At 50.3% G+C, this 230686-nt stretch carries 227 protein-coding genes and 4 tRNA genes (2 of these 231 cut by a window edge); 154 read left to right on the plus strand and 77 right to left on the minus strand.

The features are described 5' to 3' along the window. The 4 genes in view from nqrF to sthA are tightly spaced (at most 35 nt apart) and all read left to right on the plus strand, a layout consistent with a single transcriptional unit that may run on beyond the window. A protein-coding gene (nqrF, locus tag QWY82_RS12320) for an NADH:ubiquinone reductase (Na(+)-transporting) subunit F (protein ID WP_290262760.1) crosses the window boundary here: on the plus strand, window positions 1-562 show its end. The gene continues 662 nt to the left of window position 1, outside the view; 562 of the gene's 1224 nt are visible here — the last part of the coding sequence; the start codon falls outside the window, past its left edge; its stop codon occupies window positions 560-562. After that, window positions 528-1604, plus strand: coding sequence for an FAD:protein FMN transferase (locus QWY82_RS12325; RefSeq protein WP_290262762.1), 1077 nt, complete (start codon window positions 528-530; stop codon window positions 1602-1604). Before nqrF ends, QWY82_RS12325 begins: the two co-directional genes overlap by 35 nt. Before the next feature lie 34 nt (window positions 1605-1638). Next, on the plus strand, window positions 1639-1869 hold the full coding sequence (gene nqrM, locus QWY82_RS12330; RefSeq protein ID WP_290262764.1) for a (Na+)-NQR maturation NqrM: 231 nt from the start codon (window positions 1639-1641) through the stop codon (window positions 1867-1869). Between the two features lie 35 nt (window positions 1870-1904). Next, on the plus strand, window positions 1905-3305 hold the full coding sequence (gene sthA / locus QWY82_RS12335) for a Si-specific NAD(P)(+) transhydrogenase (RefSeq protein ID WP_290262767.1): 1401 nt from the start codon (window positions 1905-1907) through the stop codon (window positions 3303-3305). Between the two features lie 52 nt (window positions 3306-3357). Here the strand turns inward: sthA and QWY82_RS12340 are convergent, their stop codons facing one another. Next, on the minus strand, window positions 3358-3657 hold the full coding sequence (locus QWY82_RS12340; protein ID WP_290262769.1) for a hypothetical protein: 300 nt from the start codon (window positions 3655-3657) through the stop codon (window positions 3358-3360). Window positions 3658-3668: 11 nt separating this feature from the next. Continuing rightward, window positions 3669-4211, minus strand: a complete 543-nt coding sequence (locus tag QWY82_RS12345) for a PilZ domain-containing protein (RefSeq protein WP_290262771.1) — start codon at window positions 4209-4211, stop codon at window positions 3669-3671. A 171-nt stretch (window positions 4212-4382) separates the two neighbouring features. Between QWY82_RS12345 and QWY82_RS12350 the strand changes: the two genes are divergently transcribed. From QWY82_RS12350 to QWY82_RS12360, 3 genes are read left to right on the plus strand one after another with little or no spacing between them, the layout of a single operon-like run. Continuing rightward, entirely contained in the window at window positions 4383-5621 is a 1239-nt protein-coding gene (locus QWY82_RS12350) for a lipoprotein-releasing ABC transporter permease subunit (RefSeq protein ID WP_290262773.1), read from the plus strand. After that, window positions 5614-6315 (plus strand): lipoprotein-releasing ABC transporter ATP-binding protein LolD, encoded by a 702-nt coding sequence (gene lolD / locus QWY82_RS12355; RefSeq protein ID WP_290262775.1) that lies wholly within the window; start codon window positions 5614-5616, stop codon window positions 6313-6315. The genes QWY82_RS12350 and lolD overlap by 8 nt, the downstream gene beginning before the upstream one ends. Beyond that, the gene (locus tag QWY82_RS12360; RefSeq protein WP_290262778.1) at window positions 6308-7546 is read left to right on the plus strand and encodes a lipoprotein-releasing ABC transporter permease subunit; all 1239 of its coding nucleotides are present in this window, start codon (window positions 6308-6310) and stop codon (window positions 7544-7546) included. The genes lolD and QWY82_RS12360 overlap by 8 nt, the downstream gene beginning before the upstream one ends. A gap of 126 nt (window positions 7547-7672) precedes the next feature. Here QWY82_RS12360 and QWY82_RS12365 read toward each other — a convergent pair whose 3' ends face one another. Together QWY82_RS12365 and QWY82_RS12370 are read right to left on the minus strand one after the other, a co-directional pair. After that, window positions 7673-8206 carry a DUF2062 domain-containing protein gene (locus tag QWY82_RS12365; protein WP_290262779.1) on the minus strand — a complete coding sequence of 178 codons (534 nt, stop codon included), beginning with the start codon at window positions 8204-8206 and terminating at the stop codon, window positions 7673-7675. Window positions 8207-8369: 163 nt separating this feature from the next. After that, window positions 8370-8924 carry a coiled-coil domain-containing protein gene (locus tag QWY82_RS12370; RefSeq protein WP_290262781.1) on the minus strand — a complete coding sequence of 185 codons (555 nt, stop codon included), beginning with the start codon at window positions 8922-8924 and terminating at the stop codon, window positions 8370-8372. A 386-nt stretch (window positions 8925-9310) separates the two neighbouring features. Here QWY82_RS12370 and adk point away from each other — a divergent pair, with 386 nt between their 5' ends. The 11 genes from adk (at window position 9311) to trpS (ending at window position 19591) form a co-directional block, all read left to right on the plus strand. Beyond that, window positions 9311-9955 (plus strand): adenylate kinase, encoded by a 645-nt coding sequence (gene adk, locus QWY82_RS12375; RefSeq protein ID WP_290262783.1) that lies wholly within the window; start codon window positions 9311-9313, stop codon window positions 9953-9955. A gap of 70 nt (window positions 9956-10025) precedes the next feature. Beyond that, complete coding sequence (gene hemH, locus QWY82_RS12380) at window positions 10026-11006, plus strand: ferrochelatase (protein WP_290262785.1); 981 nt, start codon at window positions 10026-10028, stop codon at window positions 11004-11006. Window positions 11007-11245: 239 nt separating this feature from the next. Then, complete coding sequence (locus QWY82_RS12385; protein ID WP_290262788.1) at window positions 11246-12094, plus strand: hypothetical protein; 849 nt, start codon at window positions 11246-11248, stop codon at window positions 12092-12094. A 108-nt stretch (window positions 12095-12202) separates the two neighbouring features. Beyond that, entirely contained in the window at window positions 12203-12895 is a 693-nt protein-coding gene (gene tsaB, locus QWY82_RS12390; protein ID WP_290262790.1) for a tRNA (adenosine(37)-N6)-threonylcarbamoyltransferase complex dimerization subunit type 1 TsaB, read from the plus strand. A 69-nt stretch (window positions 12896-12964) separates the two neighbouring features. After that, on the plus strand, window positions 12965-13762 hold the full coding sequence (locus QWY82_RS12395) for an undecaprenyl-diphosphate phosphatase (protein ID WP_290262792.1): 798 nt from the start codon (window positions 12965-12967) through the stop codon (window positions 13760-13762). 11 nt (window positions 13763-13773) lie between these two features. Next, window positions 13774-14649, plus strand: a complete 876-nt coding sequence (locus QWY82_RS12400; RefSeq protein ID WP_290262794.1) for an NAD(P)-dependent oxidoreductase — start codon at window positions 13774-13776, stop codon at window positions 14647-14649. A gap of 35 nt (window positions 14650-14684) precedes the next feature. Then, complete coding sequence (locus tag QWY82_RS12405) at window positions 14685-15056, plus strand: VOC family protein (protein WP_290262796.1); 372 nt, start codon at window positions 14685-14687, stop codon at window positions 15054-15056. 35 nt (window positions 15057-15091) lie between these two features. Then, window positions 15092-16378, plus strand: a complete 1287-nt coding sequence (locus QWY82_RS12410) for a M18 family aminopeptidase (RefSeq protein WP_290262798.1) — start codon at window positions 15092-15094, stop codon at window positions 16376-16378. Between the two features lie 23 nt (window positions 16379-16401). Then, on the plus strand, window positions 16402-17415 hold the full coding sequence (locus QWY82_RS12415) for a cyclic nucleotide-binding domain-containing protein (RefSeq protein WP_290262800.1): 1014 nt from the start codon (window positions 16402-16404) through the stop codon (window positions 17413-17415). Between the two features lie 6 nt (window positions 17416-17421). Beyond that, on the plus strand, window positions 17422-18510 hold the full coding sequence (locus QWY82_RS12420; RefSeq protein ID WP_290262802.1) for a tRNA-queuosine alpha-mannosyltransferase domain-containing protein: 1089 nt from the start codon (window positions 17422-17424) through the stop codon (window positions 18508-18510). 73 nt (window positions 18511-18583) lie between these two features. Continuing rightward, window positions 18584-19591 (plus strand): tryptophan--tRNA ligase, encoded by a 1008-nt coding sequence (gene trpS / locus QWY82_RS12425; protein ID WP_290262803.1) that lies wholly within the window; start codon window positions 18584-18586, stop codon window positions 19589-19591. Window positions 19592-19664: 73 nt separating this feature from the next. Here trpS and bioA read toward each other — a convergent pair whose 3' ends face one another. Further along, window positions 19665-20981: an adenosylmethionine--8-amino-7-oxononanoate transaminase gene (gene bioA / locus QWY82_RS12430; RefSeq protein ID WP_380736572.1), complete on the minus strand. Its 1317-nt coding sequence runs from the start codon at window positions 20979-20981 to the stop codon at window positions 19665-19667. Window positions 20982-21025: 44 nt separating this feature from the next. Between bioA and QWY82_RS12435 the strand changes: the two genes are divergently transcribed. Further along, window positions 21026-21856, plus strand: a complete 831-nt coding sequence (locus QWY82_RS12435) for a DUF547 domain-containing protein (protein WP_290262807.1) — start codon at window positions 21026-21028, stop codon at window positions 21854-21856. A 6-nt stretch (window positions 21857-21862) separates the two neighbouring features. On the opposite strand, the gene QWY82_RS12440 is transcribed toward QWY82_RS12435, so the two are convergent. After that, on the minus strand, window positions 21863-22624 hold the full coding sequence (locus QWY82_RS12440) for a flagellar brake protein (RefSeq protein ID WP_290262809.1): 762 nt from the start codon (window positions 22622-22624) through the stop codon (window positions 21863-21865). Between the two features lie 273 nt (window positions 22625-22897). Between QWY82_RS12440 and ttcA the strand changes: the two genes are divergently transcribed. Then, on the plus strand, window positions 22898-23818 hold the full coding sequence (gene ttcA / locus QWY82_RS12445; RefSeq protein ID WP_290263536.1) for a tRNA 2-thiocytidine(32) synthetase TtcA: 921 nt from the start codon (window positions 22898-22900) through the stop codon (window positions 23816-23818). Window positions 23819-23834: 16 nt separating this feature from the next. On the opposite strand, the gene QWY82_RS12450 is transcribed toward ttcA, so the two are convergent. Further along, the gene (locus tag QWY82_RS12450; protein WP_290262811.1) at window positions 23835-24272 is read right to left on the minus strand and encodes a hypothetical protein; all 438 of its coding nucleotides are present in this window, start codon (window positions 24270-24272) and stop codon (window positions 23835-23837) included. A 284-nt stretch (window positions 24273-24556) separates the two neighbouring features. After that, window positions 24557-25045, minus strand: a complete 489-nt coding sequence (locus tag QWY82_RS12455; protein ID WP_435431471.1) for an Lrp/AsnC ligand binding domain-containing protein — start codon at window positions 25043-25045, stop codon at window positions 24557-24559. Window positions 25046-25242: 197 nt separating this feature from the next. Here QWY82_RS12455 and ald point away from each other — a divergent pair, with 197 nt between their 5' ends. Next, complete coding sequence (ald, locus tag QWY82_RS12460; RefSeq protein WP_290262817.1) at window positions 25243-26361, plus strand: alanine dehydrogenase; 1119 nt, start codon at window positions 25243-25245, stop codon at window positions 26359-26361. Between the two features lie 193 nt (window positions 26362-26554). Continuing rightward, window positions 26555-28993 (plus strand): putative bifunctional diguanylate cyclase/phosphodiesterase, encoded by a 2439-nt coding sequence (locus QWY82_RS12465; RefSeq protein ID WP_290262820.1) that lies wholly within the window; start codon window positions 26555-26557, stop codon window positions 28991-28993. Here the strand turns inward: QWY82_RS12465 and QWY82_RS12470 are convergent. Beyond that, complete coding sequence (locus QWY82_RS12470; protein WP_290262823.1) at window positions 28983-29705, minus strand: 16S rRNA (uracil(1498)-N(3))-methyltransferase; 723 nt, start codon at window positions 29703-29705, stop codon at window positions 28983-28985. The genes QWY82_RS12465 and QWY82_RS12470 overlap by 11 nt on opposite strands. A 21-nt stretch (window positions 29706-29726) precedes the next feature. Continuing rightward, window positions 29727-29803: transfer RNA gene (locus tag QWY82_RS12475), tRNA-Arg, on the minus strand. Window positions 29804-29872: 69 nt separating this feature from the next. Between QWY82_RS12475 and arsS the strand changes: the two genes are divergently transcribed. Genes arsS through QWY82_RS12490 form a run of 3 tightly spaced genes read left to right on the plus strand, consistent with a single transcriptional unit; the run spans window position 29873 to window position 32204 of the window. Continuing rightward, window positions 29873-30853 carry an arsenosugar biosynthesis radical SAM (seleno)protein ArsS gene (gene arsS / locus QWY82_RS12480; RefSeq protein WP_290262825.1) on the plus strand — a complete coding sequence of 327 codons (981 nt, stop codon included), beginning with the start codon at window positions 29873-29875 and terminating at the stop codon, window positions 30851-30853. Beyond that, window positions 30834-31550, plus strand: a complete 717-nt coding sequence (locus tag QWY82_RS12485; protein ID WP_290262828.1) for a TIGR04283 family arsenosugar biosynthesis glycosyltransferase — start codon at window positions 30834-30836, stop codon at window positions 31548-31550. Before arsS ends, QWY82_RS12485 begins: the two co-directional genes overlap by 20 nt. Further along, window positions 31551-32204, plus strand: coding sequence for a TIGR04282 family arsenosugar biosynthesis glycosyltransferase (locus QWY82_RS12490; RefSeq protein ID WP_290262831.1), 654 nt, complete (start codon window positions 31551-31553; stop codon window positions 32202-32204). A 406-nt stretch (window positions 32205-32610) separates the two neighbouring features. On the opposite strand, the gene QWY82_RS12495 is transcribed toward QWY82_RS12490, so the two are convergent. Continuing rightward, the gene (locus QWY82_RS12495) at window positions 32611-33078 is read right to left on the minus strand and encodes a flavodoxin family protein (protein WP_290262834.1); all 468 of its coding nucleotides are present in this window, start codon (window positions 33076-33078) and stop codon (window positions 32611-32613) included. A 77-nt stretch (window positions 33079-33155) separates the two neighbouring features. On the opposite strand from QWY82_RS12495, the gene QWY82_RS12500 reads away from it, so the two are divergent. From QWY82_RS12500 to QWY82_RS12560, 13 genes are all read left to right on the plus strand, one after another. Then, entirely contained in the window at window positions 33156-35546 is a 2391-nt protein-coding gene (locus QWY82_RS12500; RefSeq protein ID WP_290262835.1) for a DNA internalization-related competence protein ComEC/Rec2, read from the plus strand. A 141-nt stretch (window positions 35547-35687) separates the two neighbouring features. Further along, a complete protein-coding gene (locus tag QWY82_RS12505) occupies window positions 35688-36314 on the plus strand; it encodes a MotA/TolQ/ExbB proton channel family protein (RefSeq protein ID WP_290262838.1) in 627 nt (208 codons plus the stop codon). After that, window positions 36315-36752, plus strand: a complete 438-nt coding sequence (locus QWY82_RS12510) for an ExbD/TolR family protein (protein WP_290262841.1) — start codon at window positions 36315-36317, stop codon at window positions 36750-36752. Between the two features lie 3 nt (window positions 36753-36755). Further along, window positions 36756-37790, plus strand: coding sequence for a tetraacyldisaccharide 4'-kinase (lpxK, locus tag QWY82_RS12515; RefSeq protein ID WP_290262842.1), 1035 nt, complete (start codon window positions 36756-36758; stop codon window positions 37788-37790). Between the two features lie 38 nt (window positions 37791-37828). Further along, window positions 37829-38587, plus strand: a complete 759-nt coding sequence (gene kdsB / locus QWY82_RS12520; protein WP_290262845.1) for a 3-deoxy-manno-octulosonate cytidylyltransferase — start codon at window positions 37829-37831, stop codon at window positions 38585-38587. A gap of 1 nt (window position 38588) precedes the next feature. Beyond that, window positions 38589-39077 carry a low molecular weight protein-tyrosine-phosphatase gene (locus tag QWY82_RS12525; protein WP_290262846.1) on the plus strand — a complete coding sequence of 163 codons (489 nt, stop codon included), beginning with the start codon at window positions 38589-38591 and terminating at the stop codon, window positions 39075-39077. Further along, window positions 39074-40120 carry a UDP-N-acetylmuramate dehydrogenase gene (gene murB / locus QWY82_RS12530; protein WP_290262849.1) on the plus strand — a complete coding sequence of 349 codons (1047 nt, stop codon included), beginning with the start codon at window positions 39074-39076 and terminating at the stop codon, window positions 40118-40120. Before QWY82_RS12525 ends, murB begins: the two co-directional genes overlap by 4 nt. Further along, complete coding sequence (locus tag QWY82_RS12535) at window positions 40098-40706, plus strand: alpha-ketoglutarate-dependent dioxygenase AlkB family protein (protein ID WP_290262850.1); 609 nt, start codon at window positions 40098-40100, stop codon at window positions 40704-40706. Before murB ends, QWY82_RS12535 begins: the two co-directional genes overlap by 23 nt. A gap of 182 nt (window positions 40707-40888) precedes the next feature. After that, on the plus strand, window positions 40889-41542 hold the full coding sequence (locus QWY82_RS12540; protein ID WP_290262853.1) for a response regulator: 654 nt from the start codon (window positions 40889-40891) through the stop codon (window positions 41540-41542). A gap of 153 nt (window positions 41543-41695) precedes the next feature. Beyond that, window positions 41696-43519: an excinuclease ABC subunit UvrC gene (gene uvrC / locus QWY82_RS12545; protein WP_290262855.1), complete on the plus strand. Its 1824-nt coding sequence runs from the start codon at window positions 41696-41698 to the stop codon at window positions 43517-43519. A 43-nt stretch (window positions 43520-43562) separates the two neighbouring features. Then, entirely contained in the window at window positions 43563-44123 is a 561-nt protein-coding gene (pgsA, locus tag QWY82_RS12550) for a CDP-diacylglycerol--glycerol-3-phosphate 3-phosphatidyltransferase (RefSeq protein WP_290262857.1), read from the plus strand. A gap of 142 nt (window positions 44124-44265) precedes the next feature. Continuing rightward, window positions 44266-44339, plus strand: a tRNA-Cys gene (locus QWY82_RS12555). 86 nt (window positions 44340-44425) lie between these two features. Beyond that, window positions 44426-44512, plus strand: a tRNA-Leu gene (locus QWY82_RS12560). Between the two features lie 1440 nt (window positions 44513-45952). Here QWY82_RS12560 and QWY82_RS12565 read toward each other — a convergent pair. Then, complete coding sequence (locus tag QWY82_RS12565) at window positions 45953-46972, minus strand: DUF429 domain-containing protein (RefSeq protein WP_290262859.1); 1020 nt, start codon at window positions 46970-46972, stop codon at window positions 45953-45955. Between the two features lie 354 nt (window positions 46973-47326). On the opposite strand from QWY82_RS12565, the gene QWY82_RS12570 reads away from it, so the two are divergent. The 9 genes from QWY82_RS12570 to QWY82_RS12610 all read left to right on the plus strand — a co-directional run bounded on the left by QWY82_RS12570 (window position 47327) and on the right by QWY82_RS12610 (window position 53087). Beyond that, window positions 47327-47629, plus strand: a complete 303-nt coding sequence (locus QWY82_RS12570; protein ID WP_290262861.1) for a type I restriction-modification system subunit M N-terminal domain-containing protein — start codon at window positions 47327-47329, stop codon at window positions 47627-47629. A 44-nt stretch (window positions 47630-47673) separates the two neighbouring features. After that, the gene (locus tag QWY82_RS12575; protein ID WP_290262863.1) at window positions 47674-48402 is read left to right on the plus strand and encodes a hypothetical protein; all 729 of its coding nucleotides are present in this window, start codon (window positions 47674-47676) and stop codon (window positions 48400-48402) included. Between the two features lie 42 nt (window positions 48403-48444). Continuing rightward, window positions 48445-48777: a hypothetical protein gene (locus QWY82_RS12580; RefSeq protein WP_290262865.1), complete on the plus strand. Its 333-nt coding sequence runs from the start codon at window positions 48445-48447 to the stop codon at window positions 48775-48777. Window positions 48778-49016: 239 nt separating this feature from the next. Further along, the gene (locus QWY82_RS12585; RefSeq protein ID WP_290262867.1) at window positions 49017-49976 is read left to right on the plus strand and encodes a hypothetical protein; all 960 of its coding nucleotides are present in this window, start codon (window positions 49017-49019) and stop codon (window positions 49974-49976) included. Window positions 49977-49984: 8 nt separating this feature from the next. After that, complete coding sequence (locus QWY82_RS12590; RefSeq protein WP_290262869.1) at window positions 49985-50359, plus strand: STAS-like domain-containing protein; 375 nt, start codon at window positions 49985-49987, stop codon at window positions 50357-50359. Between the two features lie 2 nt (window positions 50360-50361). Continuing rightward, window positions 50362-51009 (plus strand): hypothetical protein, encoded by a 648-nt coding sequence (locus QWY82_RS12595; RefSeq protein ID WP_290262871.1) that lies wholly within the window; start codon window positions 50362-50364, stop codon window positions 51007-51009. 245 nt (window positions 51010-51254) lie between these two features. After that, window positions 51255-51851 (plus strand): AHH domain-containing protein, encoded by a 597-nt coding sequence (locus QWY82_RS12600; protein WP_290262872.1) that lies wholly within the window; start codon window positions 51255-51257, stop codon window positions 51849-51851. A gap of 1 nt (window position 51852) precedes the next feature. Continuing rightward, window positions 51853-52419: an imm11 family protein gene (locus QWY82_RS12605; RefSeq protein WP_290262874.1), complete on the plus strand. Its 567-nt coding sequence runs from the start codon at window positions 51853-51855 to the stop codon at window positions 52417-52419. Between the two features lie 320 nt (window positions 52420-52739). Further along, window positions 52740-53087 (plus strand): hypothetical protein, encoded by a 348-nt coding sequence (locus tag QWY82_RS12610; protein WP_290262877.1) that lies wholly within the window; start codon window positions 52740-52742, stop codon window positions 53085-53087. 46 nt (window positions 53088-53133) lie between these two features. Here QWY82_RS12610 and QWY82_RS12615 read toward each other — a convergent pair whose 3' ends face one another. From QWY82_RS12615 to QWY82_RS12630, 4 genes are all read right to left on the minus strand, one after another. Beyond that, complete coding sequence (locus QWY82_RS12615; protein WP_290262879.1) at window positions 53134-54516, minus strand: hypothetical protein; 1383 nt, start codon at window positions 54514-54516, stop codon at window positions 53134-53136. Window positions 54517-54585: 69 nt separating this feature from the next. After that, window positions 54586-55056, minus strand: coding sequence for a hypothetical protein (locus QWY82_RS12620; RefSeq protein WP_290262881.1), 471 nt, complete (start codon window positions 55054-55056; stop codon window positions 54586-54588). An 862-nt stretch (window positions 55057-55918) separates the two neighbouring features. Then, complete coding sequence (locus QWY82_RS12625; protein WP_290262883.1) at window positions 55919-56272, minus strand: YkgJ family cysteine cluster protein; 354 nt, start codon at window positions 56270-56272, stop codon at window positions 55919-55921. Between the two features lie 134 nt (window positions 56273-56406). Continuing rightward, window positions 56407-56742 (minus strand): zinc ribbon domain-containing protein YjdM, encoded by a 336-nt coding sequence (locus tag QWY82_RS12630; RefSeq protein WP_290262886.1) that lies wholly within the window; start codon window positions 56740-56742, stop codon window positions 56407-56409. Between the two features lie 230 nt (window positions 56743-56972). Here QWY82_RS12630 and QWY82_RS12635 point away from each other — a divergent pair, with 230 nt between their 5' ends. Further along, window positions 56973-57641, plus strand: coding sequence for a DUF4253 domain-containing protein (locus QWY82_RS12635; protein WP_290262888.1), 669 nt, complete (start codon window positions 56973-56975; stop codon window positions 57639-57641). A gap of 46 nt (window positions 57642-57687) precedes the next feature. On the opposite strand, the gene QWY82_RS12640 is transcribed toward QWY82_RS12635, so the two are convergent. Next, entirely contained in the window at window positions 57688-58509 is an 822-nt protein-coding gene (locus QWY82_RS12640) for a hypothetical protein (RefSeq protein WP_290262890.1), read from the minus strand. A gap of 258 nt (window positions 58510-58767) precedes the next feature. On the opposite strand from QWY82_RS12640, the gene QWY82_RS12645 reads away from it, so the two are divergent. After that, window positions 58768-59490: an SDR family NAD(P)-dependent oxidoreductase gene (locus tag QWY82_RS12645; protein ID WP_290262892.1), complete on the plus strand. Its 723-nt coding sequence runs from the start codon at window positions 58768-58770 to the stop codon at window positions 59488-59490. Window positions 59491-59537: 47 nt separating this feature from the next. Here QWY82_RS12645 and QWY82_RS12650 read toward each other — a convergent pair whose 3' ends face one another. Both QWY82_RS12650 and QWY82_RS12655 read right to left on the minus strand, forming a co-directional pair. Continuing rightward, on the minus strand, window positions 59538-60311 hold the full coding sequence (locus QWY82_RS12650) for a queuosine precursor transporter (RefSeq protein ID WP_290262894.1): 774 nt from the start codon (window positions 60309-60311) through the stop codon (window positions 59538-59540). Beyond that, entirely contained in the window at window positions 60312-60809 is a 498-nt protein-coding gene (locus QWY82_RS12655; RefSeq protein WP_290262896.1) for a 6-pyruvoyl trahydropterin synthase family protein, read from the minus strand. A 148-nt stretch (window positions 60810-60957) separates the two neighbouring features. On the opposite strand from QWY82_RS12655, the gene ggt reads away from it, so the two are divergent. Continuing rightward, window positions 60958-62655 carry a gamma-glutamyltransferase gene (ggt, locus tag QWY82_RS12660; protein ID WP_290262898.1) on the plus strand — a complete coding sequence of 566 codons (1698 nt, stop codon included), beginning with the start codon at window positions 60958-60960 and terminating at the stop codon, window positions 62653-62655. A 6-nt stretch (window positions 62656-62661) separates the two neighbouring features. On the opposite strand, the gene QWY82_RS12665 is transcribed toward ggt, so the two are convergent. The 8 genes from QWY82_RS12665 to QWY82_RS12700 all read right to left on the minus strand — a co-directional run bounded on the left by QWY82_RS12665 (window position 62662) and on the right by QWY82_RS12700 (window position 72309). Beyond that, window positions 62662-63510: a substrate-binding periplasmic protein gene (locus tag QWY82_RS12665; RefSeq protein ID WP_290262899.1), complete on the minus strand. Its 849-nt coding sequence runs from the start codon at window positions 63508-63510 to the stop codon at window positions 62662-62664. A 183-nt stretch (window positions 63511-63693) separates the two neighbouring features. Beyond that, a complete protein-coding gene (locus QWY82_RS12670) occupies window positions 63694-64863 on the minus strand; it encodes an acyl-CoA dehydrogenase family protein (RefSeq protein WP_290262901.1) in 1170 nt (389 codons plus the stop codon). After that, window positions 64864-66867, minus strand: coding sequence for an acetyl/propionyl/methylcrotonyl-CoA carboxylase subunit alpha (locus tag QWY82_RS12675; RefSeq protein ID WP_290262903.1), 2004 nt, complete (start codon window positions 66865-66867; stop codon window positions 64864-64866). An 8-nt stretch (window positions 66868-66875) separates the two neighbouring features. Beyond that, a complete protein-coding gene (locus QWY82_RS12680; protein ID WP_290262905.1) occupies window positions 66876-67730 on the minus strand; it encodes an enoyl-CoA hydratase/isomerase family protein in 855 nt (284 codons plus the stop codon). 3 nt (window positions 67731-67733) lie between these two features. Next, the gene (locus QWY82_RS12685) at window positions 67734-68894 is read right to left on the minus strand and encodes an acyl-CoA dehydrogenase family protein (protein WP_290262907.1); all 1161 of its coding nucleotides are present in this window, start codon (window positions 68892-68894) and stop codon (window positions 67734-67736) included. Window positions 68895-68920: 26 nt separating this feature from the next. Then, window positions 68921-70519, minus strand: a complete 1599-nt coding sequence (locus QWY82_RS12690) for an acyl-CoA carboxylase subunit beta (protein ID WP_290262909.1) — start codon at window positions 70517-70519, stop codon at window positions 68921-68923. 2 nt (window positions 70520-70521) lie between these two features. Then, a complete protein-coding gene (locus QWY82_RS12695) occupies window positions 70522-71439 on the minus strand; it encodes an SDR family oxidoreductase (protein ID WP_290262910.1) in 918 nt (305 codons plus the stop codon). A gap of 9 nt (window positions 71440-71448) precedes the next feature. After that, complete coding sequence (locus QWY82_RS12700) at window positions 71449-72309, minus strand: beta-keto acid cleavage family enzyme (RefSeq protein ID WP_290262911.1); 861 nt, start codon at window positions 72307-72309, stop codon at window positions 71449-71451. A 212-nt stretch (window positions 72310-72521) separates the two neighbouring features. Here QWY82_RS12700 and QWY82_RS12705 point away from each other — a divergent pair, with 212 nt between their 5' ends. The 4 genes from QWY82_RS12705 (at window position 72522) to QWY82_RS12720 (ending at window position 75634) form a co-directional block, all read left to right on the plus strand. Continuing rightward, complete coding sequence (locus tag QWY82_RS12705) at window positions 72522-73100, plus strand: TetR/AcrR family transcriptional regulator (RefSeq protein ID WP_290262912.1); 579 nt, start codon at window positions 72522-72524, stop codon at window positions 73098-73100. Window positions 73101-73216: 116 nt separating this feature from the next. Next, window positions 73217-74473 carry a hypothetical protein gene (locus QWY82_RS12710; RefSeq protein WP_290262914.1) on the plus strand — a complete coding sequence of 419 codons (1257 nt, stop codon included), beginning with the start codon at window positions 73217-73219 and terminating at the stop codon, window positions 74471-74473. After that, entirely contained in the window at window positions 74433-75158 is a 726-nt protein-coding gene (locus QWY82_RS12715) for an OmpA family protein (RefSeq protein ID WP_290262915.1), read from the plus strand. Before QWY82_RS12710 ends, QWY82_RS12715 begins: the two co-directional genes overlap by 41 nt. Further along, complete coding sequence (locus QWY82_RS12720) at window positions 75158-75634, plus strand: hypothetical protein (RefSeq protein ID WP_290262916.1); 477 nt, start codon at window positions 75158-75160, stop codon at window positions 75632-75634. Before QWY82_RS12715 ends, QWY82_RS12720 begins: the two co-directional genes overlap by 1 nt. Window positions 75635-75638: 4 nt before the next feature. Here the strand turns inward: QWY82_RS12720 and QWY82_RS12725 are convergent, their stop codons facing one another. Next, window positions 75639-75860, minus strand: coding sequence for a hypothetical protein (locus QWY82_RS12725; RefSeq protein ID WP_290262918.1), 222 nt, complete (start codon window positions 75858-75860; stop codon window positions 75639-75641). Between the two features lie 200 nt (window positions 75861-76060). Here QWY82_RS12725 and QWY82_RS12730 point away from each other — a divergent pair, with 200 nt between their 5' ends. The 3 genes from QWY82_RS12730 (at window position 76061) to QWY82_RS12740 (ending at window position 78006) form a co-directional block, all read left to right on the plus strand. Beyond that, window positions 76061-76369, plus strand: coding sequence for a BolA family protein (locus QWY82_RS12730; RefSeq protein ID WP_290262920.1), 309 nt, complete (start codon window positions 76061-76063; stop codon window positions 76367-76369). Between the two features lie 86 nt (window positions 76370-76455). Next, window positions 76456-77403 carry an oxygen-dependent tRNA uridine(34) hydroxylase TrhO gene (gene trhO, locus QWY82_RS12735; protein ID WP_290262923.1) on the plus strand — a complete coding sequence of 316 codons (948 nt, stop codon included), beginning with the start codon at window positions 76456-76458 and terminating at the stop codon, window positions 77401-77403. Window positions 77404-77703: 300 nt separating this feature from the next. Further along, window positions 77704-78006, plus strand: a complete 303-nt coding sequence (locus QWY82_RS12740; RefSeq protein ID WP_290262925.1) for a hypothetical protein — start codon at window positions 77704-77706, stop codon at window positions 78004-78006. 28 nt (window positions 78007-78034) lie between these two features. Here QWY82_RS12740 and QWY82_RS12745 read toward each other — a convergent pair whose 3' ends face one another. The 7 genes from QWY82_RS12745 to aptA (QWY82_RS12775) all read right to left on the minus strand — a co-directional run bounded on the left by QWY82_RS12745 (window position 78035) and on the right by aptA (QWY82_RS12775) (window position 84400). Continuing rightward, window positions 78035-78589: a hypothetical protein gene (locus QWY82_RS12745; protein WP_290262927.1), complete on the minus strand. Its 555-nt coding sequence runs from the start codon at window positions 78587-78589 to the stop codon at window positions 78035-78037. 212 nt (window positions 78590-78801) lie between these two features. After that, window positions 78802-79713, minus strand: coding sequence for a recombination-associated protein RdgC (rdgC, locus tag QWY82_RS12750; RefSeq protein ID WP_290262929.1), 912 nt, complete (start codon window positions 79711-79713; stop codon window positions 78802-78804). Window positions 79714-79727: 14 nt separating this feature from the next. Further along, window positions 79728-80105 carry a SirB2 family protein gene (locus tag QWY82_RS12755; protein WP_290262931.1) on the minus strand — a complete coding sequence of 126 codons (378 nt, stop codon included), beginning with the start codon at window positions 80103-80105 and terminating at the stop codon, window positions 79728-79730. A 3-nt stretch (window positions 80106-80108) separates the two neighbouring features. After that, window positions 80109-80696 (minus strand): DUF4202 domain-containing protein, encoded by a 588-nt coding sequence (locus tag QWY82_RS12760; protein WP_290262933.1) that lies wholly within the window; start codon window positions 80694-80696, stop codon window positions 80109-80111. Between the two features lie 9 nt (window positions 80697-80705). Beyond that, entirely contained in the window at window positions 80706-81440 is a 735-nt protein-coding gene (gene fnr, locus QWY82_RS12765; RefSeq protein ID WP_290262935.1) for a fumarate/nitrate reduction transcriptional regulator Fnr, read from the minus strand. A 116-nt stretch (window positions 81441-81556) separates the two neighbouring features. Further along, the gene (locus tag QWY82_RS12770; protein WP_290262936.1) at window positions 81557-83047 is read right to left on the minus strand and encodes a CoA-acylating methylmalonate-semialdehyde dehydrogenase; all 1491 of its coding nucleotides are present in this window, start codon (window positions 83045-83047) and stop codon (window positions 81557-81559) included. 48 nt (window positions 83048-83095) lie between these two features. After that, the gene (aptA, locus tag QWY82_RS12775; protein ID WP_290262939.1) at window positions 83096-84400 is read right to left on the minus strand and encodes an omega-aminotransferase AptA; all 1305 of its coding nucleotides are present in this window, start codon (window positions 84398-84400) and stop codon (window positions 83096-83098) included. 94 nt (window positions 84401-84494) lie between these two features. Between aptA (QWY82_RS12775) and QWY82_RS12780 the strand changes: the two genes are divergently transcribed. Further along, entirely contained in the window at window positions 84495-85412 is a 918-nt protein-coding gene (locus QWY82_RS12780) for a LysR family transcriptional regulator (RefSeq protein WP_290262941.1), read from the plus strand. 375 nt (window positions 85413-85787) lie between these two features. Here the strand turns inward: QWY82_RS12780 and QWY82_RS12785 are convergent, their stop codons facing one another. Together QWY82_RS12785 and QWY82_RS12790 are read right to left on the minus strand one after the other, a co-directional pair. Continuing rightward, window positions 85788-86114 (minus strand): hypothetical protein, encoded by a 327-nt coding sequence (locus QWY82_RS12785; RefSeq protein WP_290262943.1) that lies wholly within the window; start codon window positions 86112-86114, stop codon window positions 85788-85790. A gap of 66 nt (window positions 86115-86180) precedes the next feature. Next, on the minus strand, window positions 86181-87029 hold the full coding sequence (locus QWY82_RS12790) for an acyl-CoA thioesterase (protein WP_290262945.1): 849 nt from the start codon (window positions 87027-87029) through the stop codon (window positions 86181-86183). 116 nt (window positions 87030-87145) lie between these two features. Here QWY82_RS12790 and QWY82_RS12795 point away from each other — a divergent pair, with 116 nt between their 5' ends. From QWY82_RS12795 to QWY82_RS12805, 3 genes are read left to right on the plus strand one after another with little or no spacing between them, the layout of a single operon-like run. Further along, window positions 87146-87784, plus strand: coding sequence for a TetR/AcrR family transcriptional regulator (locus QWY82_RS12795; RefSeq protein ID WP_290262946.1), 639 nt, complete (start codon window positions 87146-87148; stop codon window positions 87782-87784). A gap of 54 nt (window positions 87785-87838) precedes the next feature. Continuing rightward, window positions 87839-88453, plus strand: a complete 615-nt coding sequence (locus QWY82_RS12800; protein WP_290262947.1) for a DUF4823 domain-containing protein — start codon at window positions 87839-87841, stop codon at window positions 88451-88453. A gap of 38 nt (window positions 88454-88491) precedes the next feature. Next, complete coding sequence (locus tag QWY82_RS12805) at window positions 88492-89019, plus strand: DUF1285 domain-containing protein (protein WP_290262948.1); 528 nt, start codon at window positions 88492-88494, stop codon at window positions 89017-89019. 57 nt (window positions 89020-89076) lie between these two features. On the opposite strand, the gene QWY82_RS12810 is transcribed toward QWY82_RS12805, so the two are convergent. Then, window positions 89077-90702 (minus strand): electron transfer flavoprotein-ubiquinone oxidoreductase, encoded by a 1626-nt coding sequence (locus QWY82_RS12810; protein WP_290262949.1) that lies wholly within the window; start codon window positions 90700-90702, stop codon window positions 89077-89079. 393 nt (window positions 90703-91095) lie between these two features. Between QWY82_RS12810 and QWY82_RS12815 the strand changes: the two genes are divergently transcribed. The 5 genes from QWY82_RS12815 (at window position 91096) to QWY82_RS12835 (ending at window position 97065) form a co-directional block, all read left to right on the plus strand. Beyond that, entirely contained in the window at window positions 91096-91845 is a 750-nt protein-coding gene (locus QWY82_RS12815; RefSeq protein ID WP_290262950.1) for an electron transfer flavoprotein subunit beta/FixA family protein, read from the plus strand. Beyond that, window positions 91846-92775: an electron transfer flavoprotein subunit alpha/FixB family protein gene (locus tag QWY82_RS12820; RefSeq protein WP_290262952.1), complete on the plus strand. Its 930-nt coding sequence runs from the start codon at window positions 91846-91848 to the stop codon at window positions 92773-92775. A gap of 155 nt (window positions 92776-92930) precedes the next feature. Continuing rightward, window positions 92931-95822, plus strand: coding sequence for an RNA polymerase-associated protein RapA (rapA, locus tag QWY82_RS12825; RefSeq protein ID WP_290262954.1), 2892 nt, complete (start codon window positions 92931-92933; stop codon window positions 95820-95822). 8 nt (window positions 95823-95830) lie between these two features. Further along, window positions 95831-96115: a hypothetical protein gene (locus tag QWY82_RS12830; protein ID WP_290262956.1), complete on the plus strand. Its 285-nt coding sequence runs from the start codon at window positions 95831-95833 to the stop codon at window positions 96113-96115. A 2-nt stretch (window positions 96116-96117) separates the two neighbouring features. Then, window positions 96118-97065, plus strand: coding sequence for an LpxL/LpxP family acyltransferase (locus QWY82_RS12835; protein WP_290262958.1), 948 nt, complete (start codon window positions 96118-96120; stop codon window positions 97063-97065). Window positions 97066-97201: 136 nt separating this feature from the next. Here QWY82_RS12835 and QWY82_RS12840 read toward each other — a convergent pair whose 3' ends face one another. Next, entirely contained in the window at window positions 97202-99082 is a 1881-nt protein-coding gene (locus tag QWY82_RS12840) for a DEAD/DEAH box helicase (RefSeq protein WP_290262960.1), read from the minus strand. A 165-nt stretch (window positions 99083-99247) separates the two neighbouring features. Between QWY82_RS12840 and QWY82_RS12845 the strand changes: the two genes are divergently transcribed. Together QWY82_RS12845 and QWY82_RS12850 are read left to right on the plus strand one after the other, a co-directional pair. Next, window positions 99248-100060 carry a 4-alpha-glucanotransferase gene (locus QWY82_RS12845; RefSeq protein ID WP_290262962.1) on the plus strand — a complete coding sequence of 271 codons (813 nt, stop codon included), beginning with the start codon at window positions 99248-99250 and terminating at the stop codon, window positions 100058-100060. A 219-nt stretch (window positions 100061-100279) separates the two neighbouring features. After that, complete coding sequence (locus tag QWY82_RS12850) at window positions 100280-100885, plus strand: hypothetical protein (protein ID WP_290262963.1); 606 nt, start codon at window positions 100280-100282, stop codon at window positions 100883-100885. 14 nt (window positions 100886-100899) lie between these two features. On the opposite strand, the gene QWY82_RS12855 is transcribed toward QWY82_RS12850, so the two are convergent. After that, complete coding sequence (locus tag QWY82_RS12855; RefSeq protein WP_290262965.1) at window positions 100900-101406, minus strand: DUF3806 domain-containing protein; 507 nt, start codon at window positions 101404-101406, stop codon at window positions 100900-100902. Window positions 101407-101500: 94 nt separating this feature from the next. Here QWY82_RS12855 and QWY82_RS12860 point away from each other — a divergent pair, with 94 nt between their 5' ends. Both QWY82_RS12860 and QWY82_RS12865 read left to right on the plus strand, forming a co-directional pair. Beyond that, window positions 101501-102505 (plus strand): nucleoid-associated protein, encoded by a 1005-nt coding sequence (locus QWY82_RS12860; protein ID WP_290262968.1) that lies wholly within the window; start codon window positions 101501-101503, stop codon window positions 102503-102505. A 7-nt stretch (window positions 102506-102512) separates the two neighbouring features. Then, complete coding sequence (locus QWY82_RS12865; RefSeq protein ID WP_290262969.1) at window positions 102513-102857, plus strand: hypothetical protein; 345 nt, start codon at window positions 102513-102515, stop codon at window positions 102855-102857. A 267-nt stretch (window positions 102858-103124) separates the two neighbouring features. On the opposite strand, the gene QWY82_RS12870 is transcribed toward QWY82_RS12865, so the two are convergent. The 3 genes from QWY82_RS12870 to nhaB form a co-directional block, all read right to left on the minus strand. Next, on the minus strand, window positions 103125-103790 hold the full coding sequence (locus QWY82_RS12870; protein ID WP_290262971.1) for an acyltransferase: 666 nt from the start codon (window positions 103788-103790) through the stop codon (window positions 103125-103127). Window positions 103791-103793: 3 nt separating this feature from the next. Beyond that, on the minus strand, window positions 103794-104057 hold the full coding sequence (locus tag QWY82_RS12875) for a hypothetical protein (protein WP_290262973.1): 264 nt from the start codon (window positions 104055-104057) through the stop codon (window positions 103794-103796). A 136-nt stretch (window positions 104058-104193) separates the two neighbouring features. After that, a complete protein-coding gene (gene nhaB, locus QWY82_RS12880; protein ID WP_290262975.1) occupies window positions 104194-105693 on the minus strand; it encodes a sodium/proton antiporter NhaB in 1500 nt (499 codons plus the stop codon). Between the two features lie 349 nt (window positions 105694-106042). Between nhaB and QWY82_RS12885 the strand changes: the two genes are divergently transcribed. The 4 genes from QWY82_RS12885 to sohB all read left to right on the plus strand — a co-directional run bounded on the left by QWY82_RS12885 (window position 106043) and on the right by sohB (window position 110479). Beyond that, window positions 106043-107749, plus strand: a complete 1707-nt coding sequence (locus QWY82_RS12885; RefSeq protein ID WP_290262977.1) for a FimL-related protein — start codon at window positions 106043-106045, stop codon at window positions 107747-107749. After that, window positions 107746-108591: an NAD(+) diphosphatase gene (nudC, locus tag QWY82_RS12890; RefSeq protein ID WP_290262979.1), complete on the plus strand. Its 846-nt coding sequence runs from the start codon at window positions 107746-107748 to the stop codon at window positions 108589-108591. Before QWY82_RS12885 ends, nudC begins: the two co-directional genes overlap by 4 nt. 90 nt (window positions 108592-108681) lie before the next feature. Then, a complete protein-coding gene (locus tag QWY82_RS12895) occupies window positions 108682-109338 on the plus strand; it encodes a cation/multidrug efflux pump (protein WP_290262982.1) in 657 nt (218 codons plus the stop codon). Between the two features lie 22 nt (window positions 109339-109360). Further along, on the plus strand, window positions 109361-110479 hold the full coding sequence (gene sohB / locus QWY82_RS12900) for a protease SohB (RefSeq protein WP_290262983.1): 1119 nt from the start codon (window positions 109361-109363) through the stop codon (window positions 110477-110479). 38 nt (window positions 110480-110517) lie between these two features. On the opposite strand, the gene QWY82_RS12905 is transcribed toward sohB, so the two are convergent. From QWY82_RS12905 to QWY82_RS12915, 3 genes are all read right to left on the minus strand, one after another. After that, entirely contained in the window at window positions 110518-111684 is a 1167-nt protein-coding gene (locus QWY82_RS12905) for a cation:proton antiporter (protein WP_290263538.1), read from the minus strand. A 117-nt stretch (window positions 111685-111801) separates the two neighbouring features. Continuing rightward, the gene (locus QWY82_RS12910) at window positions 111802-112290 is read right to left on the minus strand and encodes a DUF934 domain-containing protein (RefSeq protein ID WP_290262985.1); all 489 of its coding nucleotides are present in this window, start codon (window positions 112288-112290) and stop codon (window positions 111802-111804) included. Then, entirely contained in the window at window positions 112274-113938 is a 1665-nt protein-coding gene (locus QWY82_RS12915) for a nitrite/sulfite reductase (RefSeq protein WP_290262987.1), read from the minus strand. The genes QWY82_RS12910 and QWY82_RS12915 overlap by 17 nt, the downstream gene beginning before the upstream one ends. Window positions 113939-114740: 802 nt before the next feature. Between QWY82_RS12915 and QWY82_RS12920 the strand changes: the two genes are divergently transcribed. After that, window positions 114741-115208: a MarR family winged helix-turn-helix transcriptional regulator gene (locus QWY82_RS12920; RefSeq protein WP_290262989.1), complete on the plus strand. Its 468-nt coding sequence runs from the start codon at window positions 114741-114743 to the stop codon at window positions 115206-115208. A 70-nt stretch (window positions 115209-115278) separates the two neighbouring features. Here the strand turns inward: QWY82_RS12920 and QWY82_RS12925 are convergent, their stop codons facing one another. Together QWY82_RS12925 and metH are read right to left on the minus strand one after the other, a co-directional pair. Next, a complete protein-coding gene (locus QWY82_RS12925) occupies window positions 115279-115494 on the minus strand; it encodes a DUF2970 domain-containing protein (protein WP_290262990.1) in 216 nt (71 codons plus the stop codon). A gap of 118 nt (window positions 115495-115612) precedes the next feature. Next, entirely contained in the window at window positions 115613-119311 is a 3699-nt protein-coding gene (gene metH / locus QWY82_RS12930) for a methionine synthase (RefSeq protein ID WP_290262992.1), read from the minus strand. Window positions 119312-119523: 212 nt separating this feature from the next. Here metH and nfuA point away from each other — a divergent pair, with 212 nt between their 5' ends. Then, the gene (nfuA, locus tag QWY82_RS12935) at window positions 119524-120111 is read left to right on the plus strand and encodes a Fe-S biogenesis protein NfuA (protein WP_290262994.1); all 588 of its coding nucleotides are present in this window, start codon (window positions 119524-119526) and stop codon (window positions 120109-120111) included. Window positions 120112-120177: 66 nt separating this feature from the next. Here the strand turns inward: nfuA and QWY82_RS12940 are convergent, their stop codons facing one another. The 3 genes from QWY82_RS12940 to QWY82_RS12950 all read right to left on the minus strand — a co-directional run bounded on the left by QWY82_RS12940 (window position 120178) and on the right by QWY82_RS12950 (window position 127636). Beyond that, window positions 120178-121245 (minus strand): 3-deoxy-7-phosphoheptulonate synthase, encoded by a 1068-nt coding sequence (locus QWY82_RS12940; protein ID WP_290262995.1) that lies wholly within the window; start codon window positions 121243-121245, stop codon window positions 120178-120180. A gap of 113 nt (window positions 121246-121358) precedes the next feature. Further along, a complete protein-coding gene (locus tag QWY82_RS12945; RefSeq protein WP_290262997.1) occupies window positions 121359-124964 on the minus strand; it encodes a UvrD-helicase domain-containing protein in 3606 nt (1201 codons plus the stop codon). After that, entirely contained in the window at window positions 124961-127636 is a 2676-nt protein-coding gene (locus QWY82_RS12950; protein ID WP_290262999.1) for a PD-(D/E)XK nuclease family protein, read from the minus strand. Before QWY82_RS12950 ends, QWY82_RS12945 begins: the two co-directional genes overlap by 4 nt. 179 nt (window positions 127637-127815) lie before the next feature. Here QWY82_RS12950 and QWY82_RS12955 point away from each other — a divergent pair, with 179 nt between their 5' ends. Continuing rightward, window positions 127816-128442 carry an NUDIX hydrolase gene (locus QWY82_RS12955; RefSeq protein ID WP_290263001.1) on the plus strand — a complete coding sequence of 209 codons (627 nt, stop codon included), beginning with the start codon at window positions 127816-127818 and terminating at the stop codon, window positions 128440-128442. 67 nt (window positions 128443-128509) lie between these two features. Here QWY82_RS12955 and QWY82_RS12960 read toward each other — a convergent pair whose 3' ends face one another. Together QWY82_RS12960 and QWY82_RS12965 are read right to left on the minus strand one after the other, a co-directional pair. After that, window positions 128510-128800 (minus strand): hypothetical protein, encoded by a 291-nt coding sequence (locus QWY82_RS12960; protein WP_290263002.1) that lies wholly within the window; start codon window positions 128798-128800, stop codon window positions 128510-128512. A gap of 126 nt (window positions 128801-128926) precedes the next feature. Beyond that, complete coding sequence (locus tag QWY82_RS12965; RefSeq protein WP_290263004.1) at window positions 128927-129361, minus strand: hypothetical protein; 435 nt, start codon at window positions 129359-129361, stop codon at window positions 128927-128929. 121 nt (window positions 129362-129482) lie between these two features. On the opposite strand from QWY82_RS12965, the gene QWY82_RS12970 reads away from it, so the two are divergent. Further along, window positions 129483-131039: a DNA recombination protein RmuC gene (locus QWY82_RS12970; RefSeq protein ID WP_290263005.1), complete on the plus strand. Its 1557-nt coding sequence runs from the start codon at window positions 129483-129485 to the stop codon at window positions 131037-131039. A gap of 28 nt (window positions 131040-131067) precedes the next feature. Next, window positions 131068-131535, plus strand: a complete 468-nt coding sequence (locus tag QWY82_RS12975; RefSeq protein ID WP_290263007.1) for a DUF2489 domain-containing protein — start codon at window positions 131068-131070, stop codon at window positions 131533-131535. Here QWY82_RS12975 and trmA read toward each other — a convergent pair. Beyond that, window positions 131516-132604: a tRNA (uridine(54)-C5)-methyltransferase TrmA gene (gene trmA / locus QWY82_RS12980; protein WP_290263009.1), complete on the minus strand. Its 1089-nt coding sequence runs from the start codon at window positions 132602-132604 to the stop codon at window positions 131516-131518. The genes QWY82_RS12975 and trmA overlap by 20 nt on opposite strands. A gap of 449 nt (window positions 132605-133053) precedes the next feature. Here trmA and QWY82_RS12985 point away from each other — a divergent pair, with 449 nt between their 5' ends. The 8 genes from QWY82_RS12985 to kduD all read left to right on the plus strand — a co-directional run bounded on the left by QWY82_RS12985 (window position 133054) and on the right by kduD (window position 141765). After that, complete coding sequence (locus QWY82_RS12985) at window positions 133054-134058, plus strand: cyanophycinase (RefSeq protein WP_290263011.1); 1005 nt, start codon at window positions 133054-133056, stop codon at window positions 134056-134058. Between the two features lie 146 nt (window positions 134059-134204). Continuing rightward, a complete protein-coding gene (locus QWY82_RS12990; RefSeq protein WP_290263013.1) occupies window positions 134205-134612 on the plus strand; it encodes a secondary thiamine-phosphate synthase enzyme YjbQ in 408 nt (135 codons plus the stop codon). A gap of 216 nt (window positions 134613-134828) precedes the next feature. After that, complete coding sequence (locus QWY82_RS12995) at window positions 134829-135062, plus strand: DUF2789 domain-containing protein (protein ID WP_290263014.1); 234 nt, start codon at window positions 134829-134831, stop codon at window positions 135060-135062. Window positions 135063-135607: 545 nt separating this feature from the next. Beyond that, on the plus strand, window positions 135608-136681 hold the full coding sequence (locus tag QWY82_RS13000; protein WP_290263016.1) for a glycoside hydrolase family 88 protein: 1074 nt from the start codon (window positions 135608-135610) through the stop codon (window positions 136679-136681). Window positions 136682-136694: 13 nt separating this feature from the next. After that, window positions 136695-138143 (plus strand): MFS transporter, encoded by a 1449-nt coding sequence (locus QWY82_RS13005; RefSeq protein WP_290263018.1) that lies wholly within the window; start codon window positions 136695-136697, stop codon window positions 138141-138143. A gap of 28 nt (window positions 138144-138171) precedes the next feature. Then, window positions 138172-140103: a hypothetical protein gene (locus QWY82_RS13010; protein ID WP_290263020.1), complete on the plus strand. Its 1932-nt coding sequence runs from the start codon at window positions 138172-138174 to the stop codon at window positions 140101-140103. Between the two features lie 53 nt (window positions 140104-140156). Further along, window positions 140157-140993, plus strand: a complete 837-nt coding sequence (gene kduI, locus QWY82_RS13015; protein WP_290263022.1) for a 5-dehydro-4-deoxy-D-glucuronate isomerase — start codon at window positions 140157-140159, stop codon at window positions 140991-140993. Between the two features lie 10 nt (window positions 140994-141003). After that, the gene (kduD, locus tag QWY82_RS13020) at window positions 141004-141765 is read left to right on the plus strand and encodes a 2-dehydro-3-deoxy-D-gluconate 5-dehydrogenase KduD (RefSeq protein WP_290263025.1); all 762 of its coding nucleotides are present in this window, start codon (window positions 141004-141006) and stop codon (window positions 141763-141765) included. A gap of 26 nt (window positions 141766-141791) precedes the next feature. Here the strand turns inward: kduD and QWY82_RS13025 are convergent, their stop codons facing one another. From QWY82_RS13025 to QWY82_RS13065, 9 genes are all read right to left on the minus strand, one after another. After that, entirely contained in the window at window positions 141792-143057 is a 1266-nt protein-coding gene (locus QWY82_RS13025) for a helix-turn-helix transcriptional regulator (RefSeq protein WP_290263027.1), read from the minus strand. Window positions 143058-143205: 148 nt separating this feature from the next. Next, window positions 143206-143991, minus strand: coding sequence for a sugar phosphate isomerase/epimerase family protein (locus tag QWY82_RS13030; protein ID WP_290263029.1), 786 nt, complete (start codon window positions 143989-143991; stop codon window positions 143206-143208). Between the two features lie 405 nt (window positions 143992-144396). Next, window positions 144397-144705, minus strand: a complete 309-nt coding sequence (locus QWY82_RS13035; RefSeq protein WP_290263031.1) for a TusE/DsrC/DsvC family sulfur relay protein — start codon at window positions 144703-144705, stop codon at window positions 144397-144399. A 2-nt stretch (window positions 144706-144707) separates the two neighbouring features. After that, entirely contained in the window at window positions 144708-144992 is a 285-nt protein-coding gene (tusB, locus tag QWY82_RS13040) for a sulfurtransferase complex subunit TusB (RefSeq protein WP_290263033.1), read from the minus strand. Beyond that, window positions 144992-145342 carry a sulfurtransferase complex subunit TusC gene (gene tusC / locus QWY82_RS13045; protein ID WP_290263035.1) on the minus strand — a complete coding sequence of 117 codons (351 nt, stop codon included), beginning with the start codon at window positions 145340-145342 and terminating at the stop codon, window positions 144992-144994. Before tusC ends, tusB begins: the two co-directional genes overlap by 1 nt. 3 nt (window positions 145343-145345) lie before the next feature. Further along, complete coding sequence (tusD, locus tag QWY82_RS13050; protein WP_290263036.1) at window positions 145346-145732, minus strand: sulfurtransferase complex subunit TusD; 387 nt, start codon at window positions 145730-145732, stop codon at window positions 145346-145348. A 59-nt stretch (window positions 145733-145791) separates the two neighbouring features. After that, entirely contained in the window at window positions 145792-146457 is a 666-nt protein-coding gene (locus QWY82_RS13055) for a Bax inhibitor-1/YccA family protein (protein WP_290263038.1), read from the minus strand. A gap of 198 nt (window positions 146458-146655) precedes the next feature. Next, window positions 146656-146743 (minus strand) — tRNA-Ser (locus tag QWY82_RS13060). A 143-nt stretch (window positions 146744-146886) separates the two neighbouring features. Continuing rightward, the gene (locus tag QWY82_RS13065; RefSeq protein WP_290263040.1) at window positions 146887-149688 is read right to left on the minus strand and encodes a ribonuclease E/G; all 2802 of its coding nucleotides are present in this window, start codon (window positions 149686-149688) and stop codon (window positions 146887-146889) included. 711 nt (window positions 149689-150399) lie between these two features. Here QWY82_RS13065 and rluC point away from each other — a divergent pair. Beyond that, the gene (gene rluC / locus QWY82_RS13070) at window positions 150400-151365 is read left to right on the plus strand and encodes a 23S rRNA pseudouridine(955/2504/2580) synthase RluC (protein WP_290263041.1); all 966 of its coding nucleotides are present in this window, start codon (window positions 150400-150402) and stop codon (window positions 151363-151365) included. Beyond that, the gene (locus QWY82_RS13075) at window positions 151356-152021 is read left to right on the plus strand and encodes an HAD family hydrolase (RefSeq protein WP_290263043.1); all 666 of its coding nucleotides are present in this window, start codon (window positions 151356-151358) and stop codon (window positions 152019-152021) included. Before rluC ends, QWY82_RS13075 begins: the two co-directional genes overlap by 10 nt. Here the strand turns inward: QWY82_RS13075 and QWY82_RS13080 are convergent. Continuing rightward, a complete protein-coding gene (locus QWY82_RS13080; protein ID WP_290263045.1) occupies window positions 151989-152510 on the minus strand; it encodes a Maf family protein in 522 nt (173 codons plus the stop codon). The two genes, QWY82_RS13075 and QWY82_RS13080, sit on opposite strands and share 33 nt — an antisense overlap. 239 nt (window positions 152511-152749) lie before the next feature. Between QWY82_RS13080 and QWY82_RS13085 the strand changes: the two genes are divergently transcribed. From QWY82_RS13085 to tmk, 10 genes are all read left to right on the plus strand, one after another. Beyond that, window positions 152750-153283, plus strand: a complete 534-nt coding sequence (locus QWY82_RS13085) for a YceD family protein (RefSeq protein ID WP_290263047.1) — start codon at window positions 152750-152752, stop codon at window positions 153281-153283. A gap of 43 nt (window positions 153284-153326) precedes the next feature. After that, window positions 153327-153509: a 50S ribosomal protein L32 gene (rpmF, locus tag QWY82_RS13090; RefSeq protein WP_183909705.1), complete on the plus strand. Its 183-nt coding sequence runs from the start codon at window positions 153327-153329 to the stop codon at window positions 153507-153509. Window positions 153510-153518: 9 nt separating this feature from the next. Then, entirely contained in the window at window positions 153519-154514 is a 996-nt protein-coding gene (gene plsX / locus QWY82_RS13095) for a phosphate acyltransferase PlsX (RefSeq protein ID WP_290263052.1), read from the plus strand. Between the two features lie 55 nt (window positions 154515-154569). Further along, on the plus strand, window positions 154570-155511 hold the full coding sequence (fabD, locus tag QWY82_RS13100; protein ID WP_290263054.1) for an ACP S-malonyltransferase: 942 nt from the start codon (window positions 154570-154572) through the stop codon (window positions 155509-155511). A gap of 31 nt (window positions 155512-155542) precedes the next feature. Beyond that, window positions 155543-156280 (plus strand): 3-oxoacyl-ACP reductase FabG, encoded by a 738-nt coding sequence (fabG, locus tag QWY82_RS13105; RefSeq protein WP_290263056.1) that lies wholly within the window; start codon window positions 155543-155545, stop codon window positions 156278-156280. Window positions 156281-156471: 191 nt separating this feature from the next. Continuing rightward, window positions 156472-156708 carry an acyl carrier protein gene (gene acpP, locus QWY82_RS13110; protein ID WP_290263058.1) on the plus strand — a complete coding sequence of 79 codons (237 nt, stop codon included), beginning with the start codon at window positions 156472-156474 and terminating at the stop codon, window positions 156706-156708. Between the two features lie 126 nt (window positions 156709-156834). Beyond that, complete coding sequence (gene fabF, locus QWY82_RS13115) at window positions 156835-158073, plus strand: beta-ketoacyl-ACP synthase II (protein WP_290263061.1); 1239 nt, start codon at window positions 156835-156837, stop codon at window positions 158071-158073. 109 nt (window positions 158074-158182) lie between these two features. Next, window positions 158183-159061 carry an aminodeoxychorismate lyase gene (pabC, locus tag QWY82_RS13120; RefSeq protein WP_290263063.1) on the plus strand — a complete coding sequence of 293 codons (879 nt, stop codon included), beginning with the start codon at window positions 158183-158185 and terminating at the stop codon, window positions 159059-159061. Then, complete coding sequence (mltG, locus tag QWY82_RS13125; protein ID WP_290263065.1) at window positions 159058-160083, plus strand: endolytic transglycosylase MltG; 1026 nt, start codon at window positions 159058-159060, stop codon at window positions 160081-160083. The genes pabC and mltG overlap by 4 nt, the downstream gene beginning before the upstream one ends. A gap of 28 nt (window positions 160084-160111) precedes the next feature. Then, the gene (gene tmk / locus QWY82_RS13130) at window positions 160112-160738 is read left to right on the plus strand and encodes a dTMP kinase (RefSeq protein ID WP_290263067.1); all 627 of its coding nucleotides are present in this window, start codon (window positions 160112-160114) and stop codon (window positions 160736-160738) included. On the opposite strand, the gene QWY82_RS13135 is transcribed toward tmk, so the two are convergent. Further along, on the minus strand, window positions 160735-161370 hold the full coding sequence (locus tag QWY82_RS13135; protein WP_290263068.1) for a pseudouridine synthase: 636 nt from the start codon (window positions 161368-161370) through the stop codon (window positions 160735-160737). The genes tmk and QWY82_RS13135 overlap by 4 nt on opposite strands. A gap of 95 nt (window positions 161371-161465) precedes the next feature. Here QWY82_RS13135 and QWY82_RS13140 point away from each other — a divergent pair, with 95 nt between their 5' ends. The 10 genes from QWY82_RS13140 to QWY82_RS13185 all read left to right on the plus strand — a co-directional run bounded on the left by QWY82_RS13140 (window position 161466) and on the right by QWY82_RS13185 (window position 170628). Next, entirely contained in the window at window positions 161466-162491 is a 1026-nt protein-coding gene (locus QWY82_RS13140; RefSeq protein WP_290263070.1) for a DNA polymerase III subunit delta', read from the plus strand. Between the two features lie 83 nt (window positions 162492-162574). Next, window positions 162575-162925 (plus strand): PilZ domain-containing protein, encoded by a 351-nt coding sequence (locus tag QWY82_RS13145; RefSeq protein WP_290263092.1) that lies wholly within the window; start codon window positions 162575-162577, stop codon window positions 162923-162925. A gap of 109 nt (window positions 162926-163034) precedes the next feature. Continuing rightward, window positions 163035-163808, plus strand: coding sequence for a TatD family hydrolase (locus QWY82_RS13150; RefSeq protein ID WP_290263094.1), 774 nt, complete (start codon window positions 163035-163037; stop codon window positions 163806-163808). A 20-nt stretch (window positions 163809-163828) separates the two neighbouring features. Continuing rightward, window positions 163829-164461 carry a dUTP diphosphatase gene (locus QWY82_RS13155; RefSeq protein WP_290263097.1) on the plus strand — a complete coding sequence of 211 codons (633 nt, stop codon included), beginning with the start codon at window positions 163829-163831 and terminating at the stop codon, window positions 164459-164461. 133 nt (window positions 164462-164594) lie between these two features. Then, window positions 164595-165578, plus strand: a complete 984-nt coding sequence (locus QWY82_RS13160; RefSeq protein ID WP_290263100.1) for a malate dehydrogenase — start codon at window positions 164595-164597, stop codon at window positions 165576-165578. Window positions 165579-165658: 80 nt separating this feature from the next. Continuing rightward, window positions 165659-166126, plus strand: coding sequence for a thioredoxin-dependent thiol peroxidase (bcp, locus tag QWY82_RS13165; protein ID WP_290263103.1), 468 nt, complete (start codon window positions 165659-165661; stop codon window positions 166124-166126). A gap of 324 nt (window positions 166127-166450) precedes the next feature. Continuing rightward, entirely contained in the window at window positions 166451-167350 is a 900-nt protein-coding gene (locus QWY82_RS13170; protein WP_290263105.1) for a helix-turn-helix domain-containing protein, read from the plus strand. A 97-nt stretch (window positions 167351-167447) separates the two neighbouring features. Further along, complete coding sequence (yajC, locus tag QWY82_RS13175; RefSeq protein ID WP_290263107.1) at window positions 167448-167780, plus strand: preprotein translocase subunit YajC; 333 nt, start codon at window positions 167448-167450, stop codon at window positions 167778-167780. A gap of 49 nt (window positions 167781-167829) precedes the next feature. Further along, window positions 167830-168867, plus strand: coding sequence for a D-cysteine desulfhydrase family protein (locus tag QWY82_RS13180; RefSeq protein WP_290263109.1), 1038 nt, complete (start codon window positions 167830-167832; stop codon window positions 168865-168867). A gap of 252 nt (window positions 168868-169119) precedes the next feature. Further along, window positions 169120-170628, plus strand: a complete 1509-nt coding sequence (locus QWY82_RS13185; RefSeq protein WP_290263111.1) for an alanine/glycine:cation symporter family protein — start codon at window positions 169120-169122, stop codon at window positions 170626-170628. A gap of 80 nt (window positions 170629-170708) precedes the next feature. Here the strand turns inward: QWY82_RS13185 and aptA (QWY82_RS13190) are convergent, their stop codons facing one another. Both aptA (QWY82_RS13190) and mltF read right to left on the minus strand, forming a co-directional pair. After that, entirely contained in the window at window positions 170709-172016 is a 1308-nt protein-coding gene (gene aptA, locus QWY82_RS13190) for an omega-aminotransferase AptA (RefSeq protein ID WP_290263112.1), read from the minus strand. Between the two features lie 130 nt (window positions 172017-172146). Continuing rightward, window positions 172147-173625, minus strand: a complete 1479-nt coding sequence (gene mltF / locus QWY82_RS13195; protein WP_290263115.1) for a membrane-bound lytic murein transglycosylase MltF — start codon at window positions 173623-173625, stop codon at window positions 172147-172149. 505 nt (window positions 173626-174130) lie between these two features. Between mltF and purL the strand changes: the two genes are divergently transcribed. The 8 genes from purL to QWY82_RS13235 all read left to right on the plus strand — a co-directional run bounded on the left by purL (window position 174131) and on the right by QWY82_RS13235 (window position 184417). Then, window positions 174131-178000, plus strand: a complete 3870-nt coding sequence (gene purL, locus QWY82_RS13200) for a phosphoribosylformylglycinamidine synthase (RefSeq protein WP_290263118.1) — start codon at window positions 174131-174133, stop codon at window positions 177998-178000. Window positions 178001-178081: 81 nt separating this feature from the next. Then, the gene (locus QWY82_RS13205) at window positions 178082-178867 is read left to right on the plus strand and encodes a DUF3014 domain-containing protein (RefSeq protein WP_290263120.1); all 786 of its coding nucleotides are present in this window, start codon (window positions 178082-178084) and stop codon (window positions 178865-178867) included. Window positions 178868-178956: 89 nt separating this feature from the next. Then, on the plus strand, window positions 178957-179820 hold the full coding sequence (locus tag QWY82_RS13210) for a Dyp-type peroxidase (RefSeq protein ID WP_290263122.1): 864 nt from the start codon (window positions 178957-178959) through the stop codon (window positions 179818-179820). Continuing rightward, a complete protein-coding gene (locus tag QWY82_RS13215) occupies window positions 179817-180698 on the plus strand; it encodes a tetratricopeptide repeat protein (protein ID WP_290263123.1) in 882 nt (293 codons plus the stop codon). The genes QWY82_RS13210 and QWY82_RS13215 overlap by 4 nt, the downstream gene beginning before the upstream one ends. A 22-nt stretch (window positions 180699-180720) precedes the next feature. Continuing rightward, window positions 180721-181596, plus strand: coding sequence for a D-hexose-6-phosphate mutarotase (locus QWY82_RS13220; protein ID WP_290263126.1), 876 nt, complete (start codon window positions 180721-180723; stop codon window positions 181594-181596). Between the two features lie 77 nt (window positions 181597-181673). Continuing rightward, window positions 181674-182792 carry a phosphoserine transaminase gene (locus QWY82_RS13225; RefSeq protein ID WP_290263128.1) on the plus strand — a complete coding sequence of 373 codons (1119 nt, stop codon included), beginning with the start codon at window positions 181674-181676 and terminating at the stop codon, window positions 182790-182792. 112 nt (window positions 182793-182904) lie between these two features. After that, a complete protein-coding gene (locus QWY82_RS13230) occupies window positions 182905-184080 on the plus strand; it encodes a phosphoglycerate dehydrogenase (protein WP_290263130.1) in 1176 nt (391 codons plus the stop codon). A 25-nt stretch (window positions 184081-184105) separates the two neighbouring features. After that, a complete protein-coding gene (locus QWY82_RS13235; RefSeq protein ID WP_290263131.1) occupies window positions 184106-184417 on the plus strand; it encodes a YqfO family protein in 312 nt (103 codons plus the stop codon). On the opposite strand, the gene QWY82_RS13240 is transcribed toward QWY82_RS13235, so the two are convergent. Beyond that, entirely contained in the window at window positions 184395-184949 is a 555-nt protein-coding gene (locus tag QWY82_RS13240; protein ID WP_290263133.1) for an NUDIX hydrolase, read from the minus strand. The two genes, QWY82_RS13235 and QWY82_RS13240, sit on opposite strands and share 23 nt — an antisense overlap. Then, window positions 184946-185266 carry a DUF3135 domain-containing protein gene (locus QWY82_RS13245; RefSeq protein WP_290263135.1) on the minus strand — a complete coding sequence of 107 codons (321 nt, stop codon included), beginning with the start codon at window positions 185264-185266 and terminating at the stop codon, window positions 184946-184948. The genes QWY82_RS13240 and QWY82_RS13245 overlap by 4 nt, the downstream gene beginning before the upstream one ends. Before the next feature lie 110 nt (window positions 185267-185376). On the opposite strand from QWY82_RS13245, the gene QWY82_RS13250 reads away from it, so the two are divergent. Genes QWY82_RS13250 through QWY82_RS13260 form a run of 3 tightly spaced genes read left to right on the plus strand, consistent with a single transcriptional unit; the run spans window position 185377 to window position 186719 of the window. After that, window positions 185377-185976, plus strand: a complete 600-nt coding sequence (locus tag QWY82_RS13250; RefSeq protein WP_290263137.1) for a CoA pyrophosphatase — start codon at window positions 185377-185379, stop codon at window positions 185974-185976. A gap of 12 nt (window positions 185977-185988) precedes the next feature. Then, complete coding sequence (locus QWY82_RS13255) at window positions 185989-186519, plus strand: gamma carbonic anhydrase family protein (protein ID WP_290263139.1); 531 nt, start codon at window positions 185989-185991, stop codon at window positions 186517-186519. Next, on the plus strand, window positions 186516-186719 hold the full coding sequence (locus QWY82_RS13260) for a DUF1289 domain-containing protein (RefSeq protein ID WP_353958692.1): 204 nt from the start codon (window positions 186516-186518) through the stop codon (window positions 186717-186719). The genes QWY82_RS13255 and QWY82_RS13260 overlap by 4 nt, the downstream gene beginning before the upstream one ends. 79 nt (window positions 186720-186798) lie before the next feature. Here QWY82_RS13260 and QWY82_RS13265 read toward each other — a convergent pair whose 3' ends face one another. Both QWY82_RS13265 and QWY82_RS13270 read right to left on the minus strand, forming a co-directional pair. Then, a complete protein-coding gene (locus tag QWY82_RS13265) occupies window positions 186799-188085 on the minus strand; it encodes an HlyC/CorC family transporter (protein WP_290263141.1) in 1287 nt (428 codons plus the stop codon). Between the two features lie 102 nt (window positions 188086-188187). After that, complete coding sequence (locus tag QWY82_RS13270) at window positions 188188-188988, minus strand: cytochrome C assembly family protein (RefSeq protein ID WP_290263143.1); 801 nt, start codon at window positions 188986-188988, stop codon at window positions 188188-188190. A gap of 193 nt (window positions 188989-189181) precedes the next feature. Between QWY82_RS13270 and ffh the strand changes: the two genes are divergently transcribed. The 10 genes from ffh to QWY82_RS13320 all read left to right on the plus strand — a co-directional run bounded on the left by ffh (window position 189182) and on the right by QWY82_RS13320 (window position 198155). Continuing rightward, a complete protein-coding gene (ffh, locus tag QWY82_RS13275; protein ID WP_290263144.1) occupies window positions 189182-190561 on the plus strand; it encodes a signal recognition particle protein in 1380 nt (459 codons plus the stop codon). A 207-nt stretch (window positions 190562-190768) separates the two neighbouring features. Further along, window positions 190769-191017 carry a 30S ribosomal protein S16 gene (gene rpsP / locus QWY82_RS13280; RefSeq protein WP_290263145.1) on the plus strand — a complete coding sequence of 83 codons (249 nt, stop codon included), beginning with the start codon at window positions 190769-190771 and terminating at the stop codon, window positions 191015-191017. A gap of 26 nt (window positions 191018-191043) precedes the next feature. After that, window positions 191044-191583: a ribosome maturation factor RimM gene (gene rimM / locus QWY82_RS13285; protein WP_290263146.1), complete on the plus strand. Its 540-nt coding sequence runs from the start codon at window positions 191044-191046 to the stop codon at window positions 191581-191583. 90 nt (window positions 191584-191673) lie between these two features. Continuing rightward, a complete protein-coding gene (trmD, locus tag QWY82_RS13290) occupies window positions 191674-192459 on the plus strand; it encodes a tRNA (guanosine(37)-N1)-methyltransferase TrmD (RefSeq protein WP_290263541.1) in 786 nt (261 codons plus the stop codon). A 59-nt stretch (window positions 192460-192518) separates the two neighbouring features. Further along, a complete protein-coding gene (gene rplS / locus QWY82_RS13295) occupies window positions 192519-192869 on the plus strand; it encodes a 50S ribosomal protein L19 (protein WP_290263147.1) in 351 nt (116 codons plus the stop codon). A 145-nt stretch (window positions 192870-193014) separates the two neighbouring features. Beyond that, window positions 193015-193851 carry a site-specific tyrosine recombinase XerD gene (gene xerD, locus QWY82_RS13300; RefSeq protein WP_380736569.1) on the plus strand — a complete coding sequence of 279 codons (837 nt, stop codon included), beginning with the start codon at window positions 193015-193017 and terminating at the stop codon, window positions 193849-193851. 113 nt (window positions 193852-193964) lie between these two features. Further along, entirely contained in the window at window positions 193965-194729 is a 765-nt protein-coding gene (locus QWY82_RS13305) for a DsbC family protein (RefSeq protein ID WP_290263149.1), read from the plus strand. Between the two features lie 149 nt (window positions 194730-194878). Further along, window positions 194879-196186, plus strand: a complete 1308-nt coding sequence (locus QWY82_RS13310) for a homoserine dehydrogenase (RefSeq protein WP_290263151.1) — start codon at window positions 194879-194881, stop codon at window positions 196184-196186. 39 nt (window positions 196187-196225) lie between these two features. Then, window positions 196226-197623 carry a threonine synthase gene (thrC, locus tag QWY82_RS13315; protein WP_290263152.1) on the plus strand — a complete coding sequence of 466 codons (1398 nt, stop codon included), beginning with the start codon at window positions 196226-196228 and terminating at the stop codon, window positions 197621-197623. Between the two features lie 88 nt (window positions 197624-197711). Then, entirely contained in the window at window positions 197712-198155 is a 444-nt protein-coding gene (locus tag QWY82_RS13320) for an acyl-CoA thioesterase (protein WP_290263154.1), read from the plus strand. Window positions 198156-198180: 25 nt separating this feature from the next. On the opposite strand, the gene QWY82_RS13325 is transcribed toward QWY82_RS13320, so the two are convergent. Next, entirely contained in the window at window positions 198181-198537 is a 357-nt protein-coding gene (locus QWY82_RS13325) for a cupin domain-containing protein (RefSeq protein WP_290263156.1), read from the minus strand. A gap of 132 nt (window positions 198538-198669) precedes the next feature. Here QWY82_RS13325 and recJ point away from each other — a divergent pair, with 132 nt between their 5' ends. Continuing rightward, window positions 198670-200394, plus strand: a complete 1725-nt coding sequence (gene recJ, locus QWY82_RS13330; RefSeq protein WP_290263158.1) for a single-stranded-DNA-specific exonuclease RecJ — start codon at window positions 198670-198672, stop codon at window positions 200392-200394. Here recJ and QWY82_RS13335 read toward each other — a convergent pair. After that, on the minus strand, window positions 200369-201034 hold the full coding sequence (locus QWY82_RS13335; RefSeq protein ID WP_290263160.1) for an arylesterase: 666 nt from the start codon (window positions 201032-201034) through the stop codon (window positions 200369-200371). The two genes, recJ and QWY82_RS13335, sit on opposite strands and share 26 nt — an antisense overlap. A 210-nt stretch (window positions 201035-201244) precedes the next feature. Here QWY82_RS13335 and QWY82_RS13340 point away from each other — a divergent pair, with 210 nt between their 5' ends. The 7 genes from QWY82_RS13340 to ung all read left to right on the plus strand — a co-directional run bounded on the left by QWY82_RS13340 (window position 201245) and on the right by ung (window position 209705). Beyond that, window positions 201245-201961, plus strand: coding sequence for an ABC transporter ATP-binding protein (locus QWY82_RS13340; RefSeq protein ID WP_290263161.1), 717 nt, complete (start codon window positions 201245-201247; stop codon window positions 201959-201961). Continuing rightward, entirely contained in the window at window positions 201955-204477 is a 2523-nt protein-coding gene (locus QWY82_RS13345; protein ID WP_290263163.1) for an ABC transporter permease, read from the plus strand. Before QWY82_RS13340 ends, QWY82_RS13345 begins: the two co-directional genes overlap by 7 nt. A gap of 90 nt (window positions 204478-204567) precedes the next feature. Continuing rightward, window positions 204568-205005 (plus strand): MerR family transcriptional regulator, encoded by a 438-nt coding sequence (locus QWY82_RS13350; protein ID WP_290263164.1) that lies wholly within the window; start codon window positions 204568-204570, stop codon window positions 205003-205005. Next, complete coding sequence (locus tag QWY82_RS13355; RefSeq protein WP_290263166.1) at window positions 205002-206225, plus strand: permease; 1224 nt, start codon at window positions 205002-205004, stop codon at window positions 206223-206225. The genes QWY82_RS13350 and QWY82_RS13355 overlap by 4 nt, the downstream gene beginning before the upstream one ends. Before the next feature lie 110 nt (window positions 206226-206335). Continuing rightward, a protein-coding gene (gene prfB / locus QWY82_RS13360) for a peptide chain release factor 2 (RefSeq protein ID WP_290263168.1) occupies window positions 206336-207431 on the plus strand; the annotation gives its coding sequence in 2 pieces (ribosomal slippage) (window positions 206336-206407 and window positions 206409-207431; 1095 coding nt in all). A 20-nt stretch (window positions 207432-207451) separates the two neighbouring features. Continuing rightward, on the plus strand, window positions 207452-208942 hold the full coding sequence (gene lysS, locus QWY82_RS13365) for a lysine--tRNA ligase (protein WP_290263169.1): 1491 nt from the start codon (window positions 207452-207454) through the stop codon (window positions 208940-208942). Between the two features lie 64 nt (window positions 208943-209006). Continuing rightward, the gene (gene ung, locus QWY82_RS13370; RefSeq protein WP_290263172.1) at window positions 209007-209705 is read left to right on the plus strand and encodes a uracil-DNA glycosylase; all 699 of its coding nucleotides are present in this window, start codon (window positions 209007-209009) and stop codon (window positions 209703-209705) included. Window positions 209706-209769: 64 nt separating this feature from the next. Here ung and QWY82_RS13375 read toward each other — a convergent pair whose 3' ends face one another. Next, window positions 209770-210606 (minus strand): HDOD domain-containing protein, encoded by an 837-nt coding sequence (locus tag QWY82_RS13375; protein ID WP_290263174.1) that lies wholly within the window; start codon window positions 210604-210606, stop codon window positions 209770-209772. A 34-nt stretch (window positions 210607-210640) separates the two neighbouring features. Beyond that, window positions 210641-211618 (minus strand): CAF17-like 4Fe-4S cluster assembly/insertion protein YgfZ, encoded by a 978-nt coding sequence (gene ygfZ / locus QWY82_RS13380; RefSeq protein ID WP_290263176.1) that lies wholly within the window; start codon window positions 211616-211618, stop codon window positions 210641-210643. Between the two features lie 178 nt (window positions 211619-211796). Here ygfZ and QWY82_RS13385 point away from each other — a divergent pair, with 178 nt between their 5' ends. Further along, the gene (locus QWY82_RS13385) at window positions 211797-212045 is read left to right on the plus strand and encodes an FAD assembly factor SdhE (RefSeq protein WP_290263180.1); all 249 of its coding nucleotides are present in this window, start codon (window positions 211797-211799) and stop codon (window positions 212043-212045) included. Next, the gene (locus tag QWY82_RS13390; RefSeq protein WP_290263182.1) at window positions 212002-212517 is read left to right on the plus strand and encodes a protein YgfX; all 516 of its coding nucleotides are present in this window, start codon (window positions 212002-212004) and stop codon (window positions 212515-212517) included. The genes QWY82_RS13385 and QWY82_RS13390 overlap by 44 nt, the downstream gene beginning before the upstream one ends. 1 nt (window position 212518) lies before the next feature. On the opposite strand, the gene nadB is transcribed toward QWY82_RS13390, so the two are convergent. Next, entirely contained in the window at window positions 212519-214144 is a 1626-nt protein-coding gene (gene nadB, locus QWY82_RS13395; protein WP_290263183.1) for an L-aspartate oxidase, read from the minus strand. Between the two features lie 233 nt (window positions 214145-214377). Between nadB and rpoE the strand changes: the two genes are divergently transcribed. The 11 genes from rpoE to recO all read left to right on the plus strand — a co-directional run bounded on the left by rpoE (window position 214378) and on the right by recO (window position 224326). After that, window positions 214378-214965 (plus strand): RNA polymerase sigma factor RpoE, encoded by a 588-nt coding sequence (gene rpoE, locus QWY82_RS13400; RefSeq protein ID WP_290263185.1) that lies wholly within the window; start codon window positions 214378-214380, stop codon window positions 214963-214965. A gap of 161 nt (window positions 214966-215126) precedes the next feature. Continuing rightward, window positions 215127-215831, plus strand: a complete 705-nt coding sequence (locus QWY82_RS13405; RefSeq protein WP_290263188.1) for a sigma-E factor negative regulatory protein — start codon at window positions 215127-215129, stop codon at window positions 215829-215831. A 31-nt stretch (window positions 215832-215862) separates the two neighbouring features. Continuing rightward, entirely contained in the window at window positions 215863-216810 is a 948-nt protein-coding gene (locus QWY82_RS13410; protein ID WP_290263191.1) for a MucB/RseB C-terminal domain-containing protein, read from the plus strand. Next, complete coding sequence (locus QWY82_RS13415; RefSeq protein ID WP_290263193.1) at window positions 216811-217278, plus strand: SoxR reducing system RseC family protein; 468 nt, start codon at window positions 216811-216813, stop codon at window positions 217276-217278. 48 nt (window positions 217279-217326) lie between these two features. Further along, the gene (locus tag QWY82_RS13420) at window positions 217327-218703 is read left to right on the plus strand and encodes a DegQ family serine endoprotease (RefSeq protein ID WP_290263194.1); all 1377 of its coding nucleotides are present in this window, start codon (window positions 217327-217329) and stop codon (window positions 218701-218703) included. Between the two features lie 167 nt (window positions 218704-218870). Further along, window positions 218871-220670, plus strand: a complete 1800-nt coding sequence (gene lepA / locus QWY82_RS13425; protein WP_290263198.1) for a translation elongation factor 4 — start codon at window positions 218871-218873, stop codon at window positions 220668-220670. A 33-nt stretch (window positions 220671-220703) separates the two neighbouring features. Beyond that, the gene (gene lepB / locus QWY82_RS13430) at window positions 220704-221543 is read left to right on the plus strand and encodes a signal peptidase I (RefSeq protein WP_290263200.1); all 840 of its coding nucleotides are present in this window, start codon (window positions 220704-220706) and stop codon (window positions 221541-221543) included. Between the two features lie 33 nt (window positions 221544-221576). Continuing rightward, complete coding sequence (locus tag QWY82_RS13435) at window positions 221577-221999, plus strand: DUF4845 domain-containing protein (protein WP_290263201.1); 423 nt, start codon at window positions 221577-221579, stop codon at window positions 221997-221999. A gap of 35 nt (window positions 222000-222034) precedes the next feature. Further along, on the plus strand, window positions 222035-222679 hold the full coding sequence (gene rnc, locus QWY82_RS13440; protein WP_353958708.1) for a ribonuclease III: 645 nt from the start codon (window positions 222035-222037) through the stop codon (window positions 222677-222679). 19 nt (window positions 222680-222698) lie between these two features. Further along, window positions 222699-223613 carry a GTPase Era gene (gene era / locus QWY82_RS13445; RefSeq protein WP_290263205.1) on the plus strand — a complete coding sequence of 305 codons (915 nt, stop codon included), beginning with the start codon at window positions 222699-222701 and terminating at the stop codon, window positions 223611-223613. A 2-nt stretch (window positions 223614-223615) separates the two neighbouring features. Next, window positions 223616-224326, plus strand: coding sequence for a DNA repair protein RecO (gene recO / locus QWY82_RS13450; protein WP_290263207.1), 711 nt, complete (start codon window positions 223616-223618; stop codon window positions 224324-224326). Here the strand turns inward: recO and QWY82_RS13455 are convergent. Beyond that, window positions 224315-227146: a response regulator gene (locus tag QWY82_RS13455; RefSeq protein ID WP_290263208.1), complete on the minus strand. Its 2832-nt coding sequence runs from the start codon at window positions 227144-227146 to the stop codon at window positions 224315-224317. The genes recO and QWY82_RS13455 overlap by 12 nt on opposite strands. A gap of 112 nt (window positions 227147-227258) precedes the next feature. Between QWY82_RS13455 and cysM the strand changes: the two genes are divergently transcribed. The 3 genes in view from cysM to relA are tightly spaced (at most 26 nt apart) and all read left to right on the plus strand, a layout consistent with a single transcriptional unit that may run on beyond the window. Beyond that, a complete protein-coding gene (gene cysM, locus QWY82_RS13460) occupies window positions 227259-228167 on the plus strand; it encodes a cysteine synthase CysM (RefSeq protein WP_290263210.1) in 909 nt (302 codons plus the stop codon). Further along, on the plus strand, window positions 228168-229544 hold the full coding sequence (gene rlmD, locus QWY82_RS13465; RefSeq protein WP_290263212.1) for a 23S rRNA (uracil(1939)-C(5))-methyltransferase RlmD: 1377 nt from the start codon (window positions 228168-228170) through the stop codon (window positions 229542-229544). Window positions 229545-229570: 26 nt separating this feature from the next. Beyond that, window positions 229571-230686: the start of a GTP diphosphokinase gene (gene relA / locus QWY82_RS13470; protein ID WP_290263214.1), read on the plus strand. It continues 1137 nt past the right edge of the window; 1116 of the gene's 2253 nt are visible here — the first part of the coding sequence; the start codon lies at window positions 229571-229573; the stop codon falls past the right edge of the window.

Below are 230686 nucleotides of genomic sequence, written 5' to 3' on the forward strand. Positions count from 1 at the left end.
TGTGGTCAAATTCAATATTCGTATTGCGACACCACCACCGCGCACACAGGGTTTGCCACCAGGGCAAATGTCTTCTTACGTTTTCAGTTTGAAGCCCGGTGATAAGATTACCGTCTATGGTCCCTTTGGCGAGTTCTTTGCCAAGAAAACCGAGGCGGAAATGGTGTTTATCGGCGGCGGTGCTGGCATGGCGCCAATGCGTTCGCACATTTTCGATCAACTGCGTCGATTGAAGAGCAAGCGTAAGATGTCGTTCTGGTATGGCGCTCGTTCATTGCGAGAGCTCTTCTACAAAGAAGATTACGATATGTTGGCGGCAGAGAATGACAACTTTAAATGGCATATTGCCTTGTCGGACCCGCAGCCCGAAGATGATTGGAATGGCTTAACCGGCTTTATTCACAATGTATTGTTTGAGCAGTATTTACGCGATCACGAAGCGCCGGAAGACTGCGAATTCTACATGTGCGGCCCGCCAATGATGAACCAAGCTGTTATCAAAATGCTGAAAGATTTAGGTGTTGAAGATGACAATATTATGCTTGATGACTTCGGTGGTTAAGTTGTTGTTTTTGCGTATTATTAAAGCGAGGGCGCTTCGGCGCACCTCGTTTTTGTTTTTCTGTGCCGTGCTTTTTTCAGTCTTGTCTTGCGCGCCAGCCCCTTCACCTCAAGTCAAAATTACTGGCCCAACAATGGGCACCAGTTACCATGTCACTGTTGTTGCAGATGGTGTTGACGGTGATGCGCTAAAAGCGCAAATCGATGCAGTGCTGTTAAAAATCAATCAGCAAATGTCGACCTATGATCCTGAATCCGAATTAATGCACTTTAATAACTCGGCGCCAGGCAAGTCTTTTAGGCTTTCGCCAGAGTTGGCTTTTGTGTTATCTGAAAGTCAGCGGATCAACGCGTTAACCCATGGTGCTTTTGATGTTACCGTGGGCCCTTTGGTCAACCGCTGGGGCTTCGGTCCTGAGGAAGAGGGCGTTATTCCTGACGCTGAAGAGCTGGCGACGATTATGCAGAATGTCGGCGCTCAGTGGCTGAGGATTTCTGACGATGGAAGGCAGGCGGTTCGCCAGCGGCCAATTTATATCGACCTGTCAGCTATTGCCAAAGGCTTTGGTGTCGACCAAGTAGCCGAGTTGTTGCGCGACAATGGTTACGCTAATTACTTGGTTGAAATTGGTGGGGAGCTTCGAGTAGAAGGGCACAATGCCTTAGGTTTGCCTTGGCGTATTGCCATCGAGCGGCCGAGTTTGGCACCCGGTTCGGTTCAGGCGGCGATCGGCCTGCTTAACCGCTCTGTAGCCACATCGGGCAGCTACCGTAACTTTCGCGATGTGGATGGCAAGCGTTATTCTCATACGATTGATCCTACTACTGGTGCACCGGTGACGCACAACTTGGTTTCGGTGACTGTGATTGCAGACACATGCGCGGAAGCTGATGCCTTTGCAACGGGGTTTAGCGTCATGGGGCCAGAGGCATCCTTGGACTATGCCGAATCCAATGATATGGCCATATTTCTGCTCGCTGAAATTGATGGTCGTGTGGTCGAGCGCTGGTCTTCTGCGTTTAATCAATATATAGATAAGTAGCTACTTTGAAACTGAATTATCAGAGGTGTTTAAGATGGGCACATTAATTATTACATTCGTCGTGCTTGGCTTGGTTGTCATTGCCATGTCGGTGGGTGTTTTGCTTGGGCGTAAACCTATCAGTGGCTCATGTGGTGGTATGGCTGCTTTAGGCATGGACGTTGCCTGCGATATATGTAAGGGCGATAAATCAAAATGTGATTCGGAAGAGGTGGATAGTGCCGATCAGAATTACGAATTAGCAGTTGATGCCACTAAAAAATAGCGTCAATGTTTTTATTAGGTTTGTTGGAGTAGAAAATGCCGAAGAAAAATCACTATGACGTATTGGTGATTGGTGCCGGACCTGGTGGTGAAGGTACGGCGATGGCCGCTGCTAAAGCAGGCAAAAAGGTAGGGGTTATTGAGAATCGAGCAGGCGTAGGTGGTGCCTGTGTGCATAAAGGCACTATTCCTTCAAAATCTTTGCGTCATGTTGTTAAGCAAGTCATACGACATAAAATTAACCCCTTATTTCGGGCAACTGGGGATGCCCATAGTTTTAGTTATCCGAAAATTTTGGCGGAAGCTAGCCGCGTTATTCCTCGCTATGTGGATTTGCATACGGATTTTTATACCCGTAATCGCGCCACCATTCACATAGGAGAAGCCAGCTTTGTCGATGCAAATACGCTGTCGGTGAAATTTTCTGATGGTGCAAAAGAGCGTTTGACGGCTGATACCATTGTCATCGCGACAGGGTCCAGACCTTATCGTCCAGCGGATATTGATTTTAATCACGCCCGTATTTACGACAGTGACACCATTTTAGATATGAAGCATACGCCGCGCTCGTTAATTATTTATGGTGCTGGCGTCATCGGTTGTGAGTACGCGTCGATCTTTTCCGGTCTAGGTATTAAAGTTGATTTGATTAATAGCCGCGAACATCTGCTGACCTTTTTAGACGATGAGATATGTGATGCCCTGAGTTATCACTTGCGCGACATGGGTGTTACGGTGCGACACGGCGAAGAATATGATTCTGTTGAAACCAGCGATCGTGGCGTTACGCTGAAGCTGAAATCCGGCAAGCGAATTCACGGGGATGCGCTGCTTTGGTCTAACGGCCGCACCGGTAATACGGATTCATTGGCGTTGGAAAAAATTGGCCTGAAAGCGGATGGGCGAGGGCAGTTGAAAGTAAACGATTTATACCAAACAGATATCGAACACATCTATGCTGTTGGCGATGTTATTGGTTGGCCGAGTTTGGCCAGTGCTTCATACGACCAGGGTCGGTCGGCTGCGTCCAATATTCTCGGCCAAGAAAGCCGTTACGTTTCCGACGCCCCAACCGGCATTTACACGCTGCCTGAGATTAGCTCCATCGGCAAAACCGAAAATGAATTAACCGCCGCGCGTATTCCCTACGAGGTGGGCCGTGCATTCTTTAAAAATACTGCGCGCGCGCAAATCAGCGGCGAGAAAGTAGGCGTGTTAAAAATATTGTTTAATGTGGATACCTTGGAGATATTAGGGATACATTGCTTCGGCGCAGAAGCCTCAGAGATTATCCACATCGGTCAGGCGATTATGAGCCAAAAGGGCGAGGCCAATACCTTAGCCTATTTTGTCAACACAACCTTTAACTACCCAACCATGGCAGAGGCCTACAGAACGGCCGCGTTAGATGGTTTGAATCGCGTCCAAAAAGTGTAATTTTTGATCTGCATGGCGATTGTCCCCGCCATGCAGATTGAATGCTAATGGGTCAATTGCTGGGTGTTTGGTATTGTGCTTTGGGCTTGTGCCGGAGCACGCTATGGATAACACGATCACCTTCGAAATAAACAATGTAGTTATCGTATTCCCAACGGGTTATCGGTGGCTGGCCGGTTGCATCATGCTTAACCGCCGCTGCACCGTGCTCCGACTCCACTTGAGTCATGGTTAAGCCTTTCTTGGGTAAGTTCAGCCCGTTAATGCCTTGGTTACCTATGGGGATTGCGATTTCTTCCGCGAGCGTTAGGGGCGCTAAAATGAGCAGTAGCAATAAAGATAGCAGCTTCATGGATTCGTCCTTTAGGGTGACGCTGGTTTGCGTTGGCTGGCAAGTATATGCCGAGCGATAATGGATTTGTCGCCATCTGAGATATCTCTGAACCGTGCGGCTACTAGATATTGCTTGCCTCTTTGCTCAGTTCTCAGCACTTCTGCGAAAGTAAATATACTATACCCCCCTGATAGGAATGTCATTGCTAGTGCTAGTTGTGCGCCTTTGTAGGGAGCTTTTTCTAAGCTGAAAGCTATGCCATCTTCACTTAGACTCACGGGTGCGACGGGGCTATTGGCGTTTTGCTGTGTGAACAGATAGTTAGCCAGCAGGTTCAGGCGCTTATCTTGAATTTTCAGTGCTGCCTGCACGGCCGAGTGCGCCTCTAAATTAATTTTAGATAGCTCTCGACCGAGCTTGCTGAACTCGTTGAGTAACTGGAGATTGGCGCTTTCGGGAAACAGTGCTGCCGGATTGGACTGCTGTATTTGATGTTTGTCGACGGGTTTAACCTTGAGTAATATGTCGTCATCAATTCTGTAATAACTTCGCTGTTCTTTACCTTGTGCCATGGTGGTGGCCTCTTTGTGTTTTTTTCTTCGCGGGTGCCCTTGAGTCGAGGTCGGCCTTGTTCAGTGCGCTTTATATCGTTGAGAATCTATCTGTCAACTAACTACGCCGTTGCTGGCTTCTCTTAACTTCCCACCCTTGTTTGTACAGAGTACCTCAGGTTTAATGCTTGCATGAATTATATGCCTTTATTTATCGGTCTGCGTTACATTCGAGCGCGCCGTCGCAACCAGTTTATCTCGTTTCTCAGTGGTTTTTCGATGCTGGGCATGTTGCTGGGTGTTGCCGCGCTGATTATTGTGCTATCGGTGATGAATGGTTTCGATAGGGAGTTGAAAGGGCGAATTCTGTCTGCTGTACCACACGGTTCGCTATCAGACCCTGCCGGCCTGTCAGATTGGCAGGGATTAGGGCAGGCGGCTTTATCTTCGCCGCATGTAATCGCCTTTGCGCCCTACGTAGAAGGCTTTGCCATGGTAGGTTTTGGGCGCGCACTTCAGGCAGTGTCGTTTGTGGGCGTCGATCCAGGGTTGGAAACTGGCGTATCTGAAGTTGCCGATCACATGATGATGGGGCAGCTTACCGATTTGCAAGAAGGGGATTTTGGTATCGTCTTAGGCCGATTGCTAGCGCGGCAGCTGGCGGTTGTGCCGGGTGATAAAGTGATGTTGACTTTACCTCAGCTTAATATCACGCCCGCAGGCGTGTTCCCCCGAGTTAAGCGCTTTACCGTGACCGCCATTTTTGAGGTGGGTGCGCAAGTTGATCAATCTTTGGTGCTGATGCACATATCGGATGCCCAGCGCTTGTTGCGCAAAGGCAATCTTGTCGACGGTGTTCACGTCAAGGTCGATGATATTTTTACTGCGGGCGCCATTTTGCAGGCTTTGAAGCCGCAGCTGCCTTTAACGATTAAGGTTAAGGATTGGAGCCAAACCCAGGGCAGTTTGTTTCAGGCGATAAAAATGGAAAAAATAGTCATCACGGTTTTATTGATGATTATTGTCTTGGTGGCGGCCTTTAATATTGTTACAAGCTTGGTATTGATGGTGGCGGATAAACGCGCTGATATAGCCGTCCTCCGCACCTTAGGTTTAACCGCGCGCGATGTGTTGGCCATTTTTATGGTGCAGGGCAGTACCGTTGGTATTATTGGAATATTCTTTGGCGTTATTATCGGCTCTGTTGCTGGAATTTATATTGGGCCTTTAGTGCAGTGGTTCGAGTCAGTTAGCGGGCTACATATGTTTGACCCCTCAGTATATTTTATTAGCCATCTTCCTTCTTACTGGATGCTATCAGATGTGCTTCTCGTGGCCTCAGTCGGGGTTGTATTAAGTTTGGTGGCGAGTCTGTACCCTGCCTACCGAGCATCCAAAATTGAGCCTGCGGAGACGCTGCGTTATGAATAGCATGAATCCTGTTTTGTCGTGTATCAACTTAAAGAAGGACTATGCACAGGGCTCCATAGCCGTCGAAGTATTAAAAGGGGTTAACCTATCGGTTGTTCCGGGTGAGCGAATTGCGATTGTCGGTTCTTCCGGTTCGGGTAAATCCACCTTATTGAATTTGTTAGGTGGGTTGGATTCACCCAGTGCGGGTGACGTGTCCTTGGCCGGCCACAGTTTCAGCGGTTTGGCGGATAATCAGCGTGGCAAGTTGCGCAATCAGCATTTAGGTTTCGTCTATCAGTTTCATCATCTCCTACCTGAATTTTCCGCGCAGGAGAATGTAGAAATGCCCTTGCGTATTGCGCGTCGTTCTGCGGGTGAATACGTCGCCCGAGCGCAGCATCTTTTGAATCAAGTTGGTTTGTCTCATCGCTTTGAGCATAAGCCTTCAGAGCTGTCTGGGGGCGAGCGCCAGCGTGTGGCCATTGCTCGAGCTCTGGCGATGAATCCGGGTTGTGTTTTGATGGATGAGCCAACAGGTAATTTGGACAGCGACAATGCGGAGGCGGTGCAAAAACTCATGCTGGACCTCAGTGAGCAGCACCAAATTGCGTTCGTTGTTGTTACCCATGATTTGCAGCTCGCCGAGCGCATGGACCGGGTTTATTCATTGGATAAGGGCGTGTTAACTGAGCGGTCTAGCAAACATGATTAGTCGTTTTCCCTTAGCGCTATTTATTGGCTTGCGCTATACCGGGAGCAGGCGACGTAATCAACTGGTGAGTTTTATATCGCTTATCTCTATGGCGGGCCTTGCCATGGGTGTTGCGTTGCTCCTTATTGTACTTTCGGTGATGAATGGATTCGATAAAGAGTTGCGCGAGCGAATTCTTGGGGTTATGCCCCAAGCTACTGTTTTTCATAGGGATGGCATTGAAGATTGGAGCCGCTATCAAAAGCATTTCGAAGCCCACAAAAATGTATTGGCTGGCGCGCCCTTTGTGCAACTTCAGGGCTTGATGAGTTTAGGTGCGGGTGTTGCTCCGGTAAATGTTTACGGTGTAGATGCGGATGCTGAACAGCGCGTGTCTCGCCTGAATGAATTTATTAAGCACACCACTCTTGATCAGCTTGCGGACGATCAAATTTTGCTGGGCAGTGGTGTAGCAAACCAAATTCAAGCGCAAATTGGCGATCAGGTTTCTCTCATTATCCCAGATAAAAACGAAGCCACGACCCTACCTAGAATTGGTGTCTTTGTGTTTGCGGGCATCGTCGATACCGGTACTGAGGTGGATAATGCCTTAGCTATTACCACGCTACAAGGTGCTGCACCTTTATCAGAGTTTTCCAGCAAAGTGAGCGGCATACGCTTGAAGCTCAACGATCTATTTAGTGCCCGACAAGTGATCCGGGACTTGATGCAGGAATTAAGCTTTGGTTTTTATGGGTCTGAATGGTCGCGCAGTCACGGCAATATTTTCCAAGCGGTTCAAATGTCTCGACAGTTGGTTGGCTTGTTACTTTTTCTTATTATTGCGATCGCCGCTTTTAATGTCGTCTCTACCTTAATTATGGTTGTGGTCGATAAACAGGGACAGATTGCTATTCTTCGCAGTCAGGGGGCAAGTCGGTTTGACATTCTCTGCATATTCACCGTGCAAGGCGGGATGATTGGCGTTGTCGGTACGGCTATTGGCCTAGTTCTGGGTGTGGCGGGCTCCTTCGTGGTAACAGATTTAGTTGCTTGGGTTGAACGTTTTTTTGATGTCCATTTTCTCGCCTCGGATGTGTACCCGGTGAGCTATCTACCCAGTGACTTTCGAGTGTCTGATTGCGTTAACGTTGGTTTGACGGCGGTATTGATGAGTTTTGTTGCCACGCTTTATCCCGCCTGGCGCGCCAGCCGAGTGGAGCCGGCCGAGGCGCTGAGATTTGATCATTAAAATCCGTTAGCACAGACGCTTGTACTAACGGAATTCATTGGTTCAGAGGGGGAGCTAATTTCAAAGGGTAGCCAATGAACTGGGCTGTGTTTGAAGGTTGTTTTTTGCTTAGCTAACCGTTAAACGCTAGGGTTGCTGCTTTCTTTTCAGTCTATCTTCTATGCGCTTTTGCCACGTTTTACTAACGTTCCAGCGCCACAACTGGTTAATAATCAAAAACGACAGGCAGGCAAAAAACAAAGCGCAAATAAGCGAACCTAACAGTAGGGGCGGTAGTAGAAAGCTTAGTTCTGAGGTGATCCACTCGATCGATAGTTCGAAATGAAAGGGTCTGTGCGGCGCATTCAATATCCATAGGCCGAGCTTGTAGCAGGCGTAAAACATGGCCGGCATCGTAACCGGGTTGCTGATCCATACCAGTGCCGCACTAATGGGCAGGTTGGCGCGAAACCACAGGGCGCACAGTGCGGCTAAGCCCATTTGCCCAGGGATGGGTAAAAAGCAAATGAATATACCCACGAAAAAAGCGCGAGATACCGATGTTCGGTTTAGATGGAATAAGTTTGGGTCGTGCAAAACAGTGCCCAGAAACTGCAGCGAGGCATGATTTCTGACTTTAGCTGGGTCGGGCATCCAGCGTTTTAGCAACTTCTTTGCCATCCACCATTCCAGTGCGGTTTATCTTGGCGCGCATTATGCCCAAATACCTAGCCTCAAGCCAGAGCTCTAAAAGATATCGGTTCCAATGGGGCATTTAGGATGACAGAGCGCAGCGGTGTGCCTTCCCCACTGGCCGGTGTCGTAAGGCCGGCCAGTCGGGGGCTTAGTGGGGTAGATGCGGAGCGTTTGTACCAGAGGCCTCTGGTTCGGGGGCTGGTTTCGCTTCTGCGAGCGGCTTTCGTGGTTTAGGTTGAGACTTTTCTGTTAAATCGTTGGCAAGTTGTAGGCGCTCTCTGACACTCACCGTTTCCTTGTGATCTTCTAGTAACTCGGTGATTTGCTTGTTGCGCGTGGCAATCTGCTGTTGCAGGTCCTGAATCTCTTTTTCCAGCTGTGTATTCTTGTTGAGCAGCCGCTCTTCTTTGTCGTTGGCATCGGCAATAATGTCGTCAACGCTAATTTGAGTCGACTCAAGGGTCTGCTTAACCACCGAAACTACCACTTCCATATTATCTGACGGCAGCTTACGCATGAGGCTAATGGCGTCTTCAATGCCGTAAGACACGGCCTTGCGGGCTGATTTTACGGTCGCTTGAGTTTTGTTGGGTAGCTCTGGTTCAAAGTAGTCTTCGTTTAGGTCAAGACTGCTGGGTAAACCAGGGCTTTCAAGCAGTTCACTTGAGGTGTCATCGTCATTATTTCTGGAAAAAAGGCCCATAGCGAACTACTCCTGTATGTTAGGTTTTCAAGGCATATAAAAGAGTAGTTGAAAGAAGTCTTTTATATACTAATCATTGATAATACTAGCCCGCCCTTATATGCAATTTAGTTATAAGTATGGCTTGCTCTTGGGTCTAAGCAAGCTTGGCGGTGATCCGGTTTAGACATAAGTCGAATAGCGATACTTAAGTGCCTGCAGTATTGTGTAAAAAACAAGCAAAACAAGGGCTTAGTGCTGTGTTCCCCGGTTAAAATAGCAGCCTTGCTTGAGTAGGTTGATAGCAGCGTGTATCGTATGCGCCCACGATAAGGGTGCAGCATTAATAGTTGGTGTGATTAAGTGCCCAACACAAGCGAGATGAGAACTGTAGGAGCGAGCAAGATATGCGCGTTATTCTTTTGGGTGCCCCAGGTGCCGGTAAAGGCACACAAGCAAAGTATATAATGGAGCAATTTGGGATACCTCAAATCTCAACGGGCGATATGCTGCGGGCGGCGGTAAAAGCGGGCTCTCCGCTTGGACTAAAAGTAAAGGATATTATGTCCTCCGGTGGTTTAGTGTCAGACGACATTATTATTGCCCTGGTTAAAGAGCGAATTGAACAGCCAGATTGTGCCAAGGGTTTTTTGTTTGATGGGTTTCCGCGTACAATTCCTCAAGCTGAAGCGATGGTTTCGGCTAATGTAGATATTGATTATGTACTGGAAATTGATGTGGCTGACGAGGAAATTGTTGCTCGTTTAAGTGGTCGACGCGTGCATGAAGCATCCGGTCGCGTTTATCACACTATCTATAATCCCCCGAAAGTTGAGGGTAAAGATGATGAAACGGGTGATGCACTCGTACAGCGCCCGGACGATCAAGAGGAAACGGTGCGCAAACGCTTAGGTCTTTATCACGATCAAACTAAACCATTAGTTGGTTTTTATGCTGCACGACAGGCTAGCACGGGTGTTAAATGCCATAAAATTCCAGGTGTTGGTAGTGTGGAAGAGATCCGCCAGCGAGTGCTTGACGTATTAAAGTAGTCGTTTCTGGTATGAAAACACCCGCTTAGGCGGGTGTTTTTTTATGTGTCTTTAAAAGTGAGAATTGAGCATGAAATCCTCCGATGCGGTTATATTAATTAACTTGGGTACACCAGAGCGTGCCGACGCAAAAAGTGTTCGTAAATTTTTGCGAGAGTTTTTATGGGACCCGCGTGTGGTAGAAATTCCACGACTACTTTGGTGGCCCATCTTGAATGGTATTATCCTACCCTTCAGACCCAAGCGCGTTGCTCATGCATATCAATCGATTTGGACTGACCAAGGTTCGCCGTTAAAAGTCATTACCGAGCGTTTGGCTGACAAGTTACAGGCTACATTGTCCCGCGATCAGGGCGCAGCGGCGCCAAAAATTGTTTGTGCCTATTCTTACGGCAAACAATCAATTGCCAAGCAGGTTCAATCGCTCTCGAGCCAAGGTTACGATCGTTTCTTGCTGCTTCCTCTCTATCCACAGTACTCAGCAACAACTACCGGCTCGGTTTATGATCAGTGGGCCGAAATTATTCGAAGCCATAGAGACATTCCGGATATCCGCATCCACAAATCCTATTCTGCACGCCCTGATTTCATCGCCGGTCTTGTGCAAAGTATCCAAGCCCATTGGCAAGCGCAGGGTCGCTCGGAGAAATTGCTGTTTTCTTTTCACGGTATTCCCCAGCGCAATGTTGATTTGGGCGATCCCTATGAGGCTCAGTGTTTACAAACGGCTAGAGATGTTGCCGATAGTCTTGGTTTAGAGTCCGCTCAATGGCAAGTGAGTTTTCAGTCAAGGTTAGGAAAGGCGGAGTGGTTAAAACCCTATACTGATAAATTACTTGCGCAATGGGGCGCTGAGTCAGTGGAGAGCGTGGATGTGATATGCCCAGCTTTTTCGATTGATTGCTTAGAAACCTTGGAGGAAATTCAGGTAGAAAATCGGGATCTATTTTTAGCGAGTGGTGGCAAAGCGTACCATTACATTCCCTGTTTGAATGATTCTGATGCTCAAGTTTTTCTATTGAGCAATATCGTGTTGGAGAGCTTTGCTTAGCCAAATTCGTTTCAATATTGTGATTTTTTTCCAAAAACAATCGTATTTTTCATTTTTTTCCTGCTTTTGCCCGTTTTTTGATTAAAAAACGGGCAAAAAACTCGCATATTCTGATTTTCTTTCTTAATATCAATGCGATACCAATGTAATTTCAATTTGCACTGGTGTTATGCGCGATCTTGCGCTGAAAACGTGTAATAACAATCCGATTGTTCAAATCATGTTCCAGGAGATGACACATGGCACGAGTAGCAAAGAAATCAGCCGCCAAACGCGGCGCAAAAAAAACCGCCGTTAAAAAGGCAAAGGTCGCGAAAGTGGTTCGTGCACCTAAAGTGGTATCGCCGGCAATGGCAAAAGCTCAGGCAGCAGTGGATCAAATGGCAAAGGCGATAGCCGCGCAAGCCAAAAAGGTAGCTGCAGCGAAAAAGAAGTCTGCGGCAGCTAAGAAGAAGTCTGCAAAATCCGGTAAAGCGGGTGATAAGCGCTCAGCTGTATCAGCTGCTAATGCCGCAGCGAAGCTTGCAACCAGTATGCAGACAGCACGTGCAAAACTCTCTGATGCTAAGTCTAAATTGGCTGTATTGAAGTCAGAAGCTAAGGCTCAGGCAAGAGTTGCCGCAGCCATGGCGAAGGTTGAGCAGTTAAAAGCGAGCTTGGCGGCTAAAGCTGAAAAAGATCGCGCTAAGGCGGTAGCAACCTATGCCGCGAAGTGGGAAAAGAAACGTGCCGCAGCCGATGCTAAAAAGGTGAAGGCAACCGCTAAGAAGGTTAAGGCTAAGTTAGCTGCGATCGAGAAGAAGGCAAAGGCTAAGGCGAAAGCAGCGGCGAAGAAAGCGGCGGCTAAAGCCAGTGCGGCAGCGAAAAAGGCGGCCGCAAAAGCTAAGGTAGCGGCTAAGAAGGCGGCAGCGAGAGAAAAGGCTGCGGCTCGTAAGGCGGCTGCGAAAGCAAAAGCTGCAGCAAAAAGAGAAATGAAAAAGGCTAAGCCAAAGCCAAAAAAGGCTAAAAAGGCAAAGGCCAAAAAAGCAGTCGCGGCTAAGCCGCGCAAGGCGGCAGCCAAGAAGAAGCGCACCAAAGCTAAGCGCTAATCAACGTCTGCCGTTCAATCAAATCCCCCTGATATAGGGGGATTTTTTTTGGGTGTTATTCCACTAGTTTTCTGGGAAAATACGGGTTTTTTGCTCCGAAGATTATCCATGGCCAACTATTTAGCATTAGACACATCTTCCAATGCCTGCTCCGTGGCGCTGTGCCTAGGAGAAACGCGTTTTCAACAGTTCGAATTGGCGCCAAGAGGCCATATGCAGCGCCTGCTGCCCATGGTCGACAGTGTGTTAGCGCAAGCGGGTATTAGCTTAACGCAACTCGATGGCATTGCCTTTGGCTGTGGGCCTGGGTCTTTTACCGGGCTTAGGGTCGCGACGGGAGTCGTACAGGGTATGGCCTACGCGATTGACCTGCCCGTGATTCCCATTTCGAGCTTGGCTGTGTTGGCTCAAGGCTTCGCTCGGCGCCATCCGAATTTTACTGGCGTTTTAGGTGTTGCCGTCGATGCGCGCATGGATGAAGTTTACGCGGCCCGCTACAGGATTGAAAAACAAGTGGCGCAAGTCGTAGGCGACGAGGCGGTAATAGCGGTCACACAGGTAATGCAGGAAGTTTTAGCGACCATCGACGCTGGCTGCGGCAGCGGTTGGGGTTTGGAGCCTTTGCGCCAGCAATGTCCCACAGCCTTAATAGTCGATGTCGAGCCGGACGCCCAGGATCTGCTCGATTTAGTGTTAACCGGCGCTTACCCAGCCGTCGGTGCAGCCGCGGCGCGGCCGGTGTATTTACGCAATAGTATTACGTGGCAAAAGCGACAGCGCATCCGGTCGGCATCGCTTTAGACTCGGTCATCCAATTAATGACTAGGCGTTGCCTTACTCATTTTAATTACTAACTGAAATGGAGTTTATGTGGAACTATTACAGGTTCTGTTGTTGTCGTTAATACAGGGATTTACTGAATTTTTGCCGATATCGAGCTCAGCACATTTAATTCTGCCTAGCCAGCTATTGGGTTGGCAGGATCAGGGCTTGGCTTTTGACGTGGCGGTACATTTCGGTACCTTGCTGGCCGTGGTGGCCTATTTTCGCAAGGATTTAACACTGCTACTCGCCGGTTGGTTTGGTTCATTGCGGGGCAATCGCAGTCACGAAAGCGATTTGGTTTGGCTGATCGGCTTCGCCACTGTTCCCGCCGGATTAGCCGGGCTCTTAGGCAGTGATTTTATCGAGGCAAATCTTCGCTCTGCATGGGTTATCGCCTGGGCGACTATTGGCTTCGGTATTCTCTTAGGCGTTGCCGATAAATGCGGCCAAGGAGAAAAAACACTGCTCAATATGACCTTTAAGTTTGCGATGGTGATCGGCTTGGCACAGGCTTTGGCGCTTATTCCGGGTACTTCGCGCTCGGGTATAACCATGACGGCGGCGCTGCTATTAGGCTTTTCTCGGGTTGAGTCCGCGCGTTTTTCATTTTTGTTGTCCATACCCATTATCGCTTTAAGCGCCGCTTACTTGAGTTTTAAATTGATGGGCGAGGCGGGTGTTGATTGGGCGCATATGGGCTTAGGGTTTATTTTATCTTGCCTAAGTGCCTATGCTTGTATCTTCTTTTTTATGCAGTTGATTAGCCGTATGGGCATGATGCCTTTTGTGATTTATCGCATGTTGCTTGGTGGTGTTTTGTTGTTTTTATTTTGGCAGATTTAGAGGGCAGGGCTGTGAACCTAGCATTTGTTGGTTTAGGCGTTATGGGTTATCCCATGGCTGGACATTTAGTAAAGGCTGGACATCAAGTTTGCGTATATAACCGCACGGCGTCAAAGGCGCAAAGTTGGGCCGATGCCTTTGGCGGCCGATTTGAGCTCACGCCAAAATTAGCGGCAGAAAATGCCGACATTGTTTTCGTTTGTGTGGGCAATGACGATGATTTGCGCTCGGTGGTATTAGGGGACGAGGGTCTGCTCGCCGGCATGAGGCCGGGCACTTATTTAGTGGACCACACCACGGCATCGGCACAAGTAGCCCGAGAGCTTTCTGCCTTAGCCGCGCTACAACAGGTTGCTTTTTTAGACGCGCCTGTTTCTGGCGGTCAAGCGGGCGCGGAAAATGGCCAGTTAACGGTGATGGTTGGCGGCGATGATCTCGCCTTTGGCCATGTAGAACCGGTTATTCAAGTCTTTGCTAAGTCAGTGAAATTGCTGGGGCCTTCGGGTAGTGGTCAGTTGTGTAAAATGGTAAATCAAATTTGCATTGCCGGCTTGGTTCAAGGCCTAGCGGAAGGTTTGCACTTTGCTCAGTCTGCGGGTTTGGATGCCGCAGCTGTGGTCGAGGTAATATCGAAAGGCGCGGCTCAATCTTGGCAAATGGATAATCGCTATAAAACCATGTTGAAGGGCGAATATAACCATGGCTTTGCCGTCGATTGGATGCGCAAAGATTTGGCTATCGTATTAGATGAAGCAAAAAATAACGGTGCCCGCCTGCCGGTAACCGCGCTGGTTGATCAGTTTTATGGTGAGGTTCAAGATATGGGCGGGCAGCGCTGGGATACGTCGAGTCTCTTAGCGCGGCTCGAGCAGCATAAGCGGCGTTAACCGACCCCAACTGGAATGACATAAGGAAGGGTGACATGGCAAAGGTACTTGGTTTAGGCGGCGTATTTTTCAAGGCGCCAGACCCGCAGGCATTGATTGCTTGGTATAACCAACATTTGGGCACCGAGATGAATGAGTGGGGCGCCCAATTTCCCATCCAGCAACTACCGGCTGGTGCCTATGGCGTGTTTTCACCGTTTAAGGAGAGCACCGATTATTTTGCACCTAGCACGCAAAATTACATGATCAACCTCGTCGTTGATGATGTAGATGGCTGTCTCGCTAGGGTGCGAGCTGCCGGCGCGGTGGTTATGCCGGACATTGAAACCTCAGAATACGGCACCTTTGGCTGGTTTATTGATCCAGCTGGAAACAAAATTGAATTGTGGCAGCCACCTGCTGTTTAACCATTAAGCAAATATGCACCAACACATGAGTCGTTATGAGTAATCTAGCTGTAATAACTAAGTTGATTGATTTTCTGAAGTCGTCGCCGACACCTTTTCATGCGGTAGACAGCATGAAGAAACGCTTGTTGTCGGCAGGTTTTTGCGAGTTAAAAGAGGGCGATGCGTGGCAGTTTGAGGTCGGTGGAAAATATTTTATAACCCGGAACAACTCGAGCATTATTGCGTATATTCACGGCAAGCAAATTGCGGAGCAGGGCATTCATATGGTGGGTGCCCATACCGATAGCCCTTGTTTAAAGGTTAAGCCCAACCCGGTGGTCAATTCGCAGAGCTATTTACAGTTGGGGGTTGAGGTGTATGGCGGCGTTTTACTGGCGCCTTGGTTTGATCGCGACCTCTCCTTAGCCGGTCGAGTCAATTATTTGGATAGTCAGGGTAGCCGCAGATCGGCCTTGGTGGACTTTAAAAAGCCCATCGCGATTGTACCCAGTTTGGCTATTCACTTAGATCGAGAGGTAAATAAAAGCCGAAGTATTAACCCTCAAACGGATATTCCTCCGGTATTGGCGCAACTTGCCAGCGCTGAAGCTGGGTTTGATTTTAAAGCGCTACTCGCCGGGCAGTTAGCTGCGGAGGGTGTGGCGGACTGCGCCAGTGTGCTGGATTACGAATTATCTTTTTACGATACCCAGCCGGCTGCCTTGGTAGGCTTGCAGGAGCAGTTTTTTGTTGGCGCGAGGCTCGATAATCTGCTCAGCTGCTTTGTCGGCTTAGAGGCTATGTTGGCGTCTGGGTCGGATTATGCTCAAATATTGATCTGCAACGACCACGAGGAAGTGGGTAGCCTGTCGGCGTGTGGTGCTCAGGGGCCCATGCTGCGCCAGTTTTTGGAGCGTTTGATCCCGGATGTAGAACTGAGAAACCGGGTTGTGGATCGATCAATAATGATTTCGGCGGATAACGCCCACGGCATACACCCAAATTATGCTGATAAGCACGAGCAGAATCATGGCCCCCTGTTGAACAAAGGTCCGGTTATTAAAGTAAATGCGAACCAGCGCTACGCAACTAACAGTGAAACCAGTGCATACTTCCGCCACCTTTGTCAGCAGGTCAATGCCCCAGTTCAAGCCTTCGTGGTGCGAACGGATATGGCCTGTGGAAGTACCATAGGCCCCATTACGGCGGCCGAAATCGGTGTCAAAACCTTGGATGTCGGCATGCCCACTTGGGGTATGCACTCTATAAGGGAAACAGCCGGTACAACCGACATGCTCGACCTTATTAAGGTTTTGCAGAGACATTATTCAACGCGCTAACTCGATGTATATCTGGAGTAACAATGTCATTCGATCTAACGGCACTTGCCAAATTTGAACCCTTTTGCGGCTTGAGCGAAGAATATCTCCAGCGTCTCATGGATCATTTGGAACTGTTTGAGTTAGAGCGCGGCACGCTAGTGTTTAAGCGCGGTAAGCCGTTGCCTGAAAGTTACTATCTGGTGTCCGGTATGGTGGATTTGATTGCCGCAGATTTTGAGTCTGAAGTGATCGAAGCCAATACGGCGCGCGCCTGCCAGCCGTTAAATCTACAGTCGCCGTCGCCTGTTTCTGCGGTGGCAAAAGAATCTGTGGTGGTGTTTCGCATTGATAAAGAGTTTATCGATTTGGTACTCGCCTATACGGAATCCACTGGCGAAGAGGCCGAAGCTGTTGTCGCTGGTGAGGAGCCGCACGATTGGATGAGCGGCCTACTCGAGTCGCCGCTGTTTAATAAAGTACCACCGGCAAATTTGCAGCAATTGTTTGCCAAGTTTGAGTGGCAGGAATTCGAAGTAGGCGACGTGTTAATACAAGAGGGCGATCAGGGTGATTATTTTTACGTTCTGGAAAAGGGCCGTTTAGCGGTTGAGTCGCGCGGTCAAAAGCTCGATGTGGTATTGAAGCCGGGTAATTATTTTGGCGAGGAAGCGCTTGTGGGCGATGCGGTGCGCAATGCATCGGTGATTGCCCAAACCAACGGTGGGGTTATGCGTCTCACCAAGGAGGACTTTCGGGTGTTGTTACAAGAGCCCATCCTCACTACGGTAGATTTGAAAGCCTGGGGTCAGCTGGAAAAGAAAGGCGGCTTTAAGTTGGTCGATGTTCGCCTGCCCATGGAGTACAAGTGCGGCCATGTGGCCGGCGCTATCAATTTACCCTTAGGTGGTTTGCGCAGCCGCTTGTCTCGGTTAGAAAAAGAGTTTAATTACTTGGTTACCGCCGACGGTGGTCGTCGAGCCGAGGTGGCCGCTTATCTTTTTAATCAGGCCGGTCTCGAGTGCTCTATTTTAACCTGCGCCGCTGAACTCTATTAAATTTTGGTGCGCGTTTTATTGCTGTCTGCTTATCACGCGCCTAGTCATGCCTACTGGGCTCAGGGCTTACAGGAAACTTTTCCACACTGGCACTGGCAGTTAATTTCACTGCCAGCGCGCTATTTTAATTGGCGTATACGGGGCAACGCACTGCACATCGCCTACGAATATCAAGACCTTCTGGTACAGCAATACGACCTTATAATTGCCACTTCCATGACAGACTTGGCTGGTCTACGAAGCTTGTGCCCGCAGCTCGCAGCCATTCCCAGCATTTTATATTTCCACGAGAATCAATTTTCCTACCCGGGTAACGAGGTGCAATCGAACCGCGTTGAACCGCAAATGATGACCCTGTTCAGCGCCTTAACGGCGACTCGCCTAGTGTTTAATTCTCACTACAACCGCGAGACTTTTTTTGCTGGCTTGGGGCAACTATTAAAGAAATTACCTGATTGTGTACCCGCGAATTTACTGGCTTCGTTAACGGCTAAAGCCGATGTCTTGCCCGTGCCGCTCGCCGATCAGGCCTTTGAGTTAGATTGCCATAAGTCGGGCAAACCCAGTTTTATTTGGAATCACCGCTGGGAGCACGATAAGGCACCCGAACGGCTATTAGCGGCGCTAAAACTTTTGACTCAAACACAGCGGGACTTTAGTTTGCATGTGGTGGGACAGCAGTTTAGATCCCAGCCATCCTGTTTTACCGAACTCCAGCAGCTATTGCAGGCGACCGATACCGTGGGTGCTTGGGGCTTTCAGGAAAGTCGCGAAACCTATAATCATTTACTGGCCTCTAGCCATGCGGTAATTTCTACCGCGCTGCATGACTTTCAGGGCTTGGCGGTGTTGGAAGCGGTGGCGGCTGGCTGTATTCCCTTGGTACCGAAGCGGCTGGCTTACCCTGAATGGTTTCCCGACGCGGGTTATGGGAGTTATGAAACAGATGCCGGTTTAGAGGCGCAAGCGCTGGCGGAGGCCATGCTGGCGGTCATTGACGGTGCTGGCCAGCCTTGCCCTGATGTTAGCAGTATGAGTCGAACCGCACAGGCACCAGCCTACGAGCGCTTAATCTTATCGGTCGCAGGTCATTAGTGTCCACGTGTTTAACTGCTCGGTCATTTGCAGGTATCATACGCGCCTTTATAGATGCAGCTAGGTTGGCCAGATGAGTAAGCAAAGAATATTGACCGGTATCACCACCACGGGTACACCCCATCTGGGGAATTACGTGGGCGCCATACGTCCAGCCATCGAAGCCAGTCACGATAGCAATAACCTGTCGTTCTATTTTTTAGCGGATTTTCACGCGCTGATTAAATGCCATGATCCGGCGCTCGTGCATCAATCCACCCGTGAAATTGCGGCGACTTGGCTGGCGCTTGGCTTGAATACCGATAACGTGGTTTTTTATCGTCAGTCCGATGTACCCGAAATCCCTGAACTTTGCTGGATGCTTAACTGCATGGCCGCCAAAGGCCTGATGAACAGGGCACACGCCTACAAAGCGTCTGTGGCGGCCAATGAAGAAGCCGGCGAAGACCCTGACTTCGGCGTGACCATGGGTTTGTACAGCTACCCGGTATTAATGGCAGCGGATATTTTGATGTTTAACGCCAATAAAGTCCCGGTGGGCAAGGATCAAATTCAGCACGTTGAAATGGCGCGAGATATTGCCGCCCGTTTTAACCACCATTACGGTACTCACTTTGTCTTGCCCGAGGCCAGTGTTGACGATGACGTAGCGGTTTTACAAGGCCTAGATGGTCGTAAGATGAGCAAGAGTTACGGCAATACCATCCCGTTATTTTTGGATGAAAAGCCGCTGAAAAAACATATCAACAAAGTAAAAACCAATTTACTCGAACCCGGTGACCCGAAGGATACCGCCGACTCGACGGTGTTCCAGCTGTGGCAAGCATTTGCAACGCCGGAGCAAACCCAATACATGCGCGAGCAGTTTGCTGCGGGTATCGCCTGGGGTGAAGCGAAGAAGCAGTTGCATGAGTTGATTAATGGCCAGTTGTGCGAGGCGCGAGAAAAATATACTGAGCTTTTAGCAAATCCTGCGCACATTGAAAATGAGCTGCAAAAAGGCGCGGAAAAAGCCCGTAGCTACAGCGTGCCATTTTTGAAAGAGTTGCGCAGTGCGGTAGGCATCAAACCCATCGTATAAAGTAGCTAAAAAAAGCGCGTTGATGTCTTCAGCGCGCTTTTTTTATGGGTAAGATTTGATATGGGCGATGCCGCTAGCCATTGGAAAATAGCGCCGAGCCTAAATACTTTTCGCCGTCAGCGAGCACCCGGCAGATGGCACTGGTGAGTTTACGGAGTTCGAGTTCAGTAATGATCAGCGGCGGCATGATGTAAACAATGTTGCCAAAAGGCCTGATCCATACGCCAAGTGCCATAAAGGCCTTTTGTATTTCTGCCATAACCACCGTGTCGGTCATTTCCACCACGCCAATATTGCCCAGCACGCGCACATCGGCAACGCTGGCGTAGCTCTGACAAGGCGCTAATTCTTTTTTCAGTTGTTGTTCTATCTCGCTAACCCGGGCCTGCCAATCCTGCTCGAGTAAGAGTTTTAGGCTGGCATTGGCGGCGGCGCAGGCGAGGGGATTGCCCATGAATGTTGGCCCGTGCATGAATACGCCGGCCTCGCCATTGCAGATACCGGTGGCCACCTTATCGTTACACAGGGTTGCCGCCAAGGTCATGTAACCCCCGGTCAGGCTTTTACCTAAACATAAAATATCTGGGCTGATATTGGCGTGCTCGCAGGCAAATAATTTTCCCGTGCGGCCAAAACCGGTGGCGATCTCATCGGCGATTAATAAAACATCGTTGGCTTGGCACAGCGCTTTTACTCTGCGTAAATAATCCGGCGAGTAAAACTTCATGCCACCGGCGCCTTGCACAATGGGTTCGAGTATGACGGCGGCGAGTGTGTTGCTATGGTCTTCAATGAGTTGCTTGAAGGCTGCAATATTTTCATCGGTGCAGGGCTCGGTAAAACCGCAGGCGGGCGATGGCGCAAATAAATGACTGGGCATGACCTCGCTGAATAAATGATGCATGCCGTTGACTGGGTCGCACACAGACATGGCGCCGAAGGTGTCGCCGTGATAACCATTGCGTAGGGTTAGCATGCGAGTTTTATTCGGTTGCCCCAGCGAGCGCCAGTATTGCAGCGCCATTTTTAATGCGACTTCCACGGCCACTGAGCCAGAGTCGGCTAAAAAAACTTTATTCAAGCCGGCTGGGGTTATGCGCACCAGGGTTTTTGCCAGTTCGATGGCGGGCTCGTGAGTCAGGCCGCCAAACATCACGTGCGACATCTTATCAACTTGATCTTTAACGGCCTGATTTAATACTGGATGATTGTAGCCGTGTAACACACACCACCAACTCGACATCCCATCAATGAGCACGCGCCCATCGGCCAGCTGTAGGGACGAACCCTCGGCTCGCTCTACCAAGTAAACCGGCGGCGGGTTGTTAAAAGATGAGTAGGGGTGCCAGAGGAATTGGCGATCGGCAGTTAATAGCGCATCATGATCGATCACGGGATTTTCTACTGTTTAATGAATTTAGAGGCTTATTTTACGTGTCTAGCAACGGATTTGGCAGTGCTTTAGCGGTTTTAGGGTGTAGCTTGTTTTGTTATTGCCTATTTGGCGCAGCCTGCGCCCAGGCTGCGCCAAAATCGGTGCTTTGGGATTTTTGGCAAGCGCAAGCTGCACCGGTGCAGCTGCCGCCGGATAGGGGCTTTGCTGAATTTTTAGTGCAGTATCGCGGGCTTAATAGCGAATCTATTGCGGTAATTGACTACGCTCGCGTGACGCCGGCGGCAGCGGTTAAATTAAAATCCTTTGTGGCCAGTTATATCGCCATTGACCCTCGCGGTTTAACTAAACCAGAGCAGTTTGTTTACTGGGTCAATCTTTACAATGCGCAAATCATCATTCAGATACTTGAGGCGGATATTCCAGAATCGATCAAGGATATTCGCCCCGGGTTTGCAGGATTGTTGGCCGGCGGCCCCTGGCGTAAAACGCAATTTCATATCGCCGGGCAGGCGCTTAGTTTTAATGATATTGAACACCGTATTTTGCGGCCCATTTGGCGCGACGCGCGGGTGCACTTTGTTCTCAATTGCGCCAGTATCGGCTGCCCCGACATCCCTGCTAAGCCGCTGATGGCGGCGAATTTGGACGCTCAATTGGACGATGCTGCCAAGGCGTTTATCAATCACCAGCGGGCTGTGTTTTTGTCGGGTGACAGGCTTAAGTTGAGCAGTTTGTTTGATTGGTTCGCGAGCGATTTTGGCGCCAGTGACGTTGAGCGTATCGCCTTTTTAAATCGCTATCGCGAGCAGCCAATCGGGCCTTACCTTGATGTGCGTTATGCCTACGATTGGCGCCTTAACGCGCCTTAACGCCCCTTAGGCGGCGCGATAGCTCTGTGCCAGCATGGTGTCTACATAGTGGCTGATGAGTGCGTACTGCTCGCTGTTCATGGCAGCGAACTCGATGCTAATTTCCGTTTGCCGTTGTGGTCTGCGTAAGAAGCGAAAGCTTTTGACCTTGCCTTCGCATTTGATGCGTAGATTGCGGCTCAGCTCGAACTCAATGTTTGGAATGCGGCTGCCGCGGCTAATTTCCTTTAACTTGTCGCCATTGACGCACAGGCGCATGCCGCTAGCGGAAAGGTTTTGTAGCGAGCCAAACCAGTGTGAGCGCCACGGCGACTGTAGTTTTACCGGAAGGCAGATATCTTCATAGCCGAGCCTCGGGTGCCTGCGTCTTTGCCGATAACCTAAGGTGTCGGGCAGTGGCACAAGATAGCAGGGGCTACCGGCGATGGTTTGTTGTTCGATGATCGGCGCTGAAAACTGCAGTATTTTACCCATGTGCTGATGGGAAAAGTGCAAGATCTGGCCCGCCAGCGGCTGCGGCTGGGTGGGAAAAAGCTCGTCCAGCACCAGCACTTTTTGGCTGAAGTTAATATCCAATATTAGCGATTGAAAGCTTTCGCGCTGCTCGTCCATATGCACGGTGATCAACTGACGGCGGCTCTGTAGGTCAATCAAGGCAGCGTATTTTTGCATCAATCCCGTCAGGCTCATGTCCTGTTCGGGTTCTGTGGCGCTATCCATCTCGTCGGGGAGTCGGAATTTTTGCAGTACGGCTTGCAAAAGGCTCATGCGGCGTGCTCATTCAGGTGTCTTAAGGCTCAGGCTGCTAAGGCGCTAAGCTGTGTTGTAGGCGCTGGGCCTCGCTAGGTATAGAGCAAGCACTGTGCCAGATCCGAAGCGGCCTGTTTATGGGGGGCTGGTCAGCGCGTGGTGGTTATTTAGGCGGATGTCGGCAGGCTTTTGCCGGCTTTATTGCCTCTCAAATACTGCCCTTTGCCGTTTCCTCCTGTGAGCAAAATCCGTACAATGGCGCCCCCAAAGCGCAAGGCAAGCATCATGCATATGCAAGAGTCCGTTGAACGTAAAGATAAGTTGGAATTCAATAAGCTACAGAAGCGGCTGAGGCGCTTGGTCGGCAGCGCGATTGTAGATTTCAATATGATCGAGGCGGGCGATAAGGTGATGGTGTGCCTGTCGGGCGGCAAAGACTCCTATGCCATGCTCGATATCTTGCTTAGCTTGCAAAAAACAGCGCCTATCCATTTTGATTTGGTGGCGGTGAATTTGGATCAGAAGCAGCCGGGCTTTCCAGAGGATGTGTTGCCGCGTTACCTACGCGAACAGGGCGTCGCTTTCCACATTCTGGAAAAAGATACCTATTCGGTGGTGAAAGAAAAGATTCCCGAGGGTAAAACCACCTGCGGCCTTTGCTCGCGCCTGCGCCGTGGCACGCTGTACAGTTTTGCCGAGAAAATTGGTGCGACCAAAATTGCCCTAGGTCACCACCGCGACGATATGGTCGAGACTTTATTTCTCAACATGTTCTACGGTTCGAAATTGTCGGCTATGCCGCCTAAGTTGCGCGCTAGCGATGGCCGCAATATCGTTATTCGGCCTTTGGCCTACTGTAAAGAGTCCGATCTAGAGGCCTTCGCCGAGGCAAAATCTTTCCCGATTATTCCCTGTAACTTGTGTGGCTCACAGGAAAACTTGCAGCGTCAGAATATCAAGCAGATGTTGGCGCAGTGGGAGCGAGCGCACCCCGGGCGCATCGAACAGATATTTGGCGCCATGCAAAATATTGCACCGTCTCAGATGGCGGATCGAAACCTGTTTAATTTTGTCGATTTAACCCTTGATCGGTCGGGCGAGCGCGAAGCCTATGAATTTGATGAAGCTTCAATATCCGATTGGAGCGATGGCGAACAGGCGAAGCCGGCTGCGAGCAGCGTGGTGCAGTTTATCGACGCGGTTAATGTCTAACCCAAGATGGCCTAGCTCAAGCGGCAATATGACAGCTTCGCTGGCCAAATACTGCCTTAACCACGTCGCTAATAGTAGCGGTTGTCAGGCTTAGGTTATTTGACTCTATATACTGCCTGATCAGTAGCCAAGCTATTGCCGTAGCGTAACGGAGGTTGGTGATCAGCTCTTCGTCTGGATGGATCAGAAACGCCCGTTGCGAGGCGAGGCCCCTAACTTGCGACGCAAGATCGTGGTGGTGAATTAAATAGGTATCCCACAGGGCGCGGTGTTGGCCGGGTGTTATGCCATAGACGCCCAGCCCCGGGCCATGCTTGGGCGTTAAGTTGTCACCTAAATGGCAAGCACTTGCCGCGCTGGTTAAACATTGTTGGGCGTATTCATTGCAGTCATCGATGAGTTTTAAGGTTGGCTGGATAACCAGCTGCAGCAACTCAGACTCCGATATTCCCACTTTATGCTCCTTCGGCTAATAAGGCTTGCCGAATACTTATTCGATTTAGGTGTAGTTTGGATTGACGCTAAAATCCAGAAAATGAATGGCTAAGCCGGCGCACTTGTCTTGCTTGTAGCGCTATTGCACCGCCGTTCGGCGCCACTTAACTCGTCAAATTCCTGCCAGATTCTATAAATTTTCGCGCCTCCTAGGATTTGTAACAAAAAACATGCCGAAAAATGTCGCGTTTTTTAGCGGGGAAAGGTAGTGATTTTCACTGGTGTTGTTTCAGCTAGGCAGGGCTAGGGCTTCTGGTAGCGCACCGGTACTTCCAGGGTTTCTTTAACTTGTTCCATAACCACATAACTTGTGCACTCCTGAACCCCTGGCAGCGTCAGTAAGGTTTCGCCATAAAATTGCCGATAGGCCGCCATATCCGCAACCCGAGCTTTAATGAGATAGTCAAAATTCCCCGAGACGAGGTAGCATTCCTGTATTTCAGGCAGGCTGGCTGCGGCTTTGCGGAAATCGTCAAAAATATCTTGGGACGAGCGGTTGAGGCTTATTTGCACAAATACCACCAGTGCCGCGTCCAAAAACTCCGGGTTTACCAGCGCGGCATAGCCTTGGATGACGCCATCACGCTCGAGCCGCTTTACCCTTTCCATGCAGGGTGTAGCGCTCAGACCGACCTGCCGAGAGAGATCGGCATAGGAGGTTCTGCCGCTTTTCTGTAGCACTCTAATAATATTTTTATCGATAGTGCTGAGTTCTTTAGCGCGTTTTTTCATGTTGTCTGCCACTAACCTCTGTAATTGTTAAGTTTCAGTAGTTGAATCAACTGCTATTAATGATTTTGTAGGTGATTTCACTGTTACATTGCAATAATAGCCAAGGAATCACCTGTTGGGCCTGACTATACTTCGCAACATCAACAACCACAAGGATCGCGCCTTAGAGTGCGGCCTAGCGAGAGAAAAGGTGATTTATGCGTATTGGTGTCCCTAAAGAAATTAAGAACCATGAGTACCGAATTGGTTTGACCCCAGCCGGTGTTAAAGAGTTGGTGATGAACGGCCACGACGTGATGGTTGAAAATAATGGCGGTGCAGCCATTGGATTTGAGAATGATCAATACCTCGCTGCTGGCGCGACCATCATCGACAGCGCCGAAGAAATTTTCGCGAAAGCTGAGATGATCATTAAAGTTAAAGAGCCCCAGCCGAATGAGTGTCGCATGCTCAGAGAAGGTCAGGTTCTGTTTACTTACCTCCACCTAGCGCCGGACCCACAGCAAACCGAGCTGTTAGTGGCGTCGGGTGCTACCTGCATTGCCTACGAGACAGTTACCGATCCACGTGGCGGTTTGCCTTTGTTGGCGCCTATGTCGGAAGTGGCAGGGCGTATGTCGATTCAGGCCGGCGCACATCATTTAGAAAAAGCTCAGGGCGGGCTGGGTGCGTTGTTAGGTGGTGTGCCGGGCGTAGCACCCGCCAAAGTACTTATTATTGGCGGCGGTGTTGTCGGCACGCAAGCAGCGCGCATGGCTGTTGGTATGGGTGCGGATGTGACGATCTTAGATCGCTCTCTACCGCGTTTACGTCAATTAGACACCGAGTTTGATGGCCGTTTGCGCACCGTGTATTCCACCGTAGATGCCTTGGAGCAATATGCACTGGAGGCCGAGTTAGTGATCGGCGCCGTATTGATCCCCGGTGCCGCCGCCCCGAAATTATTAACACGGGATATGATCTCGCGTATGAAGAAGGGCGCTGTTGTCGTTGATGTGGCGATCGACCAAGGTGGCTGTTTCGAAACCTCAAAGGCCACCACCCATCAAGACCCAACCTATGTTGTCGATGACGTGGTTCACTACTGTGTGGCGAATATGCCTGGTGGTGTTGCGCGTACGTCAACTATCGCACTGACCAATGCAACTTTGCCATTTGCTGTAGCACTTGCTAATAAAGGCGCTAAGAAAGCCCTGTTGGACGATGCTCATTTAATGAACGGTTTGAATGTGCATGCTGGTAAGGTGACTTATCAAGCTGTTGCTGAGGTGCTGGGTTACGCTTATGTTGCGCCAACCGAGGCCTTGAACGCTTAGGTTTACTCAAATCTGTGAGACTTTGCGTAGATCTTTCGCAAACCGCCCTAAGGGGCGGTTTTTTTTGCTTATAACTTTCTGTTAGCACTTTGTCAGATGACATTAGGGCGGCTACGCTTAGCACAGGGCTTTATATAGCTCCGTTGCAGTGCGCTTATTGATTAGCTGAGAAAGGGTTCAAAAAATCGCCAGAGTGAATCAAGTTTTAACGGATCATGCCTTTAAGGGGATTTCCTTTCGCCTAGCAAAGGTGGGCGTCATCTTGGCCTTTATTTTAGGCCTGGCGATGAGTTCGGTGCAGCTTTATCTCGATTTAAAGGGCCATGAAGAATCCTTGGAGAGTTTGATTCAACGGGTCATTGAGGTGACCACTCCGCCCGCAGCCCGCGCTGTTCACACACTCGATGACGACCTGTCACTCGAAGTGGTCAATGGCTTACTAGCTTATGATTTTGTCTATGAGGTGACTATTGCCGATGAATTAGGTAGCGTTCTTGCCACTGGCAGCAAGCCGCGGCAGGTCAGTTCCACTCGCTGGATTACGGCATTTATCGCCGAAGATAGTCGCGTTTATACCGCCCGCCTAAGTATCCCCGGCTATGGCGACAGTGTCGCCGGCACCATTCGTTTTACCGTAGACATAGATGTGGTTTTAGCGCCGTTTTTCAATCGATCAGGGTTGATTCTCGGTGCCGGTATGTTGCGCAACACCTTGCTGGTGTTGTTTCTGTTTTTTGCTTTTCACTTGATGTTGACGCGCCCGCTAATACAGCTGGTTAGGGAAATGTCCAGTATCGATTTAGATAAGCCGGGCCAATCGCGCATTAAATACCCAACCGATCATCGCGACGATGAGCTAGGTGAGCTGGTTACCACAACGAATAAGCTGTTGGATTTAATGGAGTTGTCGCTCGCTAAGCGCCGAGCGGTCGAGTTGGCACTGCGCCGAAGTGAAGAGCATATTCGTCAAATTATCGATAGTTTACCGGTGATGGTGGGGGCGCGGAATAAAGAAGGCAATTATATCTTTGCCAATAAAGCGCTCGCCGATTTTGTCGGTAAAACCACGGCCGAGATGCAAAATTGCCATGTCAGTGATTTATTAACCTTCTATTTAAATGATGTTAGCCGGCTTGTCGAAATAGATTGCAGTGTGATCGATGGCGAGGTGGCCAGCGAGGTTTTGGAGGAAAATTTTCGCTCTATCGATGGTAAGCCTGTTTATCTGCAAACCTATATTATGCCAATTGATTTTTACGATGAACGAGTGGCGCTAATTGTTTCCACGGATATATCCGAGCGCAAGCAAGCGCAATTCAAAATGGAATTCATGGCCTATCATGATGCCCTGACAAATTTACCGAACAGGGTGCATCTTGTTGAGCGCTTAGAGCATGAACTACGACGCGCTAAGCGGCATGGTTATCATGGCGCTGTGTTATTTATTGACCTCGATCACTTCAAAACAATTAATGATTCACTCGGTCACCCGGTTGGCGATGAGGTGTTAAAGCAAGTGGCCGATCGTCTGCAGCGCTCGGTGCGGGAAGAGGATTTAGTCGCTCGCTTAAGTGGCGATGAGTTCGTGGTTGTGCTCACGGTGCTCGATCAAGACCTTTCTGTGGCGGCGCTTAAGGCTGCTGAAATAGGTGAAAAAATTCGCGCTAAAATTTCAGAGCCGTATATGTACGATGAAATGGAACTGCGCGTCAGTGGCAGTGTGGGCGTGGTGGTTTATCCCGACGCCGACAGTAGCGTGCATGAGCTTATTAAATATGCAGATACCGCCATGTACCAAGTGAAAGAGCGCGGGCGGGATGCCATTGAATTTTTTAATACCGATATGGCTGATAAGGTTAGCCAGCAGTTATTAATGGAAGGCGATCTGCACCGTGCACTTGAGGAGCAGCAATTTGAGCTCTATTACCAGCCGAAAATTGATTGTTTAACCAAGGCTGTGGTGGGTGCTGAGGCGCTCCTGCGCTGGCAACATCCGGTTAAGGGTTTTATTTCTCCGGTGGACTTTATTCCGGTGCTGGAAACCTCTGGTCTGATAGTTGATGTGGGCGCTTGGGTGTTAATTGAAGCGTGCAAAGCACTTGAATTATGGCAGTCAAAGGGGCTTTGGCGAAATGACATGCGGTTAAGTATCAATATTAGCCCGCGCCAGTTTAGACGCAAAACCTTCGTGCAAGATGTTAGTGAGGCTCTGTCTGCTCGACATATTCCGGATAATTCACTCGATATGGAAATTACGGAGGGAGTAGTCATTCAGAATGTGGATGAAACCATTAGCACCATGGCTCAATTGTCTGATATGGGTGTAAGTTTCTCGTTAGATGATTTTGGTACCGGTTACTCTTCAATAAGCTATTTGAAATCACTACCAGTCAGCACCTTAAAAATTGACAGAAGCTTTGTGCGCGATATTGTCGAAGATCAAAATGACCGCGTGTTGGTGGAAACGATTGTCACCATGGGGTGTCTGCTTGGCATGAATGTGGTGGCAGAAGGCGTGGAAGATGAAGAGCAGCTGCGGCTCTTGAAAAAATATGGTTGTCACTCTTACCAGGGTTATCTGACCAGCCCCGCGGTCCCTATAGCACAATTTGAGGGCTTTCTTACCCGTTAAAAAGTTTTGCCAGCAAAACGGGTAGAGCAGTTTCTACTCTTAAAATACGATCACCTAGGCTGATCGATTGAAAGCCTATGTCGCTTAATTTTTCCACTTCGTAATCGATAAAACCGCCCTCTGGGCCAATGGCTAAACTGGATGGCGCCTCAAGGCTTTGATCGTGAGGGCAAGCGCCACTATTATAGGGGTGAGCCACCCAATTTTTTTTACCCCGACACGCGATGCTAAGCTCATCTTCGACAAAGGGTTTAAATCGTTTTGCTAATGTCACCTTTGGTAGTAGCGTATCTTTTGCTTGTTCGAGCCCGAGGATAAGTTGCTCGTGAATTTTTTCGGCTTGCAAAAAAGGTGTTTGCCAGTAGCTTTTTTCGACCTTATAGGCGTTGATGAGGGTGATATGTTTTACCCCCATGGTTGCGGCTGTTTGAAAAATTCGCCGCAACATTTTTGGCCTAGGTAAGGCTAGTATCAGGTGCACAGGTAGTGGCTTGGGTGGTTGTTGCGACAAACTGAGCTGGGCCAGCGTTACTTGATTTTCATCGATGCCTGTAACAATGGCTTGCCCCATGCGTCCATTGATTTGGCCGATGCGCACGGAGTCGCCAATGGCTACTTTTTGTACGCTTTTTAGATGCTTCGCTCTTCGCTCCCGCAGTACCACTTGATCGTCGTGGATAAAATCATCACTATCAAGTAATAGCAGGTTCATAGATGGCAAACAGCGGTAGAGTGGCGTCCCCGAGACGATTTGAACGTCCGACCTGCCGCTTAGGAGGCGGCTGCTCTATCCAGCTGAGCTACGGGGACAGAGGCGCTAATTGTAATGAATTTCACTGAGGGCGCAATCTTTATGCACAGTTTCGCGGATAATTACTTATGTTAGACACCAAACCACTCTTGTTCCCGTCGTCTTTTCCGGCGATTTCTCGGGGTTTACTGCAAACCTTGCAAGTGAATTTGGGCTATTTGTGTAATTTAAGTTGCACCCATTGCCATGTGAACGCCGGGCCGAAACGCACGGAGTTAATGGATTTGTCGACAGTGGATTTGGTCTTGTCCTACGTGGATAGGCACGGCATTAAATGCGTTGATCTCACCGGCGGTGCGCCGGAAATGAATCCGCATTTTCGCTACTTGGTGCGCGAGCTTAAAAAGCGCGGGCTCGAGGTTATCGACCGCTGTAATTTGACGGTGTTGCTGGAGCCTGGGTTTGAGGACTTGGCGAATTTCTTGGCACAAAACGACGTGCGTATTGTGGCCAGCCTGCCTTGCTATGAGGCGAAGAATGTCGCCGAGCAGCGCGGCAAAGGTGTCTATGAATCCTCCGTTGAGGCGTTAAAAATACTCAATACATTAGGCTATGGCGAACAGGGGCATTTGAGTTTAGATTTGGTTTATAACCCTAATGGCGCCTTTCTGCCCCCGCCGCAGGCGTCCTTGGAGCAGGACTATAAGCGTGAATTAAAAGCCGCGCACGGGATTACTTTTGATCAGCTTTTAACCATTACCAATATGCCTATTAGTCGGTTTGGCAGCGTGTTGGAATCTAAGGGTAAGTTTCAATATTATTTGGCGCTGTTGAAAGATAATTTTAGTGAGCAGAATCTCGCCAGTGTTATGTGTAAAAGCCTAATTAGCGTTGATTGGCAGGGTTATGTATATGATTGTGATTTTAATCAAATGCTCGAAATGCCGTTAAAAATGGCTCTGCAAGACGCCATTGTTACTGACAAGTCGAAATTACATTTGCGCGATATTATCGAGTCAAATTTAACCGGCCAATCTATTCAAATTGCTGAGCATTGTTATGGCTGTACGGCAGGGCAGGGAAGTAGTTGTGGCGGCGCGCTCGATTAATCCGATAAGCATTATCATTCCCACTTACGGGGATATCGAACAGGTCGCTGTGCTTTTGCGCAGCTTGCAGCCATTGCGGGCGCAGGGTGCCGAATTGTTGGTTGCCAATGGTTGCGCCGAAGACGCTAATAAAGCTGCAGAATTGGCTTGGCTCGCCGATCATATTGTCAACAGCCAACCGGGCCGGGCGCGGCAAATGAATACTGCCGCTGCCATCGCGCGTGGCGAGTTTTTGTTGTTCTTGCATGCAGATTCACGGGTAACAGCGTCGCTTTTCGAGCCTTTCTTTTCACCGCAATCCATAGACTCATCTTGGGGTTTTTACCGGCTGCGCATAGAGCCCGCCGATGGCCTACTGCCCTTGGTGGCGAAACTGATAAATATTCGTTCAGGTTTAACCCACATCGCTACCGGCGACCAAGCCTTGTGGGTGCGGCGCGACTTATTTGACGCGCTGGGCGGTTACCCTGATCAAGCCTTGATGGAAGATATCGAACTTTGTGCGCGGCTAGGTAAAAACTACAAGCCAACCCACTTTTCTGGTTTTGTGATCACCTCGTCCCGGCGCTGGCAATCTAAAGGGCAGATCAGAACGATTGTTACCATGTGGTGGCTGCGCCTGCGCTATTGGTTGGGTGCTAACCCCAATCATTTGGCGGCCATTTATTATCCGCATTTAAAGCAGACTGATTGCTAAATGATTCAGAGAGATAGAGCCCGGGGCCTAATTGTTCAGTTTGCTAAAGCGCCAATTGTCGGACAAGTGAAAACCCGTTTGCACTCGGCGTTAACACCGGAAGACGCCACGGAATTGCACTGCGCCTTGGTTAAGCATAGCCACAAGGTTGTCAGCTCGCTGGTCGAGGTAAAGTGCGCCCTAGCGGTTGCGCCGCCCGAGCACGCCTTTTGGCGCGAAGCGGACTTTGCGCGAACGGCCTTGTGGTCGCAAGGGGACGGCAATTTAGGGCAGCGGATGCAGGCGTGTTTCGAACGCCAGTTGTGCGATAGCTCGATCGCTTGGGTCATTTTAATTGGCAGTGATTGTCCCGCACTGAATTCGGCTTATTTGGTCGACGCAATTAAGGCACTTGAGCAGGGGCATGAGCTTGTCTTGGGGCCAGCCACCGATGGCGGTTATGTGCTCATTGCTATGTCTTCGCCTTTCCCCGTGTTTGAGGGCGTCGATTGGGGCTCGGCTAAGGTTCTGACGCAAACCTGTGCCAAGGCGGCAGGTTTGGGCATTGCGCCTTATCTGCTGGCTCCCTTGGCAGATGTAGATCGCCCCGAGGATTTAGCTCAGCTTGGTCAATACGCTCATCTCGCTCGCTGGGCTGTGGGCGCGAGGCCTTAGCCCGTTAGCCGGAAGTCGCGGCGAATAGGGAGCTAATGCTCTGCAGTTATTCAGCTATTTCTGAGCAATTGAGGCGTTCTTTTTCGTTGACCCCTCGTTACTTTTATGCACATCACCTGAAGTTGTTCAATTAGCGTGCAAAGGCTTAAAGTCTATTCCTGCTAAAGACTTCAAAAACTCGCTAAGTTATTGATTTGCATGATTTCTCCGCCTTGGTTAACTAATCGTCAATGTGTGCCGGCGTTAGAATTAATGCGGTCTAAAGCAATCTGCTCAAGGTTTACCCCCAAACTTATCCACAGAAACTGGGGAAAACTAAGTCTCGAAATTACCGGCTTTGCTTGTTACGAGTATTCGCACTTGCAACTAACGGTAATAGCAATTGCTGCATTACTGGCTCAGTTGGTTAGAAAATACCCATGCTCAACCCCGCGGCGAGGGTCTGGCCGAGGGTTTTCGCGTTTTCAAGGTGCGCTGCCTGGATCTCGCCCTGACAGATTAGCGTTGGTATCACCTGCCTCAAGGGGTAGCCTTTGGCTATTCGCTGTATTTCTCGCTCGGCGCCTGTGCCATCGTTGCCAGCGGAAATAAACAGGGCAAAGGGTAAATTTAGTGCGTAGGCTTCTGCTGGGTAGTAGGTCCGATCGAAAAAGTCTTTGAGTGCACCGCTCATGTAGCCAAAATTTTCTGGGGTGCCAAACAGTAATCCATCGGCCCACAGGAGATCCGTCAACGAGGCCTGAAATGCCATCAATGTGCGAACTTCACACTCGCCGTCTTCGCAGGCGCCTTCGGAGACGGCGCGGGCGAGCTTTTCGGTGTTGCCACTTTGGCTGTGATAAACCAGCAGAATTCTTTTTCGTGTATTGACCATGTCAATTAAAGTTAGCTCTCGGCTGGGCATGAACTAAAATAGGGTAAACCTTAGATTGCGTTGAAACAAGGATCGTTATGCGCATCGCTCTCCTTCTATTTGCTCTGAGCCTTGGTAGTTTAGTGCTCTGGCCAAGCCTTCCATCCTTGGCTGCTCTCGCTTTATCTGCGCTATTGTTCATGGTGTTGGCGGTGCTCGGAATTACAACGCAGCGCTATCGAAGTCTTTGGCGATTGTCCGGCGCGCTGATCTTGGGTTTCTTCATTGCCGGTATTCATGGCCATTGGTTAATGGAGCGTTTACTGCCCTCAAAGTGTTCTCATCAGTTTGTTCAATTTACGGGGCGCGTTGTCGGGTTGCCCAGCTATTCGCAGCTGCGCGGCGAAAACGTTGCGCGCTTTTTAGTGGAGGTTCAAACCCTTGAGCCACAATCCTCACTCAATTGTCCGTCGCTATCGACGCTGATCGGTGCTCGCGTTCAGATGCGTTGGTATTCGGCACCTACTCAGCTTGAACCTGGCGGAGTGTGGCGCTTTGATGCCAAGCTAATGCGCCCTCGTGGTCAATCGAACCCCTATGGCTCCGACTATCAATTATCGCTGATGCAAAAAGGAATAGTTGCGTTGGGTTCTGTGACGGGTGGAGCATTTATCGGTGCTGGTAGCGAAGGGCTCTCGGGTCTTAGATTTCGTTGGCGCAGTTACTTATTGGCTGAGCAAAAGCTTAGCGATGTATCAGATGTTTTAATCGCTTTGACCATTGGCGATTCGAGCCTGTTAACCCCCTCCGTTAGAAACACTTTTCAGCGCACCGGTACCAGTCATCTAATGGCGATATCCGGTTTACATGTGGGCATTATGGCGCTTTGTGGCTATTGGTTCGGGCGAGGTATTGGTGCCTTGATTTTGTTATTAAGTTTGCGATCTACGGTCTGTATGTTTAATGGGCGCGTGATTGCCAGTTTAATGTCGTTACTTTTTGCCGGGGTCTATGCCGGGCTAAGTGGTTTTGCGCTACCCACACAGCGAGCGCTGATCATGGTGGCGTTATTTTTAGTTAGCAAGTTGGTAGCCAAACATTGGAGTTTGTTCGATGTGTGGTTGTATGCATTGGTAGTGGTATTGTTACTTAATCCACTTCAAGCGGCGGAAGCTGGCTTCTATTTGTCTTTTCTCGCTGTTTTTGTACTCGTTGTTGCCACGGCTTCGCGACGGGCTATGCAAGGCGGTATTATCGCCTTGACGCAACGCTGGATTCGCCCGCAGCTTGCGATATTTATTGGTTTATTACCCTTAAGTCTTTTTTTATTTGGTGGTTTAAGTTTAGCCAGTGTGCTAGCCAACACTGTCGCCATTCCTTGGGTTACTGTTTCGAGTGTACCTCTGGCTTTACTGAGTTTTTTGATGTGGTGTTTTGAACACCATTGGGCTGACGGGGTGTTAGCGGCGGCAGCGCTAAGTTTGCGCTGGCTACTTAATCTATTGGTTTGGATTGACTCGCATTTTTTTAATCTAGGCTGGATAGCGCTTGCGTTGACACAACCACTATTGCTGGTGATTTCAGCCTTGGCTCTCGTTTTACTATTGCCTGCACCAGCCAAGTTAAAAATATCGCTATGTGGGTTCGTGGTTGCAATAACGGTGATCGACTTGCAACTGCGCCAACATCTTGTTGCCACCGAGCGGCGGGTGACAATTTTTGATGTCGGGCAGGGCTTGGCGGTGTTGATTGAGGCGGACGGCCAGCGCTTGCTTTACGACACTGGGCCGCCCTTTGGCGAGTATACCGATGCGTTCAGTCAACTGATTTGGCCTTATTTACGTTTCCAAGGGCATGCAACGCTGGATACCTTAGTCATTAGTCATGATGACGCGGATCATGCCGGTGGCGTTGCGCGCTTGAGTGAACGTATGTCTGTGACGAGGGTGTTTGCCGGTGAGCCTCTCGGTGCTCGACAGCGTTTGGGTGCCGCTGCTGGGTCGATACAAAATTGTCATGCAGATTTGCGAATTTATTCGCTTGGCACTGGCGGTAGCTTCTTATTCCTGCCCGAGGGCGCGGCAAGCGAGGGTAATGATGCTTCCTGTGTGTTACAGATTGAGTTTCCGGAACTGCTTATTCTTTTGCCTGGTGATGTTAGTCGTGCGCGAGAGATGGCATTGCGGTGGCCCTCACCACAGGAGGGGCAGGCCTTCCGCTTGTTGGTGGTTCCCCATCACGGTAGTCAATCCTCATCGTCTTACGCGCTTTTACAGCAGTTTTCGCCAGACCTTGCAGTGGTCAGCGCCGGCTATCGAAGCCGCTATGGCCATCCCCATAGAGAAGTGCTAGGTCGCTTGGAAAGTCTGGGTGTGGAAACCGTAAACACCGCTATTGACGGTGCAATTCAGTTGCGCTGGCAGCCGAATCAGGCGGTGCAAATCTATCGCTGGCGAGAAACTGAGAAACACTTCTGGTTCGATGGCTAAACAGGCAATCTCGCTTGTGATAGAGTGTCGCCAGTCGGAGGCTGCGCCTCTATCTAGCGGGCCTCGGTTGGTAGGGGTTGGTCGTCAAGCTAATCGAGTTGCTCTGTGCGACACTCGGTTTTTAGGTTTTAGGAGCGAATAGTGTTCGAAATAGTCAAAGCCGGTGGATGGCTGATGGTCCCGATTATTTTGTGTTCAATGGCTGTGCTAGGTATCACCCTAGAGAGGCTTTGGAGCCTTAACGCCAGTAAAATAGCGCCGCGACATTTACTGTCCCAAGTCTGGGGCTGGATAAAAAACAATCAGCTGGACGCCAATAAATTAAAAGAGCTAAAGCAAAGCTCCGAGCTAGGTAAGATTTTAGCTGCTGGGCTTAGTAACTCGCGCCACGGCCGCGATATTATGCGCGACTCAATCCAAGAGGCCGCCAGTGAAGTGGTGCACAAGTTAGAGCAGTATTTGGGAGCCCTTGGCACCATCGCCGCGGTAGCTCCCTTGCTCGGTTTGCTCGGAACGGTATTTGGTATGATTGATGTTTTCACAACGATCACCTTGCAAGGTACTGGTAATGCGGGAGCCTTAGCCGGCGGTATTTCTCAGGCTTTGGTAACAACGGCAGCCGGATTGTGCGTTGCCATTCCAGCCATGGTTGCGCACCGTTATTTCACCCGAAAAGTCGACTCGCTGGTGGTGGTAATGGAACAGGAAGCCATCAAACTCGTGGACGCGCTGCACAGTGATCGTCGTGTCGAAGGCAAGGGTAATTAAGTGAGCAACGCCGTTCAGTTTAAGCGCGCTAAGCGGGAAGAAGAGTCCGTTAATTTGACGCCCCTCATCGATGTGGTGTTTTTATTATTGATCTTTTTCATGGTGTCCACCACCTTCACTAAAGAAACTCATTTGTCTATTGATTTGCCCGAAGCCAAAGGTGAGGCGGCGGAAACTCAGCCGCAACATATAGAAATTTTGATTCACGCCGATGGCAGTTACGCCATTAATGGTCAAACCTTGGTTGATAAAAAATTACCGACTTTATTGCGAGCCTTGCAAGCGGTTGGGAACGACAATACCAAAACCCCGCTTATAATTACCGCTGACGCCAATACACCACATCAATCTGTGATAACGGCTATGGACGCAGCCGGTCAGTTGGGCTTCGTGCATTTAAGTTTGACGACTCGCCGCCCAGAGGCGCAGTCAGAGTAAGCTATGTCATCGTTTATCGAGCGCGGCTGGTACGGCGACGACAAGCGCTGGTGGCCGCTGTTGATACTCCTTCTGCCCATTAGTGCTGTGCTATTTTTTATCTCCACGCTGCGCCGTGCCTGGTTAAATCGCCAAGTCGACCAGTTGGTTGAGCCGCCGGTGATTGTGGTGGGTAATATTTCATTGGGCGGCACGGGAAAAACTCCCTTGCTTGCGGCGATGATTCAATTGTTGCGCTTAAAAGGTTGGAGCCCAGGTGTGGTTAGCCGCGGTTACGGCGGCCAAAGTGTGCAGTATCCCTTGTTGGTTAGTTCTGAGGTTCCAGCCGAGCAGTGTGGCGACGAGCCAAAATTATTAGTGGATAAAACTCAGGTTCCTCTTGTGGTAGACCCAAACCGCCGTCGCGCCGTGGCACATCTACTAGCGCATTGCCATTGCGATGTTGTGTTAAGTGATGATGGCTTGCAGCATTACGCGCTTCAGCGGGATATTGAAATTGCCGTGTTAGATGGGCAGCGCGGTGTTGGTAATGGCTTTTTGTTTCCAGCAGGGCCCTTGCGCGAACCGTTCACACGACTTGCTCAGGTGGATTTCTCGGTTGTGAATATTGCCGGTCCGCTGCACCCCAGTTTGGCGCCCTTGGAGGATAAACTAGTCGATATGCGCATGGAGCCCATGGCCTTTGTGCATGTGGCAACAGGTGAACGCATCCCGTTGCAAAGTATGCCGAGCGAACAGTTGTGGCAAGTGTACTGCGGTATCGGTAACCCGCAGCGCTTCTTTATGACCCTCACCGCGCAGGGGATAAATTTCGAACCTCATATTTTCCCCGATCATCACAGTTATTCTTCGGCGGATTTTACTGGGCACGCCGATGGCTTTGTTTTAATGACCGAAAAAGATGCGGTGAAATGCCGTGATTTTGCCGGTGAACATTGGTATTACCTGGCGGTTGAAGCGCGCTTGGCGGCTGATTTTATTGATCAGCTGGATGCGCTATTGTTAAAAGTTAAAGCACGCAAAGTGATTGCTCATTAAGTTTATCGTCCTGCAAATTTTTTTTTTGAGAAGTGTTTATGTCCTTTACCGTCATTATTCCCGCTAGGTTTGCATCCACCCGTTTGCCCGGTAAGCCGCTGGCCGATATCGCCGGTAAGCCCATGATCCAACGTGTGGTCGAGCAAGCTCGCATGTGCGACGCTAAGCGTGTGGTTGTGGCCACGGACGATGCGCGCATTGCCGATGTGGTGCAGGGCTTTGGCGGCGAGTTTTGTATGACCCGTGCAGACCATGCATCCGGTACTGACAGGCTACAAGAAGTTGGGCAGCTACTGGGTTTAACCGATGCCGATATCGTGGTGAATGTGCAAGGCGATGAACCGTTAATTCCTCCCAGTGTGATTAATCAGGTTGCGAAAAATATTCACGACCACAAAGACGCCTCTGTCGCGACCCTGTGTGAACCCATTGAGCGCGCTGAAGATTTTTTTAATGCCAATATTGTCAAGTTGGTAACCGACCAAACGGGGATGGCACTGTATTTTAGCCGTGCACCTATGCCTTGGGCGAGAGACGCGTTTGCCGTTAGCAAAACTAACTTACCACCAGCGGATTTGTTTGTGCGCCATATCGGTATCTATGCCTACCGGGTAAGTTTACTGAACGCCTTCGTGAATTGGCCTCAATCGCCGTTAGAAAAGTTGGAGTCGTTAGAGCAGTTGCGCGTTCTACATTTTGGTCATCGCATTCACGTAGCGCAGGCAGTTGACGCGGTGCCAGGCGGTGTCGATACACCGGAAGATTTAGCTCGTTTGTGTCAATTGTTGAGTCAGTAACGTGACAGCAAAAGTATTGATGGTATGCCTCGGTAATATCTGTCGTTCGCCTACGGCCGAAGGTGTGTTGCGGGCGGAGCTTGCGAAGCGCGGGTTAGCTGATCGGGTCGAGGTCGATTCCGCTGGCACCGCAGCTTGGCACGTAGGTAAGAACCCAGACTCTCGAAGTATTGCTCATGCAAAAAAGCGTGCCGTGGATATTTCCAGCTGTAAAGCACGCCAGGTATTAAGTGATGATTTTCATGTGTTCGATTATGTTCTGGCTATGGATAACGCTAACTTACAGGCGTTAGCGCAGTTGCAGCCTGCGCATAGTAAAGCGACCCTCGCTTCGCTGTTATCCTTTGGTTCACTGCCTGGTTACACAGAAGTGCCAGACCCTTATTACGGTGACGGCGCTGGCTTCGAAACTGTGTTGAATTTAATTGAAGTGGCTGTCAATGGTTTAATTGACCATCTTGTTGCGCACAATTTACGGTTGCCACAATGACCTTCTGCATTTCTGAAAATATAGATTTACAGCCTTTTTGCACCTTAGCCATTCCGGCCAAAGCGCGCTTTTTTTGCGTTGCCACCTGTGTTGACGACATTCGCCAAGCTCTGGATTTTGCCCGCACCCAAGAATTGCCATTTATGGTGTTGGGCGGCGGCAGCAATGTGGTGATGAAGTCTGATTTCAGTGGCCTCGTGATACATATGGCGCTGCGTGGCATTGATTTGCAAGCGAATTTGCCGCCGGACGCCGATGCGGGTATTAATGATAAGGTTTATATTGCGGCCGCGGCGGGGGAGCCTTGGCAGGCCTTAGTTGATTTTAGTCTTGCACACGGGCTTTGGGGGTTAGAAAACCTCAATCTCATTCCCGGCACCGTGGGTGCCGCACCAATCCAGAATATTGGTGCTTACGGTGTTGAGCTCGACCAAGTTTTTTATGATCTGCAGGCGCTGCGGGTAAGTGACGGCGAGCTTGTGGTTTTCTCTAAGTCGGCCTGCGAGTTTTCTTATCGCGACAGTTTTTTTAAGCGTACTAAAGGTGAGTATATTATCGTCAGTGTACGCCTGTGCTTATCCCACAAGGGCGTCGCTAAGTTGGCCTACCCGGGTTTGGCTGATCATTTCGACCCAGTATCCCTAGGCGCACTGGTGCCCAGTGCGGTAGCCGAGCGAGTGGCTGAGCTCAGGCGCGCTAAGCTACCCGATCCTACTGTGATTCCCAATGCCGGTAGTTTTTTTCATAATCCTATTGTCGATTCTGAACAGGCGGAGCACTTGCGTTCTCTGCACCCCGATATCGTGTCTTATGCACAGGCCGATGGCCGTTATAAATTGGCCGCAGCTTGGCTGATTGATAGGGCGGGGCTCAAAGGTGAGCTCAGCGACGGCGTTGGTGTACATGCCCACCAGGCTTTGGTGTTGATCAACCCGGGGCGGCGCGAGGGTATTAACGTGCTTAACTTCGCCCGCCGAATTGCGGATCGGGTCGAGGCGCTATTTGGTGTGAGGTTAATCATTGAGCCGCAAATCTACCCTTAGAATAGAGTGTCTGCCGGACGGAGCTCTGATTTATATTCCAGACTTTTTAGTGCCAGCGCAGGCGTCTAGCTATTTTGACCAATTGCGGCAATCCCTAGCGTGGGAGCAATCTGAGATACGCCTGTATGGTAAATCCCATAAAATACCGCGCCTAAACGCTTGGTATGGCGAGCCAGGTATTCACTACCGCTATTCTGGTACTGATTTTACGGCCATCCCTTGGACGGCTGAGTTGGCCAGTATTCGAGATAGGCTGGTCGACGAGTACGACTTAACACTCAATAGCGTACTGGCGAATTATTATCGCGACGGTCAGGACGCAATGGGTTGGCATGCAGATAACGAACCTGAATTAGGCGCTGCGCCCGTGATTGCAACGGTGAGCCTTGGTGCTAAGCGAACCTTGCGCCTGCGCCATAATCGCCGCGAGCAGGCCTCGTTCGGTGTGGATCTGGCACCTGGTTCTTTGTTGATCATGGGGCCAAGCCTACAAGGGGCGTGGCAACACAGCCTGCCAAGGCGCGTAAATACTGGGCCGCGGGTGAGTTTAACGTTCAGACAAGTGGTGCACAGTCGTACCAGTTAGTCGTGAGCGAAAATGTGACAGATGTCACATTTGCTAGTCAATGAAACCCTCGGGTGATACATTACGGTGTCGGACAAGGGGCTGAACCGCTAATCTAAGGGTTGAATATGTAACCGGCTCTAGGTAAGGATAAGAAAAATAGTGCACATATCATCAATGTGCTGTCTTTGGGGACAAATATCTTGATCAAAATACTGGTAGTCGACGACCACGATTTGGTGCGTACGGGGATAGTACGTATGTTGTCGGATGTAGAGGGAATTGAGGTAGTTGGCGAAGCCGAAAGTGGTGAGGTCGCCATTAAACTCACCAAGGAATTGAATCCTACTGTCATTTTAATGGACGTAAAAATGCCTGGCATGGGTGGCCTTGAAGCGACTAAAAAGCTTCTGCATTGGCACCCTGAAGTGCGCATAGTCGCGGTTACCGCCTATGACGATGATCTTTACCCGCAGCGTTTATTGCAGGCGGGGGCGGCGGGCTATATCACCAAGGGCGCAGATCTTAAGGAAATGATCGAGGCGGTACACACAGTCGTGCGCGGCGAGATCTACATGAGCAATAATGTTGCGCGCCAGCTCGCGATGAAGAATTTTGGTGGCCGCAAGGGCGAGCAGTCGCCGTTTGAATTGTTGTCTGAGCGCGAGTTGCAAACCGCTCTGATGATTGCCAATGGTCAAAAGCCCATGGATATCGCCGCGACCTTTAATGTCAGTCCAAAAACGGTGAATACCTACAGGTATCGTATTTTTGAAAAGCTTAGTATTTCAAGTGATGTGGAATTGACTCTGTTGGCAATTAAGCACCATGTGTTAGATCCGGAGTCGGTGGTTTAAGTTGTATTCGTAAGCGTTAATTTGCGCGGCTACTTCAAATTAAAACACGCCTAATAAGATACTTTTGATAAACTAAAGCCCAAGCCCAAAAGCTTGGGCTTTGTTTTATCTGTGCGGTAAATATTGGCTAACTTTTAAACATACGTCGAGTCTATGTCAGATACAGACCTCAGTTTTGATCATAAAACCTTTCTTAAAACGCTACCGTTAACGGCGGGTGTTTATCAGATGTATGGTGAGGACGGGCATATTCTTTATGTGGGAAAAGCGAAAAATTTACGCAGCCGAGTCGCCAGTTATTTTAGGACTAGTGGCTTAACCCCTAAAACTCAGGCGCTAGTGGCACGCATTTGCACTATGCAAGTGACCCTTACAGAAACTGAAGTTGAGGCTTTGCTATTAGAGCAAAGTTTAATCAAAGCCCAGCGACCACCTTATAATATTCTCCTGCGCGACGATAAATCCTACCCCTATATTTTTATCAGTAGCCGCGATGACTACCCTAAAATAGGCGTACACCGTGGCTTGAAGCGAAAAAAGGGCGAGTACTTCGGGCCCTTTCCTGGCGCGGCTGCGGTGCATGAGAGCATTCAATTTCTGCAAAAAACCTTTCGTTTGCGCACCTGTGAAGACTCAGTATTTGCAAATCGTTCACGGCCTTGTTTACAGTATCAAATTCAACGTTGTTCTGGGCCCTGTGTGGATTTAATTAGCCCGGAAGACTACGCAGCCGATTTGCTGCATGCACAGCAATTTTTGCGCGGTAAAAGCTCGGATCTGATTGGTGTGCTGGCCGATCAAATGGAACAGGCGTCAGCTCAATTACACTTTGAGCGTGCGGCCCTGTTGCGCGATCAAATAACCTCGCTGCGCAAGGTGCAGTCAGAATCCCCGGTGGATAACCAAACCGGGGACGTGGATGTGATTGGTATTGCCTCAGATGGCGCTAAGTTGTGTGTGCACTTTTTGTTCGTGCGGCAGGGCCGTATTCAGGGCAGCAAAAGTTATTTTGTGAAATACCATTTGCAGGAAACTGAGCAGGAGTTGTTGTTGTCTTTTGTGTCTCAGTGGTATCTAGCGGGTGGCGATAGGGATTATCCGCGAGAGATAATTTTGCCGGCCGCTATTGAAGATGTGGATTTGTTGGCAACCGCTATTTCAGCGTCGGCACAAAAAAACGTGCGGCTTGTCTGGCAGGTGCGTTCTTACCGGGAGCAGTGGCAGGGCTTGGCGCAAACGGCAGCGCGCCAAAATTTGGCTTCGCACCTTGCCACTAAATCGTCTCTGTTGCAGCGCTTTGAAACCTTGCAGGAAATCTTGCAGCTGGAGTCTTTGCCAGAGCGTTTAGAGTGCTTTGATATTAGCCATAGTAGCGGCGAAAAAACGGTTGCCTCTTGTGTGGTCTTTAACCGCGAGGGCGCACTCAAGTCGGATTACCGGCGCTTTAATATTGATGGCATTACTCCGGGCGATGATTACGCGGCGATGGAGCAAGCTTTGACTCGGCGTTACACCCGGGTGCAAACGGAAGCAGGGCGCCTACCGGATCTATTGATCGTCGATGGCGGCAAGGGTCAGCTTGGCATCGCCAAAAAGGTCATGGCTGAACTCGGCTTACACGAGGTGAGGCTGTTGGGGGTTGCTAAAGGCACTACCCGTAAAGCGGGATTTGAGACCTTAATCGACGGTACGCGCGAATTTGTCTTGGATGGCCAAAATAGTGCCTTGCATTTAATTCAGTCGATTCGCGATGAGGCCCATCGCTTTGCGATTACGGGTCACAAGCAGCGTCGGGATAAAGCCCGGCGAGTCTCTAAGCTAGAAGAGATAGATGGGGTAGGGCCTAGCCGGCGCCGTGAGCTGTTGCGTTATTTTGGTGGTTTTCAAGAAATTGCGGCTGCGTCGGCCGCGGATTTGGAGAAAGTGCCGGGTATTAGTAAAAAATTAGCGGATCATATTTACACCGCACTGCATTGACGGTAACTTGCCCCATTGCAAAATTGAAGTAATAGTAGCCCATATGAATTTGGCCAACCAATTAACACTGGCGCGCATTGCATTAATCCCGCTATTTGTGGTGATATTTTATTTGCCCTATCACTGGAGCTATCCTGCAGCCGCCATTATTTTTGCCGTGGCCGCCGCCACTGATTGGCTTGATGGCTACATTGCTAGACGCTATCAGCAGGCCACAGAATTTGGCGCCTTCCTTGACCCTGTCGCAGATAAGCTCATGGTTGCGGTGGCGCTAGTGCTTCTTGTGGGCGCGCACGATAGCGCCTTACTGTCTATTGCCTCAGCGGTCATCATTGGTAGAGAAATTGTTATCTCTGCGCTTAGGGAGTGGATGGCAGAGCTGGGCAAGCGCTCTAGTGTTGCGGTTTCCTATATTGGCAAGATCAAAACCGCCGCGCAGATGTTAGCCATCGTGTTATTGCTCGCGATAGAGCCTTCGTCACACCCGGTCATGCTGGTGGTGGGTTACTTTCTGCTCTATGTGGCTGCAGGGCTGACACTTTGGTCGATGTTTATCTATTTGAAGGCGGCCTGGCCCATGATGAAGTCAAAAAGAGCTGCCTAAGTACTTGACACTGCGAGCCTGCCCCCTAGAATAGCGCGCTCTTCTGAGCCCTTGGGTAGTTTTCGAGTAGCCAGTTTTATTCGAGCTAAGTGTCAGAAAATATTGCATTTTTTACTAGTGCTCGGCTACAATGCCGGCCCTTGGCGCGATAGCAAAGCGGTTATGCCACGGATTGCAAATCCGTTGAGCCCGGTTCGACTCCGGGTCGCGCCTCCACTTTCGTTAACGGTGTTAAACCGCTAACAAAACTGTCGACAACGACAGCACCTCACAGGTAGATGATGCTCATCACCTGACTCGATGCCCGAGTGGTGAAATTGGTATACACAAGGGATTTAAAATCCCTCGACCTCACGGTCATGCCGGTTCAAGTCCGGCCTCGGGCACCATATTACGTCGATTTATGTTCCGCAAAATTTTCTCGAACAAAGCTCAAAATCCTCCGGGGACTTGAACCGGACCGGTTCACTAAATGCGACCAGCATTTAGCACAAGGAGCGATAGCGACGCAGCCCGCAGGGCGCTAATAGCCCCTAGGCTAGTAGCGTTAACCCGGCCTCGGGCACCATATTACGTCGATTTATGTTCCGCAAAATTTTCTCGAACAACGCTCAAAATCCTCCGGGGACTTGAACCGGACCGGTTCACTGCAAATCGTCTGGAACGATTTTGACAGCTTCGCTGGCCGTAGGCCGAAGTGCCTGGATGTGCGTCGTCAAATGCGACCAGTATTTAGCACAAGGAGCGATAGCGACGACAAATCGTAAGGATAACGATTTGAGCAACGATGTTGGCCGAAGGCCGAGCGACAAGGATGTTGCGAGCTCACCCCGCAGGGCGCTAATAGCCCCTAGGCTAGTAGCGTTAACCCGGCCTCGGGCACCATATTACGTCGATTTATGTTCCGCAAAATTTTCTCGAGCAAAGCTCAAAATCCTCCGGGGACTTGAACCGGACCGGTTCACTGCAAATCGTCTGGAACGATTTTGACAGCTTCGCTGGCCGTAGGCCGAAGTGCCTGTATGTGCGTCGTCAAATGCGACCAGTATTTAGCACAAGGAGCGATAGCGACGACAAATCGTAAGGATAACGATTTGAGCAACGATGTTGGCCGAAGGCCGAGCGACAAGGATGTTGCGAGCTCACCCCGCAGGGCGCTAATAGCCCCTAGGCTAGTAGCGTTAACCCGGCCTCGGGCACCATATTACGTCGATTTATGTTCCGCAAAATTTTCTCGAGCAAAGCTCAAATGCCTGCGGGGACTTGAACCGGACCGGTTCACTGCAAATCGTCTGGAACGATTTTGACAGCTTCGCTGGCTGTAGGCCGAAGTGCCTGGATGTGCGTCGTCAAATGCGACCAGTATTTAGCACAAGGAGCGATAGCGACGACAAATCGTAAGGATAACGATTTGAGCAACGATGTTGGCCGAAGGCCGAGCGACAAGGATGTTGCGAGCTCACCCCGCAGGGCGCTAATAGCCCCTAGGCTAGTAGCGTTAACCCGGCCTCGGGCACCGCTTCGCAATTCAACGTAATCTTAGTTAGCCCAATACTCCAACTAGAATGTTGCCGATACGTAGTTTGACGTCCAAACACGTCCTCTGAAATCCAGTAACAGCTAATACAAAATTTTTACCAGTTACGAAAATGGAGTGCGTGTTGGGAAAAAGAAAGGCATGCACAGGGTTACGTTTGAGCGACTTTATCGACACTATCTATTCCTTGAAAATCAATATTGGCATTTGCTCGATAGGTTGTTAAGTAAGGTCGATAATTAGCATACCAACAGGCTTATAAGGTTTGATTCACTTCCACTACTAAACAGACCTAACCCAAATACCTTTCCCGATACTCCCGCTTTCTCTCTTCCGGCGTTGTGCCGAAAATTCCCGTACATTTATGCGCGGCATGTGCATCCCATCCCCAAGGCCAGCGTTTGAAGGTGTAGGCTTTGCAGGCCGGGCAATCTCTTGTGTATGTATTGTTTGCATTGCTATCGGTGGCTTTGACCACGGCTTTTCGTTTGTTTGGCGGCTGTGGAGTTGGTGTGCTTGGTGCCTGGTAGCCATCAGGCATTTTAGGTACCCAAATCACATCGTCGGGCGGCGTGCCAAAACTATCGCGCTCGTGCACTTCAAGGGATGCAACCCAAGCGCATAGATAGGCGTCTACTTTATCGTGCATCGGTCCAATGGCTATGTCGTCAATGCAAGTATCGAGGCTCGGGTTGGGCCATCCGGTAATAGCGGCGGCTGCGTTTAATTGGTGTTCAGCAACACCCGCCTGTGATTTATGCAATGTGGCCGCTCCAAGCACGCGCGCGGTTGCCTGAGGGTAGACTTCAATACATTCAGCCAACTCACTCAAGGTTTCGAAGAGCGCAAAACCAGCGAGCATCCATAGCTGATTACTGTGCGGCAGCTTGTTGAGCTCACCGCCATTCAATAAATGTGCTTCTACCTTCCTTCGTATCGCTGTAAAGCCCGCTTTTGTAGGTGTGGTAAAACAAGATATGCCCGCCGCATCTAATGCCCGCTCAGCTAGCCGTCGCTTTTGATTCGGCTGCGTCGGTGCGCTAGGTGCATCAATGGCAATGCGTAGGGGCTTTACATCAAACGCGCGGCAGGCCCTGCAAACATAATCTCTACATTCATTGGCGAACTCGTTAAGTAACTCGTCCTGTAGTGTCATCATGTTGCCCGTGCCAATGGGCGGGCGAAAGGTCAGCTGTGTAAGTGGCAGGGGAATGAGTTGCTTGCCTTCACGGCGCACAGCCACAATGGGCAGGTGCTTGCCCTTGCGAATAGCTAAGTCAATGCCAATGAAAACGCCGTTTGAATCAGCCATTGTTGTAGGTTGCCTCTCGCCCTAGTATCGATAAAGAATGCCTCACTTTTACCTATGCCAGATCCTTACCGGCTGTAGGGTTAAGTTGGGGTAATCGCAAGCGCATGTTACGGCTTCATCCTGTCCCAAATGTCCTATACACTCAACCCCATAAAAATGTAGCGCCAGCAAGGAGTTAGCGGCCAAAATGGATAACAGGGTAGGTCATAAAACGATCAATTTTACCTGTACCTGCTGCGCAACTCGCCAGCACGCCTTATTCCGCACCCGCAACGCCAGCGCGACCATCCAAATACCTATTACACCGTCACGGCCCAGCGCCTTGGCGATCAATCTGTATAACGAGATAAAAGCATGACCCAAACCCCCAACAAACTCGCGCCCGATTCCTGGGTACTGGCCGATTTACTGCGCGGTGATTTTAAGCAGAGCCAATACGGCCGCATCATCCTGCCCTTTAACTTGTTGCGCCGGTTGGAGTGCGTATTAGCACCCACCAAAGCGGCCATGCTTGGCGACTTCTTAAAAGCCGTAGACGACGCCATCTTCGAAAGCAGCGAAGCCCACCAGAATCAGAAGTTTCAACTGCTATCAGATCCAGAAAGAGCCAAAGGTTTTGCGAAGATGGTGTTTGAGTTGTTGAGTAGGGGTAGCTGATTGTTGTGAAGGCTATGGATTTCAGATGCTTAGGGAGTGCTGCCGTGACTAAACCAGACCGAGAAGGTCTAAAGTCTTTAACTGAGCTTTGTCAGCAGGACATTAGAAACACGTTTTTACACCGATATGATCCGAGTATAGGCGACTATCGACAGACGACATTGGTGGAGCATCACGAAAATATTTCAGGCTTGTCATTGTCGGCTTTTGTGCCTGAAAGTATCGCCACGCAATACGACGTGGCTCGTAACCTCTATCAATATGCGTGGTTTGAATATCGCTTCTATGTCGAAGCCGAGGCCAAGGTGCTCACCGTTCTAGAGCTCGCACTGCGAACCAGAATAGATAGTGACGATCTAAAGGAATACATTAAAGAACGCAAAGCCCAAGCCAAGGAAACGAAAATCAGTTTCAACGCCACAAAGGGTTTAAAACTCTACATAGAATACTGCCGCGACCGGCAGCTAATAAGTGAGGATGGCTTCTCAGCAAACGAACACCTTCCGTATCGGCGCGCTAAGTGGCGATATGAGGGTGAGCTAATTAAGCGTATTACAGAGCAGGGCCTTAGTGAAGTTAATTATAACGAAGACGATATTTGCATCACAGATGAAGATCGAACCCGTAATCATCTAGAGCACCTAGTAAAAAGCATCAACAAAATCCGTAACAACTACGCGCATGGGGCAACCACACTGCATAACAGTGTCCTAGGCACGTTTGTGGATGTTAGGGATTTTATAAACCAAATGTATTCAGTATCGTACAAGTAACTTTTTCGCCAACCAAGAAATAACGTATAGATAGGAGTTGTCATGGATAGTATGAGAACCCAGCTGGCTGAACTGTTAGGTAAAACTCCTGACAAGGTCGAAGATAAAAAGGCTGTACGGATTGTATGTCCTCGTTGTAAAACTGTATTTACGTCGAGGAAGGAATTTTTGGGGCACAAGAAAAAAACTAGGCGAGCGCTGGAAAAGGAATCCGATAAGCTGCTCCGAAAGGCAAAAAGAAGGTTCCGAAAAAAACAGTTTAATAAACCAAAATTAAGCGAAATTGAGAAAAGTGAACGGGAAAGGTTGCAGCGAAGGGGGTTTAGTGAAGGCGCATTTGTACCGTCTTCAAATGTCAGGAAGGTTACAAAGTAGTTAGGCACTTGCTTGTCGGATCGTATTAATGAATTTTTTTCAAATTTTCGGGAAGAGTTGTGAAGAAACCCTCTAAAAATAATTTGGCATGGCAAATCCGTCAGAATGTGCTTCGTAGAAAGAGGCGTGTAAGGGAAAATCGGTCTGGGCGATACAGAGTAAGTATTAAAGTTTTAAAGGACAAACTTGCTGACTTGGACAGAATTGGAGTAAAGGCGACGATAACTAAGGGGAGGAAAGTGCAAGTTTATCTGCCTGAAGTTATGAATTTTTCAAGTGAGTGCGATATAACTATTGCCTATATGAATCTAATTAGGCAGCTCGCAAGCAAGCGAGGTAAAAATTTTCCTGGTAGATTAGAAAGTGTAAATTTTAATGGCTTAAGAAAAATATCAAGCTCTGCAGCTCTTGTTTTGACCGCGGAAATGTCTAAGTGGGATGACTCTTGCGCCTATTGCCTTAAGCCAAGGTTTGAGGAGTGGAGTCCCGAAATTGTCAGGAAATTTTATGAGTTAGGTTATTTCAATCTATTTAAGGGTGGTCCAAAAGAAAGTTATTTTGAAAATAAAGATTTTGATGTTTCATTGATAAAATATATTAAGCAGTCGACTTCAGCGGAAAGTAAAATAAGAGTCTTGAAAACAAGGCTTAAGTCAGACCTGCAGTCCATTATTGGTGACAGTATTGAAAAATGGACTTTTTTGCATAGTGGATTATCGGAGGCGGTTACCAACGTAACTCATCATGCGTATCCACAACCTGCCTCGTTTTTAAGCAGGGATAGAAACTGGTATCTCACTGGCGCTTTTTCTTCGCGTACAAATGAGCTGAAAGTCGTGTTCTATGATCAAGGAGTAGGAATTCCGAAGTCACTACCCAAGTCTAAAATGTGGGAGCGAGCGATTGGATACATTGCTGAACTAGGGGTGGATTTCGCTGATAGGCACGCAGATAGCGTGTTGCTTAAGGCCGCGGTAGAGATGAGTCGTACGCGAACAGACGATGAAGATCGGGGAAAAGGGTTGCAAGATCTGTTACAATTCATTCGTATGTATAGGGATGGCTATCTATCAATACTTAGTCGAAGAGGGCTATACAAATTTAGCTGCGAAAACGGTACGGAAAAAATTAAGTCAGATCGCTTCGAGTATCCAATTGAGGGTACCCTTATTATTTGGCGGGTTCAACTAAAGGGTTAGTCAAAATTATGACTTTTTACAGTATAGGTAAGCAGTTCAGCGAAGAGCCCGCTGGAAGGTATTACTCCGACGGGAAGGGCAGTGGCGAAGAGTTTAGGGAGGAGGTTCTGGTTCCTTTAATTCGAAAGCTAAAGTCAGGCGATATTTTGGAAATACGATTGGATGAAGGCGTAGAATCATACGGGTCATCATTCCTCTCTGAATCGTTTGGTGGTCTAGTGGCTCACGGTTACTTTCATTCTGAAGAGCTTCTAAGTAAATTGAAATTTTCCTACGAAGATGAGGATTTTGAATTTTATGAAAATAGAATTTTTCAATATATAAAAGAGTCGAGTTTTGATTCGAAAACATACGTTTCGTCCAAACAGAACACAAGGAAATAATAGTGGATTGTATCGACGATCTTATAGCTAAAGCCGATAGCTCTATTAATAACGCGAAAATGCAAATCGATAGGCTTCAAGACCTATTGCATGAAATTCGGTCGACCAAGATGTCATTGGGTGGCGGCGATGTAGAGCGACACCTTGAAAGCATCGCTAAATCTGTTAATGAGATTGCCGCATCTTCGCTAGTAAGTTGGTGGCAAAGCCCTCTTTTTCTTTTACTATTGGGTGCATTCGCTGCAGCCCTTGCAGCCTATCTATTTAACTGGATGCATTGGCGATACGCACGAAGGGAAGAAAAAATCGATGCTACAGCAAGAGTTTTAGCCGCATTGCTTTCTGAGATTGAAGAGTTGTCGATCAAGTATTGGTCGGCCTCAGATGTTTCCAGTGATGAAGTGATCAGGCAGGAAATAATTATAAAGTCGCGCTTTAAACTATCGATAAGTTGTTGTCAAAAACTAGAAAGTCTATCCAAGAAGGACAGAATAAATCAGGCTAGAAGAATAACGAGTCTGACAACCGAGGCATTTGATGTGGTCACTGGCGGAAGATTTGAGTCAAAGGATCGTCAAGTAGATAAAAGAGTTGCGGCAAAATCTTCTACACTTCTTTCAGCCGCAATATCTTTTTCGTCAACGATTTGAATCGGTAATGGTCTAGTTTTTTGTCCGATTAGTGTGTTGGAACAGAGTTTCGGCGTGTTAGTTGAGGATAATTGCACCTCGCCATTCAATAATGCAATCAAAATGCTACCATCGTTGATAACTTAAGGTTTGTGAAGTACTAAGGTGCCAGAACGGTTCACCTATTCGTCATTTACTTTCTAATTCAATCGGCTCTCTTTAGAATCCACTTTCACAACGTTGTAGTTTACCTATTGGAGCGAGTAGTGAGAAAGGATGCTATTTACTTAGAGCTTGAAAAAGCGGATCTGAAAACCGGTTTGGACGAAATGGTCCGTCAGGGCAAGGTGAGCCAAACAGAGGCGCTAAGAGCCCAGACTGAGGCAATCATAGAAGCCCAGAAATATGCCATCGCAAAGCGATATGGCTATACCATTCAGCCCAGTCCAAAAATCATGCGACAGTTGGTTCGTAAGAAGGCCGCTGAGGATATAAAGATACTTCGTTCCAATATGGCGGATGCTAAGCGGTATATTCCGGAAGGCGCCGATGCGCATCATATTGTCGCTTCTAACGACTTCCGGCGTCACGCCGCTATATGGGTGTTTCGAGCGCAGAAAGTGTTGCAACGCTGGGGCATAGACATCAATCATGAAGCAAACGGTGTAGCTTTGCCGGGTAGCGAATCTAAGAAGTGTACATTCTTCTCTGATTGCGAATCACCCTCGCACAAAAAGGTACACACCACGCGCTATTATGCCAACGTAGCAATGGATGTGCAGGCTAGCGGTGATAAGGATGAGTGTATTGATACGCTCTATGAAATTGGCGAAGACCTAGAAGCTGGCGTATATGGTTTCTGATATGGCTAATGCAGTTATGAAAAGTGCAATCTACAAAGTGGATTTTGATCTCGATCATTATTTACCCGTAGGTCCTACAAATATTGATGATCTGGATGGTGAGAATCTATGGGTAACGGGTGAGCCTAAAGCCACTACTTGGGTAAGTGTGCCTTTGCATTATGGCGAACCCGAACACGCCGGTATCACTGTTTCAGATATAAGCTGGCTTGGGCCTGCGTTTTTTACCTTTAACGAAAAAGCTGCGGCTGTGCTTCGTGAGTTACTGGTTAATGCTGGCGAGTTACTTGAAGCCAATATTGCTGGTGAGCGTCACTATGCCTTTAACCCTTTGTTAAAAAAGCCATGTTTAGATGTTTCCTCCTCTCAATACAATATTCGTAAGAATGGGCAAGTAGGGCGGTTATTAACTCCTGCAATTGATCCTAATAAAACAGATAAAGCTGCAGTATTTCAAACGCCGGAAACCTATCGCACCATGCTTTTCGTTTCGGGTGAATTCAAGCAAGCCTATGATAAGGCAGCGCTTACAGGGTTAGTGTTTACCGCGTGCTCTATTACTAATTAGCTTTATGCCTATAAAGCGCGATCACGATGTGTATTGTCTACGTTGCAAGTGGATTTGGCGCCGGATGAGTCTTTCCTATGCTTTAGTACTTTTCTTTATGCCCGGAAGGCGCCTGACTTTGATTTGATCTGCACGATTGTTCGATTGTTCGATTGTTCGATTGTTCGAATGTTCACTTTCACGTCTTTGTACCGAGCCTAAAAAGGTGAATAGCAGATATGCGGTCTGAGAGTGATTGCCGTGCTAATCTCCATATCTATAGCTTTAGCCTTGGTCTCAAGGTCAGGCGCAATTCTGAATAGGCACAGCAGGTGTACTCCATGAGCAACTGGAAACTGGTGATACCGTTCAATATCAAGATGCTACTAAAGACAGGCAGCGATTCGAGGCTTACGCTACTAAAAATAATGCTCAGAACGGAGTTGGAGCATCTTCAGATTGTCGGGGGGTTGTTGCACGATTTATCCTATCGAAAGGTGAATTACCTGCAAGTGCGAGGGCTCCATTCGCAGGGGAGAAATTCACACAAACTAAAAACGGTGGACGATTATCGTAGAACGCTGCGCGGAGCCTACTTCCTGATGCTCTCTCTGATAGGCTTGCGCTGCCTGATTCTCGAGCGAAACAATTTTATTCAGCAAGAGCGCAAGAAGCAAAAACATACTTAAGAGTTCTCATGCGCAATAACTAATACAACTTGGATTGTTTTTGTAACTATTCTTCTGCTTTTTCTAATTTTTCTTTAGTCTCAGCTATCTGTAGTTTAACTTTCAAAACCTCTAGTTCAGATTTCAGCTTATCTTCTTCGCTTTGCGTTTTATCTGCTTTTTCTTGTTCCGTAAAAAGCTCATTTTCAGCCTTTTTAAAATTGTAAGAATTTTTAATTTGTTGAAGCTTAAAGGCATAGCTATCAACATCTTTAATCTCTTCCAACTTAGCTAATTCTTCTTGTGCATCAGCAACTTCCTTTTGCTTTTTAAGGATTCCAAGTTCAATCGATATAGGCTCTAGCTCCAAAGCACCTACAGCATCAATCATGTCTTTTTCTGCCGTTATTGCATCCTTATTTGCTGCTAATATCGCTTTTTCGCGCACTTTCTCGTAAGTTTGCATAGTCTCTAATATTGTAACTAACTCCGAAGTCCCCTTGTTTATTGCTTCTAACCCCTGAGTTGCTTGAGCGTCTGATTTTCTTTCCAGTTTTTTTAATGCTCCAGTGTTGGCATCGAATGTCAGTTGCTGTGAATTGGACTCAAACATTTTAGATCTGATTGGTATGTAAGCAATGTCTCCAAGCTGTAAAATAGGAATGCTGATGTTGCCAGCCATTTGATTGTCAATTAGCACTTGAGCGGTAACATTCCTTGCTAATCGATAAGGTATTCCATCTAGCGTTGTTACATTGTCTTTTAAAATTAAATTTTTCTTGATTAAATGTTTTTTCACTACGGACGCATCTTCGTCAAGAATAAAGTCTGCGCTCACTTTGGGAAACATCTTGTTTTCCACTCTGCATTCATCTGCATTAGCTATGCTAACACAGGAACGTAATTCAACTGTTAGAGAGGTAACGTCGACAGTAAAATTACAAGTGCTGTTATTGCTACAAGACGTCAATAATGAATCTAAGTTAACTCTTCGGGAAACAGGAACCTCTCGTACTTTTTGGCTTTCTAAAACTACCCCTCCTGAAATAGCGGCAATTTTCGCTAAGTTTCCTAAGGCTTGCACGGTAGATGTAATGATTTCAGAGGTCTTGTCAGTCGATTTTGTGTTTATTCCCGTTAGGTAGCCGGAATTGCTTAATTCAATCGTAAGTTCGGTTTCTTTTAATCCTGATTCGGTTGAGTTGATGTCGATGACAAAGCTGTTGTTATAGTCGGCAACAACTTTCGAGCTTAGTGTGATAGGAGCATCTATTTGCGCTTTATAGGTTGTGGATTTTTTTGTTTTCTTTTTTCCTTCGCTATCGACATTCCAAACTACATCTTCATAAATAGAATATTTAAAGTCAATCCATACTTCAGTTTTTGGCAAATAGAATAGTACCCCTGAACTAAGTGCATTATCATCGGATATGTATTTTTTCACTTTCATTGTAGTGCTGCATCCAACGAGCACTATTGAGCTAGTTATGATAGCTATCCATGTTTTCATTGTTATTCCCTATATATAAATGTGTTGTAGATTTGTTTGTCTCATTAAAGAAAGACAAGCTTCCTTATCTTCAAGCCCTTTCAAACTAGGTGACGCTGTCATAGTATCAATTAAATATACTTGGTCATCAGTTCCTACAATTATGTTAAGGGCATGACTTTCTGTAAACATCATACCTACAGCTGGAGGATTAATGACTTGTTGTCGAGCGTGCATCCTTTGTCGATACAGGGCGGTTAATGCACCTTTAAATTGTAAGGCATAATCATCACAATCATTTATCTCTTGCCCTAAACTTTCTACATATTGCAATAGAGGGTTGGTTTGAACTACAGCCTGAATATCTAATAGGTCTACTTGAGAATACAAGCCATCAACAATGAACATCTTTGCGTAAAAGCCATATCTTTCCTTGTCTGTAGTTAGATTTAGAGCTTTAAAAAAGTCAAAAAATCTTGAGGCTATATCCTCGTATTCCAAAATATACCTCCAATTTAAATATGGGCCACAGTGCTTTTAGGTAGGCTGATTAAGGAAATAGTCTAGATTGTTTATTAAGGATAGCAAATAGATAAAACGGTCAATTAGCTCTTCGCCCTTTAAACTAAATTCTGATATATAAATTTTTATGTTTATGATTTTTTAAGTTGTGCTCGTGGTAAGAGCAGTTGTAGGTAAGCATGCGCAACAAGCAGTTTTGTAATGCTGTTTGCTAAAGTGAGGTGCTAATCTTAGCGGCTTTTTGTTTATATGAAGGGGTGGGCGTGAGATTATGACCTCCGTCGGTTCTTGAATATCGGCCCGTTTATCCAAACGCCGAGAGGCAGCCAACCGATACCGTATGTCAGTATAAGCCAGCCAGCAATTAGGCGTGATTTTTGGGCTGCCTATCTTACCCATATTTACTCGGCATTCCCCCGCACAAAAGAGGGTTTTGTGTGATTGCGGCCTTATTAAACCTTCGCTATTTAAACTAGTAATTTCGTCGCGAACTACATTTTGCTATATTCGGTTCAAATTGATGCTCTAATGCCAGTTGGGCTTTGGGTCAGATAACAATAAGTTGTACTGAATATTGATTTACTTGTGGCTAGCGTCTATGAAGTAGTTGTGGTGCTACATATGGTGCTACATTTCAGTTTTAACTCTACAAATCTCTATATAATTCAATGGTTTACATGTTTAAGTAAGTTCCGGCCTCGGGCACCCTATTACGTCGATTTATGTTCCGCAAAATTTTCTCGAGCAAAGCTGAACTTCCTCCGGGCATTTGAAGTGTTAGCTGTGCTTTTCACATTAGCATTATCTTGAGGTCGAACGGCGGGGGCATCCGCTAAATTGCTTAAACCAAAACCTGTCTGGTTTGCGCCAAAAACCTTAGCGCTCGCTCTTCAACTTTTTGCTCTGTCAGTCGGTCTGGGCCTCTGCCATGGGGGCAGGGCAAGCTTTTTGTGGTGCCGAATAAGCGGCAAATGATGGGTCTCTCGGCATAGACCTCGCAGCCATTGCAGCCTAAATGAGGGCAGCTGAGGGCCGTCAGTGCGGCTTCGTGGGTTGCTTCGCTTTTTATAGGTAGTCTGGCCATTTCTTCGCTCGACGTGGTGACTGGCCCGCAGCAGTCATGGCAGCCTGGAATGCATTCGAAGCTTGGAATGCGCTGTCTTAAATAGTGAAGTGTTCTGTCGTTGCGAGTCATTGTTAAGTCTCAGAATGCTTCTGTTGCATCGTTTTCTTCACTATGCGGACGCTGCTCGAAGTTGTTTGGGCGAAAATGAGTTAGGTTGTAACCCAAACGGAATCTTAGTTGCACGCTGAGCACTGATTTTGTCATCAGCTTTTCTTTACGAATTCCGACTTCAACATCATCGGACCTATTTTATCGACGCGGCAATCGATGTTGTGATCACCGTCGACAATTCTATTGATTTTCACCTTGGTGCCAATCTTAATAACCATTGAGCTGGATTTGACTTTCAGATCTTTGATCAAGGTGGCATTGTCGCCCTCAAATAAATCATTGCCGTTGGCGTCTTTAACGCTAATCTGTTGCTCGTCGGCAGCGTTAGCGTTATTTGACCATTCGTGCGCGCACTCAGGGCACACAAGCAGGGCGCCGTCTTCGTAGGCGTATTCTGATTGGCATTTTGGGCAAGGAGGTAATGACATACATATTTCTCGTGGAATGCAACTGGCAGTGTTTGTTGTTTAATCGGCTGCTTTCGAACGCTAAGGAAGCAGATTACACTGAATTTGGTTCGTAGGTCTGGCAGAGCCCAGTATTATAAGCGCTCGACCTGCCCCGTCAATCGTGGGGCTAGTTGAAAGGCTTTTGTCTGATATAGATCATGTGATTGTTGCGCTTGGATTATATTTGGTGATTGCAAAGAGGAATCTGAATGAAATTTGTAGAATTAGTACCGGCATCCGCCTATAGCGATGCGATAGAGGCGCTTTCTAGTTCGGAGAAACTAGTGGTGTGCGGTTCTTTTGAAGATCGGCAATATATTGAGGATAGTCTAGCACTAGCGGTGGAGCCTGCTGATGTGATTTTGGCGCGTGCATTGAAGATAGATGTGGAGGCTTGGCTTAATGCTCGTCGGGTTGAGGTTGAAGCCGGGGCTGTCGATGACGGGGTTGCCTTAACAGACCTGTCGGGTGCATGGCCGAGTGAGACAGTTGAGCAAGCTGGCTTCTCTCTTGCGCACGATATGATGACGGGGCAGCTTCACACGCGGTTGGTTGGCGCTAGGGTAAAAGCAGATGAGGCTTGGCAAATTCCAGCGCATTTTCATTTTGGTGGCTGGAATGAGTGCCCAGCGCCAGATGTGCAGTGTGCAATTTGGCGCTATTGGCAAGCTCAGTACGGTGCACATATCGTGGCTGTTAGTAATGATGTGATCGAGGCTTATGTTGAGCGGCCACCAAAAACTGAAGCCGAAGCCATGGCGTTGGCGTGGCAGCAGTACTACTATTGCGCGGACATTGTCGATCAGGGTGTTGAGACCGTGACAAGTTTGGCTGCATCTTTGTTGGGTAATTCGGTGTGGTTTTTTTGGTGGGATTGAGTGGCTAAGGAATCGTTTCAGCGGTCATAGTTCAATGTAGACTGTTTCAAGGTGCCTCGAGTTCGTGGTTGAACCAAACTTTCGGTGCCCTGAGCATTTGCTTTTTATGTTCCTCTTCTAGAAATAAAATTCGTCGACCTCGTAATTCTGCTTGTCTTATTTCATCGCTAAAATGACGATCGAATATAGATTTTAGATCGCCATTATTGACCATCATCTCTAAGCCTTTTTGTAAGCGTTTCGCAATGCGTGGGTAACGGGGTGATACGTAGGTGTAAGTTGGTGTTGGAATATACAAGACTAGATGTGGCTCTATGGTTAGGTGCGGCATGGTGGCCTCCCTTTCTTTCACTTCGTTAAATATTTCGTGTACGCCGCGCAGCATGAAGTCAAAACGTTTATTTTCCAGCATGACAAATAGTCCTTCATAACTGGCACCGGTTACTGTGGTAAATTGGTAATTTTCCAAGTAGCTTTTGGTGCTCCAATCGTATTGTGCCCCCATTTTGAGTGCTTTCAGTTCATCGAGGGTATTTATATTTGCAAATAGTTCAATATTATCTTTGTGAATGAGTAATAAACGATAGTTTAAAATGCCCCGTCGAATCGGGATTAGGATGGGCAGGGTTAGTTCTCGCCAGAGTGGATCATCGGGCGCGAAATATACATTGATGAGTCGTCCTTCCTGAATTTCAAGCAGGGCGCGTTTTCGGTTCATGCTGGGGCCGTTTAGATTGACTTTATAGGGCCCGTATTCAGGAACCGTCAGCTGCAAGGCGTGATAAAGCACTTCATTTTTATACTCGCCGCGGGTATCTAGTGAGGATTGAGGTGTGGGCAAGGTAATGACATCCAATCCAAATGCCATGGGGCACGCCAAAAGGAGCGGTATGAGTGTGCGACTAAGTGACATACGGCCTCTTAAATCTAGCTGTGGTGATAAAGGGCTAGATATATCCGTGAGTTAGAATCGACAATACATGGGAGTATAGACTGATTCTTAAGAGGTATAACTGGTATAGTTTGCGTTTCGTTATCGACCGCAATAGGGTTTATCGTCGCCGAGGCCGCTTATCTCAAGCAAGTGGCGCGGCGCTTGCCTTTTCCCTACCCTTTGGAGGGTTTTATGTCTGCAAAAATGTTGATTATCACTGGCGGTAGCCGAGGTATAGGTAGCGCGACTATCGAGCGCTTTCAAGCTGACGGCTTTAGCGTGGTAAATCTTTCGCGCACACCCACAGCGCTTACCGGTGTTACACAAATCAATGTGGATATGAGTGATATAGGCTGGGCTAATCAGGGTGCGGCAAAATTACACGATGCAGTTCTCACGCGCATGCCATCCGGACAGGGGCGAATCGTGGTGGTACACAATGCCGGTTTGCTGGAAAAAGATTCGGTTGGCACGGTAACCGCTGAGAGCTTTGCTAATGTCATGCAGGTCAATGTTATCGCGCCAGCGCAACTAAACCAGATATTGTTGCCCATTATGGTACCTGGTTCAGCGATTGTTTATGTCGGTTCTACCCTAAGTGAAAAAGCGGTTGCCAATAGCTGTAGCTATGTCACCTCTAAGCACGCAATGGTGGGCTTGATGCGTGCAACATGCCAAGACTTGATTGGCACGGGAATTCACACGAATTGTGTGTGCCCAGGCTTTACCGATACAGAAATGCTACGTGCACATGTGGGCGGCGATCAAGGCATCCTCGACAGCATCGCTAGTGGTGTGACCTTTAACCGATTGATTCAGCCCAAGGAGATGGCTGAGGCTATCTATGTTGCCGCTACTCAGCCGGTTTTTAACGGTGCGGTGATGCATGCTAATTTGGGCCAAATAGAACGCTAAGCTAGCGCACTATTTGGTATTTAGTGTTTATCCCAGCAGTAAAATTCTTACAGAGGTATTTCGTCATCTACGCGTAGATATTGCCGCAGATAATGCACGGAAATATAGAACGGCAGTGTGTCGAGCAGTGCGACCATCATTTTAAATAAATAATTGCTGCCCATAAGTACCAGCAATTGATTTAAGGTTATGGCGCCAGCGATAAATGCGGCGCCAAAGGTAACACTGATGACCATAAAGGAATCTACGCCTTGGCTAATTAGCGTGGAAAAATTATTGCGTAGCCAAAGGTGCTTGCCTTTAGTTATGCGCTTCCAGAAATGAAATAGCTGCACGTCGCAATATTGTGCGGCGAGATAGGCCAGCATGGAGGCGAAAACGGCGCCGGATGTACAGGCAAAAATGAGCTGGAATAATTCTATCGAACCAGCAACAACTTCGCCGCTGGGTAATATCACCTCTTGCGATAGATTTAATACTTGCCAAGGCGGTAGCGCGTCGGGTTGAACTGAGGGCAAGCTGCTCGCCAACCATAGCGTGCCAATCACGAAGCCGTTCATGATCAAGCCAACGGTAACCATAAAGTTTGCGCGCTGCTTGCCGTAAATCTCACTGACAATATCGGTGCATAAAAAAGTCAGTGGATAAGGCAATACACCCACCGCTAAGGCTAAAGGGCCTAGCTCGATAAAGCGGGTGATGCCTATCACGTTGAGCAGCGTCATGGCACACAGGAAAAAGCCGGTGAGCAGTAAAAAGACTTTTTCTCGGCGCCAGTTGAGCGCTGACGTCGAAAGTTGCGCGCAATAGGTATTCGCCATTTACTGCGCAGCCTGTTGCCAGGCACAGGAGCCCCATTGCCCAGGGCCGGAAGAGACTTTCATTTCTACGCTGGCGAGATCATGGCGCTGAACAAAATCGTCGTCATGTAAAAAGCGGTCTAATAAATAGGCCGCAAAGGCTTCAACCGTGGTATTGGGGATGGGAAGTAGCTTGCAGTCAGAGCGTAAAAACACCAAGGTTTCGCCGTTCATACTGGCCTCGTGGTGATGTTCGGTTGTGACTATTTTTAAATAGGGCGAGTGTGCCGGCAACAGGGTGTATTCATCGAGCTCATCGCACAGCGCGCGAATTTTGTCCTTTAGAATTTTGTAGCTAAAGGCGAGCCCATTGCGATTGGCGGGAGAGCTAATACTTAATGACACGCGAAAATTGTGGCCGTGTAGTCGCTCTCTTTCGGTAGCTGAGAAAATTGTGAAGTGGGCGGCAGAAAACTTCATGTCTTCTTTGTTGACTTCTATGGTGGTCAGGCTGCTCATTCAATGGTCCGTCGCTGGTGGTATCCCGCCTGGGCAGGGCTGAAGAGCGCCCAGTATAGGGTGCCGATGGGGAAAATTGTACCCCGTTCCTTTGCTGATGCTATGTAGAAGAGTATGCTGACCACTTACGTACAAAGGAGACGATTGGATGATGCCTGTAGTCCTTAAAAAACTGAGTATCAATGTTGTAACCTTCTCACTTTTACTTTCCTGCGTGTTTGCCTTTGCCCAAGACGAACCCTACGCACAATCCAACGACTTAGGTGCAGTAGCCTCTGTTCACCCGCTCGCAACGCAAGCAGGTATGGACGCCTTGGCCAATGGCGGTAATGCCGTTGATGCCGCTATTGCCACAGCGCTTACCTTGGGGGTTGTGGATGGCCATAACTCGGGTATTGGCGGCGGCGCCTTTGTCTTGATACGAACCGCGAAAGGGCAATTGTTCGCCATTGATGGTCGCGAAACAGCGCCGATGGCGGCGCACCGCGATATGTATGTGGTAGACGGTGTAGCCAATACCCAACTCAGTCAAACTGGGCCCCTAGCCGCCGGCGTACCTGGCTCAATTGCCGCCTATGAGATAGCTATTGCCAAAGCTGGCGCTAAACCTTACGCCGATGTGCTTTTGCCGGCAGCAAAGCTGGCGCAAGACGGTTTCGCTATCGACAAAATATTTGCCGATCGCCTAGCGCGGTCTGCGCCGAGATTGGCGCAATTTCCCGGCAGCGCGTCTGTGTTGCTGGATGAGCAAGGCAACCCTTGGCCACGGGGCCATAAACTCGTACAGAAAGATTTAGCCGCAACCCTAAAGGCCATTGCGCGCGATGGCAGTGCTTATTTTTATAAGGGTGATTACGCCAAAGCGGTGGGTGATTGGATGGCAAAAAATGGCGGGTTACTTACTGCAAAAGATTTCGAAGCTTATGTTGCCTTGGAGCGGCAACCACTCCTAACCCAGTATCGCGGTTATACCTTGGTGGGTTTTCCTCCGCCAAGTTCTGGTGGTGTTCATACTGCGCAAATATTAGCCATGTTAGAGCGCTTTGACTTAGCCAACATGAAAGATGGTGACCGTTACCACGTGATGGGTGAGGCGATGAAATTAGCCTTTGCCGATAGAGCCCATTGGTTGGGTGACCCAGCTTTTACTAAAGTGCCGAAAGGCTTAGTGAAAGCTGAGTACCTCGATAAGCAGTCGGCCCGAATCGATCTCGATCATGCCATTGATGTATCGGGCCCAGGAATGCCTGCCGATGTGGATATTGATTTGTTTGCCAAGCACACGACGCACATTGCGGCGGCGGATAAGCTGGGTAATTGGGTTGCCATTACCACCACGGTCAATACCGACTTTGGCTCTAAGGTTATCGTGCCAGGTACGGGTGTGATATTGAATAACCAAATGGATGATTTTTCCGTACAGCCAGGTGTGCCCAATGTCTATGGGTTGGTTGGCACTGAGGCTAATAGCGTTCAGCCCGGTAAGAGGCCGCTCTCGAGTATGACGCCGACCTTGATATTGAAGGACAATAAGCCGGTGATGACTGTGGGTGCTGCAGGCGGCCCGACCATTATTACCCAAGTGGTTCAGGCCATTATCAACCATTTGGATCTAGCCTTACCCTTAAACGATGCGCTTGGTAAGAGCCGCATTCATCAGCAATGGCGGCCAGATATGCTATTTGTAGAGTCCAATTTACCGGCGGGTATTCGTCAATCGTTGGTGGTAAAAGGGCATAAATTAAAGGAAATGCCGCCCTACGGTTCTACCCAAGCTATCGCGCTCGTCGATGGAAGGTTAGTTGCCGTTGCCGAGCCCAGATTGAAAATTCGCAATGCAGAATGACGTTAGCTATTGCAGCTGGAGCCAATAACGGGGGTCGCCCAAGGGCGTTTCCTTGGGCAGGTCTGGGTTGAGTAGTTTGAAGATCCTTCTTTTATCGAGTTGCGTGCGCTTTACCACATTGATGATGCTTGGGTGATTTAAAAAAAGTTTATCGAAACTACCATCGTTGATCATGCCTTCCAAACCGCGCTCAATGCGGTTTGCCAAATCGAGGTTGTCTTGGTGCACGAAAAAGTACATGGGCGCTGGGTAGGAAAGTAATAAATACTTTTCTACCGCAAGACCTTCATTTGGGTGAGCTTCAATTTCGGCCCATGCTTCGTTAACACCACGGGGAAAGTAATTAAAGCGGCCACCTTTCAGCATATTAAAAAGCAACTCATAGTGGGGCGAGGTAAATACAATTAAGCCGTTGGCGCGCAGTATGTCTGTATCCGGCCAGTGGCTACCTTGCCCAGCCACGAGGCGAGCGAGGTCTTTAAGTGTTAATACATTTTCAAAAATATATTGTTGGCTTTCGCGAATAAGAAATACCCGCTGGCCCAATAAGCCTTTCAGAATGGGCACCCGAATCGGCTTTATCGTCGCCTCCCGGTCTTTCGACGTCATGGTCCATATGACATCTATGTTTGATCCCTCGTACAACTCCGCTATTAACCTCGCCTGAGTATAATCTTCGGTAATGGGTTGGAGCAGGATGGATTCGTTACTTTGCTTGCTGTGTTCGAGCGCGAGGCGCAGCAGTTCTACCACGTAGCTGGTGTGGCCAGAATTACTGCTTTCATTTTTTGGTATTCGAATGGTGATTGTTTTATTGGCTGGGGGCGATATTGCTTGAGTGGGGGGAGCCGCCAAGACAAGAGCGCTTGGAGCCAAAGCACCGATTGCAAGGAGAACCAGGCTTGGCAGCAAGCGAGTAGGGCGCTGTATCGCAGGTTTCAAGAAGAATAAGCCTCGCTATGCACTCTGTGATAAATCCTTGGCTGGGCATAAGTCTAGCATTTCATCGCGCTGACGGCCTACTATCTCACTTTGAGGTCACATTTGCCCTATCAACTGTCGCCAGGCGAGATCGCGCATAATTTCTTCTGAACCGCCACCGATCGCATTAACCCGAACTTCGCGATAGATGCGCTCAATGCGGTTGCCGCGAATGAAGCCTGCACCGCCAAGTATTTGCAGTGCCTCGCGGGCGCAAAACTCTAGCGTTTGTGTGGCTTGTACTTTCAACAGCGCCATATCGGCGGGCTTGCTGATCCCTTGCTTCACAGCCCAGGCAGCATTATCTAAGTAGGCTTGGGTGGCATTAATTTGGCGTAACATCTCCGCAAATTTATGGCCGATGACTTGATGTTTGATTAACGGCTTGCCGAAGGTGTTTCGCTCTGAGGCCCAAGCCCACGCATCCTCAAAGCAAATACGGGCGAATTCCAATGCGCTAGCGGTTAACCCGAGTCGCTCGTTATTAAAGTTGTGCACAATGGGTAAAAAACCTTGGTTCTCCTCGCCGATACGATGACTCACCGGGACTTGCACGTTATCGAAATATACCGTTGCGGTATCCGAACACCACCAGCCTTGCTTTTTATCGAGCTTGGTGCGGCTGACGCCGGCGCTATTTGCATCAATTAACAGCAGTGAAATGCCACCGAAGCCTTGATCGCCGGTACGTACTGCCGTGGTGAACCAGTTAGCGCGCATGCCGCCGGTAATAAACGTTTTGCTGCCGTTGACCCGATATATGTCGCCGTCGCGTTTCGCCGTGGTTTGCAACCTCGCTACGTCGGAACCCCCACTGGGTTCGGTAATGGCCAAACTAATATGCTTTTCGCCACTGAGCACTCGGGGAATAACCTCCTGCTTAAGTGGTTCTAAACCATAGTGGAGCAGCGGTGGTAAACCTATACCATGCACCATTAACGTGGCGTAAACACCGCCAGCGCCGCAGGCGGCCAGTTCTTCAGCGGCGATAATCATGTGATAAATGTCGGTGCCTTCGCTGACGCCGCCATAGGTTTCTGGAAAACCAAGTTGCAGTAACCCGATGTCGGCGGCTTGCTGCCAGAGCGTGATAGGAATTTTGCCGGCCTCTTCCCATTGCTCCACATAGGGTGTTATCCGCTGCGCAACAAATTTGCGCAACTGAGCACGCCATTGCTGATGGCTGTCATTGAGGTGAGGTGAGGCCAAGCGAATGTGATCTCGCATTTAGCTAGCCTCTTTGTGTGAGGGCTTGATGCTGGCTAGTTGGAAGCCTTGTTTAACTTGTTCGCCTTGCGCGCATGCAAAGCGGACAAAGCCCGATTCTTGTGCCTTGATTGGCATTTCCATTTTCATGGCTTCAAGAATTAACAGGGTGTCGCCACTTTCGACCTGTGTGCCGTTCTCAACTAACAATTCGACTACCATGCCATCCATGGGTGCACAACATTGGCTATTAGCGCTACTGCCTAATGATGTGGCAAGGGGATCAACTAGGCTTGCTGTAAAAGGGTTGCCGCCCAGCTGTAGAAAATAGTGGCCCCTATTCTTAAGCACAACGCTGCAATAGTCTGCATTGGCTTTTTCATTGTTAATATGAAACCTAAGCTGTGTTTCAGTTAGGGTGATATGGGTTACAGAAAACTGCTCTGCTTGTGCGCCGGCTTTTGCAATGTCAAGGCGCAGTGCGCCGTCTTTCCATCGCTTTGCATCTAAGCGGCAGTTGAATATGCAATCGTTGATTTGCCATTGCTTTTGTTGTGCGTGGCTCAGATGAGACAGTGCGGTAAAAATCGTTGGGTTGTGATTGCTCGCGAGAAAATCGAGAAGGCTGGCGGCAACAAGGGCTTGGTTAATTTCTTGCGGCTGGAACAATTCGTTCAGGCCATGTTCGGCGAGAAAGCCCGTGTGCACCTGTTCAGCTCGAAAGGCTGGGTGGTCGACGATAGTGCGCAAGTAGCCAAGGTTGTGGCCAACACCGAGGAGTGTGGTGTGATCAATTTGCTCGATTAAGTGGGCCAGGGCCTGTTCCCGTGTTTCGCCCCAAGCGATAATTTTAGCCAACATTGGATCGTACCAGTTGCTGACCAAATAGCCGTCGAACAGCATATGATCGATGCGGGTGTATGGCTGTAGATGACTTTGCCAGCGCGCAACTTTACCTGTTTGGGGTAAAAAATTTTGACTCGGGTTTTCCGCGTACAGGCGCACTTCTAGGGCGTGGCCATTGGGTGTCAATTCTGTTTGGGTTTTCGGTAGCGGTTTGCCTTCAGCCACGGCAATTTGCCAGGCGATCAGATCGACGCCAAAGACAGCTTCCGTAACCGGGTGCTCCACCTGTAACCGCGTATTCATTTCTAAGAAATAGAAACGTCCATCGCTATCCAATAAAAACTCAACGGTGCCAGCGCCTACGTAGTTACAGGATTGAGCGGCAAGCAGCGCTGCCGAGCCTAAGGCTATTCTAGTTTTTTCGTCAATCCCTGGCGCTGGTGCCTCTTCAACAACCTTTTGATGCCGGCGCTGGATGGAGCAGTCGCGCTCACCAAGATAGACAGTATTACCGAGCTGATCGGCAAATATCTGTACCTCCACGTGGCGCGGTTTGGTCAGCGCTCTTTCCAGCAGTAACTCGCCATTGCCGAAGGCGTTTTGCGCTTCACTACGGGCGCTATTGATGGCGGCGCTTAGTTGGTCTGCATGGGTGACTAGGCGCATACCCCGACCACCGCCACCCGCGGCGGCTTTCACCATAATGGGAAAGCCCATGGTGTTAGCCTGTTGAACTAAATGATCGAGGTTTTGATTGTCGCCACTGTAGCCGGCAAGCGTCGGTATGCCGGCCTCAATCATTGCCGTTTTCGCTCGGCGCTTATCGCCCATGAGTGCAATGGCTTCGGCTGAGGGGCCAATGAATATAATGTTATTGTCTGCTAGCGCTTGGGCGAAGGCAGCATTTTCCGATAGAAAGCCATAACCAGGGTGAACCGCATCGGCGCGAGTTTGCTGTGCGGCTTCGATCAAGGCATCGATGTTTAGATAGGATTGCGTCGCCGCAGCCGGGCCAATGCAGTAGCTTTCATCCGCCTGCTGAACATGCAGGGCGTCTGCGTCTGCCTCGCTGAAAACGGCAATGGTCTTTATACCTAGCTGTCGCGCCGTACGAATAATACGGCAGGCAATTTCACCCCGATTGGCGATGAGTAAACGACTAATTTTTTTATTGTGCACGTTAGTTCTCAATGCTTGTGTGAAGTTACCCAAACGGGATGGCGTTTTTCTATGAAGGCGCTGGTGCCTTCAGGACCATCACCTCGTGTTACAGCAAAGTTAAAGGCCTCGGCTGCTTCTAAGAGCTGTTGCTCCAACTCGGCATGCTTTGCCTCGCCTAGCCGTGATAAATTGACCAATAATTTTTTGGTCGCGCGCACCGCTTTGGGCGAGCAGGTTTGGATGGCGTGCAACTCTGTTTGCAGTAGTTGGCCCAGCGCCTCGCTGTCCTCTGCCACTTGATCGACCAAACCCAGCGTTAGTGCTTCAGCCGCAAGCAATTTTCTTGCGGTTAATGCCAAACGGCGAGTTTGATTCAGGCCAATGCGCTCAGCGACAAAGGGAGCAATTTGTGCCGGCGGTAAGCCTAATGACACTTCAGGCATGGCAAGTTTACTGCTCGCGCTACACAAGCTGATATCGGCCACGGCGGCAAAACCCAAGCCGCCGCCCATAACCGTGCCTTCGAGTAATGCGATGGTTGTACAGGGTAGGCGAGCAAACTGTACCAAGAGGCGGCCGTAACTGAGATTCAGTGCCTTAAAAGCGTCTGGATTTCCCTGCTCAAAATCTTGTGCGGCTTTTAGCATGTCGCCAAGATCGCCACCGGCGCAAAAGTGGCCGCCGGCACCCTGGATAACTAGCACTCTGACCTGTTCATCTTGCTCAATGCCAGACATAAAATTTGTCAGCTCTTCAACCATGGTTTGATTAATGGCGTTGCGAACTTGTGGGCGGTTGAGTGTGATGCGATAACCGAAAGACAAATCGTCTATCACCAGTGTTTCGTATTTTGAATCACCATAGTTCCATTCACGGGTCATGATCTAGGCCTTCGCTCGCTTGGGTAAAATACCGATTAACTTGCATATGATGCCGAGCATGATTTCATCGGCACCGCCGCCGATGGAGGTTAAGCGGAAGTCTCGGTATAGGCGATTAACAATGGATGACTCCATAAAGCCCATGCCGCCCCAAAACTGCAAGCATTTATCGGGCAGTTCGCGCGATAGACGACCGGCTTTTAGTTTCGCCATAGAGGCGAGTAGGGTGGCGTCTTGACCAGCCACATAGTTTTCGGTAGCGCGGTAAATGAGGGCTCGTAAGGCCTCAGTCTCCGTTAACATCTCTGCGAGCGTGAAGTGAATGGTTTGGTTGTTAATTAACGGTGCAGCAAAGGCATCGCGCTCGCGGGTATAGTCTATGGTGCTGTTAATGCAAAGTTCGAAGCCCTTGAGAGAGAGCGCGGCTCCAAATAACCGTTCCTCTTGGAATTGCAGCATTTGATAGAGAAAGCCGGCGCCTTCATCGCCAATGCGGAAGCGCTGTGGCACGCGCACATTATCGAAAAAAACCGGCGCAGTATCGGAGCTGCGCATACCCATTTTCTCGAGCTTCGGGCCGATACTCACCCCGGGCGTATTGCGCGGCACAATAATGAGGGATTTGTTACTGTGTGGCTTGTCGTCGCTGGTGTTGGCGAGCACACAGAAAAAGTCTGCTTGGGTGGCGTTGGTGATCCACATTTTACTGCCGTCGATAATGTAATCATCACCGTCTTTTTTAGCGCGAGTTTTGATGTTGGCAACATCTGAACCAGCACTTGGTTCAGATACCGCTATAGAAGCAACAAACTCGCCTGCAATTGCAGGGGTTAGAAATTCTTGGCGCAGTTCATCGCTGCCGTATTGCGCTAGCGCCGGTGTTGCCATCGACGTTTGCACGCCGATGGCGAGCGGTACACCGCCGCAATGAGCGGCCCCTAACTCTTCGGCTAATAGCATTTCGTAGCTGAAATCTAATCCCATGCCACCGTAGGCTTCGGGTTTGCTAATGCCAAGTAAGCCCAGTGCCGACAACTTTTTTAGCAGCTCGTGCATGGGAAATAACCCGGCTTTTTCCCACTCGTCAACATGCGGATTAATTTCTTCGCTGACAAAGCGCTGCACGCTGGTGCGCATGGCTTGGTGTTGTTCTGAAAATAGCATGAGTTTTCCCTTTGATTAGGTGCGATTTAAAAGCGCGCTACGCCAAATTTATTGTTGTTTGGATGATGGTTATCAGCTGTGTTGCAAATGTTTAGCAGTAAACCAAGAATATGCCGGGTATCTCGTGGGTCGATGATGCCGTCGTCCCACATGCGGGCGCTGCAGGCGAGGGCAGTGGAGGCTTGGTCGACAAAAGCGGCGGTATCGGTTTCGAGTTTGTTGAGCATGTCGGGATCGGCAGCGGAGCCCAGTTTTGCCTCCGTAACAATGCGCAACACCTTGCCCGCTTGCGCGCCGCCCATAACCGATGTGCGACTGTTCGGCCAAGCGAAAATAAAGCGTGGGTCAAATCCGCGCCCGCACATGGCGTAATTGCCAGCGCCGTAGGAGCCGCCGATAACAATGCTCAGTTTTGGCACCGTGGCATTGGCTACGGCCTGAATCATTTTAGAGCCGTGTTTGATAATGCCCGACTGTTCGGCCAGGGTGCCAACCATAAAGCCTGTGGTGTTGTGCAAAAATAACAGCGGTGTACGGCTCTGCTCGCACAGCTGAATAAATTGCGCCGCTTTATTGGCGCCTTGCGCGGTAATTGGGCCGTTGTTTGCGATGATGCCGATCGGCTGCCCGTAAATTCGTCCATGCCCGCACAGGGTTTGTTGATCGAATTGCGCTTTAAACTCCAAAAATTCCGATGCATCGGTTAGGCGCGCGATGATTTCGCGGGCATCAAAAGGCGTTTTGGTGTTGGCGGGTATAACACCCAGCATGTCTTCGGTGTTGTATAACGGTTCCTGCGATGCTTCTAGTTGAGCGCATTTTGGCCAATTTAAATGGCTAATAATTTCGCGCGCATAGGCAATACCCTGTGCATCATTTTCGGCGAGATATTCACCGGTCCCGGTTAGGTTCGCGTGCACATCGGTGCCACCCAAATCTTCGTCGTTGGCAATTTCACCGGTGGCGGCTTTCAACAAAGGTGGGCCAGCTAAGTACATGGTGGCTTGTTGTTTAATTAGCACCACATAATCACTCAAGCCCGGTTGATAGGCACCACCGGCGGTGGCGCTACCGTGTACCACGGTGATTTGCGGAATACCTTGGGCCGACATGCGCGCTTGGTTGGCGAAGCCTCGGCCACCGGGGGCGAAAATTTCATTGGCGTATAACAAGTTGGCGCCGCCACTTTGTGCCAGTGTGACGAAGGGCAGTTTATTTTCCATGGCGATTTGTTGCATGCGTAGGGCTTTTTCCATGCCCACCGGCGAAATAGTGCCACCTTTAACGGCGTAGTTATCTACGCGCACCATGCAGGCTACGCCGTGAATAAAGCCAACTCCGCCAATGCAGCCGCCGCCGGCACCCGAACCATCTTTATCGTCATACATTTTATAGCCGGCGAGACTTGATACTTCGATAAAGGGCGAACCGCTGTCGAGCAGTAGTGCGAGCCGCTCCCGCGGCAGTAGCATACCGCGCTGAGCGTATTTTTCGCGCTTGGCTTCTGCACTGGTGATGAGTGCGGTTTCCAGCGCGCGCACGGCGTTGAGTTGTTCCAATAAGTGTTCCGCATCGCGTTGAAAATCGGCGTGCTGTGGATTCAATTTAGATTCAATAGCGGGCATCGTTAAGCGTCTCCCGTTTCACTAGCATCGGCATCGCGTAACATCGCTGGTAATTCGGCGCGGTGAAAACCATTGTAAGGGCTTGTGTTAACGGCGGCACCTTTGGGCAAGGGCCAAATGGCGGCCGCTGAGCCCATAGAGGAGCCGCCATCCACGCGCAGTGTTTGGCCATTCATAAAGGCGGCTCCGGGACTTAATAAAAAGCAAATAACGGAACTGATCTCGGCTTCGAAGGCTAAGCGTTTTAGCGGCACATTTTCTTTAACGCCTTTTATCAGCGCTTGAAAGTGAGGGTCGTAGGTATCGAAGCCGCTGGACGCGACCCAGCCGGGCGCCACGGCATTTACCCGCACGCCGAAATAACCCCACTCCCAGGCCGCGGTTTTGGTGAGGTTTTCCATGCCCGCGCGCGCCGCGCCCGAATGTCCCATGGCGGGCATGCCGTTTAAGTTGTCGGCGGTGATATTGACGATGGCGCCGCCGTGCTTTTGCATGCTTTGCTTATAGACTTCGCGCGCCATTAAAAAACCACCCACCAGATTTGAGCGCACCACAGCTTCAAAACCTTTTAGCGATATCATTTCTAAGGGCGCGGGAAATTGACCGCCGGCGTTGTTGACTAAGCCATGTATCACCGGGTGCTTTGCCACTATGTCGGCAATGGCTTGGGTAACGGCTGCTTCGTCGCGAATATCGAAACTGAAAGATTCTGCACTGCCGCCATCGGAGCGAATTTCGTCCAATACCTTGTCGAGTTTTTCCTGCTTTCTGCCGGTAATAATGACGTGCGCGCCGAGTGCAGCCAGCTCGTGCGCCGTGCAGCGGCCAATGCCGCTACCGCCGCCGGTGACGATGATGACTTGGCCAGAAAAAAGCCCGGGTTTTAAAATCGATTGATAGCTTTCGGATGCGGTTGTCATGGCGTTGCCTTATAGAAAAATTTCGCGAGCTTGACTGGGTGTTGCGATTTTACGGCCGGCCAGTTCAGCAATGTTGACCAGTGCCGAGATGAGTTCGCCATTGTTTGCAGCGCGCTCGCCATTTGGAAGATAGAAGGTATCTTCGAGCCCCGTGCGCAAGTGGCCGCCTAGCTCAGCGGCCTTTTGATGTACCGGCCAAATCTCTTCGCGCCCGATAAGGGTCGTCTGCCAGGGGTTTGAGCTAGGCAGGTACTTCAGTAATAAACTGAGTAATTCGGTGTCGGCGGGCATGCCGGAATCCACGCCCATGACAAAATTGAAGCTGGCACGGTCAATCATGCCAACTTTTTGGTACATCCCCACCGAGCGAACGATGCCCACATCAAAGCATTCAAATTCTGGCCGGGTATTGGTTTGTTGCATGACGGCGAGCAGCTCTTCAATTTTCGAGACGGTGTTCTCGAACAGCATGGGCGGCCACGCCCAGGTACCGTCTCTTTTTGCTTTTAGGTAGTTAAGGCTGCCGGCGTTGCAGGCAGCTATTTCCGGTTGGCACCTTTCTAGGCAGGCGATTGGACCGGTTTGATCTCGGCCGATGGTGCCGGTGGAAAAATTCATGATAACACCGGGGCAGGCGGCACGTATGGCATCGCTAATTTCCGCCGCCACCTCTGGCTCCCAGCTCGGTAGGTGGCCACAGTTTGGCGCTTGGCTACGAAAGTGTACGTGCATGACGCTGGCGCCGGCCTCGAAGGCCTGGCGGGCCGCATCGGCCATTTGGCTCGCTGTCACGGGAACTGGGTGTTGGGCTGGGTTGGTGAGCACGCCGGTTAATGCGCAGGTGACAACGGCGATATCGGGGTTTGTCATGGTGCTTGTCCCTTTTCAGTGGCGCAGTAAATGGCCATATGTTGCGCCTTAGTTGAGGCGATTTACCAAGCGTTGATTAAACACGGGTAGACCTTACCAAGCAAGCGCTTGGTTGACAATATCTTACGGTTGCTGTCTAGTACTTTTTTTATTATTTCTAGCCTAAGGTTTTGCTCTATGTGGGCTCGCCGCAGAGGTTGATAGGAGTCTAGGTGAATCAGCGCGTTTTGAAGGATGAGGCTTCCGCCAAGGGCAAGGTGCTACGCGCCGCCGCTGTACTATTTCGCGAAAAAGGCTTCGCGCGCACGACGGTTCGCGATATTGCGGCGGAGGTGGGCATTTTATCGGGGAGCTTGTTCCACCATTTTCCCAATAAAGAGGCGATTCTGGCGCAGCTTATGGAAGAGCTGATTTTGTCAGTCGAGGAGGAGATGGATAACCAATTACACGGGGTAGCCGATAGTAAGCGGCGCTTGGCTGTTTTAGTCACTTGTGAATTGAGCGCCATTCACGCCCAGACGGGAACGGGTTTTAGTATTTTAATGACCGAGTGGCGTTCCTTAGGCAAGGTGAATCAAGCCCATATTTTGAGCTTGCGCAATCGTTACGAACAGCGTTGGTTGGACTGCTTGCGCGCCTTAAAGGCCGATGGCTTAATGCCCATCGATCCAGCCTTGGCGCGCAATTTTATTCGCGGCGCAGCGATGGAAACCTGGCATTGGTACAACCCGAAAGGCGCCATGGGGCTGAGCAGTTTGGCTGAGGAACTGGTGAATTTGGTCAGCCGTTAACGGCTTGGTTGACATCAAAGGGTGATGAGCTTCAGGCGTCCTAAACTTAGCGCTTGTCCAAATAGGGGGTTAGTCTATATTGTGGCAACAATAACAAAGTTGAATAAGGGCCCGTTATGGAGCTTTGGGCAAGTTTTCCGCCACTGACCTTGGCTTTATTGGCGCTGATTGCGCTACTGTCTATCTACTTCGTCGGCCCCGGCTATAACAGCCACAGCGCCACACAATCCCCCGCCATTCTCACCAGTATGGGTATCTTCGGTACCTTTTTAGGTGTTGCGCTGGGTTTACTGCAATTTGATACGGTGAATATCAGCGCCAGCGTGCCGCAACTTATCGACGGTTTAAAAACCGCGTTTTGGACTTCTATCGCTGGTTTGCTCGGCGCTCTGAGTGTGAAAATGCGGCATTTGTTTGCGCTCATGGGGCAACGTCGAAAGCAGGAAACCTACCACACCGCCACAGTGACAGATCTAGCAAATTTGTTGACCGATATTCACCAAAGCCTCACCGATGTGGACGCTAAGGGATTGCGCGCGGAAATCGTCGCCTTGAAACAGTCGGAAGCTGATGGGCTCAAGGCCATGCATCAGCAATTGAAGCTGTATCAAACCGAAATGGCGGAAGCGAATGCCAAAGCGTTAGTATCGGCGCTGGAAAAGGTGATGCGCGATTTTAATGCGGAAATTAACACCCAGTACGGCGAAAATTTCCGCGAGTTAAATGCTGCCGTGGGCAAGATGTTGTTGTGGCAGGAAAATTATAAACGCGAGTTAGAGGAGCTTTTAGCTGGCCAAAGCGCCAACGGCAAACTTCTAGACAAGGCCGCAGAGGCCTATCGGGAAATGGTTGGCCATGCCGACGTGTTTAATCAAGTGTCGCAATCCTTAGGGCAGATGCTCGCCGGAACTAAGGCGCAGTCTGAGCAGATGGCGAGCTATTTAGAGCACTTGGCCAACGTCTCAGAGCGCGCTGCTCAGGGCTTACCGGATTTGGGTGCGCGTATTGATAGCCTGACCACAGAGCTTTCAACTTCTGTGAGCCGCAATCAACGGCAGATCAGCGAGGCATTATCGCAGTCTCTAAATGGCCTAACCACCAGCTCTCAGCAAGTGCACGAGAGTTTGGCGGTGTTGGCGCAAAATGCCGATGCGCGCATGGCGGAGCACCTAGGAAAAATTCAAAAAGGCTTGGAAGAAGAATTAGTCACGGCATTGAAAACCTTTGGTTATCAGATGACGTCGCTCTCAGAAAAATTCGTTAACGATTATGCCCCATTAACCGAAAGGTTGCGGCAACTCATACTCTTGGCAGAAAAATTAGGCCCACAAGATGCTAAACCCCAACAGCGAGCTCGAGTCACCGCCGAGTAATGCCGTAGAGCAAGAAGAGCACTGGGTCTCCGTCAGCGATTTGATGGGTGGGCTGATGATGGTGTTTTTGCTGATCTCGGTTATTTATATGGTGCAGTTGGAAATCGAATCGCGAAAAATTAAAGATGTCGCGATCTTGTACGATCGTTTGCGCACTCAGCTTTATCAAGATTTGTTGGCCGAATTTGGCGACGATTTACCGCGCTGGGGCGCCGAGTTAGACCCAGACTTAAGCGTTCGCTTTCTAAACACAGAATTATTATTTGAGCGCGGAGAGTCTGATTTAAACCCCGCATTCTCCGATATTCTGGCAGACTTTTTTCCGCGCTATGTCGCAATACTCACGCGCGACAAATACCGCAACGATATTTTAGAGGTGCGCATAGAAGGCCATACCTCCAGCGATTGGGGTCGAGATGTTAACGAGGAGGATGCCTACATTCGCAACATGGCATTGTCGCAAGAGCGTACGCGCGCGGCATTAGGTTTTGTGTTGGCGCTGCCCAGTGTGGTGCCGGAAAGAAGCTGGTTGGTGTCGCACCTAACGGCGAATGGATTGTCGTCGTCAAAGCTCATTTTAAATGCCGATGGCCTTGAAGATGGCGCGCGATCGCGCCGAGTGGAATTTAAAGTTCGAACCGATGCCGATGGGCGAATCGCCACCATCTTGCAGGATGTGCACTAGTGGATTTGCCAGATTTTAGTCAATTCGAGCCGTTTTTAATGCTGCGCCGGAAAATGGGTGCACAGCGCTTAGGTAGTTTTGAATTTTTTGATCCAAAGCTGCATTTAACGGCGCAAGAGCGGTTGGTATTGTTGCGCCAGGGCATTTTGCTGCCCGTGACGGCGCTGCGGAAATTAACCGATGCCACCATCGCGTTTAAAAATGCGCGGGTTCTAGTTTGGCCTGAAACTGATGCCTTAACTACGGTTTATCATTTAAGTTGGTGCGATCAGTTTCCGGTAGACGCGCGTTTGCGAGCCGGGGTGCAAATAGGGCGCTTAGCCAACGCCCGGGTCTGCCAAGCCTGTTTAGATTTGCTGCAATACGAAGGTCACAATTCTCATCGGCACCGGCACGATGCTTATTATGAGAAGGTGCGAGCCGAATTCGATGTGCGTGCGTTTTTTGGGCGCTATCCCCATTACCCGGTGAAGTAAGGCGCTACTGGATAGGGGCTTCAAGCGCCGCCATTTGTGCTTCGTAAAAGGCGGTAATATCTTCGATTTTGCTACGCTGGGCGGTGCGGCGATCTCGCTGGGTACGGCGTTTACGGTGATAGAGGTCTAAGTCTAGGTTGGCGCATCGATCTTGTTCAACGCGTCGATTACCCTTGCGGCGCTCGACAAAGAGCGGAGAGTTGCGAGATGGTGCTGTAGCTGACATTGCATGGGCCTTCGGAGATTATTGATTTTATTTGTCGTCCCTCAGTGCCAATGCCTGCGAATGTCCATTCGGTGGCGGCGTATATCCTAACGTGTTTTAGGTGCCAGTCTAGTACCTAAGTCTCACTTTGTGCAGATCAATTACCGTCAACTTCTGGGTATTTCATCGTTATAATGGTGTTTTTCTCAGGGCTGCTCTCTATGCAAAAACAAGAAATGATCGTGGGCTTGCTCACGAAGGCGCTTGCGCCGCTGCATTTATCGGTGGAAAACGAAAGTCACATGCATAACGTGCCGCCCGGTTCCGAATCACATTTCAAGGTACAAATAGTGTCCGATGCCTTTACCGGTAAGCGCATGGTGCAGCAGCATCAGCTGGTCTATGCCGCGATGGGTGGGATGATGGCGCAGATTCACGCCTTGGCGTTGCACACCCTGGCGCCCGACCAGTGGCATGGCCAAGCTGCCGAGGCTTCGCCGAACTGCATGGGTGGTAGTAAGGGCGCCTAGCCTAGGGATTCACTGAGCTTGATGGTTGTGCGGTTTTTGTTCAATCACTACAATGCCGCCTGTTTTTACTTACTGGTACTGCTTGCATGTCTGTTGTCGTTTGCGCTTTGTATAAATTTGTATCTTTGCCAGATTTTAAGGCCCGTCGTGAGCCGCTCTATGACGAAATGGAGCGCCTTGGGGTTAAGGGCACCTTGCTACTGGCGGCTGAGGGTATAAATGGCACTGTGGCGGGCACTCGGCAGGCGATTGACGGGCTATTGAGCTATCTAAAGGCTCAGCCTCCCTTTGCTGCCTTGGATTACAAGGAGTCCTTTGAGCAAGAAATGCCTTTCTATCGCACCAAGGTCAAGCTCAAAAAAGAGATAGTGACCATGGGGATAGAGGGTATTGACCCGCTGCGCGTGGTTGGCTCCTATGTGGAGCCAGAGGCTTGGAACGCGTTGATTAGCGACCCTGAGGTTACGCTGGTGGATACTCGTAATTACTATGAGTACCAAGTGGGCAGCTTTAAGGGCGCCCTTGACCCGAATACCGAGAGCTTTCGCGATTTCCCTGAATACGTAAAAAACCATCTAGATCCGGCCAAAAACAAGAAGGTGGCGATGTTTTGCACCGGCGGTATTCGCTGCGAAAAATCGACGGCGCTATTGAAGGAGCAAGGGTTTGAGGAGGTTTATCACCTCAAGGGTGGGATATTAAATTATCTGGAAAAGGTACCCGCCGATGAGAGCCTTTGGCAGGGCGAGTGCTACGTTTTCGATAACCGCGTCACCGTCAATCATGCCTTAGAGAAAGGTACCTATGACCTCTGCCACGGCTGTCGTCACCCGATTACCGAAGCGGATAAGTTGTCGCCCTTGTTTCAGCAGGGCATCAGCTGTGCTCGATGTCACGATCAATTAACGTCTGAGCAGCGTCTGCGTTTCGAAGAGCGTCAACGCCAAATTGAACTGGCAAAACAGCGTAATGAAGTGCATATAGGCCGCGCGCCTACTGAGCGTCAACGAAAATCTCAGCAGCGCGCGAAGTAGGAGTAGGGGGGTGCCTGGCAGTGCTAGGGTAGTGTGCAAGCTATCGCAGAGTCGTAATGAAGGCTTGATAACCTAGTCCTTCAGGCGCGGGTTGGTCTAAATAGGCCGCGCTGTTTGGCTAGTATCTGGTTGGGGCTGAGATCTACCGCACGTAAACTTAGTCTAACGTCTAGTACCCTAGCCGGTATCAAATATGATCTAATGCTCAACTTTGCAGGGCTCGATGGGTGTTTCATTTTCCAATAGGTAGTATGGGGCGGTGGTAAGCAGCCCAGTATTTGTGAAAAGGTAGATGTTTTAATGGATTTTAACGAGTGGACACTGGCTCCTGACGGACGTTCAGCCAGTCATAGCTGTGGTTTTACCTTGTCTGTCGAGGGTAACCCTCGCGATCCACAGGGCGTAAACCCAGGGCGGTTTCCGGCTGATCTGAGCATCATCGATCAAGCGCGTCTGCTAAGGCATGGTGTTGAAGCTATAACCAAGGCGGCCCAGCGCCCCGCGAGTGTAAAGCCCAAGCCACTGGCTGGTGTGAAGCCCGCGCCTGATCGACCAGTCTTATCGATCAAAAGAAATAATACAGATACAGAAACGCCAGCGTAAGCTGGCGTTTTTGGTTCATTTACCCGTTTTAGCGCGACGTAATCATGTGGCCTTTTAGCAGCAGCATGTTCTTGTGGTTGTCGACTAAGGTAAAAAGGGTATAAAACTTGGTTTGAGCGACATGGGTATCATCTGCACTGCCTGGCGCTGCTAGCGTACCTTGGGTCGCGTAGGTGACACCTTTCATGAGTGAATCCAGTTCGGAGGTCACGCCATCTATGGCGTCAAAGATACCATTAGTTGTTTTATCATCCTTGAATACACGGCCTTTGCCCGTTGCAGCGATGTAGTTGTCGCACTCAGTCAGCCAGTCTTTACGCTGCTCCAAAAAGTTTTTGGTGTTGCGCATACCGCGCTTACGCGTGGTGTCTAAGTGTGATTCGGTATAGCTTTGCAGGCTTTTCATCGTGCTGGTCATGAATTCGCCACTAATACCGTCGCAATACTTCCATGTTAAGTACTTTGGGAATTCTGTGCCTAGCTTCTTTTCAGCCGCTTCTTTTTTACACATTTCATCACAGGCATAAGCCCCTTGTGCGAGGCAGAGACCTAAAAGTCCGAAGGTTAAAATGAGTTTTTTCATGATTAGCCGCCATCTTTATTATTCTTTCGCGTTATTTCCGCGCTACGTATTGTGTATACGTCAAGTATAAGAGCTTGTCAATGGGTTGTTTTGTGACCAATGCGTCAAGCTTTGTGTGAGCTGGTACCGTTTAAACTTGCAACTAAGGGCTTAGTTGGCGTTTGAGTACCAGCTGCGCTGCAGTTGGTACTCCGGTATAGCTTGTGTTTCGGCTAAATCGCGTCGGACTTTTCGCCGCCCAATGCCTCAGCGAGCTTAGGTAGGAAAGCGCGAAGGCTCAGCAGCATGAGGTTGAATTCGCTGTCGATCAGGGCCTGTGAGTCAGCGCCGCTGGCTTGGGCTTCCTGCTTTAGGTCGTCGCCGAAGTTTAGGCGTTTTACGTGACCCTCTTGGGTAAGCACAAAATTCAGCTGCTCTTGCCATTGCAGAGCCAGCTGCACCACTTGCTTGCCCGCGGTGATGTGGCTTTGGATTTCCTCGCACAGTAAGTCGTGGCGGCGGCATTTGAAAATTGCACCATCGTCGCCCGATTCTCGCAGCTCGCACTCGGCACCCAGTGCCCAGCCCTCCGGCATCGCTTCGCCATTAACCCATTGGGTCATGAGTACGGCAGGGGATAGGTTGTATTGGGTTAAACTTAAGGGCAGGCTACCCACGGATTGACGCAGCAAGGATATTAGCTCCTCTGCGCGGGCAGGGCTGGCGGCGTCGACGATAATGACACCGGCTTTGGCATCGATCAGTGCGTGGGTGCGGCGACTTTTACGCAGCGCTTTCGGCATACATTCAAACAGAATTTCTTCTTTTAATTGATCTTTTTCTTTACGGTAGACGCGGCGTTCTTCCGCAGCCTCTATTTGCCCCGCCTTTTCCTCAACCATCTCCCTGATCACGGCCGCTGGAATCACTTTTTCTTCTTTCCTGAGGGTGACCAGTGCAGCCTGTTGCGCGACCAAGGTGAGTTCTTCGCTGAATTTACCTAAGGGTGGTACCCAGCCCAATTTGAACAATTCTTGTTGCGAGCAGGGGGTAAACGCCTGTTCCTCAAGTGTTTTAGAGAGTGTAGACAAATCGAGGCTGAATCCATCGTTAATACGATAGATTTGTAAATTTTTAAACCACATGGTGACTGTTCCGGTTACATCAAATTCAAAGTAGGGGATTTAGTGATGGCGACACCAAAAATGTAACAAATGGTACAAAGTGCGGCGAGCCAGCTGGTCAGTTGCGAAGGTCGCGTTTTGGCAAATTTAAAGGCAAGCAAACCAAGCCCGATGTAAATCAAGAGGGCTGTGATTTTTGCCAAAATCCAAGGGTGCTGAAGCGGGTTCCAGTGATAGGTTAGGAGTAGCGCGACCGCAGACCCGAGTAGCAGGGTATCGTTAACGTGGGGCAATATTTTGGTTAGCTTTGCTTGAAATAGGGGAGAGCCCTTCAGCAACCAAATGCCTCGGAGTATAAAGCCGATAAGTGACAATAACGCAAAGGTTGCGTGCAGGTGTTTTAACATAAGCATGGGTTAAACCTTAAGCGCTTTTTTTATGAGAGTTTCTATCTGGGGGTCGAAAGTGATGGTTAAGGCTGCTTGATGGCCTGATTCCGACATCTTTCGCCAGGTTTTTTGGATGATACTGATCAGCTTTTCTTCGTCATGTTTGCTGGCAAAATCTGCTAAGTAAAATTCGAGAAACACCAGGCAGGCGACATCTTCAAGTATCTGGGTGTTGGGGTTGGATTTTAGGTTCTCTTTTTTTAGCAGAGAGGAGACCTCATCAATCAAGCTCGCCTCGAGCTTGTGCTCTGACAAAATTTTTGCCGTGACTTGGGCATGGTGTTTGGCAAGGTCGGTGCGCCAGCGGTGGTAGCCCGGCCGATCCATGGGGTAAGCGCTGCGGGCTAGGTGCCAGCGTTCGATGTGTTGCGCCCGCGTCGCGATAATCAGCGCAAACGACGGGCTATGGCAAAAGGCCGCTAGGCGTTCATTCATGCGCACGCCATACAACTGCGCAGCACCTAAGGTTTTCGAATGGTGCTCAACTTGTTGAGGATCTTTGCTATTGCGCTGATCAATGTCGGCTAGGACACTAGCTAATACTTCAGGGTTCAATGTAAGTGCTCAGTGGCTGGAAGAGGCGCTGGCCTTCAAGAGATCGAGATCTTTCACGTCAATCTCTTTTTTATCGACCTCAATGACGCCGAGCTTTTGTAAACGGCTAAAAACGCGGCTTACTGTTTCAACAGTTAGGCCAAGGAAGCTACCGATATCGGCACGCGACATAGATAGACGAAAGCGAGTGCCGGACAGTTGACGACGTTGATGGCGCGAGGAAATGCTTAGCAATAGCGATGCGACCCGCTCTTCGGCGGTATTTTTGCTGAGCAGTGTCACCAGTTGTTGCTCGTGGGTAATCTCTCGGCTCATTAGCTGAAAAAAATGGTTCTGTAACGAGGGTAACTTAAGGCTGAGCTCGGTCATTTGCGTGAAAGGGATTTCGCACACGGCGCTGGTTTCCAATGCAATGGCGGAATTCGTGTGCTTGCTATGGCCTATACCATCCAAGCCCATGACTTCACCGGGCAAAAAGAAGCCGGTTATTTGTTCTTCGCCGGTATCGCTGAGTGTGAGTGATTTAATGCTGCCAGATCGCACCGCGTATACAGACGAAAATACGTCGCCGGCACGAAACAGATAATCGCCTTTTTGCAGCGGGCGCCCGCGCTTGACGATGCTGTCAATCTTTTCAATATCATCAATGTGCACGCTTATCGGTAAGCAAATGGAGCTTAACCGACAATCACCGCAGGTTACGGCATTGTTGTGTGGGCAAGTGGCATGTTGTGCTGAAGACATCGCGGTGAGCCAAGGTAAGAAATAGGTCGCCCCTGATTATAACGGCGACCTGTTCATTTCGATACCCACAAAGGGTAAGTTGTTAGCTCTTTCAATTTTTACAGTGCTAGGCCGCGTTAGCTGGGGAAGCTGAATTGGGCAGACTCCCTCAGGCCGCCGGCGGGCCAGCGCTGGGTAATGGTTTTACGGCGGGTGTAAAAGCGCACGGCATCCGGGCCATAGGCGCTCAGGTCGCCAAATAACGAACGTTTCCAGCCACCGAAGCTGTGGAATGCCATAGGTACCGGCAAGGGGATGTTAATGCCCACCATGCCAACTTGAATATGGTCACTGAAGTAGCGCGCCGCTTCGCCGTCGCGAGTAAAAATACAGGTGCCATTGCCGTACTCGTGGGCATTAATGATATCCATGGCTTCTTGCATCGACTTGGCTCTTACCACGCAGAGCACCGGGCCGAAAATTTCGTCCGTGTAAATGCTCATCTCGGTGCTGACTTTGTCGAATAAGCAGGGGCCCAAAAAGTAGCCATGCTCGTGGCCTGGTACCGTCAGGCCGCGGCCATCCACAACCAGTTCAGCGCCTGCGGCAACGCCAGCATCCACATAGCCTTGTACCTTGTTGCGGTGCGCGCCGGTGATCAACGGCCCCATATCGTTACTATTGTCGCTGCCGACACCGGTTTTAATATTCGCCATAGCGGCTTTAAGCCCATTCACTAGCTGGTCGGCGCAGGCGTCGCCGACGGCAACGGCGACAGAGATTGCCATGCAGCGCTCGCCACAGGAGCCGTAGGCAGCGCCTATGAGCGAGCTGATGACATTATCCATGTCGGCATCGGGCATGACGATGGCGTGGTTCTTTGCGCCGCCTAAGGCTTGAACACGCTTGCCGTGCCGCGTGCCTTCGCTGTAAACGTATTCGGCGATGGGAGTCGAGCCAACAAAGCTCACGGCTTGGATACGAGGGTCGGTGAGTAGGGTATCGACAGATTCTTTATCGCCGTTAACGAGGTTGAGCACGCCCTTGGGTAGACCGGCTTCTTGTGCTAACTCGACGATGCGTTTGACCGAACTGGGGTCGCGCTCGGACGGTTTAAGTACTACGGTATTGCCGCAAACAACGGCCATGGGCCACATCCAGAGCGGCACCATGGCGGGGAAGTTAAAGGGCGTAATGGCCGCCACAACACCTAAGGGTTGGAATTCGCTCCACGAATCAATGGCGGGGCCGGCGTTTTTGCTGTGTTCGCCTTTTAACAATTCTGGCGCCGCTGTGGCGTACTCGACATTCTCGATACCGCGCTGCAATTCACCCAGTGCATCGTTTAGTACCTTGCCGTGCTCGGCGGTTATCAGCGCGCAAATTTCATCGGCATGGGCCTCGAGTAGCTCTTTAAATTTGTACATCACGCGCGCGCGTTTTAGCGGCGGGGTATTGCGCCACGCGGGAAAGGCCTCCTGTGCGGCTTGAATGGCGAGCTCTACTGTGGCCTTGTCGGCCAGCTCCACGTCGTAGCTCGAGCTACCCGTGGCTGGGTTGTAAATGGCCTGCCGGCGGGTGCCGCCGCTTACGGCTTCGCCGTTAATGATGTGTCCGATGCTAGTCATGATTTTTCTGTTCCTTAACGTGAATTCAATGAGTGTGTCGACAGCGGCTTATTTTTCGCTAAGGCTATCGGACAGGGCGCTGATTAAGGTGTCGATTTCCTGCTTTTCGGTGATAAAAGGCAGGCCGAGCTGAAGGGTGTCGCCACCGTAGCGCACGTAAAAGCCTTTATCCCACATCTTCATAGCGACTTCATAAGGTCGTTTGGCCGGTTCGCCTGGGTAAGGCGCCAAGGTCAGTGCGCCGGCAAAGCCGTAGTTTCGAATGCCGGCCACATGGGGCTTGCCTTGCAGTTGGTGTAGTTGGGTTTCGAAGTAGGGCGCGAGGCTCGCAACCCGGTCGACCAATTGATCCTTAACTAACAGGTCGAGCGCGGCGATGCCCGCGGCGCAGGCTAGGGGGTGGGCCGAATAGGTGTAGCCGTGCGGGAACTCTAAAAGGTACTCAGGGCCACCGGCCTCCATGAAGGTTTGGTAGATCTCGGCCTTAGCGACCACAGCGCCCATGGGCACTGCGCCGTTAGTCATTTGCTTGGCGATATTAAGTATATCGGGCGTGACGCTAAAAGCCTCGGCGCCGGTCATGGCACCACAGCGCCCAAAGGCGGTAATCACTTCGTCGAAAATAAGCAGGATATTGTGTTGGTCGCAAATCTCTCTCAGCCGCTGTAAGTAGCCAATGGGCGGAATAATGACCCCGGCTGAGCCGGCAAATGGCTCGACAATCACTGCCGCAATATTGGAAGCGTCGTGCAATGCGATTATCTCGAGTAAATCATCGGCCAGCTCGGCGCCCTGTTTGGGCATGCCTTTTTGGAAGGGCTGATCCTTTAACAACGTGTGCGGCAGGTGATCGCTGGCAATGAGATCGCCGAACAAGGCGCGATTGGCGCCGATGCCGCCGACGCTAATGCCGCCGTAATTGACACCGTGGTAACCCTTGGCGCGGCCGATGAGGCGGGTTTTGCCGGGCATGCCTTTTTTGCGCCAGTAGGCCCTAGCCATTTTTAGCGAGGTGTCGGCACTTTCTGAGCCGGAGCCGGTAAAAAACACATAATCTAAGCCGGCCGGCATCAGGTCGACAATTTTGTTGGCCAGCTCGAAAGATAGCTCGTGGCCGAATTGGAAAGCCGGGCTGTAGTCGAGGGTTTTCGCCTGCTTGGCGATGGCGTCGCTAATTTCGCTGCGGCAATGGCCGAGGCCGCAAGTCCAAAGACCGGACAGGCCATCGAATATTTTTCTGCCGCGATCATCGGTAAAGTAGGCGCCCTCGGCGCTGGCAATCATGCGTGGATTCTTCTTGAAGGATCGGTTGGCGGAAAATGGCATCCAATGGGCATCTAAACGATTACGCATGACCAATTACTCTGGCTGATTAGGGAATGGCGCTACTCTAGCGATCTTGTTATGTTGTATAAATATCAATGTATCGTATTAAAGTGTGCTGTTTATGAAACAAAAGGCGTGGTTGGGCCAGCTCAGTGACCCGGATTTACGGTTGCTGCGGGTGTTTAAGGTGGTGGTTGAAAGTGGCGGTATTTCCGCGGCTGAGTTGGAACTGAATATCGGCCGCTCGACGATTAGCCGCCACGTTAAGGACTTGGAGCTGCGTTTAGGCTTGTCGTTGTGTCGGCGCGGGCGCAGTGGCTTTGCGCTAACGGCAGAGGGGCGCAAGGTGTATCAATCGGCGCTGCGCTTGATGGGCTCATTGGATGAGTTTCGCGGCGATGTAAACGATATTCGCAGGCGCTTAACCGGCAATTTGACTTTGGCCCTGTTTGACAAAATGGCCACTAACCCCAAGTGTCGGTTACATCAGGCCATTGCTTTGTTTGCCGAGCAGGCGCCGGATGTCAGTATCGAAATGTTCGTTGAGCCATTAAATGAAATTGAGCGTGGCGTTATTGAAGGGCGGTTTCAGTGTGGTGTGATACCGAGTCATCGAACCTCGGCAAGTTTGTCTTATCGGCCTTTGTTTGATGAATCGATGTTTCTTTATTGTGGCAATTTGCACCCCTTGTCTAGTCGAGCGGGCGAGGCGATAGACGCGGCAACATTGCTGCAGTGTCAATACGCTGGTTTAGGCTATCACTCGCCTAATATGGAACAGGCGCGAACCTTAGGGTTAATGCGCGCGGCTACCGCCTATGACCAAGAGGCGATTGTGCACTTGTTATTGTCGGGTGTTTTTATTGGCTACTTACCCGATCATTACGCCCAGGCTTTAGTGGCTGAAGGTCGGTTGGCTAAATTAAATCACCCAAAATTTAGCTATATGTGCGAATTTGAAGCGATATGGCGAACCTCACCAAAACCCTCGCGCTTGCTAGATTTATTTTTAACTTGTCTCGCCAAAGCGCATGAATAGCGCGCATAAAAAAATCCCGGCGTTTCTGGGGGAGAGCGCCGGGCCAAGACCATTAGGAGTGAAACATAAAGGATAAAATCCTAGAAACCAGCTATTCGCATAGCTACCGGTTCCACATTGCACGTTGGGGATTGCGTCGCCGGTATGTTTAAGTATTGTTTAGCTTTTGCGTTTCGCCAGTGAGTTTTTTCGGCCTGTTAAACAAATTTGGACTAGTTAGCGGTGTCTAATGGTTGAATCGGACATATTCCCTTAGGTTGTCTTATAAGCCATGGAAAAGTTAGATCAAAACACCGCTTCATCATATTTTTACGGGCCGCGCGCGCCTTTAGGCTGGCTCCTAAGCTCAATCGGCTGCTCAAGTTAATAAGTTGATTAATTTAATAGATGGCTGAGCGCGTCAGCTGCTTGGCCGAGACGTTTGGCCGTTTTAGAGCGTATAACACTGTTGTGCGGTTTTGCGGTCAAGCTGCCCAGTTCTGTGGTGGCGAGCCGGAAGTCGCTGCAGATAACTTCGTAGGGTAGGTTGTGGTCTTGCACGCTGAGTTTGTTTAGTTCGGACATTTCTTGGTGTATGGCGTTTATCAAGTTGTAGAAGTGATCTTTACCTTCAAGGCTGGATGCTTCCCAATAGGCGTCATCTAAGCAACCCAAAAGCTCTTCCAAGGTTACGATGGCGTCTGAAATACACATGCTGGTCATACACGGCTCCTAATACCCAAATGGTGACTTATTTGAGTATAGGAGCCATCAGCACAATTGCTGGGATTAACGGGGCTCGATTGGGCGAATTAGCCCTTCTTGCATGGTGGATGCCACTAATTTGCCATCACGGTTGTAGATTAGTCCTCGGTTAAGCCCGCGCGCACCACCGGCCCAAGGGCTGTCGGTGCTATAGAGCAGCCAATCATCGACCCTAAAATCCGCGTGAAACCACATGGCATGATCAATGCTCGCCGGCATGAGCTTGGGCGACATGATGGAGGTTGGGTGGGGCAAGGTTGAGGTTGCCATCAGGCCGATATCGCTGGCATAGGCGAGGGCGGCACAGTGCAGGATAGGGTCATTGGGCAAACCCGACACAGCGCGCATCCAAAACTGGCTATAGGGCGCTAGCGCTTTGTCGGAGAAATACATTTCGGGGCTGGCCGAGCGCAACTCGAAAAACATGCCGTGAGCATCGGGTGTGTCGATTTTGGCGCCCGGGTTGGACTTGATAAAGCTGGTGCTCTCCAGCTCTTCGGGGCTGGGGGGCGTGCTGTCGAGTGATATTTGATGGCTAAAACCGGGCTCTTCGATATGAAACGAACAGGCCATGTTAAAGATGGCGCGGCCCTTTTGGCGAGCTACCACCCGGCGGGTTGTGAAGCTGCCGCCATCGCGAATGGGGTCTACGTCGTAAATCACGGGGATGTCACTGACGCCTGGGCGCATAAAGTAGGCGTGTAACGAGTGCGGCCGTCGGCCCTCAACGGTGCGAGCCGCGGCCATAAGCGCTTGGCCCAATACCTGGCCACCAAAGAGGTGGTTGCGATGATTTTCCTGATGTTGGCGGGACCTGAATAGGTTCAAGTCGAGCTGTTCAATATCGAGAATGTTCAACAAGGGGTTAGTCATAAGTTGGGCAACTCTTCAGAATGGGTTTTGCGAATAGTGGGAATTGCGTCCAAGCTTAGAAACTTGGAGACTTATGCATTACTATTAGTCACAGTTATTGACCGAGAGTGTGAAGCATGGATAAAGCCCGCGAGAAAGTCCAGAAGTTCCGCCAGCGAGAGCAGCGCATCTTAGATGCCGCCTTGGCGCTATTGCTTGAACATGGCGAAGAGAAGGTCACGGTCGAGCAAATTGCAGAAACGGTCGATATTGGTAAAGGCACTATCTACAAGCACTTTACCTCTAAAGTTGAAATCTACATGCGCTTGTTGTTCGATTATGAGCAGCGCTTGGCGGAGCGCTTAAAAGATAGTTTTAAGCTGGCAGAAAATGGCGACTTTGCCGCCACGGCGCGAATTTATTTTGAAAGTCGAATCGCCGATCCTCAGCGAGACAGGTTATTTCAGCGGCTCGAAGAAAAAATTATCTCTTTGAACATGGCACCCGATGCCATCGTTCAACTGCATGCGATTCGCAACTCAACCCAAGACACCTTAAATGTGATGTTCGAGCGTCGAATTGAAGAGGGCCGGCTAAAGAAGGTGCCGCCGTATTTTTATTACGCGGCCTACTGGGCTCTAACGCAGGGCGCTGTAGAACTCTACCACTCGCGCTCTTTCCGCCCGCTGGTTGACGACATGGATGGTTTAATGAATTTCATAAAGGATATGGGGGTGCACATGGGCAACCTCGATCCGCAGCGCAATAAGTCTTAACGGCACGGAGATTGCTGTACACCTTCACTCGTGGTTTTATTTTTAGGTGTGCCTGTGAACAAGTCGCTTCAAACCTTCCTATCGGTGGGCCTGCTCAATTTTTGTGTGGGCTGCACCTTTAACCACACGCTAACCAATACCCAAGCGGTACTCACGGATTTGCAGCTTGTGTCTCGCCCGCAAATGCATGGCGGCAGAGATTGGGTGGTTCCGCGCCAAAGTCATTGGTTGGTTGCCGTGAGTGCTAGCGCGCCAGACGCCGAAACTGATCACCAAATGTCGCGCGCCTTAGCTGCCGCTTTGCGGCAAGAATTTGCCGTGGTGTCATTAACCACTGAGCGCTTAGATGTTCAGGCGGCGCTGAAAAATGCGCGCTCTAACGGCGCCAATTTCATGGTTTACCCTAAATATTTATACCGTGGTGACGGTGCCTTTAGTGTTGACGAGTGGCAAGCGGCGAAGCCAGATCAGTCTTTCGGTCGCGATAGGGTGGGCGTTCAATTGGTTGTCTACGATGTGATCAGCGCGAGAATGATCGACAGCGTAAATATTACCAATAAGGAGAGTTGGCTTCCGAGTATTAGCGCCGAACCAGATGTCTTGTTTAATGAAAGCTTTGAAAAATTTGCCCAGGGTTATGCCTATCAACGGACAGAGCGGCCCAAATAGCGATATGCTTGGGTTTAATGTTTCGAGCAGGTCTACAGATGAGCATTGAGTCGATCGAAAAGCAGCTTAAAGCAAGTAGCAAAATTCCCCCGGTGCATCAGTGGAAGCCGGCGCTGTCTGGCGATATCGATATTAGAATCGCGCGCGACGGGCGCTGGTATCACGAAGGTGATGTGATTAAGCGGGAAAAGTTAGTGCAACTTTTTGCCTCGATTCTGTGGCGCGAAAAAGGTGAATATTTCTTGCTCACGCCAGTGGAAAAATGGCGCATACAGGTCGATGAAGAGCCGTTATTAGTTATTGCTGCTGCACGGCAGGGCGAGGGCAGTAAGGCCGCGATCACCCTTAGTACCTCAACCGGGGACAATGTGTTGTTGGATCAGCAGCATCGGTTATTTGTCGATGTGAATGACCAGGGAGAACCTAGGCCCGTGGTAAGAATACGCTATGAACTGGACGCCTTAATTCACCGAAATGTTTATTATCAATTGGTGGATTGGGCTGAGCAGTCAATCGATGGCGCCTACGGTGTTTGGAGCGCTGGTGAGTTTTTTCCCTTGTCTTAGTGGATTTAGCCTAGGCCATAAAAAAGGGATTCAATGAATCCCTTTTTTATTTAACAGTTACATATTGGGGTAATTCGGCCCACCGGTGCCTTCTGGTGCCACCCAAGTGATGTTCTGCGCAGGGTCTTTAATGTCGCAGGTTTTACAGTGCACGCAGTTTTGTGCGTTGATCTGGAAGCGTTTACTCCCGTCTGGGTTATCAATGACCTCATAAACCCCGGCTGGGCAGTAGCGTTGTGCCGGCTCGTCAAATTTCGCCAAATTCACCTGAATGGGAATGTCCTTATCTTTTAGCTGCAAGTGACAAGGTTGATCTTCTTCGTGGTTGGTATTGGATAAAAATACCGATGAAAGTTTATCAAAGCTCAATTTGCCATCGGGCTTAGGGTAGACAATTTTAGGGCAGTCAGCAGCCGGCTTCAGTTGCGCATAATCGGGCGTTGGATCGGATAGGGTCCAAGGCAGTTTGCCGTTAAAAATATTGATATCGATGAAGGCATAAGCTGAGCCTAGCAGGTTGCCCCACTTGTGTTGGGCTGGCCCAAAGTTTCGCTGCGTATGCAGTTCTTTCCAGGCCCAAGAGGCCTTGTAGGCAGCTGCGTAGCTGGTTAAATCGTCACTTTGGCGATTGCCGGCCAAGGCTTCTGCAATCACTTCGGCGCCGATCATGCCAGATTTCATGGCCGTGTGGGTGCCTTTAATTTTGGCGAAGTTCAAGGTGCCAGCATTGTCGCCAACTAATAGGCCGCCAGGAAATGACATTTTGGGTTGTGATTGCAGGCCGCCTTTTACAATCGCCCGAGCGCCGTAGGAAACCCGCGCGCCGCCAGTCAGGTATTTGGCGATAACGGGGTGGTGCTTGTAGCGTTGGAACTCATCGAAGGGGCTGACATGCGGATTGCTATAGGACAGATCCGTAATTAAGCCAACTACCACTTGATTGTCTTCAATATGGTAGAGAAAACTGCCACCGGCCGAGCCGCTTTCAGACAGCGGCCAACCAGCAGTGTGTACCACGAGTCCTTGCTGGTGCTGCTCGGGTGGGATGGTCCACAGCTCTTTAATGCCGATGCCGTAGTGTTGCGGCTCTTTGCCTTCATCCAGCTTAAATTTAGCGATCAGCTGCTTGCCTAGCTGGCCGCGACAGCCCTCGGAGAAAACCGTGTATTTCGCGTGCAGCTCCATGCCTGGCATGTAGCTATCTTTTTGCTCGCCGCCGGCACTGACGCCCATATCGCCGGTGGCGATACCCTTAACGCTGCCATCGTCGTTGAATAAAATTTCCGATGCGGCAAAGCCGGGGAATATTTCCACGCCTAGCGCTTCGGCTTGTTCGGCTAACCAGCGACATAAATTGCCAAGGCTGATGATGTAATTGCCGTGGTTGTGCATGGTTTTTGGGACAAATAGCCCAGGAATTTTGAGTGCTTTCTCGGCACCCGTAAGCATATAAATATCGTCGCCCGTCACTTCTGTGTGCAGTGGCGCGCCTTTTTCTTTCCAGTCGGGAAAGAGCTCATTCAGTGCGGTGGTCTCAAATACAGCGCCGGATAGGATATGCGCGCCCACCTCAGAGCCTTTTTCGACAACACACACGCTAACTTCTGGGTTTAGTTGACGTAATCGACAGGCAGTCGACAAGCCAGCGGGGCCTGCGCCTACGATGACAACGTCATATTCCATAAATTCTCTTTCCACGGTGCTTTCCTCGTTATGCTGGCTGTATCCGGTAATTGCTACTGGATGGGTGCTTGCTTAAATCTGCATGGATTATAGTGCCCAAGTCGCGCGCTAACCAATACCGAAAATGCTCATATTAACTGCCAAAATAGGGCGAAACCCTTTGTTTTTGCAGGCCTTTTGAAAAAATTTCTGTGTCTTCCATCAGCCTCAGCTAGGCTGTTACTCGCCGTTTTGCTGTTGGCTTCGGCTTGCCTTTTAACGTCAAAAACGTCAGTATAGCGGTGTTCTCAAACGCTTGTTCGAATTTATACCGGATAATCGCGAGACAGTAAACTAGGTGAGCATGATATCGCTCATGCTTGTGTTCACATCAGAAGAGCGAATGGAAACTCCATGAAGATTCTTGTAGCTGTAAAACGCGTTGTTGATTACAACGTCAAAGTACGCGCAAAGGCAGACGGTACGGGCGCAGATATCGCCAACGTCAAAATGTCTATCAACCCATTTTGTGAAATTGCTGTTGAAGAAGCGGTGCGCCTGAAAGAGAAGGGCGTAGCCACTGAAATCATCGCGGTTTCAATCGGCGCAAAGCAATCTCAAGAGCAGATCCGCACGGCCCTAGCGCTGGGCGCCGATCGCGGTATTCTGGTTGAAACCGATGCCGAGCTGGAGCCTTTGGCCATTGCTAAGTGCCTGAAAGCCTTGGTTGAAAAAGAAAGCCCAGACATGGTTATTCTCGGTAAGCAGTCCATTGATGGCGATAACAACCAAACCGGTCAGATGCTGGGTGCCTTAACCGGTATGGGGCAAGGTACTTTCGCCTCAGAAGTGACGGTTGCCGATGGTAAAGTGAACGTCACCCGCGAAATCGACGGTGGCTTACAAACTGTCGCATTGAACTTGCCGGCTATTGTCACCACAGACTTGCGCTTGAACGAGCCGCGTTACGCATCGCTGCCTAACATCATGAAGGCTAAAAAGAAGCCGCTCGATGTGGTGAGCCCTGCTGATTTAGGTGTCGATACTGCCGCTCGCGTTAAATTGCTCAAAGTGACGCCACCCGCTGAACGCAAAGCTGGTATTAAAGTTGCCGACGTGGCTCAGTTGATTGAAAAGCTTAAAAACGAGGCGAAGGTGATCTAAATGACTATTTTAGTAATTGCGGAACACGATAACGCTTCCTTAAAGGCGGCGACCTTAAACACCCTAGCGGCGGCCAACGCTATTGGCGGTGATATTCATGTGTTAGTGGCAGGCGCTGGCTGTGCAGCGGTTGGCGAAGCGGCAGCAAAAGTTGCTGGTGTTGCCAAGGTGTTGGTTGCCGATAATGCGGCTTATAGCCATGCTCTCGCCGAAAACCTCGGTTTATTGATTGCGGAGCTGGGTAAAAATTACAGCCACATTCTGGCGCCAGCGACCACGAGTGGTAAGAACGTATTACCCCGCGCGGCAGCGTTGTTAGACGTGCAGGCGATTTCCGATATCACCGGTGTGGTTAGCGCTGATACCTTTGAGCGCCCTATTTATGCCGGTAACGTCATTGCGACGGTGCAGAGTTCAGATGCGATCAAGGTGATAACCGTGCGCGGTACCGCGTTTGATGCGGTTGCTGCCGAGGGTGGCTCGGCTGCTGTTGAAGCAGTTGCCTCTGCTCACGATGCTGGCCAGTCTGCTTTTGTTGGCGAGGAGTTGGCAAAGAGCGATCGCCCTGAGCTAACCAGCGCCAAAATTGTTATTTCCGGTGGTCGCGGCATGCAAAACGGTGACAACTTTGAGCTGCTTTACAAAGTGGCCGACAAGTTGGGCGCAGCCGTTGGCGCTTCGCGCGCGGCGGTTGATGCGGGCTTCGTACCTAACGATATGCAGGTTGGTCAGACCGGTAAGATTGTCGCGCCAGACCTCTACGTCGCAGTGGGCATTTCTGGTGCCATTCAGCACTTGGCTGGCATGAAAGACAGTAAAGTAATCGTCGCCATTAACAAAGACGAAGAAGCGCCCATTTTTCAGGTGGCCGACTATGGCTTGGTGGCAGATTTGTTTGACGCCGTACCCGAGTTGGATAGCAAGCTCTAAGTTTGCTGTGATATTTAAAACCGGCCTTGAGCCGGTTTTTTTATGTCTAAAATATAACGCCTAGGGCAAATTAGGCAATCGCTGTAGGCCGGTGAAGGGTATAATGCGGACTTTTTTATTTGCTTACATAATCGCCAAAACAGATGAGGTACTGAGTGTCCAATCAGGAATTTGAAATAGGTCAGCGCTGGATCAGTGATACCGAGGCCGAACTTGGGCTCGGCTTGGTGTTAGAGGTCGAAGATCGATTGGTAACTCTGAGTTTTCCGGCTGCCGGTGAGCGCCGAATGTACTCCATCAATAATGCACCGATTAGTCGGGTGCGGTATCAGCGCGGCGACGCTATCCGTTCCGCCGAGGGCCTTAAGATAAAGGTTCAGGAAATAGTGGAAGACGGCAAGCTGCTGGTCTATCTCGGTATGGATGCCAGTGGCGCCAGCCATGAAATTGATGAAATAGATTTGGACTCCTTTGTGCAGTTTTCAGCACCTATGGATCGCCTGTTTTCTGGTCAGGTTGATTCGCTAAAGCGCTTTAACTTGCGTTTGCAAACGCTGGAGTTTATGCGCGAGCAGCAAACGGCACCGACCTATGGTTTGCTCGGCGCACGAGTTCAATTGTTGCCCCACCAACTGTATATCGCCAACGAAGTTGGGCGCCGCTATGCGCCGAGGGTTCTATTGGCCGACGAAGTTGGCTTAGGTAAAACCATTGAGGCTGGATTAATTATTCACCAACAGCTTATTAACGGTCGTGCTAATCGGGTGTTGATCTTGGTTCCCGATACTTTAATTCACCAGTGGTTGGTGGAGATGTTGCGCCGGTTTAATTTGCAGTTCAGTTTGTTTACCGAAGATCGCCTGCAAGACTTAGAAGCAGATATTGGCGATGACGAGGACCCGTTTGCTGACGTTGTCGAGGCCAGCCCTGCGGTAAATCCTTTCGACACTGCGCAGTTGGTGATTTGCCCACTGTCTGTGGTTGCCAAAAGCGAAAAGCGTTTGGCGCAAGCGCTAGAGGCGTCCTGGGATTTACTGTTGGTGGACGAAGCGCATCATCTTAAATGGTCTGCACAAGGCGCCAGCCCAGCCTATCTCGCGGTTGAAGCTTTGGCGGCAAAAGCCTTGGGTTTATTATTGTTAACGGCTACACCCGAGCAACTGGGTGTGGAAAGTCATTTCGCTCGGCTGCGCTTACTCGACCCTGATCGCTATTACGACTTAGCAGTTTTTAAGGCGCAGGAATCGAGTTACGCCCATGTTAACGAGTTGGTTCAGTCGCTGTTGCCCTTAGAGGATAAGGCAAAAGAAGCGCTACCTGAACAGGTGCTGACGAAGTTGCGTGAAGTGGTAGACGTCGAATTGATGGACACCTTGGTCGCGACTGATGGAGTGCACGAGCGCGAGCAGTTACTGCAGCGAATTGTAAACCAACTGTTGGATCGACATGGCACCGGGCGTGTTTTATTTAGAAACACTCGTCAGGGAGTCTCAGGTTTTCCCGAGCGAATTGTTAACCCGGTGGCGTTAGCCGCTGCAGAAGATCTTTCGGTAACAGGACTTTACCCAGAGCAATTGTTGCGCGAGCGCTTCGGCGACGGCTGGACCATGATGGACGCGCGCGTGGATTGGTTGGTGCAGTGGCTTAAGCAGCACCGTAAAGAAAAAGTGTTGGTGATTTGTGCGACGGCGCAAACGGCCCTAGATTTAGAGGGGCATTTACGCTTGAGCGAGGGCTTTGCGGTAACAGCCTTTCACGAGGGCTTAACCCTGATCGCGCGGGATAGGGCGGCGGCTTACTTTGCCGATGCAGAAGACGGGGCACAAGCACTGATTTGTTCCGAAATCGGAAGCGAGGGTCGTAACTTCCAATTTGCTAGCCATTTAGTGATGTTTGATTTGCCGACCAACCCGGATTTATTGGAGCAGCGCATCGGTCGTTTAGATCGCATCGGCCAGCGCCGCGATGTAAATGTCTGGGTGCCTTATTTCTCTGGTTCGCTGCAAGAAAAATTGTTTCAGTGGTATCACCAAGGCTTGAATGCGTTTGAGCAAGTGTGCCATGTGGGTGCGGCAATTTATGAAACCCAGGAACAGCGCCTGCAAGCATTTCTCAATTCCGGCACCGGTGATTGGGGCAGTTTGTTGCTCGAGGCGAAAACCCAGGCCGAGCAATTGCGCGCTGCGCTAGAGCAGGGCCGCAACCGCTTATTGGAGCTTAACTCTTGCCGCGAGGATGTTGCCGATGAGGTGATAGAGTCCTTGTTCGAGCAGGAAAATCGACTCGCCTTAGAAGATTACATGGGCCAAGTTTACGATGCCTATGGTGTCGAGCAAGAGGTGCACAGCTCGGTTAGTTTGGTCTTGTTGCCGGGCGATCACATGCAGTGCGCGCACTTTCCCGCCTTACCGGCCGATGGGGTTACGGTAACCTACCAGCGTGAAATGGCTTTGGCGCGCGAAGATATCGACTACTTAACCTGGGAGCATCCCATGGTTTCTGGCGCCATGGATATGGTCTTGAGCGGCGGCTTCGGAAATACGGCGGTGGCGACCATCAAGCTCGGGCCGATAAAGCCTGGCACGCTGATGCTGGAGGCGGTGTTTCTGCTCAATGTAGCGGCCCCTAATCACCTGCAGTTGTTCCGCTATTTACCCATGACACCGCTGCGTGTGCTGGTGGATATCAACGGGCGCGACTTGTCCGACGTATTATCCGGGGAAAAGCTTCTGCCCCTATTGCAAAAGTTGCCGCGCAATACCGCGCAGCAAATCGCAAAACAGGCTCGGGAGACTATCGCCGAGCTGGTTAAAAAGGCGCAGCTGGCCGTTGCGCCGCGTCAGGACGCGCTGTTAACTCAGGCCCATGAAAACTTAGAAACTAAGCTGGGCGAAGAAATTAATCGCTTGGTGGCGTTAGCTAAAGTTAACCCCGCTATTCGGCCGCTGGAAATTGAAAAGCTGAAACAGGACAAGCGGGTATTGGATGAATACTTGTCGTCAGCTTCCCTGAAACTTGACGCCTTGCGCGTCATTCTTGCAACTTGAGGTAACGCATGTACGTATTTTCTGTCATGGCAAAAGCGGTAAAAGCGCGAGACGGCGTCTCTGTTGGCCAGCAGGTGCCATTTATTGTTTATATTAATTTTTTGGATCTATTTGGCGCTGAGAATTTGTGTAAAATTTATCTCATGCGCGCAGGTTTTACCGAGGCGGTTATTGAAAACAGGAAGAAGCTACCCCTTGCAACCGTGACCGACAAGCGGGTATTGAGTGCAGACAAGGCGCTAAAAGATGCCGTGGAAGCGGGGTATCATATTCAAATGTTTGATGAAGCCTAAATATGGCTAAATCTAATAGACAGAAGAAGACCAGCGATTCACATTTGCAGAGCAATGTGTTTCGTTGGTCTTTTTTTTCGCCTAAATATTGGTTGTTGTGGCTCTGGTTTGGCGTGCTTTGGCTAGTGACGCGCTTACCTTATGCGTGGATGCGCCGCGTCGCGCGTGGGTTTGGTTTGAGCTTGTTTTATCTGGTGCCAAGCCGCAGGCGCGTGGCGCTGCGCAATTTACAATTGTGCTTTCCCCACTGGAGTGAGGCACAGCGATTGGCGGTGGCGCGCGAGCATTTTGCCGGCGCGGGTTTAACCTTGTTTGAAAGTGGCCTGGTCTGGTGGGGTGATAAGAATAAGCTTATGTGCTTATTCAGTGTCGATGAAGCTAGCTTGGCACTGTTAAAGAAGTTGGCGGCAAAACCGGTGCTGTTTTTCGGTTTGCATAATACCTGTGTTGAAATCGTCTATGCCTACCTTTCACTGTTGCGCCCTTATCATGTGTTGTTTCGGGTTAACAATAATGCCTTTTGGGAGTATATGGCCACGCGCTCGCGCTCGCGCTTTGATGTGCGATTAGTACCGCGCAAACAAGTGGCGGAATTTCTCGATAATTTACGTTTGGGTAATGCCGGCCTGTTAGCGGCGGATCAAGACTTAGGCGCTAAACGCAGTGTGTTCGTGCCGTTTTTTGGTGTGCCAGCTGCAACGGTTACCAGCGTCCATGATTTTTCCAGGCAAACGGGCGCTCAGGTAGTTTTTGCGGAAGCTTTTCGGAGTCAGGCGGGGTATGTGTTGAAGCTACATGAGTTAGAGGGCTTCCCCTCGGACGATGCTAAGTCTGACACTTTGCGCATGAACCAAATGATAGAGACATCTGTTGCGCGTCATCCCGATCAATATTTATGGTTACATAAACGCTTTAAAACCCGACCAGAAGGCGAGTCATTTCTTTATTAGGGGGTGTTGCTAGAGCTGTTGTGTCGGTTTTGTTGAGGTATTGTTTAGGCGTTGTGTGTGATTGAAGGGGTGGGTGTTAAGCGTCGCTAGTGTCAACCTGTTGAGAACAGGCTGGCACTAGCTTTACTAAAAAAGCTTAGCCGTTTTTCGGGCTGCGCTTTGGCTTGGCGTCGGACGGTTTACGCGTCTTTTTGGCCGGTTTGTCACCAAGGCTCAACGGTTTATCGCCACGCGCTGGTCGGTCGCTTCGTGGTTTATCGCTGCGCGGTTTGTCGCTGGAGTAGCTGCGCTTTTTATCGCCACCATAGGGGCTGTCGTTATTTGGCGAACCACCGGCATCGAGAGAGATGTTGATAGGTTGGCTGCGAATAAACACGCGGCGCAATTGTGCCAAGGTGTCTTTCGGCATACCCGTGGGTAATTCAACGGTACTGTGGTCACCTTGCAGGCGGATGTTGCCTATATGGCGACTGTCGATGCCCGCCTCATTGGCGATGGCGCCAACGATATCGCCGGGTTTAACGCCGTGATCGCGACCAACCTCTAGGCGATAGGTGTCCATGGGAATATCTTCCCGCGGCCCTTTGTTGCGCTCGCGCTTGTCTTTACGGTCGCCACCACGGCGATCGCTATCGCGCTCATTTCTGCTACCGCGATCGTCGCGGCGTTCGAAATCTCGGCTGTTCGGAACATCGGCAAGCTTAACCTGCAGTGGCCGTTCTTTTTGGCATAAGTAAGCCAAAACAGAGGCAATTTCTTCCGCCGATACATCGTTAGCTTTACTGAATTCGGCGAGTAGCTGGTAAAAGAAATCCAGCTGGTCGCGCTGCTCAGTGAGGGTGGTCATGAGTAATTCATTGAACTGGTCGATGCGCTGTTTGGTTACCGCATCACCAGTGGGTAATTCCATGCGTTCAATGCGCTGATTGGTCGCTTTTTCGATCGCGTAAAGTAGGCGCTTTTCGCGTGGCGCCACGAACATAATGGCTTTACCGCTACGACCGGCCCGGCCAGTGCGACCAATACGGTGCACGTAGGCTTCGCTATCGTAGGGGATGTCGAAGTTCATGACGTGGCTAACGCGCTCAACATCGATGCCGCGAGCGGCGACGTCGGTGGCCACTAGAATATCCAATTTATTCTGCTTTAAGCGTTCAATGGTGCGCTCGCGCAGCGCCTGATTCATGTCGCCATTGATGGCCGAGGCAGAAAAACCGCGCGCTTCTAGTTTTTCGGCGAGCTCAACGGTGGCGGTTTTGGTGCGCACGAAAATTATCATGGCGTCAAAATTTTCCACTTCCAAAATGCGCGTTAAAGCGTCCATTTTGTTGGTGCCGCTGACCATCCAGTAGCGCTGTTCGATATTCGAGCCGGTGCTGCTTTCCGGTGAAATTTTGACTTCTGCCGGATTGGAGAGGTAGCGGTCGGCCACTTTCTTAATTTGCACCGGCATAGTGGCCGAAAACAACGCGGTTTGGCGCTGCTTAGGTGTATGTTCGAGAATCCATTCGACATCGTCGATAAAGCCCATGCGCAACATTTCATCGGCTTCATCCAGTACGATGGCGCGAAGGTTGTCCAATTTGAGGCTGCCGCGACCTAAGTGGTCCATGACCCGGCCTGGTGTGCCCACAACAACTTGAGCGCCACGCTGTAATTGTCGCAATTGTGCGCGCATGTCTTGACCGCCATAAATGGGTAGGACATGAAAGCCGCGAATATGGGTAGCGTAGCGCTGAAACGCTTCGGCAACTTGAATGGCGAGTTCGCGTGTGGGGGTAAGTACCAGAACTTGTGGCTCGGTGGAGCTAGCGTCGACACGTGTCAGCAAGGGTAGGGCGAAAGCGGCTGTTTTGCCGGTACCGGTTTGGGCAACGCCCAATATATCGCGGCCTTCTAACAGGTGCGGAATAGCTTGGGCTTGGATAGGCGAGGGTTGTTCGTAACCTAGATCGGCAACTGCTTTTAATACAGCAGGGGCCAATGCCAGATCGGCAAAGCTGGTGGGCAAGGACATGGATAATCTCAGTAGAGTGTTGGCCTACCGCTATTTCCCGCGCGGTTGCCAAATTTTAAAGGGGCGGCATTGTACAAAAAACCGCCCGCCATGGCGAGTAATACTTTACCTAGTTTAGTAGCTCGATTAAGGTTTGCCTCACATTGCCGCCAGTTAGAGACAAATATGTCTGAGATTAAGTACCTATCTACCACCGCGCTCGCCAAAACCTTAGATAAAGAGCCTAAGGAGGTGTTTATTTTACTGGCCCAAGCGCACTGGATGATCAAAGTGGACGGGGGCTGGCAGCTAACGGAAAAAGGTCGGTTTGAAGGTGGCGTCTACTTAAATCATCCGAAATTCGGCGATTATGTGGCCTGGCCCGAGACGGTATTAACGCACGGCTTGTGGCGGTCTTTACCCGAGGCGCCGCTATCGGCATCGCAACTTGGCGCCAAGCTGGGTATGCCAGCTCGGTTGCTGAACTTAGTTTTGCGCGATTTAGGCTGGCAAATTCAAGGGTTAAAGGGCTGGCTGTTAACCAGCGAAGGTCGCGCGCGCGGCGGCCAGCAGCACCGGGCTGAGGAATCGGCCATTCCCTACGTTACGTGGCCAGAAAAGCTCGAGCAGGATGAGGCGTTAAAGCAAGTGGTTAGAGCCTTAACCAGCGGAGTAGGGATTGATGGGCGCAATTATGCAACGCCTGCGGAAGGGCGACTCGGTGGCTGGCTATATCTGCAGGGCTTAAGTTTTTCCTATCGTCGCCAGATGGAGGCAGGGCCGGCGCCGGTTCTGTTCTATCTGCCTGCTGGGCTTGTGTATCTGCATGGTTGGGCGACTGTGGCGAGTGCTCAAGCTTTGACCCAGAAGCTTGCGATGGAAACTTGGTTGAAGTCAAAATCCTGTGTGTTCATTGACTTTGAACGCTGCGATTCGATCGAGGAGATTGATCGCTGGTTGCCCGGGACATTGTTGCAGCAAGGCGTATCCACTTATTAAAGCCGCCTAAAAGATTGAAATGGCATGTAAATGCACATGCTTATAAAAGAGGGGCTTTTTCTTTCTTGTACTATAGTCTATATTGGCTATTGATTAGTTAAGGTTCTGGTATTAGTGCGACACTATAGGCATGGTATTACTTGATCTTGTGGTTATAATTGGCAGTCGAGTGCCACAATTTGGCAAACGCGATGTTTTTTACAGTTAAGGCATAAGGAAATGACCCTACTTATCCCGCACAACAAGCATATGGGCCTGCTTTCTGAAGCGGAGGCTGCGTGCTTTGACATCGCTCGGAAATACCAAAGGAAAGCTATTCTTTCAGGCTTAATCGACCTCAGGCGCTTATTCTGGCCTGCCAATGTTGCCCGCCTAACTTGGTCTGACGGTGGTTTTCGTTTTTTGGTTCAGTGTGCCATTTTGGTGGTTTACTTGCCCTGCAATACGGTATTTCAGCTGTTAAAAGCGCTCCATAATCTTGTCATGTTACCCTTCCGCTATGCTGCCACGCTCTTTACGCCGAGTGGTTTACACGCGCCCGGGGAGAAAAATTTAGTTGGTCTATATAACGCTTTTTTTCCCTATCTAGAGTTGCACCCTGAGGATGCGGTAGCCTGTTTGGATGATTGGGTTCCGATTCTATATGGCAGCGCCAAAGCGCGGCAGTATAAGTTGGCTCGGTATGCCGATGACGAGCGTCTCAAGCAGCTACGCGCCGCCGAGCAATCGGGCGTTATGGCCGCTTCTTTTAGGTCTTTTCGCGCAATCGCCAGAGAGCGTTTATCGAAGGATCTTGGTCACTACTCTGGCAATCGCTGCTCTTAAAAACGCTTAAGGCCCTAATCGGCGTCGTAGGGGCTCTTCGCTAAGTGAGGTGCCAGCATTTCCATAGATTCGCTGTATAGCTTGTTAACGTCAGGGTATAACCCTACAGACATGCGTCTTGAAAGCATGGTTACCGGGAATAGGCAGTGTTCTGTCTCGGCTACGCATAAAGCCCTGTTGCGGCCGCTGCTGTCTTTATAGGCATACCATTTCATGCCAGTTTCTTTGGCAATTACATTACCTAGCGCCATCCCCAGGGCTTGTTGGGTTTGCACGTCGGCTTTTTCGACAACCCCCCTGTTAACGATGCGTTGAAGTAGATCCAGATCGGATGTTGATTCGTGTAATTGGCCGCCGAATTCGCCCCTAACCAGTTCGTCTACTTTTTGAATTTGCGATGCCATATATTGTTTGTCAGTCCAGCTGAGCTCGCTAATATTGGCGCGCTGCTCTGCGCCAGCCGTGGCGCAGGCTAATAATATTGCAACACAACCTGCGCTGCGCATCGTTAAATGGGGCATAATATCCTCTTTTTTAAATGCATATCTGGCGCTTAGCTTACCTGCTGTTTGCGCGTCTGTGAATGCCAAATTTTATCGGAAAGTAATTGATTTTATGGCTATTAATGCACTTTCAATTCATCGTTTTTACAATGACGATGACCTTACTCAACTACAAATATCGACCAGTGCGCACGAGGTGAATGGCCTTGTTGTGGATGTCTGCCAAGATCTAAAGCTGGCATTTATTGGCAAGGCGGGTAAGCAGTTCGGTCATTTTTCTGACGATATAGGCGCCTGCCCTTTGCCCGGCTGGCTCAGTGGCTACCTTGAATCAACGCAGAGTTTTCATAAATTGAGTGAGGGTTTTGCTAAGCATTTGCAAATTCATCTTACCCAGTCTGATGCAGTATTTGACGGTTACCTGTTGATGTTTCATGAAACTTTAGCGGATGAAGACGCAGTTTATTTATATCTGGTGCAACACGAAGGTGGGATTTTTGTCGACACTAACTCGCAGCTCGCAGCTTCGAAAAATTTAGATGTCCGTGGCCTCAGGGCGGGGATAAAGGTGTCCTTGCACTCCTGGCAGGCGCAGATGAATGAGCCTTATTTGTCCATGTTGCGCGCCCGGGGAGATAAGGCCTTGGCTGAGGCGTTTGAGGCAGCGAGTGGGTTTGTCGATCCGGTCGATAATAGTGCGCAAACCTCAGCGTTTCTGCAGCTGGTTGAAAAGTACAGCGCCAATTTAGAGGAAGAAAAAGCGGTAGCTTGTCGTAAGCAAGTGGCTGATTTCTGTATAGAGCAGGATAAAGGTGGTCGTGCGGTGGCAATTTCAGAATTGTCTCAACATATAGATGATGCCGAGCCCGCAGCTTTTGAACGGTTTGTTGTCGAAGCTGCACCGGAAGCGCCAACCCAGTTTTTTGCGGATCGAAAGCAGGTGCGCCAATTTGTTCGTATCAGTGGCCGCAGCGAGGAGTTGAGTTTAAGTTTTTCCTCCGAGTGTTTGGGGCAGTCGATTGTGTATGACCCGCAATCTGATTCACTTGTCTTAAAATCTATCCCGCCGGCATTGAAGGCGCGCCTTATTAAGTATGTGCAAAGCAATCAAGGGTAATTAAAGCATGAACGTTAAAGTTCTCTCATTGTTTACGCTGTGTTTAATTGCCGCCGCCGGGTGGCAGCTGTTTGAATCACATCAGCGAGAATTGGAATTGAATGCGCAAATTCTACAATTGGAGCATCAGGTGAAAGTGTTGGAAGCGCGTCTGGCGACAACAGATGCAGCGGTCGAAAAGTTACAGGGCGAGAGTTTGCCGGCGATGGTAAAAAAGGCAAATGCGGCTTTGCTCGATGCTTGGCAGGGGCTGCTGGAGAATTTACAGGAACAGGTGGATGAGTCCCGGCGTGAGTTAAACAAGGAGGCCGAAGAGTCAGTTGTAGACGGTGACACCTTAAAAAGAACCTAAGGAACCTCTGAATAACTCTGGTGCCGCTCTGGCTTCCAGCAAATTTCGTGGGCTAGGCGCGGCTTCGAAGGCATACCGGGGTCTGTCGAGAAGTCGCAAGCGGATGGCCGCCCCCAACTCACACGAAATTTGCTGGAAGCCCCGTAGGGCGCGGCCTTTAGCGGCCATCCGCTGCGTTGAGCTTCTTGCTAAGGGCTACGGCCATTAGCTGCGAAACTCGCCTTGCGGATGACCGCTACAGGTCACGCAGAGCGGTACCAGAGTTACTCAGAGGTTCCCTAAGTCGTCAGCGGTTGTTTTCGAGTAAGTGGTAATTGGTTTTTCGCGCCGGTCACCGATTTTGCGCGCTGGGGTGCCAGCCATTATGGCGTAAGGCTCGACCGCAGTGGTGACGGTGCTATTCATACCAATTACGGCGTGATCGCCAATTTTAACACCATCCACCAAGCCGCAATTAGCGCCTAGCCAGACATCAGGGCCAATATCTATGCCTTTTGAACTGATCGGTTGGTCAGCGACTAGGGCGTTGGGCTCGATGCCGTGTTCAAATGCATAAATGGCGCATCCGGCTGCAATGCGTGTGTTATCGCCGATGCGAATGCCAGCTCTGCTGCCTTCTAATAGACATTTCTGATTAATAGAAACATTTCGGCCGATGTTAATGGGGCCATGTAAATAGCAGTCGGCTGCGATAAATGAGCCCGCGCCAATATAGATGTCACGCCCAGGTTCAGCAAAAATATTTGCATTGCTAGCGATGAAACAATTCTCGCCAAAATGAACGCTTTCGAGCTGCGTCAGTGAGAATTGCAGATGGCTTTGCCATTCGGTTGCCCAAGTTTTATGCTTTGGCTTAAGGCCGAAGTAGAGCCAGGGCATGTAATTGAGGCGTCGCTGGTGTTGTGCTCGATAGAGATCGTTCGAGGCGTTCATCGATTAGTGGCCTAGATAGGGTTCGTCAATAATCACCTCGCCGTCGAGGCAGGTGATTTTAATGTTGTCCATTCTTGGGTGAGAATGGCTGGCTAATCGATCAATGACGTCGTTCATATCGAGATCTAAAGTCCCAATGTGCAATACTCTTACGCTAACTTTTTTGCAGTGTGCGTGAGACAGGATGTTGCGTAATTGAAAACTGTTTACGATGTAGCGACCGCTGGGGAAAGTGGCTAAAACTTCAGTGAATTGATCATATTTCATAACGCCACCATTAGGGATAATTTCATTCTATTAAGGGTAAGAGTCTGAGCCTGCTGGCTGATAGTGAGTGCGCTGTTCAATGAAAAAGTAGTGGCGTTAGCCACCGCTTGTTTATAACGCCTAGATATAGTGTATGTTATAGCGCATAGGTGACCATTAATAGACCGATCGAGCCGAGTACCAGAGCATAAGGGAGTGCCATTAACACCATTTTTCCATAGGATAGACGAATCAGCCGTGCAAGTGCTGAAGTTAGCAAGAATAAAAATGCTAGTTGACCGTTAGGTGTGGCAAGGCTGGGTAGGTTGGTTCCGGTGTTAATAGCGATTGCCAATTTTTCAAAATGCGCTCGATCAATTGTGCCGGCTAATAACGCTTCTTTCGCTTCGTTGATGTAGACGCTTGTAACAAACACATTATCGCTGATCATTGAGAGCGCGCCGTTGGCAATGAAAAGCATGGGCAGTTGGCGATCAGGTCCAAGGCTCAATACCCAGTGTGCGATAGGTGAAAAAAGGTGCTGTTCATGAATGACGGCGCCAATGGCAAAAAATACTATCAGCAAAGACGTGAAGGGCAGGGCCTCTTCAAAAGCGTGGCCAATTTGGTGGTCGTCGATAATACCGTTACATGCGGTGAGTAGCACGATAATCATCAGGCCGACTAGGCCAGCTTCGGCGACGTGGAAGGCGAGCGCCAGCACAAGTATGCCGGCGGCAAGACTTTGAATGATTAATTCTGCTTTTTCTGTGTTGGTTCTGTTGGCATCCATTTGCATGTCGTATTCGACCAATATACCACGCACGTTATTCGGAATATTGGCGCCGTAGCCGAAGATTTTAAATTGTTCGACTAGCAGGCAGCAGGTCAGGCCCGCTGCCAATGCGGTCATTGTGACGGGCGCCATTTTAAGAAAGAAGGTGATGAAATCCCAGCCTGTTTTTTCGGCAATTAATAAGTTTTGCGGTTCGCCAATTAGGGTGCATACACCACCTAAAGCGGTACCTATAGCGCCATGCATCATCAAGCTACGCAAAAATGCGCGAAACTGTTCCAAGTCTTGCCGTTGGTTGCCGACGACGTTGTTGTCGTCGCCATGGTCGTGATTCGCACCCGAGTTGCCCGAGGCAACTTTATGGTATACCCCATAGAAGCCTACGGCGACACTGATTAGAACCGCGGTCACTGTCAAGGCGCCTAGGAGCGCCGACAGCACGGCGGCAACGAATGAAAAAAGTAGCGACAGTAGCGCTTTTGAGCGGACGCCTATGAATATTTTTGTGAAGACAAGCAGCAGCAGGTTTTTCATGAAATAGATACCTGCGACCATGAACAAGAGGAGCAGGATAACTTGAAAGTTGCTGGCGACTTCGTGGTAGATCTGCTTTGGCCCGGCCATGCCTATAATCGCGGCTTCTAGTGCCAGTAGTCCACCGGGTTGGAGTGGGTAGCACCTTAGCGTCATCGCTAGGGTGAAGATAAATTCGGCTATTAGGAGCCAGCCGGCGACAAATGGATCGATTAAAAAAAATACAATAGGGTTGATGCTTAGGAAGCAGATAATGACGGTTTTATACCATTGTGGCGCCTGACCTAAAAAGTTTTTCAGCAGTGCATGCATTATCGATGGTGCCATAGTGGTTTCCCAGCAAGCCTCAAGCTCTCACGCAGTCGATGTTGGTATTTTTTATAGGTTAGATCACATTTCTGGCCCAACAGTAATTTTCGCGTCTCAAAGCGTCGTATATTAGGCGCGTAATGCCTACCTCGCTTGTTAAAAATATCAATATTTTCAACAAGATCGCTGGCGAAAAGGAACCAATTGCCTGATTATAGTCAACCCATACAATGGGCATACTATAGTTACATGGCTATTTTTCATATGTAGTGAAATAGGCTTTACTGTAGCGAGTGGAAAACCACCCCCCAATTTAGTTAGGCCGAGCTATCAGCTTGGCCAGTTTAGTAATAAAAGTAGGTGAAGCGTGAGCTCAAATACCCTTAATCTGTCCTCTTTGAAGCTAGTCAGAGACGAATTACTGGCCACCATTGAGGCCAGTGCCGCTAAATTAGAGCAATTTGTCGCCGATCGCGATAACAGCGATTTACTGCAAGGTTGTATCGATGGCATCAAGCAGATAAGCGGAACGCTCAGTGTTGTCCAGCTGAAGGGCGCGGATCTATTGGCCCAGGAAATTCTTGCTTTGGCGCAGGAGATTACCACAGGCGAAAATAACGAGGCCGACGAGTATATATCGACTTTGACCTCAAGCTTCTTCATCCTGCCTCGCTATCTAGAGTATGTACAGCAAACCAAGCGCAATCTTCCTGTCTTACTGATTCCCGCTATCAACGAGATGCGCCAAGTTCGAAAGGCGGCGCTATTAAAAGATAGCCATTTCTTCGAGGCGAGCGTCTCGGTTCGCCGTGGCAACCCTGGTCAAACTACGGCCGTTATGGGTGAGGATATTAGTGCTTTGGCTCGTCGTTTGCGGCATATGTACCAAGTCGGGTTGCTGGCGGTGCTGCAGGGCAAACAAATAAAACCCTCTTTAGGCATGATGCAGCGCTCCTTAGAGCGGCTCGATATTATTAGCAGTGGGCGTCCGCTCGGTAAGCTTTGGTGGTTGGGTGCGACGGCTATTGGGGTGATTGCCCAAAAATCCATGGAGTTATCCCGTGGCCGTAAAATGTTGCTGAGCACCTTGGATAGGGAGTTGAAAAAGCTACAGCAAAATAGCGCCAAAAGTTTAGATACTGAGCCCGACTCAGATCTAATGAAGGATTTACTCTATGTTATTGCGGTCTCGGGTGTAGACGATCCCAAGCTGGCAGCTTTATTGGCGCAATGTAAAGTTGAGCCGTTAGGTTATACAGACACTGAACTAAGGCGCGAGCGCGAGGCCTTGAAGGGCCCGAGCGCCAATACGATTACCTCCATGGTTAGCGTGTTAAAGGATGAGCTCAACTCGGTCAAGGATGTGATCGAGCGTGCGGCGCAGGCGGGCAATTGGGCCGATGACGAGAACGACGAATTGGTGTCTACCCTAGTAAAAATTGCCGAAATTTTGGCCGTGGTAGGCTTGGTTTCGGCGAGTAATACACTAAAGCAAGAGATTGAGCGGATTAGCGCTTGGAAGGCGGCCGACAAAGCGCCCAGCAGCGAAGAGTTTTTGGAGGTTGCCGATTCACTGCTGTACGTTGAAAGTACGGTGTCCGGCGTTGGCTCGTTAAATCTTTCAGATGACCAGTTGGCGCGCATCAACAGCGGTTCGCGCAATGACATCATCGCCACGTCCCAACTGGCCGAGGCCGAGAAACTGGTGTTCCAAGAGGCCGAGGCGGGCTTGTCGATGATTAAGCGCGCGCTTAGCTCTTATTCTGAATCCGGCTTTGATCGCGGCCATATCAAAAACGTGTCGACCACCTTGGCGACCATTCGTGGCGGTATGGGTGTTATCGGCTTGAAGCGAGCCGCTAGCGTCACCGCGGCTTGTCAGAGCTTTGTCGCCGAGTCACTACAAAGTAATGAGCACCCAGAAATGCTCCAGCAAATGCTCGAGACCTTTGCCGATGCGGTCATTGGCCTAGAGTATTATCTCGACGCGGCTAAATCAGATAAGAGCGCGGATGATAATGTCCTGCAGATTGCCGAGGAAAGTTTGGCGGCTTTGGGTCATCCAGTCCATTGAGGCAATTCATTCCGGGGCTTTGCCATACCACCAGCGCTGGTTCGGTGCGCTGGTTGATAGTGTCTGGTGATCAAGTGTTGGCCGGCGCCGATAGCTTTCTATTCGACCCGCTTAGCTTTAATGCTTTGACGGCAGATAGCCAAGGCAGGGCGTTGAAAGTTGGCCAGATTGAGCTCGATGGCGAGTGCTGTGACTGCCATTGCTGGTATATTGAAACGACGGCTTCAATTTCGCGTCTTCCCTCTGATTACCAATTTTATCCACTTCGAAGTTTTTTACTACGCCAAGGTGATGTTGCCTTTCAGCTATTAGGCGCCAGTGTGCAGTTGGGCTTTTGGTTGAAAGACCATCAGTTTTGTGGTCGTTGTGCGCAGCCTCTCGTCATGCGCCAAGATGACCGAGCGCTTTACTGCGCAGCCTGTGATCACCGTCATTACCCTAGATTGTCGCCCTGTGTGATTATGTTGCTGACTCAGGGTAGCCGTTGTCTGTTAGCGGTACATAAAAGGGCGCAGGCACCCATTTACACAGCGTTAGCGGGTTTTGTTGAAGTAGGTGAAACCCTTGAGCAAGCCGTTGCTCGCGAGGTGCGGGAAGAGGTGGGCGTCGAGGTATCTCACTGCGAGTATGTGGCTAGCCAGCCTTGGCCATTTCCCGGTCAGTTAATGATGGGGTTTATCGCCCAGGCGGCCGATGACGAGCCAGCAATTGCTATCCAAGATGACGAAATTTCTGAGGCGCAGTGGTTTAATTTTGATCAGTTGCCGGCGCTAATTCCGCCGCTACAAACTTTGTCTGGGCAGTTGATCAGGCACTTTGTAGAGCGTTGCCAGAAAGCTTAATTCAATGGCTCCCATTTATTGCGCCGATACGGTATTGTGCTGCCTGCAGCGTCGGAATAGTGTCTCCGAAAGTTAAGCAAGGGAAGGGCTATGTTTTATTATTTTCTAGCGACTTTGATCGTTATTTTAGGGTTGGTGGCGGTTTATTTCGCCATAAAGTTATTGTCGAATACTGGCTGGTTACTCGGTTGGCTCAAGGGCATGGTGGGGTTAGCTTTATTCGCCATTGCTGCATTGTTCGTCTTGGTGGCCTTTGACCTGCTTGGCTACAAGCATGTCTTAAACGATAAGCCCATCGCCACATTGAGTTTTGAACGGCTCGGCCCCCAGTCTTATCGCGCCATTCTGGTGGAGAGTGATGGCGTTGAAAGCCGCTTCGATTTGTCGGGTGATCAATGGCAGCTAGATGCTCGAATTATTCGATGGTCGTCGTTGGTGGCGGCGTGGGGCGTTAAGCCGGCCTACCGTTTAGATCGGCTTGCTGGGCGCTATTACTCGCTAGAAAAAGAACGCCAAAATACCCGTACTGTGTATTCGCTTATCGACACCGAGACGGACTCTTCCGTTGATGTTTGGCCGGTGCTCCAGGCCAGCAGCGCCTGGCTGCCTATCGACGCCCAATATGGCAGCGCAACCTATTTGCCCATGGATGACGGCGCGCTGTATTCTATTTCGCTTTCCTATGCAGGGCTTGTGAGTAAACCACTCAACGAGCGCGCAGAAGCCGCCGTAAAACGCTGGCAGTAATCTTTAATCACGAGGCAGTACTTTGGAATTTCTTATCGAATACGGGCTTTTTTTGGCCAAAACTGTGACATTTTTAGTGGCCATCGCGGTTGTCATTGGCTTGATTGTGGGGGCTGGTTCTAAAGCCAAAAAAGACCCTGAGGGGCAGGTTGAAGTTCGCCGCCTGAATGACCATTACGACGATGTTAAAGATCTCATGCAGGCAACACTCCTGGATGAAGATGAATATAAGGCCAACCTAAAAGAGGAAAAGAAAAAGCACAAGGCGGAGGCTAAGGCGAAGAAAGCGGCATTAAAATTAGCGGCTAAAAACCCCGCCAACAATCCAACTAACAATGCTACAAATAGCGACCCCGACACTGAATCCAAAGACGCTGAAAAAATACAACAGCGGGTTTTTGTGATCAATTTTGATGGCGATGTACGCGCCTCGGCAACGGCCGCTTTGCGGGAGGAAATTACCGCAGTATTAACCATCGCCCGCCCGGTAGATGAAGTTGTCGTGCGGTTAGAAAGCGGTGGTGGCATGGTGCATAGCTACGGTTTGGCGGCCAGTCAGTTGCAACGCATCACCAATGCGTCTATCCCGTTAACCGTTTGTGTTGATATGGTGGCGGCGAGCGGCGGCTACATGATGGCCTGTGTCGCTAACAAGATTTTAGCTGCACCTTTTGCTATTTTAGGTTCCATTGGTGTTGTTGCGCAGCTGCCTAATTTTCATCGGCTGCTTAAGAAAAATGATATTGATTTCGAGATGCTCACAGCCGGTGAGTATAAGCGCACCTTAACGATGTTTGGCGAAAATACCGACAAGGCGCGGCAGAAGTTTGTGGATGAACTGGAAGATGTCCATGGCTTGTTCAAGCGTTTCGTTTCCACTCACCGTGCACAAGTTGATGTGAATGCCGTTTCAACCGGTGAGGTGTGGTTTGGTCAGCAAGCCATTGATAACAAGTTGATTGATGAAATCATGACCAGCGATGAGTACATCACGGCAAAATATGCCGATGCCCAGGTTTTTGAAATGCGTTTTGAAGTTCCCAAAACCATGCCGCAAAAGCTCGGTCTTGCCGCCGAGGCAACTTTTGAGCGGGTGATTATGAAAACTTGGCAGCAACTCAGTCAGCGTTATTTTGCTTAGGCGTTAATCAGGCGCCACTTCCTTATTATCCCCTTTGTTCAGTCTCGTCGCAGTTTATCTGAAACTGCGATGGGATTTGGATAATTAAATATCACTATATAACTCGACACCAAAAAGGTAATGATGGCCGTGGCCTGAATCAGGGTCGATGCTTTCTCGCCAATCAGCGATGCATTAAATGCAACAAAGGCAATGAGTAAGCTAAATTCACTGATTTGCCCCAAGCGAAAGCCGATATCCCACGCCAGTCTGTTTTGCTCGCTGTGGTGTCGCAATAAGATGCGATAACTCACCGGCTTCAATATCAAAACCATGGCTGCCATTGCGATGGCGCTTACCGCCACCGACGGTAGCAGGTCTAGATTGAAGCGCGCACCGATAGAGAAAAAGAAAATAATCAAAAAGAAGTCGCGCAGCGGCTTTAGGCTGATCGCAATATATTGTGAGATTGGGCTGGTAGCCAAGGTGATGCCGGCAATAAATGCACCTATTTCCGCCGATAGACCAAGGCTTTCAGAAAGTTCTGCTAGGCCCATGCACCAGCCTATGGCGACGAGAAAGATATATTCGTGAAAGCGGTCAAATGACTGCATGAGTTTCAGTAGGCCCCATTTAACAAAGGCCCAGGCTGCAAAGGCGACAAGGGGAAGAGCGAGAAAGGTTTTACCCATGGTGGCTAAATCGACTTTGCCTAAATCGCCACTCAATAAGATCATTAAGCAAATGATGGCGAGGAAATCTTGCAGCAATAATAGCCCCACCATTAAATCGCCGGTGTGTTTATGGTGTAGTACGGTAGTGGGTAATAATTTAATGCCGATGATTGTGCTAGAAAACATCATGGCCATGCCGATAATAAGATTTTCGATATGGCTGAAGCCGAACAGCCAGCCGATGGCGTAGCCTGCACAGGCAAAGACGGCGGAGCTAATTAAACCAATGTGCGTGGCTTGTTTCAGCACCGAGAAGAGCGCCTTGGGTTGCATATCGAGGCCGAGCAGGAATAACAGAAAAACAATGCCTACTCTTGAAATTTCGCTGATCAGTTCAATGTTGGTGATAAATTCCAAGCCAAAGGGGCCCATAATCATGCCGAGGGCAATATAGGCAACTAACAGCGGTTGGCGTGTATAGAGAGCGATAGTGGCCACCACCGCTGCGCCGGTAAAAATGAGAAAAAAGGACTGGAATACACTGGGTTCCATCATAATCAGAAGTCTCCTTAGCTTTCAGTGTAATCAAGAAATCTGCTGCTGAATAATAAAGGTGTGCGAAGCATGCAAAAAAATACCCGCATAAGCGGGTATTGTCGGGCTGTGAGCTTAAGCTCTGCGCCGGAATAGCGGCTTGGGCTGGACCACCGCTGCTTGGTAGTGTTCGCTGAAATCTTGCAGCGATTGTATCGCGGCTTCTAAATTGGTGCCTGGCCTCAGGTCCATCGCGTTAAATCCGCAGCGCATGAGAAAATGCATTTGATCTTGAATCACATTGCCAAAGGCGCGAATTTCACCTTTAAATTTCATTCTCTCTCTAAGCAGTCTTCCGATGGAGAAGCCGCGGCCGTCCATGAATGTTGGGAAGTGGATAGCGATCAGCGCAAGGCTGTTCAAATCATCGGCCAGCGCTTCAGCCGTTTGCTCGCTATCGATCCAGACTGCATCCACACCTAGTGCTTTACAGGCATCGCGGTTGGCGAGCCAGAGTTCGAGCGGAACAATATGGGTTGGCTGTATATCGCTAAAAGCCGCATCCTTTGCTATTAGTACGCGCTGGCATTCAATAATAGCGCTATCTTTAACTAGCTTTGGCATAAACGCGCTCCTTAAACGGGGTTACACCAATACGGCGGTAGGTGTCTAAAAATAATTCTTCAGCGGTTCTGTGTTCGACAAACACATCTAAAATTTTCTGAATCACGTCTGGCATGTCAGCACGGCTGAACGACGGGCCTAGCACAGTGCCGAGGGTGGCGTCATTGCTGGCGGAGCCGCCGAGTTGTACTTGATAAAACTCTTCGCCTTTTTTATCCACGCCTAAGACACCGATATGGCCAACATGGTGGTGGCCGCAAGCGTTCATGCAGCCAGAAATATTCAGCGTCAGGTCGCCCAGATCATAGAGGTAGTCCATGTCGTCAAAGCGGCGCTGTATGGCTTCGGCCACTGGGATTGATTTGGCATTTGCCAGCGAGCAAAAGTCGCCGCCGGGGCAGCAAATCATGTCGGTGAGTGTGCCGATATTGGGCGTTGCAAAGCCGTTGGCTTTGGCTTGCTGCCACACGTCAAACAACTGCGCTTGGGGCACATCGGCGAGCACGACATTTTGCTCGTGGGTGGCGCGCACTTCGCCAAAGCTGTATTGGTCGGCTAAATCTGCAATGGCTTCAAGCTGCTTGTCTGTAACGTCGCCAGGCGCAACACCGGTGGGCTTGAGAGACAAGACCACGGCTGCGTAGCCGGGTTGCTTGTGCGGCTTTACGTTGCGCTCTAGCCATTTGCCAAAGGCTTTGTGTTCCGCTTTCTGGGCGTCTAGTGTTGCGGTTACGGCCGTCTGATCAAAACTTTGATAAGCGGGCAGGGTAAAAAAGCTTTTGGCGCGATCAATTTCGGCCTGCGTTAGGGTGGATTCACTATCGCGAATCTGTGCCCACTCGGTTTCAACTTTTTCGGCAAAGGTTTCAGGGCCCAAGGCTTTCACAAGAATCTTGATGCGCGCCTTGTATTTGTTGTCGCGCCGGCCAATTAGGTTGTAGATGCGCAAAATGGCGTCGAGATAAGACAGAAGATGCTCTTGCGGCAGAAAATCGCGAATAGTGCTGCCGATCACCGGGGTTCTGCCTAAGCCGCCGCCCACGAAGACGCGAAAGCCGACCTCGCCCTGATCGTTGAGGACCAGCTGTAAGCCAATGTCGTGTACGAGGATGGCGGCCCGATCCTGCGCAGAGCCGCACACCGCAATTTTGAACTTGCGCGGTAGGAAGGCGAACTCGGGGTGAAAGGTGGACCACTGGCGGATAATTTCGCAATAGGGCCGAGGGTCGAGAATTTCATCCGGCGCCACACCGGCGAACTGATCTGAGGTGGTGTTGCGAATGCAGTTGCCGCTGGTTTGAATGGCGTGCATCTGTACATCGGCCAGCTCTTCGAGAATGTCGGGTACGTCTTCGAGCTGGGGCCAGTTTAATTGGATGTTTTGACGGGTGGTGAAATGCGCATAGCCCTTGTCGTACTCGCGGGTAATGTGGGCGAGCTTACGCAATTGTTGGCTGTTCAGTAACCCGTAGGGCACGGCAATACGCAACATGGGCGCAACGCGCTGGATATAGAGCCCGTTCTGCAGGCGCAAGGGCAAAAATTCTTCGTTAGTTAGGTCGCCGGCCAAGTAGCGCTCGGTCTGTCGGCGATACTGTGCGACGCGCTCGCGCACGATATGGTGATCGTAGGAGTCGTAAACGTACATGAAAGTCTAATACCTTGCTGTGCGCTGTTATAGCGCAGGGTTATTTATCGTTTACCTTGATTTGGCACAAATAAAGGCAGCGCAGAATACCGTAAATTACCCATCTAATCGAGTTAAGCCCTTGAGTTTAAAGGCCTTGGAGTAAATTTGGCGAGTGACGCGGCGGCGAGATTACCAATCTCTGGAGCAGCTTGGTACTAATTGTTTGCGCTATCGTAATATAATTTTGGAATAAGAGGGCGCTTAGCGCTTGATTCTTTGCTTTATAGTGTGGTTAAAATCAGGGCTCGGCGCACAAGCGTCAGTTTCTCCCCAACAAAAATAACAGAGGAGTGGTATCCATGCACGATGATATCCAAATGCAAGAACAAGGTGACAGCATGGCTGACGCCGTAGCCGCCATGGCGTTAATCGCTATATTTGTAGCAACCTGCGTGTTTTGGGTTAGCGGTCAATAGCACTTAATGCCAGGGTGATTTAGCGGCGGTTTATCAGCTATCACTCGCTACTCTCCGATTTTGCGTTTTGCATCAGTGCCGGCCAATCGTTGAGTATGAAAGCATCGTGAAAACCAGAGTTAGCGCTCTGGTTTTTGTGTTTTAGGGATAGCTTTCGGGACGGAAGGTTCGAGTGGCAGCAGTTTCTTGAGCAACAGGATCTGGGGTTATAGCTTTCAAGCTCATAGGCGAGTTGTTATTTCTTTTTCCCAATAGTTGCTTGCAGCCGCTTCCCATCAGTTAGAATTGGCGCCGCGATACGCACATTAGATCAAACGACTCAGGTAAATGAAAAGGCGCAGGCTATGGCAGATAAGGAATTTCATGTTCACAACAGCTTCGCCTTTTGGATTAGTCGCTTGGCTCAGCGGATGCAGGAGCAGTTTAATAGATCATTAAAAGAACACGGGCTTACATGGCAGCAGTGGGCGTTGTTGAACGTCATGTTCCATGGCTTAGCCAAAACACCGGCGCAGGTTGCCGACCACTTAGGGGCCGATCGCTCCACAGTCACTCGGATGTTAGATCGTCTAGAAAAGCAAAGTCTGGTGCTGCGTGAGCACGATGGTTTGGATCGTCGCGTAGTGAAGATTTTCTTAACCAAAGACGCTGAGAGCCTAGTAAAAATCTTGAATAAAATTGCCGAAAAACATCAGGCAGAGTTTCTTTCTGAGCTGCCTTCTACTGAATACCGTGGCTTGCGCGGCAGTCTCGTGAAAATGCTTCGCGCCGGAGGATTAGATGTGAGCTCCCTTTGGCGCCAGGTGTCTTAGCTTATTTTGTTGATTTGCCAACTATTGAATTTGTTATAGTGTTGCCTGATCTCCTAAGCTGTCATCGCTTTTATAGGCCATTGGCTTGCAATACGGATTGCACCACAAGGGTAACCGTGACGATGAAAATCACAGTGAACAAAATACCCGCCACTATGTAGTGATAGATGTTCCCGCCTTTAAAATCTCGCTCTTGATTGCGCTTACTTTGTACGCCAAATGCCGCGGCCATGGTGCTTAACACGATGTTAAAAAAGTTGGGCTTGTCGGTCTTTTCTTCGGTCATTGCGATAATCGCTTTTGAGTTGTTTGAGCCAGATTAACAGCTGCCAAAAAAAACGCCAAGCTGCTCAGTCAAACCGCTTGGCGTTTTATTTTCACTCTTGTCCGAACTCGCCTTTGGCTTAATTGGGCTCGTAATCGAGCACCGGTTGGAGCCAGCGCTCGGCCGTTTGCAAGGTCATCATCTTGCGCTCAGCCAGGCTCTCCACCTGATCTTTGCCTATCTTGCCAGTATTGAAATAGCGCGCTTTCGGGTGCGAAAAGTACCAGCCGGATACAGCCGCCGCCGGGAACATGGCGAAGTGTTCGGTCAATTCGACGCCGGTTGCGTTGGTGGCATCCAATACATTAAACAGCGTTGCCTTCTCGGTGTGATCAGGGCAGGCCGGGTAGCCTGGCGCTGGGCGTATACCTTGGTAGGACTCTTTGATTAAGTCTTCATTGCTGAAGTTCTCATTCGGCGCGTAGCCCCAGAACTCGGTGCGCACGCGTCGGTGCATGTGCTCGGCGAAGGCTTCAGCCAAGCGATCCGCCAGCGCTTTAACCATAATGGCGTTGTAATCGTCCTGTTTCGCTTGGTAGTCCTTGGCTAGTTCCTCGGCACCAATACCGGCAGTAACCACAAATCCACCGACAAAATCTTGGTGGCCTACGGGTGCGACAAAGTCTGCCAAGGACATGTTCGGGTGAATGTCGCCGGGCTTCTTGTTTTGCTGGCGTATGTGGTGCTGCGTCGCCAAAACGTTAGTCCGACTAGCATCGGCGTAGAGCGCTACGTCGTCGCCGTTTACTCTGTTTGCCGGCCAGAAGCCAACCACGGCGCGAGCCTGCAGCAGTTTTTCATCGACAATTTTTTTCAGCATGGCTTGGGCATCGGCAAACAGATTGCGCGCCGCCTCGCCAACCACCTCATCTTCGAGAATACGCGGGTATTTACCGGCTAAATCCCAGCTGATGAAGAAGGGCGTCCAGTCGATGGTTTCTATCAGCTCTGTTAACGGGTAATCGTCGAACACCTTGGTGCCGGTAAAGGCGGGCGCGGGTGGGGTATAGTTATCCCAGTCGTATTGGGGGCCTGCCTTGATCGCTTCTTGGTAGCCAAGTACGGTGCCGCGGGCTTTGCGGCCGGCGTTGCGCTCGCGTACTTTGACGTACTCGTCTCTGGTTTTTTCCACCAGCTGCGGCTTAAGCTCGGCTGAAAGTAGTTGGGTTGCCACCCCCACTGCGCGCGAGGCATCGGCCACATACACCACTTGATCCTGTTTAAATTGCGGCTCAATTTTTACCGCGGTATGGGCTTTCGAAGTGGTGGCACCACCGATAAGCAGAGGTAGTTTAATCTTTTGACGCTCCATCTCCCGCGCCACTGTCACCATTTCATCGAGCGATGGGGTGATCAGGCCAGACAGGCCAATAATGTCGCAGTTCTGCTCGATGGCGTTTTGTAGGATTTTTTCACAGGGCACCATAACGCCCAAGTCGACCACTTCGAAGTTATTGCACTGTAAAACCACGCCGACGATGTTCTTGCCAATATCGTGCACATCGCCCTTGACCGTTGCCATAAGGATTTTGCCGTTGGATTTGGCGCCCTCGCACTTTTCTGCCTCAATGAAAGGGTTCAAGTAGGCAACGGCCTGCTTCATGACGCGGGCGGATTTCACCACTTGCGGCAGGAACATTTTGCCGGCGCCGAATAGATCGCCCACCACGTTCATGCCATCCATGAGCGGGCCCTCGATCACATCGATGGGTTTGTTAGCCTCTTGGCGCGCGGCTTCAGTATCTTCTTCAATAAAAGTTGAAATGCCTTTCACCAAGGCGTGTTCCATGCGTTTGGACACGGGCCAGCTGCGCCACTCGAGGTCTTCCTTTTTCGGGCCATCACCAGTGCCGTCGCCTTTGTATTTATCGGCGATGGAGAGCATGGTTTCTGTGGCTTCAGCGTTGCGGTTGAGGATAACGTCTTCAACCTTATCGCGTAGCTCGGCGGGAAGGTCGTCGTACACGGCCAATTGGATGGCATTGACGATGCCCATGTTCATACCGGCCTTAATGGCGTGGTACAGGAAAACGGAGTGAATGGCTTCGCGTACGGGGTTGTTGCCGCGAAAAGAGAAAGACACGTTAGACACGCCGCCCGACACACCTGCATGCGGCAGGTTGGCACGAATCCAGCGACTTGCCTCGATAAAGTCCACAGCGTAGTTATTGTGTTCTTCAATGCCTGTGGCCACGGCAAAAATATTGGGGTCGAAGATGATGTCTTCCGGCGGGAAGCCAACTTTGTTTACCAGCACCTCGTAGGAGCGCTTACAGATTTCAATCTTGCGCGCTTGGGTATCGGCTTGGCCGTCTTCATCAAAGGCCATGACCACCACGGCAGCACCGTAGAGGCGGCATAGGTTGGCGCGATGGATGAACTCTGTTTCGCCTTCTTTAAGGCTGATGGAATTTACCAGCGGCTTGCCCTGTACACATTTAAGGCCGGCTTCGATGATTTCCCATTTAGAGGAATCCACCATAATCGGCACCCGGGCAATATCTGGCTCGCCGGCGATCAGGTTTAAGAAGCGCACCATGGCGGCTTGGGCATCGAGCATGCCTTCGTCCATGTTGATATCGATAACTTGAGCGCCGTTTTCCACTTGTTCGAGGGCAACTTCCAAGGCCTCGGCGTAGTTTTCGTTGATAATCAAACGCTTGAACTTGGCCGAGCCCGTGACGTTACAGCGCTCGCCCACGTTAACGAAGAGCGAATCTTTGGTGATGTTGAAGGGCTCTAAACCCGAGAGCCGGCAGGCTGGCTCTATCTCGGGAATCTGGCGCGGCGGATGTTTAGCCATGGCATTGGCAATGGCGCGGATATGGCCAGGGGTGGTGCCACAGCAGCCGCCAATGATGTTGACGAAGCCGCTTTCGGCGAATTCTTCAACCACCGCCACCATCTCGTCTGGGGTTTCATCGTATTCGCCAAACTCATTCGGCAAGCCGGCATTTGGGTGGGCGGAGACATAACAGTTGGCGATGCGCGACAGTTCTTTAACATAGGGGCGCAGCTCCTTCGCACCCAAGGCGCAGTTCAAGCCAATCGATAAGGGCTTGGCGTGGGCGAGAGAGTTATAGAAGGCTTCCGTGGTCTGGCCTGAAAGGGTGCGGCCAGAGGCATCGGTGATGGTGCCCGAGATCATGATGGGCAGCTCGATGGCCTCGCGATCGAAGTAGGTTTTTACCGCAAATACCGCTGCCTTGGCGTTTAAGGTATCGAAGATGGTTTCGATCAAGATGATATCGGCGCCACCTTTAACCAAGCCGTCTGTGGCTTCTAGGTAGTTAGTCACTAGCTCGTCGAAGGTGATGTTGCGCGCGCCTGGGTCGTTGACGTCGGGCGAGATAGAGCAGGTGCGCGAGGTTGGGCCTAGCACGCCGGCGACAAAGCGCGGTTTGTGCGGCGTGCGGGCGGTAAACTCATCGGCCACCTTGCGCGCCAGCGCCGCCGAGGCGTGGTTCAGCTCCCAAGCCAGCGACTGCATGTCGTAGTCGGCTTGAGACACTTGGGTGGCATTAAAGGTGTTGGTTTCGACGATATCGGCGCCAGCCTCAAAGTAGGCGGCGTGAATATCGGCGATGATATGCGGTTGGGTCAGCGTCAAAAGGTCGTTGTTGCCGCCAATATCCTGATGGTAGTCGGCAAAGCGCTCGCCCCGGTAATCGGCTTCTTGCAGTTTGTGGGTTTGGATCAAGGTGCCCATGCCACCATCCAGAATCAGGATACGTTGGGCGATGGCTTGTTTCAGTAGGGCGCTGCGAGATAAAGACATGGGCTATCCGATAAGGCTATTGATGCAATCTATATCAAAACATTTTGATGTAGGTTGGCGATTCTATCAGAAATCCGCAAAAGTGGGGCGTTAAAGGGTGATTAATCCTGTTTCACGAAGAATTTCAAATGTTTGTTTTGCTTTGCGGCGCGATTGATTAGAATACCCGAGTGTTTCAATCAGGTAATTACCAGCGAAGGCATTACAAACCGATGGTTAACGTTACGATTACAGAGTCCGCTCAAAAGTATTTGCAAGAATTGCTCGAAAAGCAAAATACCCCCGGTATTGCAATTCGCATGTTTGTCTCCAGCCCCGGCACGCCGCAGGCAGAGACCTGTATCGCCTATTCGCGCCCGGGCGACGATCGCGATGCCGATGTCGAGGTCAATTACGAAGGTTTTAACGCCTATTTCGAAGAGAAGTCGCTGCCCTATTTGGATGAGGCGAAGGTGGATTACGCCGCCGATAAGATGGGCGGCCAGCTCACCATTCGCGCGCCTAACTCAAAAATGCCTAAAATTAACGATGACAGCCCGATCGAAGACAAGATCAATTACGTGTTATTTAACGAGGTGAATCCCGGTTTGGCTTCACACGGTGGTGTGGTGAGCTTGTCGCACATTACCGAAGATATGTACGCCGTATTGAAGTTCGGTGGTGGTTGTCAGGGCTGTAGTGCAGTAGACGTAACCCTGAAAGAGGGTGTTGAGAAAACGCTAATAGAGCGCGTGCCGGCGTTAAAAGGCGTGCGCGATATGACCGATCACAGCGATAAGAGCAACGCTTATTACGACTAAGCCTTGTCAGCTGCAAATAAAAAGGCGAGCTAGATGCTCGCTTTTTTTGTATTCGCTGAAACGAACTCAGCGCTTGGGCAATACGTCTTTTAGCTTGGCGTGCATGGAGCGCAGGCAAGCTTCGGTAGATTCCCAGTCGATACAGGCATCGGTAATCGATACTCCGTATTTCAGGTCGGCTTTATCGGCAGTCATCTTTTGATTGCCGGCGCCAATGTTACTTTCCACCATTACGCCAATGATCGACTTATTGCCTTCGACGATTTGGTTGGCGATGTTATCCAATACCAATATTTGCAGTTCGTGTTTCTTGTTGGAGTTAGCGTGGCTGCAGTCGACCATGATATTGGCCGGTATTTTCGCGGCGCTGAGCTCTTTCTCGCACATGGCGACGCTGACCGAGTCGTAGTTGGGCTTGTCGTTGCCGCCGCGCAATACCACGTGGCCGTAGGGGTTGCCCGCGGTGTGGATGATCGATACTTGACCCTGCTCGTTGATACCTAGAAAGCGGTGCGGGTTGGCAACCGACTGCAGGGCGTTGATGGCGACGGTTAAGGAGCCATCGGTGCCATTCTTAAAGCCGACAGAGGAAGACAGGCCACTGGCCATTTCCCGGTGTGTTTGCGATTCCGTGGTGCGCGCGCCGATGGCTGACCAAGCGATCAAATCCTGCAGGTACTGGGGTGAAATGGGGTCTAGCGCTTCGGTGGCGGTGGGCAACCCGAGTTCGGCGATATCGAGCAGCAACTGCCGGCCAATGTGTAAACCCTCCTGAATCTTAAAGGAGTCATTCAGGTAGGGGTCGTTGATTAAACCTTTCCAGCCCACGGTGGTGCGGGGCTTTTCGAAATAGACACGCATGACGATATAGAGGGTATCCGACACTTCCTCGGCTAACACTTTCAAGCGCCGGGCATAGTCCTTGGCGGCTTCGACGTCGTGAATAGAGCAGGGGCCAATAACCACAAACACGCGGTGATCTTTACGATCGAGAATATTGCGGATGGTTTGGCGGCCCTCGGTGACAGACTTTAACGCAGCGTCGGTCAGCGGTAGCTCGGTTTTCAGGGCATCGGGGGAAATTAATATCTCTTGCGATACGACGTTTAAATCATCTACTGCGCGGTTTGTCATGGAACAACAGTCTCTACTTCGATTGTTTAGCGGTGCGCCATTCTACTGGGTTTTGGGGCTGCCTTGGCAAGGTTTTGGCACAAAATTAACAAACTTAGGTGCAAAACCCGATTTTATTCCATTGTCAGCGGTGCAAACTGGTCGCACAGGGGGAAATACAGCGCACTCCGCACCGGCTCTGGCCCGAGTTTTTTGACCAGGCGCACATAGTTTTGTAGCTGCGCTTGGTGCATGGCCGTTTGCTCGGCGAGGAAGCTCGCCATGCTTTGATCAGCTGCAGGTTTGGCGCTTTTATAATCCACCACCCAACGCACGCCTTGATCGATAAAGGTGCGGTCTATAACCCAAAGCTTGGGCTGAGATTGGCCGGCAGGATCTTTGCCGCCGCTGGCCCACAGGTCTAATTCGCAGGCGCTGTCTGTGTGGCTGTGATCCAGCAGCCAGCGGCCTTTGTCGCTCGCCGCCATCGACAACAGCGCGGTTTGAATCAGCTCAGCGCCTCGCGCTGGATCTGCAACCCCGGCTTGCTTTAGGTGTAGCTGCCAGCGCTTTAGCCTCGGTGCGATATTGGCGCTGCTCGGGATTTGTCCCGCCTCGGTAAACGCTTGAATGGCGCTATGCAGGAGTGTCCCGATGGCGCGGCTATCGGCCTCGAATAATTGGTTTAGATCGGGCCTGTTTAAATCTTCTTGGTCCATTGCCGGGTTTGGCTCGGCAAACAGATCGCCTGATTGGCCTAGCTCGTGTGCGGCTGTGCGGGTTTGCTCGGCGGCTTGGCTGCGGCCTCGATAATCCGCCAGTGGTGTTGATGTTTCTGCTTGCGGCAATTGCCAGTGACCGGGCAGGCGCCGAATCCAACCCTGTGTTTGGTCTTGGCTGCGGTGCTGGCTGGCTTTCGGTTGAATAAATCGCAGCTTGGCTTGGTCTCTTACTCCGTCCCAAATACTGGCCAATAGCGAGCTGCTGCTGGGGGCAACCAGTTCGCCACCTTTTTGGTTTACACAGGCGAACAGGTGCAGCTGCTTAATGGCGCGGGTGGCGCCCACGTAAAATAGGCGCGTGGCTTCGGTTCGGGTGCGGGCTGATTTTTCACCTTGGATATAACTGTACAGCTCACTGGTTTCAAAATTGCTGAGCGGGCTGAGTAGAATTTGCTGTTCGCCTTGTGCGTCAATCTGATCCAGCCATACCAGCAGTTCCCGGCTGTCGGCGCGCGGGCGCTTATGCAGGCCCGGAATGATCACGTGGTCAAACTCTAAGCCCTTGGACTTGTGGATGGTCATCACCTGCAAGAGCGGGTCTGCATGGGGCGCTGGCGCCGCGTATAATCGGGCGACCGCTTCTTCGAAGGTTTGCCAGTGGCGCACTTGGCCGCCGTGGCTGTGGGCTTCGAGTAAGTCGAGAAAGGTCTGGCAGTTGGCGATATCGCTGGCTTCGATCAGGCTGGCTTGACCACCCAGCGCGAGCCAGCAGCCTTCCAGCCAGTCGCGCAGGGGTTTGCGCGCCCGTTGCTCCAGGCTTTGTTGCAATACCGCGACGGTGCGGGCGAGCGCTTGCCGGCCGGCATCGGATAAAGCCTCGATCTGGCTGTGGTCCTGCATTTGTTGCCAGATGCAGGCTTGACCATCGGCCATCAGCGGCGCTGCAGGGTGTTGCACTAGGGCTAATAAATCGCCGTTATCTAACCCACACCAAGGTGCGCGCAGGATGCCGAGCCAGCTGATGCGGTCGGTTGGATCTAACAGGGCTCTGAGCAAGGTTTGCAAATCCTGCACCGCCATGCGCCCGGCGAGGTTATCTAACTCCGACGCTTGATAGCGAATGCCCGCCAAGTCCAATTGTCGCAGGGTCTCGCGCAGGTGGCTGCGGGTGCGGGCTAGTAGGGCGATAGAGTCGGTCGGGCACTCGCCTTTCAGGCGTTGAATCAGCGCGAGGATGTGTTCGGCTTCGGCTTGGCCGAGGTCTACATCAATCTCCATTGTTACATTCGGATCTTGCCGGGCACTGGTGTGGTCTTGGCTAGCAGTGGAATCGACCTGACTGGCTGCGGACGGCTCGGCTTTCGCGAGTAGGGTGAGCTGGGCACCGGCAAGGCCCAGTGCTGGCTTAATGGCTTGGCTCGGGTAGTAGGCAACGTTGCCGCGGGTAATGTCATCTTGCAGGGGGAAGGCCTGAGCAAACTGCGCGTTAACCCAATCCACCACACCTTGTTGGCTGCGGAAGTTGACCACCAGATCGAGCGGTTCGAGCCTGATGTTGCCGATGCCTTGGCTGCGCGCCTGCAGGAAAATACCTACCTTGGCATTGCGAAAACCGTAACAAGACTGCATGCCGTCGCCGACGATAAATAGCGTGCGGCCATCCTCTGGTTCCCAGCCCGCGGTAAGTAGCTCAATCAAGCGCCGCTGCGGTACGGAGGTGTCTTGAAATTCGTCGATCAAGATGTGCTTGATGTGGTAGTCGAGCTTTAGCGCCAGCTCCGAAGGCTCGTCGAAGTTACCCAGCGCGGTGAGCGCTGCTTGTGCCGTGTCGATGAAATCACTGCAGCCCTCGCGGCTAAATACCACGGTTAACTCTGCCGCTAAATAGGGCAGTAAGCGCGTCAGTGCGTCCAGCAGCTGCCATTCGGCGTCGCTGTAGGTGGCTTGCGGCAAGGCCCGGAGCCCTCGAAAACGCTCCAGTAGTCCCTCTGTGGCGGTGAATTGCTCGATTAACGCACTTAGGCGCTCCTTCCATGCCTTGGCCTCTTGTTTCGATATGTCGGGTGCGCGCTCGGGTGGAAATCCCATGTTCTTGTCGAGCCGCTTGCGCCAGCCGCCATCTTTGGTCAGCAGTAAATTCAGCAAGGCTTTGGTTGTTGCAAGCTGTTGGTTGATGGCGGCGCCGGAGCTGACGTCCCAGGCCAGTTGATTGAGCTCGGCCAGCTCGGTTAGGGGGTCGCTTTTCTGCTCTGCCAGCAGGTTGGCGGCGGCGTAGCGAGCCAACTCGCAAAGGCTAAGTTCGTGTTGTAAGAGCACCTTAAAAGATGCTTCTAACTCATTGATAATTAAGGATTGTAGGCTTTTCTCTAAGTAGGGTTTTGCCTCGGCGTTGCGCATGGCAAGGGTAAGCCCGAGCCATTGGTCGCGCTGGCGTAACAGCGACAATAGCAGCGCTTCAAAGGTGTCGTAACGGTTGTCTAGCTCGCTCAAAATAAGAGCGATATCGTCGGCGATGGGGTCGTCCGATTCAAGCTTTTGAAACAGCGACAAGACCGCGGCGCGGTACAGCGGCTCCGGTTGGTCGCTGGGCTCCGGCAGGCTGCCCATGCCCGAGTCAAAGGGCAACTGCTTGGCCAGTTGGCGCGATAGGCCATCGATGGTTTGGATGCGCAGCCGGTTCGGCGATTGAATCAACTGCCAGCCGAGCTGTTGGTCGCGCTCTAACACCGCTTTGGCTAGCTGCCAGGTTTTTGCATCGTGGGGATTTTCCGGGCAGGCGTGGTGCTGGGCCTGATTCAGCGCTTGAGTAATGCGCTCGCGCATTTCACCTGCGGCCTTGCGCGTGAAGGTGATGGCGAGTACTTCTTCGGGGTTGTCGCAAATGTGCAGGAGGCGCAGAACCCGCTGAGTGAGCAGGCCGGTTTTGCCCGAGCCGGCCGGTGCGGTGACGGCGAAAGAGGCAGTGGGATCGAGGGCGCGGGCGCGAACCTTGGCATCTATCGGTTGTGTCTGGTTCATGAGCTCGCCTCGCTAACGGGAAAGTACTGGGCCAGTGAGGTTTGCTCAGCCTGCCTGAGTAGCGGACTTAAATGGGCTAGGTAGGCTTCGCTTTGCGGGCTACTGAACTGTAAAGGTGTGACACCGGTCATCAGCTCTTCGGCTAAATTGAGCAGGCTTTCGCGCCAGTGATTAACCAATGTCGGCCAATCGGCAAAGCCCACGCTCTTGGCGTCTGGCAACATTATGCCGGGGCAGAAGGGCGTTTTGGCAATGCCTAATAGCTTTTGATCCTTTTGCCGGAGTTCGGCAAAGGCGATGCCGGCCACCGGTTCGTGTCGGTCTGTTAGGGCTATGGCATAAAGCGGCAGTTGCGGTTCTTCCGGTCGACTGCCGAGCCATTTTTTTGGGTCCGTGGCGCCGCTTTTGTAGTCGATAAGCAGCCATTGGCCATCGATCGAATCAATCCGATCGAGCCTAAGTTGTAGCGGCAGTTGGCCTAAGGTAAGGCTCAGACCTTGCTCTAGGCTGTGGATGTCGAAGTGAGGGCGCTGCTGTTCGAATCCTATCCAAGGGCGCAATAGCCTGACTAACCGGGCCTTCTCGTTGGCTAGATATCTGGCTTGCCGCTCGACGTTGATTTCATTGAGAGCGGCGTCCACCGCGGCCAATAGCTGCTGGTCTATGGCCTCTTGCGTTAAGGCCGACAAGTCCGGCTTGGCCTGCCAAAAATAGAACAGCGCTTGATGCAATATATTGCCGCGCGCCAGCGCCGTTAAACCAGGGCTGGCTGGGTCTGGGCGCTTGGCGAACAGTCTCAATTCCATGAATGCGGCCAGAGGGCAGCGCGATTGTTTTTGCAGCATGCCGCTGCCGCCGCGCAAGTGGTTCAGCTCGCGCGCGCTCACAGGAGGCGCGGCGAGTGTTTGCAGCCACTCGAATGTCGGCGCGGTAAAACCTGGCGCCGATGCCTGCTCCTGTTGGCTTAGGGGTAGATGGGCGATCAGAGGGCTGACGGTTAGCTCCCTGTCGCCATCGCGCTTGGCGTGGCTGAACACCACTTCTTTGGCCGCATGCAAATAGTTGTTGGTTAAACTTTGGCAAAAGGCGAGCTCTCTCTCGGCGCTGGCGTGGGGCATGTTGAGCTCCCGTTGCAGCAGGGCTGGAATCAACGGGTTGGGGTTGGGCGCCGGTGGCCACTGGCTGTCATCCATGCCGAGTACCCAAATGCGGTCAAAGGCGAGGCCGCCAGATTCCAGTGTGCCGAGAATTTGCAGTGGTGATTCCGGTGTTTGCGGTTGAAAGGGTTGCCGGCTGGTCAGCTCTTTTAGCCAGCCCATCATATCGGCGCGGGTTAAGGGTTTGTTCAGCCAATCGGCCTCCGCGAGCTGTTCGAGTAGGCTAAGAAATTGTTTTACTTGTTGATGCTCCTCTGAATCGAGGCGTCTAGGGCCCGGCCAGTTGAAATGATTCAGGCTGCTGAGGATGGTACTGGCCCAGGCTTTGCCCGATTGGCTGGCTGGCCAACGCTGCAATTGGCCGATGCCGTCTTGCCACAGGGTTAGGGCTTCACTCGTGCAAAGGTCGCTCTGCTCGCCGGCGGCGTTAAGCAATTGGGAGACAGCGGTCAGGGTTATTTCTGGGCGGGTTTTCTTTAGTATCTGGGTCATTAGCCAGTGGCGTAGATCTCGATCTTCTGCATGACCAATGAAGGGGCTGTTGAGCCAATAGTTGGCGTCTTCTGGGCTTTTGCTTTGATGCCAGTTCAGGGTGTTGATGGCGTCGAGCACGATGGGGCAGAGCGCCAAAGGGGTGCCAGCGGAAAAGTTAAACGGCATGGTAAAGCGCGGGCTAGTGGGCAAGTGGTGGCTAGGCTCCAGCTCTCTTGCCAGAACGCGCTCCAGCCGTGCCCGGTTGCGGCCGAGGTTGGGGTCGATAATGGCAATGGATTGGTGAAGGTTTTGCTTAAAATGGTTTTTGGCCCAGCGCGCGGCTGCCCACATCTCTTGCGCCGGATCTGTACATTCGGTGCGGCTGCTGTGCGGCGCCGGCTGTTGGTTGCTATTGACGCGCTCTAGCGCACTGAAGCTCCGTGCCAAAAGGGTTTCGTGCAACGGGCTTAAGGTATCGAAGTTCAGTAGGCAAACGGTGGGCTTGGCATTACTATCTCGTTGCTCCAAGGCATCGGCCTGCTGTTCTAATGTCTCGGCCAGCAGGGTCAGTTTTTGCGCTTCTGTCATCAGCCCTAGGCTGGCTAGATGGGTTTCGAAGCGGTCTATCCACGCTTGTAACCTAACCCTATCCGCGTCGCTGCCATAGGCCTGCCACTGTTGTGGCGTTACTCGCCATAATTTTAAATAGCTGTAGGCTTGATCGAGCTGCTCGACCAAGAGCCTAGGGTGCACCAGCGGATTAGTGTTTGCGCTGGCCTCTAGGCATGCGGTCCAAAGTTGTCGAGTTACCATCGGGCTGGCGACGACCCGCAAGTGCCTTAGGTCATCGAGATTTTGATAGTGCTGCCAGCGTTCAGTTAACCATTCGTTCAGGCTTTGAACCTTGGGTGTTCGCCAGAGGTCAGCAGCGCCTTGCTGTTTGCCGAAGGCCAGCAGCAGTTTGTTTTTTAATCGATTGTTCGGGGTTAGGATCAGGGTTCCTGAATTTAAGTAGGGTGTTACAGCCTCTAAATTGAACACAGGTGCTTCCTAGCTGTTTTAAGAGTTGCGCACAGTTTACTGCTTTGAGGCGCATTTGGTTGAGTGAATTTAGCTTAAGCTGATGCGAGTTGTACTTATGCTATATGGCGCTTTAAGGGGGCAGGGTAGTGATAGGGTATTTTTTCTTTCCCCATTCATAGGTTTTTATAGGACGCTATATGTTGGATCAATGGCAACCCTCGGCTTGTTTAATCGCGCTGCGCGCTAGTGCTGATCATCAGGGCTATGAGGTTTTATTAGCTAAGCGCGCCGAAGGTTTGAGCTTGGCGCCAGGCCATCACGTATTTCCCGGCGGTGCTCTGGAGCCGGCCGATGGCGACGCTCAGGCGTCTGACCACAGTACCTTTAAACGCGCCGCCCTGCGCGAATTTAACGAAGAGGTGTGCCACAGAAGTCCGTTATCGGTCGCACTGGACGAGCTTCAATTCCTCGGTGAGTGGCGAGCACCGACGTTTCTCAAAAAGCGTTACCTGACCCGTTTTTATGTCGCCGCCTTAGAGCCTAAAGCCATTCAATGCGACGGTCGTGAAATCGTTTCGGCGCAATGGTATAAGCCCAATCAAGCGGTGAACCTGCATGCGCAGGGTAGGCTAAGGCTGATGTTTCCAACGCTGGCGATACTCGATTGGCTAACAATGTTTAGCGACCTAAAAGCGGTACAAGCGAAGCTTGGCGTAAGGGCTTTGAAGACAGTGTGCCCAGTATTGAAGGCCGAGGCGGGCAGGCGGTATTTAACGATTGGAGCGGCGAGTGGCTATAGGATTGAGCGTTGGCGGGTTGATTAGGGTGTCATAAAGACAAAAGACGTTGGATAAAAGCGCAAGCGGCAAGACGCTCGCTTGCGCTAACCGATTAACCGGCCATGCGGGCTTTATAGTCCCTCACGGCTTGGTTGAATTTTTCTGCCACGGCTTTCATCTCGTCCACCGTCGAGTTGTGCTGAGCGGTGCTGATATTGCACTTTAAATACTTCTCGGCCTGGTCGACGTAGGCTTGGACGTCATTTTTGGCTTTAATCATTTGCGGGGTCACAGCCGTGGCTGGGTCTGGAATTTCAGGCGCTGTTGGCCGAGAGCAAGAAAGTGCGGCCTGTGCAAAAATTAAGCTGCCAGTAAGGCTAAGTGCGATAAATAGGTTTTTCATTGTGCATTCCTAATGATGGTCTCAACTCGCGCTTGGGTGGTTAATCCAAACGGCGCTGACTCTAAATTTAGCACAGGTGGACGTTTCTGCTTAAAACTATGAGTTATAAATGTTCTAAGTTCTATTTCAGTTAATCAGGTCGCTAATCGCCTCGATATATTTGCTGGTTTCTTGATCAAATAAACTAGCGCCGCCGTGGCTGTAAGCCTTGTGCAAGATGGCTCTCGCTTTAGCGACCTCACCTTGATCGAACAGTATTTGGCCCTTCCTAAACAGGACAAAATTGTTCTGTTCCGCCTTGGGGCAAAATAGGGCAGAGTTAGCCGCCTCTAAGGCTTGGGGTAGGCGGGCTAACCTGAAATAGGCGTCGCACAGGGCAGTGAGTATCCAGCCAGCTTCGGCAAATTGAGTTTGCGGCTTGGGAACTAACACCCAAGCTTGATAGAATGTGCGAAGTGCTAATTCGTAATCCTTGGCGTCGTAGTGAATGTAACCCTTTGCGCACAAGTCGGTAATTTTTTTACTGAGTGAGGGGGGCAGGCTTTGTGTGCTTGGGGTCATAGTGTCAGGCCAAAGAGTGACAAGGTGTGATCGAGTCAGTTTTCAAAAGTAAGGCATCATAACAAACGCTTCAAGACGGCTCTAGAGAGCATTTTTAATGGGAAAATAATGGAGTTCGGTATTGATCATAAATGCAGCACATAGTCTCGGTTTTGCCCTTGGTTTCTTGCTCAGTGCACTCCTACTACTTCCCTTGGTTTGGTGGCTTTTGGCGCGTCGGCAGCTGCGCGAAAGAGAACAGCAGCAAAACCTTATGCAACAACTGGATGCCGAACATTCTCTTAAGGCGCATAGCTTGCAGTCTGATTTGAATTTTGCCAACCGAGAGCTGGCGCGTTTAGCGCAAGAAAAAGAGGCGCTTGAGGCAAAGTTTAATCAAGCCAGATCCGAATTGAATAGTTTGCAGCAACAGCATGCGGTAGCGACTCAGAAACTCGAAGCGTTTGAAGATGTTAAAAAGCAGGCCATTGATTATCAGCAGCTTGCGCATCAAGCCAAGGAAGAGAACGCCCGCTTAAGCACTCAACTCGAGCAGCAACAGCAGCGGATGGCCGAGCAGCTGGCGCTGTTAGCCGACGCTAAACAATCCATGATGAAAGAGTTCGAAAATACGGCCAATCGCATTTTCGACGACAAGCAGCAACGTTTTAGCTTACAGAGTAAGGAATCCTTAGAGTTAACTCTGTCGCCTCTGCGGCAACAATTAGGTGATTTTAGAAAGCGTGTGGATGATGTGTACGGGCAGGAAACGGCGGACAGAAATCGCCTCGTTGGCCAGATCACAGAACTGCAAAAGCAAACCCAGAAAATTAGTCAAGATGCTATAAATTTGACTAATGCGCTCAAGGGCGACAGCAAAATTCAGGGCAATTGGGGCGAGGTTGTTCTTGAACGTTTGCTCGAAGAGTCAGGCTTACAAAAGGGACGCGAATACGAAACTCAAGTGAGCCTCAAAACGGATTCAGGCTCTCGTAGAAACCCCGATGTTATTGTTCGGCTGCCGGAAAATAAAGATATTATCATCGATGCGAAAGTCAGCCTGGTAGACTATGAGCGCTTTTGCAGTGCCGACAACGAGATCCACCGCGCTCAATATCTACGCGCCCATATTCAATCCTTGCGCAACCATATTAATGGCCTCAGTTTTAAAGATTATGAAAACCTCAAAGGCGTTAGAACGCTGGATTTCGTTTTCATATTTGTGCCCATCGAAGCCGCCTTTATGTTGGCCCTACAAGAGGATGCAGCGCTGTTTAAGGACGCCTACGACAAGCATATTATTCTGGTCAGCCCAACCACGTTATTGGCAACCTTGCGTACCGTGGAAAACATTTGGCGCTACGAGAAGCAAAACAAAAATGCTGAAAAAATAGCGGCGCAAGCAGGTGCTTTATACGACCAGTTCGTGCGTATGCTGGAGTCTTTTGATGATATCGGCAAGGCGTTAGGGCGCACTCAGGAAGCTTATGACCTGGCTAGAAACCGATTGAAAGCCGGTAAGGGTAACCTCATTAAGCGGGCGGAAGACATCCGCAAGCTAGGCGCTAAAACCAAGAAACAGTTGAAAGGTGATTTAGTGAATGCCGCTTTGGATAATGCTGATCAGGTATTAATCGGTGAGGCAGAAGATGACCTAGAGGGCGAGTATGTGGCGGACGCCGATACCGCCGAGCTGTAAATAAAAAATGTGAAATAGGTATGTAGACATGATGGTTTTGTTGGTAGTGGCCGTTGTTATTGTTTTGGGCTTGGCAGCTTATGCCGCTTATCTCTTGTTGCAAGTAAAAAAGCAGCAGCGTGAGCAAGGCGAGAAATTGGCAGAGTTGGATGCCTTTGTGCTCGATCAGAAAGAAAAGCGCGTGGCCAGTATTCGGATACTGGCGCAGGGCGTATTGGATGATCAGCTCAGCCATACCGAGGCCGCGGTTAGAATTACCGCGCTGCTCGATGTGCTAGGTCAGGGTGCGCCGGCGCGGCAAGAGCACGCGGCACTGTATAAGTTGACCGATGAGACGCTACATATTCCGCGCATGGCTGACTGGCAGGCCCTGTCTAAGGCGGATCAAAAGCGGCTAGAAAAAGACCGCCTCAATTCAGAAGCCAAGTACAAAGATTTTGTGCTGGCGTCTGCAAAAACCTTGGTTAGCTATCAGATTAACGGCGACGTAAAATAACACCACACTCCAGGTGGTGGGTGTAGGGGAATTGGTCAAACACCGCAAAGTGCTCAATCAGGTGCGTGGCCGATAGTTTGGTTAAATTGTCAAATAGCGTATCGGGGTTGCAGGATACGTAAATGATATTATCGAAGCGTTGGCTTAAGCTTAGTGTGTCGTCATCCAGCCCGGCTCTCGGTGGGTCGACAAAAATGCTGGAAAACTGATAACTACTTAGATCGATATGGCTTAAGCGCCTGAAAGGCCTGACGTGGTCCATAGCTTGGGTGAACTCTTCGCTCGACATGCGGGCGATTTCCACATTCTCAATTCCATTTTGGGCAAAGTTGAATTTTGCCGCCTCGACTGAGGTCTTGGAAATTTCCGTGGCCAGCACTTTGCTAAAATGACGGGATAGGGGCACGGTGAAATTGCCATTGCCGCAATAGAGCTCGAGCAGGTCGCCTTTGGCATTGTGGGTATGCTTGTTGGCCCAGCTCAACATTTTTTCACACACGTGGGCATTGGGCTGGGTAAAGCTGCCTTCCACTTGTTTGTAGATCAGCTCTGAACCGTCTACTTGTAACTTTTCGATAACAAAATCTCGATCAAGTAGCAGCTTTTGCTTGCGCGAGCGGCCAATAATGTCGACCTTTAACTGGGCTTTTAATTGCTGGGCTAGCCCTTGCCACTCGTCGTCTAGTGGACGGTGGTAAATCAAGGTGATTAGCGCTTCGCCACTTTTGGTGGTCAGAAACTCAACCTGAAATAAACGCTTGCGCAGAGTTTCGTTGCTATTGACGGCGTCAAGTAATGCCGGCATCAATTGGTTAATGCGTTCAGAACCCACCAGAAAGTCGCTAATTACATAGGGCTTTTTGTATTCCCCTGGCTCGTACATGGCGTAGTTTGCTCGCCCATTTTCCTGCCAAATTTTGAATTCTGCACGTTGGCGATAGTGGCTGGAAGGCGAGGTATACACGTCTATCTCCGGCAAGCATAGCGTGGCGAATTGTCGTTTTAGTAGGGCGAGCTTGTGATCGAGTTGTTGCTCGTAAGACTCTGGAGCAACTTGGTGTATAGCCATGGACGTCTAAACCTTGGGTAAAAGGCGAATTATATCCCACATTGGCTGATCTATTAATGCTTATCCTCCGCTTTGGCGATACCTACCCATGGTCGCAAACGCATCCGCTGGAGCTGCTATAACGGGTTTCGGGGTGGCTTAGTAAAGGCCGGCTTTCACTAAAGCGACCTTCCCTTACAGAATAGGGCCTTGGTAAGCCTGCTCAGCTTGCCAGTGAAACGCGAAGCGCTCCACTATCGGCGCATTAGTGCAGAAATCGCGCAATACGGCAATTTCCGGCATTGACTGCAGGTGGGTACTCGCTGCGAACAACAATAATGAGAAACGCGGGTTACTATAGGTTGTAGTCTGTTCGGCGATAATGCGGGCTAAGTGTCCGTGCAGGTTGCAAATCAGTTGCCGATCCTCCTGAGTTTACCCACGGTCACAATTTTCTGTGGAGCTTTTCTATGAGCACAATTCGATCAAATATTGTATCAATAGCGATATTATGTCTGTGTAGCGTTTATGCGCAGGCATACCAAACAGCCATCACTGGCAACGCCAGCAATGTCAATAAAAGTGTCAATCGCGGCACTTGCCTTATGGGCGGCGGCACCGATGTAGATGCTGCCTTTTCTTGGATGATAACGAATGCGGGCGGTGGCGATGTTGTGGTATTGCGCACCTCGGGCAGTACGACTAGCTACAACGATTATATTTATGGCTTAGGCGGCGTTGACTCTGTGCGCACCATATTAATTGAGTCAAAAGCCGATGCGAACAACACCACTATTGAAAACTGGATCAAAGAAGCCGAGATGGTGTTTATTACCGGTGGTGATCAATGGAGTTACTACTCGCTATGGGATGGCACCAAGCTTGAATCGGCGGTGAACTACGTGATGAACACCAAAAAAGCGCCCGTTGGCGGTACGTCTGCGGGTATGCATGTTCTTGGCGGTATTGATTACACGGCGCAAAATACTGGCGCTATTTCTAGCGAGGCGCTGGCCAATCCATATGACAGCAGCGTAACGTTAAAGCGTAATAGCTTCTGGGAACCTCAATACATGACCAACACTGTGACTGACACGCATTTTAGTCAACGCGACCGGGAAGGTCGGTTTCTTACCTTTATGGCGCGAGCCACTAAAGATTGGGGCATAAGTTACAGCAATGTGAAGGGTATTGCAGTGGATGAAGCGACGGCGGCCTGCGTAGACTCCGCCGGAAAAGCAAAGGTGTTCGGTAACAATTATGCGTTTTTTGCCCGTGGCTACAACGGCAATCCAGAAGTTGTTAGCAGCGGCCAAGCGTTGGATTGGTACCGCAACAAGTTGGCGGTGAAGGTCTATGTTGTACGTGGAAACGGCAGTGGTAGTGGTTACTTTAATATTAACAATTGGAGCAGTGCTTCAGGTGGTAGCTATGAGTATTGGTACGTCGATCATGGCACCTATAAAATCTACTAATCTTTAATAGTTTGATTGCGAGCTTGGGGTCGCAACCACTTGTTACTCATCCCCAAGTACTGAGCGGCGCGAATATCTTCAGCATCATTGTAATCAATGATGCTTCCGTGTATTTATTGTCCCACAACTGTTAGGTGGGGCTGGTTATGATTGCTAAGGTTGTCATTGAAACGAGTGGTCAAGGGTTGATGGCTATTACTCGCGAGATAAACCAACTTGTTGCCGATAATTGTTCCGGTGATGGTTTGTGCACGCTCTTTATTCGCCATACGTCTGCGAGTTTATTGGTGCAGGAAAATTACGATATAAGTGCTCAGCGCGATTTGGAAGCTTGGTTAAACCGTTTGGTGCCCGAGGGCGATGCCCTATACAGCCATACCCTCGAAGGGGCGGATGACATGCCTGCACACATTAATGCCATGTTAACCGCCGTGAGTATCGGTATTCCCATCATTGATGGTCAGCTGGCTCTGGGCGTTTGGCAAGGCGTGTATTTATGGGAACATCGCCACGGCCGGCAGCGCCGAGAAATCATTGTGCACTTCTCGTCATAGCTTTTATTAAGCGAGTCATGTAGGCGTGGCTAAATCTAGTTAGCCGATTTGATATGCCGGTAGCCGCGCGTTTTTTAGGAACTGTAGAATTTAGTGGCCCCTTGTCGTCATCCTTGCCTCAGTTGGTTCTCAGCTGATTCGACGTTAGACTGTGTCCAGCGCCATACTTTTGGTGAGTTTTGGCGAGTCTTTGTGAGTTTAAGGAGGGTAAACGTTATGCAATTACCGCAACATTCTATCACCGCATTATTTGATCAACTTGGTTTGGAAAGCTCAGATAAGGCGATTGAACAGTTCATTAAAACCACTGGACCTTTACCTGCAGATCAGCCCTTGTACCAAGCTGACTGTTGGAACGCTTCGCAGTCCGCTTTCTTGAAGAACATGATAGATGAGGATGCCGATTGGGCCGAGGTGGTCGATCAGCTGAATGCCAGACTACATAAATAAGAAAAGGGCGGGTTCATTTGGTGTACTGCATCCTGCTGTTGTTAACTGATACACGATGGACGCTGGGGGATTTGCACGCCGCTGTATCCCCAGGTTCCTTGCCTTTCCCGTCTAGGTTAGTCCAGCCTATTTGAGATAAGCGCTCCCTCGGCAGCAAATTTTGCCTTTTGACTGCCGAGTCACAAGCCTGCCTTGATAAACCTCCATTTGTATAGCTCAGTCGTTGTTTGCATGGCAAACGAGTCTCCTGCCTGTAACAGTCATGGGCGAAGCGCTATTGATCGATATTGGTCAGTATTTCACGCGAAAGTTGCCAAAGTTGGCCAAATAACGATCAGAGCATCGATAGATTTACACATTTTTCGAGAAACACTGATGAAATTCGGAAATTAGCAGGTGATGAATGCGCAGGCGGATTAGTCTTGGCTATGTATCTTCTTTTCGTTAGTTAGGATCTTCCATGGCTCTAGGCATTCTTTTGCCCCTGCCAAGGCGTACAAAAAGCGCCGGTTAGGCTTAGGTATGCGCCCCTTGGAATTCACAGAGTGAGTACAAGCGTGATGTTCGAAAAAGTTGTTGAACTGGCCGACGCGTCGACCAAGCGTCTCGACCCCACGAAGCTAAAATGGCAGTGGGGCGAGGCCCTTTATACATACGCACTGTATTTACTCGATGAGGCGCTGGGTGAAGACAGATACCTGGATTTTTATCGGGCCTATATGGATGCTCATATTGCGCGCGGTTTTCGAGTGGACCAGTCCGACACTGCCGCCCCAGCGCTTACCGCCTACGCGCTTTATCTGAAAACCGGCGAGGTGCGCTATAGGGAAGTTGTAGACCGGGTCGTCAACTATATGAAAACCACCCCGCGAATTCTGGATTATATGCCTAATCACCTAGGTAACTCCCCCGAAAGTTGGCTTTACCCGAAAAGTGTTTGGGTTGATTCGGTGATGATGTATGGGGTGTTTACTAGCTGGTATGGCCGCGCGTCAGGCGACCAAGAATTGTACGATTTTGCTCGCAAACAACCTAATTTGTTTGCTCAGTATTTACAGGACCCAACAGAAAAATTGTTCTACCACAGTTATTGGGTGAACAAGGGTTGTAGCTACCCGAAAAACAAACTCTTCTGGGGCCGCGGCAATGGTTGGGTGATTGCCGGTTTGCCCAAAGCCATTGAAAATTTTGCAGATAATAGTGACGAAAAAACGCGGGCTATAGCTATTGTTCAGGAAACCTCGGCGGCGCTTTTACCCTACCAACGCAAAGACGGTTTTTTCGAGACAGTTTTCAATAAACCCGGTAAAACCTATATCGAAAGTAGCGCTACTGCGTTGATCGCCGGTGGCTGGTTGCAAGGGCTGCGCGAAGGTTACCTCGACGATCGTTTTCGCGAGCCTGCCCTGCGGGCTTTTAGGGCCGTTGTCGATTGTTTGGAATATAAAGACGGTTTGTTGAGCATGCCGCTAATCAGTGGCCCGACTATTCCTTTGCAGCTAATCCCTTATCTTGGTTACAAGCTGACACCGCGCCGCAACGACTGGGAATATGGCCTCGCTTCATTACTATTTGCCGGTATCAATTATAAGAAATTAATTGATTCGGAAGCGGCATAGCCTAGGAGTCACCATGGGGCAGTCCTCGATTCCAGTACTTAAGTTAAAAGAAAAGATTATTTTCGGTACTGGCGATATTTTTATTGGCGGCTCGCAAGTGATAATGGCGTTTTTCTACTTGCGATTTCTTACCGATGTTGTGCAGATAAGCCCGGCCCTGGCGGGTACTGTTGTTCTATTGTCAAAAATATGGGATGCCATCAGCGACCCACTGATGGGGGTCATTACCGATAATACTCGCACTCGCTGGGGGCGCCGAAAACCTTATTTTCTGCTCACCTTTGTGGGTGTTATAACGTCTTTTTGTTTACTCTGGTACCCAGTGGATTTTGACTCCGTTACGCAAAAATTTATCTATGTGTTATTGACCTACCTGTACTTTTCCACCGTGGCGACAGTGGCGCTGGTGCCATACTCGTCCATGAGCAGTGAGATTAGTACCGATTATCAAGAGCGTAACAACGTCAACGGTATTAGGCTCTTTTTCTCACAGGTCGCCTCGCTCCTAGGCGCAGTGTTACCGCTGGCGATAGTGAATTACTTTGACGACCCAACGGTGGGCTGGTTGTCTATGGCGGCGATCTTTTCCGTTTTCTTTGCCGTACCCTATCTGTTTATGTTTTTCTTTACCTATGAACGAGTACCTGTCACAGACACCAAGAGCCAGTTTGATATCGCAACATTTATCCGGCCTTTTAAGGTTAAAGCGTTCCGTAGTTTAATTTTCATCTACTTTACCGCCTATTTGTCGATGGATGTGATGGCGGCTGTGTTTCAGTACTACATGTACTACTATCTCGATCGCAAGAGCGAAACGGATCTGGTAATAGGCACCATGCTGGTGGCCCAGATAATTATGATTCCTGCCGTTGTTATGCTGGCCAACCGTTACGGAAAATCTACCGTCTACAAGTTTAGTATTATTATCTGGTTGCTCGGTACCTTGCCCATGGCGTTCTATCAACCAGATTGGCCGGCCATGAGCATCTATGTTATTTCCGCCATTATTGGCTTTGGTGTTGTTGGCTGTGTGGTTATGCCATGGTCAATTTTCCCCGATGTCACGGACGTTGGCGAGCTGGAATTCGGCTATCGAGTCGCTGGTTCATTTAGCGGCGTCATGACCTTTATGCGAAAATTCTCTGGTGCGATTGGTATTTTTACCGTCGGAATTATTCTGCAGATCTCGGGTTACATACCTCCGGTTAGGGGCATGGTAGACGGCAAGTATATTGAAGCTTTTCAAGCACAGCCCGAGAGCGTAATTCTTGCACTCCAGATTATTGTGCTTATGTTACCGCTGCTGCTACTGATACCGGCATTTATTGTTGCCCACCGTTTTCCGCTTGATATGCATACCCACGAGCGGCTGCGTAAACACCTGGAGTTTAAGCGGGGAGAGGTTGAATACAATAACTTGTCAGACGCCGAGTTGGCGGAAATGAGGAAGCTATTGGTTTGAATGAACATTAATGGAGGTTTCTATAACAATGAAAAAAAGTAGTTTGTTATTTCTCGTTTTTTTGGTGTTCGTTGCCGGCAGCTGGGTTGTTTCAGATATTATTCGTAATAACGCTATCGTGAAGGTGCTGGCTGCGCCTGAGCAGGCATTAGCCAAGCGTGAAAATGATGCGCTCTATGCGTTACAGCACGGCGAAGATTTCGATTTCGCCGAGCTAGAAGAAACTTACCAGTTCATTGATGGCCGTTACGATACTGCCGACTTTCGACTGCCATCGTTGATTCGCATTCTGTATGACCATCAGGACAAAGTGCCTGACGCTGCCCTTGATCGAATGAAAACGTCCTTGCTTGGTTTTAAGTACTGGATGGATCAGCCCGGCGCCGACGCTATGTGCTACTGGTCTGAAAATCACCAAATACTCTTTGCCAGTGCTGAATATTTAATTGGCCAGTTTTGGCCCGATGATATCTTTAGTAACGATGGAAAAAGTGGCGCAGAGCACCGGGATATTGCTCGAGCCCGGGTGCTGGCTTGGCTAGAGCAACGCTGGTTATACGGTTTTACCGAGTGGTATTCGCCGGTGTATTACACCGAAGACGTTGCGCCATTGGCAAACCTTATAGATTTTGGTGACGAGGAGGTTAGTCTTAAAGCTAAAATTGTCATGGATTTGTTGTTGTATGATGTGGCTAGTCAGTCCTATCGCGGCACATTTATTTCAACCAGCGGCCGCATGTATGAGCGTCAAAAAATTCATGGTAAAAACGCCTCAATGAATCCGGTCATTACCGGGATTTGGGGCGATCGCTATGGGTACGATATCAGCGTTAATATGAGTCAAAATTTCACTTATCTTAAAAAATATCAGGTCCCCGAGGTTATTAAAGCCATTGGCCTTGATGATTCAGATGTGATTATTAAGGCATCAAATGGTCTGAATCTTATCGAGTTGCAAAGTGAGGGGCTGGTTGGTCAGGACGACCGGCAAATTATGATGCAGCTGGCGATGGAGTCTTTTACCAATCCGGAGGTGATTAGTAATACGCTGGCGTATGTCGATAATAACAACATGTTCGCCAATGAGTTTTTACATGATCTAAAATTGCTGAATATTGGTTTGTTAAGACGCACTGGGTTGTTGCCGACGGTGAGTCGAATGCTTGAATTGCCCACAGATGGTGTGGCGATCCAGCGAGCCAATACTTATACCTATCGCACGCAAGATTATATGATTGCAACGGCACAGTCCTATCATCCGGGCTCATATGGCGATCAACACCATATTTGGAACGCACTCTTGGCCAATGATGTCAGTATCTTTACCACCCATCCCGCGAAATCACTTGCCGAAAAGGGCGCCCTGAGTGCTTCGCCTGGCTATTGGGTCGGCAATGGTCGACTGCCCCATGCCGTGCAGCACGAGAATATCGTGATGGTCATGTACAAGGTGCCGGATAAGCCGAGCTTTATGGAAAAAAGTATCGTGCATTTTACCCACGCCCATTTCCCTAAGGATGCAATGGATGAGGTAGTGATTGATGGCCGCTATGCCTTTGCCCGACTTGATCATAAGTATGTTGCATTCACGGCAAAAAATGATTTGGCCTACGCCGACGCTAATCAAGTCGATTTGATTCAGCCCGGCGCCGAGACTTATTGGGTGTTCGAAGCGAGCACGGAGCAGAACGACGGTAGTTTCGCTGCCTTCATTAACCGCATTAAAAGTAACCCTGTTAATTTCGCACCTAGCCAGCTGAGCTATGAATCAAAGCACAAACTCATGCAGCTCAGCTTCGGCGGTGATTTTATCGTCAATGGTGCGCTTGTTGAAACTGAGTATCAACGGTTTGATTCGCCTTATGCGCAAGCTGAGCGAAGGCCGAGGTCGATAACACTGAGTCATGCCGATAAATCGCTGTTTCTTGATTTTTATAATGGGATTAGAGAAGAGCGTTAGCCGAAAAGGTTGTTTCTATAAACCAATATTTAAAGCGTTAAGTGAGAAAATGTATGGAACTCAATATTCGTTATGCCAATCACCCCGATGATGTAAAGCACTACACGTCTGAGCAGTTGCGTGAGCACTTTTTAGTGGAATCGCTATTCCTTGCCGACCAGGTGAAGCTAACCTATTCACACGTGGATCGAATCATGGTTGGCGGTATTATGCCGGTGCAACAAAGTTTGACACTGGAAGCCGGTAAGGAAATGGGGGTTGAGTATTTCTTTGAGCGCCGCGAAGCGGGCATTATCAATGTGGGCGGCAAAGGTGCTGTGGTGTTGGATGGCGTTCGTTTCGAACTGGGTAAGCGCGACGGGCTTTATGTTGGCATGGGCGTAAAAGACATCCAGCTTTTGAGCGATTCAACGGATGAGCCAGCAAAGTTCTACTTTAATAGCGCACCGGCTCACCAGCGTTACCCACACGCAAAAATTGAAATTGCTCAAGCCAATCCGGTTAAGTTAGGCAGCGTTGAAACCTCTAATAAGCGCACAATATATCAATATGTGCATCCGGCAGTCTGTCAGAGTTGTCAATTAGTGATGGGCTTAACCATGCTGGAGCCGGGAAGCATTTGGAATACCATGCCATGCCATACCCATGAGCGTCGGATGGAAGTGTATTTCTACTTTGATATGGCCGATGAATCACGGGTATTTCATTTAATGGGGAGACCCGATGAGACGCGCCACATTGTTGTTGCCAATGAGCAGGCGGTCATCTCGCCAAGTTGGTCAATTCACTCAGGTGCAGGCACCAGTAATTACACTTTTATTTGGGGCATGGTGGGGGAAAACCAAACCTTCGACGACATGGATCACCTTAAACCGGGTGACTTGCGATAGGGGTGCAAATATGATTTTAGACGCATTTAATTTGCGCGGAAAAGTCGCGATTGTCACTGGTGCTTCGCGCGGGCTAGGCCGAGGCATTGCCTTGGCGCTCGCCGAGGCTGGTGCGGACATAGTGGGTGTGGGCGTGAGCGATTCTTCTGAAACCGGGCGAGACATTACCGCCCTAGGCAGGAAATATTTGCAGGTTACCGCTGACCTCACCGATAGCCACTGTGTTGGCGGTATTGTCGCACAGGCAAGAGCCGCATTTGGCCGTATCGACATACTGGTGAATAACGCGGGGACAATACGCCGGGATGATTTTCTCGAGTTTAGCGAAGAGGATTGGGACGCGGTAATGGATCTCAATCTAAAGACGCTGTTCTTTTTCTCGCAAGCGGTGGCAAAAGTTTTTATTGAGCAAGGCAGTGGCGGGAAAATTATTCATATTGCCTCAATGTTGTCTTATCAGGGCGGGGTTCGAGTCGCCTCTTATACGGCGAGTAAATCGGGCGTGAAGGGCTTGACCATGTTGATGGCGAATGAAATGGCCGCGCATGGTATTAATGTTAACGCTATCGCGCCTGGCTATATGGCTACGGATAATACTGAGCAACTGCGCAATGATCCGAAGCGAAACACGGATATTCTCGGCCGTATTCCCGCGGGCCGCTGGGGCAATCCGTCCGATCTTGGCGGCGCTGTGGTGTTTTTAGCCAGCGCAGCCGCGGACTATGTGCATGGTTTTACCTTGGCCGTTGACGGTGGATGGTTGGCTAGATAATTGGATACAACGCTCGGCTGACGGCATTAGTTCTCGTTGCTAGTTGTAAGCTGAGTGCGCCGAAATGCAGTGGGCGTGGTATCAAAATGGCTCTTAAAGGCCTTATTGAAAGTGCTGATCGAGCGAAAGCCGACGTCCAAGGCAATGGTGGTGATAGGGATGTTCGCCTCTTTCGTATTACTGAGTCGCTGAGCGGCTTCGCTAATTCGGTAGCTGTTTAAAAAATCATTAAAATTTCGGTAACCTAAACCGCTGTTAATAATTTTTCGCAGACGATATTCCTGCAACTTTAACCGATAGGCCAGCTGACCCATGGTGAGCTCCATATCCTGATAGATGTGTTCATTGTCCATTAGGGCATGTATTTGTTGTAGCACTTCTGCGGGTACTTCTGTCGGTGCCTCGTTCGTCCTTGGCGCCTTTTCAGCTACAAAATTTTCACTGAGCGTTGTTTCGTCGATAGGATCAATATGTGTGTTTGTGTCCTGTTGGATGGGCGCGTCGTCGGTGGATGCTTTCGGTGACTGTTTGTGGTCGCTTTGTGGCAAGTGGGGCCTTGGCAAGCGATAGCGCTGGCTGTCGGGTGTTAATAATCCTGCGTTAGGTCGCAGTAGCATGACGTTGGTAATCAGTAACACCAGTGCGGCTATTACATATTGGGCATAGTTTAGCCATGGGAAATAGGCGTAAAGCACTTCGCGCATGATGAGAATAATAAAGAGATAGGCAGCGTTGACTCCGCAAAGCCATAGCCGCAGATCGCGGCGCGATTCGACCAGATCTACCCGCCAGTTGCGCGCTATCACGGCCACGGCTAAGCCTACCAGTAACAATTCTAAAACAGCCGGAGCATCAACTAATATCGTTACCCAGAAAGGCGCCGGTATTATGCCTATCTGGCTCGCCAAGAGGTCAACTAGTGGCAAGCAAACGGTCATTAGTACCAGTGATATTTGCCAAGTTTTAAGGGAAAAGTGATCATCAAACAGGCTTGCACTGAACAGCCAAAATACCCCGGGGATACCGGTCATTAACGTAATGGCGACGATGCTCCAAGGGCCGTCGGCGGCAAAGGGTGCAAGGAAAAAGCCGAGTAGGGTTAATAGTAAGAGGCTGTATAAACCTTGCTGCAGGGACTGCTTGGGGCTGAGTGCGATGAGTAGCATGGCCAACAGCACTTGTGAGATAGCGAACCCGACCACACCCGGCAGCAGGAGGTTGAGTAAATCAATTTCGCCGCCACTCCATGTGGGTGTGCGAATAGGCTCTTCTATTAGGGCTTGGGTTGGCATCAGGTGTTAAGTGCTTTTGTTGGTCTAGAAACGGAGTAATAAGAGGTGGGGCTTACTTCATACACAGAGGTAAGCCAAGTATTACAGGTGTCACCAGCCTAGCAGTTGTGGCTCTAATATCAACAGCTTTGACTTCTCGCTTCGCCAGTTAGAATAGGTGGCCGTAATCTAGGTTCTTTAAGTGTTGGATACTTTTGGCGAGATCGTCAAAGGGTGTTTTCGTTTCCTGCTCAATGGCCATGTAGGCGACATTGGCGTGCTTGCAACTTTCTACGATTTTACCAAAGTGTAAATGACCGACACCTAGCGCTGCGTCCGTGGGTAGCAGATCTAAATATTTCCAGCGGATTTGATAATCCCGTAAATGCACTACGTCCACCCTTTCAGACAACTCGAGTATCGTGTCATGGGGTGTTTTTCCACCACGCTGTAGCCAGTAGGTATCTAACGTTAAACCAATATTTTCGGCCGAACTATGTTCGAGCAATATGTCTAGGCCGGTTTTATGCCCGTACTTCTGAAACTCGAAGTGGTGGTGATGGAACAGCAGTCTGAAGCCCTGCTGTCGATAAACTTCTCCAAGGCTATTCAGTGCGACGGCAAATTTAGCAAGGGCTTTTTCGTTTCCGATTATGCAGCGCATCGGTAGCGCGGACACCGAAATATAGCGGCAATCGAGTTGTTGGTGAAATTGTATGGTTTGGTCAACGTACCGGCTGAGAAAGTCGAAGCTGTTTTGGCTGCTTCCCACGGTCATCTCCAGCGCTTGGGAAACCCGCGCGACTGTGGCGATTTCCTCTTGCGTCCATTTTATGCGCGCCAACTCTATGGCGTTGACACCCATTGCTTTCAGGCGCGTTAAGGAGGCTTCGATAGCGGATAAGCTTTTCAGATGTTTACGAACGGTATAAGTCTGAACAGAAAAGTTTGGCATGACGCTAGAATACCTGTTTGCGTGTGAATACCGAAGTGGCGACTATGGCCTATTGGGTAAGTGTTGCAAGTGAATTTCTAAAATTCGTCAGTGTCTGTGCGTATCAGTAACGCGGTTTTTGTGTGAGTGGAGATGACGCTAATTTGATGTTTTATTAATAAGTATAGATTGTTGGCCTAAGTATACTTGTACCTTGCTTTTAAGCCTAAGTGGACTGATCAGGCGGTGTGGCAAAGGCTCGCGTCATAATCGCGTGTTAACAAAGCCTAGAGTATTGATGGAATGGATGGCCCAAGTAAAAATCATGCGGATAATAAAAGCCCTAGGTTGCGGTCAAGGAATAGGTTGCAGGTTTAGTTTGATAGTCTAGCGAGCGTTTAACTGGATAGTGTCAGTTGATCTATCTCAAAGGCAGTTTGTAGGGCGTGGTAGTCCGGCAATTTTAGCGGCAAGTTTCGCGGTACTTCCTGGGAAAAGTTGCATGAGATAAATGCTGCGCCCCTTTTCTGGCCCCAAGGTGGCGGTAATATACTTCACCAGTGGCCGCATGGCGGGAGATAGCTCATAGGTTTGAAAATAATCTCGCAAGCAGTGGATAATTTCCCAATGTGCGTCGGACAATTGTAAGCTTTCTTGTTCCGCTAGCCATTCTGCGGTTTCTCGGCTCCAGTCGTCGAGGTTTACTAGGTAACCATCTTTATCTGTTTCGTACATGATTAATACCAGCTAACGATGGGCTGGTGGCTTTCGCTCAGTTCCACGAAGCCTGCATAATCAATCAGAGCAACCAGAGAGGGAAGCTTGTCGACATTTAACCCGCGTGCAATAAGATCGGGTGCCAGGGCGAAAACGCTTGCCTTTGTATCGATGGGTGTTTTGTTGGCAAACGCATATACCGCATCGTTGATTAAGATGATGGCATCTTCTTTTTGTGCCGCTCGCAATGCGATCTGAATATCTGCGTTCGCGAGTGACTTGCTTATAATATGCAATGTGGTCATTAAAAGGTCAGTACCTGATCGGCTTGTTCGAGTAAATTGCATAACCCTTCATCGCTTAGCCAGTGAATATTGGTGCTGTGTGTGGCTACGCCCAATTGTTCAAAGGATGGTTTATGCACGTATAAGGTTTCAACGTCGTAGAGCGGCAGCGCGTTTAATTGCTTTTCGATGTTGGGCAGGTTGAGGTTGTTTAATGCCATGCCTGTATTCAACTGTAAAACGCCATCGCCGATAAAAACAGGTATCACTTTCTGTTCAAATGCGGCAGTTGCCAAGAGTGCGTCTAGGCCTTCTTTTGCATAATCACCAGCACTGGGAGAATGACGAAATAAAAATAGAGTTGTTTTCATTGCCTAGCCAAAGGTGATGAGTCTATCGGTGTTAACAGTAGCGTCTACCAATTGGCCTAGCCCCGAAAGGTTGAAGCCTTGCGCTAAGTTAGATGTGGCTAAGTTGTAGCGTTCCGCTTCCTGTGCATCGCAAATGCCGCGTTTAAGTGCGGCTGCAATGCAAACCACGAGTTCGGTGTTGTTGGCCTCGCTAAATTTCACCCAGCGCTGATGGATGGGGCTACTGCCTTGGGGCGGTTGTTGTAAAAGGCTAGCTTGATAAACCCCGTCGCCATAAAAAAATATTCGCGAAACACGGTGGCCGGCGGCAACCAGCGCGCAGGCAAATTGGTAGGCCGATTCGCAACCGCTCTTGCTGGGTGAGGCTAAGTTTAGCAGCGCATAATTCATGGCAACTCCAAAAAGCAAAAGAGCCCCAGAGGGGCTCTAGTGAATGCCTGTGATGTTAATTAATCGTCACCACCGGTGAAGCTCATGATCAAGCTGAGCAGACTCATGAAAATATTATAGATGGCGACGAATAGCGTCACTGTTGCTGAAATATAGTTGGTTTCGCCGCCGTGAATGATCACGCTTGTATACCATGCGATAACGCCAGAGGAGAGCAGCAAAAACATGCTCGAAACGGCTAAACCTAAACCGGAAATACCTAAAAATACGTTGGCAATACCTGCAACAAAGGCCACTAACAAGCCCGTCATTAAAAACCCGGACATGAACGACAGGTCTTTGCGCGTGGTGAGTACGTAGCCTGATAGGCCGAAAAATATCAGCGCCGTACCGCCCAGTGCCATGAGCACGGGTTCGATGCCCGCCGCCGCTGTAACCATGCCGACAATAGGGCCTGCAGTAAAGCCTAGCCAACCGGTCAGCGCGAATACCCAGACAATGCCCATTGAGCTGTTCTTGTTTTTTTCCGTAAGCCAGAGGAAGGCAACATAAGGCAGTAGCATCCACAAGCCCATGTAGGGAACGTTGGCGACAATGGCAACGACAGCCATTAAGGCACTGAAGGCAAAAGTCATTGCAAGTAGTGTGTAGGTGTTGCGCAGTACTTTGCTAACCTCTTCACTATGCGCTTGTGCGCGTTCCGTTTGGCTATAAAGCTCTTGCATAAACGTCTCCGTGATTAAATGAATTCTTTCGCTATCTTACAAACACTTACTGTAAAAGCAAGGGCGCTGATAATAGGCGTTATATCACCCTTATGATTCGCATTTCAATGCGCTTTAGAGTCTACTTTTACCATTTAGTTCAAGCTGAAATTGCGAGAGAGATAATACGTGCTAAGAGGGGACTTGCGGGGGAATAAATGGCGGAAGGGCAGGGATTTGAACCCTGGGATGCTCGCACATCGCCGGTTTTCAAGACCGGTGCAATCGACCACTCTGCCACCCTTCCGCAACAGGCGCAAATTATACATAGACTTTGGCTGATCGCAAGCCTCTAAGTATTTATTTTTATTAAATATTTAGTGGTTGACGCTTTTCTGAACAAGAATAAAAAAAGGCCAGCATTTGCTGGCCTTTTTAGCGCGTTAGAGGTTATTCAGAGACCTCTTCAGCGCGCTTGTTGCGTGGGTCATTCGCGGGCCGCGAAACTTCTCTCGGCGCGCGCTCAATGGCCGCGGGTAGTGCGGTATTGAGTGGCCTGCCGAGCACCTTCTGACGCGTCTGCGTGGTCACTTGAACTTGAGCGACGGGTTTAGGGTTGCTTCTGGGGTCGTTGCTTGGTCGAGTATAAGCAGGCTTAGCAACTTCCTCGGTTCTGCGTTCAGCGACTGTCTCAGCTTTAGCTTGGTCGGCGTCGCTTGTCTCGGCGCTCTCTGCTTGGGCGTCGGACTCTGCTTGGGCGTCGGATGCTGCTTGCTCGGCGGACTCTGCTTGCTCGGCCGTCTCTGCTGCTGGCGCGTCTAGGTCGGCACTGGCTTCAGGTGTCACCTCGGTTGAGTCTTCCGATGGCTCGGTGCCTTGGGGTGTCGATTCAGCGGGCTTAACCGCTGCTTTTTGAGGGGCAGGGGTTGAGGGCTCAGTTGCCTTAGTGGCAGCAGGGGTAGCTTGCGCTTCACTGGTATTCTCGGCGACTGCTTGCGCAGGCTCTGATGCAGCAGCTTTAGGCGCGTCTTCGCTAGTTGCTTTGCTTGCGTTTCTGTCGCGTTTCGGCGTAGTGGGCTTAGCGTCCGCTTGGTCTGTAGCGCTATCGTCAGTTGATGGTGACTCAGTTGCAGCAATCGCGGCTTCGTTGTCTTTCTCCAATTGCTCTACTTGTTCGCTGCGGCGACCGCGACGACGCTGCTGGTTGCGGCCCGTGCGAGAGCTAGGGCGACGCGATGGACGGTCTTCGCTGTCGTCATTATTGTCGTCGCCGCTGTTGTCGTTCTGTTGCGTCGGTTGCGCAGCCGGTGTTACTGGGCTGTCCCCTTCGTTAACACTTTCACCGCTGCGACGACGACGGCGACGGCGACGATTGCCGCGCTGTTCATCGTTGCTCTCGTCGGTGTGGTCGTCACTTTTTTGATTGCGTTTGTTGTCCGGCTTGTCGGCCTTGGGTTTGTCGGCGCTATCATTTTCTTCGTTGCGACGCGGGCGGCGGCGGTTGCCACCTTGCTGGTTGCGTCCGCGCGAGCGACGGTTGTCACTCTGACTTCTGCTGCTCTTTTTGGGTTTAGGTTTGGGCGCAAAAAGTGCCAGAATGGCGGCAATCCAGCGTGAAATAATGCTTGGCTCTGCTGCCGGCGCTGGCGCCGGTTGGCTCGGTGCAACTTGCTGAACGGCTGCGCGCGCAACAGGTTTGGCATTTTTCATATCGGCATCAGCTTCAATAAGCTCGGCTGGCGACGAGATTTTGTAGCTGGTTTCCAGCGTGCCTTCATCGTCATCGCGCAAGCGTTGAACTTCAAAGTGCGGCGTTTGCAGTTCGGGCTTGGGCACAATTAAAACGCGAATGTTGTTGCGCGCTTCAATTTTGCTGATGGTTTTACGCTTTTCGTTAAGCAGGTAAGTGGCAACAGAGATGGGCGTGATGGCGCGAATTTCCGCGCTGCGCTCCTTTTGTGCCTCTTCTTCCACTAAGCGTAAAATGGAAAGCGCCAAAGATTTGGTGCTGCGAATGGTGCCTTGGCCGGAGCAACGTGGGCATACTTTCGACATGGTTTCTTCGAGTGATGGGCGCAAACGCTGGCGCGACATTTCGAGCAAACCAAAGCGTGAAATGCGACCCACTTGAACGCGAGCGCGATCCATTTCGAGCGATTCGCGCACGCGGTTTTCAACTTCGCGCTGATTTTTTGCCGACTGCATATCAATGAAGTCGATTACCACTAAGCCGCCGATGTCGCGCAAGCGCAGTTGGCGTGCAATTTCGGTTGCCGCTTCGAGGTTGGTCTGTAGTGCTGTCTCTTCAATGTCGCCGCCTTTGGTAGCGCGCGATGAGTTGATGTCGATAGACACTAGAGCTTCCGTTGGGTCGATAACAATCGAGCCGCCAGAAGGTAGTTTCACTTCGCGCTCAAATGCCGTTTCGATTTGGCTTTCGATTTGGTAGCGATTAAATAGCGGAATGTCGTCTTCGTAATACTTAATTTTGCTTTGATAGTTTGGCATCACCTGTTGAATGAAGGTGGTGACCAGATCGTAAGCTTCTTTGCTGTCGACGATAACTTCGCCAATGTCTTGGCGCAGGTAGTCGCGAATGGCGCGAATGATGACATTGCTTTCTTGGAATAGGAATTCTGGCGCTTTGTGCGTTTCCGCAGCGGCAGAAAGCTGGGACCAGAGTTGGAGTAGATAGTCCAAATCCCACTGCAGCTCCTGTGCGCTGCGGCCAATGCCGGCTGTGCGAACAATGATACCCATGCCTGACGGCACTTCGATATCGGATAGCGCATCGCGCAGTTCTGCGCGCTCTTCGCCTTCGATGCGGCGTGAAATACCACCGGCGCGAGGATTGTTGGGCATTAAGACTAAATAGCGGCCGGCGAGGCTGATAAAGGTGGTGAGGGCAGCGCCTTTATTGCCGCGCTCTTCCTTATCGACCTGAACGATAACTTCCTGGCCTTCCTTTAGTACGTCTTTGATTTTAATGCGGCCGTCAGCGTCTTTTGAGTTCTTGCTGAAGTAGTCGCGCGAGATTTCTTTCAGGGGGAGGAAGCCGTGGCGCTCGGCACCGTAGTCTACGAACGCGGCCTCAAGGCTGGGTTCTACGCGGGTAATTTTACCTTTGTAGATGTTGGCTTTCTTTTGTTCGCGATTGCGGTTTTCGATATCCAAGTCATACAGCCATTGGCCGTCGACCAGTGCAACACGCAACTCTTCGGGTTGGGTTGCGTTAATGAGCATTCTTTTCATGCTATGCCTAAGTTTTAGGGCGCATTCAAAGTTGCTGTGAAGCAGACTGTAAAACTGTTTGGCCGCCTAAGGCCCTTGCGCTACCTAGTTAGTGGCTCGCAAAGTCGGCGGTTGAATCAGGTGGCAACAGGCAGCAACAGGCCAAACCCAAATGGGGCTGCGCGATGTTGCTATAAAGGTTGCTTAGGGTACCTGTATTCATCAAAAACTCAGAGTTCATCCATTGCGTTTATGTCAGTTCGGTTGCTGACGCTATCAGTGTTTTCACAAGAGGGGGGGGGCTTGGTCAGGCGTCTGGGCGATTGGCCTAGCGCGGCTGGTTTGCGTTCCGTCCCTGCTGATAGTGGCTATTGCTATCGAGTTTTAAAAACAATTTCTCAGTGCACTGCAGCAGTCTTTGTGCGCAATTGTCACTGTGGTTCTTTGTGCCGGCGTTTTTGTTCGCTCTGGCAGCGAAGAACCGCTATTGGGTCAAAAAACAGCGCTCCGGGGTTGTTTACCGGCTGCCCACCTCGGGTCAGACGCGTATACAAATCCAGCGGTTTGCTGGCTGAATGACGGTATTTCCTCGCGACTTGCCTAACGCAATGTCCGGAAACCAGCCCAGTCAGCGGGCTGAACTATAGCAGCAAAGCCTAAGCCCTTCAATTAGAAAGAAAAAACTGATTTGACTGGTGTAAAATGCCGCTTCATCCCGTGTTTGAGAGCGCTATGTCTGAGTTTCACCAGGTTCAAATGTTAGAAGTCGACCCAGACTGTGCTGGCCAGCGAATCGATAACTACCTTATGTCGCGCCTAAAAGGGGTGCCTAAGTCTCGCCTCTATCGCCTGTTGCGCAAAGGTGAGGTGCGGGTGAATAAGGGCAGGGTGAAGCCCGAGCATAAATTGCAGGCCGGTGACCTCGTGCGCGTGCCGCCTATTCGCTTGGCGCAAGAGGGCGATCTGGTGCCGATTGGGGCGGAGCTGGCTGAGCGCTTGGCCCAGGCCATCGTATTTGAAGACGATTGGTTGATCGCCATCAATAAGCCATCGGGCTTGGCGGTTCACGGTGGCAGCGGTGTGCAAATTGGTTTGATTGAGGCGCTGCGCCAGATGAGGCCCGAGATTAAGTTCCTCGAATTGGTACACCGGCTAGACCGCGAGACCAGTGGCGTCATCTTGGTGGCGAAAAAGCGTAGCGCGCTCAAGGCCTTGCAGGAGCAGTTCAGGGAGAAGTCGGAGCAGATGACCTTGGCCGGCATACGCAAAACCTATTTGGCCCTAGTTGATGGGCAATGGCCGGCCGCAAGACGGGAGGTTAACGAACCCCTGTTGCGCACTGAACTGGCTAATGGCGATCGGATGGTTAGGGTGTCCGCTGAGGGTAAGCCCAGTAAAACGCTATTTGCCGTGGTCGAAAGCCTACAGGGCGCGACACTGGTGGAGGCGAGCCCGGTCACCGGCCGAACCCATCAGATTCGCGTGCATGCGCGCATTGCTGGCTGCCCACTGCTAGGCGACGAAAAATACGGTATTGATCTCATAAATGAAAAGCTCAAGCGCAAAGGTTTGCGGCGCCTGTGTTTACACGCGGCAAAATTGAGCTTTTTGCACCCGACCACCGAGCAGCCGATGGTCGTGGAGGCGCCGATGCCCGATGATATGGCTGCGCTACTGGAGGCACTGCGATGCTCTTGATTTTTGACTGGGATGGCACTCTTATCGATTCCACAGCAAAAATTGTGGCCAGCCTGCAGGCCGCGGCGCAACGTCTGCAATTGCCTGCGTTGCCAGATGCCGAGGTAAAAAACATTATTGGCTTGTCGTTAGATGAAGCGCTGGCTCGGCTTTATCCAGCCTTGAGTTCGAGTGCTTTATTGACCTTGTCTGAGGCATTTTCCCAACATTTTATTGCCGCAGATCAGAAGCCTTGTGCTTTTTATGAGGGAGTCGTGCCGGTTCTGACATCGTTAAAGGCGGCGGGATTTGATTTGGCCGTGGCGACGGGGAAAAGTCGCAGCGGCTTGACCCGGGTGCTGGGCAATGTGGGCTGGAGTGATTTCTTCTCGGCGACCAAGTGTGCGGAAGAGACAGCCTCTAAGCCGCATCCACTGATGCTGGAGCAGCTGTTGAGCGACTTTGGTGTGCGGCCCCATGAGGCGGTGATGGTGGGCGATACAGAATACGATATGGCCATGGCCAGCAGTGCCGGCATGCCGCGTATAGCGGTGAGTTACGGGGCGCATCATATCGATCGCATGAGACCTTACGAACCGGTGCTTTGTCTCGATCGGTTCACCGAGTTACTCGAGTGGCAGCCGCTACGACAAAGGCTCGAAACCCTCCCGTCTTAACATGGCGCAGAGAGCGATGAGGGGTAGGCCTTCGAGGGCACTGGGGTCGGTGCTGGTTAGTGATTGAAATAAGCTGCTACCCAAGGCTTCGCATTTGAAGCTGCCCGCGCAGTCTAGCGGTTGCTCCTTCCTTATATAGATTTGGAGTTGGGCGTCGGTGAGAGATAAAAAACTGACCTCCGTGGCGACTGTTTGCAGCTGTAGCTGTTGATTGCTGCTATTGAGTAGGCAAAGGCCGGTATAGAAGGTGACGGTTTTTCCTTGGCAGCGTTTGAGTTGCGCTAGTGCGTTTGCCTCGGTGCCGGGTTTGTTAAGCAGCAGACCATCGCAGCTGGCGGTTTGGTCTGAGCCAATAATTAATGCATCTGGATAGTGTTGGGCTAGCGCTAACGCTTTTGCCTTGGCTAGGCGCGGGGCCATTTGCGCTGGTGTTTCCGTTGCTAAGGGGCTCTCGTCAATATCGGGCGCATGACAGGTAAAATCATCCACAATCCGGCCTAGTAGGGACTTCCGGTAGCGAGAGCTGGAGGCTAAAATTAGGTGTCTTTTGAGCATGGGGTTAGGCCTGTAACTGGGCGTTCGGTGCGGATGAGTTAACGCTCTATGTTACTGATTTGAGGCGGCTAAGCCCAGAAACGGTTTTTTAGCGCTAATCTGGCCTCAAATCCCTTAAATTGTGCTTATTTCCCTTTGACACCACAGAATCTTGTCCCTAGAATTGCGCGCTTATGTCAGATGCCCCCTTACAAACGATTTTGCCACGGCAAGTAGATCCGCGAAAATTCGCGCAGAAGGGGATAAGTCTATCTGGTCGCGTGCCACTGGCGCAGATGCCTCGCTTAAGCGAAGCGGTGCAAAGTGGCGACGAAGAGGTAGATGTGCATTTAGAATTTGGTATTGACCAGCAGAGGGCTAAAACCCTTAAAGGTCATGCTAGAGCAAGTGTTTCAGTGGTTTGTCAGCGTTGTTTGCAACCGACAAAACTCACCTTAGACGCCGATATCGCACTCGCTGTAGTGTGGACAGAAGAGCAGGGCCAAGACTTATCCAAGGATCTCGATCCTTTGATATTAGAGGAAGGCCCAACCGATCTGTATCAGGTGGTAGAAGATGAGTTATTGCTGGTGTTGCCAATGGTGGCCTATCACGAAGAGCAATGTATTGATGCTGCATCGTTAAGTGCCGGAACAGAGGTTCAAGACGATAAAGTATCAGACAACCCTTTTAAAGTGCTGGAGCAACTTAAGGGCTCGCCGAAATAACGAGGCGCCCCGGCTTCAGTCCATTTGGTAAGTAGGAGCTATCATGGCTGTTCAGCAAAACAAAAAGAGTCGTTCACGTCGTGACATGCGTCGTTCGCACGATGCACTCACTGGTCCAACCCTGTCTATCGATCCAACCAGTGGTGAGAAGCACCGTCGTCACAACGTGACTGCCGATGGTTTCTACCGCGGTCGCAAGGTAATTGATACTGGCAGCGACGAGTAAAACTCGCGTTTGACTGCATCATCTCGAATTGCCGTAGATGTAATGGGTGGGGACTTAGGTCCCCACACTGTTTTTTCTGCCTGTGAAAAGGCACTGCAAGACTTTCCCTTCTTAGAAATTTCTGCCTTTGGCACTGCCCAAGCGGCTGCGTCTATTCCCCTAACGCTTCAAAATAATACCCGTTTCGATTGGCTACAAGCGCCTGAAATGTTTAGTGCCGAGCTGAAACCCACTGAAATTTTGCGCCATAAGGAAAGCTCGCTTTGGCTGGCGGTGGCGCACTTGGCGGCGGACAAGGCTGATGCCTGCGTCAGTGGCGGCAGTACGGGGGCTTTAATGGTGGCTGGAAAGCGCCTGCTGGGGATGGTTCCTGGCATCGATCGCCCGGCAATCTGCCAGCGCTGGCCGACCCGTAAAGGGCAAACCCACATGTTGGACTTGGGCGCTAATCTGGAGGTTAGCCCAGAGTTTCTGTTGCAGTTTGCGCAAATGGGTTCGGTGCTATCTAAGGTTGCTCGGCCAAAAGTCGCTTTGCTAAATATAGGCACGGAGAGTAACAAGGGCGGCTCGCTACTGGCGCAGGCGGCAACGCTTATTGGCCAGGACGAGGCCTTGGCCTTTGCCGGCTTCATCGAGGCAAATCACCTGCTCGATGGCGATGTGGATATTGTGGTTACCGACGGATTTAGCGGCAATGTGGCACTAAAAGCCAGTGAGGGGGCGGCCATATTTTTAATTGAGCAGCTAAAAGCGGCTTTTTTAGGCTCTTGGTATGGCAAATTGGTTGGCCAGTTAGCCAAACCTGTGTTGCTAAAATGGCGCACACAGTTCGACCCCGGTCGCTATAATGGCGCCAGTTTTTTAGGCTTGTCTAAGCCGCTGATCAAAAGCCACGGAAGTGCTGATGCGCAGGCATTTTATAATGCTATTCGGGTTGCGCTGGAGCAAACGGAGCACAGGTTGCCGGCATTACTGGCGGCGCGGTTTAAGGCTTCGGCCGAGTAAAAGTAGCAGTAACATCCAATAGCTTTCATAAAGATTTATAACCAAGGTTTTTATTATGTCCGACTCTTCTTTGGCGTTCGTATTTCCGGGCCAAGGCTCTCAAAAAATTGGTATGTTGGCGGATTTGGCTGAGCAGAATGCCATTATTGTTGACACTTTTGCCGAAGCATCTCGTGTTTTAGGTTACGACTTATGGCAGTTGGTGCAAGAAGGAGCGCAGGAAGATATTAATCTAACCGAGCGCACCCAGCCGCTATTGCTAACCGCCAGCGTCGCGCTGTGGCGTTTATGGCAACAAAAGCACGGGGCGAAACCGGCGTATTTTGCTGGCCATAGTTTAGGCGAGTGGTCTGCCTTGGTGTGTGCGGAGGTTGTTGCATTTACCGATGCGGTGAAACTTGTGCAGCAGCGCGGTGCCTTTATGCAGGCCGCGGTGCCCGCGGGCAAAGGCGCAATGGCAGCAATTATTGGTTTAGATGATGGATTGATTGTTAATGCTTGTGAGCAAGCGTCAAATGCCGGTGTGGTGTCAGCGGTAAATTTCAACTCGCCCGGTCAAGTTGTTATTGCGGGTGAAAAGGACGCTGTCGAGGCGGCCATGGTGTTGTGCAAAGAAGCTGGCGCAAAACGCGCTTTACCCTTGCCTGTTAGCGCGCCTTTCCATACCAGCTTGATGCGGCCAGCCGCAGATAAGCTCGCCGAATTTATTATGGCGACCACGTTTAATGCGCCAACGATTCCCGTGGTACACAACGTCAATGCAAAAACTGAGTTAGATCCTGAAAAAATAAAACAATTGATGATAGAGCAAATTTACAGTCCGGTATTATGGGTTGATTGTGTGAACAGTTTAGCGAGCCTAGGCGCGACCCAACTAGTGGAATGTGGCCCTGGTGCAGTACTGGCTGGCTTGGCAAAGCGGATTGATAAATCTTTATCGGCAGCGACAACCGGCTCGGTTGACGAGTTCGAAAAAGCGATCGCAGAACACGCGTGAGCGACCTAAATTTTTAACGGTGAGTAAGATTATGGAAAACAAAATTGCATTAGTTACAGGCGCCAGTCGTGGCATTGGCGCGGCTATTGCCGATTTGTTAGCAAGCCAGGGTGCGATTGTTGTCGGCACAGCCACGAGTGAAAGAGGCGCGGCAGCAATATCTGCGCGTCTCGCGGAAAAGGGTCTGAAAGGCGAGGGCATGGTGTTGAACGTCACCGATGCCGATTCCGTGGCGGCACTTTTGACGGCGATTGGTGAAAAATACGGCGCGCCAAGTATCTTGGTAAACAATGCCGGTATAACCAAAGATAATCTATTGATGCGTATGAGCGACGAAGAGTGGTTCGATGTGATCAATACGAATTTGAGTGCCATCTACCGTTTAAGTAAAGGTTGTTTGCGCGGCATGATGAAAGCCCGCTGGGGACGCATCATTAATATCAGCTCTGTGGTTGGTTCCATGGGCAACGCCGGTCAGTCGAATTACGCGGCGACCAAAGCCGGTGTGGCGGGTTTTGCTCGCGCTCTGGCGAAAGAAGTTGGCTCGCGCAATATTACCGTAAACACGGTAGCGCCAGGTTTTATCGATACCGATATGACCAAAGAACTGCCCGATGCGCAAAAAGAGCTATTGTTAGCTAATGTGCCCGCTGGGCGCTTGGGTCAGCCGGAGGAGATTGCCGCAGTGGTTGCCTTCCTGGCGAGCGATGCCGCAGGCTATGTGACCGGCGAAACCATCCATGTGAATGGCGGAATGTACATGGCATAATGGCCATAAGTGGCTGTTTTTATTAAGGTTACTGTAAGAAGTTGTTATTTTTTGTCGGTTTTCGTTACAACCGGCGAAAAATCCATGTAAAATGCCGACCCTGTTGGCCGAGAGCACAAACAATTGGCCGCTTGTCAGTCTTGTAAAGACAACGGTTTGACCGAAATTACCAACTTGGAGTTGAATACGATATGAGCAGCATTGAAGAGCGCGTAAAGAAAATTGTCGCCGAGCAGCTTGGTGTAAAAGAAGACGAAGTTAAAAACGAAGCCTCTTTCGTTGAAGACTTGGGTGCTGATTCTCTCGATACCGTTGAGCTTGTAATGGCTTTGGAAGAAGAATTCGAAACTGAGATTCCAGACGAAGAAGCTGAGAAAATCACCACTGTTCAGTTGGCTATTGACTACATTAACGAGCACCTCGGTTAATTTAAGTCGAACGGAACAGCTGTTCTGCGCAAAAGCCGTCACTATTTCACGATAGTACGGCTTTTGTTTTATTGGCCTTTGTATTTTGCGTTGTGAATTTTTAATTCGTCAGTCTGGAGAGTAAACGTGTCGCGTAAACGAGTCGTTGTTACCGGTATGGGTATGGTTTCGCCCCTAGGCAATACAGTTGCAGACACCTGGAAAGGCATCCTTGCCGGTCAGAGTGGCGTTGCACCGATTACCACTTTTGATACAACTCCTTTTAGTACTACGTTTAGTGCTGCAGTAAAAAATTTCGAAGTGGAGCCCTATTTACAGGCCAAAGACGCCCGTAAAATGGACCCCTTCATTCAATACGGAATGGTAGCCGGTATTCAGGCGTGGGAAGACTCGGGTATCGAGTTAACTGAGGCCAACGCCGAGCGCATTGGCGCCGTTATTGGTGCCGGTATCGGCGGTATCGGCTCTATTGCCGACGGCGCGCTCACCATCGAAGAGAAGGGGCCAAGACGCATATCGCCGTTTTTCGTACCTGGTGCCATCATTAATATGATCGCCGGCAACCTGTCGATTAAGTACGGTTTTAAGGGCCCAAATTTGGCCGTGGTTACCGCCTGTACCACGGGTACCCATGCCATTGGCTTGGCAGCTCGCTCAATTCAATATGGCGAAGCCGATGTCATGCTCGCGGGCGGGGCCGAAATGGCCACCACCAAAACCGGTTTGGCGGGTTTTGCGGCGGCGCGGGCTTTGTCTACCCGCAACGACGACCCGACCAAAGCCAGCCGGCCTTGGGATCGGGATCGCGATGGTTTTGTCTTGGGCGATGGCGCTGGGGTGCTGGTGCTCGAAGAGTACGAGCACGCCAAGGCTCGCGGCGCCAATATTTATGCGGAAGTGATCGGTTTCGGCATGAGTGGCGATGCTTACCACATGACGTCGCCGCCAGAGAATGGTGCTGGCGCAGCGCTGAGCATGCGCAACGCCATTAAAGATGCCGGTATTCAGGCCGAGGATATTCAATACATCAATGCTCATGGCACTTCAACGCCAGCAGGTGATATTGCCGAATGCCAAGCGGTGAAGTCGGTAATGGGTGAGGCGGCAAGTAAGGTAGCGGTGAGCTCGACCAAGTCGATGATTGGCCATTTGTTAGGTGCTGCTGGGGCAGTGGAAGCTATTTTCAGTATTTTGGCTATCCGCGATCAAGTTGCACCGCCAACCATCAACCTGGACAATCCGAGTGAGGGTTGTGATTTGAACTTGGTGCCTCATAAGGCGCAATCCATGCCGATCAATATCACCATGTCGAATTCTTTTGGATTCGGCGGAACAAACGGTACACTGGTTTTTCGAAAGGTGTGATTAACGTTATGTTCTGAAAAACGGCGATCACCTATGATCGCCGTTTTTATTTGCTCGCTTAGAATGTGAATGGGTTGGTCAACAAGCTTACAGTTATTAAGGATGGGCCGTGCACAAACCGTTGGTCATGATAAATGGCAGTCTTTGCGACCAGATATCCGTGCGAGATAGAGGTTTGCACTATGGCCACGGCCTATTTGAAACCCTGCGTGTGGAGGCTGGGCAAGTTCCTTTGCAGCGGCGTCATTTAGCTCGGCTTGCGCGCGACGCGTCTAAACTTTTATTGCATTGCCCCGAGCAGCACTGTGTTATCGCCCAGTTGAATGCGTTGATAGAAGCCGCTAGTCGCGAGTGGCAGGAAGCTAGAGATCGATTGTTTGCTACGGTTAAAATTTTATTAACCGCAGGAGAGGGCGGGCGCGGCTATCGTTCGCCACCAAGGCTAGTGCCCAACCTTATTATGCAGATTGTGCCCCGGACATTTACGCTGGCTCAGCGTAACTCCGCTATGGTGTGTGCCACACGTTTAAGTAATTCGGCGCTAGCTGGGGTTAAACATTGCAATAGGCTTGAACAAGTTCTCGCGGCCAACGAGCTTGTCGATACTGCGCATTTCGAAGGCATTATGTGTGGCGCAAGCGACTTGGTTGTCGAAGGTATTTCGTCCAATATCTTTGTGTTAAAGCATGGCGAGTTTTACACCCCGGCGTTGGACGCTTGCGGCGTTGCGGGAGTAATGCGGGAGTTTTTATTGGAGGATAATGTTGGCGGATTACCTATTTCAATTCGCCCAGTGAGCGTGGATGAGCTTGTGCTTGCAGATCAACTATTTGTGGCAAATAGTAATTGGGGTGTGGTTGCTATTGATTGTTTGCACCTAGGGGATCGAATGGTGTCCTTTAACCGAACGAGTGAGGGCGAACAGTTTATCGCGCTCGGTGACAGTGCGTTTAGCACTAAAGCAGCCTTACCTGGAGATACGTTTTGAAGGCGATAATAAAGTGGTTGTTCATTTTATCTTTTGTGGCTGTATCGCTAGCGGTAGGTCTCGGATTTTATGTTAAGCAGGTATTAGATACGCCCATGGCGATCAGTGATGTTATGCAGCTCGAGGTACCAAGAGGGCAGTCTTTGATTGCCTTGGGTAATCGCTTAGAGCGCCAGGGCCTATTAAATGCGACGCTTTGGGTTGGCTATGCACGCATCGTAGGTGCCACAAAAATAAAGTCAGGTGAATATAAAATTGAGCCCGGTCTTTCGCCCAAGCAATTACTGGATAAGTTATTACTCGGCGATGTCATTCGCTACAGTGCGCAATTGGTTGAGGGTTGGACCTATGGTCAGGCGCTGCAATACTTACAGAGCCTAGAACACTTGGAAATTCGTTTGGCGGGTTTACTTTGGCCGGCGCAACAGCAACTGTTGGGGCTGGAGGAGAATCATCCCGAAGGGCTGTTTTTTCCCGATACCTACCAATATCAAAAGGGCGATTCCGACGTAAGTTTGTTGCGTCAGGCCTATGCTAAACAGCAAATGATACTAACGGAGCTATGGGCAGAGCGAGCTGAAAACTTGCCCTATCGCACGCCATACGAAGCGCTCATCATGGCGTCTATTGTTGAAAAGGAAACCGCAATTGATGCCGAGCGCGAGGAGATAGCGGGTGTGTTTGTGCGCAGGTTGCAGAAAAATATGCGCTTGCAGACCGACCCCACGGTCATCTACGGTTTGGGTCAAAGTTACCGGGGCAATTTATCAAGAAAACATTTAACCCAGGCCACAGCCTACAATACCTATGTGATTAAGGGCTTGCCGCCCACCCCCATTGCCCTGTCCGGCGAGCGCTCGCTGTTTGCCGCACTACACCCTGACAATGGAACCAGTTTGTATTTTGTCGCCAAGGGCGATGGCTATCATCAGTTTTCCACGACACTCGATGAGCACAATGCCGCGGTTAAAAAGTTTCAACTAAAGCGCCGCAGCGATTACCGCTCGACACCGCAACAATAATGCTGTCAATGAATAAAGAGAGATTGGATTGAAGCCTGGATTATTTATTACCGTTGAGGGTACCGAGGGTGTTGGCAAAACCACCAACATGGATTTTGTTGAGCAGTGGTTAAGATCCAAAGGTTTGGATGTGTTGAGAACCCGCGAACCCGGTGGCACGCCTTTGGCAGAAACATTACGCGAGCTATTGCTGGCACCGCGAGAGGAAGTTGTAGATCCAACAGCCGAACTGCTATTGGTATTTGCTGCGCGGGCGCAGCATTTCAATCAACTAATTTGCCCCGCGCTCGCACAGGGTAAATGGGTGCTATGCGATCGTTTTACCGATGCGACTTATGCCTATCAGGGGGCAGGGCGCGGATTGGACTCAGCATTAATTGCCCAGCTGGAAAAAGTTGTTCAGGGCCCGCTGCGGCCAGATTGCACCCTGTTGCTCGACATCGATGTCAATATCGGTTTGGAACGGGCGCGCAGTCGCGGCGATTTGGATCGCTTTGAGACGGAAACCATTGCTTTTTTTGAGCGCGTTCGCGATTGTTATTTGGCTCGTGCAAAAGCGGAGTCGTCGCGTTTTCGCGTGGTCGACGCAGGGCAATCTTTAGGTGAAGTGCAGCGCGATATTGATCGAGTTCTAGAAGAACTTCTTCAGCGTTAAAATTTCGGTTCAGATACTACCTTGATACCGCTGTTTGTTACTGGGTGAGTAAAACTTAATTGGGTCGCATGCAAACAGAGAAAAGGCGAGGCGTTGCGCACCGGTTCGGGCGCGTAAAATTGATCGCCTAAAATCGGGTGCCCAAGTTGTTGCATGTGCACCCGCAGTTGATGAGAGCGGCCAGTGACCGGGGTGAGAATAACCCGAGTTGAATTGTTCGCCTGATTTCGCTCGACGCATTGGTACAAAGTACGCGAAGGCTTACCTGTTTCCATATCGACCTTTTGCAATGGTCGGTTGGGCCAATCGCAAATAAGTGGCAAGTCGACCGATCCCGCGTCGTCTTCGATAATTCCCGAGACAATAGCCGTATAGGATTTTTCAATTTTGCGCTGTTCGAAAAGTATACTGAGCTGGCGGTGTACGTCTTTCGACCTCGCTACGATTATCAGCCCAGAAGTGGCATAATCTAACCGGTGCACGGAGAGGGCTTCTGGAAAGTGACGTTGAACCCGACTGATTAAGCAGTCTTGGTTCTCGGGGCCTCGGCCAGGCACACTGAGCATTTTGGCCGGTTTGTTTACGACTAAAAAAAATTCATCTTCATGTACAAATTCTAAAGTATCTTTCACGCTGAGTGCTTATTGTGCCGGTAACTAGAGTTGCGCAGTATGGCAAAGATAAAGGGAGCCGGACAGATGTACCTGATTGAGCAGATCGATATTTTATGCAATTAGCTGAATTCACACTGGGCCAATCGCCTTATCCGTGGCAACACGAGCGCTGGCAAACGCTGTTCGAGGCTGTCAGCGCGCAGAAATTGCCGCACGCGATTCTATTTGCCGGTGTGCCGGGCGTCGGTAAAACCCATCTGGCGATGTTATTGGCCCAGCGATTACTGTGTTTAACGGCGGCGGCAGAGCTGGCTTGCGGTAAATGTAAAGCCTGTCAGTTAATGGCTGTGGGAACGCATCCGGATCTCCTGTTGTTGGAGCCCGAAGCAGCGGGTAAAGCGATTAAAATTGACGCTATTCGGCAGGCCAATGACTTCTTGAGCAAAACGGCTCAGCAAGGTGGCCGAAAGCTGGTGGTCATTGCGCCAGCTGAGGCAATGACTACGGGCGCGGCCAATGCGCTGTTGAAAAGCTTAGAGGAGCCGGCCGGTAGCGCCCATATCATTTTAGTGAGTCATCAAACCAGCGCCGTGTTATCAACGATTCGCAGCCGTTGCCGCCTAATAGCCTTTGGTTTGCCCGCTGCAGAGGTTGTTGTGCCTTGGCTGACGCCCATCGCTGGCAACAGGATAGCGCCTGAACTTTTGCTCTCCCTTGCCGGTGGCGCACCGCTAGCGGCCCGCGGCTTACTGGATGGCGATGCCTTGGAGCAGCACCAGCTTTTGGTACGGAACTTACGCGAGCTGGCGCAGGGCCAGAAAGGCCCGCTGGCGCTGGCCTCTGAATGGATGGCACAGGATCATCAGCAGGTGCTGAGCTGGTTTCAGTTGTGGATTAGTCAGTTATTGAAAAACTTGCAATGGCAGCAAGCCGGTAATAAAAACGTCGAGACTTTTGATTGGGCAGAGAGTTTGCTGGGCCAGGCGGGTGCGCCTGTGCTGCACCGGTTGTATGAAAAGGTGGGGCGCGCACGGCAAGCCTTGGCTGGCCCATCGAACCCCAACACCCAATTATTGCTGGAGGAGATTGCTTTGGACTGGCAAGCGCTGTGTCGAGCGTTTATGCGCCGCTCGCGTTAATTAGATCGCTGGTGTCTAGACAGGTGAGCGAGCTTGCTTTAACGTTGCTAAACTAACAGTTTGACCTGATCAAGGAATGCGCTATGGCTGCTTTGGGCGGTGCCCGCAATGGCATATTAAACCTAAATATTCGCGATAAAGCCGTGCTTTACGCCAGCTACATGCCCTTTGTGCGCAATGGTGGGCTGTTTATACCCACTACCCGAGCCTATAAAATTGGCGACGAAGTGTTTATGTTGCTGAGTTTGTTGGATGAGGGCGAGAAAATCCCCGTGGCGGGAACGGTGGTATGGGTTACGCCCAAGGGCGCTCAAGGCAACCGGGCATCAGGCGTTGGCGTGCAATTTAACGATCAAGACAATATGGCAGTGAGCAAGATCGAAACCTATTTGGCCGGCTCCCTCGGCTCAGATAGACCGACCCATACCATGTAGCCAGCGCTTATTGATCGACAAGGCCAGCTTGCTGGCCTTTTTTGTTAAACTCTCGCTCCAGTGCGTTGAAACACATAACACAGCGCAGATAAAAACTCGGAATTTTCCCATGCTCGTAGATTCGCATTGTCACCTAGACAGATTAAAACTGGGTGATCGAAGCCTCGCCGAGGCGATTGAAGAAGCCCGGCAGCGGCAGGTTTCACACCTCTTGTGTATATCCATTTCTGATAAAAATGTTGAAGATGTTCTGCATATAGCAGAGCAATTTGAGCAGGTGTATGCATCGGTTGGCACCCATCCTTTAGATATTGAAGAGGGCGCCATGAGTCGCGAGCGCCTGTCAGCCCTTACGGCCCGAGCAAAAGTTGTCGCCGTGGGTGAGACCGGCCTCGATTACTACTACACCAAAGATACCATGCAGGCGCAGAAGGACAGTTTTGCGCTGCATTTAGAGGTTGCTGCAGAAGCGGCTTTGCCGGTGGTGGTGCATACGCGCGAGGCAAAGGCCGATACCTTAGATTTAATTGGTCGTCACGGCTCGCGCCAATCGGCCGGTGTGCTGCATTGTTTTACAGAAGATGTGGCCATGGCATCGGCGGCGTTAGATTTGGGTTACTACATTTCTTTGTCGGGTATCGTCACCTTTAAAAATGCCGAGGCGCTGCGCGATGTGGCTAAGTTTGTGCCTATGGAGCGTTTATTGGTCGAGACAGATTCGCCTTATTTGGCACCCATCCCCTATCGAGGTAAGCCTAACGAACCAAAGTATGTGCGCGAAGTGGCGCAATATTTAGCGGAGTTGAAGGGGATGAGTTTCGATGACTTTGCCAATGCAACCACGGATAACTTTTTCAATCTCTTCAACCGAGCCATAAAATAAAGCGAGTGCAGGAGCAAATAATGCGCGCCCAATTAAAAACGATGCTGGAGCTACAAGACAGCATGAACACTAAGGTCAATGAAAACTGGCGCGAGCAAAACTTTGCTTGGTATCGCGCCATCTGGGTAGAGTGCGCCGAGCTCATGGATCATTTCGGTTGGAAGTGGTGGAAAAAACAGGTGCCAGATGTGGAGCAGGTGCGACTTGAGCTGATCGATATTTGGCATTTTGGTTTGAGTATTTTACTGACAAAATTTTCCACCCAGGCGCTTATGATTGATGAGCTCGAGCAGGGGCTTAAGTCCACGTCGGGTATTCAAGCGATTGCCGATGACGAAATGTTTCGCGAATTACTCGAAACCTTTGCCGAAGAGACTATCGCTAGTAAAAGTTTTTCGGTTTCAACATTCGCTAAGCTCTTGACGGCTGCCGATATGAGTGTTGATCAACTCTACTGCGGTTATGTAGGCAAAAATGTCTTGAACTTCTTTCGTCAAGACCACGGCTACAAAGATGGCAGTTACAAGAAGCTTTGGTCGGGTAGGGAAGACAATGAACATCTAGTGGAGGCGGTGGCTGAACTCGATGCCAATAGCGCCACTTTCGCCGATGATCTATACCAAGCCTTGTTAGAAAGATATCAAAACGCCTGATATACACTGGGTCAATGTGGACTATCATTGCAGAAAATAGCCGTTATTGTGCCGGATAAGGTGAAATTTCCTCATTTGGCCCTATAATGGCCGCCGCTTATTCAGGTTTGAACCACAGTTACGGAGAATTATTGTGAAAGCACCCGTTCGTGTCACCGTTACCGGCGCCGCCGGCCAGATCAGCTACTCCTTGTTGTTCCGCATCGCCGCTGGCGATATGTTGGGCAAAGACCAGCCAGTGATTTTACAAATGCTGGAAATTACCCCGGCTCTCGAGGCACTGAAAGGTGTGGCGATGGAGTTGGATGACTGCGCTTTCCCATTGTTAGCGGGCATGGTGTGTACGGATGATGCGAATGTTGCATTTAAAGACACGGATTACGCGTTGCTGGTTGGTGCTCGTCCACGCGGCCCGGGCATGGAGCGCAAGGATTTGCTGGAAGCTAACGCGGCTATCTTCTCCGTACAAGGCAAGGCCATCAACGCCCACGCCTCGCGCGATATTAAAGTGTTAGTAGTCGGCAACCCAGCCAATACCAATGCCTTGATTGCTCAGCGCAATGCACCCGATATCAACCCACGTCAGTTCACCGCGATGACCCGTTTGGATCACAACCGCGCGCAAACCCAGTTGGCGCAAAAAACCGGTAAGACCATCAACGACGTTACTAAAATGCTGATCTGGGGTAACCACTCCTCAACTCAGTACCCTGATATTCACAATACCCTGGTAGACGGCAAACCGGCCATGGGTTTGATTGATCAGGCCTGGTACGAAAGCGAGTTCATTCCCGTTGTGCAGCAGCGCGGTGCGGCCATCATTAAGGCCCGTGGTGCTTCCTCTGCAGCTTCAGCTGCCAACGCCGCCATCTTTCACATGCGCGATTGGGCGCTTGGTACGCCAGCCAACGATTGGGTGAGCATGGGTGTGTATAGCGACGGTTCCTACGGCGTTGATAAGGGCCTAATTTACTCTTTCCCCTGTGTTTGTAAGAATGGCGATTGGGAAATAGTTCAAGGTTTGGCGATTAACGATTTCTCCCAGGCTCGAATGAAAGCTACCGAGAAAGAATTGCAGGAAGAGCGCGATGCAGTAAAAGCGCTCCTGCCTAGCTAATCTAAGCTATAGCGCAATGGAAAAAGGCGTGGTGTCATAACCGCGCCTTTTTTTTATCACATTTTTTAGGAGTCTTTATTATGGCACACCCAAAAGTCGGCAATCTCGCACCCAGCTTTACCTTGACCAACCAAAAGGGCGAAAAAGTCTCTTTGAAAGATTTTCGCGGTCAGCGCGTGGTGCTTTTTTTCTATCCGAAGGCATTAACGCCTGGCTGCACCACTCAGGCCTGCGGAATTAGAGACATTAAGGCAGAATTGGCTAAATTGAATACGGTTGTGTTTGGTATCAGCCCTGATCCCGTTGCGAAATTACAGCGCTTCGAAGACAAGCACGATCTCAATTTCAATCTTTTATCTGACGAAGATCACGCCATAGCTGAGAAGTACGGTGTGTGGGATCTTAAGAAATTCATGGGCAAGGAATATATGGGCATAGTGAGAACTAGCTTTGTCATCAATGAGGAAGGGCGTTTAAGTCAGGTGTTCGACAAATTTAAGACCAGTAATCACCACGAGCTGCTCATCGAGTTGCTACAAAGCCTGTAACCACGCCTCATCCCCAAGAATCAAAAAGGCACTAGCGCTTCTTATAACCTTATCTTATAGTTGCCTCAAAATTAGCTGGCTTTCAGGAATTAGTCTGAAAGTCAGGTTAAATGCAATTTTTGTCGTCTAACGCCACAGGATGTCGCCACTGGAGCTGGTGATTAATAGCTATAAGAAATAAGTTAGGTGACTTCATAGAGAGGGTATTTATACCCCGGTAGTTTTTAAGGTTTCTTGGGGGATTTCAACATCTCAACCATCGCTTCAGGTGTGTCTATAGGGCCGGCGTCGGCAGCTTTTTGGACAGATCAAGACTTATCGAATATGACCGCTCGTATGCGGGTATTACTCAGGCTGCTGTCGTCGCCTGTGGGTGGCTTTCATGCGCAACTTTGGTCTTACTTTGCTGCGGGTAGCGCGATGTTTAATGCGCGGCAGGCGATTTTTTACCATCGAAGCTTGGGTCGTTGCCTTAGATACAGCCTGATAAGCGGGCAGGGGCCTGATGCTTTGGAAGTAACCGAGGAGGCATTTGATGCTCAGCACCAGGCACTTTTGTGCCTGAACGAGCCTCAAGTTCTGAATAATTCCCGTGAAAGTTACGACAACCCCCTTTCGCTGGCGTATACTCATGCCGGAGCAGGGTTGTGTCTATTGTCGCCCTTGCCCAACACGTCTGCGGCATTGGTTTTTGTAGTAGATAGCCACGAGGATTGTGGCGAAAACCAGTTGTCCCCAGAGGATAAGGAAACACTGGCATTGTTGGCAGAAGGAGTCGCCCGCATGGTTCACTTACATGCATCACCCGAAAAAATTCTCCGCACGCAAGAAGGCTTTGCCGTAAGCGGTATCCATTCGCTGGCCGAATATATTGAAATAGCTAGTCTTCCCGCTGTTTTCGGTATCCCAGGCAGAGTAATGGATGTGCTACAGCGGCGAGTTGGTCAATCGAGCATGTCGATTGATGAAGTCGCCAGCGAATTGAGCATTTCCAAGCGCACGCTGCAGCGTCGGTTGCAGCAGGCTGATATTAACTTTGCCATGCTTAGAGACCAAGTGAGGTTTCACTATTCTATTGGTTATCTGGTCGATCAAAATCTCAGTATCGATCAAATATCAACCGCCTTGGATTTCTCTGATCGCACCAGCTTCACTAATGCCTTTAAACGCTGGACAGGATTGTCGCCTTCGACCTTCCGCAAATTGTTCCGCGATTACGCCTAGCCGCACGCTCACAGGCAATCGAGTCAGCTTGATTGCCTGTAATTCGCAAAACCTGTAGAGTTAGCCGCCACAAGATTCTCTTATTTTTGAGGTAGCTATGTCGTTTTTCATTCCTGAGGCTATGGCCCAAGCCCAATCAGCCCAGCCTGAAACCAATCCAATCGTAACTCTGTTAATGTTTGGTGGTTTATTTCTGTTCATGTACCTGTTCATTATTCGCCCACAGCGCAAGCGCCAGAAAGAGCATACAAATTTGGTGAGCAGTTTGAATAAAGGCGATGAAGTTGTATTGAGCAGCGGCATGCTGGGTAAAATTACCAAGGTTGATGACAACTACGTGGTATTAGAAACCGGCAATAACATTGAATTGAAGTTTCAAAAAGTTGCGGTTCATGCCGTACTGCCTAAGGGCACCATTAAGTCGATCTAACTTTGAAGGCTGCCTAGTGCGGCCTTTTTCCTTTAGGGTGCTTGATCCTATGGTTTCTAAACTATTATCTATTAGCTACCCGCCGCGTATCGCGTTTGCCCACACCCCAACACCTATCCAACCACTGATTCATTTGCAAAAAACACTCGGTCTTAGCACTAGGCTTTGGGTTAAGCGCGACGACCTAACTGGCTCGCATTTATCCGGAAATAAAATTCGCAAACTCGAATTTTTAGTGGCTGATGCTAAATCAAAAGGCGCTAGCCATTTAATTACCTGCGGGGGTGTGCAATCCAATCATTGTCGCGCAACGGCTTTGCTCGCCGCGCAAGCGGGACTGAAATGCCATCTTTTGTTGCGAGGCGAGGCACCGGCTCAGGCAGATGGTAATTTACTCTTGGATAAAATAGCTGGCGCAACCATTAGCTATTATCCAAGCGCAAGCTTTGAACGCCATATCGTCGATTATTTTGCCCATTGGACTAGCCATTACGCTGAACAGGGCGGTGCTGCCTATTGCATCCCCACCGGTGGCAGCAACGGCGTGGGTATTTGGGGTTACATTGCCTGCGTCGAGGAAATGGCCGGTCAATTTAGCGCCATGAATTTTTGCCCCGAGCATATTGTTTGCGCTACTGGGTCGGGTGGTACTCAAGCAGGGCTAACGCTCGGTGCCGCTTTACTCGGCTTGCCTTCGCTGGTTACCGGCGTGGCGGTGTGCGATAACGCGCGTTGGTTTGAAAAAAAGGTCAAGCAAGATTTCAGCGAGTGGCAGGGCTTATACCCAGAACTCGCCCAGCAAAATTGCCTGAAACTAGATCAGGCTGTCGACCAATTACAGGTCAATACACTGGAGCAGTATGTTGGGCCTGGTTATGCGCAAGCTGGCCCCGAAATTTTTGAGCTGATAAAGTTGGTGGCACGAACGGAAGGCCTGATCTTGGACCCTGTGTATACCGCGAAGGCTTTTTTCGGCATGGTGGAGGAGCTCCAGCAAGGTGTATGGCAGAATGCTAAGGATGTGCTGTTTGTACATACCGGTGGGGTCTTTGGTATTTTTCCGCAGCGCGAGCAATTTCAATTTTGAGTTGGTGTAAGGTTCATTCGTCCTTAGTTTCTGTACGCAATTGATCCAGGGTAATAATACAGCAGAACTGAATATAGCCGCTTCGTTCCTCTGTTGCCTGCTCAAAGCTACATCGGAGGCTTGAATTAGCAGAGTCTGAAGGGCCTGTAATCGCACCAGACGGAGCCTGTATTATTCCCCGTTAACGATCCTAGCGGTTCAGTGAAATGCGCTACTGGCTGCCAAAATGATAACTATTAAGGAAAGTGTTTGATGAATGAAATTGTAAGCAGCATTAATGATGTGATTTGGAGCCCGGCGCTGATTTACCTCTGCCTCGGCGCGGGTCTTTTTTATTCGATTCAGACCCGCTTTGTTCAGGTTCGGATGATCAGAGAAATGTGGAAGTTGTTGCTCAATAACAATGAATCCGCTAAAGGTATCTCTTCTTTTCAAGCTTTGGCTGTGTCTTTATCAGGGCGGGTTGGGGTCGGTAATATTGCCGGTGTTGCTGCTGCAATTGGCTTCGGCGGTCCTGGAGCTGTGTTCTGGATGTGGGTGGTTGCTTTTTTAGGCGCCAGTACTGCTTACGCGGAATCGACCTTGGGCCAAATTTATAAAGTTGAACAGAATGGCCAGTACCGCGGTGGTCCAGCGTTTTATTTTGAGCGTTGTTTGGGCTGGCGGCCACTGGGGGTTATTTTTGCTATTTCGGCTATTATCGGTTGTGGAATATTTTTGCCTGGCGTGCAGGCAAATGCAGTTGGTAATGCGGTTACTCAAGTTTTCGGCGAAGGCACAATGGTGGTCACTAGCTTTGGCGAAGTGGGCAGTTATAAACTAATTTCGCTGGCATTTATCCTAATGGTGCTCGGCTTTATTATCTTTGGTGGCATTCGTCGTATCGCCCATTTTACCCAAATTGTGGTGCCATTTATGGCGTTGGGTTACATTATTATGGCGCTGATTGTTGTGTTTCTGAATCTCGATAAAATTCCTTCGGTCATTGGGTTGATTTTTTCTGATGCCTTTACTGCGCAAGCGGGTTTCGGCGCGGCCATTGGTTGGGGCGTAAAACGTGGCATTTACTCTAACGAAGCCGGTCAGGGCACAGGGCCTCATGCAGCGGCCGCTGCTGAAGTTGATCACCCATCGCAGCAAGGTTTAGTGCAGGCTTTTTCCGTCTATGTTGACACCCTGTTTGTCTGTACTGCCACAGCACTGATGATTCTTATTACTCAGCAGTATAATGTAGTCGGCACTTTGACCGATGGTTCTTTTATCGTACAGAACGTTGCGGCCACTACTGAAATTGGTTCCGCTGCCTTTACCCAAATGGCACTGCTGAGCATTTTTGGCAATTTTGGACAGCTGTTTGTTGGTGTGGCGTTATTTTTCTTCGCTTTCACCACTATTCTGGCTTACTACTATATTACTGAAACCAACGTCGCCTACCTAAACCAGGTATTTAACAATCGTTTGCCGAATATCCTGTTTAAACTATTGCTGATGTTTATGGTGGCTTATGGCACGGTCAATACTGCCGGTTATATTTGGACCATTGGTGATATTGGCGTTGGTTTGATGGCTTGGGTCAATGTGTTAGGTATTTTATTGATTTTCTTCGTTCATAAGCCAACCATGTTGTGTTTGAAAGATTACGAAGATCAGAAAAAGGCTGGTGGCCCCATAACATTTAACCCAGTGAAGTTAGGTATAAAAAATGCCACTTTCTGGGAGGCTCGCTGGCAAAAACAACAAGCGTCTGATAAAGCAGAATAAATATCCGTTTAAAGCCAGATGATTCAATAGAAACAAAAGAGGCAGCCCAAGGGCTGCCTCTTTTGTTTCTATTGTCGTTGCTATGAAACGGATGGGATTGCTTCGGAAAGCACATTGATAATGGTATCGATGTGTTCCTTCTGAATGATTAGCGGTGGCGACATGACAACTGTGTCGCCAGCCGGCCGAACGGTTACGCCGAGGGGTAAGGTTTTCGCCGCGACTTTTGCTGCAGCACCCGGTGTTAAATCAATACCGGCTAATAAGCCGTAGTTGCGAATATCTTTAACGCCCGGCAGTCCTTTGAGCGAATGAACAGCATCGCCCCAGTAGCCGGCAATACTATCGCAGTGCTGGAACAGTTTCTCAGACTTGTAAATGTCGAGGGTGGCGAGCGCCGCGGCGCAGGCGACAGGGTGTGCCGAGTAAGTGTAGCCGTGCAAAAACTCGGGTACTGCTGATGCATCACCAGTGTTAACGAAGGTATCGTAAATTTCCTGTTTGCAGAAAACCGCACCCATGGGTACGGCGCCATTAGTTAAGCCTTTCGCTGTGGTGATCATGTCCGGTGTAACGCCCACTTTTTCTGCCATGGTGGCAGCGCCGGTGCGCCCGTAGGCCGCAATCACTTCATCAAAAATCAATAAAATATTGTGTTGGTCGCAAATGGCGCGCAGTTTTTCTAAGTAGCCTTGTGGTGGCACCACAACGCCGCCAGCGCCGGCCACAGGCTCTACGATTACTGCGGCTATATTACTGGCATCGCGCATGGCAATGATGTCATTGAGTTCGTTAGCAATGTCGGCGCCGTTTGCTGGCAAGCCCTTGCTGAAGGCATTTTCTGGTAGCAAGGTGTGTCGCATAAAATCAGCTTCTAGGCCTTGGCCGAAGCTTTTACGGTTGCCGGTTAGGCCTGCCAGCGATACACCGCCCCAGTTGACGCCATGGTAGGCCTTAACGCGGGCAACAAAGGCTGTTTTCGAGGCCTGACCTTTCAAACGCCAATATTGGCGTGCAATTTTCAGTGCCGTATCGACCGACTCGGAACCTGAGTTGGTAAAGAAGATGCGGTTCAGGCCTTTCGGGGCTATGTCTTCGACTAGGCGGTTGGCCAGTTCAAAACCTTTCGGGTGGCCATAGCTAAAAGGGTTGCCGTAATCCATATCGAGCAGTTGAGCGTGTACGGCTTCGGCTATCTCTTTGCGCCCGTGACCGGCGTTACAGCACCAAAGGCCGGCATTGGTGTCGAGGATTTTTTTGCCATCTGCCATGGTCATATACATACCTTCAGCACCCACATAGAAGCGCGGGTTGGCTTTAAAGGCGCGGTTGGCAGTGAAAGGCATCCACCAAGCATCCATTTGAGCTTGTGAGGGCAGTTGGGTCATGATCTTTTCCTATTAAAAGTAAATGGGCAAATTGCTTTCCATGGTCTTTTTATAGCAAAAAATCATTGGTTCGATAAATTAGCATCTATCGAATTGCAGGTTGAAAAAACTAAACCTTAATGTGAACTGGTTAGAGACTAGAGGTGCTTGGGTTGGCGTTGATTGGCGCGGCTTCGTTCACGCTCATCATTGGCGGATTGTCGAGCATCGCGATGCGGCGTTGTTCAACTTGTTTGTGCCACGCGAGGATGGTGTAGTACTGGCGGATATTGTTGACGTAATTGACCGGCTCCCAGCCACGTGCGTAACCGTGCCTGGTGGTTTTGTAGTACTTGCGCTGTGCCAAGAGCGGCAGCGCCTCGGCCACATCGTCCCAGGCGTCTGGGTTGCCGCCCTGTTCGACAGTAAGCTGCCTAGCATCCGATAAATGACCAAAGCCCACGTTGTAGGCCGCGAGTGTCATCCACAGGCGATCGGGCCCCTGAACCGACTCGGGAATGCGCTCGAGTAGGTGGGTGATGTAGCGTGCGCCGCCATCAATGCTTTGGGCTGGGTCTAGGCGATTTTCAATGCCCAGTTCCCGGGCGGTATTCAGCGTTAGCATCATCATGCCACGCACGCCCGTGTGGGACCTTGCTTTGGGGTTCCAGTGGGATTCTTGATAGCTGATTGCAGCTAGCATCATCCAGTCAATTTGATAGGTGTTAGCCGCTTCCTTGAGTAGATTCTCCCACTTGGGTAGCCGGTTTTTAACGCGGTTTGAAAAGGTGAGGGCGCCGCCTGTATCCACCTTTGAGGCGATCTCGAAGTGGCTCTTTTCCAGCGAGGCCAACTTGCCCGAAGACAGATATTCTTCGAGAAAGCGATTGGCTGCCTTTTTCAGCGATTGATCCACCTGTGGGCTAAACGCCCAGGCCATTGGCTGTTTATCGGGGAAGGTATAGGCGATTCTCGCCCTCGGGTAGACAGATTGGCTGATGCTGAAAGCGGTGGATTTGACCATGGCAAAATCAGTTTCGCCCGAGTGTACCTGCTCGATGAGATCCATGCTGTTGTAGTCGGAGGAGGCTACCCAGACTAATTCTGGGTATTGTGCGGCAATAACGGCGACCCGGTCGGCCTCACCTGAGTCTGCCATGACCATAATTTTCTTGCCGAAGAGTTCTTCAAGCTCGGTGGGCTTACCCGTGCCGTTGCGGTAAATCAGTAGCTGGCTGATGTCTAAATAAGGGGTAGAAAAGTCTACCAGTGCCTTGCGTCCCTCGGTAATAATTAGACCGGCGGCGGCCATATCGACGGTTTTACCCGAGCGCGTTAGTTCGAGCAGTTCGCCAAAGTTGCTCGCTGGCACTATTTCAAGCTGTACGCCGAGGTATTTGGCGAAGGCGCGGGCTAGCTCGAACTCAAAGCCATCGAATTTGCCATCGGTATCTTCGTAATAGGTCTCGGGGCCGTTGATCGAGGCAACTCGGAGCACGCCACTGGCCTGTACGCTCTCCAGCGAGTTTGGAACTCGGCTTTCCACTAAGTGCGCAGACGCCAACAAAATCACCGCCAAAGCGGTGACTTTGCTTAGGTGTCTTATGAATGCACGTACAGCTGATGCCATAGAAGCTCCGAGTTGAAGGGTGTTCCTTTCCATGGGTAAAACCCTTGAAAGGTGCCTTGATCAAATTCTGCGCGATTTTAACGACCGAATTTGTTAACCGATAGCTTGTTTTCCTTGTTTAACTATAGTATCGAAATCCCGGTTTGACGTTTAAATCAACATTCTATGCGGTGCTAAGTAGGTAATTCCTTATGCGGCACGGGGCTCTTAGGGATCTATGAATAAGATAGAATAATTCATTATAAGCGGTGACTTGGGCGCAAATAGGATTGTGCTGACACCATGGTACCATTTAGGTTTGCTTTATACAGTATCCGTGGTGGCTTTGGGCTGTTCATGCTGCAAATATCGAGTACAATTGCCGCCTTTCCAGTTCGGGCGGGTTTATCATCCCTATGATTGCGGTTTTTCCTCGCATTCAATGGTTTAACACGCGACAGCTCGCTAGTGCCGTCCATGTTATTCAGGCCGCCCTTCGATTTCATTCACAAGGTACCAGACCTCTATGCTGACCCTACGCGGTGCTCCGGCCCTTTCCGTATTTCGCACTCAAAGACTCCTGACAGCGTTGCAAGCCATTGCGCCGAGTGTCAGCCAATTACAGTCTGAATATACCCACTTTATTGATGCGAAGTCCGATCTCTCTGCAGAAGAGTTGGCAGTGTTAAACCAGTTGCTCACCTACGGGCCGACGGTTGAAAAAGCAGAGGCCGTTGGTCAATTGATTTTGGTGTTGCCGCGCACTGGCACTATTTCTCCCTGGTCGTCGAAAGCGACCGACATAGCGCGCAATGCGGGCTTGGTAAAAATTAATCGCATCGAACGCGGTGTTGCTTATTATGTGTCTGGTGACTTAACACCTGCGGAGCGCGACACTGTAAGTGTTGCGCTTTACGATCGCATGGTTGAGCAGTTGTTTTTTGAAATGCCGGAAGCGACTCACTTATTTTCTCGGCACGAACCTAGGCCTGAATCGAGTATTGATGTTCTAGGCGGTGGAAAAGCTGCGCTGCAAGCCGCTAATACCAGTTTAGGTTTGGCCTTGGCCGACGATGAAGTGGATTATTTAGTTGACAGTTTTGTCGGTTTAAAACGCAACCCAGTCGATGTGGAATTGATGATGTTTGCGCAGGCGAACTCAGAGCATTGCCGCCATAAAATATTCAACGCCAGTTGGACTATCGATGGGGTCGAGCAATCGCGCTCGCTCTTTAAGATGATTAAAAACACCTACGAAGTGGGTGGCGAAAATGTGTTAAGTGCCTACGCCGATAACGCCGCGGTGATGAAAGGCCACAAGGCTGGGCGCTTCTATCCCGATGCTGCGACGCAAATTTACGGTTTTAATCAGCAAGACATCCACATCCTAATGAAAGTGGAAACCCATAATCACCCCACTGCGATTGCGCCATTCCCTGGCGCTGGCACTGGTGCCGGTGGTGAAATTCGCGATGAGGGCGCTACCGGGCGCGGGTCAAAGCCAAAAGTTGGCTTGACCGGGTTTACTGTGTCGAATTTACAAATTCCGGACTTTGTTCAGCCCTGGGAGAAAGATTACGGCAAGCCTGAGCGCATTGTCACCGCGCTCGATATTATGATCGAAGGGCCGATAGGCGGTGCTGCGTTTAATAACGAATTTGGCCGGCCTAATATTTGTGGTTATTTCCGCACCTTCGAAGAAAATTTTGATGGCGAGCGTCGCGGCTATCACAAGCCCATCATGTTGGCGGGCGGCTACGGCAATATTCGCGCTGATCATGTTGAAAAGCCGCCATTTACGGCGGGCACCAAGTTAGTTGTGCTTGGTGGCCCCGCTATGTTGATTGGCTTAGGCGGTGGTGCGGCATCATCGGTGACGTCGGGCACATCCTCGGCAGATTTAGATTTTGCCTCGGTGCAGCGACAAAACCCAGAAATTGAGCGTCGCTGCCAGGAGGTGATTGATCGGTGCTGGCAGATGGGTGCCGACAATCCGATTGCGTTTATTCACGATGTGGGTGCCGGCGGTCTGTCAAATGCCTTCCCAGAGCTGGTGAAAGATGGCGGTTGCGGCGGTGTTTTCGATTTGCGCAAAGTGCCCAACGACGAGCCCGGTATGAGCCCGCTCGAAATCTGGTGCAATGAATCACAAGAGCGCTACGTATTGGCTATAGCACCGGCACAGCTGTCGGTGTTTGAAGCTATCTGTCAGCGCGAGCGCGCACCTTATGCGGTTGTTGGTGAGGCCACCAGTGAAAAGCATTTGCGCGTTAACGACAGGCATTTTAATGCCAACCCGGTTGATTTACCGATGAGCGTTCTGTTCGGTAAGCCGCCAAAAATGCATCGAACAGCGGTTGCTCATGCGCCTATAAAAAAGGCCTTTGATAGTCTCGCTGTCGATATCAATGAGGCGGCTGAGCGGGTGCTTAAGCATCCGACAGTGGCGAGCAAAAAATTCTTAATTACCATTGGCGATCGCAGTGTTACCGGCACTGTGGCGCGCGATCAATTGGTGGGCCCTTGGCAGGTGCCAGTGGCAGATTGTGCTGTCACTACCAGCAGTTATGACACCTATTGCGGCGAAGCCATGAGTATGGGCGAGCGCACGCCGCTGGCGTTGCTGGATGGTCCGGCGTCTGGCCGCATGGCTGTGGGTGAGGCGATTACTAATATTGCCGCCACACGCATCAATAAAATCAGCGACATTAATTTATCGGCTAACTGGATGTGTGCAGCGGGACATCGCGGCGAAGATGAAAAGCTCTACCGCACCGTCGAAGCCGTAGGCATGGCGCTCTGCCCAGAGTTAGGTATTACTATTCCGGTGGGCAAAGACTCCATGTCCATGCGCACCGCGTGGCAGGATAAGGGGCAGGAAAAGGCCGTTACCTCGCCACTGTCGCTGGTGATTACTGCCTTCGCGCCAGTAATAGACGTACGCAAAACCGTTACGCCGCAATTGCGCACTGAGTCGCCTGATACCAGCTTGCTGTTAGTGGATTTTGGCAACGCCAAAAATCGCTTGGGTGGTTCCATTCTCGCGCAGGTATTTAATCAAATGGGTGATTGCCCAGCGGATTTAGATCAACCCGCGCAATTGAAAGCGTTTTTTGCGGTGATGCAGGAATTGCTGGAAGAGGGCAAAGTGCTGGCTTACCACGATCGCGCAGATGGCGGTTTATTCGCCACCTTGGTTGAGATGGCGTTTGCTGGGCGTATCGGTGTGGATATCCAATTGGACGGCCTTGGTTCACCCATCGCCGCCTTATTCAATGAAGAGTTGGGTGCGGTGTTACAGGTGTCGAGCGATGAATGCGCAGGTATTTTAGCGCGCTTTGAGTCTGCCGGTTTAACTGATGCTGTGCACTACATTGGTGGTTTGAACGATGAAGATCAGGTGCGTATTCGCGCCGGTAATGGTGCCTGGTTGTTTGATCAATCGCGCGCCTATTTACACAGCCTGTGGAGCGAAACCAGCTACCGTATTCAAGCCTTGCGCGATAACCCCAAGTGTGCGGAGCAAGAATTTGCCCAAGTGCTGACCAATGATCCAGGCTTATCTGTGACCTTATCCTTTGATCCAACTGAAGATATTGCTGCTCCCTATATTGCGAAGGGCGTTCGGCCGCAAGTGGCTGTTCTGCGCGAGCAAGGTGTTAATGGTCACGTAGAGATGGCGGCCGCGTTTGATCGCGCAGGCTTCAACGCCGTCGACGTGCACATGAGTGATATATTGTCGGGCCGAATTGATTTGGCGCAAATGCAAGGCCTAGCGGCTTGCGGTGGTTTCTCTTATGGCGATGTGTTGGGCGCGGGCGAGGGCTGGGCAAAAACCGTGCTCTTCAATGCTAAGGCAAGGGATATGTTTGCGCAGTTTTTCCATCGCGCCGATAGTTTTTCCCTCGGCGTGTGCAATGGCTGCCAGATGATGTCGAACTTAAAGTCGCTTATTCCTGGCGCTGAGCTTTGGCCGCGTTTCGTGCGCAACGAGAGTGAGCAGTTTGAGGCGCGCTTCAGCCTAGTGCAGATCCAGGCCTCGCCGTCGGTATTTTTCCAGGGTATGCAGGGCTCACATATGCCGGTTGCCGTGGCTCATGGCGAGGGCAGAGCAGAGTTTGTTCAGTCTAGTGCGCAAACCTTGTTAAGTGGCAATCAGGTGGCTATGCGCTTTTTGGATAACCACTTGGTCGCCACGGAAACTTATCCTGCTAACCCAAATGGATCACCCTTGGGCATTACTGCGGTCACCAGTGTTGATGGCCGCGCCACGATTATGATGCCGCATCCCGAGCGCGTGTTTCGAACGGTTTCTAACTCCTGGCATCCAGAAGAGTGGGGTGAAGACTCCCCTTGGATGAGAATGTTTAGGAATGCCAGAAAGTTTGTAAGTTGAGTTAAATATTGCGGGAGCCGAGCTCCCGTTTTTTATGGTAGTTTATAATCCTCTTTTCCCACTGCGTTGTAGGCGCTTGATATGAATAAACGTTCAGGAGTTTTGTTAGTCATCGGTTGTGTCTTACTGTTGGTCATTGCTTTTCTCATGTTGCGCGAGCCGGCGCCCGAGGTAGTGGTGGTCGAGGCGCCCGTGGAGGTTGCAGCACCCGTGCAGCGGGAAGTTGAGCCCGAGCCAGAAGTGTCTGTGCCGGTAAAAGCGGAACAAGAACTGGATTTAATCGGCCCGGCTATGTCAATTGCAGTTAGTCATCCAATGATTATTGACATAGTGCAGTCCTTGTCTCCCAGCCTGGTTCAGTGGTTGGTGAGTGAGGAGTTGTTGCGTAAGTGGGTCATTCTTATTGATCAAATTGCCGAGGGACAAATTTCCAATAAATTTTTGCCGGTGCAGTATGAAATGCCTCCGTTTGCAGTTGTTGGCACGCCGCAATTGGCCACTGGCGATCCTAAAAACTATGATCGTGCCAATAAGCTTGTCAAGGCGTTCGTCGCGATTGAGCCGGAAGTGCTGGTTGCCTATTATCGTTTGTGGCAGCCGCTGCTCGATGAAGCTTATGCAGAGTTAGGCAAAAAAGGCACCTTTGATGAGCGCGTTGTGCAGGCAATTCGTCAGTTGCAATCTGTACCCGCCATGCCCGAAGCCGGCGAATTGGCCGCAAAACCTGTGATGTATAAGTTTATTGACCCGACCATGGAAAAGGCGCCTTCACTGCACAAGTGGATGTGGCGATTGGGGCCAAAAAATCAAGCCGAGATTAAGGGCTATTTAACCCGCGTTAAACTGGCGATGTACAAGCAGTCCTAGTTTTTGAGTCGGTTTTTGGGTCAGTTTTTAGGCGAGTTTTTTATCAAGTTTTTAGTTCAAGGTTCAAGACCAGTTTCTAAGGAAAGTGTATGAAGTCTCAGCTGGGCATAAATAGCCCATTGCCAGCTTGCGCTAAGTATTGCTTTTTTCGGTTGCTCGGCGATTCGAAGGACGTGGCTCGACGACTCAATACCATTGTCGATGACAATGTGGTTATCGGGCTTGGTTTGAGTTTGCTCAAGCATTTGGGGTTGATGGTTCCGGGTATGAAATCGGCCCCAGACTTTTCTTGGCAAGGGCTCGATATTCCACAAACACCGAGTGCTCTCTGCGTTTGGGTGCGCGGCAGCGACGCCGGTATTGTGGCACTGCGTACGCGCAAAATAGTACAGCAGCTAGCCGGGATATTTGAATTAGTTGACGATCTTGACGGCTTTCTTCACCGCGAGGGACGAGATGTGACGGGCTATGAAGACGGAACAGAAAATCCCAGCGGCGAAGCAGCCCATAAATCGGCATTTGTTCCAGCCGGGGCTTTTGCCGAGTCTAGCTTTATGGCGGTTCAATGCTGGCTACACGACATGGAAGCATTCGAAGCCTTGCCGCTGGCTGCCCGCAACCATATCATCGGCCGCGACCTGGAGAGCAATGAAGAGTTGGAGGATGCGCCTGCGCGCGCTCATGTGAAGCGCACAGAACAGGAAAGCTTTTCGCCGCCTCAGTTCGTGCTGAGGAAGTCCATGGCTTGGCAGGGGCGCGCTAAAATGGGCTTAATGTTTGTCGCCTTTGGTGCCAGCTTTGATGCGTTTGAAGCGCAAATGTACCGTATGACCGGTAGCGTGGATGGCATTCGCGATGCGTTATTTGATTTTTCGCGGCCGTTAACCAGCGCTTACTATTGGTGCCCGGCAGTAGATGACAATCAATTAGTTTTGGATGGAAAGATTAAGTGATAAACGAAACCAATACATCACCTGAATCTATTGTCGAAGTGACAATGGCAAACGCCCAAGCGGCGTTAATCGAAGCCTCTGTTGAGCGGCCAGTATTGGCGCTTTTTTGGTCGCAACGCAGCGATGTTTGTATAGCTTTAAAGCAGCTGCTGGAAGCGATAGCGCAGGAGAAGGCCGGAAAATTTCTATTGGCCAATGTTAACACCGATGAGCTGGCTGGTATCGCCAGCCAACTGGGCGTGCAAAGTTTGCCCACGTTAATGGTGCTGCAACAAGGTCAACCGGTGGATGGCTTGGCGGGTGATCAAACGGAGGCCAATGTGCGGGCGCTGCTCGATAAATTTTTACCGCCACAATGGCAAGAAGATTTGTCTGCGGCGGAAAAGCTATTGGCGACCGATGATATTAATGATCAAGCCAAAGCGATAGCGCTGCTTAAAGATGCCTGGGCCGAGAGCAAGCAATGCAGCCTAGCAGTGTTGCTAGCAGATATTTATTTAAATGCCGGTCGTTTGGATGACTGCGAGGCGCAATTAAAGGCTGTACCCATACAAGATCGGCAGTCGGCCTGGCTACAGGTGGAGGCTAAATTGCAATTAAAGCGCGAGGCTGGCAAGGCACCTGAAATTCTTGCCCTAGAGCAAGCGCTGGCCGCAACGCCCGATGATCTCGCGATTGTTCAACAATTGGCCGTAGCCTTGGCTCAAGATAAGCATCACCAAGAAGCCTTGGAGCTGTTGTTTCCTGTGTTGAAGAAAAACCTCGGCGCCGCCGATGGCGCCGTGCGTAAAACCTTTCAGGATATTTTGGCTTCCTTGGGCAAGGGCGATCCCTTGGCTGTTAAATTTCAGCGCCAGCTTTACGCGTTGATCTATTAGTCGAGAGCGAAAGGGAATACAGATGCAGCTTCCGAAAGGTGTCAACCGTGGCACCTCTACCTATGGGTTAGAGTACCTTGATATCGAGCATCCCAAGGCGCGCGCTCGTATTTTTTTACAAGGCGCTCAGGTCACTGAGTTTCAAGCCACGAACCAACCGCCCTTGTTGTGGCTCAGCCCAGAAGAAGATTTTCGCCCAGCAAAGGCCATACGTGGAGGTGTTCCAATTTGTTGGCCTTGGTTTGGTGCCCATGCAGCAAACGCAGCAGCGCCCGCACACGGTTTTGCTCGCACGAGTTTGTGGCATCTAGAAGGCGTCATCAGTCGTGATGAGGGTGTGACCCTAACGCTTTCTTTGCCGGTAGCGGCTAGACCCGATTGGCCCCATTCTGCGCAATTAACCCTGACCGTTAGCATCTCTGATCACCTAGGTTTAGCGCTCACAACCCATAACCTAGGCGACACTGACCTAGTCTTGAGCCAAGCGCTGCACAGCTATTTCGATGTGCAGGATATTACGCAGGTGCAGATTACTGGCTTGCGCGGCTGTCGCTACGATGATCAATTGTTGGGCGAAGCTGGGCGAGGCTTGTTGTGTGCGGAGGGCCCGTTAAACGTGGCGGGGGAAGTGGATAGAATCGTTTACCCGCGTCAGCCTATTGGAGTGACAACGCCAACTTATGACCTAGCCCTAACCACTCAGGGCAGCGCCAGTGCGGTGATTTGGAACCCCTGGTTGGATAAATCGGCTCGCTTGAGTCATTTTCCGGCCGATGGCTATAAGTCCATGCTGTGTGTTGAAACCGCTAACTGTGGCGCCGACGCAAGAGTGATTGGCGCCGGCGCTTCACATAGCTTAGCGGTTGAATATCGACAGTTAAGCACTGGTAAAAACTGAGCTAGCTGGCATAATTCACGCCCGCGCAAGATTTGCGCGCAATTTTCTTTTGTCTGACCGTTAATCAGAGTACAAACATGCGACCAGAACTGAAACCTAGTAACCCCAATTTTTCTTCAGGCCCTTGTAGCAAGCGCCCTGGCTATAGCCTTGATCAACTGCACATTGAGACCTTGGGGCGCTCGCATCGGTCCGCATTGGGTAAAGAGGTCCTCGCCAAGGCCTGTGCGCAAACGGCGGAATTGCTCGGTTTACCCGAAGGCTATCGGGTTGGCATAGTGCCAGCCTCTGACACTGGCGCTGTAGAGATGGCTTTGTGGTCTATGCTCGGGCCGCGCCCTGTGGAAGTGCTGTATTGGGAGTCCTTCGGGCAAGGTTGGATGAGTGATATCACCAAACAGCTAAAGCTAAAGGAAGTGTCTAGCCGCTCCGCTGACTATGGTCAATTACCGGATCTATCGGCGATTAATTTTAATAATGACATCGTTTTCACTTGGAACGGTACCACCTCGGGTGTGAAGTTGCCCAACGGTGACTGGATTGCCGACGATCGCAAAGGCCTTACGATTTGCGACGCAACCTCCGCCGTTTTTGCTATGGAAATGCCGTGGGAAAAACTCGATGTCGTGACCTTTAGCTGGCAAAAAGTATTGGGTGGCGAAGGTGCGCACGGCATGCTAATTCTTAGCCCGCGCGCAGTTGAGCGCTTGGAAACTTACGTGCCGGCCTGGCCCTTGCCAAAAATATTTCGCATGACCAGCGGCGGTAAACTCAACGAAGGTATTTTCCGCGGCGAAACCATTAACACGCCTTCGATGTTATGTGTTGCCGATTATTTGGATGCCCTGGCTTGGTTGGCATCTATCGGTGGCTTGCCTGCGGCGATAAAGCGCTCGGAAGCTAATCTGCAGGCGATTAGTGACTTCGTGTCGAAAAATAACTGGATTCACTTTTTAGCTGAAGATGAGTTGCTGCGCTCTAATACCAGCGTTTGCTTAACCTTGGACGCCACGCCTGACCAAGTAAAGAAAATGGCGAAGTTGCTAGAGGCAGAGTCAGTTGCCTATGACATTGGCGCCTATCGCGATGCGCCCGCCGGTTTGCGCATTTGGTGTGGCGCCACGGTGGAGTCCAGCGATGTGGCGGCGTTAATGCCCTGGTTGGATTGGGCCTATAAGGAAGTGGTAGGCGCGTAATAATGAGAGTTTGAGAGAAGCCCGCCCTTAGGTGGGCTTTTTTTTCAGCCGCTTAGGTATACCAACATTAGCTCGTTTTGTTTGCTGAAAATTATAAAAAATGGAGTCACAGATGTCTTTCAAAGTACAAACCTTTAACCAAATTGCCGAGCGTGGTTTGAAACGATTCGACAGTGTTAACTACTTGGTGGGCTCAGACCAAGTGGAGCCAGATGCGATTTTGTTACGGAGCCAAAACCTGCATGACTGTGTGTTAAATGAAAATTTAAAAGCGATCGCTCGCGCTGGCGCGGGCGTTAACAATGTGCCGGTTGATGCTTGCAGCAAACAGGGCATAGTGGTTTTTAATACCCCCGGTGCCAATGCCAATGCGGTGAAAGAGTTGGTGCTGTGCGCCTTGTTGTTAGCCTCGCGCGGTATCGTTGACGGTATGCAATTTGCGGAAGGCTTAACGGATATAGCCGACAGTCATGAGCTTGCGGCGCGTCTGGAAAAAGAGAAAAAGCAGTTTGCCGGTGTAGAGCTCTATGGCAAAAAATTAGGTATTGTCGGCTTGGGTGCCATTGGTTCAATGGTTGCCGAAATGGCCTTAGCACTGGGAATGGATGTGCTTGGCTTTGACCCAGCGCTATCGGTGGATGCCGCTTGGCGTTTACCAAATCAAGTACAGCGCATGGAAAGTCTTCAGGCGCTATTAGGGCAGGCGGATTACGTTAGCTTGCATGTGCCCGCGATTGAGCAAACCAAAAATCTCATTAACGCCGATACTGTGACGAGTTTTAAAAAGGGCGCGGTATTGGTTAACTTTGCCCGCGAGTCAATTGTCGATCCGCACGCGGTGCTGGGTGCCCTGGATAAAGGCGGGCTTGCGCGCTATGTGTGTGATTTTCCCGAACCTGAATTCAGGGGGCGGAAAGATGTATTGGCGATGCCGCACATTGGTGCGAGCACCTTAGAGGCCGAAGAAAACTGTGCGGTTATGGCCGCAGATCAGCTGCGCGATTACTTAGAAAACGGCAACATCAAAAATTCGGTTAACTTCCCGTCGGTGGCCATGCCGCGCGCGCTGGGCACATGTCGCTTAACCTTTACCAACGATAACGTCTCGGGCGTTTTGGGGCACGTGTTGTCGGTTCTGGCCGATCTCCAGGTTAACGTAGTCGATATGATGAATAAAAGCCGGGGCCAACTTGCTTACAATATCATCGATATGGAGGCGGCGCCGAGTGCGGAATTACGCGCAGCGGTTGCAGCGGTCGAGCATGTTATTGCTGTGCGTTTGATCTAGCAGGCTGCTAGCCTGGGTCTTACTTATGTATAAACTTTGTGTCTATGTACCAACCTCTCATCTAGATGCGGTTAAGTCGGCAATTTTTGCAGCGGGTGCCGGTCGGGTTGGCGCCTATACACACTGTTGCTGGGAAGTGCAGGGCGTCGGTCAGTTTATGCCGAGGACGGGCGCCAAGCCGTTTTTAGGTCGGGTGGGTGAGCTCGAAAGAGTGGCCGAATATCGCTTGGAAACGGTCGTGCCCTTAAATTGCATTACCGACGTAGTCAACGCATTGCGCCAGGCTCATCCCTATGAAGAACCCGCCTACGATGTTATGAAATTAGAGGCTTATTAAGCGGGCGAATTAAATCTTTGGTGCGAAAGGGGAAGTTGTTTTCTTTTCGGTCGGCAAAGTAATGCTGCAAAGTTTCCGTAATTACGGGGAAGGCCAGTTCCTGCCAAGGTATTTCGTGCTCGTAAAAAAGCTCCACCTCTAGGGACTCTGGCCCCGGGCCAAAATTAATATCGGTTAAAGTACCGCGGTAAAAGAAGTACACCTGATTGATTTGCGGTAAGTTGAACAATGTATAGAGCGCGTCAACTTTTATCTTGGCCCTAGCTTCTTCCCAGGTTTCTCTGACTGCGCCTTGCTCTGTGGTTTCGCCGTTTTCCATAAAGCCAGCGGGCAAAGTCCAAAACCCGTGGCGCGGCTCAATGGCGCGCTTGCAGAGTAATACTCTGTCCTCCAATATCGGTAATGTGCCGGTAATGATGCGTGGGTTTTGGTAGTGGATAGTGCTGCAGTGTAAGCATACATGTCGCTCTCTATCGTCGCCTTCGGGAATGGTAAGGGCGACATCTTTCCCGCATTGGCTGCAAAATTTCATTGCTCGCTTTCCATTAATGCCAATCGGTAAATTTTTGCATTCTTGGCAGGTTTTGCTGTATCGGGTTGATTCAGTCTGTCGATCATCTGGTGGAAGGATTCGGTCATCATGCGGGAAATTTTTATACAGGCACCTAAGGGGCTTTTGTGCAACTGGCGCTGGGCGTCTATTTGAAATTGAAGCCCGCGCAGGCGCTGTTTGGTTTCGCCATTCGCCTGATCAATCACAGCGTTTATTAGCTCGGTGCGCAAACTCTCGAGCGCTTCCGGCTCACACTCTGCCAGTGTGCGTAGCTGGTCAAAATTCGGCAATTTCATGGCTTACCTCATACTTAGCTTTGGCTATTCTACCAGAGCTGGCGGTGACTGGGCTCGCGCTTAACTTCACTGTTTGAACTTTCTGGTTATAATGCGCTTGAGGTACGCCTATGCTCAAACAGCTCAGCTCTGCTATCCAACAATATAATTACGCCTTAGACCGCCCCGGTGCCTACAGCAAGCAGGCTGCCGTACTTATGGCGATTACCAATGAGGCCGACCCTCAGGTGGTTCTGACCCTACGTTCTTCCGAGTTGAAGCGGCATTCGGGGGAGGTGTCTTTTCCCGGCGGATGGTGGGATACAACCGATGAAACTCTGGCCCATACAGCGCTACGCGAGGCGCAAGAGGAGATTGATCTTTGCCCGAGCAAGGTTGAGTTGCTGGGTAATTGGCGCTCTCGCTATGCCCGCGGCGGCGTGCGGGTGCAGCCGGTGATTGGTGTCATCGCGCCCGACATTGCACTTACGCCCAACCCGGGTGAGTTAGACGCGGTGTTTAAGGTGCCCTTGGCATTTTTTCTACAGGACCGACGCGCACGCACCGATGTGTTTACCCATGAAGGCAAGGAGCATTGGGTGCCGGCCTACGAGTTTGAGGGCTTTGAAATTTGGGGTTTTACCGCCGGCATTATAATCGACGTATTGAATTCCACACTCGGCGCTGGCATCGTTAAGGCGCATGAAACAGCGCCGTTGCGCCATTTTTAAGGGCAAATTGATATGACTTTTTACCGATTGGGAGATATGCAACCCAAGCTTGAGGGCGAGGGGCACTTTATTGCCGATAGTGCCAACTTGATTGGCGAGGTCATCGTAAAATCCGGCGCCAGTATTTGGTTTAACGCGGTTATTCGCGCGGATAACGCGCCCATTGAGGTGGGGGTTAGATCCAACGTGCAAGATGGTGCCGTTTTACACACAGATCCAGGTGTAAAGCTGACCATTGGGCAGGGCGTAACCATCGGCCACAACGCTATGCTGCACGGCTGCACCATCGGTGATAATTCTCTAATCGGTATAGGTGCGGTAGTGTTGAATCACGCCGTGATTGGTCGCAACTGCATTGTTGGCGCCAATGCTTTGGTGACTGAAGGCATGGAAATACCTGATAACAGCTTAGTGGTTGGCAGCCCCGCCAAGGTGATAAAACAGTTGGATTTTGCCGTTGAGGAATTATTAGCCGCCAGCGCCGAGGTCTATGAAAAACATGCAGTGCGTTATACGAAAGAACTGAAAAAGGTCGAGCTTTGAGTATCGGTGCGGAGGTGGATAATCAGCGGGTTAAATCACCTTGCACGTCAGTGTGTGCTTTGAATGATGAGGATATTTGCGTGGGCTGTTATCGCTCCGCGATGGAAATTAGCCGCTGGGGGCGCATGAGTCACGAAGAGCAACGAGCGGTGGTTGAATTGGCTGCTGAGCGTAGGAAATTCGAAAATCCTTTTAGCTAACACCTAACACCTAACACCTAACACCTAACACCTGATTAGTTTATATCTCTCCCCTAAAATCATTTGTCTAGATGGCAGTTTACTCTTCATCATCCAGCTGTAGCCGTATGGCTTTGACTTTTTCGATCATTTTGCTAGAGGTTTCAACAATTTCAAAACGATAATTCTTTAAGGTTAAACTCATCGCTGTTTCCGGCACGCCTTGGAATGTGTCGACGAGCAAGCCATTAATGGTTTTCGCTTCATCGGTGGGCAAGTCCCACTCCAGTTCGCGGTTTACATCGCGGATTGACGTGCTGCCGTCGATGATGAACCAGCCGTCGCCAAGGTCGATAATTTCTTCCTCCACGCTGCCAGCGTTGTTGGTGGTGAAATCGCCAACAATCTCTTCGAGCAGATCTTCGAGGGTAATGATGCCCTGCACATCGCCGTATTCATCCACCACAAACGCCATGCGGCGCTTTTCTTTTTGGTAGTGCAGCAATTGCGTATGTAAGGCTGTGGATTCGGGCACAAAGTAGGGTTTGCGGCAAAAGCGCCGGATGTCGGCGTGGGTTATGGTGGAGTCGTCGCCAAAAATAAAGCGCGCCGCGTTGCGCAAATGCAAGGTGCCCACCACATTGTTGATGTCGCCTTCGTACACGGGTAGGCGAGTATATTCACTGGTGCGAATTTGTTGCAGTAGCGTTACCACGTCGTCTTCTAAATTGAGCCCAACTACTTCATTGCGCGGCACCATAATATCTTCCACCGTCGCCTTGCCCAGATCGAGCACGTTGAGCAGCATACCTTGGTGTTGGTCGGGAATCAGGTCGCCGGCTTCATCAACCACGGTGCGTAGCTCATCGGGATGAAGGTGCTCGTTGGTGCCACTCACTTCCGGGTTGATACCAAATAGCCGAACCAGTGCGTTAGAAATAGTGTTGACCAGCCAAACCACGGGATAGAACAGCCAGAGCAGTGGCTTAAGTATGAAGCTGGCGGGGAATGCGATTTTTTCAGGCTTGAAAGCGGCAACGGTTTTGGGCGTGACCTCGGCGAAAATCAACATAATAAAAGTGAGCACAATGGGCAGTATCACTAGGGTCGCCCACTCGCCAAATAGGCGCATGGTGATAGCGCTGGCAATAATCGTCGCCAAAATATTAACTAGGTTGTTGCCGATTAAAATAACGCCAATCAGCCGATCAGGGCGGCTCAGCAGCTCAGCAGCTCTTAGGGCGCCAGCGTGCTTCTTATTAACAAGATGTTTCAGGCGATAGCGATTCAGGGACATCATCCCTGTTTCAGAAGAAGAGAAAAACGCAGAAAGTATTATCAGACCAGCCAAGCTTGAAAAAAGTAGGCTCAAAGGTATGTCGTTCAAGTAGGGTTGTTCTCTATGACAGTAAGCGGCGTATCTTGCAATAGATGGCGCCGCATGGCAAATGTAATGTGCTGGTGCATCGGTTTGCTACTTTGTTTGTCGCTAATGAATCTGCAGCACTAGCTCTAAAACAAACTTGCTGCCGAAAAAGGCCAGCATGAGTGCGGCGAAACCGCCCAGGGTAAAGCGGATGGCGGTGTTGCCGCGCCAGCCCAGCCAGTGTCGGCCGGCCAGAAGTGCCGCGTAGATCAGCCAAGCAATGATCGAGAACACAGTCTTGTGTGCCAAGTGCTGGGCAAACATGTCCTCGATAAAGCCGATACCCGTGATAATCGACGCAGAGAGGATTATAAAGCCCAACCAGAGCAGCTCGAATAGCAGCGCCTCCATGGTTTGCAACGGTGGCAGAAATTTGATCGAGCCGCTGGTTTGATGGTGTCTTAACTGGTGCGTTTGTCGAGCCAGCAAAAGGGCTTGAGCTGTGGCAATGGTTAAGAAACTATAGGCCAGCAAAGACAGGATGACATGCGCCGCTAGGCCTTCGTTCAGCTTTGCAAAATGTTGTGCTTGGTGTGTGGCCAAGAGTAACCCCGTGCATAGCACGGCTATCGGCATCATAAGGATATAAAGGCTGTGGAGCGGCTTGCGTAGGCCCGATATTAACAGCAGGCTGTTCATCGTGGCCGATACGAGGCTTGCGGTTGCGAAAAAGCTGAAATTAATGCCCTCCGCAGAGACCAGCAGCGGGTAGAGCCCAGCCCAATGAAAGGCCACCGCGGTTATCGCTAAGGCGTGAAGCCATGGCCCAGCGATGGGCTTCTGGTGTCGAATTAATGTAATCAGGTATCCGGTGGCCGCCACATAAACCGCTATCGCTGCCAGATTTAATACTAACGCGTACATAGGAAGTCCATTTTACCTGTCAAACCAAGCCTTTAGAGGGATCGGCAGTGTGTCACAGCGGCACCGAAATTTGAAGATTTAGTCATCGCTGCAGTCTCAACTTGGGCTAGTGCCATTGCTTGAGATATACTGCCGGCCTTTTCAAGATGACGGCATGGGCGCCGTCATCCCGCACCGGATTAAGATCAGTACGATGTTTGATAATCTAACCGAACGACTTTCTAAATCGCTGCGTACCATTACGGGTAAGGCGCGGCTCACCGACGACAACATCAAAGATACCTTGCGCGAAGTGCGCAAGGCGCTGTTAGAGGCGGATGTTGCCTTGGCTGTGGTGAAAACCTTCGTTGAGCGAGTGCGCAAGCGCGCCGTGGGTGTAGAAGTCGCGAGATCGCTCAACCCTGGCCAACAATTTTTGAAAATTGTGCAGGCCGAACTGGTTGAGTTGATGGGGCAGGCCAATGAGAGTTTGAACTTGGCCCAGCAACCGCCGGCCGTGGTATTGATGGCGGGCCTGCAGGGCGCTGGTAAAACCACCTCGGTGGCCAAGCTTTCGCGCTTTTTGAAAGAGCGGCAAAAGAAGAAGGTGTTGGTTGTTAGTGCCGACATTTACCGCCCAGCCGCCATTAAGCAGCTAGAGACCTTGGCGACCGAGGTGGGCGTTGAATTTTTCCCATCGTCCAGCGACCAGAAGCCAATCGATATCGCCCAAGCCGCTATCGCCCACGCTAAGAAACAATTTTGCGACGTCGTGATCGTCGATACCGCCGGCCGTCTGCATATTGATGACGCGCTGATGGACGAGATCAAAGGCTTGCACAAAGCCATTAACCCGATCGAAACCCTCTTTGTTATCGATGCCATGATTGGTCAGGATGCAGTCAATACGGCACAGGCGTTTAATGAAGCCCTGCCTTTGACGGGTATCATTTTAACCAAGGCAGATGGCGACGCCCGCGGTGGTGCGGCACTGTCGGTGCGCGAAGTGACCGGTAAGCCAATTAAGTTTTTGGGTGTGGGCGAGAAAGTTGACGCGCTCGAGCCTTTCCACCCAGACCGTATTGCCTCGCGCATCTTGGGTATGGGCGATTTAATGTCGCTGATTGAGCAGGCCGAGCAAACCATCGACAAGGCCAAAGCCGAAAAACTGATGAATAAGGTCAGTAAAGGCAAGGGTTTTGATCTCGAAGACCTGCGCGACCAGCTCCAGCAAATGCAGAATATGGGCGGCCTAGGTTCCATGTTGGAGAAAATGCCGGGTATGGGTAATGTGGCGCAGATGGCGCAGCAGGCCGATATGTCCAAACAGTTCAAGCAGATGGATGCCATCATTAGCTCCATGACGCCGCAGGAGCGCCGCGACCCCGATATTCTCAGCGGCTCGCGCAAGCGCCGTATCACCATGGGATCGGGCACCCAAATTCAGGATTTGAATCGTCTGCTAAAGCAGCATAAGCAGATGTCGAAGATGATGAAAAAAATGAAGGGTGGTGGCATGACCAAGATGATGCGCGGCCTGGGCGGCATGATGCCAGGCGGTATGGGTGGCTTGCCGCCGGGAGGTATGCGCTAACCAAATTCCCGGTGCTTTTGCGAAAAAGTACCAGAAAAGCGGTATTTAGAGCGGCAATAGCCGATATGGCAGTGGTTTTAGCCTATACAGGTGGTTTTTTTTGCCCTAAAATACCGCGCCTTTCGCAGGCCTGTGTCTGCAAACTTGCTAGATGTAGTGGTGCAGGCATAACGCAGGCACAAATTTAACAACAGGAAGAAGACTTACATGGTAAGCATTCGTTTATCTCGTGGTGGCTCTAAGAAGCGCCCATTCTATCATTTGACAGTAACCAACAGCCGCAATGCACGTGACGGCCGTTACCTTGAGCGCGTAGGTTTCTTTAACCCATCAGCGCGCGGTCAAGAAGAGCGTCTGCGTGTAAACCAAGAGCGCGTACAGCACTGGGTTGATTTGGGTGCTCAAGTTAGCGATCGCGTTGCTAGCTTGCTGAAAGAAGCCACTAAAGCGGCTTAATTGCACTCACTGAGGTACGACCGGCGATGACCGATACAAGGTCTAATTTGATTGATGTTGGTCGTATTACCTCGGTATTTGGTATCAAGGGCTGGGTGAAAGTTCACTCGGATACGGAACCGGCAGAAAACATCGTTAGCTACAAACCTTGGTGGTTGAAAACCCGCCATGGCGTGAAAGCGGTGGAAGTTGACGAGTTTCAAGCCCATGGCAAAGGGTTTATCGCGCACATCAAAGGTGTGGATGATCGCGATGCGGCCGAGGCACTGGCTAAAGTTACTATCAGTGTTGAGCGCGCCCAGTTGCCAGAGTTAGACAGCGAAGAGTACTACTGGCACCAGCTCGAGAACTTGCAGGTGATCAGTGTCTTCGGTGGTGCAGAAGTGGTATTTGGCCGGGTTAGCCACTTGTTGGAAACCGGCGCCAATGATGTATTGGTGGTGAAGCCAGAAGCCGATAGCCTGGACGACAAAGAGCGCTTGGTGCCTTACGTGCCTGGGCAATTCGTCCAGAAAATTGATTTGGACGCGGGCAAGATTTGGGTCGATTGGGACCCAGAGTTTTAGCCGACAATGTCTGAATCAGCGGCGAGCGCGGCGACATTACCGGTATCGAGTGAAGTGCGTGATACAGCTGAGCCCAAGCGTAGGGCGCCGTTGAAAATTGCGTTGATAACCTTGTTTCCTGAGATGTTTCAGGCCGTAACCGACTATGGCGTCAGCGGTCGAGCGGTAAAGCAGGGTTTGTTAGAGGTTAGGTGTTGGAATCCTAGAGATTTCACCCAAGATCGTCATCAAACTGTCGACGCCAGGCCTTACGGTGGCGGCCCCGGTATGGTGATGATGGTTCAGCCTCTGCGCGATGCGGTTAGTGCAGCGCGGTGCTGGACTGAGGCCAATGCTTCAAGCGGTAATACAGAGGTGGTGTACTTGTCGCCTCAAGGTCGCCAGTTTAATCAGGCGGCGGCGCAGAACTTCGCCCGCGAGGGTTGCGCCAACTTAATATTGATTGCCGGTCGCTACGAAGGTGTCGACGAGCGCTTTATTGAGTTAGAAGTGGATAGCGAATGGTCTATTGGTGACTATGTGTTAAGCGGTGGCGAGTTAGGTGCGATGGTGATGTTAGACGCGATTACGCGACTACTGCCCGGCGCCTTGGGTCATCAGCAGTCGGCCGAGCAGGATAGCTTTACCGACGGCTTACTGGATTGCCCGCACTACACTAGGCCCGAGACCTATCTCGAAGGCCAAACAGAATTAAAGGTGCCAGGGGTGTTAGCCTCTGGTGACCATGAGAGAATCCGCCGTTGGCGGTTACAGCAAGCACTGGGTAGAACCGCTCTGCGGCGCCCAGACTTGTTGCAAGGTAAGACCTTGACCGAGGAGCAGCACAAGCTGCTGACGGACTTTCGTCGGGACCTCGAGGCGGAAAAAAAGCGTTAAATAACGCTTTTTTTCCATTCTAGCTGTGAAGCTACACACTTGTTATTTCGGAGAACAAAATGACTAACAAGATTATCCAAGCCCTCGATAACGAACAGTTAAAGAAAGATGTACCTGCGTTTGCACCCGGTGATACCGTTGTGGTTCAGGTAAAAGTAACAGAAGGCGAGCGCAGCCGTTTACAGGCCTTTGAAGGTGTTGTGATTGGCAAGCGTAACCGCGGTCTGAACTCGGCTTTCACCGTGCGTAAGATTTCTTACGGCGTGGGTGTTGAGCGTACTTTCCAGTTACACAGCCCGCTTGTTGATTCAGTATCTGTTAAGCGTCGCGGCGATGTTCGCCAAGCTAAACTTTACTACTTGCGTGACTTGGCTGGTAAGGCTGCACGTATTAAAGAAAAACTTAACTAAGTTATTTAGTTATGTGTTTTCCAAAAGCCGGCCTCGCGCCGGCTTTTTTGTGCTTGCAACTTTTGTGCGCCTTAGCGAAGCTGTGGTGGGCCAAAATAGGGTGTTAGGTTTGGATATTATCGAGCAGTTTTTAGATGGTTTGTGGATGGAGAAGGGGCTTAGTGATCACACGCTCGAAGCCTACCGCCGCGATTTAACCCAGTTTGCCACGCACTTTCAGCAGGAACTTCTGTGCGCTGACGACGCCGATATCCAGCGCTTTTTTAGCCATAAGTTCGAACAGGGCGCCAGCGCCCGCTCTATTGCTCGGCAGCTTTCTTGCCTGCGCAGTTTTTACAGTTATCAAGTGCGCGAAGGCCAGTTGAAGGTCGATCCTACCGCTTTAATCGACAGTCCCAAGCTAGGGCGGCCACTGCCTAAAAGTCTTTCTGAGGCCGATGTGGAGGCTTTGTTGGCGGCGCCTGATACTGACGACGCCATTGGTCTGCGCGATCGCTGTATGCTCGAAGTGTTATACGCAACCGGATTGCGGGTCAGCGAGCTAGTGGGTTTAACGCTGTCACAAGTTAATTTGCGCCAGGGCGTCGTTCGGGTATTTGGCAAAGGCTCGAAGGAGCGCTTGGTGCCCCTAGGCGATGAGGCGATGAATTGGCTGGCGACCTATGTGCGAGATGGGCGCGGCTTATTATTGGGTGGGGTGCAAAGTGAAGTGCTTTTTCCCAGTAATCGCGCCCAACAGATGACGCGCCAGACCTTTTGGCATCGCATTAAGCTGTGCGCCAAGCTGGCCGGCATTGAAAAGCCCTTGTCGCCCCACACTCTCAGGCACGCTTTCGCCACCCATCTCATCAATCACGGCGCCGATCTTAGGGTGGTGCAGCTGTTGCTTGGTCACTCAGATTTGTCGACCACGCAAATTTATACCCATGTGGCGCAAGAGCGCATGAAACATTTGCACGCCCAGCACCATCCAAGGGGCTAGAGCGCAGCGCGATAGTAAACCTTCGGTCATAAAACCCGCGCTGGTCGCTGCATGTTGCGAGTGATTTAGTTATGATCGGCTCCAGTTGGAATTAATACGCATATAGGTATGACATGTTAAAAAAAGTGAAGGGCGTTATTGCAGTCGTTTCAGTGCTGGCATCTATGGGTGTCAGTGCTCAGTTGGCCACGGGTATTGCTAAACTTTCGCCTGAAATTGAGGCGCGATTGACCGCGAAAATATCGGCCGCTGTCCCTCACATGGCCGTTGAGGGTGTCACACTGGGCCCGTTTCCGGGTATTTATGCCGTTAAATTGGCCAATGGGCCCGTGGTTTACACCGATGTTGCTGGCGATTTGTTTATTGCCGGCGATCTGTACCGTATTCAAGGCGGGCGCCTCATCGATGTGGGCGAGCTTGAAATGCAGAAAGATCGCAAGCCTAAGTTAGCGGCCTTGGATAATAAGGACATGATTGTTTACCCGGCAAAGGGTAAAACCCGCGGCGCTATCTATGTCTTTACCGACGTAGATTGTGGTTTCTGTCGCAAGCTGCACCAAGAGGTGCCGGCATTGAATGCGGCTGGCGTTGAAGTTCGCTACTTGGCCTATCCCCGCGCCGGTTTGCGCTCTGAGTCGTATAACAAACTCGCGCGCGCTTGGTGTTCGGATGATCAGCAAGGCACCCTGACACGCTTGAAAAGCGGCCTCGATATTCAGAGCGCCGTCTGTCCGCAAAACCCCATCGCAAAGCAGTATGAGTTTGGTTCGAGCATTGGTGTGAGGGGAACGCCGGCCATCTTTTTGGAGTCTGGCGAGTTAATTTCCGGCTATCGCACCAGCGATGTACTGCTCGAGGCGCTGGGGCTAGATTCCTAGCGTCAATAAACCCGCGTAGGCCGCAGAATCCCTAATTGACAGTTCAGTTAGGGATCAGTAAGGTTGCCGTCTTTTTGCAAGAATAACCCGAAACATCTCATTCTAGCGCAACATTTGTTTGCGCTTTTCGCTATTCAGAGGAAGTAATTTTGAAACCGGTGAAAGTTGGCATTTGTGGCCTTGGTACTGTTGGTGGTGGCACATTTAACGTTTTAACACGCAATAAGCGCGATATTAGCGCTAGAGCCGGTGTAGAAATTGACATTATTCAGGTGGGTACTCGGCGCGGAAATAGCGCGTGTGACCTAGCGCAAACGGCCGTGGCAACGGATATCTTCGAGGTGGTTAGAAACCCCGAGGTCGATATTGTGGTGGAATTGATTGGCGGCACCACGGTGGCCAAAGAGCTGGTGCTTGAGGCGATCGCCAATGGCAAGCAGGTGGTTACTGCCAACAAAGCGCTCATTGCCGAACACGGCAATGAAATCTTCGCGCGCGCTGCCGAGCAGGGCGTGAGTGTGGCGTTCGAGGCGGCTGTAGCTGGTGGTATCCCCATCATTAAAGCGCTGCGGGAAGGCTTGGCAGGTAATCGCATCGAGTGGTTGGCGGGTATCATTAACGGTACTGGTAACTTTATTCTCACCGAAATGCGCGACAAGGGCCGCGCCTTCGACGACGTTCTGCAAGAGGCGCAGGAATTGGGCTATGCCGAAGCCGACCCAACCTTCGATGTGGAAGGCATTGATGCCGCCCATAAGCTGGTTATCCTCGCGTCTTTGGCGTTCGGTATGCCGCTGCAATTTGACAAGGTGTTTACCGAAGGCATCAGCAAGATAGCCCCAGAAGACGTGGCCTATGCGCAAGAGCTAGGTTACCGCATTAAGCATTTGGGGATCGCCAAACAAACTGCGGCTGGCATCGAGTTGCGCGTACATCCAACCATGATTCCAGAAAAGCGTTTAATCGCCAACGTCGATGGTGTGATGAATGCGGTGTTGGTGAAAGGCGATGCCGTTGGTTCAACGCTTTACTACGGCGCTGGTGCTGGCGCCGAGCCAACGGCATCGGCAGTGGTAGCCGATATCGTCGATTTAGCGCGAAGTTTAACCGTAGCGTTTGAACATCGTGTGCCGGCACTGGGTTTTCATCCGCAGGGGCAAAATAAAAGCCCGAACATTTTGCCGCAAAGCGACGTTGAAACGGCTTACTACCTGCGTCTACTCGCGGAAGATCGCCCAGGTGTGCTAGCGCAAATTTCCACCATATTGGCCGATGCCAATATTAGCGTTGAAGCACTGATTCAAAAGGAGCCGCAACAAGACGCGCCACAGGTTCCGCTTATTTTATTAACCAGCCGCGCCATCGAGCGCCAGTTAATGAATGCAATAGAAAAAATTGAAGCGCTAAGCGTAATTCATGGTGAAGTCACCCATATACGGGTTGAGTCTTTGGGTTGATTTTTCGCTAGCACCTTACGATATTTTTTGGATTAGATTGTGAAATACATAAGCACTCGCGGGCAAGCGCCCGCACTTAATTTTGAAGATGCAGTACTGACGGGGTTGGCCAGCGACGGCGGTCTCTATGTTCCGGAAACGCTACCGGTATTTGATACGGCAACCATCGCCTCTTGGGCGGGGCTGTCTTATCAGGCCTTGGCGTTTGAAATTATTAAACCCTTTGTCGATGGCGCATTAAGTGATGCCGAGCTCAAGGCAATTATTGAAAAAGCCTATGCAAGTTTTCGTCACGATGCCATTGCACCGCTAGTGCAAACCGGCCATAACGAGTGGATTCTGGAATTGTTCCAGGGCCCAACGCTGGCATTTAAAGATTTTGCGCTGCAATTTTTGGGGCATTTGCTGGATCACATTCTCGCCAAGCGCAAACAAAAAGTGGTGGTGATGGGTGCAACCTCTGGCGATACTGGCTCGGCTGCCATTGAAGGTTGCAGCCGCTGCGATAATATCGACATTTTTATTTTGCACCCGCATAAGCGCGTTTCCGATGTGCAGCGTCGCCAGATGACCACGGTACTGGCTAAAAATGTTCATAACATTGCTCTCGAAGGTAATTTTGACGATTGCCAAAATATGGTGAAAGCCAGTTTTGCCGATCAATCTTTTTTGCCGGAAGGCAGGCAGTTAGTGGCGGTCAACTCCATTAACTGGGCGCGCATTATGGCGCAAATTGTCTACTATTTTTATGCCTCCTTGGCGCTCGGCGGCCCCCATCGGGCTGTGTCTTTCTCTGTGCCCACCGGAAACTTTGGCGATATTTTTGCCGGTTACCTAGCCAGCAAGATGGGCTTGCCAATTGAGCAGCTAATTATTGCCACCAATGCTAACGATATCCTGCACCGCTGTATCAGCGCCAATGATCACTCCAAGCAACCCTTAGTGCATAGCTTGTCGCCTAGCATGGATATTATGGTGTCGTCTAATTTCGAGCGCTTGCTGTTCGATCTGTACGACCGCGACGGCGCGGCCATCACGGAACTGATGACGCAGTTTAAAAGCGGCACTATGACGCTTTCAGCTGAAGCCATGGTAAAAGCGCGATCACTTTTCTCCAGTTATCGCTTAGGTGACGAGGAAATGTTGACGGTAATTCAGACTGTATTTGAGCGCACCGGTTACTTGTTAGACCCGCACACAGCCATCGGTGTTCAGGCTGCAAGGTCGAATCGCAGCAATCAATCGACGCCGGTAGTTTGCCTCGCCACGGCGCATCCGGCCAAATTCCCTGAGGCGGTTATGAAAGCGGGGCAGGGTCAAGAGCCAGCTTTGCCGCACCATATGCAGGATTTGTTTGAGCGCGAAGAGCGCTATGAAGTTTTGGCTAATGATATTCATGCCGTGCAAAAATTTGTCGCAACCAATACACGAAAATAAGAGCTGGAAGCTACGGCTCCCGCTTTTATCTTTACCTTGAGCTAGGTGCGAAATAGTGTGGTTTTAGTGCAATAAAAGGGGCGATATAGTGAGAACGCATACCACCGAAATGTCCGTGCTAGTGACGCCAGAGATGAGTAACTTTGGCGGTAAAATGCACGGCGGCGAACTGCTGAAATTACTGGATAAGGTGGCCTATACCGCCGCCATTCGCTACTGCGGTTCTTACGTGGTGACTTTATCGGTGGATAACGTGCTATTTAAAGAGCCCATTGCCATTGGCGAGCTGTTAACACTGTTAGCGTCGGTGAATTACACCGGTACCAGCTCCATGGAAATTGGCATTAAAGTAATTTCAGAAAATTTAGAAACCGGCGTTGTACGCCATACCAATACCAGCTACTTTACCATGGTGGCCATTGACGCACAGGGCAAGGCCATTCCGGTTGAAAAACTTGCGGTGAACACCGAGGATCAACAGCGCCGTTGGAATCAGGCTGAGGCTCGCCGCAAAGCGCGCAAACCTCGCTAAGTTCAGTAATTTTGATGGATGTTTTTTATTCTGCTTTCTCGTAAATAGCATAAAACTTCTGCACGCTATTTATGGTTTCCCAGGTGCCCGAGAAACCGGCGGGCACCACAAAGGCATCGCCCTTGGTCAATTTTTCTCCCACCCCGTTTTGATCGGTAATGATCGCCTCGCCGTCAATAATGTAGCAAAACTCATCCTCGGTGTAGTTCAGTGTCCATTTACCCGCGTCTGAAGACCATACACCGCAATGAAAATTATTCTGGCTGTTAGTGAATTGATGCGCGGTGGTGCTGTTCGGTTTACCTTGCAGTACTTTTGCAGAGGCGATAGGCCCATGGCTAATATCCCCAGCATTGGGAGTTACTCGAATAATGGCGGTCATCTGTTGTTCATCCTAGCTGTTGGCTATGTGTATTGGACGCGTAAAGGGTTAAGGGTCCAGTGTAGTCGAGTGGCAGAGAACTGGCTTTGCCCCAATCGTGTTATCCTGCCGCTATTGCAAAGGTAACAATGTATGGATATTCGCCAGCGCGCGGTCAATTTCGATTCGCTTCGTTTTTCCTCTTCTATGCCTAAGGTACTACAACGTATTTACGGCGCTCGTGGTGCCGTCTCGGAGGATGATTTACCGACCCAACTTGCACAGTTGATGCCACCCGCCATGCTGGGCATTGATGCTGCCGTGGCTGTACTGGCTGAGGCCATAGCAACGCAGCAGCGCATTTTGATCGTCGGTGACTTTGATGCCGACGGGGCAACCAGTTCGGCTTTAGCTGTGTTGGCGCTGCAATCCATGGGTGCCCATTGGGTTGATTTTTTGGTGCCCAATCGCTTTGATTTTGGCTATGGCTTAACGCCGGAAATTGTCGAAGTGGCAAAGTCCTTCGCGCCCGATGTGATCGTTACCGTCGATAACGGGATATCGAGTATCGCCGGCGCTAAAGCGGTAAAGGATGCGGGTATAAAACTCGTTATCACTGATCACCATTTGCCCGCCGATGAGACGCCAGTGGCCGACGCCATTGTTAACCCGAATCAGCATGGCTGTGAATTCTTAAGTAAAAACTTGGCGGGCGTGGGTGTTATTTTTTACGTGATGAGTAAATTGCGCACGACCTTGAAAGCCCGTAACTGGTTCACCGCACAAGGAATAGCCGAACCCAATATGGCGCAATTTTTGGATCTGGTTGCCTTGGGTACCGTGGCCGATGTGGTACCGCTTGATGCCAATAATCGATTGCTGGTGAGGCAGGGTTTAGCACGTATTAAGGCTGGCGCCTGTCGACCTGGTATTACCGCACTGCTGCAAGTGGCTGGGCGCAACCCGGCAGGCATTCAAAGCTCAGACATGGGCTTCGCGGTGGGGCCGCGACTGAATGCGGCTGGTCGCTTAGATGATATGACGCTCGGTATTCAATGTTTACTCAGTCAGAATGCCGATCAGGCCATGGCAATTGCACAGCAACTCGATGATTTTAACCGCGACCGGCGCTCGATTGAATCAGCTATGCAAAAGGAGGCCGAGGCGGCGTTGAGTGCCTTGCACATGACGGACGATCAGCCCTGGGGGATCAGCCTGTTTCACGAGCAATGGCACCAAGGGGTGATTGGCATTTTAGCTTCGCGTATTAAAGAGCGCTTTCATCGCCCGGTGATATTGTTCGCGCTGGCCGGCGACGGTGAAATCAAAGGCTCGGGCAGATCTATCCAGGGCCTGCATTTACGCGACGCACTCGATCGCGTGGCGGTACTAAACCCGGGCTTAATTATTAAATTCGGCGGCCATGCGATGGCCGCGGGGTTGAGTTTGAAGTTAGAAGATTTTGCCCGTTTTCAATCGGCTTTCGATAGCGTATGCCGGTCGATGTTGAGCGAATCCGATTTGCAGGCGGTTATGTTTACCGACGGAGAATTGGACTCGCAAGATTATTCCTTAGCTTTTGCCGAAACCTTAATCAATGCCGGACCCTGGGGCCAACATTTTCCGGAGCCCAGTTTTGATGGTGATTTTATTTTGCGTGAACAGCGTATCGTCGGCGCTAAACATTTAAAAATGACCTTGTCGCCGGTGCAAAATCCGGCCCAGAGTTTTGATGCTATTGCCTTCGGGGTGGACTTAGCGCTGTGGCCTAACGCAGCCGCTCAGCGTATTCGTGCGGTATTTAAATTGGATATCAATGAATTTCGCGGCCAGCGTAATTTGCAGCTGATGGTTAATTATTTGACGGCTGTAAGTTAAGGTTTTTTAGGCCGGTTATCACGGCGTCTCTCATAAAGGGTTGCGCCGCTTCCGTGGGGTGAATGCCGTCTGCTTGCATCATGCCGTCTTGTAGCGCCAGCTGCGCTAGAAAAAACGGAATCAATTGCACTTTATGTTCGTCGGCAAGAGAAGTGTAAAGATGGGTAAATTTTTCGGTGTAGCGCTTGCCGTAATTGGGTGGAATTTGCATCTCCATTAACAGTACCTCGATGTTTTGCGCCTTGGCCAAACCGATGATATCTGACAATTGACTACGCAGTTGGCTAAGTGAGTAGCCCCTTAGGCCGTCATTGCCGCCGAGCTCAACAATAAGAATGGCAGGGCTGTGAGCTTGCAGTAGTGCCGGCAAACGGGCTAGGCCGCCGGCGCTCGTTTCACCGCTGATGCTGGCATTGACCACGCGATAGTCCTGCTCCAGCGCCGTTTGCAACAGATTCACCCAGCCTGATTCGAGATTGCTGAGCCCATAACCCGCACTTAAACTATCGCCCAACACCAACAGTGTTGGCAGTGATGCTTTGTTATCTGGCTCAGCCCAGCTTGGAATTGCGATCAGTAGTAGCAGGGTTGCGAGCAGTACACATTGACGGCGAATGTAATCTGTTAAGGTATGGGTCATCGTAGATAGCGTAGAAGTTGAGTATGTAGGCTTTACTGTGCTTAATTCGTTTCTCGAATGCAAGGCCAAATCGTTATAACCTAGGCCTCGCTAGATGAGCAGAGTTGCGCTTTGATGAACTGTTTTGTGATTAAGGTTTAGTATCTGATCAGCCGCTTGCAGCGGCTAACTGTGGATTTGCAGTGAGTACATTTAAATAGGAACCCGTTGATGATTTTGGCTAAAAATATCCATAAGCGCGTGCAAACCTCGGCGGGCGAATTAAGTATTTTGTCGGGTGTAAACGTGAGTGTTGCCGACGGCGATAGCCTCGCGATTGTCGGGGCCTCGGGCTCCGGTAAATCGACACTCTTGGGTATTTTGGCTGGGTTAGATATACCGAGCGAAGGCTCGGTCAGCCTGGACGGGCGGAACCTAAACGAACTTGATGAGGATGGCCGTGCTAAGGTTCGCTCTGAGTCCTTAAGCTTTGTGTTTCAGTCATTCCAGTTGATGCCGGGCTTGACGGCACTTGAGAATGTCATGCTGCCGCTTGAGATCAAGGGTTTAAAGGATGCCGCCAAGCGCGCCAAGTTTTACCTAGATCAAGTTGGGCTGGAACATAGAGCTAACCATTATCCGCCCCAGCTTTCGGGTGGTGAGCAGCAGCGTGTCGCTATTGCCAGAGCTTTTGCCAGCGAGCCAAAGATTCTTTTTGCCGATGAGCCGACGGGCAATTTAGACGCGCACACGGGTGCGAAAATTATTGAGTTGCTGTTTCAGCTTAACGCTAAAAATAATGCCACCTTGGTTTTAGTGACCCATGAACAACGGTTGGCCGATCGCTGCCATCACCAGTTGATACTCGAAGCTGGCGTTGAGTTAAACGCGGCCACCACTGCGCAGATAGAACAGCAGGCTGAAGCATTGATGGACCAGCCATGTTAAGTATTCGTTTGTTATATCGGAATTTACGCAGCCCTGAGGTGAGAATATTGGGCCTGGCAACCTTAATGGCGGTTGCCTTGGTGAGTGCTATTGCCATCTTTACCGATCGCTTACAGCAAGCTATGGAAACTGAATCCCACGCCTTCATTGCCGCCGATCGCTTAATTCGCTCGAATAAACCGATCAATGAACAATGGTATGTGCAAGCAGATGCCGCTGGATTAAAAACGGCACAGACCATTAGTTTCGCTTCAATGGTGTTTAACGGCGATCACTCCCATTTGGCGTCGGTAAAAGCCGTCAGCACTAACTACCCCTTAATTGGCAAACTTGAAACTAGGCTGATTCCCTTTGGTGATGACCCAGTTAAGTTTGATACTACAGGGCCTAACCCCGGTGAAGTGTGGGTGGAATCGCGCCTGTTTCCCTTGCTTAAATTGTCCGTTGGGCAAAGCATTGAAGTGGGTGAACGATTGCTTGTGGTCAGTCGGGTATTGGTTAGCGAGCCGGATAGAAATCAAGGTTTTATGAACTTTGGTGCTCGGGTGCTGATGCATGTCGACGATCTTGCATCAACCGGTGTTATACAAGAAGGTAGTCGCGCGACCTTTAGTTTGTTGCTGGCCGGCTCTAAGCCCAGCATCGATCAATACTTAAAAGATTTATCGCCCGCGCTGTCGGTACACGAGCGCGTGGTGGATGTGGCGAGCGCACAAAAACGAATCGCCAGAAGTTTGGAAACAGCGCGGAGTTTTTTAATGCTCGCCAGTGTTTTTGGTGTGTTGTTGGCGGGTATCGCTATCGCCATCGCCGCACAGCGTTTTTGTAGTCGCCATATTGATCAAGTGGCGCTGTTAAAAAGCCTTGGCGCTGTCAGTGGACAGATTCGTAAACTCTATCTAGCGCAATTAGCCTGGTTAGCACTTTTAGCCTCTGTGTTTGGCTTGATCTTGGGCTTGGTGGTGCAAAGTTTAATTGCCCAAAGTATCGCGCAACTGGTGACGGTCTCTTTGCCAGCGCCATCACTTTTTCCCGCCATGCTGGGTGTGCTCGCGGGTTTCTTGTGTTTGTTTTTCTTTGCCTTGCCGCCACTCTGGCCTTTGCCGCAAGTGGCGCCTATAAAAGTGTTACGCCGTGAAATGGTCATAGCCACCACACCGAAGCTAGCTCAGTTAGGCATTGGCCTTGTGTCATTGTTCCTTTTACTTTGGGTTTACAGCGGCGCTTTCGTTTTATCTTCATCTGTTATGGCCATTTGGACGGCGGTTGCCGTTATCGCTGTGCTGCTGGCGCGCGCGGGTATTTGGTTGTTAGGCCGTTACGCGGTGAATTTGGGTAGTCAGTGGCGCTTGGCGATTGCGTCGCTGAAACGGCGGGGCGGTGAATCAAGCCTGCAGGTGGTGGTGTTTGGCACGGCGCTCATGTTGCTGGCAACCTTATTGTTGGTGCGCAGTTCTTTGATAGAGGAGTGGCGTTTACAGTTACCCGCCGAAGCGCCTAATCACTTCGTGGTTAATCTAGGCCCCCAGGAAATTGCAAGTTTCGAGCAGCTGCTGGCGGCTAAGCAATTGCAACATAAAGGCCTTTATCCCTTGGTTCGCGGTCGCATCACGCAGGTTAATGGCGAAGATGCTAGGGCGCGTAAGGCCATAGCGAGTCAAGACGATAAAACGCAAGAGGACAATGCTGAGCCGGAGGGGCCAGAAGCCTTAAGCCGAGAGCTCAATCTCAGTTGGAGCGCCGAACTGCCCGCAGAAAATATTATCGAGGCGGGCCAGTGGTGGGTGCAGGATAAGCCCGGTGTTTTCATCTCTGTTGAGCAGGAAATGGCCAAGAGTATGAACCTAGCCCTTGGCGATACGCTGACTTTCAGTATTGGCGGGTTAACCTTGGATGCCGAAGTTCAGAGCATACGCAGTTTACGCTGGGATTCCTTACAACCTAATTTTTATGTGTTGTTTCAGCCCGGCGCCTTAGCCCAATTTGCACCTATGTACATGACCAGTTTACACGTACCTTCAGACCAAGGCCGGTTCGTCGCCAATTTATTGACCCAGCATCCCACTGTGCTGGTGATCGAAATGGAAAAAATATTCGAGCAGGTGCGGCAGGTTATTACCCAGGTCAGCGGTGCCGTTGAACTGGTGTTTTGGTTGGTTTTAGTTGCCGCCTTGTTGGTTCTAGTGGCCGCGATTAGCGCCAGTATGGATAGTCGAATTCAGGAGCTTGGCTTACTGCGCGCTATGGGCGTTACCCGCACCTTGTTACGGCAGCGTTTATTCGTGGAATTCTGCTGTCTCGGTTTACTCTCGGGCTTGATTGCCGCCTTAGGTGCAGAGTCCATGTTGTGGGCCTTACAAACACTGGTATTCAAGATTCAATGGGTGCCTCACCCTTGGATATGGCTACTGACTCCTGGGTTTAGCGGGCTGTTAATCGGCGCTATCGGGTTTTGGGCTTGTCGCCATTTGGTTAATTTACCGCCTGCCACAGTGCTGCGCATGGCGGCGTCCTAGGTTTTATCCTTACGCGTTTGGTCTTCGGTCTTAGCCTTCAGACTTAACCCTTGACCTTAACCTAAGGTAAGGGTTAATACTGGCTTCATTGTGTTACAGCATGAACGGCAGGGGCTTATGTACATCAATGAAGTGGCTAAAATTACCGGCTTAACCGCTAAGGCGATTCGCTATTACGAGGCCGAAGGCATAGTGGCGGCCTCTGGGCGCAGCGACAGCGGCTACCGGCTCTACTCGCGCGAAAATCTCGATCACCTTTGTTTCTTGCAGCATGCCCGTGGCGTCGGCTTTTCGGTGCAAGAGTCGGCCAAATTATTGAACCTCTACCGCAGTAACCCAGACGCCAGCGACACAGTGAAAGCCCTGGTGGGCGAAAAATTGGCCCAGTTGCGCAGTAAAAAGCGCGAGATAGAGCGGTTAGAGGCGACCTTAGAGAATCTTTGGGCCTGTTGTGATGGCCGAGGCGAGCATCACTGCGAAATTTTGGAGCGGTTGGCGAGCGAAGAGTTTCACGGAGGTTTGCAATGAGTGTGGATAAATCCTGCTGTGCTGACCAAGCGCGACGCGATCAATCGTCAAGTGAGGCATCTAAGTCCGAGTTAGCCAAGGCTAACGCTAGGGCCAGCGACAAGTCGGCCAGTTGCTGTGGCTCGAGCGCCACGAACTCAAAACCTGATCAATCAGAAGGCCAGGCGACTGCCGGTTCCTGTTGTCCCTCAGACGTTGAACACAGCCATGGTCGAGTCGACTACCTGCTGTGGGGCGGTCTTTTTTTGATTTCTCTGCTGTACGGTCTATCGCTTAGCTCTGTTGTCGGTGTCGATCACGATGCCGCTTTGTCCATCGCCGCTCACACGGTGTATGAGTTGATCAATACCATGTGGTGGGGCGTGTTACTCGCGGCACTATTCGTTGGCTTATTGGCTGTGGTGCCTCAAACCTTAATCTTGGGCCTGCTGGGCCAAGGCGGTAGCAAAACCGGCGTTATTAGAGCAACCGCCGCCGGTTTGTTGTTGGACCTGTGCTCGCACGGCGTGTTGATGGTGGGCATGCAGCTCTACAAGCGCGGTGCCAGCCTGGGTCAAGTGATGGCCTTTTTGATCGCCACGCCTTGGAATTCCCTGTCGCTCACCATCATCATGGTGGCGTTGATTGGCCTCCAGTGGACCTTGTGCTTCATTTTCTTTTCTTTGTTGATCGCTTTGGTAACGGGATTTTGGATTGATAGCTTAGTGACGAAGGGCAAGTTGGCGTCAAATCCAAATCATATGGAACTACCGGCTGACTATCGCTGGCGTACCGAGTTTGCTCAAGCCTGGCGGCGTATAGAGTGGCGCTTTGGCCTTATTCCCGAGTTGTTATGGGGCGGTTTGAAAGGCTCGGCCATGGTGATTCGCTGGCTGTTTGTGGGTGTGTTGCTCGCGGCAGCGGTGCGGGCTTTTGTGGATGTCTCGGTATTTGCCCAATGGTTCGGTCCAAGTTTGCTCGGTTTGGCCGTGACCCTTGTTGCCGCAACCATTATCGAGGTTTGCTCTGAGGGCTCGACGCCCCTAGCGGCGGAGCTGGTGACCCGTGCCAGCGCCCCCGGCAATGCCTTTACCTTCATGATGGCCGGGGTGTCGACGGACTACACAGAGATTATGTCGCTCAAAGACACGACCCAATCTTGGCGCTTGGCGCTGGCACTGCCGCTGTACACTTTGCCTCAGATTTTACTGGTTGGTTGGCTGCTTAACACCTTGAGTTAACAGACTTTTATCGAAAATCCTCGGTAATTCGGGCTTGGTGAGACCCTAAGCCTGAGTTACAATCCGCGCCTTTCGATTTAATGTCCATCCAATGGACGCAGTGGAATAGCATGGAAATCAACCCCTACGTATTGGCCCTCAAAGATCTTAAAGCGCGTACTGATGTGCTTAGGGGGTACCTTTGACTACGCCGAAAAAAAAGAACGCTTAGCGGAAGTCGAATTAGAACTGGCCGAACCCAACGTCTGGAATGACCAGGATCGAGCCCAGGCCTTAGGTAAAGAGCGCTCGGCACTGGAGTTGGTGGTCAGCACCATTGAAAACCTCGATGCCGGCGTCGCCGATTGCGGCGATCTTTTGGCCATGGCAGCGGAAGAGGAGGATCAAGATTCTGTCGACGCCGTAGTGGCCGATATTGCCGGGCTCGAAAAGCAGCTGTCTGTGCTGGAGTTTCGGCGCATGTTTTCCGGCGATATGGATGCTAACAATGCCTATCTCGATATTCAATCAGGCTCCGGTGGCACAGAGGCACAAGATTGGGCCGAAATGGTGTTGCGCATGTATTTGCGTTGGGGCGAGGCCAGAGGTTTTAAAACCACCCTTGAAGAAGCCTCCGCCGGCGATGTTGCCGGGATAAAAAGTGCCACCATTTGCTTCGAAGGTGAGTACGCTTTTGGTTGGTTGCGCACCGAGACTGGTGTTCATCGGCTAGTGCGTAAATCGCCCTTCGACTCGGGCAATCGTCGTCACACCTCGTTTTGCTCTGTGTTCGTTTCCCCGGAAATTGACGATAATTTTGAGATCGACATTAACCCCTCGGATGTTCGCACCGATACCTATCGTGCTTCCGGTGCTGGTGGTCAGCACGTTAACAAAACCGACTCTGCGGTGCGTTTAACCCACGTGCCCACCAATACGGTTGTGCAGTGTCAGAGCGAGCGCTCGCAGCATCAAAACCGCGACAAAGCCTGGAAAATGCTACGCGCCCGTTTGTACGAATTGGAAATGCAAAAACGTTCGGCGGAAAAGCAAGTGCTCGAAGATGGCAAGTCGGATATTGGCTGGGGTAGTCAGATTCGCTCTTACGTTTTGGATGATTCACGCATCAAAGATTTGCGCACCAGCGTTCAAACCAGCAATTGCCAAGCGGTACTGGATGGCGATTTAGATCAATTTATCGAGGCTAGCCTAAAGGCCGGCCTGTAATTTAGCAACGAGTTCACATCATGAGTAACGACAACCAAACCAACGCCGCACCCGATGAAAACCGTTTAATCGCCGAGCGCCGTGCAAAACTTGCCGCCATTCGGGAGCAGGGCAATGCCTTCCCAAACAGTTTTCGCCGCGATCATACCGCTGCTGAATTGCAAGCGGCCCATGGCGATAAAACCAAGGAGGAGTTGGAAACTTTGGGTTTGGTTGCCTCGGTTGCTGGTCGCGTGATGGCCAAGCGCGGCCCCTTCCTGGTACTGCAAGATGGCAGCGGTCAAATTCAGTTGTACGCCGATAAGGCGGCGCAGCAAACCTTAAAGGATACAACGGGCCTTTGGGATATTGGCGATTTGGTTGGCGTCAAAGGCCAGCTGCATAAATCCGGCAAGGGTGATTTGTACGTCAATCTAGGCGAGTTTGAACTATTAACCAAAGCGCTTCGCCCACTACCGGATAAATTTCATGGCCTAAGTGATCAAGAAATTCGCTATCGCCAGCGCTATGTGGACTTGATGGTTAACCCGGAAGTTCGCGATGTGTTTCGCACCCGCACAAAAGTGATTAGCTTCATTCGAAATTATTTAAATCAAGCGGATTTCATGGAAGTGGAAACACCCATGCTGCACGTAATTCCCGGTGGCGCGTCGGCCAAGCCATTTGAAACCCATCACAACGCCTTAGATGTTGAAATGTTTTTGCGCATTGCGCCAGAACTTTACTTGAAGCGTTTGGTCGTGGGTGGCTTTGAGCGAGTGTATGAAATTAATCGCAATTTCCGCAACGAAGGTTTGTCGACCCGGCACAACCCCGAATTCACCATGCTTGAGTTCTACCAGGCCTATGCTGATTTTAATGATTTAATGGATTTGACCGAAGACATGCTGCGCAAGTTGGCGCAGGAAGTGTTGGGCTCTACCGCGTTTAATTATCAGGGTACTGATTTTGATTTTGCTCAGCCGTTTACCCGTATCTCTGTGGTTGATGCCATTTTAAAACACAACCCACAGATCACCGCCAATCAACTTTGCACGCTAGACAGCGCTGTTGCTTTGGCGAAGTCACTGAAAATCCCTGTAAAAGATTCCTGGGGTTTAGGTAAGGTTCAGATTGAAATCTTCGACGAAACCACGGAGAGCAAGTTGATTCAGCCGACTTTTATTACCGAGTACCCGGCTGAAGTATCGCCCTTGGCGCGTCGTAACGACGACAACCCCTTTGTTACAGATCGCTTTGAATTTTTTGTCGGTGGCCGTGAATTGGCCAATGGTTTCTCCGAACTTAACGATGCGGAAGATCAGGCCGAGCGCTTTATGGCGCAGGTGCGGGAAAAGGATGCTGGCGATGATGAGGCCATGCACTACGACGCCGATTATGTGCGCGCGCTGGAATACGGCTTGCCGCCCACAGCCGGCGAGGGAATTGGTATCGATCGCTTGGTTATGTTATTAACTAACTCGGCGTCGATTCGCGATGTATTGCTCTTCCCGCATATGCGACCAGAATGAGTGATTGTTTAATTAAAAGCCGCATTGCGGCTTTTTTTTCGAGGTTACAAACAGAGACAGTTTGATGAGCTTTGACTTAAGTCGTATTGATGCATCTTGGCGTCGTATCATGGAACCCGCACTGGCGACGCCAGCCATGGTAAAACTCGATCAGTTTTTACAGGTGGAGCTAAGCCAAGGCAAGGTTATCTATCCAGCGCAAGTGCATTGGTTCAAGGCTTTCGAGATGACGCCCTTAGCGACCATAAAAGTGGTGATTGTCGGTCAAGACCCTTATCACGGCGCTGGGCAGGCGCACGGCTTAAGTTTTAGTGTGCCGGAGTCTCTTGCACTTCCGCCTAGCTTGAAAAATATTTTTAAAGAGATTAGCGGCGCTTCGGCGCACTCCGCTAATGGTGATTTAAGTGCTTGGGCTGAGCAGGGGGTGTTTCTTCTCAATGCCGCGTTAACGGTGGAGGAGGGCAAGGCTGGGTCTCATGCGAAGAAGGGCTGGTTAGAGTTTACGGAGAGCTGTTTGCGCGCCGTTAATGAACAGTGTTCAAAGGTGGTATTTTTGGCCTGGGGCAGGTTTGCGCACAAACTTTGTGCCGGCGTCGACCAAGCTAAACATGTGGTCATTAAAACGTCGCACCCAAGCCCTTTGGGTGCCTATAAATCTGGCGCAGATTTTTCGGCGTTTTTAGGTTCGGGTTGTTTTGAGCAAGCCAATAAGCAGTTATCAGCTTGGAGCAAAACACCGATTCGTTGGCGTGTGGGCGAATAAACAAGCCAAAAGTATTTAACACCATTGGCTTTTGTTGCGGAATTGGCGCTGAGAAGCTCGCTCGTTATTGAAGTAGCGCCATAGCGGCTTCCATTTCGGCACTTAAATCATCGGCATCCGCTGATTCCATATCTGAATCCAAACCGAGGCGAGCAAAGGAGGCGACGCTGGAATAATCAATTTGCGCCAAGGGGTGGTTCGAACCCATATAACTCTGCAGCATGGCAACGGTGACAATATCGGCATAATCGGCTTCTTTGTTATCTCGATCGAACTGCACATGCTGAGTCGGAATGTGGATCAGTTGTTCGGGAAAGTCCCAGCGCTTTAAAATTCTGTCGCCGAGCGGGCCTTGCAGCTGCTCTATCACGGTATCGAGGGTAAAACTATCGCGCATGAGCGCTGGGTTTTCCTCGGCATACGTCAGTATGGGCAGCACGCCGATGCGATGCACGAGGCCCGCCAGGGTTGCTTGGTCGGGTCGGAGTTTGGTTCTGTGTTTGCATAACACATGGCAGATCCCGGCAATTTCACTCGAACGGGTCCACACTTCGCGCATGCGCTTGTCGACTAGGTCTGTGGTGGCTTGGAACATTTGCGACATGGCTAAACCGGTGGCGATGTTACATGTGTATTCAATACCAAGCCGCGCTAAGGCCATTTTTAGATCGGTGATTTCTTTGCTGCCGCGCAGTAGTGGGCTATTGGCCACCTTGATTAACCGAGCAGTTAAGGCGGCGTCGCTGCCAATGACTTTGCCGAGCTCATTGATGCTCGCGTCGGGATCTTCCGCAACTTCGCGCACCCTTAATGCGACTTCGGGTAGGGTGGGGAGCACGAGTCGATCGGCCTCAAGCGCTGAAATGATGTCTTGACTCACTTTTTCGGCCAGTTGGCTCATACCTATACTCCAGAGTAATAATTTGCGATAAAAGTTACTTGTTTATAGCATAAGGTAGCTCGAATCGACTGAGTTTTTCGGCCTTTTCAGTGGCTAAGTGCAAATTGTTGTCGGCCAAATCAATTTTTAGGTCTGCCAATATCAGCCACTCATTTTGGCCTGACTGGGCTCGCCAGAGTAGTTTCCCAGCCGCTGTGCTATCGGCGTTAATAATGCAGCCGAGCTCAGGCGCCGACTCGCTCTCCAGCTTAAAGCCGTATAGATGGGATTTAGCTGTCGCTTTGTAGTGCATGCGGGCGACCACTTCTTGCCCCGTGTAGCAGCCCTTCCTAAAGCTTATGGCGTCGATAAATTGGTGGTTGATATGATGCGGTGTAAATTGCTCCCGTGTTGATTCATCTACCCAAGCTATGCCTTGCTCGATAAGAAACTTTTGCCAGTGGCGCCAGCCGCCCAGGGTTGGGCGCCAGCTCTTAAGTATCTCGCTGGCCGCTGCAGTATCAACACTGATTAACAAGTCGCGGCTATTTAGCCTTAACAAGTGATTGTTTGCCGATGTTGCGGCTTGCCAGCGCTCTTGTGGTATTTGTGTGTGATCAAAAGCGCTTTGCAGGGAGGGGCTGCTTGCGGACGGATCACCTTGAACGAGAAGTAGCTGCGTGTCCGGCACGGGGTTTAAGCTCGCCTTGGAAAATACCAAGTATTTTTTCAAGTTGGTGACAAGAGCTTCGGCATTGTTGGCCGGCATAATTAATCGGGCGCCATTTGCGTGTGTCGGTAGTGCGATGAGTGTTCCGAGCACCCGGCCTTTGGGTGTGCAGTGGTCTGCGATGAAGCCGTATCCTCTTTCAAGCAGTTTAGTGTCTTGGGTTATCTGACCTTGGAGAAATTTGTAGGCATCCGGACCTTCGAGATCAAAGGCGGTGAGTCCGCTCAGTAGGGTTAGGCAAGGCGCTTCCGATGATGGGAAGGGGTTGGCGGTGAAATACTGCGCCGTGTCGTCAGGTGACATCACAGCACCTTTATCTGTCAGTAATTGCCGCCAGCTGTCTATCATTTAACTATTGTCCGTATCAGAAGTGGGTTGCGGGTGAAATGCAGAACCTAGGCCGCTATAATGCCAATCGCTTGCGCTTTGGCAAGCGCGAATTAACCGAAACATGCTGGAGTAGGTTGGGTTGGAGGTTGTAGTGGATAGAAATCGCTTGTTTTGGGGTAGTCGCCGGGGAATGTTAGAGCTCGATCTGGTTTTATTGCCCTTTTTGGATAATGTCTATCCCAGCCTTGCTCAAGAGGACAAAGAGCGCTATTGGAAACTGTTGGAGTCTGAGGATCAGGATATGTTCGGCTGGTTTTTAAAGCGCATGGACCCGGAAGACAAGGAAATGTTAAAAATTGTCGAAATCATTCGCAACAATACAGGGCTCCAACCTAGCTGAGTTAAGCGCCATCTCACTCGCGCCTGCACGCCAGGAGCAGTATTACAAAGGCAGCTTACTCGGGCTTGTGTTGCTGCCTACTTTTCTACTCTTTTTCCCCTACATTGAATTTTGGTTTGGTGGCAGCGGTTATCATCTTCTGGCAACCTTCAGTGTACGAAGCATTGCTCTTCTGATTGCGCTTGGTTGTTTTATTTTGGCGCTGTTTGCCTATCTCGTTTATCTTTCTGTAAGCCCGCTCAACCGCGGTATTACCGATCAATATTTGCGTAAAAATGACGTGGGGTGGTGGCTTGGTGCTGGCAGTCAGTGGCGTCCAGTAACTCTGACCGGCGAGGCGTTGATTAGCTTTTGGCTGATAGTATTAAAAGTTCGTTGTCAGGGCTCGAGCCGCTCGCGCTATGTCTGGTTATGGCAGGATGCTGTGGGTGCGGGCACCCACAGAAAATTGCGCTTGTTGTTGCGCCAATAATTTATTGGTCGCCAGAGACGAATATGTCTTGTGCGGCGAAGTTGGTTGGCACCAAAATTGTGTCCCGCGCTATGTGCGCGGTTTCTGGGTGGTCTAAGGAAAAATGTAGGCCGCGACTCTCTTTGCGCTCCATCGCCGAGCGAATAATCAGCTCAGCCACCATGGCAAGATTGCGCAGTTCAATCAGGTCGCCGCGCACTTTGTAGTTGCTGTAATAGTCGGCAATTTCGCGCTTGAGTAATTTTATTCTATGAGTGGCGCGCTCTAACCGTTTCTGGGTTCTCACAATGCCAACGTAATCCCACATGAAGCGGCGCAGCTCATCCCAGTTGTGAGAAATGACAACATCTTCATCAGAATCCGTTACTCGGGATTCATCCCAGGCGGGTGCGGGATTGCCGAAGGGGATAGTTGTCAATTTTGCTTCGATATCCATCGCTGCGGATTGGGCGTAGACGATGCACTCAAGTAGGGAGTTTGAGGCCATGCGATTGGCGCCATGCAGCCCGGTAAACGACGTTTCGCCGATGGCATAGAGGTTCATCAGGTCTGTTTGGCCATTGGCATCAACCACAATGCCACCGCAGGTGTAATGCGCCGCCGGCACCACGGGAATAGGCTCTTTGGTGATATCGATACCAAATTCAAGGCAGCGTGCTTTCACCGTGGGAAAGTGCTCGCTAATGAAAGCGGCTGGCTTGTGGCTGATATCTAAATACAGGCAGTCGGCGCCGAGGCGCTTCATTTCATGGTCGATGGCGCGGGCGACAATGTCTCTGGGCGCCAGCTCTTCGCGTTGATCGAACAGGTGCATAAAGCGCTGGCCGTTAGGCAGTTTCAAATGTGCACCTTCACCGCGCAACGCCTCCGTAATCAGGAAGGACTTTGCCTTGGGGTGAAAAAGGCAGGTGGGATGGAATTGGTTGAACTCCATGTTGCCAACTCTACAGCCGGCGCGCCAAGCCATGGCAATACCGTCGCCTGAGGCGCCATCTGGGTTCGAGGTATACAGGTAAACTTTACTGGCGCCGCCGGTGGCAAGTACCACGGCTTTGGCGTGGAAGGCATGTACGTGGTCATCGCCGTGGTTATAGACATAGGCGCCAGTGCAGCGCAGCTTGCGCGAACTGGGGTCGGGTTGGGAAATCAGGTCTAGGGCAATGAATTTTTCCAGCAGGGTAATATTGCCATGTTCCCTAACCCGCTCGATTAGGCTGCTGAGTACGGCCCGTCCGGTGGCGTCGGCGGAGTGGATAATGCGTCTATGGCTGTGGCCACCTTCCTGCGTTAGGTGGTAGTTATCGGCGCTAGGGTCTTTGGTGAAATCCACACCTTGGTGAATGAGCCAGTCAATGGCTGCCTTACTTCTTTCCACGGTAAAGCGCACGGCATCTGGATGACACAGGCCGCCGCCGGCCGCCAAGGTGTCGGTAACGTGAGCATCAATGCTGTCTTGATCGTCTAATACGGCCGCTATGCCTCCTTGTGCAAACCAGGTCGAGCCCTCGTGCAGTTGGCCTTTGCTAAGAACGGCAACTTTTGCCTGGTCGGCCAAATGCAAAGCGAGGGACAGGCCGGCGGCACCACTGCCAATTACCAAGACGTCGTATTGATGCTGTGTTGTCATAGTCAATTGTGAATAAAATAAGGAATAGGTATGAATTATAGCGAAAGGTGGGGCGAGGCCGGTAGCGTTGATCACTTGTTTTCACCTTGAAATTTGTCCAGAATCCCCAACATTACAAAGACTTACTGTTAAATATGCAGGTTAAGTCTTAAAGTTGTTGATTTCGTACCTCAAGGTTGGCCCCAGCATTAGCTGATGAGGGCGGCGCTTAATGTGGTTTTAGGGAGCAAACTATGGCGCCGGCGCCAAACACCGATCAGATGCTTGTCGAGCGAGTTCAGAAGGGCGATAAGCGCGCTTTTGATCTGCTTGTTATCAAGTATCAACATAAAGTTGCGTCCATTGTTTCTCGCTATATTCGAGACAGTTTTGAGGTTAATGATGTAGTGCAAGAGTCCTTTATTAAGGCCTACCGTGCTATTCCCAATTTTCGCGGCGATAGCGCCTTTTATACGTGGCTGTTTCGAATCGCGGTGAATACGGCGAAGAATTATTTAGTCGCCCGCTCTAGGCGGCCACCGGCGCAGGGTGTTGACGCCGAGGATGCGGAGTTTTTGGCCGCCGACTACATGCAAGACGTAGACACCCCCGAGGGCTTACACTTCAAAGATGAGTTAGAGGCCTTGGTTGCTAAAACCATTGAAGGCCTGCCTGAGGATTTGCGCTCGGCCGTTATGCTGCGCGAGATCGATGGCAAGAGCTACGAGGAGATCGCCGAGATCATGGCCTGCCCTGTGGGCACGGTGCGGTCGCGTATTTTTAGGGCGCGGGAAGCGTTGGATGCTCAGATAAAGGCGTATATGGAGCCCAACTCCGCTTAACCGTCGCTTAACAAACTTTACTCTTTTTAATTATTTTAACGATTTAGGGAACTTCACTCCCACAATAGAGTCATATTCCTGTCGCAAACAACACAAGCGGCATTAAAATCGTATTCACGGGTCATTTTGGCTGATAGTTTGATCACACAGGTAGGGTAATAATGGTTGCTAAAACAGACGCGAAACTGCAAGAAAGCTTATCGGCGTTGATGGATAACGAGGCCTCAGAGCTTGAATTGCACCGTTTGTTAAAGGCTCTTGAGACCGACCCTAGCCTCGCAGCCAGCTGGTCCAACTATCATCATGCCGCTAGCGCCATCCGCGCTGAGGCTTCTCCTTATCCAGCTTTCGATATATCCGGCTCAATCAGTGCAGCCATCGCCGATGAGCCGGCCTATGGCCAAGGCAAAAAGAGTAGCGCTATTGGTCGCCTCTGGCATACAACTGGCCGTTTTGCGGTTGCTGCAAGTGTTGCTGGCGCGGTGGTCATTGGCGCCCAGCAATATGTAGACCTGCAGGATGGTTATAGCCAAATGGCCGATACCTCGAGCCTTGGCAGTGCTGCGGGCACCGTGCCTGAAGGTTTTCAAACGCCGGATCTGACCACGCGTGCCGTGAGTATTTCTGATGCGCCTGTGCTGGCTGGTCGCGGCGAGCGCACTGATGTTGTCTATGTGCCCTCGGTTGCCGAGCAGGAAATACAGAACAAAGCCATCGAAGAGCATCTGAACCAATTGATGCTTGAACATGCGGAAAATGCCACGCAAAATAGCGCACAAGGCCTGCTTCCGTATGCGCGTATTGCTCCCAGTGTCAGCTTGGAACGCAATGCCCCCGAAAATCCAGAGCCTTTACCTGCCGAATGACGGTACACCCTCAATAAATTAAGGCCGCACTATGATCGTTCGCTTTCGCAAGGCTAGTTTGCTTGCTGATTTCATCGTCTTGGTGTCCTTGTGTTTAGCTCCTGTTTCTGTTTTTGCCGATGCTTCTATTGATGGCCGCGAAGTATTGGCGCGTCAATCTATAGCTATGGCCCAAGCGTCTTATTCGGGGCTGCTGACCTACGAACACGGTACGCATCTCTCCACCATCGAAATCAACCATCAGGTTATACAAGGTGTCGAGCACGAATCCTTAATTCATTTAAGCGGCGATGCTCGAGAGATTAGACGCAACACAGATCATAATCACTGCCCATTTCCGGGCGAGCAGTTGATGCGAGGTTCTGTGCCTCAGGGCGTTCAGGTTACCCAAGATATCGATGACTTTTACCATATTTCTATTTTAGGTTTCGAGCGCATTGCCGGGCGACAGAGCATTGTGGTTCAAGTTATGCCGCGCGATCAGCATCGTTATGGTTATATTGTTAGCGTCGATAAAGACAGTTATTTGGCCTTAAAAACATTGTTAATCGGCCCGGGCGCCAAGGTGATCGAGCGCTTCCAGTTCTCTAAAATTGTTATCGACGCCGCGCCATCCCTAGCGACACAAAATAGCGCAGGTGAGGATGGGGTAGAGGGCTGTGATCTCGTTGCTGCCGAGTCTACAGCTCTGCAGTGGATTGCCCAGTGGTTGCCGCCAGGTTTTGTTTTTGCGGGTGAGAAACGTTTGTCAGAGCAGCGTTTAATGTTGAAATATACTGATGGCTTGTCGGCTTTTTCAATTTTTATTGATCGCCTCGACGCGCCGTCGATCGTTGAAGGGCGAGCTCAGCGCGGTGCAACGGTAGCCTACTTGGGGCGGCTTGAGAGTTCGCGCGGCAACTATCGAGTTACCGCGGTAGGTGAAGTGCCCGCACCCACCTTGGAGCGCGTGGCTATGAGCCTACGCGAGAAAATCTAGATGTTAGTTTCTTCAGTAGATATGGTAATCGAGCAGGCTACCGTGCTCGCGGTTGGCGCCAATACGGTGTTGCTCGAAACGATCAACCGAAGTGCCTGCGCTCAATGTGCCGCTAAATCATCCTGCGGCCAAAGCACCTTGGCCGGCTGGATGGAAACGTCGAACCAGCTCACCATAGCTTTGCCTGATAAGCATTTGCAGCCGGGCGATCTCATCGAAATTTCCTTAGAAAGTAATTTGTTGGCCAAGGCGGCTCTTGTTGTGTATTTGTTGCCTTTGCTTCTGCTTTTATTGGGCAGTGTTCTCGCGCATCAAGTGTCGGCTACCGACGCGTCTGCTTTCGCGGGCGCGGTGGTAGGTTTGGCTAGCGGCTTATTAGCGGTATCTCTGTTAACAAAAGTTTGGTCTAAACAGCTTGTCTTGACGCCGGTTTTTCATCAGTTAATAAAAGCAAATTCGTTGAACTAACTGTTAACTTAAAAACCTAAGTGCTACAAATAAAGGAGTTCGATTACGATGGGTTTTAAACGTTATTTTTTAACAGCGTTTGTGATACTAAGTCTGTCCAATATTGCAGCAGCTCGCAGCTTGCCAGAGTTTACCGAGTTAATTGAGGATGCATCACCTGCTGTTGTAAAAATCAACACAGTTGAGCACGCCAAGCGTAATTCTGCCCGCCAAAACTACCCGCAGGATGTTCCAGATATTTTTCGGCACTTATTCGAGCCTCGCGCACAGCAGGAGCAGCGATCAATGGGTTCGGGCTTTGTTGTCTCCTCGGATGGATATATTCTGACCAATAACCACGTGGTGGAAAGTGCAGACGAAATTTCAGTGCGCCTCAGCGATCACCGCGAGTACTCCGCCGAAATAGTGGGAACCGATCCGCGTTCAGATTTAGCGCTGCTCAAAGTGGAAGCTAAAGGTTTGCCAATGTTGGAGTTTGCCGACTCGGAAAAACTGAAGGTTGGTGAATGGGTGCTGGCTATCGGCTCGCCCTTTGGCTTGGACTTTACCGCCAGTGCCGGCATCGTGAGTGCTATTGGTCGTAGTATTCCCACAGAAAGAAACGAAAATTACGTTCCCTTTATCCAAACCGACGTAGCGATCAACCCCGGTAATTCTGGCGGCCCTTTGTTTAATATGGATGGCAAAGTTGTTGGTATCAATAGTCAGATATATACCCGTAGCGGCGGCTCAATTGGTTTGTCGTTTGCAATTCCAAGTAACGTTGCGGTCGATGTTATTGAACAGTTGAAAGATAAAGGTCGCGTGGACCGCGGTTGGTTGGGTGTTGCTATTCAGGAAGTGGATAGGGATCTCGCTAAGTCATTTGGGTTGAGTAAGCCGACCGGCGCCCTGATTCAGCAGATCGAGCCGGGTAGCCCTGCTGATAAGTCGGGCCTGCTTGTGGGTGATGTGATACTGAGCTTTGGCGGTAAAACAATTGCTAAGAGTGGCGATCTGCCTCATGTGGTAGGCAGTATTGCGCCTGGGAAAACCGTTGCGGTTGAATTGATGAGGTCAGGTAAGAAGCTCAAAACCAGCGTCGAGGTGGGTCAGCTTAACCCTGGGCCCGAGGCTGAACTAGCGGGCGATAAGGGTGTGAAGGGCGACCGCTTGGGCCTTCTGGTGGAGGAGCTCGATGTTCGACAAAAGCAAGCATGGCGTTTAGCAGGCGGCGTTGTGGTAACCCAGGTGGTGCCGGACTCGCCAGCCGCCAAAGCTGGTATTCGAGCAGGCGATGTCATTGCCCAACTTGGATTTGATGTCGTGACCGATCTGGCGACCTATCAGGCGCTGCAATCTAAACTTCCGGCCAACACCTTATTGCCCATAAGGTTCTTCCGCGAGGGGCGGCCTGCGTACAGATCCTTCACCATCGTGGAATAAGGCTTCGTAGCCTAAACCTTTGGAATGCGGTAAACTTCCCGCGCCGCAAGAGCCCTTCGGGGCTCTTTGTGTTTTGGGTGTCACCGGGTTCTGCTTGTCTGCATCATAGTAGGCTTGGGCTCAGTGCTCCCGCATTCATTCATGAATTCAGCAGTAGAAGCGCAAACGTGTCAGACTTAAGTCATATCCGAAATTTCTCGATCATTGCTCATATCGACCATGGTAAATCAACCATCGCCGACCGTTTTATTCAGCTTTGCGGTGGCCTATCCGATCGCGAAATGGCCGCGCAAGTATTAGACTCAATGGATATCGAGCGCGAGCGCGGTATTACAATTAAGGCGCAAAGCGTTACGCTCTATTACACGGCCCGGGATGGTAAAACCTATCAGCTGAACTTCATCGATACACCAGGTCACGTGGATTTTTCCTACGAAGTATCCCGCTCATTGGCGGCCTGTGAAGGCGCCCTGTTGGTCGTCGATGCTGGTCAAGGGGTTGAGGCTCAATCAGTTGCCAATTGTTATACCGCGCTTGAACAGGGGCTCGAAGTTATCCCCGTACTTAATAAGATGGATTTACCCCAAGCAGAACCCGAGCGGGTAGCGGATGAAATTGAAAATATTATCGGCATTGACGCGGTAGACGCGGTTCGTTGTAGTGCCAAATCGGGTATGGGTATAGAAGATGTACTCGAAGAATTGGTCAGGCTTGTCCCGGCCCCAGTAGGTGACGTGAATGCGCCTCTGCAAGCACTGATTATAGATTCATGGTTTGATAATTATTTGGGTGTTGTATCGCTGGTAAGGGTGATGCAGGGTACGCTGAAAGCAAAAGATAAGATTATTACAAAATCTATTGGCAAAGCCCACGTAGTAGATAAGGTTGGTGTGTTTACGCCCAAGCTAACAGAAACCAAAGATTTGAAGGCTGGGGAAGTAGGCTTCTTCGTTGCAGGCATTAAAGAAATTTTAGGTGCCCCTGTCGGTGATACCATCACTCACTACGCGACCGCCGATACGCCTTCGCTACCTGGCTTTAAAAAAGTTAAGCCGCAGGTATATGCCGGTTTGTTTCCTGTCTCTTCTGATGACTTTGAAGGCTTCCGCGAAGCGTTGGCGAAACTCACTTTAAACGATGCTTCGCTTTTTTATGAGCCTGAAAGCTCTGACGCGCTTGGGTTTGGTTTTCGCTGTGGCTTCTTGGGCATGCTCCACATGGAGATTATTCAGGAGCGCTTGGAGCGTGAATACGACCTCGACCTGATTACCACCGCGCCGACAGTAATTTACGAAGTGGTAAAAACTGATGGTGAAATTATTTACGTAGACAACCCATCAAAGTTACCCGACCCGGGTTTAATTGATGAGATGCGTGAACCGATTGTAGAAGCTAATATTTTGGTGCCGCAGGAATACTTGGGTTCGGTGATTACCCTCTGCGTAGAAAAGCGCGGTATTCAACGGGATATTCAGTATACCGGCTCACAAGTGCAGGTTCGCTATGAATTACCGATGAATGAAGTGGTGCTCGACTTTTTCGATCGCTTAAAATCTGTAAGCCGTGGATTTGCGTCGCTGGATTACAGCTTTATTCGGTTTGAGCCCGCTAGGCTCGTTCGCCTTGATTTGTTGATCAATGGCGAGAAGGTTGACGCCTTGGCATTAATTATTCATAAGGATAATGCAGCCTATAAAGGGCGTGCCATTGCAGAAAAAATGAAGGAGCTTATTCCTCGGCAAATGTTTGATGTTGCGATCCAGGCGGCTATCGGAGGTTCTGTCGTTGCGAGAACTACGGTTAAGGCGCTGCGCAAAGATGTAACAGCCAAATGTTATGGCGGTGATGTTAGTCGAAAGAAAAAGCTCTTAGATAAGCAGAAAGCGGGCAAAAAACGAATGAAGCAGGTGGGTCGCGTTGAAATCCCACAGGAAGCTTTCTTGGCAGTTTTAAAGGTTGACGGCTAATCAGAATTTATTTTTATTTAAGGAATCGGCGTTTTGGATATTAATTTTCCGCTCATCTTGGTCTTGCTGGTTTTCTTTAGCGGTCTTGGTTGGCTTTATGATATCGCTTTTTTAGCTAAGGCGCGAAAGGCTAAAGTAGAAAATACGTTAAAAGAGCTCAGTGAAAAATCTTTAAAAGAAACTGATCAGGGCTATCAGTTAGCCTTGGAGGCGGCATCAAAGGAGCCGCTTGTTGTAGAGTACTCCAAGTCTTTTTTTCCTGTCTTAGCTTTTGTTCTCGTGCTGCGTAGTTTTCTAGTGGAGCCGTTTCAGATTCCCTCTGCTTCCATGGTGCCTACTTTGCAGGTAGGTGATTTTATTTTGGTTAATAAATTTGCCTACGGTATCCGGCTACCTGTAACCAATACCAAAATTATTGACGTTGGCGAGCCTCAGCGTGGCGATGTCATGGTGTTTTTCCCACCCCATAAGCCAGACACATATTTTATTAAGCGGGTGTTAGGTCTGCCGGGCGACAGCATTCGTTTGGAAAATGGAACTTTTACGATTAATGGAAGCCGGGTCCCTACTGAGCTTTTGGCGCAGCTGCCTGTGGGGCGGCCGCAGTTTCAAGTGCTTAAAGAAACCTTAGGTGAGGGGTCCCATGAGATACATCGCGCTCTAGTGCCTGGCAGCTTAAGTCAGCAGGGGCAGTGGGAAGTGCCTGCGGGCCATTATCTAATGGTGGGCGATAATCGTGACAATAGCTCAGACGGTAGAGACTGGGGCTTTGTTTCTGAGGATGCTATTGTCGGCCAGGCGTTTGCCATTTGGATGCATTGGGAGAAAATGTTAAGTCTGCCCAGCTTTCAGCGCCTAGGCTCAATACAATAAAACTACTTTCAATCGTTGTTGGAGCGCTACGTAATGAATCATCAAAAGGGTATGAGTTCCCTCAGTTTATTATTGGTTTTAGCTATTTCAGGCTTTTTTCTGCTTTGCGCATTTAAGTTGATTCCGGTTTATTCCGAGAATCAATACGTGGTTAGTGCTTTAGAGTCTTTGCGTGATAGAGATAAACCGGTGGATCAAATGACGCCATCGGAAATACATAGAAATTTACAAAATTTTTATACGGTAAACGGCGTTAGATCGCCTGGCGCCAGCAATATTGTCGTGGAGCGCGAGCGCAATCGCAGTATCATAACCATCTATTATGAGGTGAAGGTGCCGCTTTTTTACAACATTTCGGTGGTATTGGACTTCAAGAATTATATGGATAGCACTAAGCCTGAGGAGTGTTGTAAAGCGCCTGTGGATTATCGGCCTAAGGCTAAGAAGGACGATTAGTGTCTGAACTGCAAAGAAAAATGCTGCAGGATAGAATGGGCTACCACTTTGACGATGCGGCGCTTTTGAAGCAAGCATTAAGCCACCGCAGTATTGGTGCTTGCAACAACGAACGATTAGAGTTTTTGGGTGATAGCATTTTGAGTTTTGTTATCGCCGATGAGTTGTTTCGTTTATTTCCTGATGCTCGTGAAGGCGAGATGAGTCGATTGCGATCCCAGTTAGTCAAAGGCGATACTCTTGCCAGTATTGCTCAAGAACTCGACCTTGGTGGCTGTTTAATTTTAGGTGATGGCGAGAAAAAAAGTGGTGGCGCAGCCAGAGAATCAATTTTAGCAGACGCGGTAGAGGCGTTGTTGGGAGCCATCTATTTAGATGCTGGCTTGCCCGAGGCGCGAAAAGTCATTTTGACCTTATTGGCTAATCGCATCGGGCAATTAAGTTTGTCTGATACAAAAAAGGACAGTAAAAGTAAGCTGCAAGAGCTGCTGCAATCTAAAAAATTAGCGTTGCCCGAATATGAGGTCGCTAGTATCGAGGGTGAAGGACATGCCCAAACCTTTACTGTGACCTGTATTGTCCAAAACACTGCCTATAAGGCCTCGGCAACGGCAAGCAGTCGTAAAAAGGCTGAGAAGCTAGCAGCATCACAGATGTTACAGCATTTGAGCCACCAATAAACTTCATAAGAGTTAACCCATGCCTGATGATCAAAACCTCGAGCCAAATTCTCGCTGTGGTTATATAGCCCTCGTTGGTCGTCCAAATGTGGGTAAGTCTACGTTGCTGAATCATATGCTGGGTCAAAAAATTAGCATTACCTCACGCAAGCCACAAACGACCCGCAACAATGTTTTGGGCATTAAAACTGAAGCTGAAAATCAGCTAATTTTTGTCGATACCCCTGGGCTTCATTTAAACCAGTCGGGCGCTATTAATCGCTACATGAATCGCGCCGCTGGGTCGGCAATAAAGGATGTTGATGTCGTTGTATTTTTGGTCGATAAAACCCAATGGACTGAAGAGGATGAAGCGGTTGCGAAACGATTGGAGGGCGTAAAGGTGCCGCTGATTGTTGCGGTTAACAAGTGCGATCAACTCGAGGATAAGTCAGTTTTATTGCCGCACTTGGAAAAGCTCGCCAAGCGCTTGTCCGCACGGGAAATTGTGCCGATATCGGCCTTAAAGGGTATGCATCTAGACCGTTTAGAATCAATTTTAATAAAGCTAATACCTGCTGGTACACATCTCTTCCCGGAACACCAGATAACGGATAGAAGCTCACGTTTTTTGGCTGCAGAGATCATCAGGGAGAAAATTACCCGGCAGTTGGGCGCAGAATTACCCTACCAAATGGCTGTTGAGATTGAAGAGTTTCAGCAGGATAGAGGTATTTTACATATCAGTGCGGCGATTCTCGTGGAGCGCGATGGTCAGAAGCGCATTTTGATCGGTGATAAAGGCGATAAAATTAAATTAATCGGGCAGCAGGCTCGGCTCGATATTGAGTCGCTTTTTGAAACAAAGGTTATGCTTAAACTTTGGGTTAAAGTGAAATCAGGCTGGTCTGATGATGAGCGGGCGTTACGTAGTTTGGGATACGATGATCTCTGATCGTGGCGACATCCATTACTGATCAAGCTGTCTATATTCTTCATACTCGGCCTTACGGCGATACTAGTGTTATTGCCGATTGTTTTACTCGAGATTTTGGCCGCATCTCAGTCTATGCACGTGGTGTTAGGTCGAAGAAGAAATCTCAACTTAGAACGCTGGTAGATCCTTTTATCCCATCCCTCATTTCCGTTATTGGCAGTGGCAGCTTAAAAACCTTGACCTCACTTGAATCCATCGGCCCGGCACGCACGATAGCGGGCAGGGCGTTGTATTGTGGTTTTTATTTGAATGAGCTTTTAGTGCGATTACTGCCTGAGGGTGAGGCACAACCGGAAATTTTCAACTATTACAAAAATATATTGGAAGAGTTTTCTTGCTACCAAGAAGGTGATGGCGACGCTGGATTAGAGGTGTTGTTGCGGACTTTTGAGTGGCTGCTGGTTCAACAGGTGGGCGCGGCGTTTTCCTTGACGGAAACAGCAAGGGGGCAGCTGATTGATCCTCAGGGCTTTTACCGACTAGTACTAAGCCAAGGTCTTGTGTCTACCACTGATAGGGCTGGGGCTTTCTTGGGTAGCTCTATTCTTAAATTTGCTCAAGGTGATTTGACCGAGGCGGAAACAAGGAAGGATATTAAGTATTTTATGCGCGTTGTTTTGAGGCCGCTGGTTGGCTCAAGGCCACTTAAGAGTCAGGAGTTATTTCGTTGATAAGACTCCAGTTTGGGGCTCTTCTGTTTCGAATAAAACATCTAAGTCGTGTTCGCTAGCCCAAGCTTGCAAATTGTCGATTTCGCTGTCTAACTTTTCAACCTGTTCTTTGAGTGAACTGTAATCTTTGCATTGTAGTGATTTATCTAAATCATGCGCTGCTAGCCGCAGTGCTTCAACACCGCAATAACAGCAGCCACCGTGAAGCCGGTGAACTACAGCCTCTAGGGCGTCATACTCATTGTTCGAATAATGAAGTTTAACGTTGTCTTGATCAGTATTTAGGCCGATTAGCAGCATAGATAACATGTCTTTCGCTAGGTTGGGTTTGTTGTTCGCTAGAACTAACGACCTATTGATGTCGACAATTTTTGGCGCCTCTAATGTAAGGGTCGCTTCGGAGGGTGAAATCTCTGTTGAGTTTTCAACTTTAAGCCAGTTTTTCTGCAGGTTGCGGGCTTTTAACCAGCGATTAATAATGTGTGCTAATTGCGCCTCGCTCACGGGCTTGCTTAAATAATCATCCATGCCTGCGAGTAGTAATTGGGATTTTTGCTCCGCCATTGCATGTGCGGTGAGTGCGACAATAGGTGTGCGACGCTTGCCAGACTCTTTATTGCGTATGACTTTTGTTGCTTCGATGCCGTCCATGATGGGCATTTGAAGATCCATAAAAATAAGGTCAAATAGTTGCCGTTCAGCTAGCTCTATTGCTTGCTTACCGTCTGATGCAAGTGTGACATCCATACCAAGTCCGTTTAACAGTTCGCCGACCAATTGCAGGTTGGCGGGATTGTCGTCAACGGCGAGTATCTTGGGTCTAGTGTCGAAAGGTGTGATTTTTCTGCCGAGTTTGGTTTCCTCTTTTTCCGGCATCAGCTCGTTGCGCAGTAAGGAAAGTACTCTGGATTGGATTAGCGGTTTTTCAAGATAATCACATTGGATGTTTGTTAGGTTGTGCTCTATTGCGCGTCTTGCACTTGGCGTGGTCAAAAAAACGGTTTTGCAGCTGTAGTGCAGTAGTAGTTTGTCGACAAACTCCGCTAGGCTTTGCAAATCAAAGTTGCGTTCGAGTTGAGGTTCAATGTCATAGAATACAACCTCTAATGGCTGATTGAGCTGTGATTGGCTTTTAACGAGGGTTAGTATTTCTGGAATGCTGGTACCTGTAAACAAGATGCCGCTTTCCGATTTAATGATTTCGCGCATGTGATTCGCTAGCTGTTGGTTTGCGCTGAACATACCAAAGTGGCAATTGGCGAGAAGGTGGGTTGCCTCCTGTTGATAGGATTCCTGTTCGACACCGAAGCGGGCTGTAAACCAAAATAAGGCGCCGCCTTGACCGCTACTTTTCACCCCAATCTCACCGTTCATTCGGCGTATTAGGCCTTTAGAAACCGCTAGCCCCAAACCTGTGCCACCATGTTTTCTCGTGTTGCTAGTGTCGATTTGGCTAAAGGCCTGAAACAGCTTCTCGCGATCTTGCTCCGACACGCCCACGCCTGAATCTTGAACACTAATTTCGACTTCTACTTGAGTTTCTTCGGTGGTTTTTAGTATTGCATTGAGAATAACATTGCCGCCGCTGGAAAATTTTATGGCGTTACTCACGAGGTTGGTTAAAATTTGTTTCAGGCGTAAAGGGTCACCTAATAGATGAGACGGAAGATTTCGGTCGATATGTAAAATGAGCTGTATGTTCTTTTCATGGGCGGCGGGGGCCATTATTTGCATGGCATCTTCAATGACATGGCGCAAGTGCAGGGGAATGTAATCTAACTGTAGCCGTCCTGTTTCAATTTTCGAAAAATCGAGTACGTCGTTGATAATGGTTAGTAAGCCTTGCGAGGAGCTTTGAATGGTTCGCAGGTACTCGCGCTGTTGTTCGCTGACGGAGGTTTTTAATAGCAGACTGGTGAAGCCTATAATGCCATTTAATGGTGTTCGGATTTCGTGCGAGGTGTTGGCTAGAAAATCTGATTTTACTCGGCTTGCCTCAACTGCTTCCTTTCTCGCCAGATCCAGTTCGATATTTTGGATTTCAATGGTTTCCAGAGTTTCGCGCAAGTCTTCTATGGATTGATCGATATTTCGTTGAATGTCATCTTGTGTTTCTTTTAAACCAAGCGCCAATGCATTGAGGGCGTTGAATACATCATCGAACTCTGTGAGCTCGGTAGCTTCTATATGTAAATCGTGCTGTCCTTTTTTTAATTGTTTGATGCCTTTGAGAACCTGCTCTATGCCTTCACTTATTTGTCGACTATAGCCAATGACCAGATAAGCACTTAGGCAGGCGGCAATTAATCCGGCAAGCATGGCCAAGAGTAAGGTTTTATATTCAAGTAGAGTGAAATCATCAGTGGATATTTCGACGATGAGCCAACCGAAGGGCGCAAAGGCGTCGTGGTCGGCATGTATTGGTACAATATATAAGGTGCTGTCACCGAGTTCCTGATGGCTGGGGTCTAAGCCAAACTTCTCCGGGTTGATATTTGCTTCCGGCGAAAACCTTGGGCCGGAGTGAATGAGTGGCGATTTGTTTAAGTCGTAAACCCGAACGGCAATAATATCGCTATCGGTCACAGAGGTATGTACCACCGACTGAAGTAGCAGCCTATTGTGCATTGACTGGTAGGTGAGTTGCGCGAAGAGCCGGCTGAGGTGATAGCCGCGCTCTAGCGATATCTTAGATAGCTGCGTCAAGTAAAGCGCTGCGAGTAATGCCGTTAAAATGAGCGTTATTCCAGCGATAGGCAGTAGAGCAAGCTTGAGAGATCGACCTTTGATTGCGCTGTTGTGATTGAGGTTGTTGGGCATTTCACCATCCAATTTGGTACCGGTTTAACCTTACCATAATCGGCTGTAGAATAGCGCCCTCTGGCTGGTTCGAACAGTCCGAAAATCGCCATTTTTTACTGAAGGTTTTTATATGACGTTGCCGCAAAATCTTAAGTCACTGCCGACTATGGAATCACTCGTGGGCAATACCCCCCTCGTGAGGTTGCAGAGAATGGGCGTTGATAGCTCGAACGTCATACTGGCGAAGTTGGAAGGCACTAATCCCGCGGGTTCGGTTAAAGATCGCCCAGCCCTGTCGATGATTCAAAGAGCCGAGCTGCGCGGTGATATTAAGCCAGGGGATAGGCTGATAGAGGCAACCAGTGGCAATACCGGTATTGCGCTTGCTATGGTGGCGGCCATCAAAGGCTATCCCATTACATTGATCATGCCCGATAGCGCGACAGAAGAGCGCAAAGCCGCTATGAAGGCCTATGGCGCTGAGCTGATTTTAGTGACCAAGGATCAAGGTATGGAGGGCGCGCGCGACCTGGCCCTACAAATGCAGCAACAAGGGCTCGGTAAAGTTCTTGACCAGTTTGCCAATCTAGATAACCCCCAGGCGCATTACGAAACCACTGGCCCCGAAATTTGGCAGCAAACCGAAGGTAAAATAACCCATTTTGTTAGCTCCATGGGAACCACGGGCACAATCATGGGGGTTTCGCGCTACTTGAAAGAGCAGAACCCAGCGATTCGAATTATTGGCCTGCAACCCGATGAGGGCGCCAGCATTCCCGGTATACGTCGTTGGCCTGAGGCTTATTTACCACGTATTTTTGACAGAAACCGGGTCGATAATATCGTTAATATGAGCCAGAAACTTGCCGAAGACACAATGCGAGATTTGGCTACCATTGAGGGTATCTTCTGTGGCGTATCCTCCGGAGGAGCCATTGCCGCGGCATTGGCCTTAAACCAGCAGGTTGAAAATGCCGTTATTGTGGCCATTATTTGCGATCGTGGTGACAGATACCTGTCGTCTGGAGTTTTTTCTTAAATGTCGATAAAAAAAACTTCACAGCCGGCAGGGCGACGCGGTTTCAGGCCGGCAAAGCCAAAGTCCAAAGCTAAGCCACTCAATAATGTTTTGACGGAAATTGTTATAGATCGCTTGGCTCACGATGGCCGAGGTATAGGTCTGATGGCCGGTAAAATAGTGTTTGTTGACCAAGCGTTACCACCAGAAAAGCATATCATCAAAATAGTGTCGCAAAAATCAAAGTTTTCAGAAGCTATTTCTGAATCTATTGTTGGCGAATCTAGTCCTGAGCGCGTGGCACCCGCTTGTGCCTATTATGCGAGTTGCGGTGGTTGCCAACTTCAGCATTTGCAGCCAGATGCGCAATTAACCTTTAAGTCAAACTTGGTGCTGGATCAATTACGCCGAGTTCAGTTAGACATTCCGTCAGAGAAAGTCGCATATATTGTTGCCAAGAATACCTTTGGTTACCGCAGCCGTGCGCGGCTTTCATTGAATCACAAGGGTAGCCCCTATGCCGGGTTCAAAGCCAGAGCCAATAGTCAAATTATTAAAATTGATAGCTGCCCGGTACTCGATCCTAGTTTAGATGCCTGCCTGGCGCCGTTGCAGCGTGAGCTGGCACATATTCGGCCTGAAGTTCTTGGGCACATTGAAATGCTCAAAACACAACCTTCGCCAGTGCTAGTTTTACGGCATGTGGCTGCGTTAACGGATATCGAACGGGACATACTGTTCAAGTTAAGCGTGGAAATTGGCGCAGAGGTGTATTTACAGCCCGATAGCTCTGCCAACTACTATTGCCTCGACGGTACTAAGACGGACATCCACTTTACCGTAACGGTGCCGCATGTTGCTCAGCCAGTCAATTATCAGATTAGTAACTTTAGTCAGGTGAACCCCGCTGTTAACTACGCAATGGTAGAGCAAGCTTTGTCCTGGGCAAAACCTTGCAAAGATGATGTTTGGTTGGATTTATTTTGTGGTGTGGGAAATTTAACACTGCCATTTTCGACTGTTGTGCACCAGGTTATTGGTGTAGAGGCCATAGCTGATATGGTCGAGCAAGCTAAGGCGAATGCGGACAGCCTAGGTATCACTAACTGTCGTTTTTTGGCGGCGGATTTAGAAAAAGTTGAATCCTTGCGCCTATTACCTAAAAAAGTAGACGGTGTTATTTTAGATCCGCCACGCGCGGGTGCGAAATCGGTTGTTGACAATATTAGCCGATTGAAACCCCGTAAAATACTCTATATTGCTTGTGATCCAGCCACCTTTGCACGCGATGCAAAGATCTTAGTAGCGGCGGGTTATCAGATAGAGCGCGTCGGTGCTTTAGATATGTTTCCCCAGACAATGCACGTTGAAACGATGGCTTTGTTTATCCGCAGCTAAATCGTATTCACCATTTTGGAAGACCCATGGTTAAAGTTAGAGAAGATCAACCCATAAACGCTGAAGGTCAGATTGATGTCGATGCGTGGATGGTTCGACTTTCGTCCAAACTGTCGCTTAGCGCCGTAGAGTGTGAGGCTGTTAGGTCAGCATGCCTGCTCGCGGTTGAGGTTGAGCAAGCCGCTATCGCCAACGAAAACATTTGGGTGACGGGCATAAGCAGCTCGAAAACCGGTTTGGAGATGGCTGAGATTTTAGCGGATTTGAATCTTGATGCGGATACCTTGATTGCCGCCATTCTCTACCGCGCTGTGCGCGAAGGGAAATTACAGCTAATCGCTGTGTCAAAACAATTTGGTGAGAAAATTGCGAAGCTAATTGACGGTGTGTTGCGCATGGCTGCGATTAGCGGCCTGCAATTGGCCGACGACCAATCAGCGCTTGGCCGGCAATCGGAAGAGCACGCTGAAAATGTGCGGAAAATGCTCGTTGCCATGGTCGATGACGTCCGAGTCGCGCTGATCAAATTAGCCGAGCGAACCTGTGCCATTAGGGCGTTGAAAACGGCAACGCCAGAGCGTCGGCTCAGAGTGGCACGGGAGATTGCGAATGTGTATGCACCCTTGGCGCACCGCTTGGGTATCGGCCACATTAAGTGGGAGCTGGAGGATCTATCGTTCCGCTACTTGGAGCCGGATGATTATAAAACAATTGCGCGATTATTGGACGAAAAGCGGTTAGGGCGTCAGCAGTATATTGAGAATGTCATTGCGACTCTTAAAGCAGAATTAGCGGGGGCATTGATTGAAGGTGATATCAGTGGTCGAGCTAAGCATATCTACAGTATTTGGCGAAAAATGCGCCGAAAGAGTATTGGTTTCTCTCAAGTTTACGACATTCGAGCTGTGAGAATTCTTGTTCCCACCGTCCGAGATTGCTATGCCGTGCTTGGTATAGTGCACTCGCTTTGGCGCAATATTCCCAACGAATTTGACGATTATATTGCCTCACCTAAGGAGAATGGCTATCGCTCTTTGCATACGGCAGTAATCGGACCAGAACAAAAAGTATTAGAGGTACAGATTCGTTCTCACTCGATGCACGAGGATGCAGAGTTCGGCGTGTGCGCGCACTGGCGCTAC

This window comes from Simiduia curdlanivorans, from assembly GCF_030409605.1.
Classification (GTDB): Bacteria; Pseudomonadota; Gammaproteobacteria; order Pseudomonadales; family Cellvibrionaceae; genus Simiduia; species Simiduia curdlanivorans.

Bases quoted from the DNA above. Each gene is read 5' to 3' on its own strand.
- QWY82_RS12325 (WP_290262762.1), top strand. From the start codon at position 528: ATGACAATATTATGCTTGATGACTTCGGTGGTTAAGTTGTTGTTTTTG.
- nqrM (WP_290262764.1), top strand. From the start codon at position 1,639: ATGGGCACATTAATTATTACATTCGTCGTGCTTGGCTTGGTTGTCATT.
- sthA (WP_290262767.1), top strand. From the start codon at position 1,905: ATGCCGAAGAAAAATCACTATGACGTATTGGTGATTGGTGCCGGACCT.
- QWY82_RS12340 (WP_290262769.1), bottom strand. From the start codon at position 3,657: ATGAAGCTGCTATCTTTATTGCTACTGCTCATTTTAGCGCCCCTAACG.
- QWY82_RS12345 (WP_290262771.1), bottom strand. From the start codon at position 4,211: ATGGCACAAGGTAAAGAACAGCGAAGTTATTACAGAATTGATGACGAC.
- QWY82_RS12350 (WP_290262773.1), top strand. From the start codon at position 4,383: ATGAATTATATGCCTTTATTTATCGGTCTGCGTTACATTCGAGCGCGC.
- lolD (WP_290262775.1), top strand. From the start codon at position 5,614: ATGAATAGCATGAATCCTGTTTTGTCGTGTATCAACTTAAAGAAGGAC.
- QWY82_RS12360 (WP_290262778.1), top strand. From the start codon at position 6,308: ATGATTAGTCGTTTTCCCTTAGCGCTATTTATTGGCTTGCGCTATACC.
- QWY82_RS12365 (WP_290262779.1), bottom strand. From the start codon at position 8,206: ATGGCAAAGAAGTTGCTAAAACGCTGGATGCCCGACCCAGCTAAAGTC.
- QWY82_RS12370 (WP_290262781.1), bottom strand. From the start codon at position 8,924: ATGGGCCTTTTTTCCAGAAATAATGACGATGACACCTCAAGTGAACTG.
- adk (WP_290262783.1), top strand. From the start codon at position 9,311: ATGCGCGTTATTCTTTTGGGTGCCCCAGGTGCCGGTAAAGGCACACAA.
- hemH (WP_290262785.1), top strand. From the start codon at position 10,026: ATGAAATCCTCCGATGCGGTTATATTAATTAACTTGGGTACACCAGAG.
- QWY82_RS12385 (WP_290262788.1), top strand. From the start codon at position 11,246: ATGGCACGAGTAGCAAAGAAATCAGCCGCCAAACGCGGCGCAAAAAAA.
- tsaB (WP_290262790.1), top strand. From the start codon at position 12,203: ATGGCCAACTATTTAGCATTAGACACATCTTCCAATGCCTGCTCCGTG.
- QWY82_RS12405 (WP_290262796.1), top strand. From the start codon at position 14,685: ATGGCAAAGGTACTTGGTTTAGGCGGCGTATTTTTCAAGGCGCCAGAC.
- QWY82_RS12410 (WP_290262798.1), top strand. From the start codon at position 15,092: ATGAGTAATCTAGCTGTAATAACTAAGTTGATTGATTTTCTGAAGTCG.
- QWY82_RS12415 (WP_290262800.1), top strand. From the start codon at position 16,402: ATGTCATTCGATCTAACGGCACTTGCCAAATTTGAACCCTTTTGCGGC.
- trpS (WP_290262803.1), top strand. From the start codon at position 18,584: ATGAGTAAGCAAAGAATATTGACCGGTATCACCACCACGGGTACACCC.
- QWY82_RS12440 (WP_290262809.1), bottom strand. From the start codon at position 22,624: ATGAGCCTTTTGCAAGCCGTACTGCAAAAATTCCGACTCCCCGACGAG.
- ttcA (WP_290263536.1), top strand. From the start codon at position 22,898: ATGCAAGAGTCCGTTGAACGTAAAGATAAGTTGGAATTCAATAAGCTA.
- QWY82_RS12455 (WP_435431471.1), bottom strand. From the start codon at position 25,045: ATGAAAAAACGCGCTAAAGAACTCAGCACTATCGATAAAAATATTATT.
- ald (WP_290262817.1), top strand. From the start codon at position 25,243: ATGCGTATTGGTGTCCCTAAAGAAATTAAGAACCATGAGTACCGAATT.
- QWY82_RS12470 (WP_290262823.1), bottom strand. From the start codon at position 29,705: ATGAACCTGCTATTACTTGATAGTGATGATTTTATCCACGACGATCAA.
- arsS (WP_290262825.1), top strand. From the start codon at position 29,873: ATGTTAGACACCAAACCACTCTTGTTCCCGTCGTCTTTTCCGGCGATT.
- QWY82_RS12490 (WP_290262831.1), top strand. From the start codon at position 31,551: ATGATTCAGAGAGATAGAGCCCGGGGCCTAATTGTTCAGTTTGCTAAA.
- QWY82_RS12495 (WP_290262834.1), bottom strand. From the start codon at position 33,078: ATGGTCAATACACGAAAAAGAATTCTGCTGGTTTATCACAGCCAAAGT.
- QWY82_RS12500 (WP_290262835.1), top strand. From the start codon at position 33,156: ATGCGCATCGCTCTCCTTCTATTTGCTCTGAGCCTTGGTAGTTTAGTG.
- lpxK (WP_290262842.1), top strand. From the start codon at position 36,756: ATGTCATCGTTTATCGAGCGCGGCTGGTACGGCGACGACAAGCGCTGG.
- kdsB (WP_290262845.1), top strand. From the start codon at position 37,829: ATGTCCTTTACCGTCATTATTCCCGCTAGGTTTGCATCCACCCGTTTG.
- murB (WP_290262849.1), top strand. From the start codon at position 39,074: ATGACCTTCTGCATTTCTGAAAATATAGATTTACAGCCTTTTTGCACC.
- uvrC (WP_290262855.1), top strand. From the start codon at position 41,696: ATGTCAGATACAGACCTCAGTTTTGATCATAAAACCTTTCTTAAAACG.
- pgsA (WP_290262857.1), top strand. From the start codon at position 43,563: ATGAATTTGGCCAACCAATTAACACTGGCGCGCATTGCATTAATCCCG.
- QWY82_RS12565 (WP_290262859.1), bottom strand. From the start codon at position 46,972: ATGGCTGATTCAAACGGCGTTTTCATTGGCATTGACTTAGCTATTCGC.
- QWY82_RS12570 (WP_290262861.1), top strand. From the start codon at position 47,327: ATGACCCAAACCCCCAACAAACTCGCGCCCGATTCCTGGGTACTGGCC.
- QWY82_RS12580 (WP_290262865.1), top strand. From the start codon at position 48,445: ATGGATAGTATGAGAACCCAGCTGGCTGAACTGTTAGGTAAAACTCCT.
- QWY82_RS12590 (WP_290262869.1), top strand. From the start codon at position 49,985: ATGACTTTTTACAGTATAGGTAAGCAGTTCAGCGAAGAGCCCGCTGGA.
- QWY82_RS12605 (WP_290262874.1), top strand. From the start codon at position 51,853: ATGGCTAATGCAGTTATGAAAAGTGCAATCTACAAAGTGGATTTTGAT.
- QWY82_RS12610 (WP_290262877.1), top strand. From the start codon at position 52,740: ATGAGCAACTGGAAACTGGTGATACCGTTCAATATCAAGATGCTACTA.
- QWY82_RS12615 (WP_290262879.1), bottom strand. From the start codon at position 54,516: ATGAAAGTGAAAAAATACATATCCGATGATAATGCACTTAGTTCAGGG.
- QWY82_RS12625 (WP_290262883.1), bottom strand. From the start codon at position 56,272: ATGACTCGCAACGACAGAACACTTCACTATTTAAGACAGCGCATTCCA.
- QWY82_RS12630 (WP_290262886.1), bottom strand. From the start codon at position 56,742: ATGTCATTACCTCCTTGCCCAAAATGCCAATCAGAATACGCCTACGAA.
- QWY82_RS12635 (WP_290262888.1), top strand. From the start codon at position 56,973: ATGAAATTTGTAGAATTAGTACCGGCATCCGCCTATAGCGATGCGATA.
- QWY82_RS12640 (WP_290262890.1), bottom strand. From the start codon at position 58,509: ATGGCATTTGGATTGGATGTCATTACCTTGCCCACACCTCAATCCTCA.
- QWY82_RS12645 (WP_290262892.1), top strand. From the start codon at position 58,768: ATGTCTGCAAAAATGTTGATTATCACTGGCGGTAGCCGAGGTATAGGT.
- QWY82_RS12650 (WP_290262894.1), bottom strand. From the start codon at position 60,311: ATGGCGAATACCTATTGCGCGCAACTTTCGACGTCAGCGCTCAACTGG.
- QWY82_RS12655 (WP_290262896.1), bottom strand. From the start codon at position 60,809: ATGAGCAGCCTGACCACCATAGAAGTCAACAAAGAAGACATGAAGTTT.
- ggt (WP_290262898.1), top strand. From the start codon at position 60,958: ATGATGCCTGTAGTCCTTAAAAAACTGAGTATCAATGTTGTAACCTTC.
- QWY82_RS12670 (WP_290262901.1), bottom strand. From the start codon at position 64,863: ATGCGAGATCACATTCGCTTGGCCTCACCTCACCTCAATGACAGCCAT.
- QWY82_RS12680 (WP_290262905.1), bottom strand. From the start codon at position 67,730: ATGACCCGTGAATGGAACTATGGTGATTCAAAATACGAAACACTGGTG.
- QWY82_RS12685 (WP_290262907.1), bottom strand. From the start codon at position 68,894: ATGCTATTTTCAGAACAACACCAAGCCATGCGCACCAGCGTGCAGCGC.
- QWY82_RS12690 (WP_290262909.1), bottom strand. From the start codon at position 70,519: ATGCCCGCTATTGAATCTAAATTGAATCCACAGCACGCCGATTTTCAA.
- QWY82_RS12695 (WP_290262910.1), bottom strand. From the start codon at position 71,439: ATGACAACCGCATCCGAAAGCTATCAATCGATTTTAAAACCCGGGCTT.
- QWY82_RS12700 (WP_290262911.1), bottom strand. From the start codon at position 72,309: ATGACAAACCCCGATATCGCCGTTGTCACCTGCGCATTAACCGGCGTG.
- QWY82_RS12710 (WP_290262914.1), top strand. From the start codon at position 73,217: ATGGAGCTTTGGGCAAGTTTTCCGCCACTGACCTTGGCTTTATTGGCG.
- QWY82_RS12715 (WP_290262915.1), top strand. From the start codon at position 74,433: ATGCTAAACCCCAACAGCGAGCTCGAGTCACCGCCGAGTAATGCCGTA.
- QWY82_RS12725 (WP_290262918.1), bottom strand. From the start codon at position 75,860: ATGTCAGCTACAGCACCATCTCGCAACTCTCCGCTCTTTGTCGAGCGC.
- QWY82_RS12730 (WP_290262920.1), top strand. From the start codon at position 76,061: ATGCAAAAACAAGAAATGATCGTGGGCTTGCTCACGAAGGCGCTTGCG.
- trhO (WP_290262923.1), top strand. From the start codon at position 76,456: ATGTCTGTTGTCGTTTGCGCTTTGTATAAATTTGTATCTTTGCCAGAT.
- QWY82_RS12740 (WP_290262925.1), top strand. From the start codon at position 77,704: ATGGATTTTAACGAGTGGACACTGGCTCCTGACGGACGTTCAGCCAGT.
- QWY82_RS12745 (WP_290262927.1), bottom strand. From the start codon at position 78,589: ATGAAAAAACTCATTTTAACCTTCGGACTTTTAGGTCTCTGCCTCGCA.
- rdgC (WP_290262929.1), bottom strand. From the start codon at position 79,713: ATGTGGTTTAAAAATTTACAAATCTATCGTATTAACGATGGATTCAGC.
- QWY82_RS12755 (WP_290262931.1), bottom strand. From the start codon at position 80,105: ATGCTTATGTTAAAACACCTGCACGCAACCTTTGCGTTATTGTCACTT.
- fnr (WP_290262935.1), bottom strand. From the start codon at position 81,440: ATGTCTTCAGCACAACATGCCACTTGCCCACACAACAATGCCGTAACC.
- QWY82_RS12770 (WP_290262936.1), bottom strand. From the start codon at position 83,047: ATGACTAGCATCGGACACATCATTAACGGCGAAGCCGTAAGCGGCGGC.
- aptA (WP_290262939.1), bottom strand. From the start codon at position 84,400: ATGCGTAATCGTTTAGATGCCCATTGGATGCCATTTTCCGCCAACCGA.
- QWY82_RS12780 (WP_290262941.1), top strand. From the start codon at position 84,495: ATGAAACAAAAGGCGTGGTTGGGCCAGCTCAGTGACCCGGATTTACGG.
- QWY82_RS12785 (WP_290262943.1), bottom strand. From the start codon at position 86,114: ATGACCAGCATGTGTATTTCAGACGCCATCGTAACCTTGGAAGAGCTT.
- QWY82_RS12790 (WP_290262945.1), bottom strand. From the start codon at position 87,029: ATGACTAACCCCTTGTTGAACATTCTCGATATTGAACAGCTCGACTTG.
- QWY82_RS12795 (WP_290262946.1), top strand. From the start codon at position 87,146: ATGGATAAAGCCCGCGAGAAAGTCCAGAAGTTCCGCCAGCGAGAGCAG.
- QWY82_RS12805 (WP_290262948.1), top strand. From the start codon at position 88,492: ATGAGCATTGAGTCGATCGAAAAGCAGCTTAAAGCAAGTAGCAAAATT.
- QWY82_RS12810 (WP_290262949.1), bottom strand. From the start codon at position 90,702: ATGGAATATGACGTTGTCATCGTAGGCGCAGGCCCCGCTGGCTTGTCG.
- QWY82_RS12815 (WP_290262950.1), top strand. From the start codon at position 91,096: ATGAAGATTCTTGTAGCTGTAAAACGCGTTGTTGATTACAACGTCAAA.
- QWY82_RS12820 (WP_290262952.1), top strand. From the start codon at position 91,846: ATGACTATTTTAGTAATTGCGGAACACGATAACGCTTCCTTAAAGGCG.
- QWY82_RS12830 (WP_290262956.1), top strand. From the start codon at position 95,831: ATGTACGTATTTTCTGTCATGGCAAAAGCGGTAAAAGCGCGAGACGGC.
- QWY82_RS12835 (WP_290262958.1), top strand. From the start codon at position 96,118: ATGGCTAAATCTAATAGACAGAAGAAGACCAGCGATTCACATTTGCAG.
- QWY82_RS12840 (WP_290262960.1), bottom strand. From the start codon at position 99,082: ATGTCCTTGCCCACCAGCTTTGCCGATCTGGCATTGGCCCCTGCTGTA.
- QWY82_RS12845 (WP_290262962.1), top strand. From the start codon at position 99,248: ATGTCTGAGATTAAGTACCTATCTACCACCGCGCTCGCCAAAACCTTA.
- QWY82_RS12850 (WP_290262963.1), top strand. From the start codon at position 100,280: ATGACCCTACTTATCCCGCACAACAAGCATATGGGCCTGCTTTCTGAA.
- QWY82_RS12855 (WP_290262965.1), bottom strand. From the start codon at position 101,406: ATGCCCCATTTAACGATGCGCAGCGCAGGTTGTGTTGCAATATTATTA.
- QWY82_RS12860 (WP_290262968.1), top strand. From the start codon at position 101,501: ATGGCTATTAATGCACTTTCAATTCATCGTTTTTACAATGACGATGAC.
- QWY82_RS12865 (WP_290262969.1), top strand. From the start codon at position 102,513: ATGAACGTTAAAGTTCTCTCATTGTTTACGCTGTGTTTAATTGCCGCC.
- QWY82_RS12870 (WP_290262971.1), bottom strand. From the start codon at position 103,790: ATGAACGCCTCGAACGATCTCTATCGAGCACAACACCAGCGACGCCTC.
- QWY82_RS12875 (WP_290262973.1), bottom strand. From the start codon at position 104,057: ATGAAATATGATCAATTCACTGAAGTTTTAGCCACTTTCCCCAGCGGT.
- nhaB (WP_290262975.1), bottom strand. From the start codon at position 105,693: ATGGCACCATCGATAATGCATGCACTGCTGAAAAACTTTTTAGGTCAG.
- QWY82_RS12895 (WP_290262982.1), top strand. From the start codon at position 108,682: ATGTTTTATTATTTTCTAGCGACTTTGATCGTTATTTTAGGGTTGGTG.
- QWY82_RS12905 (WP_290263538.1), bottom strand. From the start codon at position 111,684: ATGGAACCCAGTGTATTCCAGTCCTTTTTTCTCATTTTTACCGGCGCA.
- QWY82_RS12910 (WP_290262985.1), bottom strand. From the start codon at position 112,290: ATGCCAAAGCTAGTTAAAGATAGCGCTATTATTGAATGCCAGCGCGTA.
- QWY82_RS12915 (WP_290262987.1), bottom strand. From the start codon at position 113,938: ATGTACGTTTACGACTCCTACGATCACCATATCGTGCGCGAGCGCGTC.
- QWY82_RS12920 (WP_290262989.1), top strand. From the start codon at position 114,741: ATGGCAGATAAGGAATTTCATGTTCACAACAGCTTCGCCTTTTGGATT.
- QWY82_RS12925 (WP_290262990.1), bottom strand. From the start codon at position 115,494: ATGACCGAAGAAAAGACCGACAAGCCCAACTTTTTTAACATCGTGTTA.
- metH (WP_290262992.1), bottom strand. From the start codon at position 119,311: ATGTCTTTATCTCGCAGCGCCCTACTGAAACAAGCCATCGCCCAACGT.
- nfuA (WP_290262994.1), top strand. From the start codon at position 119,524: ATGGTTAACGTTACGATTACAGAGTCCGCTCAAAAGTATTTGCAAGAA.
- QWY82_RS12940 (WP_290262995.1), bottom strand. From the start codon at position 121,245: ATGACAAACCGCGCAGTAGATGATTTAAACGTCGTATCGCAAGAGATA.
- QWY82_RS12945 (WP_290262997.1), bottom strand. From the start codon at position 124,964: ATGAACCAGACACAACCGATAGATGCCAAGGTTCGCGCCCGCGCCCTC.
- QWY82_RS12955 (WP_290263001.1), top strand. From the start codon at position 127,816: ATGTTGGATCAATGGCAACCCTCGGCTTGTTTAATCGCGCTGCGCGCT.
- QWY82_RS12960 (WP_290263002.1), bottom strand. From the start codon at position 128,800: ATGAAAAACCTATTTATCGCACTTAGCCTTACTGGCAGCTTAATTTTT.
- QWY82_RS12965 (WP_290263004.1), bottom strand. From the start codon at position 129,361: ATGACCCCAAGCACACAAAGCCTGCCCCCCTCACTCAGTAAAAAAATT.
- QWY82_RS12975 (WP_290263007.1), top strand. From the start codon at position 131,068: ATGATGGTTTTGTTGGTAGTGGCCGTTGTTATTGTTTTGGGCTTGGCA.
- trmA (WP_290263009.1), bottom strand. From the start codon at position 132,604: ATGGCTATACACCAAGTTGCTCCAGAGTCTTACGAGCAACAACTCGAT.
- QWY82_RS12985 (WP_290263011.1), top strand. From the start codon at position 133,054: ATGAGCACAATTCGATCAAATATTGTATCAATAGCGATATTATGTCTG.
- QWY82_RS12990 (WP_290263013.1), top strand. From the start codon at position 134,205: ATGATTGCTAAGGTTGTCATTGAAACGAGTGGTCAAGGGTTGATGGCT.
- QWY82_RS12995 (WP_290263014.1), top strand. From the start codon at position 134,829: ATGCAATTACCGCAACATTCTATCACCGCATTATTTGATCAACTTGGT.
- QWY82_RS13005 (WP_290263018.1), top strand. From the start codon at position 136,695: ATGGGGCAGTCCTCGATTCCAGTACTTAAGTTAAAAGAAAAGATTATT.
- QWY82_RS13010 (WP_290263020.1), top strand. From the start codon at position 138,172: ATGAAAAAAAGTAGTTTGTTATTTCTCGTTTTTTTGGTGTTCGTTGCC.
- kduI (WP_290263022.1), top strand. From the start codon at position 140,157: ATGGAACTCAATATTCGTTATGCCAATCACCCCGATGATGTAAAGCAC.
- kduD (WP_290263025.1), top strand. From the start codon at position 141,004: ATGATTTTAGACGCATTTAATTTGCGCGGAAAAGTCGCGATTGTCACT.
- QWY82_RS13025 (WP_290263027.1), bottom strand. From the start codon at position 143,057: ATGCCAACCCAAGCCCTAATAGAAGAGCCTATTCGCACACCCACATGG.
- QWY82_RS13030 (WP_290263029.1), bottom strand. From the start codon at position 143,991: ATGCCAAACTTTTCTGTTCAGACTTATACCGTTCGTAAACATCTGAAA.
- QWY82_RS13035 (WP_290263031.1), bottom strand. From the start codon at position 144,705: ATGTACGAAACAGATAAAGATGGTTACCTAGTAAACCTCGACGACTGG.
- tusB (WP_290263033.1), bottom strand. From the start codon at position 144,992: ATGACCACATTGCATATTATAAGCAAGTCACTCGCGAACGCAGATATT.
- tusC (WP_290263035.1), bottom strand. From the start codon at position 145,342: ATGAAAACAACTCTATTTTTATTTCGTCATTCTCCCAGTGCTGGTGAT.
- tusD (WP_290263036.1), bottom strand. From the start codon at position 145,732: ATGAATTATGCGCTGCTAAACTTAGCCTCACCCAGCAAGAGCGGTTGC.
- QWY82_RS13055 (WP_290263038.1), bottom strand. From the start codon at position 146,457: ATGCAAGAGCTTTATAGCCAAACGGAACGCGCACAAGCGCATAGTGAA.
- QWY82_RS13065 (WP_290263040.1), bottom strand. From the start codon at position 149,688: ATGAAAAGAATGCTCATTAACGCAACCCAACCCGAAGAGTTGCGTGTT.
- rluC (WP_290263041.1), top strand. From the start codon at position 150,400: ATGTCTGAGTTTCACCAGGTTCAAATGTTAGAAGTCGACCCAGACTGT.
- QWY82_RS13075 (WP_290263043.1), top strand. From the start codon at position 151,356: ATGCTCTTGATTTTTGACTGGGATGGCACTCTTATCGATTCCACAGCA.
- QWY82_RS13085 (WP_290263047.1), top strand. From the start codon at position 152,750: ATGTCAGATGCCCCCTTACAAACGATTTTGCCACGGCAAGTAGATCCG.
- rpmF (WP_183909705.1), top strand. From the start codon at position 153,327: ATGGCTGTTCAGCAAAACAAAAAGAGTCGTTCACGTCGTGACATGCGT.
- fabD (WP_290263054.1), top strand. From the start codon at position 154,570: ATGTCCGACTCTTCTTTGGCGTTCGTATTTCCGGGCCAAGGCTCTCAA.
- fabG (WP_290263056.1), top strand. From the start codon at position 155,543: ATGGAAAACAAAATTGCATTAGTTACAGGCGCCAGTCGTGGCATTGGC.
- acpP (WP_290263058.1), top strand. From the start codon at position 156,472: ATGAGCAGCATTGAAGAGCGCGTAAAGAAAATTGTCGCCGAGCAGCTT.
- QWY82_RS13140 (WP_290263070.1), top strand. From the start codon at position 161,466: ATGCAATTAGCTGAATTCACACTGGGCCAATCGCCTTATCCGTGGCAA.
- QWY82_RS13145 (WP_290263092.1), top strand. From the start codon at position 162,575: ATGGCTGCTTTGGGCGGTGCCCGCAATGGCATATTAAACCTAAATATT.
- QWY82_RS13150 (WP_290263094.1), top strand. From the start codon at position 163,035: ATGCTCGTAGATTCGCATTGTCACCTAGACAGATTAAAACTGGGTGAT.
- QWY82_RS13155 (WP_290263097.1), top strand. From the start codon at position 163,829: ATGCGCGCCCAATTAAAAACGATGCTGGAGCTACAAGACAGCATGAAC.
- bcp (WP_290263103.1), top strand. From the start codon at position 165,659: ATGGCACACCCAAAAGTCGGCAATCTCGCACCCAGCTTTACCTTGACC.
- QWY82_RS13170 (WP_290263105.1), top strand. From the start codon at position 166,451: ATGACCGCTCGTATGCGGGTATTACTCAGGCTGCTGTCGTCGCCTGTG.
- yajC (WP_290263107.1), top strand. From the start codon at position 167,448: ATGTCGTTTTTCATTCCTGAGGCTATGGCCCAAGCCCAATCAGCCCAG.
- QWY82_RS13180 (WP_290263109.1), top strand. From the start codon at position 167,830: ATGGTTTCTAAACTATTATCTATTAGCTACCCGCCGCGTATCGCGTTT.
- QWY82_RS13185 (WP_290263111.1), top strand. From the start codon at position 169,120: ATGAATGAAATTGTAAGCAGCATTAATGATGTGATTTGGAGCCCGGCG.
- aptA (WP_290263112.1), bottom strand. From the start codon at position 172,016: ATGACCCAACTGCCCTCACAAGCTCAAATGGATGCTTGGTGGATGCCT.
- mltF (WP_290263115.1), bottom strand. From the start codon at position 173,625: ATGGCATCAGCTGTACGTGCATTCATAAGACACCTAAGCAAAGTCACC.
- purL (WP_290263118.1), top strand. From the start codon at position 174,131: ATGCTGACCCTACGCGGTGCTCCGGCCCTTTCCGTATTTCGCACTCAA.
- QWY82_RS13205 (WP_290263120.1), top strand. From the start codon at position 178,082: ATGAATAAACGTTCAGGAGTTTTGTTAGTCATCGGTTGTGTCTTACTG.
- QWY82_RS13210 (WP_290263122.1), top strand. From the start codon at position 178,957: ATGAAGTCTCAGCTGGGCATAAATAGCCCATTGCCAGCTTGCGCTAAG.
- QWY82_RS13220 (WP_290263126.1), top strand. From the start codon at position 180,721: ATGCAGCTTCCGAAAGGTGTCAACCGTGGCACCTCTACCTATGGGTTA.
- QWY82_RS13225 (WP_290263128.1), top strand. From the start codon at position 181,674: ATGCGACCAGAACTGAAACCTAGTAACCCCAATTTTTCTTCAGGCCCT.
- QWY82_RS13230 (WP_290263130.1), top strand. From the start codon at position 182,905: ATGTCTTTCAAAGTACAAACCTTTAACCAAATTGCCGAGCGTGGTTTG.
- QWY82_RS13235 (WP_290263131.1), top strand. From the start codon at position 184,106: ATGTATAAACTTTGTGTCTATGTACCAACCTCTCATCTAGATGCGGTT.
- QWY82_RS13240 (WP_290263133.1), bottom strand. From the start codon at position 184,949: ATGAAATTTTGCAGCCAATGCGGGAAAGATGTCGCCCTTACCATTCCC.
- QWY82_RS13245 (WP_290263135.1), bottom strand. From the start codon at position 185,266: ATGAAATTGCCGAATTTTGACCAGCTACGCACACTGGCAGAGTGTGAG.
- QWY82_RS13250 (WP_290263137.1), top strand. From the start codon at position 185,377: ATGCTCAAACAGCTCAGCTCTGCTATCCAACAATATAATTACGCCTTA.
- QWY82_RS13255 (WP_290263139.1), top strand. From the start codon at position 185,989: ATGACTTTTTACCGATTGGGAGATATGCAACCCAAGCTTGAGGGCGAG.
- QWY82_RS13270 (WP_290263143.1), bottom strand. From the start codon at position 188,988: ATGTACGCGTTAGTATTAAATCTGGCAGCGATAGCGGTTTATGTGGCG.
- ffh (WP_290263144.1), top strand. From the start codon at position 189,182: ATGTTTGATAATCTAACCGAACGACTTTCTAAATCGCTGCGTACCATT.
- rpsP (WP_290263145.1), top strand. From the start codon at position 190,769: ATGGTAAGCATTCGTTTATCTCGTGGTGGCTCTAAGAAGCGCCCATTC.
- rimM (WP_290263146.1), top strand. From the start codon at position 191,044: ATGACCGATACAAGGTCTAATTTGATTGATGTTGGTCGTATTACCTCG.
- rplS (WP_290263147.1), top strand. From the start codon at position 192,519: ATGACTAACAAGATTATCCAAGCCCTCGATAACGAACAGTTAAAGAAA.
- xerD (WP_380736569.1), top strand. From the start codon at position 193,015: ATGGAGAAGGGGCTTAGTGATCACACGCTCGAAGCCTACCGCCGCGAT.
- QWY82_RS13305 (WP_290263149.1), top strand. From the start codon at position 193,965: ATGTTAAAAAAAGTGAAGGGCGTTATTGCAGTCGTTTCAGTGCTGGCA.
- QWY82_RS13325 (WP_290263156.1), bottom strand. From the start codon at position 198,537: ATGACCGCCATTATTCGAGTAACTCCCAATGCTGGGGATATTAGCCAT.
- recJ (WP_290263158.1), top strand. From the start codon at position 198,670: ATGGATATTCGCCAGCGCGCGGTCAATTTCGATTCGCTTCGTTTTTCC.
- QWY82_RS13335 (WP_290263160.1), bottom strand. From the start codon at position 201,034: ATGACCCATACCTTAACAGATTACATTCGCCGTCAATGTGTACTGCTC.
- QWY82_RS13340 (WP_290263161.1), top strand. From the start codon at position 201,245: ATGATTTTGGCTAAAAATATCCATAAGCGCGTGCAAACCTCGGCGGGC.
- QWY82_RS13345 (WP_290263163.1), top strand. From the start codon at position 201,955: ATGTTAAGTATTCGTTTGTTATATCGGAATTTACGCAGCCCTGAGGTG.
- QWY82_RS13355 (WP_290263166.1), top strand. From the start codon at position 205,002: ATGAGTGTGGATAAATCCTGCTGTGCTGACCAAGCGCGACGCGATCAA.
- lysS (WP_290263169.1), top strand. From the start codon at position 207,452: ATGAGTAACGACAACCAAACCAACGCCGCACCCGATGAAAACCGTTTA.
- ung (WP_290263172.1), top strand. From the start codon at position 209,007: ATGAGCTTTGACTTAAGTCGTATTGATGCATCTTGGCGTCGTATCATG.
- QWY82_RS13375 (WP_290263174.1), bottom strand. From the start codon at position 210,606: ATGAGCCAACTGGCCGAAAAAGTGAGTCAAGACATCATTTCAGCGCTT.
- ygfZ (WP_290263176.1), bottom strand. From the start codon at position 211,618: ATGTCACCTGACGACACGGCGCAGTATTTCACCGCCAACCCCTTCCCA.
- nadB (WP_290263183.1), bottom strand. From the start codon at position 214,144: ATGACAACACAGCATCAATACGACGTCTTGGTAATTGGCAGTGGTGCC.
- rpoE (WP_290263185.1), top strand. From the start codon at position 214,378: ATGGCGCCGGCGCCAAACACCGATCAGATGCTTGTCGAGCGAGTTCAG.
- QWY82_RS13405 (WP_290263188.1), top strand. From the start codon at position 215,127: ATGGTTGCTAAAACAGACGCGAAACTGCAAGAAAGCTTATCGGCGTTG.
- QWY82_RS13410 (WP_290263191.1), top strand. From the start codon at position 215,863: ATGATCGTTCGCTTTCGCAAGGCTAGTTTGCTTGCTGATTTCATCGTC.
- QWY82_RS13415 (WP_290263193.1), top strand. From the start codon at position 216,811: ATGTTAGTTTCTTCAGTAGATATGGTAATCGAGCAGGCTACCGTGCTC.
- QWY82_RS13420 (WP_290263194.1), top strand. From the start codon at position 217,327: ATGGGTTTTAAACGTTATTTTTTAACAGCGTTTGTGATACTAAGTCTG.
- QWY82_RS13435 (WP_290263201.1), top strand. From the start codon at position 221,577: ATGAATCATCAAAAGGGTATGAGTTCCCTCAGTTTATTATTGGTTTTA.
- rnc (WP_353958708.1), top strand. From the start codon at position 222,035: ATGGGCTACCACTTTGACGATGCGGCGCTTTTGAAGCAAGCATTAAGC.
- era (WP_290263205.1), top strand. From the start codon at position 222,699: ATGCCTGATGATCAAAACCTCGAGCCAAATTCTCGCTGTGGTTATATA.
- QWY82_RS13455 (WP_290263208.1), bottom strand. From the start codon at position 227,146: ATGCCCAACAACCTCAATCACAACAGCGCAATCAAAGGTCGATCTCTC.
- cysM (WP_290263210.1), top strand. From the start codon at position 227,259: ATGACGTTGCCGCAAAATCTTAAGTCACTGCCGACTATGGAATCACTC.
- rlmD (WP_290263212.1), top strand. From the start codon at position 228,168: ATGTCGATAAAAAAAACTTCACAGCCGGCAGGGCGACGCGGTTTCAGG.